Here is a 230,686-nt window from a genome sequence, read left to right on the forward strand (position 1 = left end):
AGAATGAACGCCTCTTTGCAAAAGAACGTCGCAAAAACCGCCCGTTGATGCACCTATATCTAGAGCTTTAGTTGATTTGGAAGTAGTTAAACCATTTTTAGAAAACGCTTCGAAAGCACCTTCTAACTTAAGCGCTCCGCGAGAAACGTATCTAATACAAGATTGCGTATTTTTTGATTCATCGATTGTTATTGCATGTGAATTGTTTACTAAAAATGAGGATTTTGTAATATTTCGATTGTCAACACTCACTACGCCAGCATGAATTAAACGCTGAGCAGTTGTCCTACTTTCTGCTAAACCACGACTAACCAAAGCACAATCTAAACGTTGTGAAATATTGTTATTTGAAAGTTTACTTAAATCCTCATTCACAGTCATAAGGAAAACTCCGGAAGAGTATAATTTTCCATATTTTCACCGCAATCTTGCAAACTCCATGCCAGCGCACAAGCAGCTCTCAAAGCATTGCAATCGTTGGTGTTATTAACTTCAATAATATTATTATTCACAACTCTTGCTATAGCATCTTCACAAGTAAAAGTAGTACCGTTAACGCGTTCAGGAGCATTATGAGATTCGTTTAATCCTCGCAAGTCTTTAGAAACAAAACTTGGACGCAAATGTTTTGGTGCAAGCATAAGCATGCAAGGATCTGTAACTCCAGTAAGAACAAGCAGAGAAGCATAGCCTCCTCTTGTCCCAGCCTCAATATCAGTATCTAAACGATCTCCAACTGCTAATGAATGCTCAATACTAATTACAGGATTCCCATACTCGTCTTTTTCAGTGTATTCTTCACATTCAGAATCATCATGCTTAGCATTAGCAGCAACCAAAAACCTTGCTTCATCATACATTGCAGATTCTGGTTTTCCAGCAGACGAAATAGGCTCCACACCCGTAGCATTAATAACAGCTTGAATCATGGAACCGCATCCAGGAGCAATACCATGCTCTCTTGGAATAGTTAAGTCGCGGTTAGTAACGAAATATTTTGCACCATGCTCAACAGCGAAAGAAACTTCCGCCATTTCTTGCCAAGTCATTTGAGGATACCAGCCTTGAATAACAGCTTTAGGGTTATCTTCGCACGAATCTACTAGTTGTAATCCTACGCGTTGCACTTCTTGACGCAAATGTTCAGCGCCGAGAACAAGAACTTTAGATCCTTTCTCAACATTGCGAGCTACCATTCTTGCTGCAACAACAGAAGACGTTATAATCTGCCATGGTTCTACTTTTAAGCCAAAACTTTCCAGTTGTTTTGCAACAACAGATTGGAAACGCGAAGAATTATTAGTTGTGTATTCAATTGCCATTCCATTTTTTTGCGCAAACAAAATGGAATCAGACGCATATTCAACAGCATTTCCACCACGATATACAACACCATCTAAATCAAGCAGTGCTAGACGAAATGCATCGCTTAACGGACGATTACATGAAGAAAAATTCTTTTTCGTTTCAACTTGCATACTATACCTCATTTAAGTTTGCTAAACACTGCACTTAATTTAGATTCAAATTTTATTAAGCCTATTTTATAAATATCAACTCTTAAAGCAGCAAGTGCCTGGCTTACTTAAAAGCAGCCGGGCGCAAATATTCAAATGTTACGAACTACTCTTCGTCAGCGTGAACAGCACTCATCTCGATAGTATCCGTATTATCCGCATTCTCAGAGTTACTTGTCTCTTCTGAGTCTTCTAAATCTTCAGAATCTTCAGTTACTTCAGATTCTTCATCAGATTCTTCATCAGGAGCAAATTGAGCATCATCTTCACTCATGCCAATTTCATCCATCATGTCATCATTCAAATGCTCTAAATCATAGTCGATAACAATATCATCAGGATTTATATCTTCGTCATCAACATCTGCATACTGTTGCTCAAGCTTATCAAGCAAAGACTCTAATTCAATTGCTTCGTCACTACGACCGGCTTCTTCCAAGAAGTATTGTTCTGCTTGAACTGCACGCATACGATACTCCCCAGGAAGACCCTTTGAACGACCCATTGCATGAACCAATTCAATAGCCTTATCAGCATGACCAGTATCAGCCAAAACGCCTGCATAAACGAGGAACATTTCGGCTTTTACTTCTCCTCTTAAGGTTTTTGCTTCATCTGACATGCAAATTTCTAAAGCCTTATCTAGATTTCCCATACCGCGCTCGCAATCGGCAATAAATGGCAAATAATCAAGGTAGCCATTCATTCGCATTGCAGTGCGGAATTCCTTAGAAGCAAGCTTGTAATCGCCCTGACGATAGGCCACAAAAGCTAAAGTTTCGCGAGCAAAATCAATACGAGAAGCTTGCTTAGCAGCCCACTTTGCATGTTCTAATGCAAGTTCAGGATTTTCTTCTTGCAAAGTATAGGCTGCAAGAATATGAAGACCAATATTTTCAGCATGCTCTTTTGAAAGACCGCGCAAACGCTCGCGATCTTCTTTAGAAAGCATTGCCCATTCCAAACCTTTTGGCATCTTAGGCTCACCAGGGCGGCGTGCTGTATAAGGATTTTGAGATGGATAAGAAACAGTTCCGTCAGAATTGCGGCGTGGACCATCTTCAAAGCGGAAGTTACTACGCGAATTTGTGCGACGGTCATCTATACGATTGTCACGACGATCAAAACGACGCTCATTATCTCTGCGCTCATCGCGACGATCGTCTCTGCGATCATCACGGAAGCCACCCTTAGAGCCTTTATGGAAATCTTTATGGAAATCGCCATTGCGATGGTTCTCACGACGATTATCCCTGCGATCGTCACGATGGTTAAAACGATGCTCACCATCAAACTTCTTGTAGCGTGGGTTGCCACCTTCTTCACCAGAATGTTCAAAATCTCTAGAGCGACGATCATCTATACGATCAAAATGACGGTTACGATCAAAGCGACGATCATTATCGCGATTCTCTGAGCGGAATCCGTCCTTCTTAAAACCATTCTTCTTAAAACCACCGCGACGGTCATCTTTACGATCGTCATGACGGTTAAAACGATGATCACCATCACGCTTTACGCCAGAGCGGAAGCTCTCTTCACGGTCATCATCATTACGGCGGAAACCACCCTTCTTAAAACCGCCTTTATGGAAACCATCTTTATGGAAACCGCCGCGACGCTCGCTACTTTTACTACCATTGCGATGACCAAATCCGCCACGTTCACCAAAAGATTTCTTACCACTCCGCGAGTGTTCGCGTTCTTCGCCCATTCTGGCATACCTCTCATCTATGTGCAATTTTATTACAAAATCACATTTTAATTATATTCATAAAACAACTAAACATCTGCTGTAAGCAAGCTATAGCATACATCAAGCAGCAAGCTTACAACAGATGTATTTTTTAATAAATCACAAACATTTATTAAGCGCGCTCTACGGCACCGATAGCTTTCTTGCCGCGGCGAAGCAAAGCGAAACGACCGTGCAAGAAAGAGCCCTCACTTAACACATCGTCGACACCACTTACACGTTCATTATTTAGATACAAACCGCCTGCTTCAATAGCGCGACGAGCTTCGGAAACAGTGCGGAATAGACCTGCGGCAACTGCAGCCTCAACAACACGATCTGCAACTTTAGCCTTAGCGAAATCTAAACTACCGTCTTCAGCCTTAACCTTAACGCCATCTAGAGCAGCTTCAAGAGTCTGCTCATCAATATTGCAAAGATCACCACGTCCAAACAAAGCGGAAGAAGCTTCAATAGCCTGGTTCGTTAAATCTTCACCGTGAACGAAACTTGTAACTTCCCACGCAAGCACGCGCTGAGCTTCACGACTTCCAGGATCATCCTGAATTTGCTGAGCCAAACGCTCAATTTCATCTTTTGGCAAGAAAGTGAACACTTTAAGCAACTTAACAACTTCATCATCAGGCTGATTGAACCAGAACTGGTAGAAGCGATAAGGACTAAGCATAGAAGGATCAAGCCACATGGCGTTACCTTCTGACTTACCAAACTTACGACCTTGATTATCTGTAATAATTGGGCTAGTAAACACATTTACGGATGCGCCACGAACCTTACGAATCAAATCCATGCCGGAAGTGAGATTACCCCACTGATCCGAACCACCAAGTTGCAAAGTTACGTTGTAATTATCAAACAAGTACAAGAAGTCGTTGCCTTGCAAAACTTGATAGCTAAACTCAGCAAAAGAAATACCTTCATCGGAATTTAAGCGACGAGCAACAATATCCTTAGAAAGCATTGTGCCAACACGGAAATTCTTACCAACATCACGCAAGAAGTCGATAGCAGACATCTTAGAAACCCAGTCGTAATTGCTGACAAAACGAACAGGATTTTCACCATCAAGAGGCAAAATTCTGCCAATCTGCTTACGCAAACGTTCAGCCCAGCCAGCCACAATATCTTTAGAATTAAGAGTGCGTTCTCCGCTTTGACGAGGGTCACCAATCAAACCAGTGGCACCACCAACTAAAGCAATAGGATGGTGACCTGCAGCCTGCAAGTGGCGCATATTAATGAGCTGCACAAGATTACCAATATGCAATGAAGCAGCAGTAGGATCGTAACCGCAATAATACGTTAATGGTTCTCCGTCAAGCGCTTGAGCAAGTTGCTGCTCATCAGTAGATTGTGAAATTAATCCACGCCACTTAAGCTCTTCAAACAAAGAAGCAAAACCTGCTTCCTTGTAGTTCCTGACCTGAGCCATTCGTATCTCCTTAATACAGAATACCGATAAATATCGGGCGCTTTGCGCGTCCACAAGCCTTTCAATTTTTGCAGCACATGACGACACGCATAATAAAAAGTGCCAAATATCATAACGTACGATACTTGGCACTATAACGTTACAGCTAATAATCTAATTTTAAAATTATTTTATAGACGAAATATAAGCAGAACCATCGCTTTTCGAATTTGCAAATTTATAATAATTATCCATTGCGTTTTCAGCCTCTACAATTTGCTCTTTAACTCGCACGAAGGCTGTACCGCCACGACCGCATCTGGCAGACACAGATCCAGCACTAGTCAATATTGTTCTAATATTCGCAATTTCTTCGCTATCAACAAAACCGCTTAGAATATTTGAAAAATCATCATCGCTTAAATCAGCAAGATCTCCCCCAATTTCCTCAGCTCGCTTTACACACAAACCAGACAAAGTATGAGCATTACGGAATGGAACACCCATTTTTACAAGCCATTCTGCAATATCTGTAGCAAGAGCGAAACCAGTAGAAGACTGTTCATAAAGTCTATTTAGATCAAATTTCATAGTTTCTACCATTCCAGCAAAAGCTGGAAGCATCACTTCTAAAGTGTCAATTTGATCAAAAACAGCTTCTTTATCTTCCTGCAAATCGCGAGCATAAGCAGTAGGAAGACCTTTAAGAGTTGCCATTAAACCAGTTAAATCGCCTATTAATCTACCAGCTTTACCGCGAGCAAGTTCTGCAATATCTGGATTCTTTTTTTGAGGCATAATCGATGAGCCAGTTGAATAAGCATCATCTAAACGAACAAATGCAAATTCTTGAGTATTCCAAATAATAATTTCTTCACTTAATCGTGATATATCAACGCCAACCATTGCTGCAATGAATGAAAATTCTGCAACTAAGTCTCTACTTGCAGTTGCGTCTATAGAATTAGCGCAAACTTTTGAAAAACCAAGCTCTTTAGCTACTTCTTCTGGATTAAGACCAAGAGTATTGCCTGCCAAAGCGCCTGCTCCATAAGGGCTTTCATCTGCACGCAAATCCCAATCTATGAAGCGATTTACATCTCGTAAAAGCGGCCAAACATGTGCCATTAACTGATGCGCAAGCAAAATTGGTTGAGCATGTTGCATATGAGTGCGACCCGGCATCACCGCGTCTTTTGCATTTTTTGATTGATTCAGCAACGCTTGGCAAACTGACAACAATAATGATGCAATAATGCGCGCATGCCTACGCAAAAACATACGTATTAAAGCTGCAATTTGATCATTTCTAGAGCGACCTGCACGAAGCTTTCCGCCAAGCTCATTTCCAGCAATTTCAAGTAAACCGCGCTCTAACGCTGTAGCTTCATCTTCATCTTCCTCAATGGGTGCGAAAGTTCCGTCATCTACATGCTTTTGCAATTCATCTAATGCACAAGATAAATCAGCATACTCTTTTTCGTTAAGAAGACCTGCACGATGCAACGCATGCGCATGAGCTCTAGAACCAGCAATATCATCATCCGCTAATCGCCAATCAAATTGTGTGGACTTGCTTAGTTTCGCTAGCTCTGCTGAAGGACCTGAACTAAATCGTCCACCCCACAATGCAATAGGGTGATTAGTATTATTAGTTTCATTATTTTCTAGTTCTGCGGCTGCTGCTTTTGTTGCATCGTGCATAGTTTATTACCTTTATATCTTTTTATATATCGTATTAGTTGTTGTTTGCAACGCGCATATCTCTTGCTGCTGCAACCTTGCTAGACAATCCGTAGATTTCAATGAATCCATTGGAAGCACGCTGATCAAATGTATCTGAAGAATCATATGTTGCTAAATTAAAGTCATACAATGATTCATCAGAACGGCGTCCAGTAACTACAGCTTTGCCAGCATACATAGTCATTCGAATTTCTCCAGAAACATGCTCTTGAGTTTCATTAATAAATGCGTTAAGAGAACGCACAACTGGAGAGAACCACTGACCATCATAGACAAATTCAGCCCACTTTTTATCAAGAGCACGCTTTAACCTGTGCTGCTCACGCTCCAGGCAGCAATTTTCAAGCTCTTGGTGTGCAACAATTAAAGCTTGAGCACCTGGAACTTCGTACAATTCGCGAGATTTAATTCCTACAAGACGATCTTCAATAATATCGATTCGTCCAATTCCTTGCGCTCCAGCTCTTGCATTCATTTCTTCAATTGCTTGCAAAGGCGTTACGCTATGACCGTCAATTGCGACTGGAATACCTTCTTCAAAAGTAATTGTAACTTCATCCGGTTCTTGAGATTCAAGAGGATTTTGCGTATAAGAGTAGCACTCTTCAGTCGGAGCATTCCATGGATCTTCTAGGAAACCGGTTTCAATTGCACGACCCCACACGTTTTGGTCGATCGAATATGGGCTTTTCTTGCTCTGTTCAATTGGAAGCTTATGCTTGTTAGCGAACTCTATTTCAACATCACGAGTAAGTGACAAGTCTCGAATTGGGCTAATAGCTTTTAATTCTGGATCCAAAGATTGGATTGCAACTTCAAAACGAACCTGATCGTTTCCTTTACCTGTGCAACCGTGCGCAATTGTGTCTGCATCAAATTGATGAGCTGCATTCACTAAGTGTCGAGTAATCAAAGGCCTAGAAAGAGCAGAAACCAATGGATACACGTCTTCATACATTGCGTTAGCTTTTAATGCAAGCATGCAATAGTTATCTGCGAATTCTTCGCGAGCATCGACAACATATGCTTCAACTGCACCACAAGCCAAAGCACGATTTTTAATTACTTCAAGCGCTTCACCGCCCTGACCAACGTTTAGTGACACAGCTACAACGTCTTGACCTGTTTGCTCTTTAAGGTATGGAATTGCTACAGAAGTATCGAGGCCACCTGAATACGCCAAGACAATACGTTTTTTATTAGTCATAGTGACCTCCCAGGTCATGTATTGAATAAATAAACAATAAAGAGCATATTATACATATAAAATAAAATCAACAGATGCGCTAAAAAATTATTATATTTTTATCATCTTTGAAGAGTTATTATAAAATATAAAAAATATATCAATTATAGTTATACATATAAAAACGCGCGCAGCTCAGCAATGCACTGCACGCGTATAAATTCTTTTCGTTACTGCAAATTTTTCTAATATAATATTTATTTAAATAGCCACAATATTTCTTAATAAATTGTTTAACGAGAAGCTACTGAAAGCATCCAATTTGCTCGATTTTCAGCTTCTTCATTTGAAACACAAACCATAATAACAGTATCATCTCCAGCAACTGATCCTAAAATACCTTTCAAAGGCTGACGATCTATAACACTTGCAACGTATTGTGCAGCGCCGGATGGAGTGTGAATAACAACAATATTATTTGCATGCCCAACTTCAGTGACAAGACCTGCTAAAGTGCGAGCAACTTGCTGATCAATTCGCACAGTATCCATAGCATGACGATTGCCAGTACCATCGCCAAGCACATACGCAATCCTGCCATCCGTCAATCGAATTTTAACGGCATTTAACTCATCTAAATCTCGGCTCAAAGTAGCTTGAGTAACATTAAAACCATGACGCGCCAACACTTTAGCGAGTTGAGATTGAGAAGTAATCACTTCTGCCAGTAACGCTTGTTCAATAGCGTTTAAACGCGCTGCTTTTGTTGCAGGACGTTGCTGTTTTATTGACACTTCGTTATTTGATTCTGCATCCGTTTCTGGATTCATCATAGTTTTATCAAAACCTTTCATAAACATATTTTCAATTAAATATATACGAATATGTGTATACATATCTACATGCATAAAAAATTATTTATGTGTTCTTCGTCACACATATCTATTATGCATGAAAACGCTAGATTCTCATTAAAAAATGAATGTTACTTTACATAAAAAGAAAAAAGAGTCAATAATGCAATAAATGCGATTATGCATACTATTATTAGAACGTATGCACAATCGCATTAATTAAAATATATTATATTTTACACTCGCAAAGTTGCGTGCAAGACTTCAGCAGCATCCGTAATCTTCTTACGAACTTCTTCCATCTCTTCGCCAGAAAGCGTTCTATCATTTGCTCGGAACGTTACAGAATAAGCAAGAGAACGCAAGCCTTCTCCAAGCTGTTCACCCTCATACACATCGAACAACTCAACAGATTCAAGCAAATCTCCAGCAGACTTTTCAATAGCAGACTGCAATTCATTCGCCTTCAACTCAATTGGTGCAGTGAAAGCAAAATCTTGCTTTACAGGAGGGAAAGTTGAAATTGGTTTAGCTTGAACAGGCTTCATAAGCATATTCTTAAACAATTCAGTTAGATCAAGCTCGAATGCTGCAGAATGCTTAGGCAAATCTAATGCTTCACAAACATGCGGATGCAATTCGCCAACAACACCGAGATTGACGCTTGAACCATCTTCAGCAAGAACACAAACTTGAGCACTACGACCAGGATGCCAAGAAGATGGAGCATCTTGAGCTTTAAACTGTTCGAGAATGAACTTAACACCAATTCTCTTACCAACTCGCTGGAGTGCTTCAACAGCATCACTCCAATCGACATCTCTATGAGTACCAAGCCAACCAGTTTCTTCAGCATGACCAGTTAGCAAAGCAGCAACATGCAAAGGTTGTTCCGGTAATCCAGCATCCAGCGCAGCAAGTTCAGCATTAGAAGGTCTAACAGAACCAGGTAATGCAGGAATTGCAGGAGCATTTGGATCGCTAAAGTACACATGACCAAGCTCATACATGGAAATATCTGTTAAACCACGATGAAGATTGCGTCGAACAGTGCCAGCCAAAGTCATCAAAACAGAACGACGAAGCCAAGGTCTGTCTCCAGCCAAAGGATTAGCAATACGAACACTTACTTCAGCAACTTCGTCCACATTTTGGCGGAAAGCCTTAATGTCTTCTTCACCAACAAATGGATAACTTAAAGATTCAACAAAACCAGTTTCTGCTAACTCATAAGCAATAGCTCGCCTAGTTTGCTGTTGCGTGGTTAAACCGGTTCGACCAGTAACAGGAACTGCAGGAACCTTAACAGGAATCTCATCATATCCAATAAGTCGAGCGATTTCTTCTACTAGATCGCAAGGCTCATTCAAATCAGGACGCCAAGTTGGAGGAAGAACGGAGAAGGATCCATTGCCACCACCAGCAACAGAGCAACCAATATCGGTAAGAATATCGCTAATGCGATTCAAATCAACTTCCAAACCAGCAACTCGCTGCACTTCATTAGCTTTAAACACAATCACATTTCGCGACTGAGTATTATTAACATCACACGGCGATGTAGATGGCTTAGCTCCACCAAACTGTTCCAAAAGATTCGCAGCCATTTGCGCAGCTGCTGGCTGCAATTGAGTATCAACGCCACGTTCAAAACGACGAGAAGCCTCAGAAGGAATCTTATGTCGTCTAGCAGTGCGAGCAATTGAAACAGGATCAAAGTGAGCTGCCTCAATCAAAATATTTTTCGTTTCACTCGTAACTTCGCCGTACATGCCTCCCATAACACCTGCTAAGCCAAGCACGCGTGAACCGTGGTTTCCATGAGGAGAATCGCAAATAACTAAATCCTCAACATGCAATTCATGATCTTTGCCATCCAAAGTCGTAAGATGTTCGCCCTCATGTGCACGGCGAACTACAATTGGACCTTCAATTTTGTCCAAATCATAAGCATGAAGAGGTTGACCCAAATCAAGCATGACATAATTAGTGATATCAACAGCAAGAGAGATGCTGCGCATACCTGCACGCGTTAAACGACGCTGCATCCAACGTGGGCTTGCACAAGTGGAGTCAAAACCATGTACAGCACGCGCATAATATCGATCACAACCAGGTACACCATGAATTGGATTAGTATCTTCAATGCTCACGTCAATATCTGAAGTCTTGTGACCTTCATCATTAATTTGCGATACCTGCTCATTCAACTTTGAAACAGGATCCGTATAAACAGCACCAGTTGAATGATGATATTCGCGAGCAACACCACGATAAGAGAAAGCATAACCACGATCAGGCGTTATATTAATCTCCAAAATCGGCTTATTAAGATGCAACAACTCCATTACATCATCGCCAGGCTTCAACTCATCATATTCAGCCTTAGAAAAGCCATATTCACGCAACAAAATAATGCCATTGTGGCTATCTCCCAAACCAAGCTCACGCTCTGAAGCACACATACCGTCAGAAATATGACCGTAAGTCTTGCGCGGCTCAATCTTAAAATCTCCAGGCAGAACAGCACCAGGAAGAGTTACAACAACCTTTTCACCAGCAGCCATATTAGGAGCACCGCAAATAATGCCACGAGGAACTTTTTTACCGTTTTCGTCAACATCGTTGTATTTATCTCCGACATCAACATGGCACCAATTAATAGTTTTGCCATTTTTCTGCGGTTCAGGAGTTGCGTCAACTACGTAACCGACAACAATTGGACCGGTAACTTGAGAAGTGTGAATCTCTTCTTCCTCTAAACCAACACGAACTAAATCTTTAGCAAGCTGTTCGTATGTTAAACCTTCTGGCACTTCAACATGATCTTTAAGCCAGTCAATATCTACCATTGGCATGAGTTTTACTCCCCCATCACAAACTGTTCACTGAAGCGCTTATCGCCTTCAACCAAATCATGCATATCGTTAATGTCATGTCGAAGTAGCAAAGTTCGCTCCAAACCTACTCCGAAAGCAAAACCAGTATAAACTTCTGGATCTAAACCAGCAGATTTAAGGACATTAGGATTCACCATTCCGCATCCGCCCCATTCAATCCAGCCTGGACCGCCCTTTTTATCCGGGAACCAAAGATCCAGCTCAGCACTAGGCTCAGTAAATGGGAAGTAGCTTGGTCGCAAACGGCTCTTTGCATCTGGACCAAACATAGCAACAGCCAAACGATCGAGAACACCCTTTAAATCAGCCATTGTTAAATGCTTATCCACAGCCAAAGCTTCACATTGATGGAAAACTGGAGTATGCGTTGCATCCAGTTCATCAGTGCGGAACACTCTACCAGGAGAAGCAATATACAGAGGAACTCCACGCTCAATTAACGCACGTACTTGATCAGAAGAAGTTTGCGTGCGCAAAACCATATTTGAACCAACAAAGCCTGCGGCATCCTTAGCTTGATTTCCTTGAACGTAGAAAGTATCTTGCATTTGACGCGCAGGATGATCCGGTCCAAAGTTCAATGCATCGAAATCAAACCATTCAGTTTCAACTTCTGGACCCGCAGAAATCTGCCAACCCATAGACACAAAGAAGTCTTCAAAATCTTCAATAATACGAGCAATAGGATGACGAGCACCTAAAGGCTTACGATTAATTGGAAGAGTCATATCTACAGTCTCTGCAGAAAGCATGTTAGCTTCTTCAACGGCTTTAATTCGCTCTGTAGCTTCTGCAAAAGCTCGACCAAAATCAGCTCGCAAAGTTGACATTACCTTGCCAACTTCCTTCTTTTGATCTGCAGGCAAAGAACCAATTGCTTTGCTTGCAACAGTCATCACTGACTGTGCGCCAGCATACTTAGTTTTAACAGCCTTCAGTTCTTCCATAGTTTGAGCAGCTGTAACGCTAGCAATACCTTCTTTTACTGCTTTAGTTACAGCTTTAATATCGAATGGCTTATTATCGGTCACAGCACCCTTCCTATCTGTGTTATACGTATTCATTGTTTATATACGATATTGCAAAATATTGCCCAAAGCTATATTTTTCGCTCATGACTCGACATAGCCAAGCCCATAAGCATTACTGCTGCACTTGTTGCAAGGTTCATTGATTCTGCTTTTCCATATATTGGAATTATTGAAATATCATCAACCTGTTGCAATACTTCTTTAGGTAAGCCTCTAGCTTCATTGCCAAATAAAATAGCCAAAGAACTGCTAATAACCTCGGAATTGACTAAAATTTTTGGAAATGGCACAGGTTTAATCTTGTCAGTTCCGTAAATATCAGCTGCAATAATTCGAATATTTGATTTTGCAGCGCATTCGAACCAGTCTTGAACGCTTAATTGCACTACAGGAAGATGAAATAGTGAACCTGCAGTCGAACGCACAAGCTTAGAATTCCAACGACTTACGCAATCATCAACAAAAACAACAGCATCGCATCCAGCAACATCTGCAACGCGAATAATAGCACCAGCATTGCCAGGATCTCTTACCTGCCAGCAAGCTGCAATACGAAGAGGCTTAAAATCGTTTTTTGATTTTACTTGTGCTGATTGTTGCAAATTTTTAAACTCACTAAAATAGATATCATCTAAAGATTTCGAATTAGCAACCGCAACAATTCCCTGTGAATCAGCACTAATTTTTTGCATAATACTCGGTTCAACAGGATGAACATAACAAGATCGAGATAAAGCTTCTTTAACTATTTCCCGCAAAGAAGAAAATTGTGAACTTTCCTTTTCATTACCTTCACAAGCATCTTTAGTAACATAAATATCACATAACGAATCTGTGGCATAACGTACAGCTTCGCGCACACTTTGCGGACCTTCAACTAAAAAACGCTGCAAATCATGCGACTTTGCGCGACCTAAAGAAACGAGTCTGCGCACGCGCTCACTGTGAGTATTATCAATTAGTTCTTTTAACGGCATAAATATAACTTTACTTCAAAAACGATTACGACACAGGAAATACACATTCACATATTTATGCAAACCTGCCACATTCATTGCAACAAAACTTGTAAATAAGCAAAACCTTATAAACTCTATTCATGATGCTCTGAAGCACTGGAAGTTGTATAGCCTTTAGGCTCAAGTTGAAAAGTAGTGTGAGACACAGAAACAGGAAAATGTTCGCGTAAGCAGTCCTGAAGCTGAGAAAGCACATGAGAGCATTGAGACATTGTCATATTAGGATCCACAACGACATGTGCCATAAAAATCGGCATACCAGTAGAGACAGTACTAGCGTGCAAATCATGAACTGCAAGAACATGAGGAACATGCTCTAGATGTTCACGAACTTTGTTTAAATCAAGACCTTCAGGAGTCTGCTCAAGAAGAACCTTAACAGCATTCTTAAGAAGCTTTAGCGCACGTGGAATCATAAGAAGCGCAATAATACCGCCAGCTAAAGCATCAAAACCTGCCCAACCTGTGCTCATCATTACAATAGCTGAAACTACGACTGCAACAGATCCAAGAGCATCGTTCATAACCTCAAGAAAAGCAGCACGCATATTCATATTGTCTTGCGATTGAGACATAAGAATTACAAGAGAGCCTAAATTCGCAGCTAAGCCAAGAATACCAAAGAATAGAAGCTGATTTACATCATGAATGCCTTGATGACCACTACCAAAAAGACGCATTCCAGCTTCAACAAGAGCATACACTCCTACAAGCAGTAAAATAAGAGCTCCCGCAGCAGCTGTAATAACCTCAAGACGCGCCCAGCCCCACGTACGCTTACTATTTGGACGACGACGCATAAGAATTGCAGTAACTGTTGAAGCTGCAAGAACTGAAATGTCTGTAAGCATATGACCTGCGTCTATAAGCAGCGACAAAGAATTAGTTAGAAAAGAACCAATTACCTCAGCAAAAAACACAGTTGCAGTAAGAGAAAGCGTAAGAAGCAAACGATGCTGATGTGCATGACTTGCGTGAATTGCGGCTGCTTGGGAAGCTGCGTTGGCGTTATTGTAATGAGTATCGAAAGAGTTGACATTTGCATTCACACTGCTTGAGCGTGAACCAGTGCCGTTAGTTTGAATTACATCGTTATGATTATGCACTTTCCAGCCTCCTAAAATATTAAAATATTTGGGCGATATCGTTTCTCAATATCATTCGCATTTTGCCGTATACGCAATGAACCCCAGCCTAAGCCGGGGTTCACTATTATCAATTACTTTGTCTATGACTATGTAATCACAAGCTGTCAACATGCATAAACATTGTACAAAACATGTTACAAAGTAATGCTATTTCTCTGCTTTTAGCACTCTTTCACACAGGTAGTACAATACAGAGGATCCAAGCAAAGCAAGTGCAGAGAGAATGAATAAGTAGAAACCAATGCCATAACTTACAGATCCAAGCATCGAGAATCCGCCAAACTGCGATTTGAGGGAAGATATCTTGCCATTAATATGGAAAAACTCAAAAATCATAAATACGGCAGCAACACCGCCAACAATCATCATTATTTTTGACTTATTCATAAAAGCAAAAACTAAAGCAACAATAGCAATAATTATATAGAAAATTCCATCGCCAGGAGTGTTATTATTGTTTACAAAATTAAACGACTTGGAGAGACCAAAGCAATTTACAGTGATAAGTGGCAAGAATGGAGCAATAATTGCAACAACAGAAGCTGCCATATAAGCAATCAAGGAGTACTTATGTAAAAGCTCAGGATCTGAATCTTCAATTACTGAATCTATTGTCTCATTAAAATTCTTAAAGCCATCTTTAACAGAATTTAAAGTATCGTTTGCTGGCTGCTGAGTATTTTGAACAGTCTGCTGCACATTTGGGTTTCCTAAGCGATTTCCGCAATTAGCACATACTTGACTATTTGCGTCGTTCTCTTTACCGCAAAAATTACAAAGCATAATTCACCTTCTACTTCAGTTGTTAAGCAATACAACTATTGCATTGCAAATTCGCAACAATTATAACAATCGAACTGACTATAAGACAAATACGGGATTGTCAATCGCAAATATGCTAAGTAAAGTGCAAATGTGGGTTATAGGTCAAAAAGAATCGCCACCCCCAATTGTTATCTCAGGGTGGCGATTGCAAATAGATTGGGCAGCGCTCACGCGTCAACACTCTATCCGTTATCATAATGACTTGGCTAAATTGTAAACGCGATAAAATTTATAAAACAACGGATTCTGGAAACTAGTAGTACCCAAAATCTATCATCGATTCTTTCATAATATTACGAATAAATCAAGAGAATTAATCATTATTAAACATTGTATTCCGCTACAATATGACAAAACATGACTAACAAGCACATGTAGGAAAACACTCTTGTTTTATTACTTATAATCGTACAGGAAGAAATTCACTCACGCTTATTAGAGGATTTACTGCTGCATAGTCCAGCTGATAAGCCAGCTATGCCAGCAGCTAAAGTAAATCCAATGCCAGCAAACGGCACTTGTAAAATAACATTTGTTGCCGCAGTGATGGCGCATATTGCCGAAATAATACCTAATACTCTTGCTCTACTCATAATAGTGGGGAAAATTGAGGAACTAGGGGTTTCAACCAGTACCTTTGGCTGGAATCCACATGATTGTACATTCATCAAAAACGCCACACAGCAAACAGCTGTGCAGCGTTTCGTTTGTGCCTCCGGTGGGACTCGGACCCACAAGCCCGTAAGGGCGTCAGATTTTAAGTCTGATGCGTATGCCAATTCCGCCACAGAGGCAGCAATCAATTATTATGCCATACATCTAAGCAAAGAACAAGCTCAGCGTGTGGCGAGTAACTTTCTTCCCAAATCAATCGTGATTCCGTCAAGCAAACCATGCTCACTTGCAACAAACGTATCTAAAACCCCACCGTGATCCTCATACGCAGCTTTTGCTAATCTCTCCAACACTCGGCTCCAAATCACTGCTCCACCGCCAACAACATCCACACGCCCTGGGTGAATCGTCGCATACGTGCGCCTGCAGTCCTTAGGCATACGCAAAAATCGATTATTAACAGCATAAGCCTGCTCTAATCCAATACGCACACCATCGACAGCAGTATGATCATAATGCTGCAATCCCATAGTCAAAGCAGCCATAGTTGTCACAGTTCCAGAAACGCCAATAATACTGCGAGCTCGTCCTGCAGGAACAACTTTGAAAGCATCATCAATATGCTTGTCAATATCTTCAATCGCAGCTTGAATTTCCTCTTCAGTCGGAGGATCAGTATGCAAATGCCTTTCCGTCATTCTAACGGAACCAACATTCATGGAGTATGCTGCAGAAACCTTGTGCGCTGGCAAGCAGTCACCATCCCCTCCAAGCACTAACTCAGTAGAGCCTCCACCTAAATCAACTACGAGATACGGTGGCTGCAACTCATCGCGAGACACAACGCTTGTTGCTCCAAGGAAGCTAAGAGCCGCTTCTTCGTTACCACTAATAACTTCAGGGCGAACACCAAGCTCATCAATCATCATTTGTTCAAAAATCTCACGATTTTCAGCATCTCGTGTAGCTGAGGTTGCCACAAAACGAATCGCATCAACTGGATGTTCTTTCAAAACTTGCGCAAATTCGTGCGCAGCCTCCCTCACTCGCTTCAAAGCGTCATCTGCGAAACGATGAGTTTCGTCAATTCCCTGACCGAGTCTAACGACGCGAAGCATACGAGGCACAATATCTTTCATTCCATGCTCAGAAACTTGCGCAATTTTTAGTCGAATAGAATTTGTACCGCAGTCAATTGCAGCAACCTGTACTGTTTTTTCTGCGCAAGTAGTCGTTTCACTTTTTACAGCTTCACCCTCTGCAGTTTTAGCCGTTTCGTCTTCCACAACAACTTCCGTTTCAGTAGCATATGCATCATCGCTCCACGGAGTAGTACAGCGGCACACGTTAGGATCAAACTCATCTTTAATGCGCTCTAATACCATGTCACCAATCGGATTTACACCTTTGCCCATTACCAATGTTTGCGCAAGCAAAGCGTGCAAGCATTTAACACGAACTGGCATTCCACCAGCGCTCATCTGACTAATATGCTCCTCACTATCCCCCAAAGACACAGCTAATTCATGACGGAATTCCAAATAATACTTATGTGCACGCTCATATTGTTTCTTTAGATCTTCGTCCGATTGTAATAGCTCGTTATATTCTCGCATAATACCGTCTGCTTCTACGCGAGACACCGCTTTTACAGCTTCAGGACTGGTAAGGTAGCATGTAGTTGGGAATGGAGTGCCATCTTCTAAGCACGGTCTAGTAATAACAGCAAGAGGCCTACCACAAACGCAACGCGCACCAACGGCTACCATTCCTCTAGGGAATCTTCCAAGTTGCTTTTCAACAATTGCACGCTCAGCATCACTCGCAGGTGTAGTAAATAAAGGTTTTACAGCTTCTTTTGGAATATAATTCTTATTACTGTTCTGCATTTTATCTGAACTTTCTTGGCTGTTAGCCATGCGTTTCTACTCCTGTTAAAGCTGTTTTACAAATAAATAATTCTTTACTTTATCAGTTTATATGTTATAAGGATGGCACGGTATCTGGTTTGTCTGCTTTATGTATTGCATACATTAAGTCACTATACCAAGGCAAGACTGAATGAGTCTTAGTTTCGCTATTTTCTTGAGCAAATTCATTCGGAACTTTTCCAGTTACTGCCTCAGGATGCTCTACACGAACAGCCTGCTCACCAGGAAAAATAAAGCCGAGGCGATCTCTAGCTTGAGCGGTAACGTATGCTTTGTCTTTCCATCGGTCAATATTATTATCCAACGTACGCTTTTGTTCACGTAAATCACTTTCTTCACGCTGAAGTGCATGAAGCTCCGACAAGCTTAACGCATAATTTCTAACTGTTGAAATGCATTCAATTGAACCAACGGTAACTACAAAAACCATAAATAAAAACACGAGCGGTCCTGAAAGTAGTCGACGCTGTTGCAATGGTGATACTACATCCTCACCTAATGCCGTTTTACGACGCTTTTTCATAACCATACTCTCTAAATTACTTGATGTATTCGACGTGAAAACATCATGTATTCCGCTAATATCTTACGTGCTTTAGATGCAAAATGCTGTTGTACCACATTTACAGTCACGCTACATTTACAGTCACTCTACATTTATTCGTTATTAAAATTAAAAAACTGACGAACAAAACTGCAAAAAAATATTCAAATTTTTCTACTTAAACCAGTAATTTCTATTAATAACATCGATCATTTCAACTAATTGCTTTGTTTCTGCAATATCATGAGCACGTATTACACGTCCACCAGCCATAAACATCGCTGTTTCTGCAACTAAAGTAACTGGCAAACGATCTTCTTTATCTAAATTAAAAAGCTTCTTACCAAAGCCTTTTCTAGAAATCGCAACCAATATTGGTCTACCAAAACGATGCAATTGATTAATATTGCGCATCATTGCATAATCTTGTTCACCATCAGCAACCTTTGCATAGCCAATTCCTTGATCAAGAATGATCCTATTTAAGTCAACTCCTCCATCAACAAGCATTTTTAAATTATCACTAAAGAATTGACACATAACCTTTGTTAAATTGTCATATTCTGTATCTCTATTGCTATGCATTGTTACTAATCCAACGTTAGAATCTGCCATAAGCTTTACTTTTTCTGGAGAATCAAACGCACGAACATCATTTATAATATCTACGCCAGCTTCAATTGCAGCTTCCATTACAGGTAACTTGTAAGTGTCTACTGCTACAGCAATTTGAGGATAATTTTTGTGAATATACTTAATAGCAGGTATAACGCGACTTATTTCCTCTTCTGGAGTAATTTCTAAATAACCGCCAGGTTTTGTAGTTTGACCGCCTACTTCTATAACATCAGCACCGGCTTCAACTATTTCTTTAATATGGCTATTTACTTCGTCCTCACTTTGGTACTTGCCGCCGTCATAGAATGAGTCAGGAGTAATATTCAAAATCGCGTAAACTATCGGCTTGTCAAGTGTATCAAAGCAGAATCGCCCTGCATTCCACACAATTGCTTTTTGCTTTAATAGCGAGCGCAAACTTGCAAGTAATTCTCGATCTTCGTACCATGCTTTTTCGCATTCTTGCATAAAAGGTTTAAGAGCAATAAGCGGCAAAATGAAGTCAATAGAAGACTCGGAAACTTTGATAGCTGTATCAAAATGATCGAGAAAATCAGCTACTTTGCTTAAATCGTTTTCGCTAATATTTTCCCACGTGCATAAAATTTTTTGATTTACACAAAGATCCTGCAGTAACGCTATATCTGCAATATTTTTAGAAGATGCATTCTCCAAATTGCTTTCAATAATTCGCATTTGTATTCTTTCTTTCTAAAACCTCATATTTAAAAAACTAAATTTATATTCCAAACTAATTAAAAACTTCGCTACTTTCAATAATATTAATCCAATTAGTGTCGCTAGTTTTATTAAGCTTATCTTGGATGAGCTCATGATAATTTGCATCGTCTGCGCTTATTTCGAGCAAAGGAACTAATACAAATCTGCGATTATCTCTTTCTTTGTGCGGAATCGTAAGATTTTCACTTTTTATAGTTTGACCACCAAAATCAATAATATCTAAATCGATTGTTCGAGGACCCCAACGAACTATGCGCTTTCTATGAAGACGCTGTTCAATATCATGAATAAAATCAAGCAATTCAAAAGCTGTTAAATCAGTGTCCAAACGTAAAGCAATGTTATAAAAACTGTCTTGCACTACGTCACCAACTGGTTCAGTTTCATACACTGAAGAAACGATAATATTGCTTATATGCGAATTTTGCTTCAATAGCGAAACAGCTTGGCGCAAATTAAGTAATCTATCACCTATATTGCTTCCAACACTTATGTATGCACTAGAAATCATATTTCCACCCCCCAAAAAAAATAATTCAATTTATAGTTAAAAGTATATATCATAAACAATTAGGACTAGCCAACTTTATAAATTCAAATAATAAATAAGCTAATATCAAAAATTTTTATAACAAAAATGTCGCTGTAAATTCAACACTCTTTAGGAGCAATTAAATCTACAACGACATTTTTCAATACGCTTTTGTCTAAAGTCTGTAAAAATATTTTAGATTCAAAAGTAGTATTTTTTAGTTATTTTATTTTTGACTCATCTACTTTGCTTGAGCTTTACTCAAAATTGTATCTGCAGAATGCTGCAACTTTTGCAACTCTTCTTCAGTCAAGTCAAGTTGGCACTGCTTCACAATACCTTCGCGACCAACGATTGCTGGGTAAGAAAGATAAGAATGGTATTCCTCTCGATAGTTCGAAACAGGCATTTGCTCCTTCGAATCCGAAAGAACAGCATGGACCAGACGAACTGCAGCAGCAGCAATACCGTAATTTGTATACTTCTTTCCGTAGAACACAGTGAAGCCGCCTTGACGAGTTTCTTCATCGACAGCATCTAAATCAATGTTCTTTTCTTTTGCAAACTCAACAATCGGCTGCTCAAGAACCTTAACTGTGGACCATGCAACGAACTGTGAATCACCATGTTCACCCAAGCTATAGCCCTTCACGGCTTTTGGATGCACTCCGAAGAATTTACCAACAGCGCGATGAAGACGTGCAGAATCAAGCAATGTTCCAGTGCCAATAACTTTTTCATAAGGGAGACCGGTTGTTTCTTTATAAAGCTGGCAAATAGCGTCGCAAGGATTCGTAATATCAATTAGAACACCATGGAAGCCAGAAGCTTTAATCTTTGCGCCAACTTCTTCAACTTGAACACGATTATGTTTAAGTTCTGCGAAACGATCAGGATTTGGGACGTCTAAAAGCTTAATATTGCCCATAGCGCTTACGATAACTTCAACATCTTTCAAAGCATCGTAATCATTGACAGTAATGTTTACATTAAAAGGCAAATTGTCCATTGAATCCTCAAAATCCAATGCATCAGCCTTAACCTTAGCTTCATTCTTGTCATATAAGTACAGCTCGTCGGCGTAACCACCAACAACAAGCTGATGAGCAACAGCTGCGCCAACATTTCCCATACCAATAACTGCTACTTTTCGCATAATGAAACATCTCCTTCTGTTTCGATTTTCTCACAAAAATATCACCATTATGCGGAGAATGAAAGTAAATTTAAGAAAAATTTTTTGCGTGTTGTGATTTTTTCAAAAATATTTAATAAAAAACGGTCAGCCGTAAACACGACTGACCGTTAAAACTCAAAGACTCAAGAAGCCACTAAGTTACTTAAAACTAAAAGTTACTTCATATACTTCTTGCAAGCCTTGAATGCGCTGTAACCAGCATACTGAGCGGTAGAACCAAGCTCTTCCTCAATCTCAAGCAAGCGGTTGTACTTAGCAATACGCTCGCCACGAGCAGGAGCACCAGTCTTGATTTGGCCGGTGTTCTTAGCAACAGCAAGATCAGAAATGGTGGTATCTGGGGTTTCACCAGAACGATGGGAAACCATAGAAGTGAAGCCGTTCTTAGTTGCAAGCTCAATAGCGTCGAGGGTCTCGGTAACGGAACCAATCTGGTTCAACTTCACGAGCAAGGAGTTAGCTGCACCAAGCTCAATACCCTTAGCCAAACGCTTTGGATTGGTGACGAGCAAGTCATCGCCAACGAACTGCAAACGATCACCAAGACGCTTGGTGATTTCTGCCCAATCATCCCAGCCTTCTTCCTGGAATGGATCTTCGATGGAAACGATTGGATACTCGTTAATGAGCTTCTCGTAGTAATCGAGCATGTAAGCAGATTCGCGCTCTTCGCCATCGAAACGATACTTACCAGTTTCCTTGTTGTAGAACTCAGAAGAAGCAACGTCAAGAGAAATACCAATCTGCTTGCCTGGCTCATAGCCAGCGGCTTCGATTGCATCCATGATGTACTTCAAGGAATCCTCGTTGGACTTCATCTTTGGAGCGAAGCCACCTTCGTCACCAAGACCAGTAGCCAAGCCTTCCTTCTTCAAAACATTCTTCAAGGTGTGATAAACCTCAACACCAGCGCGCAAAGCATCGCTGTAGGTCGCGAAACCGTAAGGAGAAATCATGTACTCCTGAATATCGGTTGCGAAATCAGCGTGAGCACCACCGTTCATGATGTTCATGTTTGGAACTGGAAGAATGTGACCATTGGTGCCGCCAATGTAGCGGTACAACGGAAGCTGAGCAGACTCGGCAGCAGCGTAGAGAGCAGCGAGGGAAACGCCGAGAATTGCGTTAGCACCAAGCTTGCCCTTGTTTGGCGTGCCATCAAGCTCAATCATCGTCTCATCAAGAGCGCGCTGATCGGTGGCATCCATGCCAATAACCTTAGGTGCGATTACCTCGTTGACAGCCTTAACAGCTTCCAACGTGCCCTTGCCTTGATAACGGGACTTGTCGCCATCGCGACGTTCCCAAGCTTCAGCCTCACCAGTAGAAGCACCAGAAGGCACTAAACCAATACCCTGAGCGCCATCTTCGGTCTCCAAATAAACCTGAACAGTAGGATTTCCACGAGAATCCAAAATTTCGCGTGCATATACGCTTTCAATAGCTGCCACAACTACTCCTTTATACCTATGGGTTGTGATGACTCTTCCAAGATTAGTGCGTTTTATGGACGTTATATTGAGTACCAGCGTATTTATGCCGTGAACGTTCACAATATTTTGATTTAACTCGAGTCATATGAGCCAATTGTATATTTTTAAGCAATATCGTTTATAAATATCGATTTCAAATATACATGTCCATACCCTTGGGAGATAATGACCACAGACACGGGGTGCGCAACTACATCGTGCCAAACAACAATCCATACAGTGTTGCGCTGAGAATACACTCGTTGAACCTGATATAGCTAAAACTATCGAAGGGATTGTCGCATGACTTACAGTTCGCCTAATAAAGCGAAGAACATATTGAAGATTGCATTTAAAGCGGTATCTTCTTTCAAAGTGTGGATTTCAACTATCCTCATTTTGGTTTTGTGGTTTTTTACAACTCTTTCTCCAATCGAAGACCGTTCTTTGCCGTCCCCATATGAAGTAATACAAGCTTTTATTGATTTAAACAACGAAGGCATATTGTTAAAATCCTTAGGAATAAGTATTTTACGAGTTCTTTTAGGACTTTTGTTAGGAATTATTTTTGCTGTTCCTGCAGGCATACTTGCGGGAGGCAGTAAGCTTGGCAATATTGTAGTTGATAAACCAAGCCACATGTTGAGGTCAATTCCATTCCCGGCTTTAGCTCCAATATTAATAATTTTCCTCGGAATAGATGAAACGATGAAAATAGCGCTTATAGCTGTTGGCGTTTTTGGACCTATGTACGTTAATATTCGCGACGGAGTGCGTAATATTGATCCGAAACTTCTCGAATTAGCGCAGGTTTATCACGTTAAAAAATCTACTATTTTTATATCTATTTTGCTTCGCGGTACACTTCCAAGTTTTATGACAGGTTTGCGATTTGCAATATCTGTAGCATGGGTTGCATTAGTGACTTGCGAAACAGTTAATTCTTCTATTGGAATTGGATACATTCTTTCAAGAGCGCAAGAATTCTTTAGGCCAGATCAAATGATGGCATGCGTTATTATGTACGCAATTGCAGGTCTTGGATCTGAGCTTACTGCAAACATATTAGAGTATCTTCTTATACCTGAGCGCAGATTAGATAGAAAATCACGCCAATAATCTAGTAATATCAACATTTTTCTAAAGTTAACTACTTTTTAAAATGCATTAAATTGCTTTTTAAGAATTAGTCAATATTTAGAATCAACAACCAAATAATAACAACCAAACAAACAACAGATAAATAAAACAACAAACAAAAGGAACTATATATCATGACTAATTTAAAAATGCAATTTTCTAAAAAGAGCATTATTGCATTAATCTGCGCTGTTTGCGCAACAGTATCTCTCGCAGCTTGCGGAAGCTCACAAAAATCATCAAGCGCTTCTTCAAAAGAAGACGCTGGAACTATGAGAGTTGCTTATCTTTCAACAGCAAATTATTTAACTACTTTGAAAAATGAGAAATTCCTTCAAGACGAATTTGGCAAATCTAAAGTAGTTTACACTGGTCCTTACACTCCAGTTGATGGTCTTACTGCTGTTATGAGCGGAAATGCAGATGCTACAACTACTGGAACCGGACGCTTCATTGATTTGATTGCTGAAGGACAACCATGGGTAGCTTTTGCGCTCGAATATTACAATGGTGATTCTCAAGGAATCGTTGCATCCGCAAAAAGCGGCGTGAAAACACTAAAAGACTTATACGGAAAGAAAGTTGCTATTATTCACAACGGTGATACTGGCGATTACATGCTTCACCGCGCATTCGATAAAAGTGGTTTAGACGTTTCTAAAGTTAACAAAGTTGAGATGAGCCCTAAGAACTTCCAGGCAGCATTTACTTCTGGACAGATTGATGCAATTTCCTCATTCGATCAGAATCTTGCTGCAGCAATGACAACTCCAGGCGCAAAATTGCTTGTAAATGCTAAAAAGTACGGCAATATGAACGTTACTATTCACATTGTTTCTAAGAGCTTTGCCCAAAAGCATCCAGATCTTGTTAAGAAGATGTACAAGGCTCTTGTTCGCGAAGCAGAAAAGTCTCATAAAGAAAACAATGTTATTGGAAACGCTTACAAGCAGCTCGGAGCAAGCGAAACCATTATTAAGCAAATTGAAAAGTTTGACAATCCAACTATTCGCCCAATCGATGAAAAAGGTTTGAAAATGATGGAAACTCAGGCTAAAGAATACGTGAAATATGGTTTAATTAAGCAAGCTCCAAAGAATTTGAAAGATTCTGTAATGGATTGCACGAAGTAAATTAATCCATATATCTATAAAACACATATCAGTAAAAACAAAAAATTAAATATCAAAATAAAATAATATATAACTGATTAATCAAAATTAAAACAAAGTTATATAACATGCTTGTATAACAAAGTTATATAAATATTATATAAACATGATTTAGAGCAACGCAGTAGGAGTAAATATGAACACTCAAATAGAAGACTATGAGACTAAAGATAACTCTTACTGCGTTACTCTAGAACATATTGGTGTGACTTTTAAAAATAACGCTAAAATATTACGAGATATAAATCTAAATATTAAAAAAGGCGAATTCGTATCTCTAATAGGACGCTCAGGATGCGGAAAAACCACTCTTCTTAAAGTTATTTCAGGATTAATCAAACCTGATTCTGGAACAATAAACGTCACACAACATCAAGCAATAGGTTTCCAAGATGCAAGATTAATACCATGGATAACAGTAAGTAAGAACGTAGTTTTCGGCATGCAAGGAAACAAATCAGAACTAAAATCTATTGCAGAAAAAGCTCTTAACGATATGCAACTTAATAATTGCGGTTCGAAATGGCCATCAGAACTTTCAGGTGGTCAAGCACAACGAGTCTCATTAGCTAGAGCTTTAGTTCATAATCCTGAATTACTACTTTTAGACGAGCCTTTCGGAGCATTAGACGCTTTAACTCGTTTAGACATGCAAGATTTGCTTGATAATCTAAGACAGAAACATGGCTGGACCACGATAATGGTCACGCACGATATTTCTGAAGCAGTAAGACTTTCTGACAGAATTCTTATGATTAAAGACGGAATCATTGAGAAAAACTGGAATATTGATCGAAACCAACTTGATGCACAAAAGCGTCCAAATAATCACGTTGAAATAGAAGACGAGCTTAGAGAAGCGTTACAGTAAAAACGCGAAAAAATAATTGATAAAGGCGACTGCAAAATAGTGGCCGCCTTTATTTATAAAATAAACACAAGAAAATTTACCAAGCAACGTCATCAAGAAGCTGACGCACCCATGAAAGTATTTCATGCTCATGCATTGAACCAGACCCGAGTGAAGATTCAAAAGGAGCTGGAACAATAAGCATATGAGTAAGAGGACGATACTGTAAACCTCTATAAATACGCTTCAAACGCATCATCACAGACTCTTTTGGATCGACGCCAACAACTCGTACTGATTTTCCTTGAGAGCTGATTTGCGTAATACCAATTTCGCGTGCTTTAAAACGCAAACGAGCAACATCACACAAAGACTCAAACTCTTCAGGCGGATTACCAAAGCGATCAAGAAGCTCATCGTGAAGTTCTCGCAAATCACTATTATCCTTAGCAGCAGCAAGCTTCCGGTACGCTTCCAAACGAAGCTTGTCAGAAGCAATATAATCAACTGGAAGAGAAGCCTCAACAGGAAGATCAATAGTTACACAAACAGGCTCAACTCTTTCAGGTTCCTTATATTTTTCAACAGCTTCAGAAACCATACGAACATACAAATCAAATCCGACACCCTCAATGTGTCCACTTTGCTCATCTCCAAGCAAATTTCCAGTTCCGCGCAATTCCAAATCTTTCATCGCAACATCAAAACCAGAACCAAGTGCAGTATGCTGAGCAATTGTTGAGAGTCTATCGTGAGATTGTTGCGTCATAGGCTTTGAAGGATCATACAAGAAGTAAGCGTAAGCACGCTCATGACCTCTACCTACTCGACCGCGCAACTGATGCAACTGGCTTAAACCGAATCTATCTGCGTGGTCGACAATAAGTGTATTCGCATTAGAAATATCAAGACCTGTTTCAATAATCGTTGTACAAACAAGCGCATCAATATCTCTATGCCAAAAATCACGAATAACAGCATCGAGCTGCTTCTCGCCCATTTTTCCATGAGCAATAGCAACACGGACATCTGGCACAAGCTCCTGAATCTTACTTGCAACAGAACTAATATCTTCAACACGATTATGGACGTAAAAAACTTGACCCCCACGCAACAATTCGCGCTTAATACACGCAGCAACTTGAGAATTATCATACGCACCAACGTATGTAAGCACTGGAAGCCTATCTTCTGGAGGAGTTGCGAGAGTAGACATTTCACGAATACCAGTTACAGCCATTTCAAGAGTTCTAGGAATTGGCGTTGCTGAAAGACTTAATACGTCAACGTTTGTGCGCAAAGCTTTGAGCGTTTCCTTATGTTCCACACCAAAACGCTGCTCTTCGTCAATAATAACCAAACCTAAATCTTTGAACTTTATACTAGGATTCAAAAGCTTATGCGTTCCAATAACAACGTCAATGCTTCCATCTTGCAATCCAGCTAAAGTTTCTTCAATTTCTTTAGATGTTTGGAATCTACTCATTGCAGCAACTTTTACTGGGAATCCTTCAAATCGATTTGTAAAAGTCTCGTAATGCTGTTGAACAAGCAAGGTTGTTGGAACTAAAACAACAACTTGCTTAGAATCTTGCACTGCTTTGAAAGCTGCACGTAACGCAATTTCAGTTTTACCAAAACCAACATCTCCACAAATTAAGCGATCCATTGGGATTGGCTTTTCCATATCTGCTTTTACTTCGTCAATAGTTGTAAGCTGATCAGCAGTTTCTTGATAAGGAAATGCGTCTTCCAACTCTTTTTGCCAAGGAGTATCTTTACTAAATGCAAATCCGCGAGATTGCTGCCTTGCTGAATAAAGTTTAATAAGATTTTCAGCAATTTCATGAACATGCTTTTTAGCTTTTGCTTTAGTTTGAGCCCAGTCAGAACCTCCGAGCTTGTTAAGCTTTGGTATTTCGGCACCAATATATTTACTCACTAAATCAAGCTGATCGGTTGGAATAAAAAGTTTATCGTTAGGAGCATTACGTTTGCTAGGAGCATATTCAATTACTAAATATTCGCGAGTTGCACTACCACCCGAAACAGCAATATTACGTTGTTTCATACCAACAAAACGTCCAATACCATGCTGCTCGTGCACAACGAAATCACCAGGCTTTAGTTCCATTAGGTCGATTGCTTTGCGCCTGCGTTTTGGAGTTTTTAGTTGAGCTGATGCAGAAGATTTACCTGTCAGATCACGCTCTGTAAGAATCGCGATACGCGAAGCATTATCAATGAAGCCATCCGAAATACTTGAGCGCACTGTAGTAAATTCATGTACACCAGTTGCATATATAGCGCGCCTCAAGCGTGCAAGAGTACCAGAAGCCGCTGAAGTAATAGTTACAGCAAAACCATTGTCAACAAGAGAAGTGATACCTCCAGAAACTTTCGATTCATCTCCTCGAAACTCTTGTGGCGCAGATGCTGGCAAAGCAATATTTCCATAAATTTGATTGTCAACACCAAAAGAAGTTAATTTCCATACGTCATGATTAGACAATTCTAACGATGAAATCGTTTCATCAAAATCCAAGAAATTAGCTTGATCGAACGTTATTGGAGCTCCAGAACCGTGACCAGAAGCAGCAACATGCCAACTAGCTGCTAAGAATTCATTAGCTGTAGCAGTTACGTCATCTGCAGCTCTACGGCATTTTTCAGGATCAGATAGAATAATAACAGATTCCTTTGGAAGCATATTTTGCACTGATTCCATGCGATCAACTAGTGCAGGCAACAAAGACTCCATACCTTCTACAGGTATAGAATTTGCGATTGATTCAAGCATATCGTCAGCATTTGGAATTGCGCCAATAAGAGAACGCGCACGCTTGCAAATTTTTTCCGTAATCTGAAGCTCACGACAAGGCGTAGCCCAAATACTTGCAATATTATTGCCATAAGTGCGCTGATCAGAAGCATGAAATTGCTTTATAGTATCAATTTCATCACCAAAAAATTCAATTCTCACAGGATGTGTCATCGTTGGCGCAAAAACGTCAATAATTCCACCGCGAACAGCAAACTCTCCGCGTTCCATCACCAAATCAACACGAGTATATGCGTTTTCTACCAAACGTTTCACAGCATATTCAAGAGTTAATTCTTTTCCGCACTCAAATAACAAAGGATCTATATCACCAATGCCTTCAACTACAGGCTGAATAAGCGATCGCACAGGCATAACCAACACGCGAATCGGACCAAAAAGTGATGTGTTATTTTCAGGATGGCAAAGCCTACGAAACACTGCAATCCTGCTAGCAACAGTATCTGCTCTAGGCGAAAGCCTTTCATGAGGTAACGTTTCCCACGCTTCTAATTTAGCAACGTCTTGAGCATCACCATCGTACCAATCACGTACAGATGCAATAAAATCTTCAGCATCTCTACTCGATGGAACAATAACAACAACCGGCTTTTTCTTAGCTAATGCAGCAACAATAGCAGAACGAATGCCAATAGGAGAAGAAATTGTTAAATCTCCACTTATTGAATCTAAATCTTTACGATTTTTATTTGCACTTTCGCAACAATAATCAGATATCGCATCAAGATTATATTCAGATAAAGCTTTAAAAAGTGAATCCTTAGTTGATAAATCATTAAGAATATCTCTCAAGCTTATTACTGAAATATCATCAGTCTTATCATTCTTGTTGTTTTTGATATTAGACCTGCTATCAGCGGCCATTAAACTTCTCCTGCGTTGCTGCTAATCCATGGAAAATAATACTTTCTGCAGCATCAGCACCATCTGCTAAAAAGTTTGGAAGATCAGATTTTTGAGCTGCAGCAAAACCTCCAAGAACCCAATTGACAGTATTATCGTGCGCGTGAGCACCACGCTGTGCATGACCAACACCCATTCTCACTCGAGAATATTGAGGAGTACCAAGAGAGCGGTCTATAGAACGAATACCGTTATGTCCTCCAGCAGAACCTCCTGCTTTTACTTTAATGCGCCCAAAATCTAAATCCATATCATCGTGAATTATCACAATATGATCCGGTTCTATTTGATAATAGGAGCTTATAGAAGATACTGCAGCACCAGAATCGTTCATAAAAGTCAACGGTTTAGCAAGGAAAAACTTTGCTACGCGACCATCAAGATTCATAACACCTTTGCCAAGTTTAGCTAAACCTTTGTGATCCGAAAGAGATACTGACCAACGTTGTGCCAAAACGTCTGCAACCATAAAACCCATGTTGTGTCGAGTACCCTCATATTTTGTACCAGGATTTCCTAAGCCAGCAATAAGCCAAAAATCCGATGCCATGGCAGACCACTCCCCATTCAAATATTTAGCAAAACAACAAAACGGGCGCATCGATTATAGCTGAACGTAAAATTACAACTATTCGATACGCCCTTATATACTTCAGCCTATTCTATCAAGACTCAAGTCATTATGTTATTTATTTCAAAAATTCGTCAGTAGACAATTCTTTTGCTTGCGGAGTTTTATGAGTTACTTTGCCTTTAGAATCAGTGTAAGCACCTTCCTTACTTAAGAAGTTAAAGTAAGCTTGAGCGCCTTTAACATCAGTGGTTCCGAACACAAATTTTCCGCTCTTAATATCCGCGCGATTGCCCCAATATTGACCGTCAACAATCATCTTCATGCTACGTTTAACAAACTTTATGTCAAGATTAGCATCTTTTGCTTCTTTCACAAGAATTTCAGAAGCCTCATCAGGATGTTCATAAGCATATTCATATCCGCGCTTTGCAGCTTTAACAAACGCTCGAACAAGCTTAGGATCTTTAGCTACAGTACGCTTATTTGCAATTATTCCAATAGTATCTGGCTGACCTGGCACACCGTAGTCGCCCTCCATGAAGCAGCGAAGCTTTGGTCCAAACATTTCAGACTGCACGCCTTCCCAAGTGCCGTAGAAGCCACCAAAATCAGCTTTGCCAGATTCAAGAGTTCTAAAAGTTGAAGTTCCAACAGTAACTTTGTCGAACTTACCTTGACCGCCATCGTGTTGAATCATCCTACGAATTACAGCATCACCTTCAGCTGAACCAAAAGTTGCAAAAGTACGACCATCAAAATCTTTTGGAGAATGAATCTTATTGTTCGAAGCAAGTGAACACCAAATAGCACTTGGCTTTTGCTGAACTTGCATAACTTGCTCAAGATTTGCTCCCTTTGTTGAAAAATCAGCAGCATTTGTCAAAGTACTAAGAGCAAAATCAGCAACACCACTATCAACTGCATGTTCCGAACCAGTCTGAGCAACAGCAAGTATATTGACATCTAATCCGGCATCTTTAAACCATCCTTTATGCTTAGCAACATAAATACCAATATGATTAGTATCCGGTGCCCAAAATAGCATAAACGACACTTTACGAAGATTTGCATTCTTACTACTACTTGCAGATCCACATGCCGAGAAAGAAAATACGCAGCACGCAGAAAGAATAAACGCAAGAGTACGCTTTACAATACGCATATTCATGAGTTCCCTACTTTGTTTCTTGTACCGTTCTTCTGGGAAAGTGACACGAACTCGGCAGAAAACGGTAACAAAGGGCCTAGCCCGCGCCGTTCAATGCCCCTGAGCAGATTCAATCTGCTACAGTTTGCCACACATTGACTCACGAAACATTTAGATTATGCACGATTAAATAGACAAATAAAAATAATGTACACTATTAAATTCACAGAAGTTGTGCGCTTCTAATAGAATGTACATGCTGTTTGTAGTTTTAAATAATTCGATTGGGGCAGCAATCGAAGTCCTTTAAAGAAAGGAATCGAGTTTTCATGACGCAATCGCGTTTTAAACGTATGCTAATTAAATATCTGCCAACTGTATTTTCTGTAATAGTTTTACTTGTTTTTTGGCAGTATTCATGCGAATATTATAAAATTTCGGAAAATTTGATTCCAACACCATCTTCAATTGTTCAATCAACAGCTGACGCTTTGCCAACTCTATTACCTGCAGCATTAATTACAACACAAGAAACAGTTATCGGTTTTTCTATTGCAATAGTAGTTGGAATTCTTTTAGGTGTTATTTTCCATGTTTGTAAGCTTGTTAAATCTGCTTTATTCCCTCTTTTATGCGCAGCGCAAACTATGCCATTAATTTCTATTGCGCCAATTTTTTTGATTTGGTTTGGTTTTGAAATATCGGGGAAAATTGTAATAGTAATGGTTTTCAGCATGTTCCCTATTGCTGTGCAAACTATACGAGGTCTTGACGCCGTTCCAAGTTTTTATACAGATGTTGCTTTAACTTGTGGAGCAGGTAGAACTTGGACTTTGTGGCATGTTAAATTAAGGGTTGCAGCTCGCCAAATTTTTGGTGGCATACGTATTAGTGCAGCTTATGTTTTTGGAACTGCTTCAACTGCGGAATATCTGGGAGCCAAAGATGGGCTAGGAATTTGGCTTCAATTCGCTTATAACTCATTTAGAACACCACTTATTTTTTCTGCAACAATAGTAATAATAATTCTTACTGCGCTTCTTATGTGCATTGTTAACGTTTGTGAAAGAATTATGATTGGTTCAGCAGACGAAGATGATGACCCAGATAGCCAATTGTGAAATTGCATTAAAACAGCACATGTGAGTTACAAAAGTGACGAAAATAACGCAACATTCGCTACTTTTGTAACTCACAAACTGAGATATTAATGAAAACTTACTACTTACCTGATTCTTCTTTCATTGCTTCATTAATAGCATCGCTCAGCTCTTTTTGCGCCTTTCCGTAAGCTTCCCAGTTTCCGGATCGCATAGCAGAATCAGAATCTTTTAACGCTTGAGCTGCACGTTTAAGTGCTTCTTTAGCTTTTTGGCTCATAGAATGAGATTTTTCTGAATTCTTAGACTCACTTTCCTTAGAGCTACCTTCTTTAGAATCAGCATCCTTAGATTCATTACTTTCAGCAGCATTGTTTGAAGAAGAATTATTAGAAGCATCACCAGCCAAAGCACCCGAGTTTCCGCCAAATACTTGATTAAGTGCTTCATCTAACGTATCTGCAAATCCAACTTGATCTCCAAACGCAACTAACACCTTCTTAAGCAAAGGATAGCTAGTAGAACCGCTAGATTGCACATAAACAGGCTCTACATAAACCAGTCCTCCACCAAGAGGTAATGTAATCAAATTGCCACGTTTAACTTTAGTAGAACCGGATTCAAGCAAATTCAATTCTTTAGAAACATTTGCATTAGCGTTGAAATTATTCTGAGCTTGGCCAGGTCCTGGAACATTAGATATCTTGGGTAATTCTTGCAAACGAATCTTACCGTAATTTGAACCAATCTTTCCAGGAGTATCCCCCGCATCTGAATCAACAGACAAGAAACCAGTCAATATTTCACGCGTACTTTTACCAGCTGGAATATAAGTAGAGACAAGCGAAAATACTGGTTTCTTTGCGTCTCCAGTTTGCAAAGTCAAATAGTATGGAGGTTGCAAAATATCTTCTTTTTGTGCTTTTTGAGATTCAGTTGGATCAACAGGAATCTGCCAGAAGTCTTCTCCAGAGAAGAATTGACTTGCGGTATCGACGTGATACTTTGCTAATAAGTGACGTTGAACTTTAAACAAGCTTTCTGGGTAACGCAAATGCTTCATCAAATCACCAGAAATCTTAGAAATGTCATGATAGTGACCTGGGAAAATTGATCTCCAAGCCTTGATTACAGGGTCTTTCGTATCCCACACATACAAATCAACAGAACCATCATAAGCATCAACTGTAGCTTTCACAGAATTACGGATGTAGTTTGCGCGTTGATTAGTCAATCCTTTAATAGAATGAGAAGTTGTTGTTGTGGAATCTTGAGTTACCTTACCAAAATCAGTCATCTGAGAATAAGGGTAAGAATCAGAAGTAGTATAGCCATCAACAATCCACTTAACGCGACCATCTACTACTGCAGGATAAACTCGACCATCCAAAGTTAAGTAAGGAGCAACCTTAGACACGCGTGTCTTAGGATCACGATCATACAAAATTTGAGATTCAGAAGTCACACGATCAGAGAAAAGAATCTGATCAGACCCAAACCTAATTGCATGCAAAAGTTTAGAGAAGAAATTGCCTAAACTTGGACCACCATTGCCATTAAAAGTAGTTAATGCACCTTGAGAACCAGTCGGATAATCAAACTCCCATGGAGCTGTCCCTTTTGGAGATCCAACGATAGAATACTCAGGAGCATTCGGAGAGAAGTAAATACGTGGTTCATACTTTTGCGACTTAGTAAGTTTGCCTTGAGCAGGAATACCGTACTCCATGAATTGCGGCTGACCATCTGTAGTTACTTTATTTCCGTAGGCTGCAACAATTCCGTAGCCATGCGTATAAACTGTATGATCATTAACCCAGTTTCGATTATCGTTTCCAGCTAAATCGAGTTCACGTGCAGCGATAACTGTATCTTGACTTACACCGTCAATATCGTATTTATCAACTGAAAGCGTATCTGCGAAAGTGTAGTATTGCTTCGATTGCTGCAATTGGCGGAAAGTTGGAGACGTAACTTGTGGATCTAACAAACGAATTTGCGCAGTTGACTCTGCTTCTTTTGATAATGCACCTGATTTACCTTTAGAAGTAGCGTTATACGATTCTTTCTTTACATTATTTAGACCGTAAGCAAACTTTGTAGCATCGATATTACGCTGAATATAAGTAGCTTCCAATTCCTGAGCATTAGGAGCAACTTTAAATCGCTGCACAAGTGCCGGCCAGGCAAAAGATATAACAATTGAGCAAACAATCATAAAAGCTAAAGCAATAGTCGGAGTTTTCCAAGCTTTTACAGCAGTTTTAAAACGCACTGAAATTGGTGCTTCTACAGATAAAGCGTGAGATTTCATAAACCAAAATGCAATAACAGAACCAACTAACACTGTAATTACTGCCATAACTATGCTTCCAGGAACTCCAGCATTCATATCCGTGTATGAACCGCCAGTAATACGAGGACCGTCAAGAGTTACAACAGCAAACATGTCTAAAATTTGCTGAGCTGCCCACGTCAAAATCACAAGCATAAACCATACAGAAATTTGTCTACGTGCTCGTTTTGTAATACTTAATATGCCTTTACCGTCGATAGGCATACTAAAACGAATTGCTCCCATAAGAACATGCGTAATAATAGAGAAAACAAGGGATATTACCAATAAGAGCACAAATGCGCTTATAAATAACCTTAATCCTGGTAGTACGAATACATAAAACCCATTGTCAATTCCAAATTGCGGATCCTTAATGCCAAAAGGTTGGGCGTTAAACATTAACAAAATTTGCGCCCAATGATTGTAGAATTTAAATCCAAATACCGCGCCTACAATCAATGAAAAAATTCCTGCAACATGCAAAGCAAGCTTTGAACTAATTCCCTGCTTTAAATCAATAACATTGCCTTTAATTCGAATATAAGTTCCATCTGCATTGCTTGGACGCGCTTTTATTGCCAAAGCTGCAGACAAGTAGCCAAAAGCAGACATTAATATTGCATAAAGCACCCAAACGCCTACTTTTGCTGCAAGTTGAATCCAAATAACGCTTTCAAAGCCTAGCTGTGAATACCACATGCAATCAGTTATGAACCTTGCGAGAGCAAATATTGCAGCTATAGCAAGCACAACGATTAACAATACTATCGCAAGAATCCACCGCCATCTTCTTGAGCCGCCAATAAATTTACCTACATTAAACTCTAATCTCATAGAACGCTTATGCTCCTTATTTTCAGTGCTCTTATAATCGCTTTTATTGATATTATTACTTTCGCTATTTTTTGGAAAATCGCCTTTGTTCTCTAGTTTTTTCTTAGCTTCTAATAAATCACTAAAGAGGTCACCAAAGTCACCATCATCACTATAATAGTCTGCCCAATCTTCTATTTTTTTTGTAAACTTTGAAAAAGTCTTACCTTTGTTTTCACTATTAGAATCGTCTTTAGCATCCTCTTTAGAATCGTCTTTAGCAACAACATCATCACTTTTATTATCTTCATCAATGCTTTCTACAATTACATCTTGCTCAATAGAATCAGTAGAATCGTTATCTTGTTGGCGCTTTTTCTTTCCGTCGCTTGTATAATCGGCACGCTTATGCGTCTTAGTATTTTTAGGTTTTTTAGCCATATACACGCCAAAAGCAGCCCATGCAACGCCAATAATTATTTCTATGATGAGTTTCAACATAAAGTTAATAGTACTATATTAATTATTCCCACTCTACATATTATGTAATCAAAACTAATTACAAAAAGCGCGCCCGCAAATTAATGCAAGCGCGCTTAAAGCGATTAAATTAAATCAAATTGGAGCATTTAAGCTAGGCAACATCAGGATCATCTTTAGCGATCGTACCAGTAAGCTTTCCAATAGCCTTCAATAAGTGATATACAACCAACACCACAACGGTTCCGATTGCAATACCGTTGAACTGAATGCCAGAAATAGCAAACTGGAAGTTAGCAATACCAATAATCATAACGATTGCAGCAATCATAATATTCACTGGCTTATCGAAGTTCACTTTGTTTTCTACCCAGATTCTTACGCCAATCATGCCAATCATGCCGTAAAGCAAAGTGGTCACGCCACCGAGAACACCAGCTGGAATTGAGTTTACAACAGCACCAAACTTTGGGCAAAGGCTCAGGATGAATGCAAAAGCTGCAGCACACCAATAAGCTGCAGTAGAATAGACCTTTGTTGCGGCCATAACACCGATATTTTCGCCGTACGTAGTAGTACCACAGCCACCGAATAAACCAGCAATAGCTGTACCAAAACCATCTGCAAATAATGCAGTTCCAATCTTAGAGTCATAGTCGCGACCAGTCATTTGAGCTACAGACTTTACGTGACCAACATTTTCTGCGATAAGAACAAGTACTACCGGCAAGAACATAAGTAGAACAGAGAAATCAACTTGTGGAGTGTGGAATTTAGGAAAACCAATCCAAGAAGCTTCTTCAATCTTTTTAAAATCGACTTGACCTTGGAAGCATGCATAAGCGTAACCAACGAGAACACCTAAAAGAATATTTAAACGACCAAGAAGACCGCGAAATACTACAGCAATAAGCATTACAGCAACTAATGTCACAAGAGCCGTATCTGGAGCTTTCTGGAAATTAGTCCAAACTGCAGGTCCTAAATTAAAACCAATAATTGCAACGATTGCACCGTTTACAACAGGCGGCATAATAATGTCAATCCACTTAGCTCCTGCAAAATGTACAAGCACACCTATAAGAGCAAGAAGTAAACCTGTGCACATAATGCCAAAGCTTGCAACTGCAATACCTTTATGAGCTGTTGTTACAGCCATAACAGGTGCTATAAGACCAAAAGAGCTTCCCAGATAACTAGGAAGCTTATTTGCGTTAATAAGTAAGAACAGTGCTGTAGAAATAGCAGTGAACATCAATGTTGTTGATGGATCAAAGCCTGTAAGAATAGGCACCAAGAACGTAGCACCAAACATTGCAATAACATGCTGAGCACCAATTCCAGCAGTACGAGTCCAAGTCAAACGCTCGTCTGGCTCTACAACTTCACCAGGCTTTAACGTTTTGCCATTACCGTGAAGCTGCCACGTGAATAATGAATTCATTTCTTCTCCTTGCAAAAACAAGCTATGCAAAATGTTGTGTAAACAAGTGTCGCTAAAAAACAAGCACTCATTGAGCGCTGGGATGGCAGCTTCTGGGAGGTCCATTGCACCACCGACCCATATGCCAAAGGGACATTCTAATGTTGCAAAACGAAAGTGTCGAGCATAAGAAAAAAATTACAGTTTTGTTTTTTATTTTTGTTGGAATATCAAGCAAAGTCGGCGTGTTGAAAAGAATGCAATGAACACCAACTAAAGTTGATACTTACTAACTTATGTTTATAAAATAATTAAAGTTAGGCAAAGTTAAACAATCGCAAAATTAGTGAACACATATTCAAGCAAGTAATTTTTGTAAATATTCTTGCAAAACTAATGCGTGATTTACTTTTGGATTTTTTGCAGCATACAACAAAGTTATAGTTTGATACTTATTAAACAAATCCATAATCACACCAACAGCTTCATGATTTGAATCAAGTTCTTCAACATAACGATGCGAAAATTCTTCAAAATGCTCCGGGTCATGATTAAACCACTTGCGTAACTGCGAAGTAGGAGCAATATCTTTAAGCCATTTATCAATATGAGCATATTCTTTGCTTATACCACGCGGCCAAAGTCTATCAACCAAGACTCTCACACCATCATCTTCACTAACCGTTTCATACACACGCTTAATCTTCACAGTGCACTTGTTCATAAAATCTCCTTTATACGTTTACTATAATCGCAGCTTTATTTATTTTTTCAAGGAATTATTTACTAGCAAAAGATATATGCGATATAAATTGAGTTATTATGTTCGATTATGTGATTTTATGTCGGCGTGTCGCGTTTATTTGCAGCAAAATTATATAAAATTTGCTTAATTTTTTAATTTATGTTCGTTTTTGTCCGATTATGGGAGAATACTTGGCTAAATGGTTAATTTCTTTGATACATGGAAAAAGAAAATCTGCACCATCGATATGGCTCTTATTGCTGTATTGACACTTCTAGCTTCCTTCATTGGTAGCTGGCTTAAGCAGTACCCAGGTTTCCAATTACTTGGTGCTCTTATTATTGCGTTGCTTGTTGGCATGGCTCTGCAGCTGCCATTGCACGTGTACAAAATGAATAATGATTCAAGGCGAGCAGGCGTTAAAAGCGCTGCTGGTTTGATTGCAAACAAACTTCTTCGCCTAGGTATTATTCTCCTCGGATTTAAGCTGAATTTGCATGATTTGTTTACCAAGGGCATTAAATGCTTGCCTATTGCAGCTGTGTTAGTTGCAATAATGGTTTGCGTAACTTATAACATTGCTAAACTCTTGAAGGTAAATCCTCAGCTTGCAATGCTTACAGCAGGAGGCACAAGTATTTGTGGAGCTGCTGCAGTTATGGGTCTTTCTGGCTCAATGCCAGTTCTTCCAGAAGAGGAAGATGAGAAAGAACAGAACGAAGTTATGGCTGTTGCAACAGTTGCAATTATGGGCACTATTTACGCTCTTGCTGAAATCTTCATCCTGCCTAACTTTGGCATGACTAAGCAGCAGCTTGGCATTACAGCAGGTGCATCACTTCACGAAATCGCACATGCCGTTGCAGCTGGCGGAGCATTCGATAGTATCGATGTTGCAACAATCATGAAGCTTTCACGAGTTCTTATGCTCGTTCCAGCCTCCATCTTTATTGCAATTTGGTGGAATGCTCGTCATAGCAAAGTTGAAAATGGCGGAAAGCATAAGATTAGCTTCCCATGGTTTATGCTTGGCTTTATTGCAGCATCCGTTATTGGAACTTATGTTCCTTTCATAACAGCTCACGCATCAACTCTTGTAGAAGCAGGATACGTTTTCCTTGGCATGGCTATGGCTGCACTTGGAATTAACGTAAACTTCCGAGCTATTTTTAAGCAAGGTCGCGCAGCATTTGCAGCAAGCTTCCTAGCTTCTATTGTTTTAGTTGCTTTGGCTTATGCAGCTGCAGTACTGTTCTTCTAAATACAACATTACAAAATAGTTTTGCTTAACAAATGAGGGTCTTCGTTTGAAGATCCTCATTTTATATTCTCGATAATTTATTTTCGTGTATTCTTGAAAAATCTATCCAATATGCACAGCCGTTCCATCAGGAATATTTTTATAAAACCATTTGGCATCCGCAACGCTTAAACGCACACAACCATGCGATGCAGGCTTTCCAAGCTTCATGCCTTCTGACGGAATATATTCTCCAAAATTATAATTCGTCGGCACAGAATGGAATAAATATTGCGATCCAATAAAAGCAACCCAGTAATCCGCTCCAACTTTTTCATCTTGATTAAAGAAATGATCACCACGACCATTAATTTGATAATTACCATGAGGAGTCGAGTCTTTTATTCCAGAACTCATAACCATTGAATACACAGTTTTCCCATGAGCAATAATATAAACACGCTGTTTTTTCAAATTTACATTCACATGCAAATCCGAAACCTTTATTCCTGTAAGATTAGGATAGGCTCCACCAGTAGGATATTTCCAAAAATTAGGTTTAAGTAAAGACTTATTTTCTAGATAATTTTTGCAATATTTTTTAATAAAAGATTTATCATTACCGTTCAGTTTGCTTATTTTGCAATCAATTTTTTCACGCTCACTCAAATTAATTTTTTTTAACTGAGCACTATGCCTTAAAGAAGCAGAAACAACATTAGAAGTTTCAAAACTAACAAAGCAGAAGAACGGAATCAATAATGTAGCCAATAAAGCTGATGCAACACAACGAGCAAAATTAGAACTACGCTTCCACCATTTGCAAAATCTTGCAACAATGCGAACACACTTGCGTATATCGCTCACAAAGTTACGAATAAATTGCATAACATCTCCATTGTAAAAGCAAAAACGTCGCTCCCCCTAGTTTAACAGCAAACCGAGGAGAGCAACGCTTAAAAAAAAAATAAATCTTTTATTTATTATGATATTAAAATCACTCGTAACATAAAAATCATAAATTTTTTTGAACGAACATGAAAATAATCATACATTAAATTTGAATTCGACAATATCACCGTCTTGCATCACATAGTCGCGACCTTCAAGACGAAGCTTTCCTTCTTCCTTAATTTTTGCCATAGAACCGTCAGCAGCAACGAAATCATCATAAGATACGATTTCTGCCTTAATAAATCCACGCTCAAAATCAGTGTGAATCACACCAGCAGCTTGTGGAGCAGTCCAACCTTTATGAATCTGCCAAGCGTGAACTTCCTTAACACCAGCAGTCAAATAGGTTTGAAGACCTAAAATATCGAATCCCACACGCGCAAGTTGATCCAAACCAGATTCCTTCAAACCAGCATCTTCAAGCATTTCACGAGCATCAGCTTCGTCAAGTTCAGTAAGCTCGGACTCAAACTGAGCATTAAGGAATATTGCTTTTGCAGGAGCGACAGATGCAGAAAGTTTAGACTTCAAATCTTCATCAGCCAACTCCGAATCATCCACGTTAAACACGTAAATAAATGGCTTAGCAGTGAGCAAGTGTAAATCATACACATCGTTTTTATCAATAAGCTTTTCGTTATGAGCCTGGTCAATAGTCTTTCCAGATTCAAGAATTTCCTTAGCTTTATTTACAGCGTCTACGTATTCCTGCGTAACTTTCTTACCGCGCAAATCCTTTTCCAACTTTGGAAGAGCATTGTCAATAGTTTGCATATCGGCGAGAATTAGCTCAGTATTAATCGTGTCAATATCGTCAGCAGGATCTACTCTGCCGTTAACATGCACAATATCATCATCATTAAATGCGCGCACAACTTCGCAAATAGCGTCTGCTTCGCGAATATTAGCAAGGAACTTATTGCCCAAACCTTCACCCTCGGAAGCACCCTTAACAATGCCTGCAATATCAACGAAAGTAACTGTTGCTGGAACAATCTTTTCAGTATTAACTAATTTAGCTAAAACTGGAAGACGATGATCCGGAAGCGGAACAATACCAGTATTAGGCTCAATAGTTGCAAACGGATAATTCTCCGCCAAAACGTTGTTGCGGGTTAAAGCATTAAACATAGTGGACTTACCAACGTTTGGCAATCCAACGATTCCAATAGTTAAAGACATATTTACCTAGTTTAGACCAGCGCCGGGAAAGCCGACACAACTTGATTTTATTTACTATTTATTTTCAATAGCATCAACTGCAGCAATCACATCTCCCCTAAATCCGCGAGATTCTAGCTCAGCAACGCCACGAATAGTGGTTCCTCCAGGAGAGCACACTGCATCTTTCATAGCACCAGGATGCGTGCGCGAATCCATGTATAACGCACCTACTCCTTCAATCATTTTTGCAGCCAAACGGTAAGCACAATCACGTTGCAAACCATACTTCACACCAGCATCACTCAATGCTTCCATGTACATTGCTGTAAAAGCTGGAGCGCAGCTAGAAATACACATTGCAATATTCATATGATCACTAGTCACTCGCTCTACCAAAGAAATTGGCTCAAATAAAGCATTAAACATTGAAAGTTGACTATCAGTAAGCGTATGAGTAGTTTCAGCTAAAGTCACACCTTGGCCTACAGAAATAGGAGTATTAGGAATAATGCACTGAACATGAGCTTCCTTGCCAAGTAGTTCCATGTAACGCTCAAGCGTCCAACCGGCTGCAACGGAAATAACAGCAATACCTCGTTCATTAATAATTTCACAAATTGGCTTAAGTACTTCAGCAACCTGATATGGCTTTACAGCAATAATAATCGCATCACTTGCTTCACATACTTCTTGAGCAGTGTGCATAGCGCGAGCGCCAATCAGCGAAGTATTACGCTCGAGTTTTTCAAAATTATGCGCGCAAGCAACAATATTTTCACCTTGTAATACGCCAGCATTCAGTGCACCTTTAGCGATTGCTTGTGCCATGTTGCCATAACCTATAAAACCAACAGTTTCAGATACACAAGTACTCATACACGACCCCCTTTAGCGCATTGATAAAACAATAGCGCACTCATTACTAAGCAAACAGATGTATAGCATAGCAAAGAGTGCACTATAATCATTGCGCATATTAAAATTATTACCTTTATATATGGCTTATCTCTTATAAATTCCCTCTAAATCACCACGATTCAGTGCCTCATCAAACAAATGACGGAAAACAATGTCTCCATGCAAACCATCATGCTCAAACTCGTTCGTTGTCCAATAGTGGGAGTTGGCAATACGAGAAAGAGTGTCAAGCTGAAGACCAGAATCGACATACATGTCATCAAAATACACTGCTGATTGCAATGGAACTTCGTTATTAGCAAGTTGATCTTGATCGTAAATTTTGCCAAACTGCTTATCTTTCATCAAGCAGTCAACAGCTGGAAGGAATGGTTGCAAAGCTTTCTCTTGATCGTACATCCAAGGAAACATTGCTTCACCTGTAAACATAATAGGGCGAGCAGAACCAGAAAACTCTGGCATAGTTTCTCGAACCTGCTGAGCAGCCCACAAAATTGGGTGTTCCAATTCACCATCAGCATAAATAAATTCTTGTAATGGCCAATAAAGTGGACTAGAAGCTGTAGAATCCATGACACCATACACAAAATCGTCACTTAAACTACCTGCAGAAGCTCCTCCGCCGTGCTTAAATGCTTTCAAGGAACCATCACCATCTGCAAACGCAGAGTCAATTAACCAATGCACTCGTTCAAAACTTGGTTTCATTCCAAATGAAGAACCCAACATTTGGAATCGCTCAACCGTAAGTTTTTCACCGTTCGGAAGCACAACATCACCCTGTGCAATACGATCTGCAATAGCTGCAGCACGAGCAACATCTTGCGGATAGCGCTCATAGAATTGCTCAGTTTTACGCGCCATACGAGGAAAAGTATGCTCATAGACTTCACGCGCATTTGCTGGAACGTGAGGAATACCTCCTGTTGTAAAGCTTGCAATTAATCCTTGAGGGAATAGTGATAGATATGTAAGAGTCAAGAAGCCACCATAGCTTTGACCAAGTGAAACCCATGGCTTAGCATCGAATTCAGTAAGTCGCAGATGTTCAAAATCGCGAATAATAGAGTCAGCCAAGAAACGCTTTAAATACCAGGCTTGTCGCTCAACGCTTACACCGTCATCTGCCATGCGCTTCATAGTTGAAGCGTCTACTCTTGAAGAACGCCCAACACCACGCTGATCCGGCAAGACTACGCGAAAATGTTTAATAGCTTCTTGAATCCAGCCATCACTAGAAGGCGAAAGTGGTCGCGGACACTGCCCACCAGGACCTCCTTGCAAAAATACTAACAAAGGCAAATTATCATGTACATGCTCAGGAGCACAAACTACTCTACAGAACAATCGGATTGTTTCGCCTTTAATAGCTCCACCAGGAGTGTTTCCTTCCCAATCAAGCGGCACGTCAATTGCACGTTCTTCGATATGCAATCCCGGAACATAATAGCTTGTAAGTAACGCCATTTCGCACTCCCTTTCTGTACTCTTGCATGCTACATGCAATGTCAATTACACATTCTTATATAAATCATACTCAAGTTCGATTGTTCTATAAAGTGCTATGCACTAGCCTAGTAATTATGAAAGTACCTAATATGTTTCAAAGTGTTATACAGTCCTTACGAAAAGAGCTCACATTAAACGACATATTATGGGGTATTATTCCACTTATTCTTTTTATACTTTCAAACAATAGATATAGTATAAGCTATGTTGACGGTTTACTGACTCAGGGTTCGCTGGTTACAGTAGCGCTTACAAATATCGTTGTTGCACTACTACTTTCAGTAAGAAAGATATGGCCTGAACAGGCGGCTATTATTTTTATTGTTATTTGCATTGTGCAAGTAATATTTGGTCCAGCTCAACTTTTCGCTGATTTCTTTGGTTTCGTGCTGCTTGTTAACGCTATTGCGCGCGGAAACCCAACGCATACGAAAGTTTTTGTTATTACAGCTTACATAACAACCATATTATCTTGCGCATTAATATCGTGGAATGTTGTAATGGGACCAATATATGGCAATAATCATTCGAAATCTAGTTATACCTGCAGTGTACGAAATATAAATAGCAGTAATATAAAAAATTGCGTTTCAAATATACTTAATTTTGCGATTCCTTCCATAATTTTTGCGATTATTATTACCACTATTACGGTTATTATTGGCTACTGGCAGCGCACTCATGTGCATACTATTCAACTTTTGCAAGAACACAATAACGCTATTCGCGCGTACCGCCGAAAAGCTCAACACATTGCTGTTACTGCAGAGCGAGCAAGAATTGCTAGAGATATGCACGATATTGTTGCTCATACGCTTTCTATTATTATTGTGCAAGCAGATGGCGGCCGTTATGCCGCAACACAAAATATTTCGCTCGCTAAAAAAACAATGCATATTATTAAAAATGAAGCTGAGCGCGCCGTTCACGACATGCGTAGGCTGCTAGAAGCTTTAACTGATGCACCTTCTAACGACACAAATTTGAATCACGTGCCATCACTTATTGAGCAAGCGCGAATTGCTTCACCAAATAATATTTTTTGGCATACTGTTGATGGCATAAATTCTTCTCATAAACTCAACAAAGCTGCACAAACTGTATCATATAGAATTATTCAAGAAGCACTTACTAATATTCGCAAGCATGCAGGCGAATGCGTTAAAGTAAACATTCATGAAGAATGGAACAACCAAGGTTTAAAACTAAAAATTACAAATGAAATACACAAAATCGAAGTTAACCAAACGCAAAATAGCAATGCGCAGCATAAAAACGGTTATGGCTTAATTGGCATGAAAGAACGCATTGAAAATCTTCACGGAACGCTTAATTACGGGAAACTAAACGATGGAACGTTTAGTATTGTTGCTTTTATTCCATATTCTTACAGCACAGACCCGTCAAATACTACTGCTTCTGTATTAAATAGTATTCCTAACGTTACTTATAAGAATGCAAAAATTAATAATCAATCAGTAGCGCAAACAAAACCGGCAAATGCAAATGTTCCAACCTCATCAAAAGTTTTTCCAGAAGTAAATGCTTCACAAAATAAGATTGAGAAAGTATCACAATGGTTTGAACAACATTGGCTTATTGGAGACATTATTTATGCAGCGCCTTGGATTGTTCTGATGCTTTTTGTACCAACTTATGATTTTATTCTTGGAGATGGAATGTCTTCACAATATTTCGACTCACTTTCGTTAGAAATATTTTATAGAGTATTTACTCTTGCAACCATGGTGCCGTTTATGTTCCGTAGAAAATCTCCAACAACATGCGCAATTGTTGCCGCAATATTTTCTGCAATACAGCTAATATTCTTACCTAATATTTTGTTTGCTAACTTATTCATTCCAAGCATTATTTATGCTGCGGTTCTATACGGCAAAAAGCGCGCATGGCAATGGATTAGCGCAATAGTACTTTTAGAATCTGCTATTTTTGCACTAAAAATTGGCATCGCATCAAGAAATATTCCAAAAAATGCAACTCCAATACAATTCTTTACATCGAATATAGACACGACTAATTTTTATATCATTATGCAAATGGCATCCGTAGGATTAGTTTTTGGTTTCGCAGTTGCGTTAATTTGTTTTACAGTTATTGCGTTTGCTTATTACCGAAGAAACGATGACAATAATTTATTGCTTCTAAAAACACGCAGAACAGAACTCGAGCAAGAACAAAAACAGCTAGAAGTACTTGCAGCAAACGCAGAAAGGCAGCGACTTAGCTCAAATATTCAGCAAAAAGTTGCTGTTACACTGCATAAAGTAATCGATGCCGCAAATAACGGAATTGATATGCTAAATAAATACGAAAAAGCAAATAACAATACAGAAAATCGAAAGTCATCAGACCCAGAGCAATCACAGGGACAAAGTGAAGAAATTAGTAAAGCTTTCAAAAATATTGGAGATGAAGGTCGCTCAGCACTAAAATATATGCGAAAATTGCTTGGAATTTTGCGAGAAACAGGATCAAGCGTTAATTCAGCAAATAATGGTGCGAATGTAACTGAAATTGCAGTTCGCCCTGCTCCCTCGCTCGATGAGCAAATTCAACACAGTGCATTAAATAAGCAAGAATAAGTTGATACTATAGAAAATATGGAAAACAATGGAGTAATTCGCGTTACAATAGCAGACGATCAGGAGCTTGTTCGTGCAGGATTTGCTATGGTAATTAACTCGCAGCAAGATATGCAAGTTGTTGCTCAAGCAGCGAATGGAAAACAAATAGTAGAGATTACAGAAAGAGATCATCCAGACATTATTCTTATGGACGTTCGCATGCCTGTAATGGACGGATTGGAAGCAACTCGCAAGATTCTGCAGCAAAAAACTAACGAAAATACTAAAATTATTATTCTGACAACTTTTGATTTAGACGAATATGTTATGGCTGCAATTCATGCTGGCGCTTCCGGGTTCCTTTTGAAAGATACTGAACCTGAAACTTTGCTTAATTCAATACGAACAGTGTATCAAGGAAACGCAATTATTGCTCCGACTGCTACGAAGCGTTTGATTGAAACTATGATTCAGCAAAGCAAAGTAGCAACAAATACTACAGAAAACAGTGCTGCGAATTATACCGCACAAGCAAGTTACGATGTACAAGCAAGTTCGACTGCGCAAACAAATCCGGATGTACAAGAAACACAAAGCTGCACATACGAAAATTCTGCTATTCCAGAACTTACTGATAGAGAACGCGAAGTTCTTGTTGAAATTGCTCACGGACTTTCAAATCAGGAAATTGCTGACAAACTATTTATTAGCTTGCCCACAGTAAAAACGCATGTTGCGCATATTTTAGGAAAAATCGATGCTAGAGACCGCGTTCAAGCTGTAGTTTTCGCTTACGAAAATGGCTTAGTTAAGCCGTAAAAAATATAAAATTGCGGCTGTTTATGCATAGACACAAATAGCCGCAATTTAGATTATCAACGTACCTAGTAGCCTTTTAATTTATGCTCTTGGAAGGCGACGGTGACGCATAACAGTCACGCCGGCAGCAGCAGCTCCAGAAATAGTTAATGCACCCAAAACGCCTAGCATTATAGTGCTAAGCATATTACCAGAAGACTTGTTTTCGCCTGCAACTTTAGCTTGAGCTTGTGGCTTATTGCTTTCAACAGGAGTCTTTTCTTCAACTTCCTCAACATCACCCTTGTTATTTTCAGGCTTCGTAGAGTTTTCTTCTGAAACCTGTGATTCGGTTGACTGGTTTGTTTTTGAAGTATTGTCTGTCGGAGTCACAGGCGAAGAAGAAGTATTAGCAGCAGCTGGAGCATGAGATTCGGCTGCAGAAGAAACCTTTTTAACTATTTCAACAACCGGAACTACTACTTTCTGAGTATTTGCATCAGAAGGCTTGGAGCTTGGCACTGCTGGAACCGCAGAAGCTGCAGGAACAACATGAGTTGAATTATTTTCAACTTGAACTGCTGGAACCGCAGGGGTTGCAGGAGCAGCAGGTGCCGACGGAACAGTAGGAACAGTAGGAACTGGTACTGTTGGAGCCGCAGAAGCTGGCGGCACAACCGGAGAATTAACAGATGGCACTGGAACCTTAGCTTTAGGAACCTCAGAAGCAGCATTTGATTGTGTATCGGATTCGGCAGGAGCAGCTACTTTCGGAGCAGATGCTACTGGAGGTGCAGGGACTGGAGCAGCATGCTCTTGAGATTCATTATCTTTTTTAGAATCAGAAGGTGCTGGAGCAGTAGGACCAGTCTGTTTTCCTGATTCTTTTGCCTCATTATTACCAGCAGAACTGTTACCACTTTGCTGATCTTTTTGATCTTTTTCCTTCTTCAATTGAGCTTTAAGAATAGTAACTTTAGCTTTAGCTTCCTCAAGATTCTTTTCTGCGTCCTTTAAAGAATCCTCAGCTTGCTTCTTTAAATCACTTTTCGCAGTTCTCTCCTGAATCTGATTGTTCTTAAATGTTTTAGCGCCTTCAAAGCCATTTCTTAATGACTTAATTTTTTCATCTAGTTTCTTTTTGTCGTCAACTAACTTATAGTTCTCAATAATATTATTAAGAAGCTTTGTTTCAGACTCTGCTTTCTTTACTTCAGAATCTTTACTGTTGGAAGCTTCAAGCTTACTAGCTACATCTTTTTTAGACTCATCAATTTGATCTTTAATTTTTTGAAGATCTTCACTTACTTTTTCAAATTCTTGCTTTGCATTCTGGAAAAGAACTTCTAATTCTTTCACAGTTTTTTCTTTAGCAGCAACAAGTTTCTTATTTTCTTCAACTTTTTTGCTAAGTGAAGTTTGATCATTAGAGACTTTTCTAAACTGCTCCGCTATAGAATAAATATTATCACCATCGTTTGGATCAACTTTTTCTAATGCGGATTCCAATTCACCGATTTTTGTATCATACTCTTTAATTTGAGCAGAATCACTTGCAATAGATTCATTAAGATTATCTACTTCTTTGTGAAGATCTGAAATCTGTGATTCATATTGTTTTATATTAGCTGCAGCTCTTTCTTTTGTTTGACTTTTTTCTTCTTCGTCACTTTGCAAAGCATCAAGAGCTAATTTTGCATGATCATATTGCTCTTTTAAAAGTTCATATGCGGCTTTTAATCCAATAAGCTCGTTATCCTTTTCTTCTTTGGATTTTTCAAATTCTGCAATTTTTACTTTTGCGGCTTCGGAATCCATTTTCAATGCATTTTCAGCTTCTAAAAGTTCCTTTTCCTTATCTTTCTCAACGTTTTCAAATCCTTTTTCAGTTTCAGAGATTTTACTTAAAAGATCGTCAAATTCTGCAACTTTTTTCTTATACTCTTCAATTTGAGCTTCTAATTGCTGAACCTGCTCTTCAGCTTTTTCAATTGCTTCTTCAGTAGATGCTTTTGCAGTCACCTCTGTTTGAGCTTGCGTATTTTGTACATCCTCAACAGCTTCTTGCGCCCATGCTGGCATTGGGCCTTGCAGGAACAAAACAAATCCTGCGATTGCTGCGGCAGATTTTTTCTTGACCGTTACCATATTTGTTACTCCTTGCTCGTAGCGGCCTTCATGTCTAACTTATGTCAGCAGTCATCCTTGAGCATAACAAAGGAATAAATACATTTTCAACGCTATTTATTCGGAATATTTCCGATAAAACTTGTCATAATGAATAATAATCGTATTATTTTTGAAGACCATTAATAAAAAATGCCAATTATGCACATAATATTATATAATTCGAATAGTTATACACAATAATTTTTAAAAAATAATAACAATATTACAAATTTTTTCAGAGTGTCGAAAAAGCCTAAGAAAAAGATAATGCCGATAAGTAAAATTTACATACCGGCATTATCTCTATTTTTTCTGCAACTTAACTTCTACAGACTATCTTTTCACATATGTTCTTACGAAATTTAGTCCTCCGCGAGCGCAACTACTGGCGAAGACTTTACTGCTCTACGAGCTGGAAGAACGCTGGAAAGAAGCGCTGCAAGCAAAGCGATTAGAGCAAGAACCGCGTAAATAGTCCAATCAATTACAAACGGAACTTTGCCAATTGCGCTAAACACCATGTAGGATCCAATCCACCCAAACGCTGTTCCAACAATCAAGCCAGAAACGGTGCTTGTTAAGGAAATCAACGTTGCTTCCAACGCAAGAGATCTTCTAACCTGTCCTCTTGTCATGCCGATTGCTCGCAAAGTTGCAGATTCTTTGGTTCGCTCAATAACAGACAAGCTTAATGTGTTTGCAACACCTATTAAAGCAATCACAACAGCTACTGCTATTAAGCCAACAAGCAACATCATCATTACGTCGATAGCACTTTCCCACTGCGCTCGCTGGAACACGCTTCCACCAGCCATAACCTCCGCATAGCTAGATGTAATATTTCTAATATTCTTAACAATATCTACAAGATTAGCTTTGCTAGAGTCTACCGAAATAAGCAGAATATGCGTTGTAGGCTTAAGGTAGTTATTGAAGTAAGATTTGCTCACAAAAGCAGTATTCCTTGAATATATATTGACATTCCTATACTTCTTAAACTGAACTTGCTTTACAGTAATGCTCTTATCGTTATTACTCGGGTCTGTATTCATTCCGGTAAATGGCGTAATATCATCACTGTCTGTTTCACCAGAACTGTACTTTTCTACATAAGCTTGTAGATTAAGGTTTCCTTTTTTAAGTTCAAAGGGTTCTCCCCCTTCTTCGTTAAACTTAGGCAAAAGCACAGAATCTTTGTTTATATTAACGCCATCAAGATCAGTGTGCATTACATTTTTAAGTTGATTTACATTATCAACTCCAGCTGCCATAGCATACTCAGTTTTGCCCTTAGCGTTCTTAAAAGTCATAGGAACTGCAGGAAGCAACTCAGTATGCTTTATTCCACTAATCTTTGAAATGTCGGCAGCTAAAGATTCATCAACATTCTTGCCTTGAATAATAATGTCAACACTGTAATGGTCATCAACAACACCTTTAAGAGTTGCTTTACCACAAATTGCGCCCGTTACTACTGTAGAAACAAGCGTTACTCCAATAAGCAAAGCTGTTCCAGTTGCTGCAACTCTTCTAGGATTTCTTTGCACGTTTGCATTAGCAACTTTAGACGCGGGCCCACAAAGCGCCATAATTGCTCCAGTTGCCTTCATAGCAAACGGCATCCAGAATGTTGCTGTAATAATAATGCCAATAAAAACAAGCGCACAACCAAACATTGCTCCAAGCAAAGTCATCCAAGAGTCAGAACCAGCAGTAGGCGACTTACCCGCAATCATGCTTGCCAAAGAAGTAGCACTTAAAGCCGTAGCTAAAATACCTACAACAATAAACAGAACGCCAAAAACAGCGCGAATAATGCTTGCACGCTTATCTTTAATCAAATCCATTGGTCGCAGCGCTTCCATAGGCGTTACTTTTGTAGCAGATCGAGCAGCACTCATAGATGCAAGAACTGTTACAATCGTGCCAATTGCTATTGGCCACACAATTGCCGGAAGTGAAACAATCAAAGGAATCTTAGATAACGGTCCAGAATTAATATTCACATTACTAATTGCGCCCATAAATCCGATTGCGCAAAGCACACCAACACCTGCAGAAATAACTCCAAGTATTGCAGCTTCAAGCAAAACTGCCGCATAAAGCTGGTGTGACTGTGCGCCGATTACGCGCAAAAGCGCAAGAGTTCGTCTACGCTGTGCAACTAATACTTGGAATGTGTTTGCTATAACAAGCGAAGAAATAAGCAACGCTAGGATACCAAAAGATAGCAAGAACATGGTTACAAAATTAGTGCCGTTAGACACATTTCGAACAGCTCTTACGCCAACTTCATGCCTAGACATAAGAGAGAATCTCGAAGGAAGCAAAGAGTTAATCTTAGGAGATAAATCGTTTATTTTAGATTCATCAATACTCATGTACACTTTGCTTTGCACAACTTCATTGTCAAAATTCTTAAGATTGTTGAGTTTTGCACAAAAATCATTCGTTACTCCACCAAGATACGTGCCGCGATTTGAAACTGGTATTTGAGAATGTTCTCCATCGTCTACAAGACCAACCACACGAACATCGTACGATTTTTCTTTATCTCCGCCAGTGTCATCTACTTTAACCAAAGTTATAGTATCGCCAATGTTTGCATGTATTGATTTTGCAATACTTTTAATAAGCGTAATTTCGCCTATTTTTTGCGGATCTCTACCTTCTGTTGATTTATACACAGGAAGATTTCCGTACAAACCATTAGACCAAGCGATACTCGTAACTGATTTATCACCTTTTTCTACTCTTACAAGCGCAGTCGCATCGTCACTACGAATGCCATTAACGCCAGGCATCTTCGATATTTTGTCTAAATGAAGGTCTTTGTAATGAATTTCACTACTCGGAGAGCTGTTAGGATTCCTAAATGAGATTGCATAATTTGCGCTACCGAATTCATCTGTTGCATTGCGAACCATCAAGTCATCAACGCTGTTTGCAAAAAGCAAAGTAGCGCTCATAAACATGCTGCCTATAAGAATTGCAATTCCAGAGGCGATTAGCATGCGCACGCTTTTACGCATAAGTTTTAGTGCGATTTTCCACATTCTAACTTCACCACCTTTTATTGCAATTGAGCAGGCTGATTATTAACGCCAGCCTCGCTGCGTTCCATAAGCATCTTGCTCATTCCTTCTGCAGTAGGATTTTGCACGTCTTCAACGATTTGACCATCTGCAAACACGATTGCTCGATCCGCATAAGACGCTGCAACAGCGTCGTGAGTAACCATAATCACAGTTTGACCAAGTTCCGTTACAGACTTCTTCAAAAAATGCAAAACTTCTGAGCTGGAAGCAGAGTCAAGATTACCAGTAGGCTCATCCGCAAAAACTACGGAAGGCTTAGAGATTAAAGCTCGAGCAATTGCAACGCGTTGTCGCTGACCGCCAGAAAGCTCAGCAGGCCTATGCTTTAAGCGATCTTGCAAGCCAAGAGTTAAAACCAAAGTATTAAACCATTGCTTATCTGGCTTTTTGCCTGCCAAAGTAAGAGGCATAAGAATATTTTGCTCAGCACTAAACATTGGAAGAAGATTAAAACTTTGGAAAATGAACCCAACCATTTCGCGTCGCATAAGCGTAAGCTGTTTATCGCTCATTCCTGTAATATCTAGGCCATCTACCAAAACTTTTCCAGAATTAACGCTGTCAAGACCAGCCAAAGAATGCATTAAAGTTGACTTTCCAGAGCCAGACGGGCCCATAATCGCAGTGAACTTGCCGCGCTCAAAGCTAACACTAACGTCTCGCAAAGCGTGAACAATGCCTGCACCCTTGCCAAAATCTTTAACAACATGCAAAGCTGCAACTGCCGTCTCACCAATCAAGTTTTGGTTAAAATCTGCTCTAAAATCTAAAGCATTTTCTTGCTCGTATGAGCTTGTTTCGTACGGACTGTTCATAACTGCTCCTTTTCTTAAAAAGTAGTAATCGCATAGTTATCTACTGCTAATACTTAAATTTACGTGAAAAGACTGCTGGTTACTATCGTGCGTAAGGCGGAAATTATTTAGAAAAAATTAGCATCTCATCCTAAAGTATGATGCGTAAATTTACATAATGTATAAAAAATCGGAGCACATACAAATACGAATGCGCTCCGAATAAAATGGTAATGGATCTTCAGGAATATTTTTAATTAATAATTTTTTACTTTGCTTTCTCTTTTCTATTTAAGCAAGTCCTGCTTTACGAACAGCGTCAAATCCGCGCTGCAAATCGGCAAGAATATCGTCAATATGTTCAGTTCCAATAGACAAACGAATAGTACCTTCATGAATGCCCTGATCTTCCAACTCTTCAGAAGTTTCCTGAGAGTGCGTAGTAGATGCAGGATGGATAACCAATGACTTTACGTCAGCAACATTTGCAAGCAATGAGAAAAACTGTAAATTGTCAATAAATATGCGAGCTGCATCCCTTCCACCTTTAATATCAAACGTGAAAATAGAGCCTCCACCATTCGGGAAGTAGCGCTTATAAAGCTCGTGATCAGAACGACCTTCAATAGAAGGATGACTTACAGATTCAACCTCTGGCACAGTTTGCAAATATTGAACAACCTTCAACGCATTCTCAACGTGACGCTCAACACGCAAACTCAAAGTTTCCGTGCCTTGCAAAAGCAAGAATGCAGCAAACGGGCTAATGCAAGCGCCAGTATCGCGCAAAATAATCGCACGAATACGAGTCACAAAAGCCACAGATCCTAAAGCATCATAGAAGTTCAAACCATGATAGCTAGGGTCAGCTTCAGTAAGAGTTGGGAATTTTCCAGGGACTTTAGCCCAATCAAAATTGCCGCCTTCAACAATAATGCCACCAAGAGTTGTGCCATGGCCGCCAATAAACTTCGTAGCAGACTCAACTACAATATCTGCACCATGCTCAAGCGGACGGAACAAGTATGCAGTTGCAAAAGTGTTGTCAACAAAAACAGGAAGATTGTGGCGATGCGCAATCTCGGAAATAGCCTCAAAATCAGGCAAATCAGCATTAGGATTACCAAAAGTTTCAAAGTACACGAGCTTCGTATTCGGCTGAATTGCATCCTCGAAGTTCTGAGGATTCTTAGGATCCACAAAAGTAGTTGTTACACCATCTCGAGGAAGAGTATGACGAAGAAGGTTATAAGTTCCACCATACACATTCTTTGAAGACACAATGTGATCGCCCTGCTGAGTGATGTTACGAATAGCATAGTCTACAGCTGCCGCACCAGAAGCAACAGCCAAAGCTGCAGTTCCACCTTCAAGAGCTGCAATTCTACGCTCAAAAACATCTTGAGTAGAATTCGTCAAACGGCCATAAATATTTCCAGCGTCACGCAAATCAAAACGAGCAGCGGCATGATCAAAATCGTGGAACACGTAGCTTGTTGTTTGATAAATAGGAACTGCACGAGAATCAGTTGCCGGATCCGCCTGCTCTTGACCAACATGCAACTGCAAGGTTTCAAAATGATACTTTCCTTGCGTTTCTTCAATATCGCTCATAATACCCCTCCAGTTTTGCGACTTTTTCAAACAGTAGATTAGTTTGCTTCAGCTCACTTTGCGCATCCACTTACTTTTCCGTTTTCTGTTTACATATTTATTTAAGTGATAACGACAATATGCCACTATGGTTCATTCGTACATACCTGCGGTTATCAAAATTAGCTATAACGAATTAACAGTTTGCAAAAAATAGCGAAATCTGTTTTAGAAAAATACAGAAAATATACTGAATTTCTAATACAACACGCCGTATGCAGCTTTTATCCACAATGCTTAAAAAATCTGGATTACTGCTCAATAAGCACAGAAAATAGCAGCATGATTACACAAAAACACATTATTAACGATGAAATTATCTCGCTTGACGAGATTGGCGACGCTGAGACTGCTCAAGTATTTTTGCAAGAAAAACTTGAACAAGTGTCCAACGAGCTTCAAGATGATTCTCTTGAAAGTAAAGAGTTGGGAAAACTGGGAGAAACATACGCAGCTTTGCGACTCATACAAAAAGGGTGGCACATTATTGACCGAAACTGGCATTACCGTAATGGAGAGCTAGATTTGGTGATGATTACTCCAGAACAAAAATTGGTATTCGTGGAAGTAAAAACTCGAAGAAGCGTACGTTGTGGCACTCCACTTGAAGCAATTACTCAAGAAAAATGTAGCAAATTACGTACAACTGGTATGAAATGGCTGGAAGAATTCGGAAGCGACATACCTCATTACCGTATTCGATTTGACGCTGTATCTATTCTTATTATTAACAAATACACTTATCCAGATTCTGCATATGAATTGCAATCTTTGGAAGAAATTGAAGATAATTCATCAATCCAATTCAAGCATGTTCAAGGAGCATTCTAATGCATATTGGAAACGCAACATCAATAGGACTTATTGGTCTTAAAGCTTTTACTATTCAGCTGCAAGCTTTTATATCTGGAAATATGCCAAACTTTTCTATTATCGGCTTACCTGACACTTCATTAAGCGAAGCAAGAGAGCGCGTTAAATCAGCTCATTTTGCGTTGCATTGCAAATGGCCTGAAGGAAGGGTAACAGTAAACTTATCTCCTGCTTCAATGCCAAAAAGCGGAGCATCATACGATTTAGCTATCGCGGCAAGCATACTAAGCGCAGAAAAGTATATTCCACTTACAGAATTAGAAAATACAGTTATTTTAGGAGAACTAAATCTTGACGGGACAGTATTACCTATTCAAGGCATTCTTCCTATTGCACTTTACGCAAAAAAGATGCATTTTAAACGAATGCTTATTCCGCAAGAAAATCTTGCCGAAGCACAACTTGTAGATGGAATTGAATCTATTGGAATACACCATATTTTAGATTTAGTGACGCAATTGCATGGCAGTTTGAGCGAAGAATCACTCAAGCTTATTGAAGAAGACCCTGCGTATAAACATATGCAAGTCCTTGAACGAAATGGAAATTATAACAATGGAGAAGAAGATTATAATTCGTCAATTCACGAAGAAAGCACTTCTCCACTACAAATTGAACCAAAATATGAAATTGGAGATATGTCTGAAGTAATAGGGCAAGAACATACAAAATGGGCTCTACAAGTTGCTGCAGCTGGAGGGCATCACGTAATGATGATTGGGCCTCCAGGATCTGGGAAAACCATGCTAGCTTCACGAATACCAAGCATTATGTGTCCACTTAACGAACAAGAACAGCTTGAGGTTGCTTCAATTCGTTCACTTTGTGGAACACTACCCTATTACGGAATTAGCAATATTCCACCATTTGAAGCACCTCACCATACTGCTTCAGCAACTTCTCTTATTGGAGGAGGAACAGGAGTTGCAAAACCTGGGATTATTACTAGAGCACATTGCGGAGTGCTGTTTATGGATGAGGCTCCAGAGTTTTCTCCTAGAGTATTGCAAACCCTAAGAGAACCATTGGAATCAGGGCATATTGCTATTTCTCGTTCAAAAGGGACAACTCTTTATCCAGCTAAATTCCAGCTTGTTGTTGCTGCAAATCCTTGTCCTTGCGGATACGCATACGGAAATGGAGAACGATGTACTTGCAAAGAGCGCGAAAGAGCACGATATTTTTCACGCCTTTCAGGTCCAATTCTTGACCGTATTGATATTCAAATGGATGTACCTCCAGTAGAACGAATTATTATTTCAAACCATCATCAAGACAATGCACAAAACTCAGTTAAAAACACGTATCTGAATAGCAAAACAATGCGAGATAACGTAATAGAAGCTCGTAAAATTGCTCGCGACCGTTTTATAAAACAAGGCTGGGATTGCAACGCACAAGCATCTGGAACATGGCTTAGAAAATACACTTCACAGCAAGCTGTAGGACTTATCAACCGTGCATTAGAAAAGCATCAATTGAGTTTGCGAGGAGCAGATAGAGCATTGCGACTCGCGTGGACGCTTGCTGATCTTTCTGGACACACTTCACCAGACATGACAGACATTGCACAAGCAATCAGTTTAAGGACACGAATATGAATACTAAGAACATAAACAACACGGATAACAATGAAGAAACCATTAGTTCACCTAGCGATTTTTCTTCACCAGACGAAGAAACAATATCTCGTGCAATACTTACATTCTGCCTTGAAGGAGCGGATGCAATTATGTACACGCTACTATTGGGATCTAAAAGCGCTAAAGAAATTGTTTCAATATTAAAAACAATTGTGAAAAATTTTACGAAACAACAATCAACAGGCTCAGCTCAACAAATGCAACTTCCAATTATTAGTGAAGTAGCAGATCAAGAAAACGATGCCAATTCTAAAACTTTTAGCTCAAGAAAACGTAACAAAAATCAAGAATTAGTATCTACAATGATAAGTTTCATAAAAAACCATAAAGAACTTACACTCTTAGAAAATTATTTCAAGAAGGGCTTAACAGCGTGGGGTTATCACAACAATAATGCGCCTAAGTCTTTAGAAGTGTTACACAATTCTATTTCAAAATGGTGCGTTCGATTATTGCATTTACCAACATGGAATAATGAATCACTATGTCAATGGTTCACTTCTGGCGGAAAGCAATGGATTATTGCACCACACAGCAAATATTGGCCGAAACAATTACAAGATTTGGCTTTTCAGAGTCATTTCTCACCACCTTTATGCTTGTGGGGTGTAGGGAATCCACAAGCATTAACACAATGTCATAATCCACTTGCTATTGTTGGCTCACGCTCTTGCACAGACTACGGAAGAGAACTTGCATATCAATTTGCTTATGATTGCGCTTCGAAAGGCCATACTGTTATTTCTGGTGGAGCGTACGGAATTGATGCAGCAGCACATTGGGGCGCATTAGATGCACAAGATGTAGATGAAAATAAGCCTACAGGAAAAACCATTGCTGTATTTGCTGGAGGATTAAATCATATGGGACCCAGATGCAATTATCAGCTTTTTGAACAAATTATTGCAAAAGGCGGAGCGTGTATTAGCGAACTATGCCCAGATACAATACCTGTAGGCCACAGATTTTTATTACGAAATAGAATTATTGCAGCTCTAGCATCAAAAATTATAGTTGCTCAAGCAAGATTACAATCCGGAGCGCTAAATACTGCAACATGGGCAACTGATTTAAATCGCGAACTATACGCCATACCAGGAGATATCAATCAGCCTAATAATGCAGGATGCAACAAGCTAATACACGATTCACAAGCTATAATATTGTGTTCAAATCAAGATATAGATATTCTGTTTCCTCAATCTCATCATTACTTTGCTTATTCTCAACCTAAACCAGAAAAATTAAGTATAGACTATAAAAATTATGACAATACGCAAAAACTAATTATCGACGCAATTACAACATGCAAACGCAAACGTGAACTTGCAAATGTTGACAGAATATACGAAATAATAAAAGCTTCTTACGAAGAAAAACAATTAGATTACATACCATCTATTGCTGAAATTTCTGGGAAAATTGCATTGCTAGAATTGGAAGGAATTATTGTACAAAATAAAGAAAATTTAACATTATCACAGCAAAAAGTAGCGTAAAATAACGCGCCCAATACAAGATATGTGAGAAAATAAAAGTATGCAATCAAGCGAATACTACGATGTTATTATTGTTGGCGCTGGAGCTGCAGGATTATCTGCAGCACTAGGATTAATTAAATCCGAAGAATACGAATGCATGAAAAAAGAAGGAAAAACACCATCAATTTTAGTGATTTCTAAAGTGCCAGCATTGCGTTCACACACGGGTTCTGCTGAAGGAGGTATAGCAGCAAGCCTTGGAAATGTTGAACAAGACAAATGGCAATGGCATTATTATGACACAGTTCATGGCGGAGATTGGCTAAGCGATCAAGATGCAGCAAAGCTGCTTGCAAAAGAAGCGCCGAAAACAGTTATTCAGCTTGAACATGATGGCGTAGCATTTTCTCGAACGCAAAATGGATATATTAATCAACGCCGTTTTGGTGGACATACTGCTAATTTTGGAAAGAATCCAATTGAACGTGCAGCTTTTGCTGCAGATCGTATTGGCCACCAAATTTTGCATAGCTTATGGCAACAATGTGTTTCCGAGAATATTGTATTTGCTGAAGATTGTTACGTAACAGATGTTGCTATAAACGATCAAACTATGAGCGTTGAGGGAATTGTTGCATTTGATTTATCTGCAGGAAACTTGCGAGCAATAAGGTCTAGATTCTTACTTTTAGCTACAGGCGGATCGGGAAGATTATTTGCAACAACATCTAATTCGTGGGATTTAACAGGCGACGGCATGGCCTTAGCTTTAAAAGCAGGATTACAACTTGAAGACTGCGAGTTCATCCAATTCCACCCTACTGGACTAGCTCATACTGGTATTCTGCTTTCAGAAGCAGCAAGAGCTGAAGGCGGCGTGCTTAGGAACTCAAATGGCGAAGCTTTTATGAAAAAGTACGATGAAGTACATGCAGATTTAGCTCCAAGAGATGTTGTTTCTCGTGCAATTGCCAAAGAAATTCGCGAAGGAAGAGGTGTAAACGATTCAACAACTACGCAACAAAGCAATTCGCATAACGATTGTGTTTGGCTAGATATGACACATATCAGCCGAGAAAATATGTTGGAATACTTGCCACAAGTTACAGAAACTATTGAAAAATATGCTCATCTTGACCCAACTTGCGATTTAGTCCCAATTCGCCCTACAGCTCACTACACAATGGGCGGAATACCGATAACTTTGAATGGAAAAGTATATAGATGGCAAAATAACAACCAAAATATTGTTTATGGTTTATATGCTGCCGGAGAATGCTCATGCGTAGGAGTGCACGGAGCTAATCGATTAGGAGGAAACTCCTTGCTTGACGCATGCCTTTTTGGAAATCGTGCGGGAGCAACAATAGCAAAAGAATTGAAAAACTTAAACAAGGATGATGAAACTAACAGTAACGAAATCAATGAAACGAACGAAACGAACGAAACCAATAAAACTATCTCAAGTAATGTTGCACTACAAGTCTTATATAAACAAAGAAATAATGAACTTAATCAGCTTATGGAAACGAGTGCGAAGCAAGTTACAGATTTTACAGACAACAGTTATAACGACGAATCTTCACAAATAGAAGAAGATAATCCTTATAAATTATTTGCAGATTTAGGAAAAATCATGGAAAACGCTGTTGCAATATCATGCGACGAACAATCAATTAAGAAAGCACTCAATGACATACAAGAATTTATAGATCCTAAAATTCAGTCATTACACATTCATAGCGATAATTTAGTTTTTAACCAAGAAATTACTGCAATATGGGAAATAAAGAACATGTCACTACTTGCAAAAGCAGTATTACAATCTTCACTTGCTAGACATGAATCTAGAGGTGCTTTCTTTAGAAGAGACTATCCAAAACATGATATTTCTTCATTGCCACAACACTCGTTCATTGACTTTGATGGAAACTTGGCAAAAAAGCCAGTGAATGTTATTGATTTTAAACAAGATAGTAAAGGAGATTTTTATACTGAAAATAGCATAATTTAAAACTATTATTACTATTTTCATATATAAATATTTTGAAAATTCGTAATTTTTTCAACACGCCGAAGCGAAGAAGAAAAAAAGATGTTATAGTCTTATCTGTTGTCTAAAACACCTGTCCGGGTGGCGGAATGGTAGACGCGCTAGCTTGAGGTGCTAGTGCCTATTTGTTACAGGCGTGCGGGTTCAACTCCCGCTCCGGACACGAAAAAACCTTGCTGGAAAGCCAGCAAGGTTTTATTGTTTTCTAACGCAAAAAAGGTGTTAGCTAAGAAGATCATCTTAGCTAGCCCTAAAAAATTTAATTAAGCAGCATTTGAATGCAAATGGAAACGAATCTCGCCAGAATTTGGCGTATAAACAGCTGCACCAAAAGCAATAATCGTGCCAAACTTATCTTTTACAGTAGAATAAGCTGCAATTACAGAAGTTCCAACTTCACAACATTCAGTACTGCCGCAAGCCGGTCACACAGCTCTTCTACATGCACAGACACCTCATTTTCTACAAGCTGAACAGCGTACGCTTTGAACAAAAAATCAGCTAACGAATCATCTGAAAAATCATGCGTCAAAATTTTAGGAAAACGCGAAGCAGACAAATAAATCACACTATAACGCGATAAAACATCGTCAACATAGCGCAAGCGTTTCAAACATATCAACTCATCTTCTGGATCAAGACCTAAACGAGCAGCAGCATCTTCATCGTGAATAACATCTTTTTCAATAACTTTTATTCTAACTTTTGCATCATTAGAATAAGCCTGCTCATAAAATCCTTGCGCGCGATCAGAAATCACTTCCTGATTATAAGTATGAATAATTGAAGAAGCTCGAAATGTTCCCCTACCCTGCTCACGAACAAGTAATCCTTCAGTAATAAGATTATCAACTGCATGCCTCAAAGTGATACGACTCACATTGTACTGTTTGCACAATTCAATTTCAGGAGGTAATTGTTCGTTAGCTTCCATAGAATCAATACGAGCGCGTAGATTATCTCGCACAGCAATATATTTAGGCACACCGTCGACCATTATCACTCTCCCCTAACTAAGCGCTAGCATGAAAAAGCCGCTGATACTAGTTTGTGTAAAACACAGCATAGTAACAACGGCTCATGCAAAACTAATAACTCTGTTATCCTATCAGCCCTAACATAAAATGTACAAACAAATAGGAAAATGAGTAAAAAGAATTTAATCTATGTCTACACAATTATTTAATTGTATTTTTATTTTCTTTACTTATTTTATTTCTTCAACTTTTTCAAAATTATTAGAATCGCGTTTATTCATCAATATCGAAACAGAATAGAACAATATTAGTGCAATAAGTATTACAGAAATTAGAACAGTACGACCACCGACAATATTTACGTGACCAAGTATTACACCAAATACGCCATAATCTGCATCAGAATATGTAGAATTTGCACTTCCTAAATTGCCAAGCACTGGCAAAAGGAACAACGGAAGGAAAGTAATGAAAAGGCCATTAATAAATGATGCAGTCAAGCAACCACGTATTCCACCTTGACCATTACCAAATACTCCTGCAGCACCACCAGCCATAAAATGCGCAACAATTCCAGGAATAATAATTGTCGTTCCCAAAATCGCCATAAACGTCATTCCAAGCAAGCCGCCAAAGAAACTAGCCAAGAAGCCAATAAGAACAGCATTAGGAGCAAAGCCAAAAGTCATTGGTGCATCTAAAGCAGGACGAGCATTTTTAACAAGCTTTTCCGATATTCCCTTAAAAGCTGGAACAATTTCGTCAAGAACAATCTGCACGCCTGCAAGAATAATATAAACACCTGCAGCAAAAGTTGCAGCCTTCAACATAACGAAAACAATGGAGTTTTGACCATTAGATAAATGTGTTTCGACATACGAAGATCCAGCAAAAAGAGCCACTACGATATAAATAACAGCCATAGAAAGCGTGATAAGAACTGTTGTATCACGCAAGAATCCCAATGCTGCTGGGAATTTAATATCCTCAGTTGACTTAGAAGGACGCTTTTTTGAAGCAGTAATCTTTGCAATTAACGCACCTAAAGCAACACCAGTACCAGCAGGATGTCCTAAAGCAACATCATCTTTGCCTGAAGCTTTTTTCATAAACGGCTGCACCAGTGCTGGAGAAATTGTCGTAAACAATCCTTGAGCAATTGAACCCCATAAAAGGACTTCCCACATGCTAAAACCAGCAACATTAAATATAACAGCAAGCATACTTGCCATATAGAAAGCTACGTGACCCGTTAAATAGATAAATTTAAAACGAGAAGTAATAGAAAGAATAATATTAACAATCATTCCAAAGAAGAAAATAAGCGCAGATTCAGAGCCATACTTCAATAAAACAGTTCCAATAATTGCTTCATTATTCGGCACTACGCCTTGCACATGAAATGCGTATTGAAACATTTTGCCAAATGGATTCAACGCTTCAGTAATAACTCCAGAACCAGCTGCTAAAACAAGAAAACCAACAAGGGTACGGATTGATCCTTGCAAAATATCCGAGAATTTCTTTCTTTGCACTGCAAGCCCAATAAAAGAAATAAGCGCAACTATAACAGATGGCTGTCTGAAAATATCGAGCAGTACTGACAGAATGCCGTCCACGTAACTCTCCTTACCATATTAATCGATATAGTTTGAGCGGCTTACGCAATTATTGGCGGCAAAAATATCTTACAAACTTCGCAAACGATACCGTAGGCGAAACTATTCGAAATACACGATTAGTTTCGTAGCACAGTAAAACTACACATACAAAATTCACGGTTCCGCAATGAAGCAAAGTAGTAAGAGCTACTACGAGCAGCAGTTTTTACACCCAGCCAACAACTACTGTTACAGCTCATACTGTTGTTTCATGTAAAATTCATTATATCGTTTAAACATTATAAACAATTAAAAACAACAGTATTTACTACTAAAATATTCATTAAATATCGATAAAATTCGAAAATTTACCTGTTTTTAGAAAATTCGACACACCAATATACAGAAAAAAGCACTCCATTTTCACGAAGTGCTTTATAAAAATCAGTAATTATTACAGTTTTTAATGAAAATAAACATATGTTTTACTGTATAAACATATGTTTATATTTCAGTCAATAATTCTCATCAAAAACTGTCACTCCCACTCAATCGTGGCAGGCGGCTTAGACGTTACATCAAGCACTACACGATTAATTTGACGGCATTCATTCGTGATTCGAGTAGAAATATTTGCCAACACATCGTAAGGCACATGAGACCAATCAGCTGTCATAGCATCTTCAGAGCTCACAGGACGCAAAACAATTGGAGAACCATATGTACGCTCATCACCCTGAACACCAACAGAATGAACATCAGCAAGCAAAACGACTGGGCATTGCCAAATGTCGCGATCCAATCCAGCTTTAGAGAGCTCTTCGCGTGCAATAGCATCTGCTTCACGAAGAACAGCTAAGCGTTCGCGTGTAATCTCGCCCACGATACGAATACCTAAACCAGGTCCTGGGAATGGCTGACGCCAAACAATTTCATCTGGAAGTCCAAGCTCAGTTCCAATAGCACGAACTTCATCCTTAAACAAAGTACGCAAAGGTTCAATAAGCTTAAACTTCAAATCTTTTGGCAAACCTCCAACATTGTGATGAGATTTGATGTTTGCAGCACCATCACCGCCACCGGATTCAACTACATCCGGGTAAAGCGTGCCTTGCACAAGGAACTTAACTTCTGCTCCAGATTTTCCAGCTTCTTCGATAACTTGACGCTGAGCTTTTTCAAAAGTGCGTATAAACTTTTCGCCAATAATCTTGCGCTTGCGCTCCGGCTCACTCACGCCTTTAAGTGCGTTCAAAAAGTCATCTTCTGCATCAACTGCAATAAGTTTAATGCCTGTTGCTTCAACAAAATCATGCTTAACCTGCTCAACTTCGCCTTTACGAAGCAAACCGTGGTCAACAAAAACGCAAGTAAGCTGATTGCCAATTGCTTTATGTACCAATGCTGCAGCAACAGCAGAATCTACGCCGCCAGAAAGACCACAAATAACTTGCGCGTCGCCAACTTCTTCACGAATCTTAGCAACTTGATCCTCAATAATATTAGAAGGATTCCAATTATTATCCAGCCCTGCACACTTATGTAAGAATGTAGATATAAGTTCCTGACCCAATGGAGTGTGTTTAACTTCTGGATGCCATTGCACACCGTAGAGTTTGCGACTTTCGTCTTGCATTGCTGCAACTGGAGCACCTTCTGTGTGAGCCAAAACCGTAAAACCTTCTGGAGCACGCTTAACAGCAACACCGTGACTCATCCAAGTATTCTGCGCAGATGGGGATCCGGAAAGTAAATCTTCAGAATCATCAATAGTTGCAGCAGTCTTGCCATACTCACCAAGTGCAGCTTTATCGACATCGCCACCAAGCTCATGAGCCATTACCTGGAAGCCATAGCAAATACCAAGAACCGGTACACCTGCTTCAAAAATCTTTGGATCAATGTCAGGAGCACCTGGTTCATAAACAGAAGCAGGACCACCTGAAAGAATAATAGCTTGAGGATCCTTAGCAAGCATTTCGTCAACTGGCATAGAGTGAGGAACAAGTTCTGAATACACATTTGCTTCGCGCACTCGACGAGCAATAAGCTGAGCATATTGAGCGCCAAAATCAACGACAAGCACTGGTCCTTTTGCCATGATTCTCCTTATATATATGTTCTAACACGATTCAACTTATAATAGTGAAACTTTGCGACGTTATATAATTACAAAACGCCGAAAATTAAACACAAAAGTTACACGTACAGTCTAACACTGCAAATAACGTTGGTAGATTTTTGTGCGAAACGCTTAACTATAAAGTATAAAATGAACATTAAATATAACATAATCTATACAAATGGCTCATTTTTTACGCACATAATCACACATTTTTTCAACACAAATGCACGAAGAAGTAACCAAACGAACAAAAGTCAGACGCTGGCACTATACTGAAACGGATGGAAAAAGAGCTGTAATACATTTGTTTTCCAGTCTCTATAACCAAATGGTAATGATCAAATTGCACTGAAAAGTGCTTGAGTACAGGAGTACACATGACGAGTCCTGTTATTGGCACACCTTGGAAGAAGCTAAACGCTCCAGTTTCCGAGGCAGCTATCGAAGGCGTAGACAAGTACTGGCGCGTTGCCAACTATCTTGCAATCGGCCAAATTTATCTTCGCAGCAACCCTCTAATGAAGGAGCCGTTCACTCGCGAAGACGTTAAGCATCGTCTGGTGGGCCACTGGGGCACCACTCCAGGTCTTAACTTCCTTATCGGCCACATTAATCGTTTTATCGCTGATCACCAGCAGAACACCGTGATTATCATGGGTCCAGGCCACGGCGGCCCAGCTGGTACTGCTCAGTCTTACCTCGACGGTACTTACACTGAGTACTATCCAAAGATTACTAAGGACGAAGCTGGTTTGCAGAAGTTCTTCCGTCAGTTCTCTTACCCAGGCGGTATTCCTTCTCACTTCGCTCCTGAAACCCCAGGTTCCATCCATGAAGGTGGCGAGCTCGGTTACGCACTTTCTCACGCTTACGGCGCTGTTATGAACAACCCAAGCTTGTTCGTTCCAGCAATCGTTGGCGATGGTGAAGCTGAGACCGGTCCTTTGGCTACCGGTTGGCAGTCCAACAAGCTTGTGAACCCACGTACCGATGGTATCGTGCTTCCAATCTTGCACTTGAACGGCTATAAGATTGCTAACCCAACAATTCTTTCCCGTATTTCCGATGAAGAGCTTCATGAGTTCTTCCACGGCATGGGTTATGAACCATACGAGTTCGTTGCTGGCTTCGACGATGAGGATCATATGTCCATCCACCGTCGCTTTGCTGACATGTTCGAAACTATCTTCGATGAAATTTGCGATATTAAGGCTGAGGCTCAGACTAACGATGTAACTCGTCCTTACTACCCAATGATTATCTTCCGCACTCCAAAGGGTTGGACCTGCCCGAAGTTCATCGATGGCAAGAAGACCGAAGGTTCTTGGCGTGCACACCAGGTGCCACTGGCATCTGCTCGCGATACCGAAGCTCACTTCGAGGTTTTGAAGAACTGGATGAAGTCCTACAAGCCTGAAGAGCTCTTCGATGAAAAGGGCGCTGTGAAGGAAGACGTTCTTTCCTTCATGCCAAAGGGCGAACTCCGCATTGGTGAAAATCCAAACGCCAACGGTGGTCGTATTCGTGAAGATTTGAAGCTTCCAAAGCTTGAGGATTACGAAGTCAAGGAAGTTAAGGAATTCGGTCACGGCTGGGGTCAGCTCGAAGCTACCCGTCGTCTTGGCGTTTACACTCGTGACATCATCAAGAACAACCCAGATTCCTTCCGTATCTTCGGACCAGATGAGACTGCTTCCAACCGTTTGCAGGCTGCTTACGAAGTAACCAACAAGCAGTGGGATGCTGGCTATCTCTCCGGCTTAGTCGATGAGCACATGGCTGTTACCGGTCAGGTCACCGAGCAGCTTTCCGAGCATCAGATGGAAGGCTTCCTCGAAGGTTACTTGCTCACCGGTCGTCACGGCATCTGGAGCTCCTACGAGTCCTTCGTACACGTTATCGACTCCATGTTGAACCAGCACGCAAAGTGGCTTGAGGCTACCGTTCGTGAGATCCCATGGCGTAAGCCAATCTCCTCTGTGAACTTGTTGGTATCCTCCCACGTATGGCGTCAGGATCACAACGGCTTCTCGCACCAGGATCCAGGCGTAACCTCCGTGCTCTTGAACAAGACCTTCAACAACGATCACGTAATCGGCATTTACTTCCCAGTAGATTCCAACATGTTGCTTGCTGTTGCTGAAAAGGCTTACAAGTCCACCAACATGATTAATGCTATCTTCGCTGGTAAGCAGCCAGCTGCTACTTGGTTGACTCTCGACGAAGCTCGCGAAGAGCTCGAGAAGGGTGCTGCTGAGTGGAAGTGGGCTTCCAACGCTAAGAACAATGACGAAGTTCAGGTTGTTCTCGCTGGTGTTGGCGATGTTCCACAGCAGGAATTGATGGCAGCTGCCGACAAGTTGAACAAGCTTGGCGTTAAGTTCAAGGTTGTTAACGTTGTTGACTTGCTCAAGTTGCAGTCCGCTAAGGAAAACAACGAAGCTTTGACTGACGAAGAGTTCACTGAGCTCTTCACTGCTGACAAGCCAGTCCTCTTCGCTTATCACTCCTATGCACATGACGTTCGCGGCTTGATTTATGATCGTCCAAACCACGATAACTTCAACGTTCATGGCTACAAGGAGCAGGGCTCCACCACAACGCCATACGATATGGTTCGTGTGAACGACATGGATCGTTACGAGCTTACCGCTGAAGCATTGCGCATGGTTGACGCCGCTAAGTATGCCGACGAAATCAAGAAGCTCGAGGACTTCCGCCTCGAAGCCTTCCAGTATGCAGTCGACAAGGGTCTTGATCACCCAGACTACACCGATTGGGTATGGCCAGGCGTTAAGACCGATAAGCCAGGCGCTGTCACCGCTACCGCTGCAACCGCAGGCGATAACGAGTAGTTTTAAGCTGATAAAGCTAAAATTGGTTAGCTAAAAACATTTCGGGAGTCAATCGAAAGATTGGCTCCCGTTTTGTGTATTAAAACAAAAAAGCTTCATGTATTAAAACAAACAATGCAATAAAACTAGTTATATGCAAAATAAATTACATTTATAATTACTATTTTGTGCGTGTACAACATAGATAAGCCGTACAATAGAAAAAGTTTGTTTATATTGCAAAATGCAAAACTTACATTAACAATATAAACCTAGCAGTAACACGAAGTATCAAAGGAGAACGCATCGTGTCGCATATTAATGTAACAATTATCGGCAACGAAGATATGTACGGCAGAAATGCTGTTGCATTCGGAATAACACATATTCTGTCTAATAACTACAGCACTACTGTTTTTCGTCCATGCGCTCAACCAAATGACACTTTTACTAAACAACTTTTGGGTATCACAAATACTTCAGCGAAATTAGAGCAAGTTATTGCAACAACTCCAGAAATAGTTAGAACAAATAAAGACACAGTGCGAGGAGATATCGTTGCGCGCTATAACGAATTGTTGCAATCCACCTCTGCTCAAGCTTCTATTATTGTTTCTAGTGACGCAAACCCAGCATATGATCCAGAACTGTTTTCTTTCGACGCAACTGTTGCAGCTGACTTGGCATCACCTGTTTTTCTCACAGTTTCAGCTCAAGGCAGAAACTCACAACAAATTTTACAAACTATAGATTCTGCAAATGCTTGCGTTCTTAAATCATGCACACAAGTTTTAGGAGTATTTGTTACAAACTGCGATCCAGAACTTGGAGCTGAGTTAATGCGTGACTATAGCTCTAGGAATTATGCAAACTCAAACGACGAAGCATCCCGAGTAAGCCAAACTCCATTATGGGTTTTGCCACCAATAGATGAAGAAACTAAAAATTCTTCATTAGAAACATTCGTAAATTGCGTTCGAGAAAATGATGTTCTTAATGCTCTCCACCAACCATTTAAAGTTCCAACTACACCTTATGCTTTCCAATACAGTTTATTAGGGAAAGCAAAAGAAAATAAGAAAACTATAGTTCTTCCGGAAGGAGAAGAAGATCGTATTCTTAAAGCAGCAAACTATTTGCTAGAACGTGATATTGTAAATCTAATTATCATTGGAGAACGCGAATCTATTCTTGCTCGAGCAGAAGAACTAAATCTCAATTCTCTTTGCAAAGCTAGTTTCCAATCTATGCACGATGAAGCAATGCTAAGCCATATGATTACAAAACTTTGCGAATTAAGAGCAAAGAAAGGAATGACAGAAAAGCAAGCGCGTGAACAATTAACAGATGCAAGCTACTTCGGCACCATGCTAGTAGTACTAGGTCAAGCAGACGGTCTTGTTTCTGGTTCAGTTAATTCAACCGCTAACACTGTACGTCCTGCTCTTCAAGTTATCAAAACTAAGCCTGGTTCTAAGCTGGTTTCTGGAGCATTCCTTATGTGCTTCAAAGATCACGTATCTGTATTTGCAGATTGTGCAATCAACCCAAATCCTAGTGCAGAACAGCTTGCTGATATTGCTATTCAGTCTGCACACACTGCTGAGACTTTCGGACTCAACCCTAAAGTTGGAATGCTATCCTATTCAACGCTTGGTTCAGGAAAAGGGCCAGATGTTGATACTGTAGAGGAAGCAACACGCATTGCGAAAGAAAAAGCACCTGATTTAGCAATTGTTGGATCTATACAGTTTGATGCAGCATGGTCTCCTACAGTTGCTGCAGCAAAAGCAAAAAATAATAGTATTGCTGGTCATGTGAATGTATTTGTATTCCCTGATTTATGCGCAGGAAATATCGCTTATAAAGCCGTGCAACGCTCTAGCGGAGCACTGGCTGTTGGTCCAATTTTGCAAGGATTAAATAAGCCTGTAAATGATTTGTCTAGAGGAGCTTTAGTACAAGATATTATTAATACCGTTGCTTTAACCGCGTTAGAAGCACAATCAGAATAAACATAATAAAGCTCCTAAAACAGCATCACAGTGCGTACGTAACCTTGAGGTATTGCATTGCACTCAATATCTTTAAGTTTGTAGGAACTTAACGCTAAACTAGAGCGTGGCAATTTATAAGCCTTATCAATACTTATGGAGGATGCCCACATGGCAAAAACCGTTCTTGTTATCAATTCTGGTTCCAGTTCGATTAAGTATCAACTCGTTGACTTGGAAAGCGGTGAAGGTATCGCTTCCGGCATCGTTGAGAAGATTGGCGAGCCAGTTGACGGCCACTACAAGCACGTATTCAATGGCGAAAAGCATGAGTTCAATGAGCCAGTTCACGACCACGAGCAGGGCTTGAAGCGCGTACTTGGATTCTTCGAAGAATATGGTCCAAAGCTTTCAGAGTCTGGCATTGTTGCTGTCGGTCACCGCGTTGTTCAGGGTGGCTTAACATTCCCTAAGCCTGCATTAGTCAATGAAAAGACAATCAATAAGGTTAAGGATTTGGCAGTTTTGGCTCCACTTCACAACGGTCCAGAAGCTGTTGGCGCTGAAGTCATGACTGAACTTTTGCCAGATGTTCCACAAATTATGGTATTCGATTCTTCATTCTTCCATGATTTGCCACAGGTTGCAGCAACTTATGCTTTGAACAAGGAAATCGCAGATCGCTATCATATTCGTCGTTATGGTGCTCACGGCACTTCTCACGAATACATTGGCTCTGTTGTTCCAAGCGTTGTCGGTAAGCCTGCAGAAGGTTTGAAGCAGATTGTTTTGCACATTGGTAACGGTGCTTCTGCTTCTGCTCAGATTTCTGGAAAACCAGTCGAAACTTCTATGGGCTTAACCCCACTCGAAGGCTTGATGATGGGCGGTCGCACTGGCGATATTGACCCAGCTGTAGTATTCCACCTTATTCGCAACGCTCACATGAACGTGGACGAACTTGACACTCTCTTCAACAAGCGTTCAGGCATGATGGGTATGACTGGTCATGGCGATTTGCGTGATATTCACAAGCTCATCGCAGAAGGCGATGAAAACGCTAAGCTCGCTCTCGGCGTATACGTGCACCGCATTGTTGGTTATATTGGCAACTATACTGCTCAAATGGGCGGCGTTGATGTCATTACCTTCACAGCTGGTGTCGGCGAAAACGACGAAATTGTGCGCGCTCGCGTATGCGAAAAGCTTGAGCCATTCGGCGTTAAGCTCGATAAGGAAAAGAATTTGGTTCGTTCTAAGGAGCCACGCGTTATTTCCACTCCAGACAGCTCTGTGATTATTGCTGTGATTCCAACGAACGAAGAGTTGGCTATTGCGCGCAAGGCTGCAACCATTGCTGAAGCTGGTGAAGATAGCTACGGCAACAAGTTTGAGCACTAAATTGTTTGCGCTTAACGGCGTAGAACAAAATAAATAAATATGAATAATCCCGGGTCAAAAAGGCTCGGGATTATTTATTATTCAAGCATTCTATGCCACATTCCTGGAAAATCAGGAATCGTTTTGCGAGTAGTAGAAATATTTTTGATTCTTATATTTTCTATGCGTAATCCAAGCATTGCAGCAAAAGTTGCCATTCTGTGATCCGCATAAGTTTCCATTACTTCCCCATGCATATGATTACTTGGCTCAATACGAATGCCATCTTCGAGCTCTTTAGCACCAATCCCAACTCGATTCAATTCATTAACTAAAGCTTGCAAACGATTCGTTTCATGCCCTCTCAAATGCGCGATACCATGAAGTTCACTTGGACCGTCCGCAAAAGCAAGAATAGCTGCAATACTAGGAGCAATCTCCCCTGCTGCACTCAAATCAAGATACGGAATTGCTTTAATCGAACCATCGCTTTCCACATGCATTATTCCAGCGTCATCGCTTGTTTTTTCAAAACTAACTTTTGCGCACATTTTCTCTAATATTCCAGGAAGCAATCCTCCAGGTTGAGTTGAAGAAAACGGCCAATTAGGTATACTGACACTTCCTCCAGCAATCAATGATGCTCCTAAAAATGGCGCAGCATTAGAAAGATCAGGCTCTATAGTAACAGTATCAGATAAAGCTATTTTGCTCTCTTTAACATGCCACATTGCGTTGCTAGTCATATTTACAACCCCACCCGCTTTGCAAATATCGTCCATAGTCATGCGAATATGCGGCATACTTGGCAATGTGTCACCAATATGTTTAAGACTTAAGCCTCCAGGTATACGTGAACCAATTAGAAGCATCGCAGAAATAAATTGTGATGATGAAGAAGAATCAATTTGCACGATTTTTTCAGAAAAATTATTTATTTTAAATTCGACTGAAGGTGGCGTAATAGTAAAAGGTAAGAAACCCTCTTCTCCTTGATACTCTACGCGAGCACCAAGCTGCTCTAAACCGTCAAGAACTGGCTTCATAGGACGCGCATAAGCTTGCTTATCGCCATCAAATCGCACAGCTTTATTTGCAAATAAAGCTAAAGCTGCAACGAAACGCATTACAGTTCCAGCTAAACCACAATACACTTCAGCATTATCTGGAATCCTAAAAACTCCGTCTTCTGGAGGAATTACACGAAGCTTAGTTCCATCTTCATTTAATGACTCACATCTAACGCCAAATGTAGATAAAGCGCTAATCATAAGCTCCGTGTCGCGCGAGCGCAATAATCCTTGTAAAACTACTGGTTTTGTGCCCAAAGCTGCCAAAATTAAATAACGATTCGACAAAGATTTACTTCCAGGAACCTCAATATAAGCTTTTAATTGATGATTAGCATACGGCGCTTTCCAAAAAGTAGTGCAATCTGCAATATCGTTAATACCACTCATACTATGAATACTATCGATTGACATGTACTGTTAAATAAGAATAAAAAGCAAAAATACGCATATTTCATTAGATATAAAAAGTCGGGGTGACAGGATTCGAACCTGCGACATCCTGCTCCCAAAGCAGGCGCGCTACCAAACTGCGCTACACCCCGAGGCTTTTGAACTGATCACCAGTTCCAAGCACAATCAATTACAATAGCGCACTTTGCAGACAAATGCAAATTACGACACACGTATTATGAAAATTTTTTCTTCATTACAAAATTCGACTAACAAAACTCATTACTAGCCACCAAACGATACAATAGAATTAGTTTAAAGAAAAAGGGGCTAAGTATGGGACGCTTCCAGCGAACAGAGGCAATGGGGTTAATATCATTCATAGTTTGCGCAGCTTGTGGAATGATTATTATGAGAATGTATATGGCAACAATGCCAGCGTTTTGGCAAATTAGCCAGCGACTATTCCTTACAGCTTCAACTATTGTGTCTTTGTGCAGCGTAGGCGCTTTTATTGTTGGATACTTGCGTACAAATAAAAAAGTTATCAGCCATCACTTAATTCGAGTAGCTAAGCACGCGTTTGAAATAACAGCGCTTTCTACGATTTACGGCGCAACGATGTTTCTTATGTCTTTTGCTTTGCTATCTATTATTAATAGCATTATTGGCAGAGCGGCAATGAACAGCTATTTACCAGTATTATGCTCAGCTTTATCTGGAATAGTTGGATACGCAACTCTTATTCAAGCTGAACTTCTTGAAGCTAAAACTGTGGCTTCCCTCCTGCCATTATTCGTTATTTCTGGAGCTGCAACTGCAGGTCTTACGACAGATGATCCGTACTGGTATAACAATAATTTCTCTCAACTTGGAGACCGCACAACATTTGCAGCTAGTATGTTTAATGCAACACTTGTTTTGTCAGGAATTTGCATTATCATAACGAGCTACTTTGCTATTACTGAATTCGTTGCAACACAGCACGAAATGCTACAACACAATAACCAAAAACTGATTAAACACTTCAAGATGCGCACAACTGTTATGGCAGCTTTGCTGATTCTTGGAGGAATATCGTTTATTGGAATAGGAACTTTTAGATACACGCCACATCCTTTCTTACATGATTTATGTGCTCGAGGAGTGACAGGATTAATTTGCACAATGCTTGTTTGCCTTCCATGGCTTGCTCCTAGGCTTTCTCGCACATTCTATATTGCTTCCGATTTAGCGGTTATTCTTACTGCGTGGGCAGGAAATCAGTGGGTACATGGAAATAATACTCTTACAAATGTTGAAGCATTATCATGTCTGCTATTTCTTGGATGGATTATTGTATTTTCACGACAAGTTGCGGCTATGCAAAGCGATCGTCTTCAATCAAAAATAAATCAAGCTTTAATATTAAATAGAAGCTCAAAAGCACAAATAGAATAAGAACAAAAGATAAATTAAACTAACAAAAGCAGCGTAGAAACTTAAATTTCTGCGCTGCTTTTAGTTTTTACAAGTCACGAACTTCTTTACGAATAAAGTATAATACTCAACATTCTGGCTTATGCTCGCTCATAAGAAGCAAGAAACTACGAGATTGTGCGACAATATTAAATCCTGCTTCATATAACAATTCCGGACCCTTTGGATTATATGTGTCCACAATCAACTTCCACTTCTCACCATAACGTTTATCTGGCAAAGTAAAAGTAATAGGTTCATAATGCGCATTAAAAATAAGCATAAAGTCATTATCAACCATTCTCGTTCCATACCAGTCAGTTTCTGGAATATCCGAACCATTCAAATAAATCATCACAGATAAAGCATGAGTATTTGACCAGTCCTCCATATCCATAACAGTACCGTTATGGTCAAGCCATTCAACTTGTGGAATATCGCTTACATCATCTCCAGCAGAACGACCTGTAAAGAAACGACGACGATGCAACACAGGGTGCTTCAAACGCAGGTGAATAAGCTTAGAAACGAAATCGAACATATCTCGCTGAGTTTCGTTATAATCCCAGCTTATCCACGAAATAGCATTATCTTGGCAATAAGCATTGTTATTACCATTCTGCGTGCGCATGACTTCATCACCAGCGCATATCATAGGAATGCCCTGGCTCATCAAAAGAGTTGAGAACAAATTGCGTATTTGACGTTCACGCAATTCGTTAACATCGTGAATATTAGTAGGTCCTTCAACACCGCAATTCCACGAACGATTGTCGTTTGCACCATCACAATTGCCTTCTTTATTAGCTTCATTATGCTTTTCGTTATAGCTAACTAAATCGTTCATAGTGAAGCCATCGTGAGCTGTAATAAAGTTCACGGAAGCTACAGGCTTTCGTCCATTTTGCTCATACAAATCTGAGCTACCCATAAGCCTGCTAGCAAATTCAGGTAATGTAGATGGTTGTGAGCGCCAAAAGTCGCGAACACAATCGCGATATCTTCCATTCCACTCAGACCAACTTGGAGGGAATCCACCAACTTGATATCCACCAACACCAATATCCCAAGGCTCAGCAATAAGCTTCACACTTGAAATAATGGGATCCTGCTCAATAATGTCAAAGAATGCAGAAAGTTTATCTACTTCTTGGAACTGACGAGCAAGAGTTGCTGCTAAATCGAAACGGAAGCCATCGACATGCATTTCAGTTACCCAATAACGCAAACTATCTGTGATTAACCGCAACGCTTTTGGAGAACGCATAAGTAAGGAATTACCAGTACCAGTAGTGTCAAAATAATGACGCTGATCATTATCTACAAGACGATAATATGCGCGATTATCAATACCACGGAAACTCAAAGTAGGACCACGGTCATTGCCCTCAGCAGTGTGATTGTAGACAACGTCTAGAATCACTTCCATGCCTGCGGCATGGTATGCCTTAACCATTGACTTAAATTCGTTAACTTGCTCTCCGCGCTGACCAGAGCTGGAATAAGAATTCTGAGGAGCGAAGAAACCAATAGTGTTGTATCCCCAGTAGTTACTTAATCCTTTATTTTGCAAGAAAGAATCGTTTACAAACTGATGAATAGGCATCAATTCTATTGCAGTAACACCAAGCTTCCTTAAATAAGAGATAACGCTTGGATGTGCAAGTCCAGCATAAGTGCCTCTAATATCTGGAGGAACACGTTTATCAAGATTAGTCATTCCACGAACATGAGCTTCGTAAATAACAGAATCATGATACGGAATCATAGGGTGCTGATCATTACCCCAATCAAAATACGGGTTAATAACTGCAGCCTTCATCGTATGATCCGCAGAATCCAAAGTATTCATTGCTGAAATATCATCTGGATTATCAAACCAATACGAGAAAAGACTCTCATCACCGTCTATATTTCCTTCAATCGCCTTGGCATATGGGTCAAGCAACAACTTATGAGGATTGCACCATAAACCATGAGAAGGATCATAGGGTCCGTGAACACGATAACCATAACGCTGACCAGGCTGTATGCCTGAAACATAGTTATGCCACACGTATGAGTTCTGCTCAGTCATATCAATACGTGTTTCATTATCATGCTCATCAAATAAACATAATTCAACGCGCTTTGCAACTTCGGAAAACAGCGCAAAATTCACGCCAGCGCCATCATAGTTTGCGCCAAGCGGATACATGGAACCTGGTCGTATATGCATAATATAAGTATCTCATATATTCGAGTAGTTTTCACGTCATGTTGACGTTATTTAAAAAAGCTTGAATTTTAAATGAAAGCCTCAATTAATAACGTAATTCCATGGATCGCAAGCTTCACCTAACCAAGCAACTTCTGGACGCTCTCCATACATTTCTTCTATGCAGTCAGCAATATCATTAATCGCATAAGTAAACCACAATGATTCAATAGCACTATGAGAAGTGTTAATAATCATAGGATATGTGTGTTGAATGTAATCTTCACCAGAAGAAAGACGCAGTTTCGATTCATATTTAGCTCGCTCAATTGCGTCAAGTGCAGGATGATGACGCAAATCGCTTGTAACATATACGTCAACTTTTTCCTTGCGAACTTCATCTAACAAGCTTTCCCCAGAACCAGGCAAAACAGCTACTGTACTAACTTTCGCATCAAGATTTCCAGCAACTTGAACACCAACTTTTGTATGAGGAAGAACGTTAAAAACATTTTGCGCAAAATCACGCAATGATATTGGCACATCCAAAACACCAATTCTGCCTAAGCCAATGTTACGTCCAGCAGAATCGATCTGTTTAGAAACAACAATTGGACGCAAATTATGAAGACCAAAATACTCTGCCGCAGCATGAGCAACTCCACGCCACGCGACATCCGCATTAGTGTGACCAACCCATAGCGCACAATTATTACTAATTAAACGCTGTACAATTTCACCACGAACAGTTTCGTTTGAAACTCCATGCACAGCTTTGAAAAATAGCGGATGATGAGTCACTAATAGGTTGGCACCCATTGATAACGCTCGATCAACTGCGCTAATCGTAGGATCACTGACACATACGATTCGTTGAATTTGGGAATTCAAGTCTCCAACAATAAGACCAGGCTCATCCCACTCTTCAGCAAAGCTTAATGGGTACAATGTTTCTATAGCTTCAATTACTTTGCTTAATCTAATCATTTCTTCTACCTTTAAGTAGTGTTAATGCGCTGCTAGTTGCCAATCTACACCAACTCCAGTAGAAACATTAAGAGGAACATCTAAATGCACAGCATTTTCCATAGCTTTACGCACAATATTTTCTACCTGCTCTTGCTCACCATGTGAAATTTCTAAAATCAATTCATCATGTATTTGCAATATTACTCGGCTACGAACTTTTGCTTCACGCAATCCCAAATCAACACGAAGCATAGCAAGTTTCATAATATCTGCGGCAGTACCTTGTATTGGAGCGTTAAGAGCTCCGCGCTCAGCAGCTTCACGAGATGCACGATTATTGGAAGAAAGCTGCGGGAAGTACCTACGTCGACCAAACATAGTTTCTGTATATCCAAGTTCTTTTGCCTTTGACACAAGAGATTCCAGATAGTCATGAACATTGCCAAAAGTATCAAAATACTTATTCTTCAACATTTCAGCTTCAGCCGGACTAATAGAAAGCTGTTTGGCTAGTCCATAAGTACTCAATCCATATGCTAATCCATAGCTCATAGCTTTTACATGAGAACGTTGATCCGGCGTTACTTGTTCAACAGGAATCTTATAAACTAAGCTCGCAACATATTTATGAAAATCTGCGCCGGAACGGAATGCTTCAATAAGAGTTTTATCATGAGATGCATGAGCCATAATACGAAGCTCAACTTGTGAATAATCACAACTCATTAAATATTCAAATTCTTCTCCTGGAATAAAAGCAGCACGAATCTCACGACCAGCAGCATTCCTATTAGGAATATTCTGGAGATTAGGATCAGCAGAACTTAAACGACCAGTTGCCGCAATAGTCTGCTCAAAAGTTGTATGGATGCGCCTATCATCATAATGAGCCGCATCAATTAAACTTTGCACAATCTGCTTCAATTTATTAGTTTCGCGATGTTTAAGTAAGGCGCCCAAGAATTGACTTGCAGGCTCTTCGGGATCGAGTTTAACGTACATAGCTTGCAAAGCTTCGGCATTAGTCGTGTACGAGCCATTCTTTGTGCGACGAGTAGGTTTAAGACCAAAATGCTCAAAAAGTATTTGCTGCAACTGCTTAGGACTTTGTAAATTAACAGAACTATCTGCAACTTTCCAAGCCATATTTTGCGCGAACTCAGCATCTGCAGAAAATTGCTTAAGCATACCACTTAAACGTTGCATATCAACTGCAGCACCGACGTCTTCCATGCCACGCAAAACTCGCGAAATAGGCATTTCCAAATCAGTCATCAAACCAGTTTGTTTTCTATCATCAAGTGTTGAAGCAAAATGAAGAGCCAAAAGACGAATAAGAAGCGCAGTTCTTAAGAATTTAGCTTCACGCGCTTGAGTTTGCTTTTCATTATTTTCTTCTTCACTGGCTGGCGTTTCATCGTCAATAAGAAGATCGAGCTCACCCTGCTTAGCTTCATTTTCACCCAAATTATCTTCATCTGACTGAATATCTAAATAATGTTCAGCCATATTTTCTAAAGTTTCAGCTCGAAAATCAGGCTCCAATAAATATGATGCCAATCGAGTATCAAGAAGTGGAGTGCCAAATGAATTATTCGAATCGAATAATTCTAACGATTTTAGCAATCCCAAATGCTTTTTATAATCATGCAATACTGTTATTGAAGAATTTTTTTGCAAGAACTTTCGCAACATCTCGAGCAAAGCTCGATCTGCCGATTGCAAATCAGACGCGTACAATAACACAGCTTTATGAGCAACAAGAATTATTAAAGAATCTGCAGTCAACTCAAAATGATGTTTTGAATTCTTCTTGCACTCATGAGCGTATATTACAACTTCTTGATTTTTCAGTATAGGTTCGGCACATTTACGAGAATTATTTATAATTTTTTCGGAACTTAATTCTTCAAAATTCTCTTCTTCGGAACTTAGTTGGTCGAAAGTATCTTCAGTATTTTTTGAATCTTTCTTTATTTCTGTATAAAGTAAAGAAGAAACGGAATTCTCCCAATTAATAAAGTCTTCTACAGTTTTAACATGATGCAAGTCAATGCTTGCTAGCATTTCTTGAAAATTTTCTGCGTCAATATTTGATTGATCACCTTGAACTAGCTCATCGTTATTAGCATTACCTTCATACGTAGACGAAAACATTATACGCATATTATTTTCAATAGATTGTTGCGTACCGTTGCTAAAAGTTTTGAGAATCTTTCTCTTTTTTAATTCGCCAAATTCAAGTTGAGACAGCAAGATTCCTAATTTTGCAGCATCAACATCACCAAAGCACAAATCATCTACAGTTACGCCTAAATCCAAATCGCAAACTAAAGCATTAACTTTACGGTTTAAACGAACTTGATCAATATTTTCTCTTAAAGCTTCTCCCTTTTTACCGCTAATCTCATTCGAATGTTCAATAATATTTTCTAGGCTGCCGAATTGATTAATCCATTTAGCAGCGTACCCATCTCCAACACCTGGAACTCCTGGGATATTATCTGCAGTTTCTCCTCTTAACGCTGCTAGATCAGGATATTGCTTAGGCGTAACATGATATTTTTCAAAAACAGCATCCTTATCCATTTCTTTTAAATCTTTAAAATGCTGTCCTGGATACAAAACAGTAATATTGTCATCTATAAGTTGGAATGCATCACGATCGCCAGAAAGTACCAAAGTTCTATAACCGGCATTCGCTCCCATTGTTGCAAGGGTGCCGATAACATCATCACCTTCATAACCTGGTTTCTCAATATAAGTGATACCAAGAGCTTTAAGCATCTGTTGAATAATAGGAAGCTGCGAAAGAAGCTCCTGCGGAGCAGCATCACGAGTACCTTTATATTGAGGAAGCATAGTATTTCTAAAAGTTCCACCTTTAACGTCAAAAGCAATAGCTAAGCGGTCAGGCTTCTCTTTTTTTACAACCTGCGAAAGCATAGTAATAAATCCCCAAATGGAATTTGTTGCTTGCCCAGAGCGAGTAGAAAAATTATCTGCAGATATTGCAAAAAAAGCACGGAACGCAAGAGAATGGCCATCGACAACCAACAACGTTCCTTTCTCATTCTTAAGTTCCGAAGAATGTTCTTCAACGATGTCGGTATTCACTGTTGACTACTCACCCACGTTCCGTAATTACTAATAAATAACTATGCAGTTATATAAAAATGAATAAATATAACCCTACTAATTTTCAGATGAAGATTCTGCTTTATCATCGCTATACTTTGCAATAATAGCCATTGCAAGACGCTTCTTAGGGATACGCTGATCCATAGAAGTTTTTTGAATCCAGCGGAAAGCACCCTGTTCAGAGAATCCAGCCTTATCCATAAGAAGACCTTTAGCACGATCTACAAGCTTACGTTCTTCTAAAGTATCTTCAGCTTTCTTCAACTTTTCTTCTGTTTTCTTCAACTGATCTTCAGCATCGTGTAACTTGTTTTCTGCACGTTCAACACTATCTAATAAATCGTTGATTTCACTAAAGCGACCCATAGCAACTTCCAAAGCAGGAAGAAGTTTAGATTCTTCATACGGTTTAGTAACGTACGCCATCGCTCCAGCACCAGTTGCTTGTTTTACTAAATCTGACTGTGAAAAAGCAGTGAGCATTACTACAGGAGCAATATTCTCATCACAGATTGTTGCAGCGGCGGTAATGCCATCCATAACAGGCATCTTAACATCCATGCATACAACATCTGGATGATTTTCACGCGTCAACTCAATAGCTTCTTGACCGTTAGCAGCCTGACCTACAACTTGATATCCGTTATCTTCAAGCATTGCCACTAAATCCATACGATTAACTGATTCATCTTCTGCAACTACCACAGTACGAATATGATTGTTTTTCTTTTCTTTAGATTCTCGCTGAGCAGCTTCATCATCTGCAGCTTTGCGCAGCTCATCATCAGTAAGTACCTCAGGCATCGCTGGCTCTGTCCCTTCATTTTCATCCATACCTGGCATATTCAAAACCTCACTTCATTGCCACACATTCACAGGGCAACATCGCCATGCATCTTTAACATGGCGCTCACGCAACGGCACACTCACAAACACTAGTGAAAATTGCGCATCATAACACAATTTGCAAGTCATTAAAATACCGCACGCGCACCATGTTCGTGTCAATTAATAATATCATAAGAATTGCAAGACGCGCGAACAAGCACATACAATTAGCACTATTTTGCTTATTTTATATAATCGCAGATAATAATACAGCCAGCGCACCAAGTATTGCCTGAGCAACGCACATAGGAAAAGCGTTCTTGTAATCACCTATAAGCACACATTTAGTAAACTTATAAGCTTTAATTGCAATGACTAACAATAAGAGCCACTGAAAAGCAGCAAAAAATAAATGCCATGAAGTATTGCATACAATCGCACTAAAACTGAGGAAAACTTCAACACTATAAAAGCGCCATATTGATGGCACTGCAGAAGGTAACACAATAATCAAAATAGAATATGCGATCAATAGAACAGCAGAAACAATGCTCATAGCAGCGCATAAACGCCTACCATTGCGCTCACCAATTCTAACCATAGCAGTTATTTTTCCATGCTCTTTATCGCTTTTAATATCTCGAAGATTGTTTACCATCATTAAGCAAGCCGAATAAGCACCAGGAATGCAAGATATTAGCAAACAAGCCAAAATCCTTTGCCCGCCATTAATAAATATACTAGTTTCTGGAATACCAATTCCATATGTAATTGCGCATAACGAACCAATAAAAGGAACAGGACCGAAAAATACAAACGCACTTACTTCTCCCCAACCTTTATAACCGTAAGGATGTTTACCCCCGGCATAAAACCAGGCTGCAGCAAAGCACGCAATTCCAAGTAAAATAAACCAATATATTCCAGTTCGCAAAACAATAATCAAACCAAAAATACAAGAAATAAAAGCAGAAATTATTACAGCTTTAAGCACAGATTTCGGGGAAATTCCAGCATTTGCAAGGCGCCAAGATACATCGCATAAAGGCTTTGAATTATTGCTACTTAAAGCACGCAAACTACGATTCTCATCCAAGCCATTCAATCCGTCACAATAATCATTGGCATAATTGACGGCGATTTGCATAAACGCAGCAACCATGCAGCACAAGAAAAATTGTATAAAACATTGCTCTAGATGCATAATTGGTTCTTCAAAATACGAAAATCGCATCATTCTAAATGAAACCGCAAACGCCATAACAACAGGAACTAAGCCTATTGGAAGCGTGTAAATTCTTGCACCCTTAAGCCAAATTTTTACACTTTTCATCAAAAGCCTCATAAATTATTTATGATTTATTTATTTATGATTTACACAAATATTTTACACTAAATTTGGCAAAAAGATTGAAGTGCATATTGGTAAAGCAATAATAAGTGCAGAAATAACTAAAGACAAGAATCCACGCCATCCGAATGGGTATTTGTAATACGAAGACTTGCGTGTACGCAAATAAAAGCCGCGCTCTTCCGCTGCTAGCGCAGAACTATCTGCTTTACGCACTGAAGAAACCAAAAGAGGCACAATAAGAGGCATCATAAGTTTTAATTTTTTAAATGGATTTTTACTATCGTATTCAACTCCGCGAGCCATTTGAGCTTCTGTGATTTGAGACATTTCTTGCGCAAAAATAGGCACAAAACGAACCGCAGTAGTTATAGTAAAAGCATAACAATATGGAATATGCAAATATTGGACTACAGCATTTGCAAGATCGTTTAATTTAGTTACTGTTAGCACTGTAACAAGAGGAAAAGCAAAACAGAACAAACGCAAAGAAGCTTTCGCTCCAATATCAATACCTCTTAACGTAAACCATAGAAAAATATAGTTCCCACTTTGAGCAATAACAGTTTGTAGCAAAAACATTACGCAAGAAATTATTAGCATAGCTTTAATAAGGCCAAATAATGTTTTAACAACATGAGTAAAAGCCATGCCAACAAAAATAATAACAGCTAGCGCAATAAGTACAGAATACTGTTTAGCAATAAATACGCTTATTACAATACTCGCAGCAAGAATTAGCTTCGCAATAGGGTTTGTGCGGTGAAGGAATGTGTTGCCTGATTGATATGTTAATAGTCTCGTTTTCATAAATATCAGATGCCTTTATTTTACTTCTAACTATTCTGCTGATTATGCTGCTTATTCTGACTAAGTTTTGCGATTTTACCAAAACGCAACGCTTCAACTAATTCTTTTCGCGTATACAATCCATAGCATTGCTTAAAACCGTTAGAAACCAAACCTTGGCAAACAGCACACAATAATGGTGGATATAAAGAAGCAGCTGAACAGACGTCTGGTTTTTCAAAAACATCATGCGCTGAACCATCAATAATAAGCTTTCCATCATTAATCGTTATAAGTCTAGTTGCATAATCAAGCACAACTTCCATATCATGACAAACCATAATCACGCAACAACCGTGAGCTCGCAACTCCTCAACCACTTGCATAATTCTCACGCATTCATAGTAATCAAGCCCACAAGTTGGTTCATCGAGAACAAGTATTTTAGGACGCGTTACGACAGTTGCAGCCAATGCCACCATTTGTCTCTGCCCTCTAGAAAGCATGAATGGGCTGTCAGTAGGATTTAAGTCAAGTTTCTCAATAATTTCCATTGCATGCGTTTTCGCCTGACTAGAATCTTCACCAATTAAAATACAGCTCAACTCTACTTCTTCAAGAACAGTCTCTTTACATAATTGATGATCAGGATTTTGGAATAATGTCGCAACATATTTTGCTATTTGACTAATTCGCAATGGCTTGGTGTCGATACCATCAATTGTTACACTACCTTCAGTAGGTCTTAGTAAACCGTTAATAATTTTTGTAATAGTAGTTTTTCCGGCACCGTTTTTACCAATTAGTGCGATCAATTCACCAGCATAAGCATCAAATGAAATATCTTTTAGAGCCTTGACATCATTTGCATAAGCAAAACTCACATGATCTATTGAAAGGCATGGCTTATCAGTATTATTAACTGCATTGTTAGCTCTTTTAGAATCTTCTTTATTAAGTTCTAAATCAGCTTCTGCATCATGCGCGTAATCGCTATTAGAAAGTTTAGAATAATCAGAATGCAAAGTTTTAACAATAGTATTTACAGTTTCTTCAACGCCAACACTAAGAGGTGCTGGATCGCAAATTTGTTCATCTTGTAATTGTTTAAGCAATCGCGTAGTACGTGGATAATTAATACCTACTTTACGAAGTAACTCTATATCTTTAAGAGCTTCGCAAACAGGAGCATCGAGAACAAGCTCACCTTTAGAAAGCACTATAAGACGCTTGCAATATTCACTTAATAAAGCTACTTTTTGCTCAATCACTACAATAGTAATACCAAAGTTTTTATTCAAATCACTTAAAACGTCGAAAATCATACGTGAAGAAACTGGATCCAGCGCACAAGTAGGCTCATCTAAAACCATCACTTTAGGCCTTAAAGCCAAAATAGCAGCTATTGCGACCTTCTGCTTTTGACCTCCAGATAGCGTGTCTAAATCACGATTCCGCAAATTGCTAATACCAACAGTTTCTAGTGCATTTGCTATACGCTCAGGAATTTCATCGTGCGAAACTCCGAAGTTTTCTAAACCAAAAAGCAACTCATCTTCAACGTTTGCAGCAACCATTTGCGCATCAATATCTTGAATAACAGAGCCAATTAAACAAGCAATATTAGTGAGCTCAAGAGTAGTAGTGTCATGACCAGCAATTCTGACAGTTCCGAAAAACTTTCCCGAATAATGGTGAGGAATTGCTCCAGAAAAAAGTGAAGCAAGAGTTGTTTTACCAGACCCAGAAGGTCCAATAATTCCAACGAATTCACCTTGATGAATACTAAGGTTTACTTTATGAAGAGCATAGTTGCAATTATCTTCATTGTCTTTTTTATCTTTATTTGCAACACTTTCATCACTATGAGTATCGTAACGAAAAGATACATTGCTTAATTCAAGCAATGGCACTTCTTTTACTGATTCATCACTTTTTTTCATAGGCTCTTTACACGGTTCGGCAGAATCAACTAAATGATTATCTGCAACATATTTTTCTTGCTGAGACATAACATTCCTAACTCTAACACACCGAGCAAACGCTAAAAAATTAATAACACAAAAACACAAGTTGACATCAATCATATTAGACTGATGCCAACTTGCTTTTATACCTTTATATTTATACTTCTATGACTTTATACATTTATACGCATTAAACACATTCGTTAATAATGATGTATAACGTGCAATTAAACATGCAATCATAAGAATTTCTTAGTTACATTATTTATTATTTGTGCAATACAAGTCGCAATGGAGTATAAAGAATTTCAACAATAATCGCATTAAATGCAGCAGTACCAAAAATAATTGGCATCATTACGATTACCATGTTTGGAGAATGAAGAATAAAGTAAGCAGCAATAGAAGCGAAAATGCAACCAGAAATTACTGTTGTAACAAAAGTTGCAATAAATGGGAAAACACTTACTTTACGAGCAGCATCCTTTGGGAAGAGATGGACATATCCAATTAAAATAGCTGTCATAATAATTGCAGCAGGAATGTCACACGCATATTCAAGGAATGGAATCGAAGTATTAAGTTGGATTAATGTTGCAGCAAGAGCTCCAATAATAGCTCCTTGATAAATCTTTGGACGAACCAACAAAATCGCCAAGCAGAATGAAGCAATAACAAACTCAGGCTGGATATTTCCAATAGAAAGAGGCTTGGCAACAGTAAAATCAAGAATGCATCCTGCTGCAAATAGAACTGCAACCAGCACTAACGAAGTAATATTTAGTGCATGATTCTTAACTTTCGCATTTTTCATCATTACCGACGCAACATCAGCAGTTGCATTTGCGACGCCGCTAGTAGCTTCCATAACTTTTTCATTAGTTTCATTAGCCATGATTTCTCTCCTTGTTTAAGCTTCATATTATTTGAATACAAAGCTATCGAATATTTTGTTGTGATTTGTGATTTGTGATTTGGTTATTTTTGAAATTTAAGGCTTGTATACAAAAAGACCCCCGGGGCTTACCCGGAGGTCTTTTACAAGCTTTTATACGCAGCTTCTAAAACTTCAGAGTAAACTCACGCCAAAGAGAAGACTGCCACCACCACATACGTGCAGCATTAAGAGTATCGAAAGATTCAGCATTCATGTTCATGTTAAGCATGATGTCTGCCTCCTTAACTCATTAATACTAACTGTGGTTCACGCACAAACCCCAACCGAAGTATTCGATATTTGTTTGTGTTGGAAATGATGCTAACACCATAAAAGTACAAATGCAAACATTTTTTCAAAAATATTCTCCTAATGAAATAATTATTACAAAAATATTTATAAATTTATTATTCGTAAATCCTTATTTTGCAAAGAAAATCTCGTTTTAAATAAAGAAACTCCCGAAATAATGTAAAAGAAAAAATTTACTTAAATAAATGCAACACGCTGATTCATTTAGTTATTTTAGAATTTTTTACATTTTGACTCTTTAATTGCTGAGCAATTTGCAATTTTACTGCAATAATTCGCTTTACAGACTCATCAATTCGAGACTCAGGTATATCACCTTGACGAACTGCATTAACAACAGAATAATACGCTTGACGCAAATTTGCAGGAGAAAGTAATATATCGATGCCTGCTTTAATTCCTGTAATTGCAGCAACTCCAGGAGAATAGCGCAACGATATTGCGCCCATTCCTAAAGAGTCAGAAATAAGAATACCTTTATAACCAAGCTTTTTACGAGCTAAACCAGTAACAATTTTCTCAGACATGCTAGCAGGAATATCATCACCTGTAATCTTCGGATACGACACGTGACTGACCATAATAAACTTAACACCAGTGTCTACAGCATCTTTGAATGGTACTAAATCTATTTTTCTTAACGCAAGTGGAGTTTGGTTCGAAACAGTAACGCCTTTGTGAGAATCCTCAAAAGTTGAGCCATGACCAGGAAAATGCTTATACGTGGCAAAAACGTGATGCTCTTGCAAACCGTCAGTAAACGCATCTGTCATATTTGCAACTAGCGAAGCATTAGAGCCGAATGAACGCTTGATCATCAGGTTATTATCCGGATTAGTAATCACATCAGCAACTGGAGCAAAATCAACATTAAAACCTAAATTCGAAAGATAATTACCAATGTAAGCACCAGTTTTATAAGCTTTGCGAGTTTTCTTAGTCGCTCCAATATCCCTCATATTAGGCGAGGAATTAACACCCATTTGAGGATTTGAGCTAACTCGCGCAACAGTGCCACCTTCTTCATCAACAGCTACTAAAGCAGGCAGTGACACTCTAGATTCGCTTATTGATTGCAACCCAGAAATCATTTGCTGAGTTTGATTAGGATTCTGAATATTCTCCCTGCTATACATTATTCCGCCAACAGGTATGGAATTAAACGACTGCTGCATTTGCGAGCCAGAAGATACCACAGTCCCGTATGTTCCAGCTAATTCTTCAGGCTTAACTATGAACATTTGAGCAACTTTATCTTCAAGAGACATCTTTGATAGCACATTTTTAACAACACTGCTATTAGGGTCAATCCCCCGTCTTGCTTGCCTTTTACGTGCTTGCTTTAGTGCTTCAAGTTTTTTAGCCACATCCGCAGGGTTAACTGTTTTCTTACTAACATAAGTTTTAGAAGAAACATTAAAAAAATGCGAGCGCATAACAGATACTGCAGCAAACATAGATATTGTAAGTAAAACAATAGCTATAATAGCCACTAAAATAGCAGCAAAACGCTTTCTTGGAACAACACTTGCAATTTGATTATGATGCTGAGCACTACGATATTGCATAGTGCGACCATCTACATAATGCGGACTGCTTTGTAGTTTACGTGTCCTTTGCTTTCGCATAACGAGTTTCCTCTAATTCGCTAAAAATGAACCAAAAAGTAGTAGCGTAATACTAATGCCTATTTATCTCACAAACATAGCCAGTTTTACCGCTAAAGGTTTTACGCAATGTAGGAGTCGTAAATAAATCATCGCGCTGATCATTCCAAGACCACTCATCATTTAAACGCCAAAGCATAAGATAGAACTCAGGCTCTCCATCTTTATCGTTTCGACTTGGTTCTCCTGGCAACCAGTTTTCATACTTTACTTTTTCACCAGTAACCCAGTGCGCAAATACGTCACCATTCTCACGTTGCGAAGTATAACCGCCAATCCACACATACTTAACGCCTTCCTTTTTCGCCATATTGATTACCTTTTTCTCTTTACTCTTACTGGTAAGAGTTACTAAGTAACCACCATCTTGCATGCATGCACTATTAGCTTCAGTCCACTTCACATCGCCCTTATGTAGCACGAAGCGAGTTGCACCCTTCTTATAATTCTTCTTCTTAATTGGCTTAAACGACAAATCATCACCAATACCACCAGACTGATGATTCTTGGAATCTGCAACCAATGCAGAAACCACTCGATCAGCATACGCATTCGAAGAAGAATCAGAATCATATTCTAAACAATAAACATTATCTTGATTGACTCGAATTCTATTCATTACCTCTTGCATATCTGAAATTGAATTCATATCCCAGAAGTAACCATTCGTTTCATTCGCAATATTTTGCAGAGTACTTGAATCAGCTTCACTAGTACCAATCAAATATACAGGAATACCTTTTTCTTTAGCTAAAGAAATAACCTCATCAGCAGTATGAGTACTCTCATTATCTTGACCATCAGTAAACGCAATTACGCAATTAAAGCCAGGATGATTAGAAGCATTAGTAATTCCGGTATAAAGTGCGTCATACAAAGCTGTCATGCCGTAAGGAGTCATATTATCAATGCCTGTAAGCAATCGATCTTTATCGTTAGTATACGTTGCCATATACATTAAGTAACTATCGAAAGATATAAGCTCTCCTGTATCGCCAACCTTATAATTAAGATTGCGCACAAAATCACTCATAGTACGTTTCATCGTATCTATAGAATCTTCCATAGATCCAGATTTATCAAGCAGAATTTCGTAATTAACACCTTGTTTATCTTTAATGCGCTCAACTTTATGGATAAGTCTTTCAGCTTCTCTGCCACCACCAATCTTCTCACGAATTGCAGCAGTAGGAGAATCAATTTCCAAAGCTTTTCCACTACTATCAGTAAGCGAAAAGTACAGTTTTACATGAGGATATTTAGATACGTCAGAGTCAACAATTTTCAACTTATAATCCGCGTATTTATTGGATTTCATAATTTCTTTTCGCAAAGTTTCGTAAGGAATTTGTTTTGGTCTCATATAATCCCAAATGCAATACCCAAAAATACTTGAAAGAATAACAGCAATCATAACAATAATAGCTATAATAATATTCCTTCGCTTCGCATCATTTTCAGCAGCAACTTGCGCATACCCGTATTGTTGTTGATACGGGTATTGTGTATTTGTTTCAGGGCGATAATACTGATTAGGAATGTTGCTGGTATAAAATACTTGCGTTTGCGCTTCAGGATGAGGCTGCTCTGCTTGCTGAGACTGAGTATTATTTGCTGGAGAAGTAATTTCTGTACCACACTGCGTGCAGAACCTTGTATTATCTTTTAAAATAGCTCCACAATTAACGCAGTACATGATTTTCTTCTTTCTCTTCCTTATTAGTAAAACATTCGCATACAGTTACAAAAAACAAACTATTTATTGATTCTATACCCTGCTTCAAACACAAAGCCGAGGATATCGCAACAAATGCAATTATCCTCGGCTTTTATAATGAGCGAACTTATTAGTTTATTTATTTACTAATAAAACCTCACGAATTCCTATAGCGCTTGTGACTCTTAATACGAAGTAGCAATACGCTCGCAGCAGCAATAAGTATTGAGCATACAGCAGTAACTACGAATATATTACTGCCTGTCGCACTTAAACTATGAAGCTGTTGCGAAACTGCATTGTTTGTTACTGTGATATCTGTCCAAGCAACTTGATTACCTTTCTCGTCAACCAAAACAACCGTATGCTTTCCGGTGTATCCAGCTGGGAATTGAGCATCAAACTGAGGCTTGCCATTAACCATGCGAACAGTCACAAACTTTGAACCATCAGCACCCTTAAGCAAACGAGGAGACGAGTAAATGTACGCGTATGCATAAACTACTCCATCGCGCTGCAAACGCTCGATGAACTCGCTGTTTACAAGATTAATTCTTACACTGTTAACAACACCTGCAGTTGCAACGTTATTGTTACCAACGCTAAGAGTTCCCTTTAATTCTGGATTAAGCTGCTGAACAGTTTTCGGAGCAACAGGTACAGGAGTGGATTCTGCTGGTTTAGTTGGCGCAGAATGCTCAGACTTTGCCGGTGCAGACTGTTCAGACTTAGCACGCGCGGACTGTTCAGACTTAGCAGGTGCGGACTGTTCAGATTGCTCAGCTGGAGTTTCAGTCTTAGACTGATCCGGCTTAGTCTGATCTGGCTTAGTCTGATCCGGCTTAGCTGGAGTTTCATGCTCAGATGGCTGAGGCTGAGGAGCCGGTGCCGGAGACGGTGTTGGTGCAGGCTGAGGCGTTGGCACCGGAGCCGGAGCAGGTGATGGCGAAGGCTGTGGACCAGGCTGAGGAGCCGGAGCAGGATTCACAGGACCAGGAGTTGGAGCTGGAACTGGCGCTGGTTGCGGACCAGGCTGCGGCTGAGGTCCAGGAGCTGGTGTTGGAACTACAGGAGCAGGAGCAGGTGGCTGAGGCGTTGGCGTCACAGGACCAGGACCAGGCTGAGGCTGAGGTTGAGGACCAGGCTGAGGATTTACAGGACCAGGTGCCGGCGATGGCTCAGGCGCAGGATTCACAGTACCATTAACTAGTTCGCTTACGTCAGCAGGATGCAATTTATATTCAGCGACCTTTTCAAGATCAATAGAATTCTTATTATTCTTCTTTTCAGCAACCTTCACAAGCACTGCAGTAGAAAGAGCAGAAACCTTGTAATTTCCACTATCGTCTACAGATGCTTCAGGGAACTTTGATGCATCATCACCATTAGCTTTTCCATCAGCAATGTGCACGTGATACTTTCCTTTGCCAATATTCACAGTAGATTCACTACTATTAGCGTTGAAAATAAACACATACGTTTTATCTTTGGCATCAACACTAAACGCATTAATACCATCGCTGCTCTTAATCCAATGCATATTCTTATTAACATCAGAATATGTAGAATCGCGTAAAGCTGGAATTTCGTTTCTTAACTTTATCAATGCCTTGAAGTATTCAACAGCATCAGAATTCTTATTAACCAAATCCCACTTAACAGAATTGTCACTATCACCAGCATTGTAGCTATTCTTATTGCCGTTCTTGCTTCGTAAGAACTCTTGACCAAGCTCAAAGAATGGCATGCCATGAGCAAACATTACAAGCGAATTAGCAAGCATTACTCGCTTCTTAAGATTCTCTTCTGACTCATGAGGCAAAGATTTCTTCAACTTATCGTAAAGATTAAGATTGTCGTGAGCTTCAACATATTGCACAGTCTGACCTGCATTCGCATAATGTCTATCAGTGCAACTTGAGTTTCCAGGCTGGCAACCGTAAAGATTTTGCATTACCAGATTGTCACTGCCTCTATTTCCAGACACGAATCCAGCAACATCATCATCTCCTTTGCCTTTTACAGCATCACGGAAGGAATCGTTAAAGAATGCAACGCCATTATTGTCTGCAAGCTTATACGCATTAGGCTGAATAGTGCGGTTTCCATAAGGCAATTGGCTCATATCCCAGCCTTCGCCAAGAATAATAGAGTTTTTATCAATGTCATAAACAGCCTTACGCACTTCCTTCATGGTTTCAAGATCAATCAATCCCATCAAATCAAATCGGAAGCCGTCAATACCGTACTCTTTAGCCCAATACTTTACAGAGTCAACAATATACTTTCGCATCATTTTGCGCTCAGAAGCAGTATCGTTTCCGCAACCAGATCCATTAGTAAAGCTGCCGTCATCGTTGTAACGGAAGTAGTAACCTGGCACAGTTTGGCCAAAAGCGTTCTTTTGAGCGTTATAAACGTGGTTATAAACAACATCCATAATCACGCGCAAGCCAGCCTTATGCAAACCGTCAACCATTTGCTTTAGTTCCGCAATACGCGTAGCAGGGTTTGCTGAATCAGACGCATACGAACCTTCTGGAACGTTGTAATTGATTGGATCGTAGCCCCAGTTTTGAGCACCTGACTTGCCGTAACTCAAATCTCCTGCTTCATTCACAGAACCAAAATCATACATTGGCATGATTTGCACGTGAGTGATGCCGAGGGACTTCAAATAATCCAAACCAGTTGGCTTGCTTCCATTCTTAGTGTCAGATTCAATTACACCGAGATATTTGCCGCGCTTTGCAACATCTACGCCAGAACTTTCATGAATCGAAAAGTCGCGAATATTCATTTCTGCAATAGTCGCATCAGTTGGGCGCTTACCAAACGATGCCATGCGAGTTACAGGTGTTGCCATACTGCCACCGAATACAACAGATCTCATTCCATTTCGCACAGCAGCTTTTGCATAAGGGTCTGGAGAATTATTAACAGCACCATCTGCAAAATGAACCTTGTACGTGTAAGCAGTGCCAACTTTTGCATCGCTTGTAGTAATACTCCACACACTATTATTGCTTTCAAGCTTCATCTCTTGCGTTTTAGCTTCTGGAGCATTCTCAGCATCAGACTGATAAGTTACCAGCTCAACTTTCGTAGCAGTTGGTGCCCAAAGCTTGAAAGTCGTAGAATTACCATTTACAACAGCACCCAAGTCGTCGCCAGCATAAGCGTATTTCTTATCGAACTCATCAGTGCGAACAATCTTAGAGCCTTTAACAGTTGACACAGACACTGTTTTAGGCATTCCACCAACACCCTTAATGCTGATTTCATACATTTTCTTAAGATCTAATTCGTTCTTTGCGGTGATTACGATCTTATTATCTACAACAGCAACTTGCGAAATATCTACTGCCGTATGATTCTCTTTCTTTGAATCTGTAACATCAGTTATAGTTACGTCATTCTTCTTAATCTCTGAAGGGTCACCGCTCGCATTTACAGTAAATTCCTTCAAAGACGTAATATCAGCATTAATAGCATTAGCCTTCGTGTTGATTACGTTTGGACTTAAGTAAACTCTACTATCGCCCTGCATAAGCCAGATTTCAGCATTACCAGTTTTACCATCTTGGCTTAAAGTGATTGCCTTTGCAGGAATTGCACGATCGCCTTCACCAGGATCTTTAGCAACCCAATCGTTGCCTTGCATAGAATATCGCACAATAAACTTCGGATCTTTTACGCCATTACTATCCGTAAACGTATATTCTGCAATCTTGCCGAAATCATCATGAGCCGTGAAATCTTGCTTTACGCCTTCTTGCTTACCATACCACGTCCAGAGATTCCAACCAGCGTAATCCTTGTTTGTTCTACGGTAGTGAACAGTAACGTTTAACGTTTGAATCTTATTAAGTTTGTCCGCAACTTCAACTGGTGGTTCAGCAAAAGTATCTTCATTCCCGCTTATAACCCAAGCTTGACCTACTCCATCTTCGATATTATAAATAAAACGGTTTTTTGTTCCGTCCTTATGCCAATTTTTATTATCAGTTCCTGGATCAGTAGTAATAATAAATCCGACTTTTCCACTCTCGTAAGTGCCATCAGCTTCAATTGTGTAAGTCTTACCAAAAGCGTCTTGACCATTAAATGCATGCCAGGTACCTTTTATCTCTTTACCATCTGCATCTTTAAGACCCCAGATATAAACACCTTTATTCGTGTTTTTTGATTGTAGTGAATAACAATCTTCGTCTTTAATGCAGAAGGTTTTGAAGATTCAACCTTGCAAGGAACATCAGAAACATCAGCATTCCCGACAAGATTTTTGTTTACTACATAATTCTTTGCACCAGCAGGAATAGTGAAATCGCCACTCTTCTGACCATTTACGTGATACCAATTACTTCCACCGTCGTTAAATACAGCTTTAAACTCACCACGATTAGTAATAGTCTTTGCAAACCAATCATTGCAAACTTTGCGCATTGGCAATCCAGGAACTGCAGTCCAATTATCACCACTTATTTGATAATGAATATTTACAGAACTTGGATTACCTGCTTTACCTTTAGCATTGAAATATACAGTTGTTGACTGGTCTTGAACATCGTCGACATTGTATTTTGGATCAGATTCATTGCGCGCTGCAATCTTTTTAACGTTATCCTTAGTTGCATCCACATGCAAAGCAATTGCAGAATAAGGAGCGATAGTCGCAGCAACCTTGCTATCTTCAACTTTAACAGTCTTAGAGCAGTCACCTGCAGCATAAACGTTGCAGTACTCACCATTTGGCAAATCAGTTTTATACAAAACTCTCTTTGCGTTTGGCGTATTGTTGATTGCTAAGAAACCCTTCTTCTCGCGGCTAAATGCAATGTTATTATTGTCACTCTCCTGCCAATTAGTGACTTGAGCACCATTCACAGCATTAAAGAAGCCAATCATTCCACGAATAGAAGTCCAACGCTGAGTGCACTGCCAGCCAGTTTTTGGAGAACAATTTACATCTGGAACAGACGTATCGGTCGCATTAGGCGCACCATCATCCTTATGTCCATCCGCAAACCTGTACCCTGAATAAATGTTTGGGTTTCCATACGGGTAGCCAAGCATAAACGCGTTTGCAAGCTCGTAGCGAGGACCATCCTTATAAGTAAGAGTGCGCACATAATTTTCGCGAGGAGTATCCCAATTTGTTACAAAAATCGAAGCTTTATCGCTTTGAACAAGCCCATTAGTAATACTCTTTAGATTCGAAATTGATCCATAAAAATCGTTCTTTAAACGGTAGGAATACTGGAATTCGTTGACTTCGCCTTCGTTTAAATGCTTAGCTGGCTGGATTTCTGGAGCTTCAGAAGGATCGCCAATCGTCTCCTGCATCCACCAAATCTTGTCAGGAGTAGTATTTGCCTGCTTTGCAGCTTCAGCTTTAATGGCTTTCATATCCGCTGGCGAAATATGCTTAACGGCATCCACACGGAAACCAACAACACCCATCTTAAGCAAATCTGCAAAATACTTGCCTAAAACTTGCTGAACATGCGGCTTTGAAGTATCCAAATCAAGCAAACCTACAAGCCTGTGAGTCCAAACTTCTTCAGCATTCTTGTAATTTTTAATATTTTCAGCACTCTGATGGAAATCATCCTTAGTATATCCAGCTGTTTTGAAAGTTTGCGTAGCAGCATCGTATTCACTTCCACCAACGCCAACTTTATCTTTATTACCAGCACCAGTCATGTGATTAATAACAGCATCAGCAATGATTCCAACACCAGCAGCCTTGCAAGTCTGAATCATCTGCTTAAACTCAACTTCAGTACCGAGCTTAGAATCAAGCTTATAGCTCACAGGCTGGTAAGAAGTCCACCACTGAGAACCCTTTACATGATCATTCGGAGGAGACACTTGCACATACTTCACACCCTCAGGTTCGTAAGTTTTAGTGCACTCTTGAGCAATACTCTTCCAATTCTGCTGGAATGCAGTAACAATAACGCCCTTACGGTTAAGAGTTAGATTTTCTTTATTTGAACTATCGCTAACAGCGTTTGCACTACCCGTAACAGCAAAACCAGTTACAAGCATTGCAACAGACGTAGCAACAGCAACCATCTTCGATGCAAAGTGTCGACGATGACTCATCAGTATCCTTTCCTCCATTGGTATCAACACGCTTCTTCCTTGGGCGCATTAATAGCCTCAATGCACAAACGATGGCTAGCACTACTATGTTGCCAGCCATCGTTATAAACGTGCATTATCAGCGGAGAAAATTATAACATCTACATATTGACAATATTGCAATAACTATACAAAAACTGTAATAATGTCAATACAAATTTACTTCCAGATCGTCCTTTACTTCGCAATTTACTTATTAGAACCTGCCTTATTTTTTGCACAGAATCAGAGCTAACTCAATCAATAGCACAGCGAAAACAATTACAATCATCGCCACAGTACTAAACGTGGAAGTACTTCCAAAATGCTCTACAGCCTTAACATGCAAAGCAATAGCAGAATTAGCTGGAATAGTTATCTCTACTTTCCCACCATTTACAGTAACTGTGCTAGAGCATTTACGTGAAGCATATACGTTACAATACTCACCATCAGGCAAATCAGTTTTATAACTCACATTTTTAGGCTTATCAGTATTGTTAATCGCCAAGAATCCCTTGTTTCCGCGACTAAAAGCAATGTTATTATCGTTGTCATCCTGCCATTGAGTCACCTTCGTGCCCTTAACAGCATTGTAGAATCCAATCATTCCACGAATCGAAGTCCAACGCTGAGTGCACTGCCACTGAGAATTCTTTCCGCACTTTACATCTGGAATGTTCGTATCAGTTGCACCAGGAGCACCGTCATCGCGCTGAGTGAACTTATATCCAGAATAAATATTTGGTGTTCCATACGGATAAGCAAGCATAAAAGCATTAGCTAACTCGTACTTTGCCCCATCCTTATAAGTGAGAACTCGAGTCGAATTGTCACGCTCAGTATCCCAGTTAGTCACAAAAATAGCTGCTTTCTTATTAGGAATAAGCTGATCTGTAATATGAGACAAATTCTCAATTGAGCCATAGAAATAATTACGCAAGCGATACGAGTATTCAAACTCATCTACTTCACCTGTACCAACATATTGATCTGGCTGAATTTTAGGATCTTGTTCAGGAAAACCAATTGTTTCTTGCATCCACCAAATATTTTCAGGCTTCATTCCAGCAGCTTTAGCAGCAGCTTCTTTTATGCCTTTCACATCTTCAGGACACATATGTTTTGTGGCATCAACTCTAAAGCCCGCAACACCCATTTTCAGCAATTTTGCAAAATAGTTACCAAGAATTTTTTGTACATGAGGCTTAGAAGTATCCAAATCAAGCAAACCAACTAAACGATAATTCCAAACGACTTGCGCATCTTTATATGTGTAAATATCTTTATCTATTTGGTGAAAATCATCTTTTGTGTAACCAGCATCCGGATAGCTTTGATTTGCCGCATCATACTTACTACCGCCAACACCTACAGTATCTTTATTACTATCACCGGTTGTGTGATTAATTACAGCATCAACAACAATTCCAACACCAGCTGCCCTGCAAGTAGTAATCATATTTTTAAACTCGTCTTCAGTGCCAAGCTTTGAATTTAGATTGTAACTAACTGGCTGATAAGAAGTCCACCACGCTTTACCTTTAATATGATCCTGCGGCGGCGAAACCTGTACATAACTCACACCCTCAGGACCATAAGTTCGCTTACACTCTTTTGCAATACTTTTCCAATTTTGCTGAAAAGCAGTAACAATCACACCTTTTGACGGAAGACCGTCTGTTGATTTAGTTGAAGCAAATGCCGAAGAGTTTGGAACAATAGCAAAAATACACATTAATACTGTTGCTACAGCAGCAATTGCAGCAATTGCAGTAAAAGAGCACATTACATTGCGCTTGTAATTATTGATTAATTCGCAAGCATAATTACTTCTTTTACGCTCACTTACTTGCAATCGTGCACTGTGGATCATCGTTGTTCCTTTCACATCACGTACAGCACTTTCATTGTGCGAGAATACTTTTATTATTATACGCTTATTGTTTATGTACGAGACATTAAAATATAAAATAAAAACGTCGCCTAGCAAGCTAAGCGACGTCGTGCACGTGCCCCCGGTGAGACTCGAACTCACACTGCACAGATTTTGAGGCTGTTTCCTCTACCAATTGGGATACAGGGGCATTTTTAATTTTCCGCATTTTTTTGCGACTTGTTGACTATAGCACACTTTAAGCCACATGCAAATAGTTAAAGCGTTTTGCGCGTGTCGCAAATCAACAATATTGATCATACATAACATAATGCGCGCAAACTGCAAAACAGCTAGCGCGCATTATGCAAACTATACTACTGCGCAAATGCACTTAAACTAGAAGAACTAGCGTATTAGTACAAGAACGCAGAATCAAGCAATTAGTCGCAAGCACCGACGGTGTGAACGTAGATGGAGTCAGTGCGACCAGCCTGGCGTTCACCCTGAGCAGTGCTCAAGATAACAATCTGATCACCATCGGAAACCTTACCGGCTTCGCGAAGAACCTTGTCAGTGAAGATCATCAAATCGTGACGATTCATGTCATGGTAATCTTCATCAATCAAGAAGCCTTCAGTACCCCAGCTCAAAGCCAACCAACGATAAGTGTGCTCATTGTTAGTCAAGCCGTAGATTGGAGCGGTTGGGCGTTCACGAGAAATGCGATGAACTGTGCGACCAGTCTGAGTGTAGGCAACAATAGCCTTAGCATTAAGCTTATCTGCCAAATCAACAGCTGCAGAAGAAACTGCACCGGTGCTAGACATGTCAAGCTCAACAGCAGGAATGCGATCATAGCCGTGCTCAGTAGCATACTGAGAAATACGAGACATAGTCTTAACGGTAACATCTGGATACTTGCCAACAGCAGTTTCGTTAGAAGTCATTGTTGCGTCAGCACCGTCGAGAACAGCGTTAGCACAGTCAGAAGCTTCTGCACGGGTTGGAACTGGAGAGTTAACCATTGTGCCAAGAACTTCAGTAGCAACGATAACTGGCTTTGCATAGCGACGAGAAAGCTCAATGCAGCGCTTGGTGACAAGTGGAACCTCTTCGAGAGGCATTTCCACAGCCATATCACCACGTGCAACCATAATGCCATCGAAGGTCTTAACAATCTCTTCCAAGTTTTCAACAGCCTGTGGCTTTTCAATCTTGGCGACGATTGGAATGCGACGACCTTCTTCGTCCATGATTTCGTGAGCGCGATCAATATCGGTAGCGAAACGCACGAAGGACATAGCAATAATGTCAGCACCAGTGCGAATAGCCCAACGAAGATCAGCCTCATCCTTTTCAGTCAAAGCTGGGAGGGAAACTGCAACGCCTGGGAGGTTAATGCCCTTGTGGCTGGAAACTGGACCAGCAACAATAACCTTAGTGTGAACGTCGTTGCCTTCTACCTTAGTTACCTCAAGGCGAACCTTACCATCATCGATAAGAATTGGGTCGCCTGCGTGGCAATCTCCTGGCAAGCCCTTAAAGGTTGTAGAAGTGCGGTGCTCGTCACCTTCAACATCATCAGTAGTGATGATGAACTCCTGACCTTCTTCCAAATAAACCTTATCTTCGCCTTCAGCGTTCTTCTTGAACCATCCACAGCGAATCTTTGGACCTTGCAAATCAACAAGAGCAGCAACATTGCGGCCAGTGGACTTGGAAGCTGCACGAACGTTGTTGTAAACGCGCAAATGATCTTCAGGAGTGCCGTGAGAACGGTTCAAACGAGCAACATCCATACCAGCTTCAACAAGCTTGGTAATACCTTCCAAGGATTCGGTAGCTGGACCAATAGTATCAACGATTTTGGCTTTACGCATAATGCCTACCTATTTTCTATTTCTGTTTATTTTTTTATGAGCGATTTAATGATAAAACCATAAAACGCCCAATTCCGCTTTCTAGTGTATCAACGTATTGTGACCGCTTATTGTATTTATTCGGCGTTTTGTGAACGCTCACAAAAAATACTCAAGGAATACCTATTTACTACGATTAAACACGACTAGATACGCTCTCTTATTAATCGCGTTTAGCTTGCGATTAGCCTCGATTAGCGCACTATATAGCTAACACTAGCTAGCGCAAATGCCTAGCATGCTTACGATTTACACCAGCCAGACTACTTTGCAACCTGCTTATTCTGCACAAGCTCAGCCTAAAGCAGCCACACACTAAACCTTTTATCAACAAAAGCTGTAGATTTAAAATGTGTTATTTTATTCCTTAAATAATTCTGAATGCGTACCAAGCCTGTATAACATCAAAACAAGAATTTCATTTTTAATTTCATAAACTAAAAGCCAATCGGGTTCAATATGACATTCTCTTGTTCCGCTATATTTTCCAGTCAGACCGTGATCACAATATTTAGCTTCTAGTACACCACCGTTAGCTAAAACATCAATTACTTTTAAAAGATTATCCGTATTTTTATTTTGCTTCTTAGCTAATTTAAGGTTTTTTTGAATTGATTCGTGAATTTTACTTCATATTTCATAAATCAAGAGCCACCTTAAGATCTCCCATATTCCGATAACCCTTTACACTAGGATCAGACACAATCCGTCTACCTTCCTCAATAGCAGCAATCGTTGTATCATTTGGAACCTCTAATTTAAGAGAAAATGGAATCCCGTTCTCACGAATAGTTGTTCGCAAAAATATGTTAATCGCTGTTGTCATATTGAGCCCGAGTTCTGAAAAAATCTTATCAGCTTGTTCTTTAATTCCCTTATCTGTTCTAATATTTAAATTCGTAGTAGTCATATACGACACCTCCATCTTCTTTTACTATACGCAAACATTCGTTTACATTCAACATATTGTCATTGCATTGTATATAACTTAAACTGACTAAAGTAATCCAATAATCTTTAATTCACATGATTGAATAAATTAAACTCTCTTACTAATTAAGTAGTTTTAAGCCCAAAATTACATCATGTTAGAAAAATCAATAAATATTTTGACATACGCGTCAAATATTTTCAGTAGATAAAAGTAATCAATTGCACGAACATTTTTGATTTGCAACGCTCATCAATTTGCAATGCTCATTTATTAGCATCACCTATCAGCCGCATCCAATTGACGCAATTCTTTCTTTAGATCGCGTATTTCGTCGCGCAAACGAGCAGCCAACTCAAACTGCAACTGCTCTGCAGCAACATGCATTTGCTCGCTCAAATTTTTAATCAGCGACATAATATCGTCTTGCGGAAGCTCAGAAATATTCGCCATACGCTTTTCCTTGCTTTGCTGCCCAAGATTTGGCTCTTTTGGCACGCCATAATGCGAGTTCCCAGCCTTGTTAGCATTTCTGTAACCGCCTGCTAGCAAAGTTTGCGTATCAACATCCTCTTTAGCGAGCATGTCGTTAACATCGCTAATCTTCTTTCGCAAAGGCTTAGGATCAATTCCATGAGCCTTGTTATATGCGATTTGCTTTTCACGGCGGCGCTCTGTCTCGCTAATCGCCTTACTCATAGCATCCGTAACAGTATCCGCATACATAAGAACAGTCCCAGAAACGTTACGAGCAGCACGACCAATCGTCTGAATAAGCGAACGGTAGGATCTTAAGAAGCCTTCCTTATCTGCATCCAAAATCGCGACAAGCGAGACTTCCGGCAAATCCAAACCCTCACGAAGCAAATTAATGCCAACAATCACATCAATTTTGCCTTCGCGAAGCTCGCGCAAAAGCTCAACTCTGCGCAAAGTATCGACATCCGAATGCAAGTACTCAACTTTAACACCAAGCTCAAGGAAGTAATCAGTTAAGTCTTCCGCCATTTTCTTTGTAAGCGTAGTAACAAGCACGCGCTCATCTTTTGCTACTCGCTCCTTGATTTCCGCAAGCAAATCGTCAACCTGACCTTCTACAGGGCGAACCTCAATCTTAGGATCAAGCAACCCAGTTGGGCGAATAATTTGCTCAACTACGCCATCTGAAAGCCCCAGCTCATAATCTCCAGGCGTTGCAGAAAGATACACAGTTTGACCAATGTGCTCCAAAAATTCTTTCCACTTTAACGGGCGGTTATCCATTGCAGAAGGAAGCCTAAAACCATGCTCCACAAGCGTTCTTTTGCGCGAAGCATCACCTTCATACATAGCTCCAATTTGCGGCACTGTTACATGCGACTCGTCTAAAACTAGCAAAAAGTCATCTGGGAAAAAGTCAAGCAAAGTATGCGGAGGTGTGCCTGCATCGCGTCCGTCAAAATGCCTAGAATAATTTTCCACTCCTGGGCACACACCAACCTGACGCAGCATCTCCAAATCGTACGTAGTTCGCATTTCCAAACGCTGAGCTTCCAGCAATTTATTCTGCTTTTTAAGCTGCGCTACTCTATCGTCACGCTCTTTTTCAATCGCCTCTAACGCGCGTTCCATGCGCTCCGGTCCTGCAATGTAGTGAGATGCTGGGAAAATATGAACACTACTCTCCTGGCGAATTACTTCTCCTGTAAGAGGATGTAACATGGTAATTCTGTCGATTTCGTCACCAAAGAACTCAATTCGCACAGCTAATTCTTCGTACACTGGAATAATCTCAACCGTGTCACCGCGCACTCTAAAAGTTCCGCGCGTAAAGGCAATGTCATTGCGTTTGTATTGCATACTCACAAATTGACGCAATAAATCATCTCTCTCAAGTTGCTCGCCAACGCTTAGCATAAGCATTCGCTCGGCATACTCCTCTGGAGTACCGAGTCCATAAATGCAAGAAACAGTAGCCACAACAACGCAATCGCGTCTAGTAAGCAAATTCGCTGTAGCAGCATGACGAAGCCGCTCAACATCGTCGTTAATATTCGAATCTTTTTCAATATACGTGTCTGTTTGCGGAATATATGCTTCCGGCTGATAGTAATCGTAATAAGACACAAAATAGCTCACGGCATTATCTGGCATAAGCTCGCGAAATTCCGCGCAAAGCTGAGCTGCCAAAGTTTTATTCGGCTCAATAATAAGTGTCGGTCGTTGCAAACGCTCAATAAGCCAAGCGGTTGTAGCAGTTTTACCAGTTCCAGTAGCACCCATTAAAACAACGTCGTTTTCTCCGTTTTCAATGCGATTCGCTAACTCTTCGATTGCTTGCGGCTGGTCACCCGAAGGCGCATACGGCGCTTTTACTACAAAAGGCTTGTTTGTGCGCTGAATTTTATTCGACATAATCTTTTACTTCCCCAGTTTCGCAATTTCAGCACTTTTATTGTTTATTTCGCGCAACCATGATTTCAACGTATCGTCAACACTGTTAAGCATAGATTCCATTGGTTTAGTGGAATCAACTACAAAATCCGCCATATCTTTTCGAACTTTACTTGGAAGTTGACTATTTATGCGCGCTAAAGCCTGACTCTCAGTCATGTTCCGCTCGCTTATCATTCGCTTAACGCGAATTTCTTGAGGCGCTTCAACAGTAATAATATGATCAAAACTAAATGGAATGCTGTCGATTACTTGCGCAAGAAGTGGAATGTCGTGCACAATAACCGAGCTTACGCTGCTTACCTCATTGCGATTTTCTTTAGCATTGCAATTTTCCTTAGAAATTTTACTAATATACTCGCTTTCTAAAAGCTTTGCGCAATCATAAATAGCAGGATGAATTATAGACTCAATCTTACTTAATGCTTGCTTACGTTCATAGCCATCTCCAAAAATATGCTCTGCAATAAACGCACGATTTAAAGAACCATCATTCTTAACAGCATTTTCCCCAAAAATACCTACTATTTGTTGCAATACTGCGCTTCCCGGTTCCACTACTTTACGCGCTAAAACATCGTAATCAATAACAAACGCACCAAGCAAGCGCAAATGGTTTACTACAGTAGATTTTCCGGCTGCAATTCCGCCTGTTACCGCAATCCGCATTATTGTCATATATAAATTATAAGTAATGCTCCAGTAAATAATTACCAGGGCATTGTTATTAAAAGAAAACAAATGGTTAATCTTGTAATTCTGCACCATCAGCATCTTTATGCCACTTAGTCCCAGGCTTTGAGCAAAGAATGCAAATTCCTTCAACACATGACCATATAATCGAAATACCTGCAAGCAAACCAATAGAAAGAACAGAAATCAACAATTGGGCAATAGCCTTGCCTTTAAAACCAAGGTAGAAATTGTGAATCCCTAAACCACCTACAAAAATCGCTAAAAGACCGGCAGCAAGCTTATGTCGAGAACTTACTAAAGTAGCATTATTCGCTGAATTATTCCCATCGTATGAAGGGAACTGAGCATTCTTCTGATTGTTATCAAATGTACTCATAATTTTCACCAATCCTTTTAATAACTTAATTAATGCTTTAACAAAATCATATAATCGTGCTTCTTAAAAGAAAATTTGTTGTACTCACATTTAATTACAGAATATAAATTATAAAATCAGAGTATTTAGAGCACATTGTGATAATCGCAATGAACAAAATGCCCTGATGATTACTCACCAGGGCATTTCGTTCATACGCTTTTAGTAGAAAACTACTTCTTTTCGCTCAAAAGCTGTTCACGCAAAGCTGCGAGCTGATCAGAATCAGCTAAAGCACCTTCACTAGTTGTTTCAGAAGAATAGTTGGAAGCAACTTCTTCCTTCTTTTCTTCCTTAGCTGGCTTCTTTTCAGCTTCTTCTTGCTGACCGTCAGCAGCAGCAGATTCTGCTGCAGCTGCAAGTTCCTTAGCAGCGAAAGCCTTGTGCTCTTCCCAAAGCTCGTGAGCTGCAGCATACTGAGCTTCCCACTCTTCGCGCTGCTGCTCATAACCAGCCATCCACTCGTTAGTGTTTGGATCGAAGCCTTCTGGGTACTTGTAATTGCCTTCAGCATCGTACTCAGCTGGCATACCGTAAAGAGCTGGATCGAAATCTTCAGAATTTGGATCAACAGCCTCATTAGCCTGCTTCAAGGAGAGGGAAATACGACGACGATCAAGATCAACATCAATAACCTTGACGAATACGTCTTCGTTTGCCTTAACAACAGTTTCTGGATTCTCTACGTGACGATTAGCAAGCTCAGAAATGTGAACCAAGCCCTCAATGCCATCTTCAACGGAGATGAACACGCCGAACTGAACGATCTTGGTGACCTTACCCTTAACAACCTGTCCAGGAACATGGGTGCGAGCGAAGCGCTGCCATGGATCTTCCTGAGTTGCCTTAAGGGAAAGGGAGATACGTTCGCGATCGAGATCAACGTCGAGAACCTCAACGGTAACCTTATCGCCAACCTTAACAACTTCAGATGGGTGATCGATATGCTTCCAAGAAAGCTCAGAAACGTGAATGAGACCGTCAACGCCGCCGAGATCAACGAATGCGCCGAAGTTTACGATAGAAGACACAACGCCTTCACGAATCTGACCCTTCTTAAGCTGAGAGAGGAAGGTTTCACGAACTTCAGACTGGGTTTCCTCAAGGAACTGACGACGAGAAAGCACAACGTTGTTGCGGTTCTTATCGAGCTCGAGAATCTTAGCCTTAATCTTCTGACCAATGTATGGAGAAAGATCGCGAACGCGACGCATTTCAACCAAGGAAGCTGGTAAGAAGCCACGCAAACCGATGTCTACGATCAAGCCGCCCTTAACAGCCTCAATAACGGTACCTTCAACGATGCCGTCTGCATCCTTAATCTTCTCGATGTCACCCCAAGCACGCTCATACTGTGCACGCTTCTTGGAGAGAATAAGACGTCCTTCCTTGTCTTCCTTAGTGACAACAAGGGCTTCAATGGTGTCGCCAACCTCGACAACATCATCTGGATCAACGTCTTTTTTGATGGAAAGTTCACGGGAAGGAATTACACCTTCAGTCTTGTAGCCGATGTCCAGCAATACTTCGTCGTGATCAATCTTTACGACGGTACCTTCAACTAAATCACCATCATCAAAATTCTTGATGGTTGAATCGACTGCCTTGATGAAGTCTTCTTCGGTGCCAATATCATTAATCGCAACCTTGGCGACTTCGTTATTATTCTCTGCCATTAGTTATTAGTGGTTTCTTCTTGGGGTGGATATTACTCGATATTTAATTATGTATTTACGTTACGCATGTATGCCATGCACACGCTTTGTCGATTTTATATACAGGCATAGCCAAAATTTACGTTTTACTTCGGGCGTGTCGCATTTTATTTGCAATTAAGTGCTCGCTCAGCCATATCTACAACATTCGCCAGCAACATAGCTCGAGTCATCGGACCTACTCCACCAGGATTCGGAGAATACGCTCCAGCAATTTCGCGACAAGCTGAATCAACATCACCTTTTACGCGGTATCTACCAGCTTCTTCATCAAAAACACGAGATACGCCTACATCAACAAGAACAGCACCAGGTTTAATATCTTCTGGCTTAACAAAACCAGCACAACCCATTGCGGCAATTATTACATCAGAACGACGCATAATCTCCTGCACATTCCGAGTATGCGTATGACACAACGTAACAGTTGCATCTACTCCCCTGCGGGTTAAAAGAAGGCCAATAGTACGTCCAACCGTAATGCCACGACCAAGCACACAAACTTCCTTACCAGAAAGTTCAATACCGTATTCATCAAGCAAAGCTAAAATTCCACGCGGCGTGCACGGCAAAGGTGTTGTAATATCACCGGAAATATGCGTAACAAGTTCACCCAAATTATACGGATGCATTCCATCACAATCTTTTGCAGGATTAATAGAAGAAATAACTTTTTGAACATCAATTCCTTTTGGCAATGGCAGTTGCACAATAAATCCAGTACAAAGAGGGTCATTATTTAATTTCTGTAAAGCAGCAAGAATCTCATCTTCACTAGCATCTTCTGGCAGATCGCAACGAATAGAATTAATCCCCACTTCTTCGCAATCACGATGCTTACCAGCAACATATTTCAACGAACCAGGATCACTACCTACAAGTAACGTGCCCAAACCTGGATTAATGCCTTTTTTATGTAAAATAGCAACGCGCGCTGCCAAATCTTTTTTAATTTTACTAGCTAAAGCTTTACCATCTAACACAATAGCCATAAAAAATTTCCTCCCAACTCGCACAATTCGTAAGGATAGGCTATCGTGAAGTATAGAAGATATGGGTCGACTAACAATTTTGCGTGCGCCGACGCACCATTATCACGGGAGGAGTCACAGTGATGCGTACCGTTCTTTGTGCAGTAAAGAAGTTTGGAAAAACTGCCATAACATGCCTTATTGCTTCTGCAGTAATACTTGGATTTGCAGCTTGTGGAAAAACTGAGGAAAAACCAAAAGAAAAACCAAAAGCTGCAACAAATATTTCTGTTGTATCCACTGTTGACACCTGGGGTAGCTTAGCTCAAGAGATCGGTGGCTCTGACGTCAAAGTTGAATCAGTTATGACTGGCTCAGATACAGACATATCGTCGTTTAAACCTAGCTCAAAAGATTTAAAAAATATGCAGAATGCACAAGTATTAGTTACAAATGGTGCAGGCTACGATGATTGGGCAAACAAAGTACACCCAGCTAAAGCTGAAGTGCTTAGTGCAGCAGGTACTGTAGGAGCACTTAACGGAGACAATCCATATCTTTGGTTTTCTCACGATGCTAGGGATGCAATGGCATCTGCCATGGCTGACACCTTCTCCAAAGTTTTGCCATCAAAAAAACAAGCTTTTTCTAAGCGACTAGCACAATGGCAGGAAAAGGAAAAGAAATTAACCACCTACTTAAGTGATTTCTCTAAAGAAAATGGTAACGCAAAGTATGCTTCTACATCTCCTATTCTTTTCTGGCTAATGTCTGATGCCAATTTGAAAGATAGCTCACCTAAAGAATATGCTGACGCACTAAATAACAATAATGAACCAGAACATTCAAGCGTTGAGGAGTTTCAGAAGCTTATTGAAGGTCGCAAAATCGATGTGTTGATTAGCGATAGCCAACAAGGAAACGATGTTCTAAACTTGCTAAACGGAATCGCAGGACGCAGCTATACGTCCACAGTGCGAGTAAGCGAACTTATGCCAAAATACGCAGATCAGCTTGATAAATGGATTATGAAGATTTGTGACGACCTACATAATGCTGTAAAAGCAACAAAGGATATGCGTAAAGACATTGATGACAAAGAGCCTCAGAAAAAGCCAATCACTGAGAAGCCACACGTAGCAAAGAATACCGATCCTAAAAATTCTAACCAAGGTCAACAAGATCCAGGTAAGTAAATTTAGGTGAATCTGTTAAAATAAAAAATCCTTGCATTTTGTAAATGCAAGGATTTTTTATTATCTGTTTTAAGCAAGAACAAAAGCAAAACATACAATAAATACGTAAGCAAATATATAAGCAAAAGCCCTTCTAACTCGCCAATATACCAACGTTTAGAAGGGCTTAAAATAATATGAACAATTAATATCTATTTATTTTGCATAACGCAAATCACTTTTTCTTAGATTTCTTATTACGCTCTTCTAACAGCGCTAAAGTTCGCGATGCAGGCTCTTCTGGAGCTACAGTATGGTGATTTTCATCGCCTTTTTGAGGCTCCTTGTATCCAAGATTCACATCTAAAAGTCGCTCCGCCTCAATCTCATCAATCTTTTCAGACAAAGCAATTTCGGAAATTAAAATACTGCGAGCGCGAGCAAGCATTCGCTTTTCTCCTGCAGACAAACCATGCTCATCAACATCTCGCTGAGATAAATCACGAACTACTTCAGCAATATTGTTAACATCGCCAGTAGCAATCTTCTCTACATTAAGCTTGTAGCGTCTAGACCAATTCATTTCTTTTTCAACTATTGGAGTACGCAAAATCTCAAAAACTTTTGCAACTTCTTGCGCTCCAACAATGTCTCGCACGCCAACTTTTTTAACATTATCGACAGGTACGTTAATTTCTAAACCATCAGATGATAACACTACCAATCGTAAATATTGACGAGTTACACCTTTTACGGTGCGCTCACTAATTTCTTCAACACGAGCCGCACCATGACGAGGATAGACGACCATATCGCCGACTTGATATTCCACAGAACCCTCCGTATGCACAGAAAAACTCATAACAGTTTCCCATAAGGTCACGACTTGAAAAAATTTTCATATTTTTTTCACAATAGCGCGAAACACACGCGACTTACAGCAATAAAGCATGTATGATAGTCAGCATGAGTACAGTTACTAACATCAATGAAGATGCAGTCGCAGTCCCAGTCCGACAGGACGTATTAGCTGCGGTGAGCAATGCAGAATATTACAATCCACATGAGGTTCTCGGAGGTCACCTTGGAACTGGCAAAGGTGCCGACACTGTAACCGTCCGCGTATTGCGCCCTATGGCAAAGAAAGTTGTTATTCTTACTAAGAACGGTGAATACGAAGCTAAACACGAATATAACGGCATCTTTACAGCTGTTATTCCTGCAGTAAAGCACACAAAAACAAAGTCTTGGTCTGTTCCTAGTTATCGCGTTTACACTGTGGAAATAGACGGTTCTGAATCCACAGATGACGATCCTTATCGTTATCTGCCTCAAGTTGGCGAACTTGACATGTACTTATTTGGAGAAGGTCGCCATGAACGTCTTTGGGAAGCATTAGGCGCACATGTCAAAACAATAACAGATTCATGGGGGCTTATATCTCCTGAAACTGGAAAGATGGTAAAGAAAGTTACTGGTACTGCTTTCTCAGTGTGGGCACCAAATGCTCGTGCAGTACGCGTAGTTGGTAACTTTAATTACTGGAATGGTCGTCGCCACGCTATGCGCTCGCTCGGCTCTTCTGGCATTTGGGAACTTTTTATTCCAGGAGTTACAGCGGGCGAAGTATATAAATACGAAATTCTTACGCAATCTGGTAATTGGATTATGAAAGCCGATCCGATGGAGCGCTCTCATGAAGTTCCACCAAACACAGGATCTGTTGTTGTTGATTCTGAGTTTAAGTGGCACGATACCGATTGGATGAATAAGCGCGCAAAAACAGACGCTCACAACGGTCCAATAAGCATTTACGAAGTGCAAGCTAACAGCTGGAATCGCGATCTGGGTAATTATCGCGAACTTGCTGATCATTTAGTTGATTATGTGCAAAGAGAAGGCTTTACTCACGTCGAGTTCATGCCGCTGACGCAATATCCATTCTCTGGGTCTTGGGGATATCAGGTAACAGGTTATTATGCAGTCGATTCTCGCCTTGGCTCCCCTGATGACTTTAAGTACTTGATAGATAAACTCCATAAAGCAGGTATTGGCGTCGTTATGGATTGGGTTCCAGCTCACTTCCCTAAGGATGACTTTGCACTCGGTCGTTTTGATGGCACAGCATTGTATGAGGATCCTGATCCTATGCGAGGCGAGCATCCTGATTGGGGTACTTACATCTTCAACTTTGGTCGTCATGAAGTTCGTAACTTCTTGGTTGCTAATGCTTGCTTCTGGCTTGACGAATACCATGTTGACGCGTTGCGCGTTGACGCAGTTTCTTCAATGCTTTACTTGGATTACAGCCGTGAAGCAGGACAGTGGAGACCAAACATCTACGGCGGACGCGAAAATCTTGAAGCAATTGACTTCATTAAGGAAGCAAACGCAACTGCATACAAGAATAATCCTGGCATCATGATGATTGCTGAGGAATCCACTGCTTACCAAGGCGTAACTGCACCAACCGATATGGGCGGCTTAGGATTCGGTTTGAAGTGGAATATGGGCTGGATGCACGACACTTTGCAATACCTTAAAGAAGAACCAATTAACCGTCGTTGGCATCATAACGAAATTACATTCTCAATGGTTTATGCATACTCTGAGCATTATGTGTTGCCATTAAGCCACGATGAAGTTGTGTACGGTAAGGGTTCGTTACTTGGAAAGATGCCAGGAGACGAATGGCAACAGTTCGCAGGATTGCGAGCATTGCTTGCATACCAGTGGTCTCATCCAGGCAAGAACCTTCTGTTCATGGGTGGAGAAATCGGACAGTCCAGCGAATGGAATTTCAATACTTCGCTTAACTGGAATGAGCTGCAATGGCCGTTCCATCAAGGTGTGCAAAAGCTTGTTGCAGATTTGAATACTCTGTATAAGAGCTCTCGTGCATTCTGGAGTCAAGACTTTACTCCTGATGGTTTCCAGTGGCTTACAAGCGACGATTCCGATCACAATACTTTAAGCTACATGCGTATTGGCGACGACGGAGAAGAAATCGTTGTAGTAGTAAACTTCTCAGGTCAAGCTTGGCAAGACTATCAGGTTGCGTTACCAAAAGGCGGACAGTGGGAAGAGATACTCACAACTGATGATGCAAAGTATTGCGGATCTAATATTCACAACGGCACATTCACTGCTACTGCTGAAGAGTATCATTCTCGACCATACTCTGCAAGAATCACTGTTCCAGCGTTAGGTGCGGTATTCTTGAAGCCAGTACAACACTGAAAGGTCTTTTTAAAATATGCTAAACGCTCCATCAGCTAGCGTAAATGCTCGTACAATTCTCGTTGTTGAGGATGAGCCAGATCTTGCTACAGCAATTGCACAACGCATTACTGCACAAGGCTGGAGAGCAAGAGTCGCTGCAGATGGAGCGTCTGCTGTTAGAGCTGCCGAACAACTAAAACCTGATCTCATAATTATGGATATTATGCTTCCTATTATGGATGGGATTGAAGCAACTCGACGAATTATCTCCAAAATGCCTGTCCCTATCCTCATGTTAACAGCACGCGACGCAGAAGCCGATAAAATTGTTGGCTTAAGCGCAGGCGCAGATGATTACATGACTAAACCATTTTCGCCACGTGAGTTAATTGCTCGTTGCGCAGCATTGCTGAGACGCGTAGAACGCGCATCGCAAATAGCAAAGACAATGGAACATGAACGCACAATTAATTTTGGGTCACTTATTATTAGACCCCGTCAAAGACTTGTAACTTTAAACGACAAAGAGGTACATTTTACACCAACTGAGTTTGACTTGCTCGCTACTCTAGCTCGTCATCCTCATACCGTATTTAAGCGTGAAGAGTTACTTGAAGAGGTGTGGGATTGGCCAGATGCCTCTGGAACTCGCACAGTGGACTCGCACATTAAGTCTTTGAGGCATAAAATTGGATCGGAATGGATTCGTACTGTACACGGAATAGGATACGCATTCGAGCCACCTATTAGTGATTACGACAAAGTTCTGCAATCACAAGTTTCATAAATAGTTATAACTTTCATAAGTAGTAAATAGTTACAACACTTTAGCTTCGGAAAATTCGTAAATGGTATTAGAAAATAAAATAAATACTGCTAATTCTGAACAATATAAAAATACTAAGCAACGTAATTTATTAAATAAAAACTCAAATCCTCAACTTAGAAATAAGTCAAAAACTCGATTTACGAATTCTTCTGTAAAGCATAATTATCCAAATCGACCTGTCGGATTTTTTTCATCTCTAAAAATTGAACTTTCGGCAATTATTGTTTTTGCAACAGCAATTGCTTTTGTAATGGCATGGTTTTTACTTAAAACTGGTCTAAATGGCTGGATTGCAATGCCATTAACGCTTATTGTTGCTCTAGGAATTACATACATTTTTTCTAGAGGACTTACAGCACCACTTCGTCAAATGAAAAATGCTGCAGAAGCCATGGCTGATGGCGACTACTCTGTACGAGTTGCTGTAGAAAATCGTCGTGACGAAGTAGGTAAATTAACTCTTGCATTTAATGAAATGGCAGAAGAACTTGAACATGCAGATCAGATGCGTAGAGAGCTTATAGCAAACGTAAGCCACGAATTACGCACTCCTGTTTCTGCTTTACAAGCAATGCTTGAAAATCTTGCAGATGGAGTTGTTGATCCTACTCCATCTAATATGGAAGCTATATTAAACCAAACTCATAGACTTGCTGATCTTATTACTTTCCTTCTTGATTTATCTAGAGTTGAAGCAGGTGCGGAAAGCCTTAATATAACTTCATTTAATTTCACAGACTTTATTGACGAAATTATTGAGCCACTAGAAATAGCTGATTCAGGTCATAATCATAATATTGAAGTTCAAATTAATGATGAGATTGAATTAACAGGAGATCAAGCTCGCCTTTCGCAACTTTTTACTAATATTATTTCCAACGCTCTAAAACATTCAGATGATGGAACTCGTGTTCTTATAAGTGCTCATATTAATCACAACCAAAACTCTGTAATATGTAATGTTGTGAATTTTGGAGAACAAATTCCTCAAGAAGATCGCGCCGATATTTTCAGAAGATTTGTTAAAGGAAATCAGCGAATTGGCACAGAATCAGGAGGAACAGGATTAGGATTGTCAATTGCTCGTTGGGCTGCACAATTGCACCATGGAACTGTAAAAGTAGTAGACGATAAGCGTGGTCCAGACTTTGAGATTACGCTTCCGCTAAACTATAGCAATACAATAGTAAACTAACATTCGTAATCTGCTGTACGATCATCCTTATTGCATACACACGCTAAAGAAAAGCATGCCAAAACAGTAATTCCACTACTCTGTAGAGTTGAAACGCAGCTATTCATAGTTGAGCCAGTAGTTACAATATCATCCAATACAATAGCTTTGTACTCGCGTTGATTTTCAGACTTTTGCTTTCTCAATTCTTTGAAATCGATGCTAAACGCTTTAGAAATTCTGTTAGACCTTCCACGAAAACCGGAAGTTTGCACTGATTTCGCAGTAATTCTAGCATTCATACTTACAATATCTAAAACGTATGCCCTAATGCCACTATTACACAATCGTTTAGCAACACAATTTGCAACAGGCAACATATGTTTACGCCCACGATGTCTTGATGAATACTTAGATGACGGAACTGGTATAACAAATATAGGATTTTCACTTATATAACAAGAATGCGAGCGCAAAAATTTAGATATAACTTCTACTACTAAATCGCCAATAAGTTCACCAAATATTTTGTCACATGCAATATCGAAATGATCCTTCCACAATAATATTGAGCGGCGAACAACCGTAGAATACGAACCACACGCGTAGCGATATCCACATACTGTTCTGGCAAATGGTGCGCGTTTCCAGCATTGCAACGCTTTCTTGCAGTTTTCACACAATATATAATCTGGAGTATCACAGCCTGCACATGCGCGAGGCAAAAATAAATTAAATAAAGCAATCGCTACATTCTTCCAACTAGCAAAACGCCAATTTATAAAATCAACATCCTTGTTTTCACATACACCACAAGGTACAGATGCGTGACATGCTAATCCCCCATGAGATGTCACGCTTCTATACTTCTTTTTGTTTTGGTGGTTTATAACCTTGCGTCTCCCAACCATAATGACAGCATATGCGATCGCTTATTAACTATGCAAATAAAAAATGTTATTGTGGATAAAAGGTATTTTAAAATGAAAAATTAATAAAATTCTATATTTCTAAAATATTAAGTACCTTATTACAAAGCTCTAAGGTATCCGAAGGATTACTTACTTTAACAACTAACGCTCCTGTAAAGGCAGTAGGATAATCGTTTCCTCCAGGATACATACGATCGCCAATAAAAGTAATTTTTTCAATATTAAAATCACAATATTGAGATAGCATTCGCAAAGCTTGAGCTTTATCGTCACCGCGCCTGTATATATCGATGCTAGTATCTCCTCCAGCGCGTACAGCAAAATTAGGTAAAGCTTGAGAAATGCTTTGTGCAAGTTGAGCTTTCAAACAACCGCTAGGATCCCAAGTTTTTTTATATTCAATAGGAGCTAGTTGTCCTAGTGCCGAAAAAGTAATTTGACTACCGCGGTTCTCTATCTGTTCTCCCCACAGCATTGGATCGCCGGGTTCTTTCCAAACGCCCATATTTTTTGCACACTTGTGTATTGCATCAATAACGCATTGCGCTTGCTTAAAATCGATACTATGCTCATAAACACATTGCAATGACATGTCATTATTCACACGATAATAACTAGTTCCATTAGTGGGCATTATGTGAATATTTTTAAGATTAGTGCCAGTAGTTAGCATATCTAAAATTTGCTTCTTAACTAACTCTAAGCAGCCACCTGTTATTACAGCAACAGGAATTATATCAATCAGTTTACTTAATGATTCAGCCATCGATTTAAGCATAGGTTTTTTAGAACATGCCAGTGTGTTATCTAAATCAAAAGCAATAAGAGACGATTCAGCAATGCCCAAGTCAAGATTAAACTCATTCCAATCATGCACTATTGGTTTGAGCATTACAAATCCTCCTGACTTTTAAAACCATATATACAGTATTCTATAGTGTGAGCGTATTTCACACACCGCATATTAATTATTTACATATTATTGCCCTAGCCTTCTCGTAAAGTGGAAGCATGACAGGTCTAATTTGGGAAGAACGTCACTATAGAAATAGGCATGGTAGAGGTCTTAGGGCACCAATATTTGGTACTCGCCTGCCACAATATAGAACCGCTAGCGGAATGTTCGATGCTATGGTAGCGGCTCAAATTAGACGTCTTAACAGTGCTTGGAGAGCATTAACTAAAGACGTTCAATTTGCAGTAGAAGATGTGCCACCTTCACAACCACTGTTATGGGAACAAAACCGCAGAATACTTTCACAAGCGTTTCCAGCTAGCCGTGGTATGCAATCTAGAATTGTGTTGTATAGGCTTCCGCTATGCACTCATGTAAGCAGCAGAAGTGAACTTCAATATGCTATCAGAGATGAGCTTGTGCAACGCTTAGCAGAACTATACGGTCGCAGACCAGAAGAAATTGATCCAGATTGGGGTTTGTAAACAATTTTTAAATTAATTAAAATTATTAAGTATTTTAATTAATTTATAGTCGCTTATAGCAACATTTTTATTCGTATTATTGCACAATATGATTGTCAGTTTTAACGTATACCTTCATTTCTTGCGGCTCCAAAGATTGCGCAGAAAGCCAAGAAATACCTGCTATACCAGCCTTATCGATTTCATCTTTATGAATACGGGCAGACAAAGAAACTTTGCTATGCGATTTCGCAATAAACATAACTACATCGTGCGAAATGTCTGAAACAGGAATTCTTAAAGATGCATTCGCAGGAATCGTTACGTTTTTTGTAGCAGCTAATACACCATTTAAATCAAATCCTTGCAAACGCACAGAAGTATCTTTATCGCTTGAAGAAGAAAGGTATAGAGCTGTTTCATTAGCAGAAACAGGTGAAACAATTGCGCCACTACCTTGCACGTTAGATGGTGTAATAAAAGCTACATCTGACTGATTATCTTTGCCATCTTTAGTAATAGACATCATTACTTGAGTAGGAACATCTCCACTTACGCTCAAAGCATTAACATGCTCTGGAACTTTTCCAAGATCGACAACTTGCAAATGGTGTGCTTTTAACGTTAAATTCTTTACTTCTTTAGAACCTGTATCATTCATCCATGAAAGTGTTACATTACCATCTTTATTTGGCCATACATATAACTTAGATTGATCGCCTTCACTAATACCTGAAAGAATATTTGTGTTAGATTGAGTGCTTAATTCATGAACAATATCTACACCTTTTACAGATAAGCCACTCATATGAACGACTTTTACAAATGATGCTATAGGTGTCTGCTCGCTTTCAACTTGCACATATAATCCAGAAGTCTTAGGAGAAGCAGCAGCAAGATCAAAATATGCGTGAGAACGAGCAGGAACAGTAAAAGCACTTCCTGTAGAAAGATTTAACTGATTGTTGCCATGTTCTGCAGACCAAGCTTTAACACGAACAACAGTAGATTTTGAAGCAGCATTAAATGCTTCTAAACGAATAGAAATTCCATCAGCAGATTCTGGAACTAGGAATGTCTGTTTCATAGACGGCATGGAACAGGTAGTTGCAGATAAACCTTTTACGTCACCTTTAGTAGCCCATGAAACCATGGAAGCAGATATTCCAGTGCCAGATCCAACTCGTGATAAATGTCCTTCTAGAACTTGAGCGTCATGATTTACATTATTGTTAGCAATAAAAGCTGACGTATCATCATCAGTTGATTTTGAATTCAACGTAATAGATTGATCATTGTTATCTCGTATGTTACGCAAGCTAGAACTATACACATCTCCAAAAGCACCATAACGAGCAGAAGATTGTAAATCGCCTTCTGATTCGTTATATTCGCTATCACCATATTGAGTCAAATCTGGAAGAGACAATCGAATAGGACAAATAGTTTGCAAACGAGTAGAACCAACACTACTTATAACGCCACTAGATGGAGTATTAGGATTATCTACAAAGTGAGGCATTGGTAAGCATAATGCAACAACACATGCAGAAGCAATAAGTATTATTGCACTAAAAATAGCAAGTGAGACAATACTGACTATTTTGTTCTTGCGATTAATATCTACATCTGCATTTACTTCACCATGCTTAGAGCCCTCATGAGGATTTTTATGCCAGTTCATCTAATTCCTCCTCATGCCTGTCATCTGAACGTTCTATCATTGCATGTCTGCCAAATCGAGGCACGGCAACAATACAGTACAGCAGTAATACCATAGAAGAAACAATAATCCAAGGAACTCTCCACGCAAGAGGCCTAGATCGATAATACGGAGATGTAGAAGACAACGACTTAGAATCAGGCACACCATCAAATCTGCAATAAGTTCCTTGCGGTGATGAAACAACTAATTGTGTACCGTCAGAAGCGTTAACGTGTGCAATTAATTGTTCAGTAGCTTCTTTGTTAACATTACTTACAGTTTGCACAGAAGGATGTAACAATTGTTGTATTGACACAGAAGTTTTATGGGAAACCTGCTTATTTTCTGAACTATTAACAATATAAATACCGCCAATTCCAAGTTGCTTTAACGTTGAAATTGCGCCATTATCTGCATGAGATAACAATTGTGCTGAGGCGCGATATATTGCTTTATTGCTTGATGAATCACCAAACATTACTTGTCTAACACGAAGTGCTGGAGATTCGTCTATTGCATCTCCCTTAGATGTTCGCATAATAGAGATTGACAAATCATGGCTACTTTGAGCTCTTAAAGCAAGTATTCGCCGAGTATCGTCTTTTCGCAAATAATCAGAAACAACCATAGGGAGCTCATTGTTATTTGCGCAAATAGATGTAGCAGGTCCGCTCAATACAGCAAAAAGACCCAAAAGAACCGCCATAGTCAACATGCCACTTGCAAGAACAGCGCGTGCTACGCGAATTATGTGCTGCAACAATTGTGCCGCAGAACGACGCATTGCAGCACGTCTACTTGCACGAGTTTTATAGTTATCAAAAATTTGGGACTCAGATTCCTTCGAAGTACGTAGTGGCTCAAAGCGTCGAACAGCTTGACCGGCAACCATGCACATACAAGATAAAATGCCGACAGTAGATAATGCGACTCCAGGCAAAACGCTTGCAGCAACAGGTCCCGAAATATCGGATGCAACTACAACACGAGCAGCAATAAGAGATAACAGCATTCCGGAAATAATCACAACCCACATCATTCGAGAAACTCGCAAAGCAAAAGGCAAAGTTAATGACGTAACAACCATAACAACAGCTAGAATTGCAAAAATTACCATTATTATTGTTCTTAAGCTCATCAATGGCATATTAATTTCAACATTAGGAGAAGCCATATTAAAAGCGTGCAACAAAACATCAGCGTAATCGCTTACGCGTGGAGCACCTTGCACACTTCTCAATGGCAAAGCCATACTAGAGAACAATTGACGCCACATTCCAGATCCGCCATATCTAATAGCACTTCCTATTGTAGGAAGCAGAACAATTATCGATGGTATAGGCATAAGCGCAAACATAATGCGATGAGAGCGCACCATAATAAACGCTGCAATAAAAATAACAATAAGAGGCAAAACAAGCTGCGGTTCTGCAGCTACTGGAACCATAAAGCATAATGCTGCGCATGCTGCACATTGAGTGGATTTAACAGGACGCACAGGATCTTCTGTTACGTACATTCCAACAGCATGGAACGCAAAAGCAAATGCTGCAGGCAAAAATGCCATAGTCATTAACATTGGCAAATCACCGCGTGCAAACAAACCAAAAGCAATAGCAATCATAGTCCAGCAAATACCAGCGCATACACGTACAGTATCCGAGCGCGTAAATACGCCAGCAAGAGCCCAAAAACTTAAACACATAGCTGGAGCAGCTAAGAAGAACATTAATGTGACAGCCAATAACGGGTTAGCACCAACCACAGTTGATGCGATTGCCCAAATACTTAGCCATGGTGCTGGAGGAATTGCAGGTCCAAAACCATCATCAGGAACCCATGCACCAATAGCAGAATTCCATAGTTGATTGAAATCTGCACCCGTTGGTAACCATTGCTGCGCATTCCAAGAAGCGCCACTTAAAATTTCACGCCATGGAGAGCCATATAAATTCAATATGACTGCAAAAAGAAGAAGAGACGCAAGAATAACAGCACTCCACCTACGCAACACTCGAATATGCAAATGCCGCTTCGCTAGAGGACTTAACAGCACGAAATGCTGTTGAGCTTGGAAAGCAGAACTACGATCACGCCAACGTGCAACTTGATGACGATCTGCGATAAGAGGAACAAGTCGCTTTAATGGAACACGAGTATTCCTTGCAATCCTTCTGCGAGCAAAAACTGCTCTAGGTAATTGCATGATAGCAAGCCATGGCAAAAGCAGACGGATCCACGCTATATAAGGATGTTTAGCAAACAGCGAATGCAAAGCGCCAACGAAACAAGCAGGCAAACTAAGAATCCATATAAGAGGCCACAAAAAAATACTAATATCAGTGTATTTGTAACGCTGCTTAGCTACGAGAGAAGCTGCTACACCATATTTAGATCCTGAATTATTATGATTTCTAGCATCACCGTTACGAGTACGGATACCTTCTAACCTTGCACGCCTGTGTGCAATACGAGCTGAAGGAACTACAACAACACGACCTCCAGATAGACATACTCTACGACAAAAATCTCTTGATTCGCCAAAAGTTGTCATCCATGGTTGCGTACCGCGTAAAGTCTGCCATGCAGTTAATGTGACTAAAGCACCTGCTAGCGATACTGCATACACATCTCCACGCCCATCATACTGTTCTTGATCTGGCTCGCCGTCAACAGTAAGAGTATGAACATCGTGACGCCAAGCATACATTCCAACGTTGTGCAAGATATTTCCTTGCCAATCAACTTGTTTAGCTCCCAATACTGATGCAGTCGGAGTATTGCGCCAAGTTTCACGCAAATATTCTAAGCAATGGAAGTCTGCAGGACGAGAATCATCATGCAAAAGCCATAATGCAGAAACTCCTGCACAAGGCAAAATCTTGCGCAAAGATTTTTCTATTGCATCTCCAAAAGAATGAGCATAAGAAATGGGAATAATAATTATGCGTACAGATTTATTTTCACTATTGTTTACGCGAGCATTATTTACGCGATTAGTATTTGGTCTATATTTTGAATCGCTATCAATTGTATTATTGGAATCGATATTATTAGCATTCTGCAATAATGATTTTCTAGTATTAATTGCTCCCGCAAGCATAGATGAATTAATTTTTATTTGTAAATTCGTTTGCATAGTCTGCTTTACTCGACTAGCACAATCGACTATTACCAAAGTTCCAGGAAGAATTGATTGACTTAGTACTGCATGTAACGTATCAGCATAAAAACGAGTATCTCGCTCCACACACATCATTGCCATAATGGACGAATCCACATCATGAGGATGCGCATCTTTCGCAGATGACAGCACCTGTAAAACTTCGTCTTCAAATGTAAGATTATGAGCGGTTATCGAATCCATACTTACCAGTTTACGCAGGGGGTATGTATCCACCAAAACACAAGTCGTAATTCTAAATAAATTTATACATATTTTATTAATATTTTTGTTCATATTAACCAGTGCATTCCATATAAATTTAATTAGAATATTTGCTTAAACTTATTAAAATTTTCATTAAAAGATCAAATAATATTCAACACAACCAGGTGTCATAAATCTCATTGCCATGTACTATAATGGCGCGTTATATGTGTCCATTGAATATTGATTTATTCGATGGCAAAAGAAATGATATTGCCACAACCTAAAAGGTTCCTCATTATTGAGAAAGAAGGTACGATGACAACTTCACGGTATCATGAAGGCATGCGGTACCAACCAGGCGAAGATTGGAATTCAACTCCTCATCATAGTCTTGGTTATAGAATGATTAACCGCACGCGCAAGATACTGTGTATGCTTGTTATTTCAGTACTTACATTCTTTTCAACAATCATAGCTGCAGTGTGGTTAGATTTTTCTTCTGCTGTAAGTAACAGAGTTGTAAACGTCATATCTAAAGATCCAGAAGCTAATCAGACACTTGATATTAACGCAGGCAAACCAGTAACTTTTCTTGTTTTAGGTCAAGATTCTCGAGATGGGAACAATCAAAGCTTCACACACGACGGTGAAACTGGTGATCATCAGTCAGATACTACTATGGTAGTTCAAATTAGCGCAGATAGATCATACATGAATATCGTTTCTATTCCACGAGATTCTATGGTAAACGCACCAGCATGCGACACTACAAAAGGACATATTCCTGCAAGAAAACATGTGATGTTTAATTCAATTTTCGCCTTAGGATATGCACAAGGCGGAGATTTAGCCTCAGCAGCATCATGCTCGTTAAAAGCTGTTAATTCACTTACTGGTTTAAATATCCATCATTTTATAGTCGCTGATTTCAGTGGATTAAGCAATATGATTGATGCAGTTGGTGGAGTATCCGTATGCATCCCAACAGCAACTCGCGATGCCTATACGGGTGTAAATTTCAAACAAGGAATGCAGCATCTTAATGGTCGACTTGCTACTCAATACGCTAGAATGCGCCACGATACAGCAAGCGATGGCTCTGACATAATGCGAACAACAAGACAGCAATACTTGATTAAACAGCTTTTACATCAAGCACTGTCTAAAAACTTATTTACTCAGACAAGTGAGCTTTACCAGCTTGCAAAAGCATCGTTGGGAGCATTAAATATAAGTGAAGGCTTGGCCAATCCTACCACTTTGGTCGGTTTGGCATTAAGCATGCGTAAATTAGATTCTTCACATATTTATGCTCGTACTACTCCTGTTATTCCAGATCCTTATGATCCAAATCGTGTTGTATGGTCTGACGAAGCAGACAATATTTGGGATTTAATGCGTGAAAATAAACCGCTATCGCTAAATCATAAAACTAACGGCACTAACAAAAAGAATGCCAATAATTCGCCTAAGGATACGAACGATCAAGACAATGAAGATACGGATGACAATAGCAATATAAGCGAAAACGACAAACTTAATAAAACTACAAATCCAAAGAAGATGGGACATGTTGATCCAAAAACAGGATTAATAAAAAATTCTCAAGGACAACTTATTGATCCAAATACTGGAGGAATTGTAAATCCTGAAAATGGAACTATTCACGATCCACAAACAGGACAATACGTTGGCTTTGCAGACAAGTATGCAAACAATGTACTTTGCGCTGTGCCTAGAAAAAAGTAAACAATTAAGCAAGATGTAATCTATGAATATTAATGTACGAGCATAAAATTTATATATTATATATTCATAGTCATTGAAGATACATGCTTATTTTGGAGGATGAATGAATTCGAGATTGTATGAGGACCCTTCTGAAGATAATATAAACCCACCTATCTTCACTCCTTCTCATAATAACGATTCATCTAACTCAAACGTGCCTCCTAGTTTCACTCCAAAACGCGTAAAAAGAGGCAAAATAGAGTCTAATGCGCTTCCATCACAAGCGCCGTCTTTTGCGCCTACAACTCAAAGAACAAGAATCTTAAAAAGTCCAGAACAATGTTCTTCTAGACCTGTTTCTTACACATCGCAATTGCAACCAAGACCAGCACCGCGCACAAGTTCTATTTCACAAATGCGTATTCCAACAACTATAAATAAAGCAGTTGGAAGTGCAGCAAAAATACTACCGCACAAACCGCACAGAATTTTACATGCATTTATTGCATTTTTTGTTGTTCTGGCAGTAGGTGTAACTGGTTTTGGGGTATATTCGTGGAACTGGGTTGACTCAAGAATTAACCGCACTACTTGGCTTACTAATACTCCTAGCACTCAAGGCAAAGCATGGCTTATTCTTGGTTCTGATCAAAGAGAAGGCGAAGAAGCTAAAGAGATAACAGGATTTAGAACAGATACTATTCTTGTATTGACAAAGCCGAGCAATGGTCACAGCTCTCTAATTTCTATTCCTCGAGATTCTCTTGTTTCTTTAAATGGCGAACAAGTAAAAATTAATAGCGTTGCGCAAGCAGCTGGAAATAAAGCATTAACAGCAGCAATAGAAAAAATTACAGGTCATCGCATTGACCATGTTGCAGAAATACGTTTTGGCGGTCTTACTAATGTTGTTAACGCTATAGACGGCATTGATTTATGCTACAACCGTACCGTAAGCGATAAGTTTAGTGGGTTAAATTGGACTTCTGGATGCCATCACGTTGATGGGAATACAGCGTTAGCATTTTCGCGAATGCGATACGCAGATCCAGAATCTGATTTTGGACGAGCTGCACGTCAACGAATGGTTATTGCAGCTATTATGAAAAAAGCTTTAGATCACAATACATTATTGAATTTTGGAAAAGTAAAAAAGCTTGCTGAAACGGGACTTGCTTCAGTTATTTTTGACGAGAAAACCAATCCAGGAACATTATGGGAAATGGCTCAAGCATTCAAAGAAGCAACTGGACCGTCAGGCATATCTGGAACAGTATATTGGACGAATCCTGACTATCAAGTTCCAGGAGTTGGTTCATCTGTGCTTCTCGATGATGCTAAAAACTTAGATTTATTCAACCAACTTGCATCAGGCACTCATAAACCTGGATCAGTTGGAACTCTTGCTGAGCAACAATAATTTCGAAGTATTGTTGTATAAACAACACTTCAATTAGATACCATAACTTAGAAAGCACTAAACTCGTATCTTTTAACCACAATCTTGCATAAGTATTGCACAAAAATCAAAAATATTGTCTCATACATTTATGAGTAACAAATCTAATACAGGAATGTCTACAACTAAAGTACTTATGCATGTACAGATGGCAGCGAGTATAGTTCCCATATTCGCTCACATAGCATTGGCTATAATGGCATGGATGCAAAATAATTGGATGATGCTAACCATGATTATTCCAAGCATTATGATGTACATAGCAAGTCTTATTCCACAAATTTTTCAATACATATCTGAGAAAAATTCTGTTCAAAGTGTTCAACAAAATCAGCAAATTCAATTATTAAACACTACGCAATCGTCAAATAACTTAACTTATAATCAACAAACTGTAGAAAGTTTGCCAGATACTATTACACCAGTAAGTTTAGAAACATTACTTATGAGAAGAAATGCAATTTCTAATACGCAACATCACTGGAAAGAAGTATTGCAAATATGGTTAAAAAATGCAGGAACATACGACACAAAAAACCAATCTAATAGTATGAAGGAAAATCTAAATACAAATATTTATAACTACTTACCTAATTCAAAAACTAAACACCTTATAGCTCCACTTGGAATAAGCAATAATGGATACTGCTATTTAGATTTAATTAACAATGGACCACATGCTTTAGTTGCTGGAACAACTGGTTCTGGTAAATCAGTACTTCTTACGACTTGGTGTTTAGCTTTGGCTTTTCAATACGGCCCACAGCAGCTACGGTTTGTTTTTATGGATTTTAAAGGAGGAGCAACTTTTGACATACTATCTAAACTCCCACATGCTATGGGAAACGTAGGAGATTTAAATCTTAAACACGCAATACGCGCTCTAAAAGGTCTCGAACTAGAACTAGATAGACGAGAAAGACTAGTAGCTCATCATGGGTGTAATAATATTGCACAAGTAACTCCAGCTGAGCCTTCATTGCTTATTGTTATTGACGAATTTCATGCTTTAAAAGATCAACTTCCCGACTACATGCCTCGTCTTATACGAATTGCATCAGTAGGCAGATCTTTGGGAATGCATATTATTGCTGGAACTCAAAATCCACTCGTACAAGTAAGCGCAGATATGAAAGCTAATATTTCTATTAATATTTGCTTGAGAGTTAGAGACGGAATGCAATCGCAAGAATTATTAGGAACAGCGCATGCAGCTAGAATAAGCCCAAATACACCAGGAGCCGCATATTACAATATTGGAGAAGGAGTAGCTGCTTTGCGATGTGCTCAAAGCAGCAATCCTGCACATTTAGTACGAGCAATACAGTTAGCTGGTAGATTCTGCCATCATGATCATTCTCCAGAATTATTTAGCAAACCATTGCCGTCGATCCTTTCAGCAAAACAACTTGCAGAGTATTCAAATAATTACAAATACAAAAATTCGGAGCAAAAAATATCTCAAAGTTTACGTACTCAAGAATTTCATACGAAGCATATTATTATTGGTTTGCAAGACGATACCATACACTTATATCCTGCTCTATTACCAATTCACCTTGGAAATATCGCTGTTATTGGAAGTAGAAAACAAGGCAAAACAACAATATTAAAAATAATTTCTAAAACTTTAAACCTGCCAATATATTCAGGAAAATCACTATACGAACAAAACATTAATAACATTTACAACGAAAATACGCCAATCATTATTGACGATGCGGATGAATTGCTTGATCCGCTAAATACGAGACAAACTGCTATTGCTTTTCAAAAAAGATTAAATAGTAAACAATACCCAGTTATTATGAGCACTAGCACTTCTCGCTACTTACGTTTACCTGAGCAAGCACCAGTGAGGATAATATTTCCAACAGGAGATATTGGCACAGATACAATGCTTGGAATACCTTCTGCTTTATCTAAAAGTTTTGATATTGAAGACTATCAACTTCCAGGACGATGTGTTTTAATCACTCCAGGATCAGCAAGTTTAACTCAAATAGTGCACCTAGAATAAAATTTATTCATAGTGACGCATCTTGACTTTTACGTGCGCGCATTGCTCTACGCTTTAGAGTTCTACGCTCATCCTCGCTTAATCCTCCCCACACACCGTAATCTTGGTTAGTTTCTAATGCGCATTTTAAGCACTCTGTTGCAACATCACATGAGCGACATACTGCTTTTGCTTCTTCAAGCTGTTGAACTGCTGTACCAGCACTGCCAAGAGGAAAGAACAGTTCAGGATCTTTGTCACTACATGCTGCTGTTGTGCGCCAATCAAACGAGTTGCTCATGAATTATTATCCTCATTTCTTACCTACAACGGTGAGCTTTAGAAGTTCCCCTGAATGTAAGGAAATCATGAAAAGAAAGTTTTTTCAAGGTATTTTGCATCTTTATTAGCAATTTTAATTGTTCCTATACTTTTTACACTAAATGTATAACATTTAATGCACGTTGGAAAACAATTTTTACTAAAGCTACTCAATACCAGATACGCGCAATTTAATGTCTAACACTACCCTAGTTCCGCCTTCTCTTCGAGGAGACCAACGAACTGTACCACCAAAATCGTTAGTGACAAATGTGTTTATGATCTGCGTTCCAAGGCCAGAGCCAGATGGTTTAGCCATTCCATGAGAAGACTCGCTATCTATACCATCTCCATCATCTTCAACGACAATATTAAGATTGTCTCCGCCCCTACCAACTGCAATACGAATATGACCTTTTTCACGACCTTCAAAACCATGTTCAACTGCATTCGTCACTAACTCAGTTAAAACAAGAGATAATGGTGTAGCATCCTGAGCTGCTAATCTGCCAAATTTTCCAACAAAATCAATATCAATATTTTGATTCTGAGACGCCAACTCAATTGACATCTTCAACAAACTCGAAATAACTTTGTCAAAATCAACAATTTCGTCAGCAGTTTGACTCAAGCCTTCATGAACTAGTGCTATAGTTTGCACACGACGTTGAGCTTCCTCAAGTTCTTTTCTAACTTCAATAGATTTTGTTTTACGGGCTTGCAAACGCAAAAGAGCAGAAACAGCCTGTAAATTGTTTTTTACGCGATGATGTATTTCAGAAATAGTGGCATTCTTAGTGCGCAATTCTTGCTCACGTCGCAAAACTTCAGTAACATCACGACATAACACTACAGCTCCAACACGATTATTTGGACCCCACAGAGGCAAGGAGCGCATGGAAACTATAGAATGGTTCGCTTCAAGTTCACAATCTACATCAGCTTTTCCAGTTAATACAAGAGGTAAACTTTCGGGAACATTATCGTTTGTATGCAACAACCTAGTGCCAAATTCGCTTAAATATTCACCTTGCATAGTATTTAATCCACCGAGTCTGCGGAAACAACTAATGGCATTAGGGGAAGCATAACGAACTATTCCATCGTCTTCTAGCACAATAAAACCATCGGATACTCGAGCATTATGTCGCTGATTTAATACAGATTCATGATATGGGAATTGTTCACGAGGAATCATGTCAAATAAAGTTTTACCAGCATTGATACTTTCGGTTTCATAACGACCGTTAGATTCACGCGTTGCCAAATTAGTTTCGCGCATAACTAATCCGATGGTTTTACCCCTATGACGAACTGGAGCGTAAACGTAGCATACAGTAGCTCTACCAATAGAACGTAAGGTTGAAGAGTGGAAACTTGTCTCAGATTTCATCGCCTCATTAAGCTCAGGTACTAAAGAATCATCTAATTTTTTACCTAACAAATCATCAGTACGCAAAGTAATAGCTGTTGAAGGACGACATTGTTCAGCAACAACATAATCACCGTCACCATTTTGAATAATCAGCAGCAAATCTGCAAAACTCAAATCTGCAATAACCTGCCAATCGGCCACCAAATGATGAAGCCACTCACGATCACTGTCATTAAAATCAGGACGAGTAGCAAGAATGTTAGAAAAATCAGCCATAATGTAATAATATATCGAACTCACAGAAAATTCTGTGAGGCATGTTGTTGTTTTGAACAAAAAAACCGCTTCTCCTCAATTAAGAGAAGAAGCGGTTTAATAATTTATAAATTATTCTTTAAAACTAGAAGCCAAACTTAGCAGCAGTTTCGCGCAAAGTTTCAGCAGAACGCTTCAAAGCAGCCAACTCACGATCAGAAACTGGAGTGTTTAGACGAGAGTTTACACCATTGCGATTAAGCAATGTTGGCACAGACATGCACACATCAGAAATACCGTGGAAGTCATCGAGCAAAGAAGACACTGGAAGAATGCGGTTAGTGTCGCGAAGAACAGCCTCAACAATATCTACACCAGACATAGCAATAGCGTAGTTTGTTGCACCCTTACCGTTGATAATCTTGTAAGCAGCGTTAACAACTTCCTGATGGATTTCTTCGCGCTTAGCAGCATCAAGTGGCTCATGACCTGGAAGAGCGTTCCAATCGCACATTGGAACACCACCAATGGTTGCAGAAGCCCACAGAGGAACTTCAGAATCACCGTGTTCGCCAGCAATGTATGCGTGAACGTTCTTAACATTAACGCCAGTGTGCTGAGCGATCAAGAAACGAAGACGAGCGGAATCAAGGTTGGTACCAGAACCAAACATTTGGTTTGCTGGAAGACCAGAAAGCTTCATAGAAACGTGCGTAACAACATCAACAGGATTAGTAATCAACATGTAAATTGCGTTAGGAGCAACCTTCACAACGTTCGGAATGATTGACTTCATGATGTTGATAGTGGCTCCTGCAAGCTCCAAACGAGTCTGACCTGGCTTCTGGCGAGCACCAGCAGTAATCACGACCATGTCAGCATCACGGCAAATTTCCACATCGTCAGAACCGGCAATAGAAACTGCAGGATAGAAGCTAGAACCATGCTGCATATCCAAAACTTCAGCTTCAACACGTTCCTTAGCAATATCTTCAAGCACAATCTCACGCGCAACACCACGCTGAGCAGCAGCGAAAGCGAGAGTAGATCCGACTGCGCCGGCACCAATAATTGCAAGCTTAGTTGGCTTAACCTGCGAACTCACCATGAGCAAAAACCTCTTTTCAACAACCTATCACACCCTTATAAGCACACAAAATACCACGATTTATGCATTACTAAGGGCTGCTCTCACATTAAGAGCTTTTGGTATGAACACCTTTACTCTAATCGCACCACCGGAATTTATTATTACAATGCTACTTTCATAAGTTTTGCAGCTAACGATGGTCCGACCCAAGCAATAAGTTCAACCCCAGAATCTACATATTCTGCCTTTTCAACTACACCATTTTCACGAACTTTTGATAATAATCCACCAAACTCGTACGGCAAAGTTACATCTACACGAACACGAGGAGACGGTAACAATTCTTCTAAACGATTGCGCAATATTTGTAAATTTTCGCCACTGAATGCAGAAACAATAACAGCATCAGGATAAAGAGAAGAAAAACGTTCTCGCGCAGCATCACTCATCATGTCTGATTTATTCAATGCCATAATTTGAGGTATATCTTCTACACCAGAAATATTAGCGAGAACTTCGTTTACTGCATTAATTTGCGAAATAGGATCTGGATGCGAACCGTCAACTACGTGCAAAATAACGTCTGCTTGTCCAACTTCTTCCAAAGTGGATTTAAATGCTTCAACTAATTGAGTTGGAAGTCTGCGAACAAAACCAACAGTATCTACCAAAGTATAGCTTCTACCATCTTGAGTTTGAGAACGACGTACTGCAGTATCAAGAGTTGCAAACAGTGCATTTTCTACTAATTCTTGTGAACCAGTAAGACGATTTATAATAGACGACTTGCCAGCATTCGTATACCCAACAACAGCTACAGTTGGAATATCTTGTCGTCTACGAGAACCGCGTTTTACATCGCGCGCAGGTGCCATATTTGCAATATCGTGGCGAAGTTTAGAAATACGATTTCGAATAGCTCGACGATCCATTTCGATTTTAGTTTCGCCAGGACCTCTAGAACCAATACCAGCATCTCCTGCAGCTCTACCACCAGCCTGCCTGGAAAGAGCAGCACCCCAGCCTCTTAACCTAGGTAGCATATATTGCAATTGAGCAAGCTCAACTTGAGCTTTACCTTCACGGCTTGTAGCATGCTGAGCAAAAATATCCAAAATAACAGCAGTGCGATCTACAACCTTAACTTTGGTTGCATCTTCTAAAGCTCTACGCTGGCTAGGTGGTAAATCATCATCAACAATAATCGTATCTGCATCATGTTGAGCAACTATTGCTGCAAGCTCACGCGCTTTACCTGAACCAACATAAGTTGCAGCATCTGGCCTATATCTTTGTTGCAACATGCCATCGCAAACAACAGCACCAGCAGTCTGTGCCAACGCTGCAAGCTCACGCAACGATTCTTCAGCTTGAGCAAGAGTTCCTTTTGCGCTAGACCACACTCCTACTAGCACAACTCGCTCAAGACGAAGCTTTCTATACTCAACTTCGGTAACATCTTGTAATTCGCCAAGACCAGCTACACGCTTTAAAGCATTACGAGATTCACGCTCCTGCCAAGCTTCATCATGCTTTTCACTGTCAGAAGTAGTGTCTAAAAGCACATCCGAATGAGCATAAAGCACTGCATTATTGGTGAGATGATGCTCATTCATATTATTAGAATCATTTTCGAGGGAGGAAAGATCGTTTGAATTAAGCACATCATCTCGCCCGGATGCCACATTACTATCCGCCAACTGTCCCTCCTCTATTTCATTGTAAATAGCGTTTTACAACGTTTGTCTTATTATGGTGACTTGAGACGACAATATATGAACACAACCTATATGTATGATATGTAAATAAAGATACAATAGTAAAAAGTATATTAATAAATTTAAATTTATAGGCGAAATACGGTATTTTTGAGCGAGATCATGGAAAGTCATCAACAATTTAAACAATACGATAAAACCAAATCACCAAAATCAGAAAAAACGCAAAAAATCAGTGGCGAACAATACTTTTCTGCAACACCATCATCTTGCGATGAGCGAAGAACGTTACATGTAACTTTGAGAAATCATGAAACTGTTATACAAGTCTCAAACGGAGTATTCAGTGCTTCTAAGCTTGATCTAGGCACGTCTGTGCTACTAAAACATGCTCCAAAACCACCAGAAAATGGCAAATTCCTTGATATTGGATGCGGATGGGGTCCTATAAGCATTGCAATGGGCTTAGAATCTCCAGAAGCTGAAATTGTAGCTGTAGATGTAAATGAGCGAGCGCTAGAGCTTACTGAACTAAACGCAAAAAACGCTGGCTTAAAGCATATTCGCACTTCTTTAGTAGATGACGCTTTAAAAGAAAATAATACTTTGGAATTTAATAATTTTGATCTCATATGGTCCAATCCACCAATTCGCGTTGGAAAAGAAATGTTGCACGACATTTTGATGACTTGGATTCCGCGTTTAAAAGTGGGAGGAGCAGCTTACTTAGTTGTGCAAAAAAATCTTGGCTCAGACTCACTTATTCCTTGGCTTGCTGAAAATCTTGGCGAAAACTACAACGTTGAAAAATATGCAAGCTCTAAAGGATACCGAATTATAGAAGTACTAAAAAGTAAGCACTAAAGAAGTACCAAAAAAGTAAAAAATTTACGAAAAGAAATATACACTATGAAATTCGACTACCCTGTTGAGCTTCCTATTTGCGCAGCACACGACGGAATAATAGAAGCAATTAAGTCTTCACAAGTCGTGATTGTTTCCGGACAGACTGGCTCCGGTAAAACTACGCAAATCCCAAAAATGGCGCTTGAGCTTGGAAGAGGCGGAAGAGGTAAGCAAATCGTACACACTCAGCCTCGCCGTTTAGCTGCACGCACTGTTGCTGAGCGAATCGCAAGCGAAATGGAAGTAAAACTGGGTGAAGAAATCGGCTACCAAGTGCGATTTACCGACAAAAGTTCACCTAAAACGAAGCTTCGAATTGTTACTGACGGTATTTTACTTGCGCAAATTCAGCGAGATCCTCTTCTTACTAAATACGACACGATTATTATTGACGAAGCTCACGAACGCAGTCTTAACATTGACTTTTTGCTAGGGTATTTAACAACTTTACTTCCGCAAAGACGCGATTTGAAGCTGATTATTACTTCGGCAACAATAGATTCTGCAAAATTCCGTGAACATTTCGAACAAGCTTTACACATAAAAGTTCCTGTTATTGAAGTTTCTGGACGCACGTACCCTGTGAGAGTGCTTTATGAGCCGCTTGGCTCCGCGCCTTCACTTATGCGACATGTCCCCGGCTTTGCAGACATAACAATGGATGAGGAAACTGTCGCAGAAAGCCAATCTAACGAAAGCAATCGAGACGATATTACAGATGAAGATATGACATCTGCAGTAACTCGCGCATGCGCTCAATTAGTTATTCATTCAAGCCACGAGCAAGGCGCGCGCGACATTATGGTTTTCGCTTCCGGCGAGCGCGATATTAGAGAGTTTGAAGCAGGATTACGCTCATATTTTGGCACTCGAGCAAGTGATATGAAACGAGCGGATGCTATTGAAATAGTGCCGCTTTTTGCGCGTCTTTCTGCAAAAGATCAGCATCGCGTATTTGAACATCACTCTCATCAACGCATTGTTATTGCTACGAACGTTGCTGAAACTTCGCTTACTGTTCCTGGGATTCGATACGTTGTCGATCCTGGTTTTGCGAGAATTAGCAGATATTCTAAGTCTGCAAAAGTGCAAAGGCTTCCTATAGAGCCGATTTCTCAAGCGAGCGCAGATCAGCGTTCTGGACGATGCGGACGAATCGCGGACGGAATTGCTATTAGACTTTACTCGCGCGAAGATTACGAAACTCGACCTCGTTTTACCGATCCTGAGATTCTGCGCACTTCGCTTGGAGCAGTAGTATTACACATGCTTTCAGTAGGCGTTGCTAAAACTGGCGAAGATATTACGAATTTCGGTTTTATTGACCCTCCTGATATGAAAGCAGTAAGCGACGGCTTTAATGAGCTTAACGAGCTTGGCGCAATAAGCAGAAAATCAGGTTTCATTACTTTAACTCATATTGGACGCGAGCTTTCGAAATTGCCTATTGACATTCGTTTAGGACGCATGATTGTTGAAGCAGCTCGTAAAACCACTCCGAATACTCTTGCTGCTGTGCTGGTAATTGTTGCGTTTTTGAGTTTGCAAGATCCTCGCGAGCGCCCTGAAGAACAGCGTGAAGAAGCAGATAAACTTCATAATCGTTATGCCGATGAAACAAGCGATTTCTTAACTGCTTTAAATATTTGGGATTATATTTTCCAAGCAGACGGAAATATGAGCAATAATGCTCTTCGCAAACTTTGCAAAGCGGAATTCTTCCACTTTTTGCGTTTAAAACAGTGGAAAGATTTAGTTAATCAACTTCAAGATTTGTGTAAAGAATTACATTATAAAGTTGGCGAGCCTATTCCATCTAAAAGAGTATCTTTGGAAATTCGTCAACTTCCTAATAATCAGCAGGCTGCTCACAGCTTGTGCTGCTCTTGGGATTCGCAAGGAATACACTCGTCGATGCTTGCAGGATTGCTTTCTATGTTGGGAATGCAAGTAGTGCGTGAACCGAAAGCTTCAGATTTTGCCAATTTGCATGGATCAGCAAAAATTCGCGCTATGAAACGCGCTCAAAAAATGGCTAAAAACGACTATCAAGGCGCGCGCGGAGGAAGATTCGCAATATTCCCAGCTTCATCTGTTTCTAAAACAACTCCTTCATGGGTTATGTGTACGCAATTAGTTGAAACATCTAGACTTTGGGCAAGATATTGCGCGCAAATCGATCCTGCTTGGGCTGAGCCTCTTGCTAAAAATCTTACTAGAATCACGTATTCAGACGCTCATTGGAGCGCTTCTAAAGGTGCTGCTGTAGCAAAATCTAAGGTATTACTATACGGATTGCCTATTGTTCAAGATCGCACAGTTCAATGGGCTAGAGTTAATCCTTACGAAGCTCGAATGATTATGATTCGTCAAGGCTTAGTTGAGGCAGATGTGCAACAGCGTTTTGCACACGATGAGTTTATTTTAAATAATCACAATGTGCTTGAAGATGCAGATAATCAAGCAAATCGCACTCGCCAAATAAGCGAAACTGTAAACGACGAAGATTTATTTACTTTTTACGACACTCACATTCCTCAAGAAGCAACTACTATTGCAGCTCTTGCAAAATGGTGGAAAGATAACCGCGAAGAAGATCCGCACAAGTTAGACTTTAATCCCGATGAAGTTGAACGTTTACAAACTACGCAAAGCACTGATTTAGCTGATTATCCTGACCATTGGAATACAGTTGGTACAGACGGTCAGATTATAAGGTTGCGTTTAAGTTATGTGTATGATCCGGCTAATCCTTTGGACGGCGTAACAGTGCATGTGCCGCTTTACGTACTTTCGCGTTTAACTCCTGAAGAATTTACTTGGAATGTTCCAGGTTTGCTTGATGAGCTTATTATTGGCATGATTAAATCTTTGCCTAAAGCTCTACGAGTACAGTTTGTTCCAGCTCCTGACACTGCTCAAAAAATTCGCGCTTGGATTGACGAACATTACGACGAGCTTCCTGGGACTGGAGAAACAGAAAGCAATATAAAAAGCGAATGGCAAGATTTTAGAGAAGTTTTCACTAAAGCTGCAATTTGTGTAGTTGGCGCGCAAATACATCCTGAAGTTTTCGATGACGAGCAAATAAGCAGACTTTCGCCATACTTGCGCATGACGTTTAGTGTTGAAGAGAGAAAAGCTAACGAAAGTCGCAATAAACTTGCAGGTCGCAACAAGTACTCTAATCACGTAAAACCTACTCTTCTTGGAACAGACAAATCATTAATTGCATTGCAACAGCGTTTTGCGAAAGAAGCACAAGAATCTGCACGAGAAGTTGTAAATATCAAAGCAAATAAAGCAGCACAAGCTGGTCATGTAATTGAACGAGCAGATTTATTACACAAATCTGGTGCTACGAACCTTTCACGCGCACAAATGGTTTGGCAAAGCGCATTGAATATGCTGCATTTAGACAATAAGCGTATTACTTCTCGCTGGCTTGGTTCTGAAGCTTTAATGCTCGCAGCTGCACCTTATTCAACTTCTAATGCTTTAGCAGAAGACTTGCAAATGGCTGCAGTAAAACGACTAATTGCGAACACGGATAATATTACTGACGACAATTTATTACGCGAAACTGTTGCAAACGTATCTGAAGTATATGAAGACACTGTTTATGCTGTTGCACACGATGTGATCGCAATATTGAAGCGTCAAGCAGAATCAAGTAAAGCTGTTTCCGGCAAGGCTGATTTACCGTTGCTTTCAGTGTTGCAATCAATCCGAGAACACACTGCAAGTCTTGTATACGAAGGATTTATTGCCAAAACTCCATCTGATTCTCTACCTCGTATTGAACGCTACTTGCATGCAGACGTGATTCGTCTTACTAAAGCTAAAGCAGATAAAAACCGTGACGTACGTTGGGCTTGGCAAGCAGATGAAGCACATAAGCTTGTAATAAAAACTCAAGAAGACACTCAGAAAATCCCAGCGGGACCCGCTCATGACGAGTCGCAAATGATCGCTGAGAAATTACGTTGGATGTGCGAAGAATTCTATGTGTCTCTTTGGGCGCAAGAATTGGGAACTGCATATCCGATTAGCATACAACGCATGCGAAAGATGATTGACGGAAGGTGAAAACTGTTTCGCATATATGCATATATTTTTCTTAGCGCTTGCAATGTTGTAAACAATATTGCTCATAACGTTGCAAACAAACTTTATTTGCACAGTTGCTAAGTTATTGCCAATTATAATTCTATTGCTTTTGCTTTCACTATTATTTTTGGTCTTGTTCTTGATCTTCGTCTACTTCGATTGCATTGCTTTCTTTAGTGATAAAGTTTCTGAATGTAAATACGATAATTCCTAATAATGCAACAGCAGCACACATAAGAGATATGTTTGCAAATCCAGACGAAATACCAGAAGCACCGGTTATAGAATCCCCACTCAACATGTTTTTATCTAATATTCCGTCAAAAATTACTACACCAACAGACGCAGAAACACTAATAGCTAAATCATTCATTCCGCACCCTCTGCCAGATTCTTCAACTGGAAGAGATGAAAGAATTGTTGAGGCCAGTGGAGAATACACCATTCCACAACCTGCATAATAAATGCATGCACACAAAGCTATAGCCAAGAATCCAGAATTTATTAATACTGCAATACCAATCCATCCGCAAAGTATAAACAATATTGCTAATAATAAACCTGTTTTTCTTCCTATACGACTAATTATTAAGCCTGAGCATGAACCGAATATTGCAGCAACAATAAAAGCCCAAACTAAATAAGAAGCTACTTGTGAAGTAGTCATATTATACAAAGTTTTTCCAACTCTATTGAACAGTGGACTTATGCAATAATTCGTGAAGTATATTATGCCCATCAAAATTATGCCAGAAAGCCAACGAATATTCTTGAAGAAAGCTGGCGTAACGAATGGCTCTTTAGCTTTACTAATGTAAATACCAAAAATTATAAACAATATAATTGCTGAAATAAGCATCAACAAGTTTCTGTATGAAATGAACAATGTAAGAGATGCAACAGCAAATCCAAAGACTGTAAAACCAACAACATCAATTTTTTTACCATTGCCGTTTTTTGTTGGTAAATAATGCAATAATGCCGGCAATATTAGAATAGTTAATGCTGGAATTAAGAATAAATATTGCCAAGCAATAGAGCTTAACAATCCTGCTGAAAACACTCCAATACATGCAGAAAGCTGGTACGATGCTGTAAATAATCCGAAGAAGATAACTTTCAAATCATTTCGCAAATATTTTGTTGCAATTACTAAGAATGATGAACCTGCTACTTGTTCACCAGTTGTTTGCATAATACGAGCAGCAATAACTGTCCACAAATTTGGCTCAAAACAAGAATTAGCTACAAATCCAAAAACTGAGCCTATAAACAAAGATGTTAATCCAATGGTTACTAGCTTTTTTAATGACACAAAGTCGCCTAAAGAACCGTAAATAAAGCATACGATTCCTAAAATAATGCCAGGTAAACCTGTTATAAGAGGCGCTTGATCAACAGCTTTCACATCTATACCAACTTGTTTATAAACAAGGTTGAAACCTTGCAAGCACAACGTGCTAATAATAAATGTAATAAGCAGTAGTATTAACGCACGAACAGCAACCTTATTGCGCATTTCTGGGTCATCATAAGGATCCATAGAAGAACAATCAATTCGTTTAGTTCCAATCATCATTATCTTACTCTCCTGCCACATCCTAATAATTCCAACATTTGTGCAGAAAACTACTGCAAATAAATCAATCTGCCCTAACAATCTAAAGTTAATCGCAACAAATTCTTCGCGCGTAGCTACTCAATCGGATAATTCTACAGTTTGATAGTTACAATCAACAATAAAAATTGGGAACAATTTTAAAAAATAATCACAATAATAAAATGATTCGCATATCACTTATAATGTAACAAGCTAAGTAGGAGGAAACATGGTGCAGAGAAGAAAGAAACATGATTCTATTCATGTCAACCTAAATAGTGAACATAATAGTGGTGCTCATCACAATAAAAACAACAGTTCTTTAAAGCATAAGTTTTACTCCAATAAAATTTTACGAAACATTATTATTGCTGTCATAGGCATTGCTATTATCATTCCTGTTGTTCAGTGGATACGTTGGGAACAGACTGTTTCTGATCTTCGCAACAAACAAGAACAACTTGTGTCACGCTTTGATTTTAATCCAGGCAATATTATTTCTGATTCTCAATTTTTTGACGATAACGCAATGAGTAAAGATGAAGTACGCAATTTTATACGCAAAAAAGGAGCAAAATGCACTGGTAAAAATTGCTTAAAAAATGCGTACTTTAATACTCACACTATTCCTGCCGATTCACTATGTTCAAAGTATCAAGGTGTAAGCAAAGAATCTTCTGCAGACATAATATACAAATCAGCAAAAGCATGTCATATCAGTCAACAAGTATTACTTACAATGCTGCAAAAAGAACAACATCTTGTAACAGACACTGATCCTAGCGATTTCCAATACAAATCAGCTATGGGATTAGATTGTCCAGATGATTCTCATTGCAACCCACGTTTTGCAGGATTCTTTAAACAAGTAATTGGTTCCGCAAGAAGATATAGATATTATCTTCTTCATAACGATCAATATAACTACCACCCTAACACGATTAACACAATTCAATATTCGCCAAATAAATCATGCGGATCTAGCAATGTTTATATCGAAAATAAGGCTACTGCATTGCTTTATATCTATACTCCTTATCAGCCAAATATAGAATCGTTAAAAGCTGGATACGGCGAAGGAAATTCGTGCTCAGCATATGGAAATCGCAATTTTTCATTGATTTACTCTGCATGGTTCGGAGATCCTCGCAAATAATATTCGTTAGATCAACATAGAAATACAATTTTGGTGTATAAGCGTCGAGATATACTTAGATGCCTAATTTTTGGCACAATTGGTTGCGGTATTTTACGAAGAATGGATGCGTATGTCTACCTATTCCTCACAACTTGGTGAAGAACAACAAGCTGTTGACCGAGCTTATAGCCGTCTAGACGATTTGCGTAATACTATTCGCGCACGCTTAGACGCTGTGCGCGCGTCAGGTTCGCACGGTTCACCAACACAGCGCACAGAGCGCGACTCATTCGCAACCATGTACGAAGATCGTCTTACACAATTACGAGCTGTTGAGGATCGTCTTGTTTTTGGAAGGCTTGATAACACAGAAGGCATTAGGCGATACATTGGTCGCATTGGTTTGCTTAGCGAAAACCATGATCCTATTCTTACAGATTGGCGCGCTGAAGCTGCACGACCTTTTTATGAGGCAACCCCTTCGCATCATGGCGATATTGTTATGCGTCGTCACATTACACTCCGTTTCAGAGACGTTATTGGTGTTGAAGATGAAGTACTTGACATACATTCTGATGAAATAGGAAAAGCTTCACAACAAGGTACTCTTACTGGCGAAGGAGCACTGCTCGCATCTTTAGGTTCTCGCAGAACCGGCAAAATGACTGATATTGTTGCCACTATTCAAGCAGAACAAGATCGAATTATTCGCGCTCCTCTTGATCACACTATTGTTGTACAGGGAGGTCCTGGCACAGGAAAAACAGCTGTTGCTTTGCACAGAGCAGCCTATTTGTTATACACTCACAGGCGCAAACTTGAGCGTTCAGGAGTTCTTATTGTTGGTCCAAGTTCGGCATTCTTGCGTTATATTGATCAAGTACTCCCTTCTCTTGGTGAAACAGGTGTAGTAAGTAGAACTATTTCCGACTTAATTCCTGGAATTTGTGCTACAGCTGGAGATTCTCCATATGCAGCAAAATTAAAGGGAATGTATCGTATGCGAACAGTTATTGCGAATGCAATTGCCGCTCGTATTCGCGTTCCTAAAAATCTTCCAACAATTCATGTTGGAGGATTTAGTATTCCTCTTCTAAAAGAAGATATTGAGATAGCTCAATCAGATGCTCAACGGACTCACCAGCCGCATAACCAGGCGCGAAATACTTTTATAAAAACTGTGCTCAGCATATTGAAAAATCGTTATTTGGAAAAGCTTGATTATGTTCCAGATCAAGTTGAATTAAACGATATAACTTCTCAACTTCGTCTTGACGATAAACTGCGCATTACTTTAAATCTTGCATGGTTACCTATGACTGGAGAATGGCTTATTGACCAACTTTTTGCTAAACCTGACAAATTACGCACATACGCACCTTGGTTAAGCAACGAAGATATCAACTCACTTACTAGACCAAAAGGCAGCCCGCTTACTCGTTCTGATATTCCATTACTTGATGAAGCTATGGAATTGCTTGGTCCTGATCCAAAACTTGACGCTCAAAGATCTGCAGCACAAGCAAAAAAACTTGAAGAACAGCAATTTGCAGCTGACACTCTAGCACAAGCTGGTATTGGAAATGGCATAGTAACCGCCGATATGCTTCTTGATAATCTGCAAGGCGACGATGCAGGAATGCTTGCCCGTAAAGCAGCTTCTGACCGCGAGTGGACATATGGTCACGTAGTTGTCGATGAAGCTCAAGAGCTCACAGCAATGGATTGGAGAATGCTTATTCGTCGTTGTCCTTCACGCTCCTTTACTATTGTTGGCGATGTTGCACAGACTTCTGCGCTCGGAGGAACTCACAGATGGCAGAAGAATATGAATTCTCTATTTGGAGAACCAAATTGGGATCTTTACGAGTTAACAATTAATTATCGAAATCCTAGTGAAGTTTCTGAAGCAGCAAGCAAGGTTGCAACAGATTCAGGATTATACATTTCTACTGTTCATGCAGTTCGCTCAGTACCTGATTCACTTGTATCACAAACGGTTGAATCACAAGATGAACTCGATACTGCACTTGCAGAATCTTGTACAAAACTATTCGAAAAATTTGTCTCTGATGATGGTAGTGGTCGTATTGCAATCATTACTCCTAACAGCATGGTTAGCCATGCTAAAAAGGTTGTAAACCAAGCATTAGAACATGCATTACCTGAAAAATTATGGAATCAGTTAAACAAACAAAATGCCGATGATTGCCAATGCAGCGTTTGCACAGCTGAGGAAGTAAAAGGTCTTGAATATGACGCTGTCATAGTGTTGCAACCTTCTCAAATTGAACAGGAAGCAGCATCTAGACTAGCTGCTGCAGCCAATCTATATGTTGCAATGACTAGACCAACTCAAAAATTGCATATAATACGCACTAAAGATGACGCAAATTTTGAGAAATAGAACTCAAAATAATGCAAAAGCGCAGGGAATAGATATTCTGTAACAATAATCGATAAAATTATTATTCTTCTGTTTTACTGCGCTTCAAATCTTCAATGGCATGTTCAAAATCTTCAAGACCCGTGAAGTTTTGGTACACACTTGCAAAACGAAGATATGCAACTTCATCTAATTCACGCAATGGCTTAAGAATAGCTTTGCCAACTTCTTCAGATGTAACTTGCGCTAAACCTCGTGCTCGCAAATCAGCTTCTACTCGCATACCAATCGTCTTTAATGCCTCAGCATTAATAGGGCGTCCTTGACATGCTTTGCTAACACCGGCAACAACTTTTGCTCGATCAAAAGGTTCAATAGAGCCTGAACGCTTCATTACAAGCAACTGAGTTGTTTCTACTGTAGTAAATCGATTACCACAAACTTGGCATTCACGTCTACGGCGAATAGAGTAACCATCTTCGCTGATACGAGTATCTATAACTTTCGTATCAGAATTTTTACAAAAAGGACAATGCATACATTCAGCATACTAAAAAATAGCGAAAAACTACATAATATTATTCACTTTATTCAAATATTTCCGAATATTATACGATTTTATTGTCCATAATCCGAAATACTCCATAAAACACACTGAATATTACATCATCATTTTCAGTAAAACTTATCTCATCAGTTTCAATTTCAAATATAGTAATATTTTCCCTTCTCATATTCCCCCAATTTCATACTATTTGCACTCAATCAACTATTGAGCATCATTTAATGGAACATTAATAGACTGTCCGATTACCAAATCTTCAGAAGAAAGATGATTTAAAGCCATTAAACGCTCTACATTATCTGATATATCACCGTTTTTAGGAGTAATAGTGGCAGCATAATTCCATAACGTATCTCCAGGACGAACTGTATATGTAACAACTCTTTCAGGTATCGCAGAAACAGCAGTCTTTGGCATAAACAATGTACAGAATGTTATTGCTGTCATCAAAAGTACAGCTACACGAAAAACTCTAGTTTTGCGCGCATGCTTATTAGAAACGCAGCGTTTACGAATCAAATAAGTATTTTCTTGCATACCTACTCTAGCTTCCCTGCCACTTCTAATTAATGACGTACTCATAACTGTCCTTTCTCCTTCCTTAATCGACTGAACATTTGTTCTATCGAACAGGTGTATTAATAATGACACATTTGTTCGATAGTTGCAACGGCGTGTCGAACAGATGTTTGATTTTTCTAAGAAAGTGCGTTAAAATAGTAAAAGCGAAAGGAGCACCATGAATAACGATGGCACAAATAATGATAACAACGGCATTAATGCTAGCGATATTAACGCAATGTCACTTACTGACCGCCAACGCAATATTATCAATGCCATCCAAAACAATATAAAAATTCATGGATTCCCTCCTTCTTTCCGCGAAATCGGAGAAGCAGTTGGACTTAGAAGTCCATCTTCTGTGAAACATCAATTGCGAACACTTGAAGATAAAGGGATTTTGCGAATTAATGCAAATAAAGGTCGCGCTATTGAAATTCTTGATAATTCAATTGTTGAAAACAATTCAAACAACAAAATTAATAAAAATTCTTCAAGAGTTGCCAATATTAGCGCATACGAATCTGATTCTGTTATAAATTCTAGAGATGTCCCTCTAGTGGGAAGAATCGCAGCAGGAGCTCCAATAACAGCAGAACAGCATATTGAAGATGTAATGCGATTGCCAGAACGTCTTACAGGTACAGGAAATCTTTTTATGCTTGAAGTACACGGCGATTCGATGATTGACGCCGCTATTTGCGATGGCGATTATGTAGTAGTTAGAGAGCAGCATGAGGCTGTAAATGGAGACATCGTTGCAGCACTGCTAGATAACGAAGCAACTGTTAAAACTTTCAGAAATGACCATGGTCACGTATGGCTTATTCCACATAATCCGGCGTACTCTCCTATTGACGGATCACACGCAACTATTATGGGAAAAGTTGTTACAGTATTGCGAAAAATCTAACAAATATAACTGCTGAACAAACAATAGAATTTAACACAATAAGTTGTAAGTTGTCATTAGCTCATAGAGCTAAAGCAGCAGAGAACATAAATTGCAAACCATAAAAAAAAACAAGTTATAAAATGCAAAACGCAAAACTTGAAACTTAAAACCCTAAAACTTAAAACCCAAACCCTAAAAAAATCTCCCCACCTATTCACAAACGAACTAGGTGGGGAGATTAATACTTACTTACGCAAGTGGATGTGAATCCTTAATTGTCACTGAAATTTCACGTCCATTTGGAGCCGCATAGCTAACAGTATCACCAGTATGAGCACCCATAATAGCCGCTCCAATTGGAGATTCCGGGCTAATAACGTCATAATCTGTAGCTACAGCAATATCGCGAGAACCAAGAACATAAGTCATTTCTCGACCTGCTAGCTCAAGAGTAACCAAAGAACCATTGCCAACAGTGCCATCCTTCGGAGCTTCAAGAATCTTCGCATTACGAAGCTTCACAATAAGCTCATTAATGCGACCTTCATTCTTTCCTTGCTCCTCGCGAGCAGCCTGATAACCACCATTTTCAGACAAATCGCCTTCAGCACGAGCTGCAGCAATACGCTCAGTGATTTCTTCTCGATACTCACCTTCACGATGCGCTAACTCTTCTTTTAGTTTGTCATACGCTTCCTGCGTAAGTAAAATAGTTTTTTCTTCAGCCATTGCTACCTCCTTATACAACAATCTCTAAAAATAAAAACTATGCGCGCGTAAATAAAATTCACGCTCTTCTATCAACGAGTTGAAATAATATCAACAACAAATACCAAAGTGTCTCCGCCGCCAATACCGGCTTGAGGTATGCCACGAGAGCCATAACCATACTCTGGAGGAATAGAAATCAACAAACGAGATCCAACATTATGACCTGGAACAGTGCGATCCCAGCCCTGAATCACTTGACCGACACCAATACCGAAACTAGCTGGAGTATGACGAGCAAAGCTTGAATCAAATGGCTTTTCGCTACCCCAAACCACACCATGATAATTCACAGTTACAGTGTCACCGGCACGAACTACAGGACCATTACCTTCAACTAATTCAACAACTTTAAGACCTGCTGGCGGTTCAGATTCAGGGAACGTCACCGTTGGCGTAGTGCCAAATTCTGCAATCACTTCTGGCATATCTTGTGCCATATTTCCTCCTTTACAAACTCCAAACAGTATAATCTGAACAGTATAACATCTACACAGACAGCTTTTAACCATCCTGCATTACTAAAGCAGCGCATTTTAAATAGTACATTTAAGTAAATGCACATTCGAATAAATGCAGTTTAGACTAACACTTCCTAGATTAACCTGTCCTAGATTAGCACTGAAACGTTACGTATGTACATGAAATATACGCATTGTGTATAACTTAGCAAAAATTAATCTCAAAATATCAGCGAATTAATGCAAAATATTAGCAAATTAGCACTCAACAACGTTTACAGCTAGCCCGCCTTTTGAGGTTTCGCGATATTTAGACATCATGTCATGACCAGTTTCTTTCATAGTCTTAATCGCTTTGTCAAGGCTTACCATGTGCGAGCCATCTCCAAGCATTGCCATTCGAACGGCATTAATTGCAGTATTTGCAGCCATAGCATTGCGTTCAATACAAGGAATTTGTACCAAACCGCCTACAGGATCGCAAGTTAATCCCAAATGGTGTTCTATACCGATTTCTGCAGCATTTTCAACCTGTTCCGGGGTTCCTCCCAACACTTCGCACAATCCTGCAGCAGCCATTGAACAGGCAGAACCAACCTCTCCTTGGCAACCAACTTCAGCTCCAGAAATTGAAGCATTTCGCTTAAATAAGTAACCAACAGCACCTGCAGCAAGCAAGAATCGCACAACTCCGTCTTCATCAGCAGAATCAACAAATCGCCAATAATACTGCAATACTGCAGGAATAATTCCTGCAGAACCATTCGTTGGAGCAGTAACAATACGCCCACCACCAGCATTCTCTTCACTAACAGCGAGCGCAAAAAGATTAACCCACGCAGAGTCTGAACTTTCTAAAGCAGCATCCGAACGACGACGATTGTTGCGAAGCATGTCTGAATTTGCAGCTAAGCGCTCATACATGTGAGGAGCTCTACGAGGCACATCAAGGCCTCCTGGCAAAATCGGTTGCTTTGAGTTGCATCCGTTTTCTACACATTTACTCATAACTTTCCAAACATGCAGCAAATAGTTGCGCACATAGTCGGCATTTCCTTCATGCAATGCAAGCTCGTTTTGCCACACAACATCGCTTATTGACATATGCTTTTCTCGGCAAATATTTATAAGCTCGTCGCATGAAGTAAAAGGATAAGGTACAGTGGAATCTTTTGTTTGATTTGAGGAGTTTGCAGCATTATCGCTACTATTTCCGTTATTACTTTCGTTATTATTCTCGTTATTACTTTCGCTATTATTCTCGCTTACACCATTCTTATTGGCATTATTTTCATCCTGCTCAGTAACACGCTCATGCAGGCCAACCATTGCATCATCTGCACACCCTTGACGAATAAATCCGCCGCCAATTGAATACCAAACTTGCTCATCGATTTTATTTCCGTCAGAATCAGTTGCAAGAAAACGCATTCCATTAGGATGAACAACCATTCGCATCCATTTTTCAAAAATTACGTCCTTATCGTAATCAAAAGCAATAGTATGCTCACCTGCGAGCGTTAAAGTGCCAGTTTTTTTGCATTCCTGACGAATAGTAAGCATATGATCAGTGTCTACATTATCTGGAAGATTTCCTTCAAGACCTGCAACGCAAGCACGATCAGTACCATGACCAAGACCTGTCAAAGACAACGATCCGTAAAGAGTCACACTTACATGTGCAACGTTTGCAAGACTACCACTTTTTTTAAGCGATGAAACAAACGAGCATGCAGCTCGCATAGGACCTACTGTATGTGAAGAACTAGGACCAACTCCAACTGAAAACATCTCTAAAATACTAAACACGTATCTATTGTAAGCATTATTAAGCTCACGTCGACACACTAATTACATGAGAAATATGTTAGATTGTTCACTTCTTACTTTGTTTAGATAACAAGTTTGCTAAACTCACACACGCAAACCATAAGATTACAGCTAACACAACAGCTATAAGCATTACCGTAAACGCACTTCCTGCAGTCGGCACGTGAATTTCGAAGAACTTTGCAGTAAACGGTATAAAAGCTCCAGCAACTCCAGCTGCAGCAAATAGCGCAACCATAATTCCTCTCCACGAGCACAAAGGCTTGGCGACGCTTGCAAGCACGAGTATGCCGAGAACAAATACGATTACGGAACAAATACTGCGAGTGGTTGCCAAAGCTTGCACGTTCGAAACAATAAAACGAGATGCTATCAAATTATTTGCAACAACATCGTCAAGATTTAATCCCAAAACTCGTGGAGCTATAACAGCAGTAGCGAGCACAGAAGCAGCTATAGCAAATCCGCTAGGAACAGCAAAACGAACAACTCGCTTCAAGAATCCTGGAATATATCGACGAGTATTAGGCGCCAGAGCGAGCAAAAATGCTGGAATACCAATAGTTAAAGAACCAATATAAGTAATGTGACGAGGCAAATACGGGAAGTGCAACGCTAGAAGCACAACTCCTGCAGAAATAAGCGCAGAATAAACAGTTTTTACAAGGAACAAGCCAGCCACACGTTCCATATTTGCCATCACTTGCCTACCGCGAGCCACAACATCTGGCAAATGCGAGAAGCGCGAATCAACAAGAACCACTTGAGCTACAGCTTTTGCAGCAGGAGCAGCATTGCCCATAGCAACGCCCAAATCAGCTTCTTTAAGAGCCAAAGTATCGTTCACGCCGTCACCAGTCATAGCGACCACATGACCTTGAGTGTGAAGCGCCTGAACAATCGCTTTCTTTTGATGAGGAAGCACACGTCCAAGCACATCCACATTTTCAAGCACTTTAGCCAATTCGTTAATATTTTCTGGCAGTTTTCTAGCGTCCATTGCAACAGGCTTGCGATCTCCTGTTAAGCCAACTTTTGCAGCAACAGCCGCAACAGTTCTAGGATTATCTCCTGAAATTACTCGGCAGCGCACACCCTGCTCACGGAACCACGAAAGAGTTTTACGAGCGTCTTCACGAATACGCTCAGAGCAGCGAACTAAAGCAACAGGCTGAGCATTTGCACAAATAGTAGGAGAATTGCCAAAAGTTTTATCTGTTTCTGTTACGCTATTTACCTCATTACTTTCAACGCTACTTACTTTTGCAAGAAGCAGCACGCGCTCGCCTTGCTCAGCATAAGAATTAACTTTCTCTAAAAGTTCATTAGTATTTGCATGATTAATCGCACTTAGCAACACTTCCGGAGCACCCATATACCAAGTTGCACGCTCTCCACTACTTTGCACATATTGCACAGCGCTCCATTTTCTAGCAGACGAGAATGGAAGACGATTAGATACATGCGCGCTAGCTGCAACTCCTTGAGCATCAAGCCCTTGCATAATTGCAACGCCTGTTGCGTTAGGATTTTCTTCATTAGATAAATCAAATAAAGCTTGATTAGTTTGCAAGCTGGTCTGTAAAGATATTTCTACACTACTATTATCTAGATTTTCTACACCAACGAATGCAATACCACCATCGGTTATAGTGCCAGTTTTGTCTAGGTTCAAGCAGTCTACGCGCGCTAAAGTTTCTACAGATTCCAACTCCTGAACTAACGTTTGCTTACGCGCAAGTCGCATAGCAGCCACCGCAAAATTAAGCGAAGTAAGAAGAACCAATCCTTCTGGAATCATGCCAACAACGCCTGCAACAGCAGAGACAACAGCTCCCCTCCAAGCACCAGTCTGCCAAGCTTCAACAAATCCGCCAACCTTGTGCATTTGCGACCACACAAGCAGCACACACAAAGGCACCACAACCATCGTCATATACTTCAAAATCGTATTAATTCCACGACTTAAGTCGGAAATTGTTTTGGTATAAACCTTCGCTTGCGCAGCCAATTTTGCAGCATAACTGTGCTCACCTACGGCAGTAACACGCGTTAAAGCCATTCCAGAAACTGCAGTAGATCCGGAATAAACGTCGTCACCTTGGGCTTTTCGAACTGTAGCAGATTCGCCTGTGAGCATGGACTCGTCCATTTCCAATCCCCACGATTCCAGCACTTCTACGTCTGCTGGAACCTGCTCGCCGGCTCTGAGCCACAAAACATCCCCAAGCACAATATCTTTGTGCGCAATCTCAATATTTTCTCCGCCTCTACGCACCATTGCGCGAGCGGCAATCAATATAGAAAGCCTATCCAAAGTGCGCTTTGCTTTTAATTCAGTCACAATGCCAATTCCAGTGTTTACCAGAATTACTACACCAAAAACAGCATCCTTCCACGAACCAGTTGCAAGCACGACAACCATTGCTGTGAAAATAATCGCGTTAAACAATGTAAACACGTTCGCGCGCACAATATCCATTAAAGAACGAGAAGTCTGCTTAGAAGTAATATTCACGTCTCCGCGAGAAACAGCCTCTGCAACCTCTTCGTCACTCAATCCATCAACTTCTACTTTAGGAAGCGCCGCAATAGCTTTATTATTAGCGTTTTCTGTAGACGCTATTGCATTTTGTTTATTACTTGTCATTTATAATCACTTCCCTGCTGTGTGGCGTATTGTCAATTATTGCTCGAACAATGCTTAGCAAAGACGAACGCTCAAATTTTGATTTCTTGCTTTTATTGTTTAAAGATTCGCTATTTTTTGATAAATAAGATTCATGAATATTTTTTCCAATTCCACTTCCATCGCTATCAAAATACAAAGTAGCTGCGTATAAAGTTGCGTCTTTTGGTGCTTTTACAGGATTTATTAACGCAACTGGCACTCCAGCGTAACGCGCGTATTGCAGCGCAGAAATCCATGCTTTGCTTTCGTTTTGTTTATTGCGAGTGCTGTTATTAAGCTTGTTATTCTCTTTTATATTAGGTTGATTATTAGCATTATGCAGGTCGTCAACGCCTGTTACGTCGAGCGCGTCTATAAGTATTAATGAAACAGGCTGCTCGCTTGCAGCGCGAATAGCTTGCTGAGCAGCTTCGTTAGGATTAGCAACATTGGATAGCGGCACATAAGAGGCACTCAATTTTGACGTTTTACAATGCTTCATAACTTCGTCATCAAGCGCAGCTAATTTTGAACCAATTACAAGTAGATGAATATCGTCAATATCCACACCGTCGTGAATTATGTCTCCAACGCGACCAGTATTCCCCACAGCTTTACCCTGCGGCTCGCAAGCACTCAACGCACCCAGCGCTAAAGCAGTTACGACAGTAGTCGCAAAAATGGTAATAGCGCGTTTAGAAAACATAAGACTTTTATACCACACCTTCAACATAAGTGGTGGTTTTGGGATATTTCATGCAATTCTACAAATTGTAATACATTAACACATTGACACCACATATAACACCACTTATACTTTTATAAAACTTTTAAAAATCAGCATAATATGAAATCAAATATGACTAAAACAAATAAAGCTAGCAAAAATATCACTCATAAAAACAACGCCAAAACACTAACAAATAAAACACTCAGCTACTACATGTCACTACCGTATAAGCTGGAAATTGTGAAAGATCCGGATGAAGGTGGATTTGTGTCCTACTACCCTGATTTGCCCGGATGCATAAGTTCAGGAGACTCCGAACAAGAAGCAGCAGCAAATGCGCAAGACGCTAAGCACGCTTGGATTGAAGCAGCACTTGAAAGCAAAATCAACATAAAAGAGCCGTCTCGCACTGAATTAAATGACTATTCTGGTCAATTCAAACTGCGTCTCCCTAAAGAATTACACAGGCAATTGGCTGAGCAATCTCAAGCCGAAGGCATAAGCATGAACCAGTATTGCGTGTATCTTCTTTCGCAAAATAACGCTATTGAACGCGTGCTTGAGCGAGCGTAGAAAATAAATACTTATACTAATTCATTCTTAGTATTATTTTCGACCTTACTTTCGATTTCTTCGGAAACATTTTTTACATTATCTTTGCTCTTACTAATACGATTAACTTCATCATCAACGAGTTTTCCTAATGTTTTCTCATCAATTTCAACTTTTTGAGCCGCAACAGATTCATCAGCAAATCTATTAAAGATTTCCTGTTTATTTTCAAGGACTTTTGTAATTCCTTCATCAATAGTTTTTTCAGCTAAAAGATGATAGACAATCACATCCCTAGATTGACCCATACGATATGCTCTGGAAATTGCTTGATTCTCAGTAGAGGGCTTAAGCTGTGGCTCACATATAACTACCACACTGGCGGATTGAATATTAAGACCGGTACCACCAGACATGATTTGAGACACCAACACACTTCCAGCTGGTGCATTATCAAATTCTTCAATAATCTTTATTCTTTTTTCTGGTGAAACTGAACCATTTATCAAACCAATGCACTTGTTTGAGAACGCATCAACTACTTTATGCAAAGTATCCAAATAGAAAGAAAAAATAAGTACTTTTCTCTCCTCTAGTTCTGCTTCTTCAACTATTTCTTTTAATAGTTTTGCCTTACTTGAGTTACGCATATCATCAACATTCCACGAAACTCGCCTAATAGCATGGAAATTACCACTCATCAAAGCTTTTTCGTATTCAGATTCTTCTTCTGCATTAAGCTGACACCAAGATTTATTCTCAATTAACTCAGGAAGTTCAAATAAAACATCTTCTCGTTTTCTACGGTAATAAACAGGAGCTATTTTCTCTTTAAAAAGATCTGAAAGAACGAAACTTCTGGTACCAACAATTTCGGCAGCAATATCCGGTTGCAATAATTTTATAAGTTTCACCATTTCACTAACTTTATTTTCAAGAGCAGTGCCTGTCATAAAAAGAATATTGTTAGCATGATTAAGAATTAATTTTGTATTCTGATAGCGTTTTGTTTCTGGATTTTTTATATAGTGAGCTTCATCTACAGTAATCATTGAGAATTCAAAATTATCTGGTAGGTTAAAATATGATGTCATTTCATAAGTTGTAACAGCAACACCACCATTACTCATCCAATCTTGTAACGCAAATTCTCTATCTCTTTGAGAACCATGCACCTTAACTACTCTTAAATTACTAAATCTTTTAATTTCCTTGCACCAATTCACAATAATGCTTGCAGGACATATAACAATGAAGTGAGTACCACCTTCATTTCTTAAAGAAACCATTGAAGCAATAGCTTGAACAGTTTTACCAAGTCCCATTTCATCACCAAGCAACACTCTTTTTTGGTGAAGGATATATTTCACACCCAATTGTTGGTATCGTCTAAGCTGACATGATAAACCATCTGACAATATAGGCTGTTTCTTAACTTCGCCAGCAAGCCCTTCAGGTAAACCATAAAAATCGTCAACACTTCCCAATAGCCCCGGAACAAGATCTTCAATAACATTCGCACATTGAATCGGATTCTTCCGTAATTCATCCCACGGATCACAGCTAAAATTGCGTATCTTATCTAAATTTTCTACAGACTGATGAGCTTGTTGACCATACTCACCAGTTAATATATCACTAAGCAACCTACAAGCTTCAATTGCGCGCTGTCTATTTTCATCTGACGCAAAAGCCCATCTCAAAAACCCTTTTGCTGGTTTAGCTTGTTCGACAGCTGACTCTATAACTGGAAAATACTTATCAGCTAAATTATTACTAACCTTCGTAAACTGATTAGTATACCTATAAAGAAAAGCAAAGCGAATGATATCTTCTACATCCTTGCTTTTATTGCTTAAACTAAGCTTCAGTTTAACTCTCTTTTTTAATTCTTCTACAGTTTCATCGACAACTCTTTTTATTTCAATTGCACCATTCTCGCTAATACCTCTAATAGCCGATAATTCATACACTGATGCTTTAAATACATCAGCAAAATTATTAAAACCAGCATTCTTAAGAATTGATACTCTTATACCTTTTTTCTCACGATTAACTTCTACAATCGAAACATTTTTTGCCATTCTGATAGCTTGATTAGATATATATTTTTGTGCAACATGCTCAAGAAGCACCCTAGCCTCATCTTGTTTATTATTTAAAGAAACAAGATTGTATTGCAAATTTTTATGCAGCCTTATCAGATTCCTAGCATCTGAAAACGAAAATTCTCTTCTCATGTTTCTCCTTAAATCTGCAGAATTTTAACTTATTCTACTAGCAATCATCCGCAATTACTTGCAGCACAACTTCAATACCCCTTCATATAACTCTCACTTTATCAAAACATTAAAACGCATCACAAAAAACTGTACATATGTGAATGTCACTGTATATAAACTGTATACAAACTTCAGGATTCTACTATGTAATTCATGTTCGCGAAAAGATTAGTGATAGTCAGATTGTGAAATAACCACACAACTCCCCCCACAACACGCACAAAATCAAAATTGGTAAGACTCGCATTCGTGTAATAGTATTATGCATTGGATGTGCATTCGCGCCGCAGCGTGAATTAAACAAAGCAGTTGAAGCACATACAATAATTTCAACAGAATTTAGCGAAATTAAATTAACTAAATTAAATTAATTTCAGCAGAATTCAACAGAAATAAATAAAATTAAACTAGATTCAACGACGAAAAGAGATTACCGATGACGAAGATCATTCAGATTGGCGCAAATCACGCCGGCACTGCCTGCGCTAACACCATTTTGAGCTACCCAGGAAACGAGCTTACCATCTACGATCAGAATAGTAATATTTCCTTCCTTGGTTGCGGCATGGCTTTGTGGATTGGCAAGCAAATTCAAAGCAGCGACGGACTGTTCTATCAGAAGCCAGAAGATTTCGTTAAAAAAGGCGCTAAGGTAAATCTTGAAAGTAAAGTTCTCGACATTGATTACGCAAAGAAAGAAGTAACAGTCGAACTTAAAGACGGCACTGTTATTCACGATTCTTACGACAAGCTGGTTCTTGCTACCGGCAGCCTTCCAAACAGGCCTCGCATTAAGGGCATTGACTTGGAAAACGTGCAAATGGTAAAGCTTTTCCAGAACGCTCAAACTGTTATCGCTAAGCTTCAAGAGCGCGATTTTAATAACGTCGTGGTTCTTGGCGGAGGCTACATTGGCGTGGAACTTGCGGAAGCTTTTAAGCGACTTGGCAAGAACGTAACTCTTATTGACATGGAAGACCATATTCTTAACGGCTACTTTGACCCAGAGTTTTCCGATAATTTGAAGCAAATTATGGAAGATAAAGGCATTAAGTTTGAACTTGGTCAAACTGTTGAAGAAATTGTTGGAGACACTGAAGTCAAGGCTGTTAAAACAAGCAAAGGCACTTACGATGCAGACATGGTGATTTGCGCTATTGGCTTCCACCCAAACGTTGCGCTCGGCAAAGATCACTTAAAGCAGTATGCTAATGGCGCTTTCCTCGTTGACAAGAAGCAGCAAACTTCCGATCCGGACGTGTACGCAATTGGCGACTGCGCTACAATCTACGACAACGCTCGAGACCGCGTAAACTACATTGCGCTCGCTACTAACGCAGTTCGAAGCGGCTTGATTGCAGGTCACAACGTTTGCGGAACTCCTGTAGAAACCGAGGGCGTGCAAGGTTCTAGCGCAATGATGATCTACGACTACAAGCTTGTTTGCACCGGCTTGAGCTTAACTGCCGCTCAAAAAGAGGGCATGGATGTTGATTACGTTGATTTCGAAGATACTCAAAAGCCTGCGTTTATGGAAGTTGAGAATCCAGAGGTGAAGATTCGCATCGTTTACAAGAAGGATACGAAGGTTATTGTTGGTTGCCAATTGGCTTCTAACTACGATATGTCTGCCGCAATTCACCTGTTCTCGCTGGCTATTCAGAAGAAAGTCACGATTAAGGAACTTGCTTTGTGCGACATCTTCTTCATGCCTCACTTCAACCAGCCATACAACTACATTACGATGGCTGCTTACACTGCTTTGTTGAAGGGATGATTAATATCTGTAATCTTTGATGATTAATCTCTGCGATTAGCTTCTGCTATTAGCTTAAATCGCATTTATTAAACCAAGCAATCTGTTCTATAATGGAGCAGTTGCTTGGTTTTTTAATCATCCGCGCACAAAAGCGCGCACACGACGCGCATATTAGCGTAAGACATGCAGATTAAAACAAAGGAGTCTAGGATGAAGCAGCTTTCTATTAAACCAACTATTCATAAGTTCGAGCAGGCACGCGACTTTGCGCAAGAATTCAAGCTCGGCAAGGGTGATTTGGTTATTACAAACCAATACATTTGGGAGCCTTATTTTGGTGATTTGAATCTTGATTGCGACGTTATTTTCCAAGAGAAATACGGCAAGGGTGAGCCGAGCGATGCAATGGTTGATGCAATCGTTAGCGACATTCACACAACTCCAAAGCGCGTGATTGGCATTGGTGGCGGCACTGTTTTGGATATTTCGAAGGTTTGTGCGTTGAAACAAACTAGCCCGCTTGAAGACTTGGTCGACGGCAAGATTCCTGCACAAAAAGGCGCTGATCTTATTCTTGTGCCAACTACTTGCGGAACCGGTTCTGAAGTTACGAACGTTGCCGTGTTCTCGCTTACTAAGCGCAATACCAAGAAAGGTTTGGCAAACGATGCTTGCTACGCTACGGACGCGGTTCTTATTCCGGAATTGTTAAAGAGCCTACCGGATTACGTTTTTGCAACCAGCTCTATTGACGCTCTTACACATTCGATTGAGTCCGCACTTTCTCCTATTGCAACAGAGCTTACAAAAATGTTTAGTTACAAGGCTTGCGGACTTATTTTGCAAAGTTATATGCGAGTTGTAAAGGAAGGCAGCAGCGCAAAAAGCCAAGTTGTAAGCGATTTGGTTTCAGCAAGTCTTTACGCTGGCATTGCGTTTGGTAACGCTGGCTGCGGTTGCGTGCACGCTATGGCTTATCCGCTTGGCGGCACTTTCCACGTGGCTCACGGCGAGACGAATGCTGCGCTTCTTACAAGCGTTTTGCGATACTATGCTAAGCACGACGCTAACGAGAATAACGCAGAAAACACTGAGCTTTCTAAGCTTTTCGACTTCATGGCAAATATTCTAGAATGCAAGAAGGCAGACGTACTAGACAAGCTTGACGAAGTGCTTAACACGATTCTTCCTAAGCATAGGCTTCACGAGTATGGCATGAGCGAGGATATGATTCAAAGCTGGGCTTCAAGCGTTGTTAAAGAACAGCAGCGACTTTTGAAGAACTCCTATATGCATATGGACGAAGCTGCAATTGCCGAAGTCTACGCGTCTACTTTCTAAAATCAGATTTTTAGCAAACTTATTTTCTAGAATTTGTTGATTTTAATTACGTTCTAATAGTTTTTCATAAAATAACAAAAGCAAAATAACAAAAGACCCCACAAATAAATGTGGGGTCTTTATTTTATTTGTAGCAACTATTGCAACCAGTGCAACTACCACAGCTACTTCAACTATTTCTAATTGAACAATAGCTATTCAATAACTTTTAGATTGCACAAATGAGGCTCACCTAAAGGCAATCCAGTGTCCGAAGGGAAGAATCCATCATTTACAATAAAACTTACATAAACTTTCTTATTCACATACTTTTCCATGATTTGTTTAGCTTGACTACCATCATCAAACGCCATCATGGTCGCATCGCTAGGATGAGGTGGATTGCCCATATCGCCGCTGTGAGGCAAAGTAACGCTGGTTTTATTATCCAGAATAAGAATCATGAAAGTTTGATTAGGATCTGAAGATCCCGGATTAGGATCTTGAATATTTTGCGCTTCAAGAACCTGGTTGTACGACAAAACCTTCACAGTTCCGGAAACTACTTGCCTTCCGCTTGCTTTTTCAGCTTTAATCTTGCTGTCTAAAGATTCGCCACTAGCGGATTTCTTAGAATCAGCTTTCTTACTTGCATTCTCGCCAGACTTCTTAGAATCCTTATCTTCTGAATTAGAGTCGCCGCCTTTATTGCTTACGGTTTTCTCATAAGTATTATCTTCAGTTTTTGCCAAATTATCGAGAAGCGTAGTGTCATCTGTACTGACAAAATTAATATTTTTTGTATTCTGTTTAGGAAGATCAGTGATTATTCCAGACCAGTATTTTTCTTTTTTAAGAGGATTACTATCAGCAATATTCATAGTAACCTTGTAAGCCTCAGTATCCCCTGTTCCAGAAGACCACTCAACATAGCTTAATGAATTGCTGTCTGCGTATTGCGATAACGAAGCCCTAAAACCGCCAATGTCTCCAACGCCATCGCAAATTAAATCATTTGAAGAAACAACGTCACTGTAATCTTTATTTGCAGCAAAAACCTTCGAACATGACACATATTTATAATTTTTCCGAAGAATAAGCTCCGGAATATCCCTATCGCTCATATTGACTAACGCGTAAGAATACTTACTTTTGCTAGTATCAATTTCTGAATCAGCTTCATTAAGGTTATATTTATCAGCGTTTGCTAAAACTTTTTTATATAAAGCTGCTACTTTTGCATTAATAACATTAACTTTTTTTGCACTATTAACAGCTTCTGTATTTGCGCCATTTTGATTTGAGCATCCTGAACATAATGGCATAAAAAGAAACAGCGAAAGTGCTAATGCAATAAATTTTTTTAGCTTCACCGCAATTCCATTAGGCATAACTACCCCTTCTCAAACTTTAACTAATTGTAAGCAAGCAAGTTAAATATTCTAATACTACGTTGTAATGTTTGGAAACTGCATAAATTTAGGTTACTTAAATATAAAAAGCCTGCGCAAAAGCTATTCACTCTTACGCAGGTTAGTATTAGATAAGCGACGCTTACGCCTCAAGCGTTATCACAGGATGCAAATCAAACATCGTTACAGTACGCTTCATGCGCGCAACGATGCTTGTTATAGCAATCGCAATCACGCCGAAAAGCACAAGCATTTCAATGCCGAAAACTATTTCGCCACTGTTCTTTCCAGCCATTGCTTGACGCAACCCCATAATCGAGTACGTCATTGGCAAGTATGGGTGAACAGCTCTAAAGAATGCCGGCGTCATTTGAACTGGGAATGTTCCTGCAGAGCTTGTGATTTGCAACATAAGCAGCACAATTGCAACTATTCGCCCTGGTATGTGGAAAATCACCATAATCATTTGCATTATTGCCATAAACATTATGGATGCAATAATTCCAAGACCATAGAACGCAAGAACGTTATCAATTTGCAACTTTAACACAACGTGCACTACGCCCATAAGAATTACAGCTTGCACAATGCCCATAAGCACAAACGGCGTTAAGCTAATAAGCACACTCTTAAGCGGATTCATGCCATTTAGTATCGCTCGCCTATCCATAACTCTCAAAACAAAGGTTGCCATAAGAGCACCGACCCAAAGTCCGATGGAAATAAAGTAAGGAGCGAAACCTGTTCCGTAATTTTCAACGTGAGAATACTCGTGTTCTTCCAAAGAAACTGGCGCGCTCATCATCTTACTTTTTTGCACGATATTGTTGATTTTTCCAGACTTTTGAGAATTCTTAAGCCCGTCATGCAACTTTTTTGCGCCTTCAACCAGCTTTGGAGTATTATCCGATAGCTTCTTAGCTCCGTAATTAAGCTGATCAGAACCATTAACTATTTTCGCAGAACCTTGAGCTGCTGCATTCGCACCATTATTTAGTTTCTCACTACCGTTACTTACTTGAGCCAAACCTTCAGCAAGACTATTCGCTCCAGCAGCAAGCTTATTTGAGCCAGTATTAACAGCTTCAACACCTTGAGATATTGCGTCAGCTCCGCCCTTTATTTGCAAACTTCCAGCAGAAAGCTTGTCTGCTCCAGCGCTTAAAGCAGAAAGATTTGTTTCTAGAAGATCAGAATTCTCACTTAATCCTCCAGCTAAACCTTGCAAACTAGTGAGCACGTCTTCCTTAGTGACCCTAGGATCTTGCGCTTTCATAAGAAGACCCATAATTTGTGCTTTTGTTTCAGCATTTCCAGCCTTAACGCGTTCCTCTAATTCACTACTAGAAGCAGAAAGCTTTTGCGCACCATCGTAAAATTCGCTTGTTGCTGCCGATAGTTTTTGAGTTCCTTTGCTTAATTGTTGAGCTCCGTTTGCTAAATCTTGCGTTTTTTGAGCAAGATATTGCGCGCCTGCTTTACTTCTAGCGTTTGCTTTAGAAAGAGTATTCGCTCCTTTTTGAAGCTCACTTAATCCGCCTTGAAGTTTTCGCAAAGATTGTGAAAGTTGATTAGATCCATCTGCAAGCTTATTTACTCCATTTTGCAAAGATTTTGAGCCTTCATGCAAAGCACCAGCACCATTTACTGCGTCACCAAGAGAATCAGAAGCAGAATTAACTTTCGCAAACATGTTCTCCCAATACTCTTGAGCAATCGCCTCGCTGATTTCGCTACGCATAGTATGGAAAGCAGTTTTGCCAATCTGAGATGCCAGCATATTACTTGCCTGATCGTACTTTACATGAAGTTTTGCTTTAGTAGGAGTTTCATATTGCGCAGAAGCAATGCACTTACTGAAGGAAGCTGGAATGGTTGCTACCATAAAATAGTTGCCATTTTTAAGACCTTTGTTTGCTTCATCACTATTAACAAAATTCCATTGGAAGCCCTCACTACCATCTTTTTGATTCTTTAAACGAGTTTTGATTTCGTTTCCAATGTTACGCATTTTGCCGTTAATCACAGCACCATTGTCTTCAACAACAACAGCTACAGGAACAGTATTCAAAGTCTTATAAGGATTAGTAAATGCCCACAAATAAAGCGATCCGTATAAAAGTGGAATCAAAGCTACGGTTCCAATAACAAGCTTTCGAGCTTTTCCTTTCAACGTATTGTTAAGCTCTCGAAATGCAAGAGCAAGAGTATTAACGCGCATTGTTTTCACCACCATTTGCTTCACTTGTACCAAGCTGTGGATCAATATGAGAATTTTCTGATTCCCCATGATTTGGGCTTAGTCTTAAGACTTGATCAGCTTGCTTTTCTAACTCACTTTGCAAAACTCCAACAAGGCAAGAGCAGTAATTTTTACTAACATACGCGCGAATATCGGAAAATAGGCATTCGCTTTGCTCGCTAGTAAGCTCCGTTTCAATTCCATCAACAAATAGCAGCCACGGCTTTTTTAACAAAGCAAGCGCAATTGCCAAACGCATGCGCTCGCACGGAGTCAACTCTCCTATTGCTGTTTCGTGAGGAGAAAATACTTTCCATTGAGCTAACACGTTGTAAGCGTACTGCTGTAAAGCTTCACGGTTTTTAACATCATTTTTGTATTGCTTCAAAAATAGAGGCGAGCGCGCTGCTAGTTTCAACTCGCTCATAAGAACTTCTTCTATTGTTTGCGTTTTATAAAATTCGTTAATTCCGCTAAATAATCCCAAACCAACGTATTGTCGAGATTCTTGGAAATCATTAGGAAGAGTTACGTCCGCAATAGTAAGAATTCCATTAGTGAATTTCATATAACCAGATAATGCAAGCAGCAAAGCTGATTTTCCAGAACCATGTTCGCCTGAAATTGCAACGATTTGATGAGGTGCAACTTTTAGCGACACATCCCAAAATGGCGATCTTCTAAATCTTTTTAACCCTAATTCTTTAGCTTCTAAAAACGTTTGTTCCTCTTGCATAATTTGTATGTTTGACGCTTATTGCTTAGACACAACGCAGTATCTAAATTTCGCTTAGAGCGCCAGGCATTCCTCCTTACTCTAAATAACTAATTTTCAATTTTTAATTTTGTTGTTTGTGTTTGTTGTTTATTTTTAGATCTTCGCAATTAGCAAAACAATTTTTACTTTTCACATTGCTTTATCGCTATTTTTAGCGATAAACTCACGTTGCAATGCTGCATAAAACGGTGCAAAACCGGACATTTGGTGATTATTCTTAATTCTTCACCACTGATACCTTAGGGTACTCTTTTGGGTAAACAATTGTTAAGCTACTTCAATCTTTCTGTTGAATTGTTTATATTTCATCTTTAATTAAGAAACATGTTGTAAACACTTCCATGCTATATTGTCCTTAATTACTAAATGTAAGAAATACATATGTGAGAATACATATGCAAAAATACAAGCGTAAGCAATACGAAATAAAACGTATTGCTTCAAACAATATATTAAAATTCAAGCATTTAAAGGGGTGAACGGCATGCTAGGTTTGCAAATTTTAAATATTATATTTAATCCGGTTATTGTGTCGGTTATAGTGCTATGCGCGCTTAGTCTTGCAAAACTTAATGTTTTGCTATCAATGATAGTAGCTTGCATTGCAGGTGGCATTGCTGGTCATCTTCCTCTTTTCGGTGACGGAAATCACACAATTATGGCTTTGCTTTGCGACGGTTTCTCCACCAACGCACAAACCGCTCTCGCTTACATTTTGCTTGGAACTTTTGCGGAAGCAATTACTGCAACAGGCTTAGCTCAAATTATTTCTAAAAAAATTAGCTCAATTATTGGCATGAAAAAGTACGCTCTACTTGCGGTACTAACTATTATTGCATGCATGTCTCAAAATATTGTGCCGGTTCATATTGCTTATATTCCTATTCTTATTCCGCCTATTTTGAGAGTTATGAATAAGATGAAGCTTGACCGTCGAGCTGCAGCATGCTGCACTGCTTTTGGTCTTGAAGTTCCGTATATTGCTATTCCATTTGGCTTTGGTCTTATTTTCCAAACTGTTATTGCTACAAATCTTTCTAAAAATGGCATGAAGGTTAGTGTTGCAGACGTTAGTGCTGTGAACTGGTATTTAGGTCTTGCGATGTTTGCATCACTACTTTTTGCAGTGTTTGTGCTCTACAGGAAACCTCGCGAATACAAAACTACAGAAACTGACACTCGTGCCGCCGACGCCGTTGTCGGACCTCTTAATTTACGCCATTATGTGACTATTCTCGCAATTATTGTTGTTGTAGTAGTGCAAGTTATTAGTAAGGATCTTTCGCTTTCGTCTATTGCAGGTCTTGCAACTATGATTATTTTTGGAGCAATAAAGTGGAATGACATTGACAATCAGCTTACTGGCGGCGTAAAACTCATGGGTCTTATTGCGTTTGTGATGCTCATTGCGGGCGGATATGCTAACGTGATCCAAGCGACAGGCGGAGTTGAGGAGCTTGTAAACTTTGGTGTAGCTTCTATGGGACAAAACAAACTTGTTGCTGCATTTGTTATTACGCTTATTGGTTTGCTTGTGACTATGGGCATTGGTACTTCGTTTGGCACGGTTCCTATTCTTGCGGTTTTGTTCGTGCCACTGTGCCAGAGCATTGGTTTCAGCACTCCTGCAACGATTCTTCTTATGTCTTCTGCTGCAGCTCTTGGAGACGCAGGCTCCCCTGCTTCCGATACCACACTTGGACCTACTTCCGGCTTAAACGCAGACGGTCAGCACAGTCATATTTGGGATACTTGCGTTCCAACATTCCTTATTTTCAATATTCCGCTTATGGCTGCCGGCATTGTAATATCACAGTTTATTTAGCAGATTATTTTGGCAAACACAGCAAGTAAAAACGCAACTAGCGAATAACACAAATGACTAATAAACGCCAGTCGAGTTGAATAAACTCCCTGGCGTTTATTTTTAACCACCAATCAACCAATCGCAAAGTAGCTAATCGCTGCAAATTCGCAACGATTGGCCACTATCGCACGTCTCCCGATGATTTAATAAAAGCCATTCAAATAATAAAATAACTTAAGCTACAACCTCATTATGAAAGAACATCAAAAAGAAATTCATATCTTGCATTATTTCTTCCCAAGAAAGACTTTAGCCCAAGGTGCTTTCCTTTGGTAATCCTTCCACTTTATTCTCATCACTTCACTATCTTTAATCCTATCGAAAATTTCATTCACGTTACTCAGTAAATAAAGGGTGTTTCTCGTTTGAGAAGTAGCGTAAAAAGCTTTAGCAATCTCTTCTTTCTTAAAGACATTATCTCCTTGAGACACTCTAAGAGCATGCAAATCATAAAAATCTCGCATTCTCGTGTTAAATTCTTCCCTCACAAGAATTGTTTGCAACTTTTCTGCTAAAATCGTTGCAATTGGATAAGTCAATAAAGAGATAGATTCTGAGAACATTAAAGGCAATTCTGCTTCCATAGCAGATGGAGTAATAGCATGTCCAGTTGAAATATCGATTTTAACAGGAGTTTTTGTACCATCAAAATCTGCAATTAGGCTAGCTCGAACCCCTGGATAGTCAGATTCTTGCATAATAGAATCAAGCGTTTGTAGCGTAAATTTAACACCATCATCGATATTGATAGATATTACATCTGATATAAAAATACGCACATCATCTTCACTAAGAGAAATATTTTGCATAGTTGTATCAATATCCATTGTTGTACGAAGATTTACGCCAACAAGATAAGAAATCAGCATTCCACCTTTTAGAACAAAATTGTCTTTATACCGCGAGCGAGAAACACGATCTAAAAAACGCTCCATCATATATACGCGCATTAGCACGCGAGGATCTACACCCTTTTGGAGTGCAACATTCTTTATTTTTGCTTTAAGCTGATTAGCATCCTTCATTCTCATAACAACACCCCCAAATATTGTGAAATCAACTTTGAAATCCTAAATTTTTTAGCGTAATCGCTTAGTATATCAAGTCGCTTATCCTTTCTTTTAACATAAGCTTTTAACGCACCAAATACCACCTGTGCATCTATTTGAGAACGAGAACGCAAAATATCGCAAATTGTGCGCTCTAAATCATAAGAAGGCACAAGATTACCTTCAAGCGACATAAGATTCGTCTTACCAATTCCTAAAAAATCTGGTTTTATATAAAACACCCTAACACCAGTCTTAATTAGACTACTTGCATTATAAGTTGACGGAACAGTCACTGTTAAAGAAGAAGGTTCTCTATCAGTCAAATTATGTAGAAGAAGGGCAGATTCATGTGAAAAAACAGCAACAGATGTGCGCTTTGACAATAAATTCATTTCATCATTCCACAAATTGCTCTTAACGTAAACACCTTTTGATACGCGTTCTAAGCTCTCATCTTTAATAAATCGATAAACACTAGACGGGCTAATTCCAAGTTCTTTGATGACACTATCAATGCTTAAAACTTGCTTTTTCTCTATGTAATTGCACAATTGATCCTTTAACATTTGCCCACCTACTTAATGATACGTTTACGCTGATTTCATATATTATATCAGCATAAACGTATCAAATGCGCAAGCAAATCGTAAAGTGCAAATAGCCAAACCACATTTAACCAAATCACAAAGTAGCCAAACAACGCAATTTTGCACCTAATGGCCACTAGCGCAAAACAGAGACATCGCGCAGTACGCAATCTGCACCAGTGTCTCTACTGAGCTTAAAATTGCTCAGCGCAAACCAAGCGAAAGCCAAGCCCAAGCCAGATCAACATCCTCACATAGACACAGTGTAAAGCGAGTAGAAGTAAGCCTTTTGATTCATAAGCTCCTCAAAGCTTCCGCGCTCAATAAGCTCGCCGCTTTTCATCACAAGAATCTCATCATATTGCTTAAGCGAATTGGCATCCAAGCGGTGAGTTACCACGAGTCGAAGAATTCCTTGCAAATTTAAAATAGACTGCGTTACGTTCGCACTTGTCTCGTTATCTAACGCGCTTGTAGCTTCATCGACCAGCAGAATCTCGGACTTTTTAAGCAGGCTTCGCGCAATAGCAATACGCTGCTTTTCGCCGCCAGAAAGATGACTACCGTTCTCGCCACACTGATAATCCTTGCCTTTAGCAGCAATCAAATCATCCAAACCAGCCAAGTGAATCACACGATCCACTTCCACATCTGGGAATGGCTTAAAAAGCGTAATATTATCTAAAATCGAAGCATCAAACATAAACACAGACTGCTGCATAAGAGTCGTCTTATCGTAAAGCGAACTCTTGCTCACATCACTAAGCTCGTGATTATCCAGCTTCACACTACCTTCATAATCCTTGTAGTAGCCCATAAGCAGATTAATCAAACTACTCTTACCAGCACCAGAAGGTCCTACTATCGCGTAAGATTTTCCAGTTTGCAAAGTTAGATTTACATTTTTCAAGACTTTATGATCCGCATCATAAGCGTACGAAACATTGCGCAAAACAACGTTTTTAACAGAATCGTCAATGATCTCGCCAGAATCTTCCTTAACGTTACTCATATAATCGGCCATCTTGCTAATCAGCTTCTTAGCGCCCTTCATCTCGCCGAGCATTTGCGGAAGACTTGCAATAGGCTGAAGTACACCATTCATCAAATTGGTGAAAGCTAACACCATTCCAGCAGTAATAACACCAACATGAGCATTAACCATCCAAGCGCCAACAAGCATCACGCCAAGCTGAGTTGCAAGGCTCGAAATCGTTCCAAGAGCAGAAACAGTAGTCATCGTTTTTTCGCGAAGATTCTTCGTATGCTCAAGCTCCATCGACTGATTCTGATAACGGTTAATCACCTCCTGCTCCGCCTTAAAACTCTTAATAACCGAAACTCCATTCAAAACATCCTTCGTCAAAGCTGTGTAAGACTCATTCGACTTAGAAACCTGCTCCTCTCGAGTGGCAATTCCGCTAGCTGTAAGGATCGAGCACGCCATAGGAAGCACGGAAATAATAAGAGCAATAACAGTGAGCAGTGGACTATAGTAAATCATAAGAGCTAGCGAACTTACCAGCATAAGAACGTCTTGAACAAAGTCAAAAATCTTCTTCAAATACTTTTCTTGAATACGCTCGCAATCATTAGTAAGTACAGAAAGATACGTGCCGGAATTCGCGAGCGAAAAATCACTATAACTCTTCTGTAAAAGCTTCTTGATAACAGACTCTTTATACTGATTCATTGCTTTTTCAAGAAAGCGAGGGTACGAACTGCGCTTCAACGCGAAAATCAGGGAGATTGCCAGCATAAAGGAAACGACAAGCAGCAAAATAGTAGTTAAAGAGTAGGATCCTTTACCTGCCATATAGTCGAAAATAATTTGCAAAATCCAAGAAATAGCAGTGTAAATCATAGACAAGGAAATAAAAACTATCATCGAAAGAAAAGCTACAAGCTTGTTTTCTTTGAAAAATAGTTTTACGTAATTTTTTACGTCGGGATGCAGTTTGGATGATTGCTGATTCGCGGACGATTGCTGATTTGCTGTATTGTCAGTTTTGTTCATTCTCGCTACCTCTCACTTCCTTTATAGCTATTTTCGATATTTCTACTATTTCCTATCTAATAGCATTTTCGTAGCTAGCATTTTCGCTTCTGTTTTGCCGATTCGCCCGCTACAAAACGTTGAAAGCTACACTATCATACTTATCCTGATTGTTCATGCTTATCTACTTGACAACACCTATAAATGGTTAAACACACTTACATGTAATGCTTGTTAGAAATAATAAGCATAGAGTTAAAAAAAAAATCAAATTAGAACGATGGTTTTATACGTGATATCAGCGTAAACGTGTCAAATGCGCAATACTGCTTCAATACAAAGCTCAAGAGCATACGCTTTAGAATCCCCACCCCAATTGCGCTCATCATAATTTTCAACATCATGCAAAGTATCTGCAGTATAAAGAATCTCACCCCAAACAATCTCGCGCATTTGCGCACAAGCTGCTAAAGCAGAACACTCCATTTCAACAACCGCGCATCCCTCCTGCTTACGGTTAGCAACTTTTGTCTTAGTTTCACGGAAAAATCCATCCGTAGTCCACGTCTTAACTTCATGATAAGGCAAATTATGCGCCTGCAAAGTTTGCAAAATAGCACGCCTCGAGCGCTCTGAAACATCAACATAACGACTTGGAGGCAAATAATGATAAGAAGTCCCCTCATCCCTTAAAGCTTTATACGGAACCAAAAAAACGTTTTCCGCATAATCAACTAGCGATCCGCAAGAACCAGCACTAACAACTTCACTAACACCGTAAGAAATCAACCAATCTAAGATCTGAACAGCGGCAGGAGCGCCAACCGGGGCCTGTACTAAGCAGATTTTTTGTGTTTCTTCTTCTACTTCGCTGTTTGTATTTTCTTTTACTGTATCTCCTACTTTTTCTTCCAAAACATATATCGGATATTTTTTGGTTGCAGATTCAAAATTTGCTACAATCGTAGCTTTCCTACTTAAAGCATACTGATCAATTTCATCGCCTAAGAAAGCAAAAACCGCTTTAGATGGAAGCTGAACAGAAATATTATCGTGTTTTGGCATTAAAACTGCACTTTTATCGGAATCATACTCTAAAATTGGTAAATTATATTCTGTCATATAATCAACTCCATCCTACAAGCCATTCAATCCTATATACAAATACACACATTAATACGCAAAGATCACAAAATGGTCAATTGCTGCAAATTCGCACTTAATGGCCACTAGAGAATCATATTTTCTGCATCATGTCCTGTCTTTTATAAAACCGCAGCAATCGATTTCTGCTAACTCAATAAAACCAGCTGACTTATAAAAAGCAATAGTTTTTTCAGTACAATCCGTAGTCAATTGAATTTGACGAACATTAGGATAACAATCCACAATCGCCTTTAACAAAGCAGACCCTATCCCCTGCCTTTGATGCTTAGGCAAAACAAGGATATCCTGGATAAGAACAACCGTATATCCGTCGCCAACAGCTCTAACAATGCCAACTAGCTCATCACTTTTATATGCAGCTAAAACCTTGAGCGAATTGTTAAAACCATTTTCCAAAGCAACTAAATCATCTGTGTACGCAGACCAACCAACGGAATCATACAACCTTAAAATATCTTTGCTATTATACTTTTCATACTCTTTTATTTGAACATCTGCTAAATTCATTGACAATAACACCCCCGAATACTGTGCAATCAACGTTGAAACCCTAAATTTTCTAGCGTAATCGCTCAGTATATCAAGTCGCCTATCTCTTCTTTTAACATAGGACTTTAATGCACCAAAGACAACCCGTGCATTCGTGTACTACTATAGCGCTTTGACCGAGATTGAAACCATTGGGATTTCAATTTCCTTCAATGCAAAAAACTCACTTGGATTGGAAGTACTGTGAACCTCCAACGTGAGTTTCGTAAGAGATCTAACTAGCGAGCTTCTCACCGAATTTGTTTATTTAGAGGGTACACAAGTAAATAAAAACAAGAGCACTTCCCCGAATTTGTTTACTTATCAGCTATATAAGTAAACAAAAACAAGCGTCAGTAAACAAAACGGCCTTAACTATCAACTAGTCAAGGCCGCCTCATTTACTTTATAAGACTTTACGAAGCCTTATAAAAGCGCGTAAAACTTCAACTTACGCAAGTAAACACTAGTTATCTTACGGATTTTGCTTCAAACACTCTCCTCAATCGCACAACAGCGAAACCAGCAATAGCAAAACCTAAAGCAGAAATCAACGCAACAACTGAAGCTGACTCACCAGTCTTAGGCATATCTGGAACATGCTTTTCAGTCTTATGCTCAACAACAGGAGATTTCACATATTCATGCGCTGTATTATGTTCATGCTCCGACTTAGGCGCATGAGATAGCTCTTGTTTAGTCTCCGGAGTTTGAGATTCAGGAACTGACAATGGATTCTCCATCCCTGATTCAGGCTCAAAAGGTGCAGGCAAAATTGGATCTGGAGTAGGTGCTGGTTTCAGATTCTTCGTAAAGATGGCATATACAGTCGTATCACTATTTACTATGGTTTTACCAGTAAACGCAGTACCTTTACCATCCGCCTTAGTATTCCACTCTTTAAACGTGTAGCCATCTTTAGTTGGATTCTTAGGCATTGACTGATCTTTTAACACATCCATATCAATAGCCTTACCAGTTTCCACCTTTACCGTTTGAGTCTTATCGCCATCCTTAAATGTAACCGTGCTTCGAATCTGCTTCCACTGAGCAGTAAACGCAGTATTAGCATTCAACGTATACATATCACCAGGCTTGTAGGCTTTACCAGCAGCATCCACCCAGTTTAAGAACTGATAATCTTCGCGCGTAGGAGCTTGGGCAATTGTAATTTTTTTACCAACTATAGTTGTTACTTCGTCCTTCGTGTTCTCATTTTTATCATTGAACACTCCTCCATTTGCGTTAAAAGTCGCACGAGCATTCCACTGTGCGCGAAGTAAAAATACGCCGTCATACAATGGGTCTAATTTCTCATCATTCCACGACATCCAATCGCGACTATAATCAGAAAATGGCGATTTGCTATTCCAGTAGTAGCGTTTGCCTACAACATTTTTTTGTCTATACGACTCAGTATCAGGTAGCTCGGTGTACCATCCGCCAAACACTAAATTATCTTTTGTTGGGTCAGCTGGAAAATCAACCGTATTATCTTTTTTTACTATATTTGTTATTGAGTCCGACTTACCGTCAACTTTTCCTCCCTGCAAGTCGAATTTAACCTTCATTTGAGCTAGCGAAATACGCACAGGCATACTACTATCAACAACTACTTGGAACTGAGAATAATTTTTAATTGGTTTAGAATACGTGTAATCAGACTCCCAGGAAAGATGATAGTTATCAGGAAGCTTTGAAGTATCAACTTTGATAGTTACTTTTTCACCATTTGCAAAACTTCCAACAGTACGTTCACAGTGACCATTTAATTCTTTCTTAACTTCAAATTCATGCCCTTGTCCATCAATAACCGTTATGGGAAGATTTTTCCACATTTCTTCCATGCCAGTACTAAGCTGTCCAAGCGCCCCAGGCGTTGTATGACCTTTTCCTAATTTTTCTGCATAATTCATAGATATGTGAAGCGGCTGCTTATTCGCATTATTCACTCCAGCAGCCTGAGCTGTCACTGTTCCAGCAAAAAGTCCAATCGTAGCTACAAAAGCAACTGCTAGACTAATAACTTTTTTTATTATTTTATTATTCATTTTTTATTTCCAGCCAAACTAACTATTATCGTAACAATAATTTTTATTAAATTTCGAAAATTTATATAGTGCAAACGCAAAACCAAAAATGCGTGTAAATATGCAGAACCACTAACCTATTTCAATACAAAATAAACAATGTATAGAGTGGTGAGACGATAAAAATTATGTTACGAAAAAGACAGCATCACGCTGTCTGTCTGTCTGTCTGTCTGTCTGTCTGTCTGTCTGTCTGTCTGTCTGTCTGTCTGTCTGTCTGTCTGTCTGTCTGTCTGTCTGTCTGTCTGTCTGTCTGTCTGTCTGTCTGTCTGTCTGTCTGTCGAGGATTATATTTTTCATGATCTCAGTTTGTCAACTTCCGTACCGAATTAACATGCCAATTATAACAAACAAACTTAGCAAATTCCAGTATAAGATAACTCACAAATAAATTATCAAATCTGCTAAACAACCAACTCTCAAAAGCAGCAATAACGAAAATGCATGAAAGTAACATATAATTTCTTAAAATTAAGTTTGGCAAACACAAAATAGGATCATAGAGCACAAATTAAGATTAGCGAACTTAAATTAAGTTTGACAAACGCAAATCCATTCGCTATAGTTTCCACTTATCACCATTTCGACGAGTAAAGGAGTGCACATGTATCATACAAATATGATGACAAATTGTTGTTGTAACGTATGCTGTTGCGCATTTCTTAATCGAAATGATGTTTTCAAGCACTGACTGTGCATAACATCTAGCCTGTGTTAAAAGCATTTACGTTAGAACACAGCAAATGACGATTTAAGAAACAGCGCGCTGTTTCTTTTTTTATGCCAAAATTCGAATATAAAACGTTGAAAAGATAACAATTTAATACGGATTAGATATTAAACAGATAAATGGCATTTTTTAGAAACAACTAATAAACAACAATCTCTTTATTAATAAAAAATTATTTTTTAAAAATTAAAAATAAACAAAATTAAACAAATTAAATTAAACAAAACAAACAAGTAAGGGGAAATATTATGTCTAACATCTACAAGTCCGTGCAAGAACTCGTAGGTCACACTCCACTTCTGGAGCTTACTCACATTGAAAAAGAGTACAATCTAGCAGCAAAAATCCTCGTAAAACTCGAATACTTCAACCCAGCAGGTTCCGTAAAAGACCGCATCGCAAAGCAGATGATTGAAGAAGCAGAAACCACAGGCACAATTAAGCCAGGCTCAGTAATTGTTGAGCCAACTTCTGGAAACACTGGCATTGGTCTTGCAATGATTGCACAAACAAAAGGATACAAAAGCATTATTGTAATGCCAGAAAGCATGTCTATTGAACGCCGAAAACTTATGAAAGCATACGGGGCAGAACTCGTGCTCACACCTGCTGCAGAAGGAATGAAAGGCGCTATTGCAAAAGCGAAAGAAATCGTTGAAAACACTCCAAACGCGTGGACTCCAGGACAGTTTACCAATCAAGCAAATGTGCACGCGCACTACAACACAACCGGCCCAGAAATTTGGCAAGACACTAATGGAAACGTAGATATGCTCATTGCTGGTGTTGGAACAGGCGGCACAATCACTGGTACAGGAACATATTTAAAAGAGCAAAATCCGCAGCTTGAAGTAATTGCAGTAGAACCAGCCGACTCCCCTGTGCTCGCAGGCGGCAAGCCAGGAGCGCACAAGATTCAAGGAATCGGTGCAGGATTCGTGCCAGATGTGCTCAACCAAAACATTTACGATCGTATTGTTCATGTAACAAATGAAAACGCAATTGAAAGCGGCAAGCTTATAAGCAAAAAAGAAGGCGTTCTCGTAGGCATTTCTTCCGGAGCTGCGGTTTGGACAGCAATCCAAGAAGCAAAAAGAGAAGAAAATGCAGGCAAAACCATCGTTGCAATACTTCCAGATTCAGGCGATAGATACTTGTCTACTGCATTATTTGAAAACTAACTGTATTTAGTAGCACTACTATAAACACGCAAGTTTTGATTAAATAATATGTGCAAATATTAATTAGTAATTAAAACGAGAAAATAAAGAAAACAAAGAAAATACTGGAGATTAATGTATGAATGAGCATCTTGACCTTATAAACAAACTCAATTCAATTCATGATTCTGACATAAGGCAAGCTACATTCATACCTAACTATCACAATATTATTGCGCTCATACATGCAACTCAGGTGTTACTTTTGCCTGAGTTGCATGCACGCAATGTAAGTAACGATACTGCGCAACTCAATGCTACTTTGAATACCGTTACTTCAAACGCGTTAGACACTATAGAACGCATTATATTCCACGAACTTCAATCCTATACAAGCAACTCAATTAAAATTCAAGAAACTTGCAATCAATTCATACATAAACTTCCTGCAATTAAAAAGTTACTTTTAACAGATATTCAAGCAATATACGAAGGCGATCCTGCTTGCACAAGCAAAGTAGAAGTCACGCTCGCATACCCTGGTTTTTACGCAATGCTTATTCACCGCACAGCTCACGCACTCTACGAGCTTAACGTGCCACTAATTCCTAGACTTATGAGCGAATATGCTCATAGAAAAACCGGAATTGACATTCATCCAGGAGCAAAAATTGGTGCATATTTTTGCATTGATCACGGAACTGGCATTGTAATTGGCGAAACAACTGTAATCGGCGAGCATGTTAAGCTTTACCAAGGAGTAACGCTTGGTGCGAAAAGCTTTGCACTAGACGAGAACGGAAATCCTATAAAAGGTGGAAAGCGACATCCAAATATTGGGAATAATGTTGTAATTTACGCAAACGCAACAATCTTAGGCGGAGAAACCACAATAGGAAGCGGAAGTATAATCGCAGCAAACGCGTGGATCAACCGCAGCATTCCTGCAAACACAACCTACCACTTCCCTAAAGTCTAATGCGCGCTAAAATACTGATTCCACTTCTACTATTTTATTTGAACATCTGTTAGATTCATTTACAATAAACATCCAAATATAATAAAAGTGCGCGCTCATAAAAACGTAAAAACGTAAGAACGCACACTAGCAAGAATACTTAGCAAAAACTAGCAACAGCTAGAACAGCTACTTTTTAAGTTGCACAGTCTCGTGATCCCTGCCCATCTTAAACTTAATACCTGCACGCTGCCACATGCGATATTCGCCAACCGCAGTAAAGAGAACATCCGTGGAAGAGTTAAGTGCAGTTTCGCAAGAATCCTGAATAACGCCAATAATAAGACCAATAGCAACTACTTGCATAGCGATATCGTTTGAAATGCCAAATGACGAGCATGCAAGAGGTATAAGCAAAAGCGAACCACCAGCTACACCAGATGCACCTGCAGCAGAAACTGCAGAAAGCACAGAAAGAATCACAGCCGTTGGAATATCAACGCGAATACCAAGCGTGTGAGCAGCGCACAAAGACATGATAGAAATAGTTATAGCAGCTCCGCTCATATTAATAGTTGAACCAAGCGGTATTGAAACAGAGTAATTATCTTTGTTAAATCCAAGCTTTTCGCACAAATTCATATTTACAGGAATGTTCGCAGCAGAAGAACGCATGAAGAACGCTGTAACACCCGAATCGCGCAAAGTTCTAAAAACAAGAGGATACGGATTCTTACGCGTAAGCACGAAAACCAAAATAGGATTAAGAATCAAAGCAACAACAGCCATTGTGCCTACTAACAAAGCAATAACGAAACCATACTCGCTAAAAATACGAAGACCGTTACTTGCAACTGTTGTATAAACAAGACCCATAATGCCAAAAGGTGCTGCGTTAATAATCCAGTGGACAATTTTTCCAATAGCAGATGAAACGTTATCGAAAAATGCTTTTGTAGAAGGCTCGGCTAATCGCAGGGCAACACCGAAAGCAATTGCCCAGAAGAGGATACCAATAAAGTTACCTTTAACGAGAGCGTCTACAGGATTAACAACAATATTTAGCACAAGTGAATTAAGCACCTCACCAATTCCTTGAGGAGAAGGCGAAGACGCTGCTGCAACATGAGCAAAAGTAAAATCAACAGGGAAAATCATAGCAGCACATACAGCTACAAGGCTTGCAGTAAACGTAGATAGCGCGTACAGCCCTATTACCAATTTCATATTGCCAACACTTTTTGCTTGCGCAAGCGCACCAATAACTAGGCAAAATACTAAAATTGGCGCAACAGATTTAAGCGCACTGACGAAAAGTTTTCCCATAAGATCTAGCACATAGACGTGAGCTGGCACAAAAATACCAAGCGCAGCACCGAGAAAAAGACCAATTACAATGCGTAAAATAAGGTCAATGTTATTCCATTTTTGAACAATCTTGTGCATGAGAGTCTCCTGTATAGTAATTTGTGCAGAATGTTTTATACTCTTTTACGTGTATTAGCACTTGCAAGATTTTATTTTTTAAAGATTATACATAAGGATGCATATATATGCAAATCGTTAAGGTTTAATGTTTCAATGTTTCAATAACTTAGCAACTCAGTGACTAAACACTTCAATAAGTGCTTTGTAAGCAAGATAACTCTTAAAATATAGTAAGCAACAATAACTTCCCGTGTAATCGCAAACTAAAATAGCAAAATGCCTCACTTTGCGTAGTAAAGAAAGACGCAAAGTGAGGCACATTTTACATTAACTTCATTATGCTAATTAACCCAATACTCAGCAAACTTACTGAATACAATTAAACAAGCATTAAGCAGCTCTAAAACTAGCTGATCTGCAATAACCAGACCAGCTAGCAAATATTCTACTTATTACTATGATGAGAAGTACCACGACGCTTAGCCGAGAAAAGCGCAGCACCAGCAGCACTAAGAGTTGCAGCAAACAAGCCAAACACAGACACGTCACTACCAGTCTTACTAAGCTGAGCAACACTACCACTCTTCAACACCTGAGCGCGCACAGAAGCACGAACATCAGCCGCATGAGCCTTAGCAGCAGCCAAAGCCTTACGAGCAGCAGAAAGATTCTGAACCGCAGCATCAACCTGAGCCTGAGTAGCGTTAGGATCAGCAGCAACCTTCTTAGCCTCAGCCAAAGCAGCATCAAGAGCAACCTGAGCCTTAGCAACTTGAGCATCCGCCTGCTTCACAGCCGGATTATTCTCAACAGCTGCATTCACAACAGCAGAATTTACGCCATTAGCATTATTAGCGTTAGCGTTGGCAGCGTTGGTGTTAGCAGCGTTACCTGCATTACCAGAGTTTACGCCAGCACCAGCTTTACCAGCTACGTTGGCAGAATTACCAGTATTAGCACCAGTATTACCGTTACCAGCATTTCCAGGCTGCGAATCAGACTCAGCACCCTGAATCTGAACATTCAACTCACCCTTATCCACAGTAATAGGCGCATTATCATTCACACCATAACCAGCTTCAGAACCAGCAGTTCCAGTTCCAGCACCAGCACCAGTTCCAGCATTACCTGTTCCGACATTGCCTGTTCCAGAACCAGAACCAATATTGCCGATTCCAGTATTGCCGATTCCAGTATTGCCGATTCCAGCACCGTTATACTTATTCGCAATACTGTTCTTTGCAGCCTGAAGATCCTTCAACGCAGCATCAACTTGAGCCTGGGTAGCATTCGGATCAGCAAGCACACGTTTAGCCTCAGCCAACGCCTTCTTATATACATCCAAATCAGGAGCTTCACCAAGCAAGTAGGCAAATGACTTGCTAAAGTGAGAATCATCATCAACTTCAGCTTGCAATACCGTCTTATTAACACCATTCAAAGCATCTTTAGCATTCTTAAGATTCTTTAACGCAGTATTAACAAGAGCTTGACGATCTGCTTGAGACTTAGCAGCAACTTCCACGCCCTTACCAGCAGGATCAGCTAGCTTAGATATAAGCTCCTTCGCATCTTGCAAAGCCTTATTATATGTTTGCTGCTTTTCAGCAGTATCATACGCGTATTTTACAGATTCTTTCACACTATTCTCAAGAGCAATCTCAGCTTGCAAATCAGCAATATCAACACCATTTAGTGCAGCAGCTGCGGTTTGAAGTCGAAGCAGCGCAACATTAACAGCAGTCTGCTTCTGATCAGAAGTATTCGCTGATTGAGCATTCTCCGCATCAGCAAGAGCAGACTCAGCATTCTTAAGAGCAGTATCATACGCAGATTTCTTATCCTGAACAGCATTCGTATACTGTACGGACTTCTTCAAAGAATCAGCTTTGTCAACTTCAGCCTGCAACTTAGACGTATCTACAGTTCCATTAAGAGCATTAGAAGCATTCTTAAGAGCAGTAGTAGCATCAGAAATTTCTTTCTCTGTTGCACCCTTCTTAGCAAGAATAGTCTGAGCAGTTTGCAAAGCCTGATCAAACGCAGTCTTCTTAGTATCAGAAGCATTCGTGTAAGCAACAGTCTTCTTCTTCGACTCAGCATCAGTCACAGCCGCCTGCAAACCAGAAGCATCATGACCATCTAAACCAGTAACAGCATTCTTAAGAGCAGTAGTAGCATCAGAAATTTCTTTCTCTGTTGCACCCTTCTTAGCAAGAATAGTCTGAGCAGTTTGCAAAGCCTGATCAAACGCAGTCTTCTTAGTATCAGAAGCATTCGTGTAAGCAACAGTCTTCTTCTTCGACTCAGCATCAGTCACAGCCGCCTGCAAACCAGAAGCATCATGACCATCTAAACCAGTAACAGCATTCTTAAGAGCAGTAGTAGCATCAGAAATTTCTTTCTCTGTTGCACCCTTCTTAGCAAGAATAGTCTGAGCAGTTTGCAAAGCCTGATCAAACGCAGTCTTCTTAGTATCAGAAGCATTCGTGTAAGCAACAGTCTTCTTCTTCGACTCAGCATCAGTCACAGCCGCCTGCAAACCAGAAGCATCATGACCATCTAAACCAGTAACAGCATTCTTAAGAGCAGTAGTAGCATCAGAAATTTCTTTCTCTGTTGCACCCTTCTTAGCAAGAATAGTCTGAGCAGTTTGCAAAGCCTGATCAAACGCAGTCTTCTTAGTATCAGAAGCATTCGTGTAAGCAACAGTCTTCTTCTTCGACTCAGCATCAGTCACAGCCGCCTGCAAACCAGAAGCATCATGACCATCTAAACCAGTAACAGCATTCTTAAGAGCAGTAGTAGCATCAGAAATTTCTTTCTCTGTTGCACCCTTCTTAGCAAGAATAGTCTGAGCAGTTTGCAAAGCCTGATCAAACGCAGTCTTCTTAGTATCAGAAGCATTCGTGTAAGCAACAGTCTTCTTCTTCGACTCAGCATCAGTCACAGCCGCCTGCAAACCAGAAGCATCATGACCATCTAAACCAGTAACAGCATTCTTAAGAGCAGTAGTAGCATCAGAAATTTCTTTCTCTGTTGCACCCTTCTTAGCAAGAATAGTCTGAGCAGTTTGCAAAGCCTGATCAAACGCAGTCTTCTTAGTATCAGAAGCATTCGTGTAAGCAACAGTCTTCTTCTTCGACTCAGCATCAGTCACAGCCGCCTGCAAACCAGAAGCATCATGACCATCTAAACCAGTAACAGCATTCTTAAGAGCAGTGATAGCGCGAGTAATCTCATCTGCTGTTGCACCAGCTTTCTTTACAATACCTTCTGCAGAAGCTATAGCATTGTCGAGAGCAGCTTGCTTCCCAGCAGAAGCATTCTTATAAGAAACATCATTCTTCTTATCTTTTACTTCTGTGAGCTTTGTTACCAATTGAGTCTTGTCGTTACCGTCAAGAGCGTTAATGGCATTAGTAAGTTGAGTTAATGCATCATTAACAGCTTTCTGCTTATCCTCAGGAGACTTAGCAGCCTCACCAGGTTTTTGAGTTGCTGTAGATTTAGCATCAGCAAGAGCAGACTCAGCCTGTTGCAAAGCCGAATCAACAGCTTGCTTCTTTGCTTCAGAAGCATTCTCATACTTAGCATCGCCAGCAGATTGAGGGTTAGTCGACTTCTTCAGCTTCTTAGCCTCAGCAACTTTCTGCTCAAGTCCAGTTATATTGACTTTGCCATCAAGAGCAGCTTTAGCAGAATTGATAGCATCAACAGCTTGAGCTACTTTCTCAGCAGTTGCATTAGCATCAGTAAGCACTGCATTACCATCAGCAATAGCTTCATTGTAAGTAATTTTCTTAGTCTGATCTGCATTAATATAAGCAATCGTCTTCTTGAAATCAGCATCATTGTTAATAAGTGTTTGCAGCGCAGACTTATCAACAGTTTTGCCACCGAGATCCTGAACAGCCTTTTCTAATGCCTTCTTAATCTCATCAACCTTGGCACCATCAGCATTCATACCCTTAGTTGCATCAACAAGAGTAGATGCATTTGTGAACGCACTATCAAAAGCAGTCTTCTTATTATCTTTATAATCAGGCTTTGCTGTAAGAGTAGACTTCTGGCCATTAACAAGAGTCACAAGATCCTTGAGCGACTTCATCTTGCCGTCAAGCTCTTTAGCCTTAGTAACAACAGCAGTGATAGCGGTCTTGACCTTCTCAATAGTCTTCATATTCTCATTGGTCGGGTCAGTTTCAATATCATCAATCTCTGCTTTAAGCGCATCCTTCTGAGCTTTGTTAAGATTGGTGAGCTTATCTACTTCAGATTTAGCATCCTTTTTAGCTTTCTTTAGCTCAGCTTCCTCAAGAATACCCTCAACTTCTCGCAAATCCTTAACACTGTCAATGCGACCGGTTAAATCATTGGCTTCTTGTTCAGTAAGACTGTTATTCTTCTTCAGCTCAGCAATCTTCTTCTTAGCTGCAGCTTTAGCATCCTCAAACTCAGCATTGTTGAGAATCTCTGCAACTTTATCAAGATCTTTAGCGCTATCAATTTCACCCTGATACTTCTGCTTTTGCTCTGAAGTAAGGTTCGTAAGCTTACCGATAGTATCCTTAGCAGTTTGCTTAGCAGCATCAAGACCATTGTTATTACTGCTATCAGCAGCAGTCTGATTCTGAGTAGCCTTTTCTTTAGCCTGTTGCTTTATAGTATTTATAGCATTCTCATCAGTTGCCTGCAGAATCTTCTTAATAAACTGCTTCTTATCTTCAGGCGTAAGATTCTTATAATCTTTACCATTGCTAATTTCATCAATAGCAGCCTGCTTTTGCTTATCAAGCTCAGCTTTCTTCTTAGCTTCTTCAGCCTTGCCTGTGTCTTGATGTTCTTGCTGATTCTGAGTTTGTATATCAGTATCAACCTTCGTATCATCTTTCTGCTGCTGCTGTTTCTGTTGTTGCTCAGCCTGCTGATCAGCTTGTTGCTGCTGCTTATTATGCTCTTCCTGTTTCTTTTGATCCTGTTCCTTTTGGAACTCGTTTATCTTCTCACGAATCTTTTCAGGATCAGTCTCGCCACCAATCTTCTTATCAAGTTCAGTCTTTTGCGCAGGAGTCAAACCAAGATCATTCTTAGCATCATTAATCTGCTTCTGAGCATCTTTCTTTTTCTTCTCATCTTTACCATGCTTATCAGCAGACTTAATAATCTTGTCTACATCTTCTGGCTTAGTGATCTTATCAATATCACTCTGATGATCTTTCTTGAACTTATCAATCTCATCCTTACCCAAGCCATGCTTCTGAAGAATCTTGTCAATAAGATTCCCAGCTTCCTTCTTAAGTGCTTCAGGATTAGGAGCGGCAGCATTAGATACGAAGCAGTCGTCCTTAGTAAGAGTAAATACTGTTCCTGGATTCCAGCCACTAAGTTTCTTCACTTCAATTCCATTGTCACCATGATAAATAGAGAGTATTCCATCACCACTACGACCGTTAGACAGAGTAAGACCTGAACCATTTTTAACATCCCACTTATCTTTGTAAGCATAGAGTTTCATACCACCTGTAGATGTAGGATCAGGAGAGCTAAACATAGGCAAGAGATCACTTTGACTGTTAATAAAGGTATCTGTTATTGCAGTTTGTCCTGATTTTGCTTGCCAGTTATCTTGAATAAACCTACGGGCAAAATTATTCCAATCAGCATCCTGCGGTTTATCCTTATCATTAATAGCAATTTTTGTGATGTTATATTTATATCCACTCTTACTCACACCAGTTTTAAGCGTTGGCTTTTCTGGATTACCTTTGGTATATACCAACTCAGAATAGTCGAAGATAGAAGTTGAATCATCATTAAACTTAACAGTCATAGTATGCTTATCATTATCAAATGTGATAGCACTATTTTCATTCTTACCTTTTAGCTTGCTTTGAAGCTCATTATTGGCTGTTAAGATAGCTTGCCTAATAGTTGACTGTTCTTTTTCTTGAATCTTCTTAGCATCTTGTACAGGTGTACGAGCTGGAAGCGTAATGTAAGTAGTCTCATTAAGCTTCTTCGCTTGATACACCAGCTTGCTGCCATCGAGCTTATCAGTAGACTTATCAGTATAAGTGATAGTCACGTTGCCTTTATTATCTACTGTAATAGATTTCTTAGCTTCTTCTAGATTGTTAGGCTTACCAATTGCATCTATGAAGTCAGCTTTAGTTTTATTGGCTTCATAAACTTTCTTCACAAGTTCTGTTTGCTCACCTTGAGTCAACCCTTGTGGGTTTCCAACAGCCATTGGAACTGGATAGTACGGCGTAAACTTATCCGCAAGTGAACGCTGCTTCTTTACAAGATACTTGCCTTCAATTGTCTTAGTGGAAGGAGTGCCAATTTTATCATCAAACGTGATAGTCGCTTTGCCGTTAGCATCAACAGTTACACTCTTGATATTCTTATCTTTATTAGCATTCTTAATAGCATCTTCAACTTGCTTCTTCTCTGACTGATCAAGAGCAGTTGGATTCTTCACAGAAGTCAAAGCTGGATACGTAATTTTTGTGCGCTCTGACAATGGCACGTAGCGTTTAGTCAGATTCTCCTTAAAAATAGTATCCGTAGAGTTATCTTTGTACGTTACCGTTGCGCTACCATCGTTATTGACTTTTACAGCCTTCTTGAAAGCCTCTTCAGTAGGAACTTCCGGCATATCTTTAAGCTTTTTCAGTACATCAGCATTATTCTTATTAGCTTCCCACAACTTTGTAAGAACATTATTCTTTTCGTCTTGTGCAAGGTTCTTGCCATATTTCGCAGAATCAACCTCTACTTTATCAGTAGGATAATTGAGTTCCAACTCTTGTGAGTATTTTGGCAACGTCGGCGCAAGCTCAACCTTACCAGCAGTGTAATGCCAGTTGCCCATCACTTGGTACACACCTGCAGCAAACTTCAAAGGCTTCGTTTTATCATTCAGTTTAATAACGAAGCTAATCTTAGATCTTCTATTGCCTCTACTCTCCCAGTTAATAATCAAAGCGCTAGTAGCATTCTTATACTCCCTAGAAGTATCGAGAGTATCACCAGATTTATCATAACCGCCGGCTTCACCGGTCATTCTTTCCCAGTTACTCTTAAATTCAGCACCTTGCGCTTTATTATTATCAAACCAGAAACGGCTTACAGACTGATCCCAAGCAGCCTTTGTATATTGTGTACCTGTTTTTTGAGAAGCCGAACCACCAGTCAACTCTTCGTCCTTATACAAAGTAATGCTATCGTCTACAATCGTGACGTCCTTAGGCACGCTCGCCCACCAGAATGGTCGACCGCCCCACCATTCACCATGAGAATTAAACTGGTACTCAACCTTATAGTACTGACCGAATGTTGCCCTATCAGCCTTGTCTTTATCAGTTTCCTTATTCTTATCACAAGGAACTGCGTTAATATCCACGTATTTCTGTACTTGCGTAGAAGAATCGCGATTTGCATACCTATAGCTACCATCAGGAAGATTAAAACCATTAGCCCAAGCTTGATGAGTTGGCAAACCAGCACCACAAGCAAGCAAGCTTGCCAATGTTGCAGTCACAGCAATTTTCGGTAAACGTGAAACCGCATACGACTTACATGCTTCTAAACGAGTTCCACTTATCTCTTTCGCCATTGAACGAAGTGTACTCGGCTTCAAATACGCGTAATTCTTAGACACATGTAAAGCATTTTTAGCAGCTTGTGTTTTCTTAACCATTAGCAGTCCTCACTTGTATATTTTCTCTTCAACTCGCTCTGCAGACATAAACTCACATCTTGTAAAAGAGCTTGTTAACAGAGCAAAGGATACCCCCCCCCCCGCGTAATAATTCAAGTAATATAGACAAAAACTACCATGTGATTAAGGTCACAACTATATTCAATATTAATTATTCCAAATAATCATGCGAGCGCCGCATAGCTAGTATTTGGCAACTGTGGTAAAACAGCCAGCAAACCGGCAGTAAAAGTCAGCGCAAGTATAGGCAACAGATGCCATTGGAACGTAGACGAGAATGCAAATCCAATCCAAGATCCAGTAGTAGCACCAATCGCAAACGCAAGGCGCGCCCAACCAGAAAACTTAGCGAGCGCACTTCCTTTGAACAGAATCTGACGCGCAACAATAATCGGCTCCACCAACAACATTCCACCAATCGATTCAAGGAAGAATGCAACCCACATTATTGGCAAAAGACTACTAAACATAAAGCAATAAGCAAGCAAGCTCACAACAATTCCTAAAACCGCTATTTTTCTTAAACCGAGTTTTTGAGACGAATGCGCATATAAAACGGACGCAAGCACGCTTCCTACGCCACTGAAAATATACAGTATTGTTAAGGATTTAGAGCCATATTGCTTACCAAGACCAAGAAGAATATAAGAAACAGAGCATGCAGGAATAAAAGCAACCAAAAGAGATCCGGCAAGAAGCATGATTTTACTCTTGAGCGATGGATTCGCAGATTTCTTAATAGTAGATTGATTATCTGCAGATTTGGAATCTGCTTTATTTTCCAGTTCCGTTTGCTTTTCTTGATTTTCTTGCGATTCATTCTCTACATCTTGCGATGCTTCCTCTTCTACGCAAGACGCTTGCGAAATATCTTGTTTCATAATAAATCGCGTAGCACAAGCCGCAAAAGAAGTCACGGACGAGAAAATCAAAACCGCAGGAATTGACCAGCTTGCAATCCAAGATCCAAGCGGAGAGCCGAGCAAGGTTCCTGTAACACTCGCCAAAATACTCACAATGCCGCTGTAGTTGACAATCATGCCGTCATCGCCGCCGGCAGCATCAACCTCGAAAACTTCGCTAGCGATATCAATCACTTGCCCGGTAATCAACAATGCGCAAGAAAGAGCTACAAGCGACCACTTCCAAGCTAGAGAGCCAAGCATAAGAAGCGGCAGCAAACTGAGCACGCCTTCTACGCCTTCAGTCATAGCAAGAGCGCGAAAACCGCCAAGCTTATCAACAATCCAACCAGAGCATGGCGAAAGAAAATCGGCAACCGTCATAAAAGTCTTACGAAAACCAATCACCCAAGCCGGCAAGCCAACAATAATAATCGAAGGCAAAACCGAGCCTTCATACGCCTGATTGCCGAGCATAGAAAAACAAAAGCCAACAAGCGCCCATCGCAATGCCGGACTAATAGATCTCATACGAATAAAAATATTATCTTTGCTAAAAATCGTCTTCACAGCAACTAACTCTCCCCTAAAAACTTTTTCAAAATAATGCAAACTTACATAACTACTCGCATGATTACTTGCAAATTGCTATCCAACTTAAATAATTCACTACAAACTACACAAATCCAATAGCTTATTTGACAAATTTGATAACACTATACTCTCGTTTAAAAAAAAAGCAAAATTTGCATCTAAAGCCCTGAGAAACCATCCTAAAACTACTACGAGTTTCTCCACTAGCAATCACAAATAAGAGACTTGATAATACTCAGTCTCACCTTGCGTAGTAGGCGTCCAAGACAATTGTAAACAGAGAGTTGTTAATTTTTTTGTTTGCTAATTTTTTGTTCAATAATTTTATCGGTAAATGCCTTTAAAAATTCTCTAGAATTACTCCAGCCTACGCCATTGTTTAATCCCGAGAAATCAAAACCAGATATTTCATCTAGAGCTTTACTACAAACCCATTCATACATTCCAGCCTCTTTGCTTTTATATATTATTAGGAATAATGGTTTCATTGCTTTTTTACCCAACGACACAACACTCTTGTATTGTTTAGAATATATTACATCGTTATACCATTGTCCTGTCAGCCAATGGTATTTATCTTTGATCCCCTTTTCACCAATCTCATCGCATAGATTTTGTAATTGTTTAGCCACATATGTGAGAACCTTTTCATCTATGTTTTTTATGAGCAAAGTTTCATCAACACCATTTTTACTTACCTCTTTCCAGTCAACATCTTCATTATTTTCTGAGTGTTTTTCATTCCTTGCAGACTTTTTATTTTCTGTTTTTACTTCTCTATTATTATCGCTAAAACTATTTTGATTCTTACAACCTGAAATAAGTGACATAATGCAAACTACCACAGTCAAAAAAGCATAATGCTTGATATGCTTCATTTATGCCTCCTCTACAACTTAATCTTTACCTAATTGCAGCTACGATTCTCATGTTCAATCTTCACTTTGTTCTTCACCATCATCTGCCAAATATTTATTCATCTCGGAGTACAAATCATCTTTGAGTTTAATAAAACTGACGGGATGTAAATTATGGACAAAGAATGCATATATGCAATCTACAAAATAATTGTAGCTAAAAATCATCCGACAATCCACAGGATTTTATTCCATACATAAACAGATGTATAGGCAAAATAAGTGCACTTTTTAACGATAGGAAAGACTATCGTTAAAAGGTTTAAGATTGGCTTGATAACTTGATTTTTGAGCATAAAAACATCCTAGAAGCACCCCTAGGCTGGATTTTCAACATTCCAAATGCTCACATTCTTTCGACTTTTACGGAGCCGAAGCTTAGAGCAAAAGGACTTGAATACTATCTTATTAAGAATGAGAGAATCCCCGAGCTTGCCATTTATTCGTTTGATTCAGGTGAACGTTTTGAGCCTGATTTCTTGCTTTTTATTCGTGAGAAAGAGTATGAGGATGTTAAAACATATCAAGCATATGTCGAACCTAAAGGTAGTCAACTTTTATTTGAAGATGGGTGGAAAGAAAAATTCTTAGGACAGATTAAAAACAACTACAAGATTAACGATATTCTAGGAAGAGGATACAAGATTATAGGCCTTCCATTCTTTAATCAAGAAAACAGAATGTCTGAATTCGACATTCAGTATCAAAATTATAGTGAGGTAATAAACTACAACATTTGTTCAGCGATTACCCAATCACAAATCTGCGACACACCATAAGCCGTATAACAAATTACGAAAATAATAAGAAATTTTCGAAAAATATATGATGTTATAACATTTAGCAAAAAATTTTCATTTAGAGCACCCCCCCCCCCCGTAGGAAATTTTACAGTCTAAACTAATTTAAAACTGAAAAATATCATGAAAAATAACAAAAAATGATAGAATTTTAAATAAACCCGTTGAGATGGAGAGTTTTGTGACTAGTGTTGGCAAAATTTGTCATAGAATTCGTTCTATTTATTTAAAAATTCATTAAAGATTAGGAAAAATTAAGGAGATTGTTATGACAACGGTTAACCCTTCAAAACATACATCATCAAAATCTTCTAGAAAGCGTTCCGCACACAATGTACACACGCTTCCGTTAGCAACAATGGCTGCTTTACTGACAGCAGCAACCTGCTTAGGCAGCCAACCTGCCATGGCTGTTCCAACAACCACAATTCCTACACCAACGTACACTTCAACAGCTAAAAAGCTTACGAATAGCACAGGTTCTGTGTATCAAGATCGTGAAGCTGATGTGGTTGTTAACAATCCAGAATGGCTTAAAACTCCTAGTATTCTTGAGTTCCAGCGTTATCGTTCTACTAACGATGAAAATAAAGATAAAAAGACAATGAATTCCGACGAGTATGGTAGCGATGATCACAATACTCTGATTAAAAAAACGGACATGTATGCACATATCGAAACAATAGATGGTGCTAAATATCTCGTGTTCGACGTGTTCTTCAACAATGATGCTCAGCCGATGGTAAAGTTCTCAAAAAGGCAGTGGTATATATGGCAAGTACCATACCAAATTGCTAAGTTAAAGTCCGATGGTTTGTTCGAAAACGACACGATTCGCGACTTACGTTTTGACGCTTACAAACTTAAAGATGCATCACAAAATGACAAATTAAAACGCAAGATGAACTTTACTCTTTCGCGCGATTTTGCCAAGTTTGAAAAAGTAGACAATCAGTCAACAACTATAAACTTCCCAAATGATAGCGAGAAGAACTTCGGCGTAAGAAATCCTTCAAGATTCCAGTATAGTTTAGGACCGAATCTAACAAGCGATTCACAATATGAAGCAAATATGAAGAGTCTATTCCATGAAAATTATCAGGATTACGCTATTGGTAAAGCAACTTACCCAGATTACCCATATAGTAGTAAGAATTATGGAATAGGTATTCAAACTACAGAAGTAAATCTTGCATTCCATATGCATGCCGCAGTAAAGCTTAACGATACAGCAATTAACGAAAAAGCTACGACGTATGATGAAAAGTACGCTAATATACATAATGCTTGGACTTGGGCAGATTCTGCAACATATGGAAGAACAACAAGCTCATCCTACGCGTGGGTTTCTGGACGAGATCCACAATCTGACGAAGATAAAAAATTACAACGCCACAAGGATGACAGTGAAGCGCCAAAAATTTATTACAAAGACACTGAAGTAACTGACAATCAGACCATTCAACTTAATATAGGCGATAAACTAAGCTTCACTACCACCGATAACAAGGGTTATATTGAGAAGTTTAGTATTTCTGGTTTAACAAAAAATCCTACAGTCACGCAAGGCGATGGAAGCGAAAAGAAACCGCTTCCATCAGTCGACATCAAAGTTACTAAAAAAATGAACGGCAAGGAAGTAACTATTACTTCCGAGGATGGCTCTGGCAACGTTACCACACGCAAAGTTAAAGTCGAAGTTACTACACTTGCTGACGAACATCCTATTACCGGTAAAACCATTGATGTTACCGTTGGTGATAAATTACCGGAATTGACAAAACTTGTTGAGATTAAAGACGGCAACAAGCTTGAAAAGCAGCCAGACTTAAGGTGGAACGGCACTGCTCCAAAAACTGATACAGTTGGCGTATTCACCTATGAAAGAAAGATTAAGGGAGAATACTCCGATAAGTCCAAGAATTTTGCAGATGTAACCATCAATGTTAAACCACAGAAGCCAGTTATCGACACTGATCTGACTAATCTTGCTGGAAAGAAAGGGCAGAAAGTAACAGTATCTGTTGGAAGCGGCATTCCTACTGACGCTAAAGTTACTACAACAGTTAAACTGTTTGATAAAAATGGCAAGGAAATCGGCTCTACTACAACGATTAACGGTGGTAAAGCGGAGATTACTGTTGATGGTGAAATTCCTGCAGGCGACGTATATGCAACAACGACTGTAAAGAAGCCTGATGAAAAGACTCCTAAAGTAACAACTCAAGGATTTGAACTAACTTCAGAAAACAGTGACAAAAAACAAGCTACTGCGCCTAAGGATACTCAAAACCCAACAATTACTGCTACTGCCGATTCATTGTCTGTAGCAGTTGGGCAAGATCTGAAGATTCACATTGTTGCTAAAGATGATGTGAAGGTTGAAGAAGTACCTAATGCAAATGCTTTGATGCAAGGTTTAGGTCTTGAACTTAACGAACTCTCATCTCGAATAAAATCAAGTCAAACAACTAATACTGATAAAGAAAAGGATTTTGATCTTACAGTTAAGAATATGCAGCCGAAGGAAGTTGGCACACATACTATAACCTTCACGGTAAAAGACTCGGCAGGAAAAACCGGCACCGCAAAGCTAACCATAACCGTGAAGCCAGCTGCTCCAACCGTCACGCCTCAAAATGATGGTTCTGTTGACGTAACACCAGCAGCCGGTACTGATAGTCTGGAAATCACTTATACGCCAGAAGGTGAAACCAACCCGAAGACCATCACTGTCAAGAAAGGCAATGACGGCAAGTGGAAGGGTGATAACACTCCAGAAGGCGTAACCGTTGATGAAGGAACTGGTAAAGTCACTATTCCAGCAAACAAAGTCAAAGACGGCAGTGAGGTAACCGCTAAGGATAAGAAGGGTAACACCGCTTCCGATAGCGCCACTGGTAAAGCCGGAAACAACCCAACTACTCCAGAAGCTAAGCCAGCTGCTCCAACCGTCACGCCTCAAAATGATGGTTCTGTTGACGTAACACCAGCAGCCGGTACTGATAGTCTGGAAATCACTTATACGCCAGAAGGTGAAACCAACCCGAAGACCATCACTGTCAAGAAAGGCAATGACGGCAAGTGGAAGGGTGATAACACTCCAGAAGGCGTAACCGTTGATGAAGGAACTGGTAAAGTCACTATTCCAGCAAACAAAGTCAAAGACGGCAGTGAGGTAACCGCTAAGGATAAGAAGGGTAACACCGCTTCCGATAGCGCCACTGGTAAAGCCGGAAACAACCCAACTACTCCAGAAGCTAAGCCAGCTGCTCCAACCGTCACGCCTCAAAATGATGGTTCTGTTGACGTAACACCAGCAGCCGGTACTGATAGTCTGGAAATCACTTATACGCCAGAAGGTGAAACCAACCCGAAGACCATCACTGTCAAGAAAGGCAATGACGGCAAGTGGAAGGGTGATAACACTCCAGAAGGCGTAACCGTTGATGAAGGAACTGGTAAAGTCACTATTCCAGCAAACAAAGTCAAAGACGGCAGTGAGGTAACCGCTAAGGATAAGAAGGGTAACACCGCTTCCGATAGCGCCACTGGTAAAGCCGGAAACAACCCAACTACTCCAGAAGCTAAGCCAGCTGCTCCAACCGTCACGCCTCAAAATGATGGTTCTGTTGACGTAACACCAGCAGCCGGTACTGATAGTCTGGAAATCACTTATACGCCAGAAGGTGAAACCAACCCGAAGACCATCACTGTCAAGAAAGGCAATGACGGCAAGTGGAAGGGTGATAACACTCCAGAAGGCGTAACCGTTGATGAAGGAACTGGTAAAGTCACTATTCCAGCAAACAAAGTCAAAGACGGCAGTGAGGTAACCGCTAAGGATAAGAAGGGTAACACCGCTTCCGATAGCGCCACTGGTAAAGCCGGAAACAACCCAACTACTCCAGAAGCTAAGCCAGCTGCTCCAACCGTCACGCCTCAAAATGATGGTTCTGTTGACGTAACACCAGCAGCCGGTACTGATAGTCTGGAAATCACTTATACGCCAGAAGGTGAAACCAACCCGAAGACCATCACTGTCAAGAAAGGCAATGACGGCAAGTGGAAGGGTGATAACACTCCAGAAGGCGTAACCGTTGATGAAGGAACTGGTAAAGTCACTATTCCAGCAAACAAAGTCAAAGACGGCAGTGAGGTAACCGCTAAGGATAAGAAGGGTAACACCGCTTCCGATAGCGCCACTGGTAAAGCCGGAAACAACCCAACTACTCCAGAAGCTAAGCCAGCTGCTCCAACCGTCACGCCTCAAAATGATGGTTCTGTTGACGTAACACCAGCAGCCGGTACTGATAGTCTGGAAATCACTTATACGCCAGAAGGTGAAACCAACCCGAAGACCATCACTGTCAAGAAAGGCAATGACGGCAAGTGGAAGGGTGATAACACTCCAGAAGGCGTAACCGTTGATGAAGGAACTGGTAAAGTCACTATTCCAGCAAACAAAGTCAAAGACGGCAGTGAGGTAACCGCTAAGGATAAGAAGGGTAACACCGCTTCCGATAGCGCCACTGGTAAAGCCGGAAACAACCCAACTACTCCAGAAGCTAAGCCAGCTGCTCCAACCGTCACGCCTCAAAATGATGGTTCTGTTGACGTAACACCAGCAGCCGGTACTGATAGTCTGGAAATCACTTATACGCCAGAAGGTGAAACCAACCCGAAGACCATCACTGTCAAGAAAGGCAATGACGGCAAGTGGAAGGGTGATAACACTCCAGAAGGCGTAACCGTTGATGAAGGAACTGGTAAAGTCACTATTCCAGCAAACAAAGTCAAAGACGGCAGTGAGGTAACCGCTAAGGATAAGAAGGGTAACACCGCTTCCGATAGCGCCACTGGTAAAGCCGGAAACAACCCAACTACTCCAGAAGCTAAGCCAGCTGCTCCAACCGTCACGCCTCAAAATGATGGTTCTGTTGACGTAACACCAGCAGCCGGTACTGATAGTCTGGAAATCACTTATACGCCAGAAGGTGAAACCAACCCGAAGACCATCACTGTCAAGAAAGGCAATGACGGCAAGTGGAAGGGTGATAACACTCCAGAAGGCGTAACCGTTGATGAAGGAACTGGTAAAGTCACTATTCCAGCAAACAAAGTCAAAGACGGCAGTGAGGTAACCGCTAAGGATAAGAAGGGTAACACCGCTTCCGATAGCGCCACTGGTAAAGCCGGAAACAACCCAACTACTCCAGAAGCTAAGCCAGCTGCTCCAACCGTCACGCCTCAAAATGATGGTTCTGTTGACGTAACACCAGCAGCCGGTACTGATAGTCTGGAAATCACTTATACGCCAGAAGGTGAAACCAACCCGAAGACCATCACTGTCAAGAAAGGCAATGACGGCAAGTGGAAGGGTGATAACACTCCAGAAGGCGTAACCGTTGATGAAGGAACTGGTAAAGTCACTATTCCAGCAAACAAAGTCAAAGACGGCAGTGAGGTAACCGCTAAGGATAAGAAGGGTAACACCGCTTCCGATAGCGCCACTGGTAAAGCCGGAAACAACCCAACTACTCCAGAAGCTAAGCCAGCTGCTCCAACCGTCACGCCTCAAAATGATGGTTCTGTTGACGTAACACCAGCAGCCGGTACTGATAGTCTGGAAATCACTTATACGCCAGAAGGTGAAACCAACCCGAAGACCATCACTGTCAAGAAAGGCAATGACGGCAAGTGGAAGGGTGATAACACTCCAGAAGGCGTAACCGTTGATGAAGGAACTGGTAAAGTCACTATTCCAGCAAACAAAGTCAAAGACGGCAGTGAGGTAACCGCTAAGGATAAGAAGGGTAACACCGCTTCCGATAGCGCCACTGGTAAAGCCGGAAACAACCCAACTACTCCAGAAGCTAAGCCAGCTGCTCCAACCGTCACGCCTCAAAATGATGGTTCTGTTGACGTAACACCAGCAGCCGGTACTGATAGTCTGGAAATCACTTATACGCCAGAAGGTGAAACCAACCCGAAGACCATCACTGTCAAGAAAGGCAATGACGGCAAGTGGAAGGGTGATAACACTCCAGAAGGCGTAACCGTTGATGAAGGAACTGGTAAAGTCACTATTCCAGCAAACAAAGTCAAAGACGGCAGTGAGGTAACCGCTAAGGATAAGAAGGGTAACACCGCTTCCGATAGCGCCACTGGTAAAGCCGGAAACAACCCAACTACTCCAGAAGCTAAGCCAGCTGCTCCAACCGTCACGCCTCAAAATGATGGTTCTGTTGACGTAACACCAGCAGCCGGTACTGATAGTCTGGAAATCACTTATACGCCAGAAGGTGAAACCAACCCGAAGACCATCACTGTCAAGAAAGGCAATGACGGCAAGTGGAAGGGTGATAACACTCCAGAAGGCGTAACCGTTGATGAAGGAACTGGTAAAGTCACTATTCCAGCAAACAAAGTCAAAGACGGCAGTGAGGTAACCGCTAAGGATAAGAAGGGTAACACCGCTTCCGATAGCGCCACTGGTAAAGCCGGAAACAACCCAACTACTCCAGAAGCTAAGCCAGCTGCTCCAACCGTCACGCCTCAAAATGATGGTTCTGTTGACGTAACACCAGCAGCCGGTACTGATAGTCTGGAAATCACTTATACGCCAGAAGGTGAAACCAACCCGAAGACCATCACTGTCAAGAAAGGCAATGACGGCAAGTGGAAGGGTGATAACACTCCAGAAGGCGTAACCGTTGATGAAGGAACTGGTAAAGTCACTATTCCAGCAAACAAAGTCAAAGACGGCAGTGAGGTAACCGCTAAGGATAAGAAGGGTAACACCGCTTCCGATAGCGCCACTGGTAAAGCCGGAAACAACCCAACTACTCCAGAAGCTAAGCCAGCTGCTCCAACCGTCACGCCTCAAAATGATGGTTCTGTTGACGTAACACCAGCAGCCGGTACTGATAGTCTGGAAATCACTTATACGCCAGAAGGTGAAACCAACCCGAAGACCATCACTGTCAAGAAAGGCAATGACGGCAAGTGGAAGGGTGATAACACTCCAGAAGGCGTAACCGTTGATGAAGGAACTGGTAAAGTCACTATTCCAGCAAACAAAGTCAAAGACGGCAGTGAGGTAACCGCTAAGGATAAGAAGGGTAACACCGCTTCCGATAGCGCCACTGGTAAAGCCGGAAACAACCCAACTACTCCAGAAGCTAAGCCAGCTGCTCCAACCGTCACGCCTCAAAATGATGGTTCTGTTGACGTAACACCAGCAGCCGGTACTGATAGTCTGGAAATCACTTATACGCCAGAAGGTGAAACCAACCCGAAGACCATCACTGTCAAGAAAGGCAATGACGGCAAGTGGAAGGGTGATAACACTCCAGAAGGCGTAACCGTTGATGAAGGAACTGGTAAAGTCACTATTCCAGCAAACAAAGTCAAAGACGGCAGTGAGGTAACCGCTAAGGATAAGAAGGGTAACACCGCTTCCGATAGCGCCACTGGTAAAGCCGGAAACAACGGCGGAAATTCTGGTTCTGGAACAGGTTCTGATTCCGGTTCTGATTCCGGTTCTGGTTCTGAGACTGGAAACAGCAATGGTTCTGAATCTGATTCGGGTAACGATTCCACGTCTAACAACGCTGGTAACGCTGAAACCGGTAATGCTGGCAACGGCAAAGCTGGTAATGCATCCACTGGTGCTTCAGGTTCCAACGTATCTACTAAGTCTGGCAACAAGGTTCCTGCAAAGCATTCGTCCCAATTAGTAAAGACTGGTGCTGAAGTGGAACGAGTAGGATTGATCAGCGCAATGATTGGTGTACTGGGAGCTGCAGCAGCATTCTTCTCTCGCAAGAAGAATCGCGAGTAAAAAAGTTCACCTACAAAATTAAACAAAAGTAAACTAATAATTGAAAATAATTAAGAAAAAGGAGCTGAGCCACAAACCCAGCTCCTTTTTCTATATCGCTGCTCACTTACACATATAAACTCTTGTATTGTGATTCAAAACATATCTTATTTAAGAAGAACCATCTTTGAATATATTCAAATAAGCGATAATAAAATCAATAAAAAACAATTTTTGACAGAATTGCAATATAAAAATTGTTCTTAAACAACATTTCCGCACATAAACAGATGGGTGCAAAGTGTGTGCACTTTTTAACGATAGAAAGGCTATCGTTAAAAGGTTTAAGATTGGCTTGATAACCTCACTCAATAATCAATATGCCTCTAGTATTACCCACCCCTATACCCGCTAATAAAATCCTTATTTAATTAACTAAATCCCATATTTATCAGCTAAAACCCTATATTTGTTAAAGTACCTTTACGCTGTTGAACCGCAACACCAATATTCCATATGATCACACCAACAATTGCCCATAACATGCCAACAATAAGAATCACAAGTAGCGATACGCCAACATTTACAGAACCATCAATTATACTACGAGATGCTTGAGTAACATGAGTTACTGGAATCACGTATAACACGTATTGCATCATCTTAGGAAATACGCTAATTGGAGCAATCACACCACAAACAATAGGAAGTATTGCACTAAGCGCGTTAGAAATAGTATAAACATCATTCATCATCATGCTTATAGCAGCTATAGCGATACCAAATCCCGTAGAAGCAACAGGAACAATAAGGAACAACAGCATCAACACACTCATATTAATCACAAAGAAAGCACTTGGGCTTACTACAAGCATTGTTATAAACAAAGTCACAGCATCACTCACTAAAAAAATAGTCACGAGCGCAATAATACGACCGAACCATAATGGTAATGCAACTTTCGCGCTTGTAAGCACGAATGGTGTTGTGCCTTCAAAACGATCCCATGCTAGTGCTTCTGACACAGTCATACTTGTGGAAATAGAACACGCACCCATCACAGCAGCAAGAGTTGAAGCAATCAAACTATGATTAAAACCAGCGCTAGTCGCTACACTAGCTGCTCCATTGAATCCTCCGCTTACAGCTCCAGCTAGAAAAACGTATAAGAACGTGGATAAAAGAGGCTCAATAATCATACGAATAACAGCAGTATTCCAACTATTTAAGCTAGGTATACTCTGTATACTCACTCTTGCACCAGTTCGTATACTAGATAACACGCTCACGTGACCATACTGTGAATATTGATTATATTGATGCAATCTAGCGCACTTACTATTTTGAATAATTTTATTTCGCATAGTTTCAACCTGATTATTATTTCGTATCATATTATGTTCAAACTTCCATTAAGCGTTGCAAGTCGAATAGCATGACGTAACATAAAACCTGCAATAACAAGCAAAACGCTAGATAATACAACACATAACACAATCGCTAACACAGTAGTAGCATTAAACGATTGCGCATGAGCCACCCACACTGCAGACGTAAGCGGATGAATAAACGCAATAACGCGAACTGGCAATGACATTGATTCTACAGGGATTACTATTCCGCAAAGCATCCATACAGGAATTAAAATCAAACCTTCATAAACTGTAGCTTTACGGCATAATACAAAAATTCCAGATAATAATGCAGCAGAAGCTACGCAAGCAAGCATAGAAAGTAAGTATCCAACTAACTGCGTGAATGTTATCATAAAGAACCCATGGCAGAAAACAGCAACGGTAATAATCGCAAGCGGCATACCAATGCACCCAAGTAAAGCTGCGGATCCTACAATAGGAAGAAACACTGCAGCAGGTGAGATGACACTTAAAGTTAAATATTGTAATGTTCCTAAATAACGCTGGTATCCAATAATTCCAACAGCAGTAGTTGTAGCAGACCATAATCCAGCTATAGAAGAATCAACCCAAATATTATTAAGGCAGTTAGTACAATCATGAGAAAAACCATAGTAGGCAACAATTTTCATCAACGCAAAACATACTGGAGCAAGTATCGCATTTTGCAAGAAAAACGTTGTTTTTGCTAAGCTTTTAAGCTGAAACCACATGCCACGAATCACAGAAGCGTATGAACGAGTAGAAGTATTCATATTAAGCCTCCTACTTACTTAATGGGAGCAAGGACGGCGAGGAAGACAGCGTAGCAGCAGAAGTAGAAGTAGAAGTATTTGATGCAGAAATATTATCATTTTGCACAATAGCAAAATACGTTTCTTCCAAACTTGCAACGCGATCACCTAAACGCGTAATCCCATCAACAGGAATTTTAATATTTCGTTCTTGAGATACTGTTTTGCTCCACGCGATAGTAATATTTAACACTCCATGCGATTCAAAAACATCACACCACAACACTCCATCAAGTTTTTGCAATTCTTCCTTAACACTAGGAGTTCCGCTTGATAGTTCACCGTCATACGCGTACATTGTTACATGATCAATATGCTGTAAAGAAGCCAACTGCTGAACACTTCCCTGAGCGATAATATTACCGTGATTTATTACAGCAACAGTATCAGCTAATTTTTCAGCCTCACTCATCTCATGCGTAGTTAGCAAAATCGCTATTCCTTGATCTCGTAAAGCATGAATAATTTCACGTACTTTCCTAGCATTTTCAGGATCCAAACCAGTGGTAGGCTCATCTAAAAGCATAAGATCCGTTCTAGCAACCAGCGATCGAGCAATATGCAATCGCTGCCACATTCCCCTTGAAAAAGTTTGAACAGCATCATGAGCTTTATCAAGTAAATCAACTTGCTCAAGAGCATCGTGAATACACTTACCTTGCTCCCTATATGGAACAGCGGAAAGATCCGCAAAATAACGAAGATTATCTAATGCACTTAACCTTTGATAAAATCCTCGCTCACCTCCAAGAAGTAACGACACGTGCTTACGTGCTTCTCGAGGATTACTCACAGCATCAATACTGGCAATACGAACACTACCACTATCAGGAGCTAACAACGTACCAACAATTTTCACAGTAGTTGTTTTACCTGCACCATTCGGACCAAGCAAGCAAAATATTTCACCAGAATGAATATCAAAAGATACGTTATGTAAAACTTGGCGAGTTGTTTTCTTATGACCGAATCCACGAGAATAAGATCTTGTTACATTATCAATACGCAATATTAAGTTGCTAGTTGACTGCTTATTATTGTTATCGCGACTATCAGTTGCGTTTTCTATATTATTATTCATTATTATTGCTTCGTTCTTACTTGTTATTAAAGCTTAATTCTTACTGTTATTGGATAAATTTCAACAATGAAAATCAGTTAGATAAAAAGATAACGCTTGCTTACAAGAACGATAAGAACGCGCAAAAACATGCAAAAAACGTGTAAAAACCAACGCGCACGTGCAAACATAATGACAAACATCATGTGCAATGCGTGTTTAATACTGCTAAAGAATATGTATCTTAAGCTGTTTTATGTGCTTTTATATGCCTTTCAAACCGTTCTTAAGACTAGCGATCATTTGGGCAGTCATAGCGCAACACCTCATAAACTTAAATGTGCTTTACGTGGAAAATTATATGAGCATTACGTCAAAAACTCAAATATAAGCAACCACAAAACATTTGTTTAACATTTGCAATACATTATAAGTAGTTGGAAGTAATAATATGTCTAAAACTGCAAACATCAACATACGTATTGAACCAAGTGTAAAACAAAGTGCTGAAGACTTATTTGGCAGCTTCGGAATTTCCGTCACTGATGCTATCAATATTTTCTTACGAACTTCCATAATGGAAGGCGGTTTCCCATTCATAATTAAGCAGCCACAATATAACACTGAATCACTGGCTGCTATGGAAGAAGCTAGAAGAATTTCCAGAGACCCTAACGTACCATCGTATTCCTCTATGGAAGACCTTAAGAAAGCGTTGTTGCAAGACTGATGTACAACGTTAAGTTCACGAATGCCACATCAAGGCAGACTGGTTACTTGTTTATTTACTAGAGGATGATATTCTCACATTCACATTCGCACTTTTAGTAACTGCCATATCAACCAACCTCCATACACACACCATAAAATACTGTATCGCATATTGCAACACATTTGCACGAATGGGATTTTTTGACTGTCATACACGATTTTTATGTTCGCATTACTACATCAGATAGCACGATCAAGCACCGTGATGGTAGGAAGCCCCGCTTATTTTCTCGTTTGAGTTTGAACATAAAAATAGCAGATAAAGGGAAGGAAATGAATTTACACCAAAGTGAGGGCTTAATCGCTAACAGCATGCTCGCAATATAAAAATTGCAAATAACGTTCTCATTGCATAACTTTTTCGCAATTTGTTATCTAAGTCGCAGTAGCTGGGATAGTACAGAAGAATTACGTCAAGCTATTCATACTTATATTGATTTTTACAACAATCACAGAATTAAAATGGGGCTTAAAAGACAATTATGGAACATCGTGCTATGGTTGCACAAAATGTCTAAAAATTGTCCTAAGCCCCTTTTGTTTTCAATGTCAAGTAATGCTGAATGTTAAGCTTTTTTAGCTTAATAACAGCGAGTTTTCCGTGGTATTTCAACGATAACTCGGGTTTTTAGACACACTTTTTTGCCGCTTATCCTCAAAAATGGTTCCTTCATTAGGCAACGACATCGTTGTCATCAAAGCAAGCATGAACATAAGCGGACCGAGCGCATTCCCATACGTTTTGAACATCACACCAAAATCATGGCCGAATACCACCATCGACAAGTAAAGGAACATAAAATTCACAGCTGTAAACAGAACCAACTTCAGCACGAACATAAGAACCTTGTACATAAGAATATTCTCCTCACTTACTCCACGGAGTCGCACACCAAATAGGTTTAATACTCATTCTATCCAATAATTTTTTGCCATACAATTGTTGTTGTTATTTTTGATAACACATAAAATGTATAAGGTGTTCTAAGTTTTACTTATAACAAATAGAAATAGGGTTATTCCCCCAAATACTAAATTATGCAAATAGACTACAATTAGAATACTCTAATGAAACTAACCTAATCTACTGTTGTAATTAAATGATGAACTCTTGCAATAATCCCATTGGTAGTGTATGTAGCAACAAGATGGTTAAGAATGGTAAAACCAGTGCAAATAAAACACGATGGAGATATGCGAAACATGCGGCTCTTTTTTAATACAACATTGCCAAGATATAACACGTAAAAAACTGTTACATTTGTTTATGAAATGGCTGTTAAGTTTTTTAAACAAAAACTATAAATACTAATAGCAAGGAAAAAGGAAAGATATAACGGGTTACGTAGAGCCTTTTGCTTAAAGAAGAAGAAAACAGTCTTACAGAATCTTACGCAGCTACTGCGGTTCTTCTCCGTGGGTGCCACTTGATAACGAGAACAATATTGGTAAGCACAATGCCAACAACTACGCTCACCCATGCCAAACTCGGTGTAAGAAGCCAAGCGAGAACACCAAAGATCAGCAGTCGAAGCAGTACAACAATAACTAAGAAAGGCCAACTTTTTGTTAGGCATTTCTGTTGATCAGCCTTCAATGCGCCCATCAGAACCATAATCGCAGCCGCCGCGCAAGAAAATAGCATATTGCCAAAGAATATGACGAGTAGCGTGCTCCAGCCAGCGATAGTACAAAGCATCCACCATTGCAGCATCAATGCAAGCAAAAATGTAACAACAGCATATACTGCTTCCATCAGCATATTCGCAACGATTAACGATGAGAATGTTAGAGACGTACCTCTAGGAGTGTCTGTTTTACCTGCACTCGCATGCTGTAATGCAATCGTGTTTCTCACCTCGGCGCGCTTTACGCGTTCTTCTTCAAGCATTTGAACGCCAAGCTCAACCGATTTCTTTGAAGCTTCCTGTAATTGCGCATCCGTCATACCTGGCTGCCAAGGCTTTTCAAAAACAAACATCAACACACTAGTAATCGCTGCGCCAATAATAATGCTTAGCAGCGTGATATTGGAAACAAGCAATAAAGCAATACCAGAGGTCACCAGCAGCCTGAGCACGAAATCGATGATTCCAATGAGCAAATCGCCAGACCCGTCATCTGGCCTTCGATGCCTATCCCACTGCAGATACGCTGTGCTTAGCAGGGAAAACACCACAACACTCAACGCGAGTATGACCACAGTTTCCCAACCTAGTACGCGGTGCCCTACGAACTGCTGTACAAGCAGCGCAATAATAAGCGTGCAAACGCTAGCAACAGTTTCTGTAATCACATGACCCCAAAAAGCATGCTTGAAAAGCACTGGCCTTACATTCGTCTCACTCATCATCTTTCTCCAGAAAATGCAATCACGGAATATAGTGCTTTGATTATACAAAATGTCTAAAAATTGTCCTAAGCCACGATTGAGTGGTCAGTATAGATAAAATTTAATCTTTTTCCTATATATTAATCCAATACCTTCTTGTCGTAACATTTCCTCTTGATAAGCTATTTTTCACTTTGTTCTCCAAAATTCCACCATTATTTTCTATAACTTTTATCGATCCAATATTGTCATCATCACATGTAATCAAAACTTTATGTAGATTCAGAGTCTCTTTACAATATGTAAGTGCCATAGAAAGCATTTTTGTTCCATAACCCTTCATACATTCAGATTGCCTAATTTCGTACCCTATGTGACCACCATAGTTAATTAAAAAAGAATTTAATTCATGCCTAATATTAATTTCACCAATAAATTTTTCATTATCTATCAGCCAAAATGTAGTAGCTCTAACATAATTTTCAGGCAGATTTATACCATGTTCATAGTTATAAGAACTCTCTATAATTGTGTCATAATTTCTAAAACGTCTTTCTGCATTCGGCCTAAAAATTTCATCTTCTTCATTTGCTTCTATATAACCTTGAATATATTTACTATCTGGTCTAATTAATTTCATAAGTTCTCCTTATTCTTAATATGCAATTCTAATAAGAATACGATTCTATTAAAATTAGAATCCATACCAGGCTGTTTAGCCTTAATAGTATTACTATTTAAAAAAACCACACATACAAACCTTATTAAAGAAAAATTTTTTTATTTTTCCAATAAGTGCAGGCTTTTCGAATCCATAAAATTTTTCTTTCCACCTATTTACTACTTATTACGAAGAAAACCAACTTTCATAAATTCCTTATCTCCAATACGGAACTTTTTACTATTAAACGCCACTCCCATAATTCTGCTAATAATATACTCATCAGTTATAAGCACGAAATACTGCTTATCTTTTTTATCCACCAAATAATACTGATCAGCCCCAAGAGTGGAGACAGCTTTACTGAAATCATATATGCCAAACAATGGCAATCCTCCAAGGAGAGTAGAAAACCATCCAACAAAATTATCCACTATCTTCTCAGATGAACTGTTATAAGTTTTAACAACAGTTAGCATATTGATTTCTGAGTCAGGATATTCATCTAAGACAATCTGCTCTTTAATTTTCGACTTCTTAAAACTGCTCACCCTACCGTCGAAACAATATTTATTGAGATTAATAGGCTTCTTAGTAATAGAAAAATCAACGCTATTGTTCTCATCCAAAAGATAATCAACGCTCACGCTTAGAGCAGATGCAATAAATTTCAGATTCTCGATATCCGGCAAACCCCGATTCGTTTCCCATTTTGCTACAGCAGCACGAGATACCATCAATAATTCCGAAAGCTCCTCCTGCGTCAACCCAGCTTCCAGACGAGCCTTTCTAATTTTTTCTCCCAAAGATATAACGCTACTCATAACACAACTCCTTTCAAATCACTTATTACACATCATGAAATTACTTGACGGAAACCAAATTAGTATTGAAACATTTGATTTAGATACCGCCTAATTACAAACTAACAAATAATTTACAACGGAAAAAGAAACAAGATGAAACACTATAGTTACCAACTGTAACAGCATAAGAAATCAAATAATGTAGGGAACTTTTTTACGACTATTGCGACGGTTTGTTCCCCAAAACACAAGCAACTAGAGCACACATAGGCTATATGGCATTTATAAAATAACTCTCAAAATACTTAGGATTTATTTATCCTAAAATATATGCTATAATTCTTCTAAAAATGGAGGTTATTGATATGAATGTAAATACAGACACGCTCGTTTCTATTTCTGAAGCCAATCAAAACTTTTCCAGGGTTGCGCGTCTTGTTGACACATACGGATCAGCTGTTATTTTGAAAAACAACGCTCCTCGCTACGTAATTTTAGAATTCCCAAAAGCCAAAACTGAAAAAGTTACTGTTCCATCAGACGATGAAGTTATGGCTTTATCCAACATGTTCATCAAAAAGAACAAAAAAGTTTATGAGGAACTTGCCAAATGAAGTATTTAACACGAGAACAGGTGATTAAACTTCACCAGGCTCTGATTGAAACAAGTGGTGGTTCTTCAGGTATCCGAGATGTAGGAATGCTTGATTCTGCATTAAAGACTCCACTGCAAACATTTGACGAGAATGAACTTTTCCCATCTGTCTTAGATAAGGCAGCCCGTCTAGCTTTTGGTCTTATAAAGAACCACCCTTTTATTGATGGCAACAAGCGTATTGGCACACATGTCATGCTAATCTTTCTGGCACTCAACAACATTATGTTGTCTTATAAAGATGAAGAACTGATTGATATTATTCTCAAAGTTGCATCAGGCAAGGCAAATGAAAATGACTTTTACACTTGGATTAAAAATCACCAAGCCTAATACTCCGACATTTAAAAACATTTTTAGAATATGCCAAACTCTATTTCGTGTGACTAGTCAAAGTAGCGGACATAAAACACCACAACAGTATTACTTCACTACAGCTTTTCCATTCAAGCAGTGCACAGCATAGTGAGCACATCCATTTGTTTTGCGCCCAAGATCTGCTTTATGCTTATCACAAACTTCAGCCATACCATTCTCACAAACTACTTCAAGACATGCACCCTTGGTAATTTCTCCTTCTAAAACACTCGTACCATTTAACGTATCCACCATGCAAGAAACAACAACCTTAACATTATGCGCCACAGCAGAACCATTAAGACACTTTAGAAAAACACCATTCGCCTGAGCATTCCTTGCTTCCACCCTGCCATTATGAACTTCTGCATAAATCTTGTCAGCTTTAATATCTGCTACTAATACTTGATTCGACTCAGCTTCAATCTCACAAAAATCAACATTCTCCGGCAACGTAACAATGACCTCAGGACTGCCTTTAGCAAGCCACTTAAGCCAGTAAAAAGCCGACACTTTTTCTGTTTGAACGAACTTTATACCGTCTTGATTTTCTTCAACACAAAATATATCTTTTTCACAATTAACATAACTAATACTAAAAGAATCAGCTCTTCTGACCGTTAAGCTAACATCTTTCGTTTTTGCTACAAACTTCCTACTATTCGTCACTTGAACAACTTCCTTGTTAAATATCGGGTTATAGACCAAAAATCAAAAGACCCGACTTGGTCCGCATTGTTAAGAGGCGCGTCGGGTACTGTTAATTATTGTAATATATTATTGGTGGTTATTTGTCAATTTCAATGAAATAATGTTTATGTAACGATCTCTTACCATAATAGCGGGATTCATTAATATCTTTCATCTGAAATTATATGCTCTATTCCACTGTGCTCCGATTTAAGATATTCTTTCATAAATGTCGGGTAAGCCTTGCACTTATCAAGCTCATCTATAGGTAACCAATGCATTGTCTCTTTAGCACCTGACTCTGTAGTGCTTTGGCTCGTAAAATCTCTTTTGCCCATGGGCTTCATCATGTAGTAGAATGTCAGCTCATGGAAGTCTACCCCTTTTAAGCCAGAGCTGCCGATGAAGAAGTTCTCATGTATGACAGCAAGATGATCGACCTCGTAATTAAGACCTGTCTCTTCAAATACTTCTCTCTTGACGGCTTCTTCTGATGTCTCGCCCATGTGAACCGCTCCGCCAACTGAGTAGAAATAGTCGTCCTCATCATTTCTTGCAAATAGCACACAACCTTCTTCGACTATGATGGCTGCTGCTCTATATCTAAATGCTTTTTTATCATTAATAAATCCGCAATTATGTTCCATAGTTTACTCCTTCATTTTTTATCTAATGACTGTGACTTATGGTTCAAATGCAAACAAGTTCCCAATCTGAATTGAAAACCCAAGTGATTGATACATTTGTATATCACATTGTGCACAAGCAACAGTAATTGAACTTATTGCACTCGACCCTAGAGCGTTGATATCTTCCCTCAAACAGCCAAACTTGAATTTATATATCTACTGTTTTAATAAGTTTGATTGCCCTTGATGATACTAACTCGTCTTGGCTCATTTCCAAAAGGCTCTTTTTATCTACCCACTTATAATTAACCGTTTCTCCTTTTTGAAGAGCAATTGCATTTTTCTTACAATCGGTTACGCATAGATATTCAACATAAAGAGAGTGGTAAACATCCTGCACAAATCTTCCGATCTCCATAATATTTGAAGCTTCAATACCTGTTTCTTCTTTTAATTCTCTTACTGCACATTCTAATGGTGTTTCATATTGCAATGCAGAACCACCTGCTGTCAACTCCCACATTCCACCGAATTTCTTTTCAAAATCTCTTTGCATAATAAGGTAAGTCCCATCTATATGTTTAACAATTACTTCGCCCACCAAATGATACATGCCGTCAGGAATTGGTTCTCCTCTCACTAATGTAATATTCTTTAATTTATTAAATTCTTTATCATACGCATCCCAAATCTCAGCCATAAAACCCTCCATAAGGCCTGATTGTCAATTTCATTAAATATGAATTTTATCTTTCTCCAGTGGATACAAAGCCATTGTTCACTTCTACATAAAGCTTACCAATCTCAATATCCGTGATGAGCACTTGATTAGAATCAGATTCAACCTCGCAAACTTCCACATCATGTGGCAAACTCACAACAATTTCAGGCATACCCTGAGTAAACCACCTCAGCCAATTCGAAGCTGAAACTTTTTTAGTTTGAATAAGCCTTATAACATTTTGCGCTTCCTCAACCCTCAATATATCTTGTTCACAGTTAACAAAGCTCACACCAAAAGTATCAGCACGTTTCACCGTTAAACGAACATCTTTCGTCTCTGCGATAAACTTCTTATTATCCATTACTTACGTTAATTAGATAAATAAATACATAAATTACAATTGAACTAGTATAGAAATATTCTATTTTTCACATAATATAGTAAAAGTAGTGAATAAAGTACGAGGAGGTAATTTGTGAAGAAAAGATATATGTTGAGAAATATTTTTAAAATCAAATATAATTTCCAGAATATTGTTTTAATCGTTTTCATTGGACTATTAGCAGGTTTCTTATCAGGATTGTTCGGTGTAGGTGGAGGAATGGTGATAGTTCCTGCATTAACTGTTTTTATGAAATTTGATCAGCGTCATGCTAGTGCTACTTCTCTTGTTGCCATAATTATAACGTCGCTTTGTGGAAGCATTGTTTACGGTTTAAACGGCAAAGTGTCATTTTTATCAGCATTTTTTCTAATAATAGGTTCAGTTTTCGGATCACAAATTGGGGTATATTTTTCACATATTTTGCCTAAAAAAATATTTCCTTGGTGTTTTATACTTTTTGTATTACTAGTTATATGTTCTAGTCAAATTTGGATTCCGTTAAGAAATGTAGATTTTAATGTTAGTTTTTTAAAAGCTATATGTCTTATATTTATAGGCGTTGTTTCTGGTATTTTTTCAGGTATTTTAGGCGTTGGTGGCGGAGGAATTATAGTGCCATGCGTGCAACTTTTGCTCGGCATGGGAGACCTTATGGCAAGAGGAACTGCTTTGCTTGTCATGCTTCCTACAGCTATAAGTGGTAGTATTGCTAATGCTCGTTACCATTATACTCATTTTACTGAAGGAATTATTATCGGTATTTTTGCGACATTTACTGTAAACTTAGGCGCAATAATTGCGCGCAGTATTTCACCTTTTATATGCAATATATTGTTTTGTATTTTTTTGTTCAGCGTATGCTTACAAATGATATTAAAAACAGGTATTTTAGCTAAGAATAAGCGTTAAATATGTAAAGTCTTTGACTTTTATTTATTTGAAAAAATAGTTTTGAATATAAAAAGTGGGGCTTAGATTTAAGCCCCACGATATAGGAGAATGTTATAAAGTAACTTTTTACAATTATGCCATTTGAGTAACATCTCTTTTTGCTTGTATAAATTTTATTATCATGTTTTTTGCGTAATAAATAATTATGCAAACTATACTGTATATCTCCACTTCACCACCCTGGGTGCAAAGTGGGTGCACTTTTTAACGTTAACATCCTGTGCACTCGACCCTAGAGCGTTGATATCTTCCCCCAAACAGCCAAAACACGCTCAAAAACCACAAGAACTCAGCCTAAAGCCGCCACTCACTAAACCTTTTAACGATAGCCCTCGCTAAGCCCTGCTACACAAGGACTAAAATGCACCCACCTAATCAGCCTCCTACATCAGATAGTACGATCAAGCGCCGTGACGGTGGGAAGCACCACTTATTTTTCTCGTTTGAGTTTGAACATAAAAATAGCAGATAAAGGGAAGGAAATGAATTTACACCACTTTTAGGACTTGACCTATGAAATAATTAATAGTTCCATTTTCAATCAATATATAGAGACCGAGTCCAATAAACACGACAGGTACAATTACTTTTTCGTACTTTTCCACAGTCTCTCCGATAGCAGAAATTGAGGCGAGATTTTGAGATAATTTGCATAGAATCAAAATACCTAAGGCAAATATTACTAAACTTATACCAATCTCAATCAAACTCTTTCCTGTAAAATAAGGGATATAAATTCCTAAATTATCTCCACCCATTGCCACTGTTAAACTTGTAAATGCTAAGATTTTTGATCCATTTCCGGTAATTTTCCCCTCGATATCTTCTTCATCAATATCTTCATCCACAAAAATTGCTCTTATACCAAGACCTAGCGGAATTAGACCAAGGAGTCCGATAATCCAATCTTGTGGAATAAAATTTAAAAAGTAAGCGGCAATAAGACTAGCCAGTACAAGCAGTCCTGTACCTAAATACTGCCCTACATAAATTGATTTCAAACCTTTCTTTCCTTGACTAGCGAATAAAATAGTCAAAACAACTAAGTAGTCAATGGATGTAGAAACAAAAACTAATAAAGCGGATACTATTGTTTCCATTATTTCTCCTTTCAAAATGTTTAATGTTTATAGCCAATCAAAATTGACTGCACACACATTGTGCCTCGGCAGTTGCCAATGGAGACATTTTAAGAAATAACTTCACAATTTTCCCACCTTTCCTTGAAATATTACTTGTGAAATTTACTTAAACTATATGATTTTGTCAAATATGCTGATAGATATCCACGCAAACTGTGAAGATTGAAAATATATAAAATTAGATAGACCAAACATTATTCATCTAAATAAAGCCATTGTTTTCAAAAGTCTTATAGTCTATTATTTTATTTTCTTGACAACAAACAAATTGATTCTAAATGGATTGAGAGAACGGGTAGTATAGCTACACTTTTTTGAGTGCACACTATGAACATTGTGTGCACTTTTTAACGTTAACATCCTGTGCACTCGACCCCAGAGCGTTGATATCTTTCTCAATACAGCCAAAACACGTTCAAAGACCGCGAGAACCCGCTTAAAGGCACCACAGGCTAAACCTTTTAACATTCAACCGCGCTAACCCTTGTTTCACAAAGAAAAAAAAACGAATCAACTAGGCTGCAAGCACAGTAAAAATCATCAAAACGATATCTTGATTCAGTGCGATTTGCAAAGGAGCGCCACTGATTCTGTATGGCTCGACTGCTTCATCTTAATGTCGAGTGTATAGCCAAATTCGTGCTCGTTCGCAGGAATTACTCAAAGCGTGTTTTTGCCCGGAAACACACCGATTTTTGCCCTCATACATTCTCGGAAACAGTTCAAAGGCCATGTTCCTACCTATGATATGCAAATCCGTAGATTTAACGTTCGTTTCAAGACTTCGCTCTGAGGAAATAAGTCCGAAATCCCATCGTCTCAACATACCTATTTGTGAAACCAAAACTGTACATTGAATGTCCGTTTTCCTCTATTCGATATATGGTTTCTGTCTCCAATGGTCGCTTTTTAATCTTCAATGTTCACTTTTTTATATTTCTGGTTCCTACTGTTTGGCTTATCCGGTATCGTCATTTCTATTTTTCCTGCACTAAGCAAAGGAACAAGATACCTTTCTCTGAAATTCTTGCTATCCGTAAGGCCAAGGTAATCCATCATCTCACGCTTACTTCGCGGTGTACTGCAAAAATCAATTAATCTCAATAACCTTTGTTCCAGATCTTGGGGGGTGACTTGATGGGTATCTTGAGGGGCGACTTGTGGGGTACCTTGGGTAATCGGCCCGACCGTGGCAGTTGCAGCCTCAGAAAGAGGAATCACTGTCGTAAAAACATCTGCCTCTGTAAAGACAGGCTCTCCACCAGAATACATCTTCGTGTATTTATAGCTGTTGCGCATACCGCTTCCCAGTTCGTCAGCAAGACCAATCTCACGGAACACTTTTGCTATCGGCGGATTCTTTGCGAATGGCTTGAATGTTTTCAGATTCAAGTTTCCGTGCCCATGCGCAAGGTTCGCATTCTCTGTTGTAATCTTATCCCGTTCAATGACAAGCTTCGGTACATATCCACTGGAAAAATCACGGTGCATGAGCAGGTTGGAAATAATCTCACGCAGGATTTTATCTCTGGCACTTATCCGCTGGACACCATCCAATGTAAAAACATCATTCAGATGCTTCTTTCCAAATTCCATCAGACGATCATAACTTTCAATCAGGTTTGTGATCACCACGTCCCTGTCATCATAACGATCAACATTGAACACTCTGAAAATAGCGTCTGTCTTATGCTGAGGTAACACGGACATGATACGGTTATCCGTACCAAAGAGCAAGATTGCCGCAAGTGTGATACCTTCTTTGTTTGTTTCCGGATCCTCAAGTATAAGCCCACAGCTTCTGAGCATCTCCTCATCCGTCATGTCAACCCACGGATGGTGCTCAGTATTCACTCTCGTCATTCTCCTTGCTCGATCCATAAGATCATGGCGAAGGCTTGAAACCGGGATGGCAGGGTAAACCTTATTCACAAAATAGGTACTTTGCTTACGAGCATAAAGGTTGAAAACCATATCCGCATTATCTGTAATATCGATGTCAGACTCATTATTGCGATCAAATATTCTGCCCGCATTACGATAAACGGTTTTTCCAACCGGGACATAGACATAAAGAACAATACGCCCATCAATCTCATATTCCTCTGTAGTCAAATAGAGTGGCGGATACATTTTTCTCTCATTGTTGATCGTAGTAACAAAATTTTTCTTCATCTGCTCAACGCAGTCTTTATCAACACCGAGAATCGTCCCGTTATCCTTCACACCAAAGAAAATATGACCGCCATCCCGATTAGAAAAAGAACAAACAGTATCGTAGACATCCTTCGTAATATCTGTTGTTGATTTTTTGAATTCGACTGTCAGCCCCTCGCCCTGACGAATCAAGTTCATCAAATTTTCAGGGAGTATCATATAACTCACCCCTTTCGATTATTCACTTATCAATTCCATTAGGCAAAATGGAATCAACCTCGTTCTCCTTAAAAGTCTGTTCTTCTTCCTTTTGCAAAGCCTTCTGCGCAGCCCTGTAGCTTCTCTCATCAGTTGCAGGATAATTATTATTGACTTCTGAAACTTTATTACAAAGAACATCTCTCTTTTTTTGTATCTCACTATCGTCAAGCACTTCAAAATCAACTAATAAGGAAACATACTCTTCTCGAATACCCCACAACACATTTGCTGCATTTCGATGCTGGCTTACTTCATTTTGAATCTTACATTCCTTGGCATATAGATTTAGGCACAAAGACAATACAGCAGTAATTCCACCTATCCATGTCGATATGACCTTGTTTGTTATAATGCTGTAAAAAAAATCCGCAAGAAGAAAGTGCGGTCAATATAATCTGTGCATTCTTCACATACTTATTTTCTTTCTCAAGTCGATCAGCTAATTTGTGATGCGCAGTATATGTGTATATAACTTTTCCACAAGCATCCTTTATTTGATTTTTTAATCGTGCCCTATAGCTTTTATCACTTTCCATTTTACTCCGATACCATTTTATTTAGGATCTTGCCGAGGACATACCATCCCTTTGTAGTATCAATCGACATTCCGCTTCCGGGAGCAGATAGACTTGGCGCAGATATTCCGTTGCATGGAATATGATTATAATAATTAAGTAATGCCTGTTCATACGATATTTGTTGGCTTGAGGAATTGCTATCTCCATCCGTAAAATGCCATTCTCCCATCGCAACATATACAAAGGAATCAATTAAAATTCCTGACAGATGATAGCTCGAATAAGAATCATCTCTGATCATTCTTATGTGCTTACAAGTAGCACACAATAACCCATTAGATGAGCTGTTCTTTTCCTTCATTGCTTTTTGCTCAGACTTAGGATCTGTTGTTCTCCAGTTTCCTCCCATATTCGTATCTGGATATTTGTATGAAACACTACCACCCCAACTTGTCTGCGGAAACGCTGGTAACACTTCAAATTTCATACCATCAGAAAAGGCAATTTTAACAACCTGACCATCTGCCCTAATATCGCTTCTTGAATAGGGAATTTCAATCGCATTCTTCACAGTCTGTAAAAGTCGAGATTGCCCATTCCCTTTAGAATATGAGTACCGATTATATTCATCTTCCGGAATTTCAACAAGTATATCTATGTCACTTGTATTTATTGCTGTGTTTCTTCCATAAGAACCAACATAGAGACTATGTGTGGTTTCACTCGTTGAATTCCAAAACTCTTGATTTATAGCTTTCGTAACCGTATGATATCTGCTTGCTATGCTTTGACGCGTTACTAAAGGGATAATGTTATCATGTCTTATTACGTTTGAACTCATAATTATTTCTCCATTTCATTTTTGCCTTTTGATTATCAGGAAACTCTATTCGAAAGCCGCCAGAAACCACAACATCTTCTTTTCGTTATATCAACTGTATCAGCACTTATTATTGTCATAAGCTCCTCTGTCTTCGGCAACCATAATCAATTCCTGATTATTACTCTCTTTCAGTACCTCACTATAGTTAACTACCCGATGCTCCATATCATTGTTCCGTCCAGAGGTCACACTGAAGCATTACAGTAGCAACAGCGTCATCCATGCCCTCCGGCGGGTATTTATGTTTCTTAAACAGTACCGTTATCCTCCTGAAGGTATGGAAGATGCTGTTCAAACAGTAATGACTCAGTGTGAGCTGTGGACTGATATAACAGATCTATAGTTTTGCATAATTATCGTAATTGAACCACTTCGATAATTAGCCTAAACCTTATTTTCCCACTTCACAGGGTGGGTGCAAAGTGGGTGCACCTTTTAACGTTAACATCCTGTGCACTCGACCCTAGAGCGTTGATATCTTCCCTCATACAGCAAAATCGCACTCAAAAACCGCGAGAACCCAGCCTAAAGCCGCCACACGCTAAACCTTTTAACGATAGCCCTCGCTAAACCCTGCTACACAAGGGCAAACTTGCACCCACCTATTAAGCCCTTGACATCAATACAACGCTCTCGACGTGGATTGAGAGAACGGGTAGTATAGCTACACTTTTTTGAGTGCACACTATGGATATTGGGTGCACTTTTTAACGATAGAAAAAGCTATCGTTAAAAAGTTTAAGATTGGCTTAATAGCTTGATTCTTGAGTGCAAAATATTACTATTTCTTCTTATAACCTACAGCAACATTACCTGTTTTATTAATCCCTGGTACTTTAAGAATATCAGAACTTGACTTGTCTTTTAAATCAAATTTCCCAACTAAAAATAAAGCTTTAAGTCCTGAACTAGACAAATTAAACTGTGAGTCAACTAACTTGATACGCTTATCTCCAAGAGTGACTTTAGACAAATCATAATGAGAATCCAGAATATCGCGCGACACAAAGAGATACAATTCATCCTTATTCATATAGTTTTCTGGTATACGAAACTCTTCCCGAGACATCGCTACTGTTTCCCAATGATACGACGCAGCTTATTGCAATTTTTTAATTGATTCACTTTCAGATAGTATCCTCATTTGTTCAATAGCTATTGCATTTAATTTCTCCAATCTTTCAGATTGACTCATACCTTCATTTATAAATACAGCATTAAGATTCTCAAGATTAGAAAGGCAAACAAGCTGAGATATATCCGCATAATCTCTAATATTGCCTTTTAAATCCGGATTTTCATCACGCCACTCTTTAGCTGTTATTCCAAATAAAGAAACGTTAAGAATATCCGCTTCATTTGCATAAATAAAATTGATTTTTTCTTTTGAAAGTTTATCTGGTACAAGTTTGTTCTTAATGGCATTTGTGTGAATTCTATAATTTATTTTTGCCAAATTTCTTTTAATATCCCATCCTAACTTCTTCTGTTCTTCTTCCTTTAAACGTTCAAATTCTTTGATTAAATATAATTTAAAGTATGGCGATACCCAAGAAGCAAACTCAAACGCTATATCTTTATGAGCATAAGTTCCACCATATCTTCCCGCTCTAGCAACGATACCGATAGAATTGGTTTTCTCCACCCATTGCTTAACAGATAATATAAAACGGTTAAGTCCTGCTTCATTTTTAATTCCCTCGAATTCGGTGGAATTAAAATTCGTGTTATACATTTCTTCCCAAATACCTAAAAACTCTATCGTATTCTTATTCCTAAGCCACTTTTCAATCAAAGCAGAACCGTTATCAATATTTCTAACCATATCCGTTAAAGAAATATAATCTCTATTGTCAATGGCAATAATGCTAATTTCTGAACCTTCAACATTTATTTTAGACACGTAATCACCTCTCAATCATCCAATTTCACTCATTTAACAAATCATAGAAAGTACGCTCATCAATAATTTCTATATCTTGCCCCTCAAGCTTGAGCTTTTCTGCTTTCTTATGCTTTGAAGACTTCTCACCTTTAAGAATTGCATTGTAATCATTGTCACCAAGTATCAGATAGTTAGTCTGCTTAGTCACACTATTATCTAAAACACCGCCGAGATTCACTACAATCTGCTGAGCATCCTTGCGAAGCATTTTCTCAAGCTTACCAGTGAAAACAACATGCCGATTATAGAAAAACCCATCTTTATCAACAACCACTTCATCAGGCTTAATTGCTTTGATATCTATCCCTTTACCACTGTGACTTCCACTGGCAGGCCATAAATCTTCAATTACTAGATTCTTCTCAGCCATGCGTGTTTTAACAGCATCATATAATTCTTTCGTTGATGTGCAGTCTGATAAAGCACGGTGTTCATTATTGTGTAATCCTAAGTAGTCAGTTAAATCGGAGAGTCTGTGATGTTTCAGCTCAGGATACAGTTTTCTTGCAAATTGCATCGTATCCATATACCGGTTAGTCAGTTGTTCCTTAAAGCCTTCATTCAAAAAGCGCATATCAAAAGAAGTCCTATGACCAAGGATAATGTCATCACCTATGAACGAAAGCACAGACGTTTTCACACTGTCTATAGATGGCATACCTTCCAGCATGTCATTAGTTATTCCTGTTAATGCTGTAATAAAACCGTCTACTTCTATACTCGGTTTAATCAGCTGATCATAACGGTCTACTATCTCATTATTTCTAACTTTTAAGATACCAATCTCAATAATCTCATTATAATACGCAGAAAAGCCGGTCGTTTCGGTATCTAGCACACAGTAATCATCAATGAGTTGCTTAGTGTAATTTGAGTTTGAATTGGACATGAAAGCACCTCCTTCATCTATTGAAATGAGCTTTTACAAATTTATCTTCTAATACTCATTATATCTTGAAAGCTAAGTGCCTTAAACATAAAAACAGGTCGATTTTAATCCTCGACCTGCTGTTTTAACTATTATCCCACCCTCATATAAAAGTAACTCTCATTTAAATCTCATCATATTTCTTTTTTAATTTATCCATATTATCAAGGTCAATCCACTCCTCGCTAAAACCACAGGCAGTGCAAATATACCTATCAATAGGTACTGCCGACATAATTGTATGGCCAGTCATAATATTATTTCCAGTCCCATAAACCCCAGCAGATCCAGGCACAAATATAATTTCACTTCCCCCACACTTTGGGCATTTTTTCGTATTTTTCATAAATCCTCCTTTTTAATCTAATAATGTTCTTTTATTGTTTTGAAAAATTTCATAAAGATAGGAAGGAACGCATACCTATACATCAGGTATATATTTCTGCCAATTAAAAATTCTACGTGAAAAGAGACAGAACTACGCTGTCTGTCTGTCTGTCTGTCAAGGATTTTGTCAGTTTTTTCATGGCTTGCCAACCTTTTATGCTAACTTTTCTTGAGTTAATCATACAAGAAAAAATCTATATTGACTTGCCTTCATATATTGTATATTTGTTATTTACTCGTCTACTTTCATTACACTCCCATCAAGGAAGATAATATCAACCTTTCCATCTTGATGCACGATTAGATAGTAAACCATGCTAAGCCAGACGTTTTCATCGAACACTGTTAACAAGTCCTGTTTTTTCAAGTCCTCGATAAAATATTCAACTTCATCATGCCTCATTTGCTTGTCAACAATGCGAGCTTTTACTTCCTTAAGCCTTGATTCTACAGTATTAAACCTGTTCACTAGACTCGTATATTTTTTCTCATACTCATCCTGGTTCTGCAATTTCCGTGCATTTTCATTGATACAGTTGTTAATCTTTTAACGATTACCCTAACTAATCACCGGCTAAACAGGACGGACATTGAGCCTGACTTTAAGATTCATAAAAAGAAGTGACTATTACTGACAGAGATCAGTAATAGTCACCCAACGTGAGATATTCAACTATTGACTTGAACCAAACAAAATTCAATCAGTCTTTCGAAGGACAGTCTTAAGCGAGATCACTGTGACACCAATAGCAAAAGAGGTAAAACCAATTCTAATAGCAAGTGTGCCATCCCATATTAAGGCAACCAGCATCGCGATTAAGGCAACCGTCAAGCCGAATGTCGCTACTTCACGGCAAAAACGAACGAGCTTGTCCATTCCTTAAATACCTCCTCGTTCACATACTAATAATCAGGTTTCATTTTAACTTTTGAGCTATATTTTACCACTCAACAAAGTGGGTGCAGGGTGGGTGCAAAGTGTGTGCACTTTTTAACGTTAACATCCTGTGCACTCGACCCTAGAGCGTCGATATCTTACCTCATACAGAAAAATAGCACTCAAAAATCACGCCAAGCCAGCTTAAAGCCGCCGCACATTAAACCTTTTAACGATAGCCCTCGCTAAGCCTTGCTGCACAAGGGCAAAAATGCACCCACCTATTAAGCCCTTGACATCAATACGACAGTCTCACATGTTTCAAGACTACCCTGATGATAACCATGCATCAAGAAAAGAGCATTAACGTTCGTTGCAGGAAAGAAGCTGGCAAGGGGAATGTCGTATGATGATAAAAGTCTAAGGCACTACAAACTGGGATTTGGATTTTACTTAAAATTGTATTATTTTATTAGCGATATCTTCTACAAATCGCTTATCGTGTTCCACAAATATGAGTGTAGGCTTTGCTTCTTTTATAATTTCCTCAATCTGTATTCTTGATATTACATCTATATAATTCAGTGGTTCGTCCCAAACAAATATATGAGCTGGCTTTGAGAAACTTACAGCAATTAAAACTTTCTTTTTTTGTCCATCACTATAATTCTTCATATCCATTTCAAATAATTCTCTTGAAAAATCTAATTTTCTTAGAATTGTTTTACACAATGTTTCATCAACATCTTGCTTGTGAATATATTCATTTAGGCTACCTGTTAAATTAGATGTGTCTTGAGGAATATACGAGATTTTTAAATTACCTGCTAATTTTATCTCACCTGTATACTCGTGATTTATACCTAATAAAATTTTAATCAAGGTTGATTTTCCGCTACCATTACCCCCATATATAGCCACTATGTCGCCTTGCTTTATCTCGAAACTTACATTATTTAGGATCTGTCTTTCTCCATAGTATGCTGATAACTCGCTAACCGATATTAGGGGATTTTTGTGATGATGTAGCGGATGCAGTAATAGACTTTCCTTTGTTTCGATATCTTTTAGTAAACTCTGTTTTTCTTCTATTGCCTTGTTTTGTCTATTCTCCAAATTCTTAGATTTTTTCATCATCTTGGCTGATTGATGACCTATATGTCCTTTGTCTGGTTTTACACCTGATACTTTTACACCATTTTTAGTATTTTCAATTTTATCAGACCAAATTTGACTTTGTCTTGCAGACTCTTTTAATCGTTTAATATCTTTTCTTAATCTCTCATTTTGACTAATTTCAAATTGGTCTTTCATCACTTTGTTTTCATACCATGATGTAAAATTTCCCGATTGGACATCAATAGAATTCCTGTTAATAGAAATAACATGATTGATACAACCATCTAAAAAATCTCTATCATGAGATATAAGCAAAAATCCTTTTTTACTTTTCAGATATTCACTTACAATTTTTCTTCCGTCCATATCTAAATGGTTTGTTGGTTCATCAATAAGTAAAAAGCCATCTTCTCTTGTAAACAAAATAGCTAAAAGGATTTTTGTTTGTTCCCCTTTAGAAAGCGTTTCAAACTCTCTGTAAACAAGGTTCTCATCTACATTTAGCAAATTAAGTTCTCTAAATAATTTCCATTCTTCATCATCTGATATTAGTTCTTTATATAACTCAATTCCTAATTTTGAAGTATCGCTTATATTTGGTGGAAATTTAATAAATTCAACATCCTTGCTTATTTTACCTTGATAAGTTTCTTGATTTAAAAGTAACTTAAATAGAGTTGATTTACCGATTCCATTTCTTCCTATCAATCCCGTTTTCCAGTTTGTATCAAAGGAAAACGATACATTTTTAAATATGGGTTTTACATATCCATAATATGAGAAAGTGAGGTTTTCAATTTTAATTACTGACATAAAACGCCTCCCTAAATTATCATTTACCGCCCGGGTGCAAAGTGTGTGCACCTTTTAACGTTTAGTTTTTCATGTATTACTACGGTTATCACTGCTTTGCTTTTTCAGTTATTTCAATTCTCGATTAGGTAATTTTCCAGTTCTCAAAGCGACAGTAACAAACTCAACCTCTTGCAAGCACTTCTCGCAAAGTTCATAACCTTCATTGAAGTTCACTCTTGACCTAAATGTGCTAGCAATGAATTCGCATGGTGAGGTGATCCTTTCAACTACACCGCACCGTTCGCACTCAGCATACACATTCCCATCCTTAATCGGAATAAACATTCCATGATCTTTCTCATTTCCCATGACGCTAACATCTTCGAAATCATCAAATTTTACATAGAGCATATACGGCTTCCTCCTTTATCGGTATGTCTATATACGCTCTAATTCCAACTTATATCAAGTTTTATTGCTTCTTTTTTGATCTATATGTCTGCTACTTCGCAATAGCTTTCCCATTAAGACAGTGCACCATGTAATGCGCAAATCCATCGTTTTTACAATTTACCTTCTTCTTATCTGAAACCTCGGTGACACCATTCTCACAATCTACTTCAAGGCTTGCATCCTTGGTGATTGTTCCTTCTAAAATACTCATGCCATTTAACGTATCAAGCGTACAAACATGAGTTACTTCTACGTTTGTTGCTGAAGCCAACCCATTATAACATTTAAGAAAGACATCATCCGCCTTCAAATTAACAACTTCTACCTTGCCATTGTTCACTTCTACATAAAGCTTACCAATCTCAATATCCGTGATGAGCACTTGATTAGAATCAGATTCAACCTCACAAACTTCCACATCATGTGGCAAACTCACAACAATTTCAGGCATACCCTGAGTAAGCCACCTCACCCAATTCGAAGCTGAGACTTTTTTAGTTTGAATAAGCCTTATAACATTTTGCGCTTCCTCAACCCTCAATATATCTTGTTCACAGTTAACAAAGCTCACGCCAAAGGTATCAGCACGTTTCACCGTTAAACGAACATCTTTCGTCTCTGCGATAAACTTCTTATTATCCATTCCTTAAGCACCTCCTCGTGCACATACTAATAATCAGGTTTCATTTTACCTTTTGAGCTATATTTTCCCACTTCACAGGGTGGGTGCAAAGTGTGTGCACCTTTTAACGTTAACATCCTGTGCACTCAACCCTAGAGCGTCGACATCTTCCCTCAAACAGCCAAACTGCACTCAAAAATCACGAGAACCCAGCTTAAAGCCTCCGCACATTAAACCTTTTAACGATAGCCCTCGCTAAGCCTTGCTACACAAGGGCAAATTTGCACCCACCTATTAAGCCTTTGACATCAATACGACACTCTCGACGTGGTGAGTGTTGGGATATATGTCGAACGCGCGCAAAGACTGAACGCTGTAGCCAAGCTCCCTAAACGTGCCAACATCGCGAGCAAGACTAGTCGGATCGCAAGCAACATACACAACAGCTCTTGCTCCAGACTTCGCAATCTGCTTACAAACTTGAGCTTTAGCACCAGCGCGCGGAGGATCTAACACAACAACATCTGGATGAGCAAAGCGTCGCACAATCTTAGATGACTTACTCGCCTTAAACACCTGCGATTCAAGCGTTTGCGCAACATCGCCTTGCAAAGCTTCAACAATATCTCTGCTAAGACCTGCGCGCCCAATGTTTCGCCTTGCGTTCTTTACAGCAATCGGCGCACCCTCAATGCTAAGCACACGGGCTGGCTCTGCAGAACCAAAAGCGCCAGCAGCGCAAGAAGAATCTCCGCCAATATTAGCCAAAGTCGCAAGCGGAATCGTAAACAAACCAGATCCAGAATACAAATCCCACAAAACCGTATTCTTAGTACGCCCACCAAGCGCAGAACGGACTAATCCCAAAACGTAGTTCACCAAATGCTCTGGAGCTGCGCGATGAATCTGCCAAAAACCACGCGCATCAACATCGTAATCAAAAGTACGCGCACGCGATGAATCATCATCAACCGCAACGCGCACGCGCTCTCGCAACAAAGCAGATCCTGCAACCAACTCATCATTTACTATAAGCGCATAATTTTCGCCAATCGCACTAAGGAGCGCAGACTTATCACCAGAAACACCAAAGTCCAAGCCCTCAACTCGAGGCTCTGGAACAGCAAGGCGAATTTGCGAATTTGGCTCAAATTCTCGATTCCACAAATCCAAAGAATCCGCAACAGCTAAAACAGCGCGCGATGCAAGCGGCATAGTATCAATCGCAATGCGATCATGCGACTCACGCTTTCGCATAGACAATCGCCCTTCATCATCAGCAACCAACTCCATGCGCGTACGCCAATTAAATCCGTTAAGCTCCTCATCACCTGGCATTCGCTCAACTCTAACATCGTTATCCGCAACATCCATATGCGCTAAACGCTGGAATTGATTGGCAATTACGGAAGCCTTCCAACGAATCTGCCCAGGCAAAGAAACGTGAATTAAATCTGCGCCACCAACTCCGCCGCCTTGAGCCAAAGGACCAGCGAGCTTCCATTGCGGCTCCACACGATTCGCACTAGGCTCCAAAACTTCCACAACTTCACCGGTAAAAAAGTGCGCTTTTGCACGCATCGGCTCATCCATACGCACAATAACCAGCTCACCAGGCAGCGCAAATCGCACGAATACAACGCGTCCGTCAAGATGACCTACACATCTGCCTTGATCCGCATATCGCTCGATTCGCATCGTCACTTGCATAAGCTACCCCCTAGTTTTGCGTTTTGTTAGGCTGATTTTAGTTAAGCTGATTTTCTTCGCTCTGCTTCTCTTCATGATTTTTATGATGAAGTCGCATAAACGGCGTTGCAATAATCAAGTAAGAAACCCAAATTGCGAGCGCCCAGAACGGCAATCCCATAATCAAGCGAACGGTACCAAGCCACACAACGTGATTCGTCAAATATAATGGCACTTGCAAAACGAGCCTCAGCACAAAAACAGCAATCCACAATCCTGTCACATACATATACGCTCGCTTAAGCGGCTTATAATCGAGCCATTCGTGAAGCCACGCACCAAAGTTTTCTGTAGGCATTTTGCGAATTGACTCAATCACAATCCCTAAAGCAGGCACGCGCACAATCAGCGAAATAGCAAGAAGAGCACCATAAACAGCATTCGTAATAAAGCCCATCATATAGTAGTCGCGCGCTTGGTGACTCGTCCACACCCAAACAAGGCAGATTCCAATGGAAATAAGTCCACTAATTGCCCCCATAAGTGATTGCCGCTGAATAAGACGAATCACAACTTGCAAAACAGCAATCACAGCTGACACAATAACCGTTGTTTGCACATTTCGTGTTACAACAAAGCAAATAACAAACAGCAAGCCGGGCAGCATGGATTCGATTACGCCTCGAACGCCACCCATTGAATCAATTACAGAAAATGTAGACCCTTCGGCTCCGATTGAAGCCAATGTCGCTAGTCCTGAGCGTTTTTTGGTTCGCGCAGAATCGTTGGTTTGCGCAGAATCGTTGAGTTTTACTTCATTTGAAAACTCTTGCGAAGAAAACTCTTCTTCGGATTTCTGTAAAGATTCTTGTGAATCCATTCAATTAACTTTCTACTACTTGCATTATCTAATTTCAGCAAACATTGGACCGCGTGTAAGCGTAGTTTTTACTTCTACTTGTTGGTCGTAACCTAATGGTTTATCGTCTTTTTTTAGTGCATTATTAGCATCTTCATCAGACGTATTATTTTCCCCATCTTTACCGCTATTTTCTGCATTTAAAGCAGCTTCTTTTTCTTCTCTAGTTATTGGATCATGCATAGGAATAAAATCGCGAGGCGCAAGCGGCTCTTCACCACGATTTACAACAATCCCCTTAAACCATTCGTCTAATTGTTTTGTTTCGTTATTATTATCTGCAAGCTCTGTTGCTGCAGGCCCAGAGAATACTCCGCGAAGCATCCACCTAGGACCATCAACGCCAACAATACGCGTTGTAATAGTTTTTTCTCCAACTTTTACAGGTAACAGCAGCTCAGTACCAAATTCGCCTTGTACTGTACACGCTTGACTATTACCATCAAGCAAATCTTTGCACACTTCTAGCCAAATACCAGATGTTTTAGGCGCAGCAAAAGCTTCAACTTCTACGCTTGAAGAACCATAAGTTACTGTCATACCAAGAACTTGCGATGTTTCATGCTGCTTTTTTACTCGCAACTCAATGCCTTGAAAGTATGGAATATAGATTGAACCAAAATCTAGATAATCGCTAAAATCAGGAGCATCTTCATCATTGAAATCCCATGGACCAGTTTTTACCTCTACGATTTTGTCTTCAACTTTTGAAGATTTTTCTTCTTCATGTCGGCCAAATAACCAACCCATTATTCCTCATTTCTTAAAACAACAAATCTACAAAAATATATTTATTACTTATTATTGTAAATTGCCTAACTTCACCAGAATAGCACAAGCAAAGCACTGAAAAATTTGCGTATATAGTACATTCATATACACATGTGATTACTTAGTTATTTCACATTATGCAAATTAATACTTACGCATCACACGTCATACTTTATACTTAACGGCGCGTGATCAGACCATCGCGCATCATAGCTTTCAGCACGATCGATCACAAATCCGCGAGCGCTTTCCGCAATTTCAGGAGTTGCGAACTGGTAGTCTAATCTCCAACCAACGTTATTGTCGAAAGCTTTACCGCGCTGGCTCCACCAAGTGTATGGTCCTTGAATATCTCCTGCAAGCATACGCATAACGTCCACAAATTCATATTCGTTAATCCAGCGATCAATATACGCACGTTCCTCTGGCAAGAATCCTGCACTTTTTTCATTAGCTTTAGCGTTTTTAATATCAAGTGAAGTATGCGCAATATTAAAGTCACCGCACAAAATCGCTTGATTTCCGCCACTTGCTGCTGCATCTCGAAGCTCCCCTAAACGAGTAAGCATTGTGTCTAAAAAGCGGAATTTTTGTTTCATTTTTTGCGGATCGTCCACATTTCCAGCGTGAACATACACAGAAGCAATAGTGATTTCATACCCTTCAGGGGTACGCACGTCAGTTTCAACCCATCTACCAGAATCAACATCCTCGCTTAAGCCAGGCAAACCGTAGCGTTTGTTTACTACAGGAAGAGACGTAACTAGAGCTACTCCAGCTCGACCTTTTACACGGCAAACTTCATTCGTATAAGTAAAATTATCGTTTTCTATAGGATTTGCGATATTTTCAGACGCACGATATCCCATTTCAATTTTTGTCATAATTGGGTCGATTGCATCCTGCGGAGCGCGCACTTCTTGCATACACCACACGTCTGGAGTATGTGCGTCAGACCAGTTAAGCATACCTTTGCGCTCAGCTGCACGAATACCGTTTAAATTCGAAGTCGTAATTGTAATCATGTAATCAACTCTAATATGCGCACAACACAAACAGCTCCATCACTAAACAACGGACATAAATCACACAACCAACACAGATTACAAGTTATGGATTACTCAACCAATAAACACGGAATTAATAGAAAAATAAAAAGGTGCAGATTCTATAAAACCTGCACCTTTTCATCAGCTTGTACTATTTAGTCTAAACCAAGCTCCAAATTTCCTCCTGGAATTGCATCGAGCAAATCGCGAGTGTATTCCATCTGTGGATGATCGAATACCTCATCTGTAGTTGCATGCTCAACAAGCTTTCCATGCTGCATAACAACAACTTCGTCTGCAATCTGACGAACGACAGCCAAATCGTGTGTGATGAACAAATAGCTCAAACCACGCTCTGCCTGCAAATCGTTAAGCAAGTGCAAAACCTGATCTTGCACAAGCACATCCAAAGCAGATACAGCTTCATCGCAAACTATAACATCTGGATCCAAAGCCATAGCACGAGCAATTGCAATTCGTTGACGCTGTCCTCCAGAAAGTTCGTTCGGGAATCGAGTCATAACTGAAGCAGGCATACGAACCATGTCTAGAAGCTCTACCACACGGTTTTTACGACTCTTTTTATCACCAATCTTATGAATACGTAGAGGTTCTTCAATTGAACGATAAATTGAGTACATAGGATCCAAAGAACCATACGGATTCTGGAAAACTGGCTGCACATGGCGACGGAAGTCAAGCAAATCCGCACCCTTTAAATCGGAAATATTCTTACCTTCGTAAGTAACAGTTCCACTTGTTGGCTTAAGAAGTCGCAAAACCATATTCGCAACGGTAGATTTACCTGAACCAGATTCACCAACGATAGCTAACGTCGTACCACGCTTAATAGAGAATGAAACGTCGTCAACAGCCTTAAAAAGCTCTTTCTTGTGAGGAAGCTTAAACTCACGAGTTAAGTGATCCACAGTAATAATATGCTCACTTTTTTCGAGAGTTTGCTCACCTACTACGTGATGCTCAAGCAAGTTATCAGCGTTACCACCGTGTTCTTTAACAGAAATAATGCGCTGAGAAGCTAAGCTTGGAGCGGCAGCAACAAGTCTCTTTGTATACGGATGCTGAGGATGCTGCAAAACTTCCAACGATGGGCCAGATTCAACAACACGACCCTTATACATAACAACAACATGCTGCGCGCGAGAGGCAGCCAAGCCTAAATCGTGTGTAATGAAGAGAACAGAAGTTCCGAGCGAATCAGTTAGTGTATGCAAATGGTCAAGAATACGCTTTTGCACAGTAACATCCAAAGCGGAAGTTGGCTCATCTGCAATAAGCAAGTCCGGTCGGCAAGCCAAACCAATAGCAATCAAAGCGCGCTGACGCATACCGCCGGAAAACTCATGTGGGAACTGACGTGCACGAGTTGCAGCATCTGGCAAACCAGCTTCGTCAAGCAAACCAGCAATACGATCTTCAACGCTTGCACCTACAACATACTTTTTGGCGATTTCCCAAGCTTTGTCGTCATTCACACCATATTTGATTAAATCGTCTGCTACGCGCCAACGAGTTTCAGAGCCTGGAACCCACTCTTTCTTGTAGTAATCAATAGCTTCATTGAACTTTTCAGCATCGTTATGCTCATCAAGTCCAACTTCTTTCAAAGCTTTCTTAGCGACTTCAATCAAATCTGGTAATTCTTTAGAGCCAAGGAATGTTTCATCCTCATTGCTTTTGACTTGAACAGAATCGCCTGCAAGAGCCTCAGCTAATGAAGAGCGCTTCTCGTGATCAACGTCAACACCATTTGCGATTAATGCTTCTTTAACTTGTTCGCCAATACGCCACACGGGGTTCAAGTTGCTCATAGGATCCTGCGGAACTAGACCCATTGCAGTACCACGCAAAGCAGCAATCTCTTTTGGCTTCAAACTGCTAATTTCTTTACCCTTGAGCTTAATAGATCCACCTGTAACATGACCGGTTCCAGGAAGAAGACCAAGAACAGCCATTGCAGAAGTGGACTTTCCTGAACCAGATTCACCTACAATTGCAACCCACTGACCAGGATAAACACAGAAGCTAGCATCTCTAACAGCATGAACAGCTTTTTTTGAGTCTGTTGTGAAATCAACCTGGAGATTTTTTACTTCCAACAATGGCCCTTGCTCTAGCTGCATGGCGCGAATGTCTATATCTTTACGTGTTGTATTCATAAGTTTTATTCCTCCACGCTAAATTCACGCCTTACGGCTCTTCGGATCTAATGCATCCTTTACAGCATCACCCATCATAATAAAGGCGAGCACAGTAATTGCGAGTGCAATAGACGGATAGAACAAGACTTCTGGGTTCGTAGTAAGAACATTTCTAGCGGTAGAAATATCTCCACCCCAGCTGACAGTAGTACTTGGTAAACCAATTCCAAGGAAGCTTAATGTTGCTTCCAACACAATATAAGTTCCAAGCGAAGTTGTTCCAACAACAATGATTGGAGCCAAAGAGTTCGGGATAATGTGTTTGAAAAGATTACGTATTGGAGTAGATCCTAAAGCAGTAGATGCGGTATTGAATTCAAGATTTTTTGATTCCATAACAGCGCTTCGTGCAATACGAGCAACGCTAACCCATCCAAAAAGCACCATAACAAGCACAATTTTCCAAATTGATTTAGATGTACGGAACATTTGTAAAACTACGATTGCACCAAGAAGCATTGGTAAAGCCAAGAAGATATCAGTTATTCGGCTGAGAATAGTATCAACCCAGCCTCCGAAGAATCCTGCTAACGCACCAATCAAAGAACCAACAAGTACAACCAAAATAGTTGCAAGCAAACCAACACTTAGCGATGTACGAGTACCATAAACAACTCGAGCATAAATATCGCAACCTTGCATATCAAAACCAAATGGATGCGCGGCTGAAGCTGGCTCAAGAGAGTGTTCCAAAACGCAATAATTAGGATTGTGCTTTGTAAGAATGCTTGGGAAGAATGCAACAAAAATAATTGCAATAATCAAAACTGCAGAAACAATAAACAATGGATTCCTGCGCAAAGTTCTCCAGGTATCTGCCCACATACTCGTTGCAGCAGCGGATTCGTCTACGGAATCCACTTCTTGAATAGGCGTATCGTCTAATGGTGCAACGTAGCGTTCTTGCCCCGGTAATATATTGCAATTTGAAGCATTATTTGCAATCAAATCATTTTTCATCAAATTATCTTCCATAGTGTACTCCCCTCACGCGTAACGAATGCGCGGATCAAGAGCCGCGTACAACATATCAACAAGAAAATTGCTAAATACAAATATCAATGTCAAAAGCGTGACAATGGAAACAACAAGGTTTCCTTCTCCTTTTAGAATCCCTTGATATGTGAGGAATCCAACGCCATGAATGTTGAAGATTGTTTCCGAAATCATTGCACCGCCCATAAGAGCACCCAAATCCTGGCCTAAGAAGGTGACGACAGGTATAAGCGAGTTGCGCAAAACGTGGCGAACAATAACAGAGCCTTCTTTTAAGCCCTTTGCACGAGCTGTACGCACATAATCAAGCGAAATATTTGAAGAGATTTCAGATCTTGTAAGTCGAATGATATACGCCATAGACACAGAACCAAGAACCATTGCAGGAAGAAGCAAATCGAAGAATCCAGGATCGTTACTAGCTGTAACTGGTAATATACGCCATTTAACACCAAATAAGTATTGTCCTACGAAACCTGTCACAAATGTTGGAACAGAAATAAGAAGAAGTGATACAACCAGGATCACACTGTCATACCACTTGCCTTTCTTCAAACCTGAAATTATGCCAAATATGACACCAAATATTGCTTCGAAAGCGAATGCCATAATTGCTAGTTGAACAGTAACTGGGAATGCACGACCAATTTCATCGATAACTGGTTGACCTGCAAAAGTATGACCAAAATCGAGGGTAAGAGCATTCTTTAAGAATAGTAAATATTGAATAATAAATGGTTTATCTAAGTTATACTCGGCTCGTATTTGTGCAGCCACTGCAGGATTAACAGGTTTTTCTCCAAACATTGCTTTTACTGGATCTCCAGGCAAAGCAAATACTAAAGCATAAACTAATAATGTTGTGCCGAGAACAACAGGAATCATCTGCAAAATACGACGCAGAATGTACTTACCCATCGAATTCTCCTTGAATTGTTAAAACTTACTCAAAAAACAACAAAGTGCCGCTCCAGCTCAATAGTTTTATTTAACTAGTTTAGCTGGAGCAGCAATTTCGCAATAAGCGATATCAAATTATTGAGAGGAACCAACTAGTGTTACTTACTAACTTTCTAAAAAGTATGTAACACTATGCTGTTTTCTTAATTAGCTACCAGCTTATTTGTGAAGCTGATAGTACAGCGGCATATTCTGCCAATCCATTGTGAAGCCCTTCAAAGTTGGAACCATCACAGCCTTAGCGTTCGAGTAGAACAATGGGACAGATGGAAGATCCTCAAGAAGGATTTCGTTTGCTTGCTGATAGAGCTTAATAGCCTCTTCTGGCTTAGAAGATGCAGCTTTCTTAAGTAAATCGTCGAACTTTGGATTCTTATAATCACCTTCGTTAGAGCCATTGCCATCAGCTGCAACGGAAGCAAATTCCTGAGTCAAGTAATTTTCTGCACTTGGATAATCTGGCATCCAACCTGCACGCCATGCACCCTTAATCTGACGCTTAGCGCAAGCATTACGGAATTCCTGGAATGTAGGAATTGGGGTGGTTTCAGCCTTGATTCCGAGATTATTCTTGAGGGAATTCACAACAGCATCAAACACAGACTTTGCATTTCCATCGGCATTGTAGGAGAAAGTAAGAGATCCATCATACTTAGAAATCTTATCTGCTTTAGCCCAAAGTTCCTTAGCTTTCTTTGCATTAAATTCTACGTTCTCGTGACCCTTAAGATCAGCCTTATAGCCTGGAGTCAATGGAGAAGTAAATTCGTTTGCAGGAGAAGCAGTGCCATTGAGAATCTTGTCGATAATCACCTTACGATCTATAGCCATAGAAATAGCTTGACGACGAAGCTTACCTTCTTCAGTCTTTACATCGAAGTGTGGGAGGCTTGAAGGAATAGTGAACTGCTGGATTACAGAACCTGGACGGTTGTAAGCCTTAACAGTTGTATCCTTCTGGAAAGTCTTAGTTTGGGTATCTGGAATATTATCAGTCATATCGAGGTTTCCAGCCTGCACATCGCGGTATGCAGCGTTACCATCTGTATAAACCTTGAAGGTTACGCCATCATTCTGAGCTTTGCGCGGACCATTGTAATCAGGATTCTTTACAACTTCGATCTGCTTGTTGTGATCCCAAGACTTGAACAAGTATGGACCAGAAGAAACAGGCTTTTCGCCATAAGCCTTTGGATCCTTGTAGAAGGATTCCGGAAGTGGAGCAAATGCCAAGTAGCCAACCTTAATTGGGAATACAGAATCTGGCTGTTCCAGATCAACGGTAAAAGTATTTTCATCAACAACCTTCAAACCAGAAAGCTGTTCGTCACCCTTAGTACCATCCTTCTGCAAATCAGCATAACCCTTAATGGTTTGGAAGAAGGAAGCACACTTCTGAGCATTCTTAGCGTTAGCGACGAAGCTCCAAGCCTTCACAAAGCTTTCGGCTGTAATAGGAGTGCCATCGCTGAACTTCTTTCCTTTCTTAACCTTCACGGTGTACTGGGTAGCATCAGCATTTGGAGTGATGCTTTCAGCATCCTCATTTACAGGATTACCTTTTTCATCGAAAGTTACCAACGTGGAATTAACCAACATGGCAGGACGAGCGCCAGCATTTTCGTTAATGTTTCCAGGGACTAATTCGTTTTGTGGCTCAGAGTTTGAAACGGTAATAATAACCTTGCCACCGTTTGTTTGTGCATTCTTAGCGGAAGAGCCACAGCCACCAAGTAACATTGCCAGCGAGCAGGCAGCAGCAGCGAAAGCCAAAGCCCTATTCTTCATATATTTTCTCCTAACGTCTGGTAGGCAGGATTGTCATATCACAAAAAAGCCAAGCATCAGCTAAAACATAAAAATCCATCCGGTTTTTATTGCCAGATGGATTCTCGCAAGCCAATGACGAGGCCTCTTCGTTGATTAAAATTCAATGATACGTATTTTTACAAACAATGCAATAGTAAAAGAAAATTGAAAAAAATATTGTATATTAGTAATAATTAATTATTTAAGTCTAGATTTAATTATAAATACCGAAAATTTTATTATTTATATAGTAAAATTTATTGTTTTTTACAGGTATATGTATATTACAAAAATGTAAATTAACATATTTATTATGTAAAAAACATGTTAAATATGAATAATTGAATACTTAAAGCATTTAATATCATGCACGCGGAAAAGCTTGAGAATACTTACGTTTTAAAGATTCAATAGAAACATGAGTGTAACGCTGAGTAGTATTAAGCGATGAATGACCCAATAATTCCTGCACTTCGCGTAAATCTGCCCCTCCATTCAACATATGCGTAGCAGCACTATGCCGCAAAGCATGAGGAGAAATATCCGGAACATGCGCACTCTTAGCCTCATCATGCACAATCCGCCTTACCAAACGCTGATCGATACGCTTTCCGCGAGTACCGAGAAATGCTGCCTCTTCAACAGAATTCCGCAATAAAATTTCTCGTCCATCTTTAGAAATCCAAGCAGATAAAGCTTTATAAGCAGGAACCCCAAAAGGCACAACACGCTGCTTATTTCCCTTACCAGTAACTTTTATAGTGTGCGAGGAAAAATTAATATCCTGAATATTTAAACTAGTAAGCTCACCAACACGAATACCAGTCGCATATAAAAGCTCCAGAATTGCAGCATTGCGAAGTCCTACAGCTTTCTGATTTTTGGTACACGAAGATGAAACATTAGCTTTAGAATCAACATTATTCATTAATGATTCTGCTTGATGTTCATCCAAAACAGATGGTAGCATGTTTTTAATTTTTGGCGTCATTAAAATTTCTGCAGGATTACTGCTTATGTATTCAACATGCTGACACCACGCAAAAAAACCACGCACCGCAACTACTTTGCGAGCCAAACTTGAACGCGCATGACTTCGCGACTCATCAGCCATCCACGAACGCAAATCATCCGTAGTAAGCTCTGAAATATTATTAAATCCGTGCCGATTACACCATGCTAAACATTGCAAAATATCACTGGCATAAGCTTTCTGCGTGCGTTCACCCAAGCCTTTATTAGCACGAACATAATCAATATAATCATCTATTAAACTCATATATTTAGAAGGTAAACCTAAGAAATTTTCAGAAACAAATTTATTGTTGCTCATGCTTAACTCACCCTTCCATAAAAGTTTAAAACAAAACGTTTGCCATATACTTCAGTCACATGCATAATACAACAAGGAGCATGTTATGAACACACAAACACGGAATTTAACTACACTACCGAAGCAAATACCTGCAGGCTCGCGCATAGTAGTAAGAACTTACAAAATTATAGAAAACAATAACGATGGAACACAAAAAATCGAGTACCATGATGCGATCGGGCACGTACTCGAGTGGGACGGGGTAATGCTTCACTTACTTCGAGATCCTGCAGCAAACGGCACTAGAGCTGCCGAAGAAATGTTCATTGATGCCAACACTATTTACCGATTAAAGCCAATCCCAGAACGCAAATTCCAAAAGCCGCTTAGTGTGTAAGTTGTTTAATGTGGCGCGAGTTCTGTGAGATTTCTCTCCTCGCAAGTTCCCGTCCTTCGTCGCTCTGGCTGTTAAAGGCGTTTATTGTGTTCGCCTTTCTTTAAAGAATGTTGCTTCCTCAGTCCTCTTTTATTGCTCGTAGAGAAATCCCCCAAACTCTGCATGTTTAATCGTTAATAACCTCATTCAATCGCAGAGATTTTTCGATTTTTCTTCTTCGCTTGGCGAATCAGCAGCCTGCGGCTCTGACGTTCGCCGCGCTCAGTGCGAAAAATCTCAAATCTCTACCACACGAATATTATAAGATGTTAAATTTTACGCATTACTTATGGGAGTTGTATGGTAGAGAACTATCTGCGCGCAATAGTAGTTGCGAAGATTCGTTGGTATTAAATCCGTAAAATTCAATAATGAATTCACCTGAGCGCGCGGATTCTAGTAATTCCTGCTGCCAATTGATTTGAGAATCATACTTCCACAATCTGCTATTTGCATCATCATTTTGCTTAGCATCGTCGCTTTGTTGCGTACTAGTTTTAGACGAGTTGCGCTGCAGGTATTTATATTCTCTCCAAGATTGAGCTTTAGCAAAAAACTCTTGCTCTAAAGCATCCGCGGTTTCAACATCATTATCTAACATATTTGCAGCAAAAGTTAGCTCAGAAATTACGGAACGCAATAATTTCGCAGTATTATGCCGATTTTCACTTACCATAGCACGAGTGCGTTGAGGATCAGTAAGAGCAACTCGTGTCATATCTCGCCAGGAACCTGCAGATAGTTGTAAAGCAATAGCACGATTAGATTGTTCACATAATACGTTTGCAAGAGCTGTTGCAACAACATGAGGCATGTGAGAAATAAGAGCTGC

General features: G+C 39.7%; 161 protein-coding genes, 4 tRNA genes, 4 pseudogenes and 1 riboswitch (2 of these 170 running past the window's edge). Of the genes and pseudogenes, 43 read left to right on the forward strand and 126 right to left on the reverse strand.

Translation table 11 applies throughout. The annotated features are described in order from the left end of the window. The 20 genes from HXT38_RS03010 to eno all read right to left on the reverse strand — a co-directional run. Positions 1–381, reverse strand: the beginning of a protein-coding gene (locus HXT38_RS03010) for a TlyA family RNA methyltransferase (protein WP_004119418.1). It extends 423 nt beyond the left edge of the window; the window shows 381 of its 804 coding nt (coding positions 1–381); the start codon lies at positions 379–381; its stop codon lies beyond the left edge, outside the window. Next, a complete protein-coding gene (locus tag HXT38_RS03015) occupies positions 378–1,478 on the reverse strand; it encodes an HAD-IIA family hydrolase (RefSeq protein ID WP_415688482.1) in 1,101 nt (366 codons plus the stop codon). The genes HXT38_RS03010 and HXT38_RS03015 overlap by 4 nt, the downstream gene beginning before the upstream one ends. 145 nt (positions 1,479–1,623) lie before the next feature. Next, positions 1,624–3,231: a hypothetical protein gene (locus HXT38_RS03020; RefSeq protein WP_415688481.1), complete on the reverse strand. Its 1,608-nt coding sequence runs from the start codon at positions 3,229–3,231 to the stop codon at positions 1,624–1,626. A 154-nt stretch (positions 3,232–3,385) separates the two neighbouring features. After that, positions 3,386–4,705, reverse strand: coding sequence for a tyrosine--tRNA ligase (tyrS, locus tag HXT38_RS03025; protein ID WP_004119411.1), 1,320 nt, complete (start codon positions 4,703–4,705; stop codon positions 3,386–3,388). A gap of 165 nt (positions 4,706–4,870) precedes the next feature. Then, on the reverse strand, positions 4,871–6,388 hold the full coding sequence (argH, locus tag HXT38_RS03030) for an argininosuccinate lyase (RefSeq protein WP_415688480.1): 1,518 nt from the start codon (positions 6,386–6,388) through the stop codon (positions 4,871–4,873). Positions 6,389–6,422: 34 nt separating this feature from the next. Further along, positions 6,423–7,637, reverse strand: a complete 1,215-nt coding sequence (locus HXT38_RS03035) for an argininosuccinate synthase (RefSeq protein ID WP_116442694.1) — start codon at positions 7,635–7,637, stop codon at positions 6,423–6,425. Positions 7,638–7,909: 272 nt separating this feature from the next. Continuing rightward, positions 7,910–8,449: an arginine repressor gene (locus HXT38_RS03040; protein WP_032842537.1), complete on the reverse strand. Its 540-nt coding sequence runs from the start codon at positions 8,447–8,449 to the stop codon at positions 7,910–7,912. Between the two features lie 257 nt (positions 8,450–8,706). Continuing rightward, a complete protein-coding gene (gene pheT / locus HXT38_RS03045; protein WP_116442693.1) occupies positions 8,707–11,328 on the reverse strand; it encodes a phenylalanine--tRNA ligase subunit beta in 2,622 nt (873 codons plus the stop codon). Between the two features lie 5 nt (positions 11,329–11,333). Then, a complete protein-coding gene (pheS, locus tag HXT38_RS03050) occupies positions 11,334–12,434 on the reverse strand; it encodes a phenylalanine--tRNA ligase subunit alpha (protein ID WP_116973279.1) in 1,101 nt (366 codons plus the stop codon). 35 nt (positions 12,435–12,469) lie between these two features. Next, positions 12,470–13,378 (reverse strand): TrmH family RNA methyltransferase, encoded by a 909-nt coding sequence (locus HXT38_RS03055; RefSeq protein ID WP_410294522.1) that lies wholly within the window; start codon positions 13,376–13,378, stop codon positions 12,470–12,472. Positions 13,379–13,494: 116 nt separating this feature from the next. Then, positions 13,495–14,526 carry a cation diffusion facilitator family transporter gene (locus HXT38_RS03060; RefSeq protein ID WP_410294523.1) on the reverse strand — a complete coding sequence of 344 codons (1,032 nt, stop codon included), beginning with the start codon at positions 14,524–14,526 and terminating at the stop codon, positions 13,495–13,497. 189 nt (positions 14,527–14,715) lie between these two features. Continuing rightward, entirely contained in the window at positions 14,716–15,351 is a 636-nt protein-coding gene (locus HXT38_RS03065; RefSeq protein ID WP_004119400.1) for a zinc ribbon domain-containing protein, read from the reverse strand. A 464-nt stretch (positions 15,352–15,815) separates the two neighbouring features. Further along, complete coding sequence (locus HXT38_RS03070) at positions 15,816–15,986, reverse strand: hypothetical protein (RefSeq protein ID WP_410297094.1); 171 nt, start codon at positions 15,984–15,986, stop codon at positions 15,816–15,818. 117 nt (positions 15,987–16,103) lie between these two features. Beyond that, positions 16,104–16,187, reverse strand: a tRNA-Leu gene (locus tag HXT38_RS03075). Positions 16,188–16,229: 42 nt separating this feature from the next. Next, complete coding sequence (locus HXT38_RS03080) at positions 16,230–17,897, reverse strand: DUF501 domain-containing protein (protein WP_421792033.1); 1,668 nt, start codon at positions 17,895–17,897, stop codon at positions 16,230–16,232. Between the two features lie 94 nt (positions 17,898–17,991). Next, complete coding sequence (locus HXT38_RS03085) at positions 17,992–18,468, reverse strand: FtsB family cell division protein (protein WP_004106839.1); 477 nt, start codon at positions 18,466–18,468, stop codon at positions 17,992–17,994. Positions 18,469–18,657: 189 nt separating this feature from the next. After that, on the reverse strand, positions 18,658–19,797 hold the full coding sequence (gene folP, locus HXT38_RS03090) for a dihydropteroate synthase (RefSeq protein ID WP_410295054.1): 1,140 nt from the start codon (positions 19,795–19,797) through the stop codon (positions 18,658–18,660). A 55-nt stretch (positions 19,798–19,852) separates the two neighbouring features. Next, the gene (gene folK / locus HXT38_RS03095) at positions 19,853–20,353 is read right to left on the reverse strand and encodes a 2-amino-4-hydroxy-6-hydroxymethyldihydropteridine diphosphokinase (protein ID WP_004119382.1); all 501 of its coding nucleotides are present in this window, start codon (positions 20,351–20,353) and stop codon (positions 19,853–19,855) included. Positions 20,354–20,615: 262 nt separating this feature from the next. Next, complete coding sequence (locus HXT38_RS03100) at positions 20,616–21,530, reverse strand: L-lactate dehydrogenase (RefSeq protein ID WP_004106846.1); 915 nt, start codon at positions 21,528–21,530, stop codon at positions 20,616–20,618. 197 nt (positions 21,531–21,727) lie between these two features. Continuing rightward, a complete protein-coding gene (gene eno / locus HXT38_RS03105; protein WP_004106847.1) occupies positions 21,728–23,023 on the reverse strand; it encodes a phosphopyruvate hydratase in 1,296 nt (431 codons plus the stop codon). Positions 23,024–23,233: 210 nt separating this feature from the next. Then, positions 23,234–23,358: riboswitch (TPP riboswitch) on the forward strand. Here eno and HXT38_RS03110 point away from each other — a divergent pair. From HXT38_RS03110 to HXT38_RS03120, 3 genes are all read left to right on the forward strand, one after another. Beyond that, positions 23,348–24,163 (forward strand): ABC transporter permease, encoded by an 816-nt coding sequence (locus HXT38_RS03110; protein ID WP_064340336.1) that lies wholly within the window; start codon positions 23,348–23,350, stop codon positions 24,161–24,163. It overlaps the preceding riboswitch by 11 nt. 155 nt (positions 24,164–24,318) lie before the next feature. Further along, positions 24,319–25,317, forward strand: a complete 999-nt coding sequence (locus HXT38_RS03115; RefSeq protein WP_421791594.1) for an ABC transporter substrate-binding protein — start codon at positions 24,319–24,321, stop codon at positions 25,315–25,317. A 175-nt stretch (positions 25,318–25,492) separates the two neighbouring features. Continuing rightward, entirely contained in the window at positions 25,493–26,227 is a 735-nt protein-coding gene (locus HXT38_RS03120) for an ABC transporter ATP-binding protein (protein ID WP_421791596.1), read from the forward strand. A gap of 76 nt (positions 26,228–26,303) precedes the next feature. Here HXT38_RS03120 and mfd read toward each other — a convergent pair whose 3' ends face one another. From mfd to HXT38_RS03135, 3 genes are all read right to left on the reverse strand, one after another. Further along, entirely contained in the window at positions 26,304–29,912 is a 3,609-nt protein-coding gene (gene mfd, locus HXT38_RS03125; protein WP_421791598.1) for a transcription-repair coupling factor, read from the reverse strand. Continuing rightward, positions 29,902–30,501 carry an aminoacyl-tRNA hydrolase gene (gene pth / locus HXT38_RS03130; protein WP_004111397.1) on the reverse strand — a complete coding sequence of 200 codons (600 nt, stop codon included), beginning with the start codon at positions 30,499–30,501 and terminating at the stop codon, positions 29,902–29,904. The genes mfd and pth overlap by 11 nt, the downstream gene beginning before the upstream one ends. 139 nt (positions 30,502–30,640) lie before the next feature. Next, complete coding sequence (locus HXT38_RS03135; RefSeq protein ID WP_004106862.1) at positions 30,641–31,693, reverse strand: ABC transporter substrate-binding protein; 1,053 nt, start codon at positions 31,691–31,693, stop codon at positions 30,641–30,643. Positions 31,694–32,001: 308 nt separating this feature from the next. Between HXT38_RS03135 and HXT38_RS03140 the strand changes: the two genes are divergently transcribed. Further along, the gene (locus HXT38_RS03140) at positions 32,002–32,793 is read left to right on the forward strand and encodes an ABC transporter permease (RefSeq protein ID WP_116971367.1); all 792 of its coding nucleotides are present in this window, start codon (positions 32,002–32,004) and stop codon (positions 32,791–32,793) included. Between the two features lie 100 nt (positions 32,794–32,893). Here HXT38_RS03140 and HXT38_RS03145 read toward each other — a convergent pair whose 3' ends face one another. The 3 genes from HXT38_RS03145 to HXT38_RS03155 form a co-directional block, all read right to left on the reverse strand. Next, on the reverse strand, positions 32,894–36,424 hold the full coding sequence (locus tag HXT38_RS03145) for a UPF0182 family protein (RefSeq protein ID WP_421791601.1): 3,531 nt from the start codon (positions 36,422–36,424) through the stop codon (positions 32,894–32,896). Between the two features lie 133 nt (positions 36,425–36,557). After that, positions 36,558–37,847, reverse strand: coding sequence for a uracil-xanthine permease family protein (locus tag HXT38_RS03150; protein ID WP_004119362.1), 1,290 nt, complete (start codon positions 37,845–37,847; stop codon positions 36,558–36,560). Positions 37,848–38,184: 337 nt separating this feature from the next. Beyond that, positions 38,185–38,550 carry a DUF488 domain-containing protein gene (locus HXT38_RS03155; RefSeq protein ID WP_101892149.1) on the reverse strand — a complete coding sequence of 122 codons (366 nt, stop codon included), beginning with the start codon at positions 38,548–38,550 and terminating at the stop codon, positions 38,185–38,187. Positions 38,551–38,770: 220 nt separating this feature from the next. Between HXT38_RS03155 and HXT38_RS03160 the strand changes: the two genes are divergently transcribed. After that, entirely contained in the window at positions 38,771–39,832 is a 1,062-nt protein-coding gene (locus HXT38_RS03160; RefSeq protein WP_032842515.1) for a YeiH family protein, read from the forward strand. Between the two features lie 102 nt (positions 39,833–39,934). On the opposite strand, the gene HXT38_RS03165 is transcribed toward HXT38_RS03160, so the two are convergent. From HXT38_RS03165 to HXT38_RS03180, 4 genes are all read right to left on the reverse strand, one after another. Then, on the reverse strand, positions 39,935–40,699 hold the full coding sequence (locus HXT38_RS03165; RefSeq protein ID WP_421791603.1) for a L,D-transpeptidase: 765 nt from the start codon (positions 40,697–40,699) through the stop codon (positions 39,935–39,937). Positions 40,700–40,858: 159 nt separating this feature from the next. Then, positions 40,859–41,947: a redox-regulated ATPase YchF gene (ychF, locus tag HXT38_RS03170; protein WP_004106888.1), complete on the reverse strand. Its 1,089-nt coding sequence runs from the start codon at positions 41,945–41,947 to the stop codon at positions 40,859–40,861. Positions 41,948–42,001: 54 nt separating this feature from the next. Continuing rightward, a complete protein-coding gene (gene proC, locus HXT38_RS03175; protein ID WP_004106891.1) occupies positions 42,002–42,805 on the reverse strand; it encodes a pyrroline-5-carboxylate reductase in 804 nt (267 codons plus the stop codon). A gap of 126 nt (positions 42,806–42,931) precedes the next feature. Continuing rightward, the gene (locus HXT38_RS03180) at positions 42,932–44,314 is read right to left on the reverse strand and encodes an alpha/beta fold hydrolase (protein WP_064340433.1); all 1,383 of its coding nucleotides are present in this window, start codon (positions 44,312–44,314) and stop codon (positions 42,932–42,934) included. A gap of 116 nt (positions 44,315–44,430) precedes the next feature. Between HXT38_RS03180 and HXT38_RS03185 the strand changes: the two genes are divergently transcribed. Together HXT38_RS03185 and HXT38_RS03190 are read left to right on the forward strand one after the other, a co-directional pair. Beyond that, positions 44,431–46,959, forward strand: a complete 2,529-nt coding sequence (locus HXT38_RS03185; RefSeq protein ID WP_421791605.1) for a sensor histidine kinase — start codon at positions 44,431–44,433, stop codon at positions 46,957–46,959. 18 nt (positions 46,960–46,977) lie between these two features. Continuing rightward, positions 46,978–47,760 (forward strand): response regulator, encoded by a 783-nt coding sequence (locus tag HXT38_RS03190; RefSeq protein ID WP_004106900.1) that lies wholly within the window; start codon positions 46,978–46,980, stop codon positions 47,758–47,760. A gap of 81 nt (positions 47,761–47,841) precedes the next feature. Here HXT38_RS03190 and HXT38_RS03195 read toward each other — a convergent pair whose 3' ends face one another. From HXT38_RS03195 to HXT38_RS03210, 4 genes are all read right to left on the reverse strand, one after another. Continuing rightward, positions 47,842–49,887: a chromosome partitioning protein ParA gene (locus HXT38_RS03195; RefSeq protein ID WP_174143374.1), complete on the reverse strand. Its 2,046-nt coding sequence runs from the start codon at positions 49,885–49,887 to the stop codon at positions 47,842–47,844. 383 nt (positions 49,888–50,270) lie between these two features. Beyond that, positions 50,271–52,964 (reverse strand): ABC transporter permease, encoded by a 2,694-nt coding sequence (locus HXT38_RS03200; protein WP_004106904.1) that lies wholly within the window; start codon positions 52,962–52,964, stop codon positions 50,271–50,273. A gap of 17 nt (positions 52,965–52,981) precedes the next feature. Then, on the reverse strand, positions 52,982–53,821 hold the full coding sequence (locus tag HXT38_RS03205) for an ABC transporter ATP-binding protein (protein WP_004106907.1): 840 nt from the start codon (positions 53,819–53,821) through the stop codon (positions 52,982–52,984). A gap of 270 nt (positions 53,822–54,091) precedes the next feature. Further along, on the reverse strand, positions 54,092–55,414 hold the full coding sequence (locus HXT38_RS03210) for an O-acetylhomoserine aminocarboxypropyltransferase/cysteine synthase family protein (protein WP_421791608.1): 1,323 nt from the start codon (positions 55,412–55,414) through the stop codon (positions 54,092–54,094). A gap of 321 nt (positions 55,415–55,735) precedes the next feature. Between HXT38_RS03210 and HXT38_RS03215 the strand changes: the two genes are divergently transcribed. From HXT38_RS03215 to HXT38_RS03235, 5 genes are all read left to right on the forward strand, one after another. Further along, on the forward strand, positions 55,736–56,284 hold the full coding sequence (locus HXT38_RS03215) for a YraN family protein (RefSeq protein WP_004106913.1): 549 nt from the start codon (positions 55,736–55,738) through the stop codon (positions 56,282–56,284). After that, complete coding sequence (locus tag HXT38_RS03220; RefSeq protein ID WP_004106917.1) at positions 56,284–57,927, forward strand: YifB family Mg chelatase-like AAA ATPase; 1,644 nt, start codon at positions 56,284–56,286, stop codon at positions 57,925–57,927. The genes HXT38_RS03215 and HXT38_RS03220 overlap by 1 nt, the downstream gene beginning before the upstream one ends. Next, positions 57,924–59,468 (forward strand): DNA-processing protein DprA, encoded by a 1,545-nt coding sequence (dprA, locus tag HXT38_RS03225; protein WP_004106920.1) that lies wholly within the window; start codon positions 57,924–57,926, stop codon positions 59,466–59,468. Before HXT38_RS03220 ends, dprA begins: the two co-directional genes overlap by 4 nt. A 40-nt stretch (positions 59,469–59,508) precedes the next feature. After that, the gene (locus tag HXT38_RS03230) at positions 59,509–61,464 is read left to right on the forward strand and encodes an FAD-binding protein (RefSeq protein ID WP_004106934.1); all 1,956 of its coding nucleotides are present in this window, start codon (positions 59,509–59,511) and stop codon (positions 61,462–61,464) included. A gap of 114 nt (positions 61,465–61,578) precedes the next feature. Beyond that, positions 61,579–61,666: transfer RNA gene (locus HXT38_RS03235), tRNA-Leu, on the forward strand. A gap of 100 nt (positions 61,667–61,766) precedes the next feature. Here HXT38_RS03235 and HXT38_RS03240 read toward each other — a convergent pair. The 3 genes and pseudogenes from HXT38_RS03240 to guaA all read right to left on the reverse strand — a co-directional run bounded on the left by HXT38_RS03240 (position 61,767) and on the right by guaA (position 66,182). Beyond that, positions 61,767–62,500 (reverse strand): annotated as a pseudogene (locus HXT38_RS03240) (GntR family transcriptional regulator). 210 nt (positions 62,501–62,710) lie between these two features. Continuing rightward, complete coding sequence (locus HXT38_RS03245) at positions 62,711–64,099, reverse strand: PTS ascorbate transporter subunit IIC (RefSeq protein ID WP_004106942.1); 1,389 nt, start codon at positions 64,097–64,099, stop codon at positions 62,711–62,713. A 520-nt stretch (positions 64,100–64,619) separates the two neighbouring features. Next, positions 64,620–66,182 carry a glutamine-hydrolyzing GMP synthase gene (gene guaA, locus HXT38_RS03250; RefSeq protein ID WP_421791611.1) on the reverse strand — a complete coding sequence of 521 codons (1,563 nt, stop codon included), beginning with the start codon at positions 66,180–66,182 and terminating at the stop codon, positions 64,620–64,622. Positions 66,183–66,583: 401 nt separating this feature from the next. Here guaA and HXT38_RS03255 point away from each other — a divergent pair, with 401 nt between their 5' ends. The 3 genes from HXT38_RS03255 (at position 66,584) to HXT38_RS03265 (ending at position 72,435) form a co-directional block, all read left to right on the forward strand. After that, on the forward strand, positions 66,584–69,061 hold the full coding sequence (locus HXT38_RS03255) for a phosphoketolase (protein ID WP_004111342.1): 2,478 nt from the start codon (positions 66,584–66,586) through the stop codon (positions 69,059–69,061). Between the two features lie 287 nt (positions 69,062–69,348). Further along, positions 69,349–71,055, forward strand: coding sequence for a phosphate acetyltransferase (pta, locus tag HXT38_RS03260; RefSeq protein WP_004119325.1), 1,707 nt, complete (start codon positions 69,349–69,351; stop codon positions 71,053–71,055). Between the two features lie 150 nt (positions 71,056–71,205). Further along, positions 71,206–72,435: an acetate/propionate family kinase gene (locus HXT38_RS03265; RefSeq protein ID WP_004106960.1), complete on the forward strand. Its 1,230-nt coding sequence runs from the start codon at positions 71,206–71,208 to the stop codon at positions 72,433–72,435. 77 nt (positions 72,436–72,512) lie between these two features. Here the strand turns inward: HXT38_RS03265 and aroA are convergent, their stop codons facing one another. Both aroA and HXT38_RS03275 read right to left on the reverse strand, forming a co-directional pair. After that, positions 72,513–73,874 (reverse strand): 3-phosphoshikimate 1-carboxyvinyltransferase, encoded by a 1,362-nt coding sequence (gene aroA / locus HXT38_RS03270; protein ID WP_064340547.1) that lies wholly within the window; start codon positions 73,872–73,874, stop codon positions 72,513–72,515. A gap of 81 nt (positions 73,875–73,955) precedes the next feature. Next, positions 73,956–74,029, reverse strand: a tRNA-Pro gene (locus HXT38_RS03275). A 184-nt stretch (positions 74,030–74,213) separates the two neighbouring features. On the opposite strand from HXT38_RS03275, the gene HXT38_RS03280 reads away from it, so the two are divergent. After that, a complete protein-coding gene (locus HXT38_RS03280; protein WP_004119320.1) occupies positions 74,214–75,317 on the forward strand; it encodes a hypothetical protein in 1,104 nt (367 codons plus the stop codon). Positions 75,318–75,423: 106 nt separating this feature from the next. On the opposite strand, the gene glgX is transcribed toward HXT38_RS03280, so the two are convergent. The 21 genes and pseudogenes from glgX to HXT38_RS03385 all read right to left on the reverse strand — a co-directional run bounded on the left by glgX (position 75,424) and on the right by HXT38_RS03385 (position 108,319). Further along, positions 75,424–77,553, reverse strand: coding sequence for a glycogen debranching protein GlgX (gene glgX, locus HXT38_RS03285; protein WP_421791613.1), 2,130 nt, complete (start codon positions 77,551–77,553; stop codon positions 75,424–75,426). A gap of 81 nt (positions 77,554–77,634) precedes the next feature. Further along, entirely contained in the window at positions 77,635–78,519 is an 885-nt protein-coding gene (locus tag HXT38_RS03290; RefSeq protein ID WP_004106979.1) for a Nif3-like dinuclear metal center hexameric protein, read from the reverse strand. A 21-nt stretch (positions 78,520–78,540) separates the two neighbouring features. Further along, positions 78,541–81,618: a DNA polymerase I gene (gene polA, locus HXT38_RS03295; RefSeq protein WP_410295043.1), complete on the reverse strand. Its 3,078-nt coding sequence runs from the start codon at positions 81,616–81,618 to the stop codon at positions 78,541–78,543. A 78-nt stretch (positions 81,619–81,696) separates the two neighbouring features. Beyond that, the gene (locus tag HXT38_RS03300; protein WP_004119309.1) at positions 81,697–82,485 is read right to left on the reverse strand and encodes an ANTAR domain-containing response regulator; all 789 of its coding nucleotides are present in this window, start codon (positions 82,483–82,485) and stop codon (positions 81,697–81,699) included. A gap of 232 nt (positions 82,486–82,717) precedes the next feature. Further along, complete coding sequence (gene menA, locus HXT38_RS03305; RefSeq protein ID WP_004119308.1) at positions 82,718–83,803, reverse strand: 1,4-dihydroxy-2-naphthoate octaprenyltransferase; 1,086 nt, start codon at positions 83,801–83,803, stop codon at positions 82,718–82,720. Between the two features lie 54 nt (positions 83,804–83,857). Then, positions 83,858–84,631, reverse strand: a complete 774-nt coding sequence (locus HXT38_RS03310; protein ID WP_004106997.1) for an energy-coupling factor transporter transmembrane component T family protein — start codon at positions 84,629–84,631, stop codon at positions 83,858–83,860. 26 nt (positions 84,632–84,657) lie between these two features. Further along, complete coding sequence (locus HXT38_RS03315) at positions 84,658–86,622, reverse strand: ABC transporter ATP-binding protein (RefSeq protein WP_421776918.1); 1,965 nt, start codon at positions 86,620–86,622, stop codon at positions 84,658–84,660. A gap of 223 nt (positions 86,623–86,845) precedes the next feature. Then, positions 86,846–87,472 (reverse strand): hypothetical protein, encoded by a 627-nt coding sequence (locus HXT38_RS03320; protein ID WP_004107001.1) that lies wholly within the window; start codon positions 87,470–87,472, stop codon positions 86,846–86,848. A gap of 554 nt (positions 87,473–88,026) precedes the next feature. Further along, positions 88,027–89,454 (reverse strand): glycoside hydrolase family 3 protein, encoded by a 1,428-nt coding sequence (locus HXT38_RS03325; RefSeq protein WP_004119300.1) that lies wholly within the window; start codon positions 89,452–89,454, stop codon positions 88,027–88,029. A 52-nt stretch (positions 89,455–89,506) separates the two neighbouring features. Then, positions 89,507–91,189 carry a VWA domain-containing protein gene (locus HXT38_RS03330; RefSeq protein WP_410295618.1) on the reverse strand — a complete coding sequence of 561 codons (1,683 nt, stop codon included), beginning with the start codon at positions 91,187–91,189 and terminating at the stop codon, positions 89,507–89,509. Between the two features lie 178 nt (positions 91,190–91,367). After that, positions 91,368–97,321, reverse strand: a pseudogene (gene pulA / locus HXT38_RS03335) (type I pullulanase). A 247-nt stretch (positions 97,322–97,568) separates the two neighbouring features. Further along, on the reverse strand, positions 97,569–99,128 hold the full coding sequence (locus tag HXT38_RS03340) for an alpha-amylase (RefSeq protein ID WP_410294546.1): 1,560 nt from the start codon (positions 99,126–99,128) through the stop codon (positions 97,569–97,571). Positions 99,129–99,352: 224 nt separating this feature from the next. After that, positions 99,353–99,426: transfer RNA gene (locus HXT38_RS03345), tRNA-Leu, on the reverse strand. A gap of 232 nt (positions 99,427–99,658) precedes the next feature. Next, positions 99,659–101,098: a pyruvate kinase gene (pyk, locus tag HXT38_RS03350; RefSeq protein WP_004107046.1), complete on the reverse strand. Its 1,440-nt coding sequence runs from the start codon at positions 101,096–101,098 to the stop codon at positions 99,659–99,661. A gap of 399 nt (positions 101,099–101,497) precedes the next feature. Further along, entirely contained in the window at positions 101,498–101,761 is a 264-nt protein-coding gene (locus HXT38_RS03355; RefSeq protein ID WP_219619725.1) for a type II toxin-antitoxin system YafQ family toxin, read from the reverse strand. Between the two features lie 13 nt (positions 101,762–101,774). Next, a complete protein-coding gene (locus tag HXT38_RS03360; RefSeq protein ID WP_101885994.1) occupies positions 101,775–102,047 on the reverse strand; it encodes a type II toxin-antitoxin system RelB/DinJ family antitoxin in 273 nt (90 codons plus the stop codon). A 300-nt stretch (positions 102,048–102,347) separates the two neighbouring features. Continuing rightward, on the reverse strand, positions 102,348–104,462 hold the full coding sequence (gene uvrB, locus HXT38_RS03365; RefSeq protein WP_421791616.1) for an excinuclease ABC subunit UvrB: 2,115 nt from the start codon (positions 104,460–104,462) through the stop codon (positions 102,348–102,350). Positions 104,463–104,468: 6 nt separating this feature from the next. After that, positions 104,469–105,179 carry a dephospho-CoA kinase gene (coaE, locus tag HXT38_RS03370; RefSeq protein ID WP_032835422.1) on the reverse strand — a complete coding sequence of 237 codons (711 nt, stop codon included), beginning with the start codon at positions 105,177–105,179 and terminating at the stop codon, positions 104,469–104,471. A gap of 67 nt (positions 105,180–105,246) precedes the next feature. Next, a complete protein-coding gene (locus tag HXT38_RS03375; protein WP_004119289.1) occupies positions 105,247–105,573 on the reverse strand; it encodes a TM2 domain-containing protein in 327 nt (108 codons plus the stop codon). A 212-nt stretch (positions 105,574–105,785) separates the two neighbouring features. Next, a complete protein-coding gene (gene rpsA, locus HXT38_RS03380; RefSeq protein ID WP_004107061.1) occupies positions 105,786–107,288 on the reverse strand; it encodes a 30S ribosomal protein S1 in 1,503 nt (500 codons plus the stop codon). Between the two features lie 146 nt (positions 107,289–107,434). Then, on the reverse strand, positions 107,435–108,319 hold the full coding sequence (locus HXT38_RS03385) for a bifunctional methylenetetrahydrofolate dehydrogenase/methenyltetrahydrofolate cyclohydrolase (protein ID WP_004107065.1): 885 nt from the start codon (positions 108,317–108,319) through the stop codon (positions 107,435–107,437). 122 nt (positions 108,320–108,441) lie between these two features. On the opposite strand from HXT38_RS03385, the gene HXT38_RS03390 reads away from it, so the two are divergent. Continuing rightward, positions 108,442–109,494, forward strand: a complete 1,053-nt coding sequence (locus tag HXT38_RS03390; protein ID WP_004119288.1) for a metal ABC transporter solute-binding protein, Zn/Mn family — start codon at positions 108,442–108,444, stop codon at positions 109,492–109,494. 214 nt (positions 109,495–109,708) lie between these two features. Here HXT38_RS03390 and HXT38_RS03395 read toward each other — a convergent pair whose 3' ends face one another. Then, positions 109,709–110,305, reverse strand: coding sequence for a CarD family transcriptional regulator (locus HXT38_RS03395; RefSeq protein ID WP_180946758.1), 597 nt, complete (start codon positions 110,303–110,305; stop codon positions 109,709–109,711). Positions 110,306–110,439: 134 nt separating this feature from the next. Here HXT38_RS03395 and glgB point away from each other — a divergent pair, with 134 nt between their 5' ends. The 3 genes from glgB (at position 110,440) to HXT38_RS03410 (ending at position 114,719) form a co-directional block, all read left to right on the forward strand. Beyond that, the gene (gene glgB / locus HXT38_RS03400; protein ID WP_421791618.1) at positions 110,440–112,713 is read left to right on the forward strand and encodes a 1,4-alpha-glucan branching protein GlgB; all 2,274 of its coding nucleotides are present in this window, start codon (positions 110,440–110,442) and stop codon (positions 112,711–112,713) included. Positions 112,714–112,729: 16 nt separating this feature from the next. Beyond that, a complete protein-coding gene (locus HXT38_RS03405; RefSeq protein ID WP_410294536.1) occupies positions 112,730–113,482 on the forward strand; it encodes a response regulator transcription factor in 753 nt (250 codons plus the stop codon). Positions 113,483–113,543: 61 nt separating this feature from the next. Next, positions 113,544–114,719, forward strand: a complete 1,176-nt coding sequence (locus HXT38_RS03410; protein WP_421791620.1) for a sensor histidine kinase — start codon at positions 113,544–113,546, stop codon at positions 114,717–114,719. Here the strand turns inward: HXT38_RS03410 and HXT38_RS03415 are convergent. Beyond that, positions 114,716–115,609 (reverse strand): ComF family protein, encoded by an 894-nt coding sequence (locus tag HXT38_RS03415; protein ID WP_117008896.1) that lies wholly within the window; start codon positions 115,607–115,609, stop codon positions 114,716–114,718. The two genes, HXT38_RS03410 and HXT38_RS03415, sit on opposite strands and share 4 nt — an antisense overlap. Positions 115,610–115,700: 91 nt before the next feature. Beyond that, entirely contained in the window at positions 115,701–116,522 is an 822-nt protein-coding gene (locus tag HXT38_RS03420) for an HAD-IIB family hydrolase (protein ID WP_421791623.1), read from the reverse strand. Between the two features lie 119 nt (positions 116,523–116,641). On the opposite strand from HXT38_RS03420, the gene HXT38_RS03425 reads away from it, so the two are divergent. Further along, positions 116,642–117,070, forward strand: a complete 429-nt coding sequence (locus HXT38_RS03425) for a metallopeptidase family protein (RefSeq protein ID WP_004119868.1) — start codon at positions 116,642–116,644, stop codon at positions 117,068–117,070. A 76-nt stretch (positions 117,071–117,146) separates the two neighbouring features. Here HXT38_RS03425 and HXT38_RS03430 read toward each other — a convergent pair whose 3' ends face one another. Both HXT38_RS03430 and HXT38_RS03435 read right to left on the reverse strand, forming a co-directional pair. Further along, positions 117,147–118,733: a DUF5719 family protein gene (locus HXT38_RS03430; protein ID WP_004119870.1), complete on the reverse strand. Its 1,587-nt coding sequence runs from the start codon at positions 118,731–118,733 to the stop codon at positions 117,147–117,149. Beyond that, positions 118,720–122,121 carry a glycosyltransferase family 2 protein gene (locus tag HXT38_RS03435; protein ID WP_421791625.1) on the reverse strand — a complete coding sequence of 1,134 codons (3,402 nt, stop codon included), beginning with the start codon at positions 122,119–122,121 and terminating at the stop codon, positions 118,720–118,722. Before HXT38_RS03435 ends, HXT38_RS03430 begins: the two co-directional genes overlap by 14 nt. Before the next feature lie 321 nt (positions 122,122–122,442). Here HXT38_RS03435 and HXT38_RS03440 point away from each other — a divergent pair, with 321 nt between their 5' ends. The 3 genes from HXT38_RS03440 to HXT38_RS03450 all read left to right on the forward strand — a co-directional run bounded on the left by HXT38_RS03440 (position 122,443) and on the right by HXT38_RS03450 (position 127,337). Further along, positions 122,443–123,876, forward strand: a complete 1,434-nt coding sequence (locus HXT38_RS03440) for an LCP family protein (RefSeq protein WP_064340731.1) — start codon at positions 122,443–122,445, stop codon at positions 123,874–123,876. A 103-nt stretch (positions 123,877–123,979) separates the two neighbouring features. Continuing rightward, positions 123,980–125,278 (forward strand): LCP family protein, encoded by a 1,299-nt coding sequence (locus tag HXT38_RS03445; protein WP_032842522.1) that lies wholly within the window; start codon positions 123,980–123,982, stop codon positions 125,276–125,278. 235 nt (positions 125,279–125,513) lie between these two features. Beyond that, complete coding sequence (locus HXT38_RS03450; RefSeq protein ID WP_421791627.1) at positions 125,514–127,337, forward strand: FtsK/SpoIIIE domain-containing protein; 1,824 nt, start codon at positions 125,514–125,516, stop codon at positions 127,335–127,337. A gap of 7 nt (positions 127,338–127,344) precedes the next feature. Here the strand turns inward: HXT38_RS03450 and HXT38_RS03455 are convergent, their stop codons facing one another. The 4 genes from HXT38_RS03455 to hflX all read right to left on the reverse strand — a co-directional run bounded on the left by HXT38_RS03455 (position 127,345) and on the right by hflX (position 131,973). After that, positions 127,345–127,617: a WhiB family transcriptional regulator gene (locus HXT38_RS03455; RefSeq protein ID WP_004107118.1), complete on the reverse strand. Its 273-nt coding sequence runs from the start codon at positions 127,615–127,617 to the stop codon at positions 127,345–127,347. Positions 127,618–127,803: 186 nt separating this feature from the next. Beyond that, the gene (locus HXT38_RS03460; RefSeq protein ID WP_004107121.1) at positions 127,804–129,288 is read right to left on the reverse strand and encodes a sensor histidine kinase; all 1,485 of its coding nucleotides are present in this window, start codon (positions 129,286–129,288) and stop codon (positions 127,804–127,806) included. A 124-nt stretch (positions 129,289–129,412) separates the two neighbouring features. Then, on the reverse strand, positions 129,413–130,375 hold the full coding sequence (locus HXT38_RS03465) for an L-lactate dehydrogenase (RefSeq protein ID WP_004107125.1): 963 nt from the start codon (positions 130,373–130,375) through the stop codon (positions 129,413–129,415). Between the two features lie 143 nt (positions 130,376–130,518). Continuing rightward, a complete protein-coding gene (gene hflX, locus HXT38_RS03470) occupies positions 130,519–131,973 on the reverse strand; it encodes a GTPase HflX (protein ID WP_101886183.1) in 1,455 nt (484 codons plus the stop codon). Between the two features lie 264 nt (positions 131,974–132,237). Between hflX and HXT38_RS03475 the strand changes: the two genes are divergently transcribed. Further along, positions 132,238–132,939 (forward strand): class I SAM-dependent methyltransferase, encoded by a 702-nt coding sequence (locus tag HXT38_RS03475; protein WP_004107129.1) that lies wholly within the window; start codon positions 132,238–132,240, stop codon positions 132,937–132,939. Between the two features lie 18 nt (positions 132,940–132,957). After that, positions 132,958–137,070, forward strand: a pseudogene (gene hrpA, locus HXT38_RS03480) (ATP-dependent RNA helicase HrpA); the annotation flags it as partial. Positions 137,071–137,212: 142 nt separating this feature from the next. On the opposite strand, the gene HXT38_RS03485 reads toward hrpA, so the two are convergent. Continuing rightward, the gene (locus HXT38_RS03485) at positions 137,213–138,670 is read right to left on the reverse strand and encodes an MFS transporter (protein WP_004107137.1); all 1,458 of its coding nucleotides are present in this window, start codon (positions 138,668–138,670) and stop codon (positions 137,213–137,215) included. A 250-nt stretch (positions 138,671–138,920) separates the two neighbouring features. Here HXT38_RS03485 and HXT38_RS03490 point away from each other — a divergent pair, with 250 nt between their 5' ends. Together HXT38_RS03490 and HXT38_RS03495 are read left to right on the forward strand one after the other, a co-directional pair. Continuing rightward, entirely contained in the window at positions 138,921–139,847 is a 927-nt protein-coding gene (locus tag HXT38_RS03490; RefSeq protein WP_004119897.1) for a hypothetical protein, read from the forward strand. Positions 139,848–139,959: 112 nt separating this feature from the next. Continuing rightward, positions 139,960–142,236: a HelD family protein gene (locus HXT38_RS03495; RefSeq protein WP_112928877.1), complete on the forward strand. Its 2,277-nt coding sequence runs from the start codon at positions 139,960–139,962 to the stop codon at positions 142,234–142,236. A 61-nt stretch (positions 142,237–142,297) separates the two neighbouring features. Here the strand turns inward: HXT38_RS03495 and nrdR are convergent, their stop codons facing one another. Together nrdR and HXT38_RS03505 are read right to left on the reverse strand one after the other, a co-directional pair. Then, on the reverse strand, positions 142,298–142,753 hold the full coding sequence (gene nrdR, locus HXT38_RS03500; protein WP_004119918.1) for a transcriptional regulator NrdR: 456 nt from the start codon (positions 142,751–142,753) through the stop codon (positions 142,298–142,300). A gap of 231 nt (positions 142,754–142,984) precedes the next feature. Then, positions 142,985–143,362 (reverse strand): LysM peptidoglycan-binding domain-containing protein, encoded by a 378-nt coding sequence (locus HXT38_RS03505; RefSeq protein ID WP_004119920.1) that lies wholly within the window; start codon positions 143,360–143,362, stop codon positions 142,985–142,987. 217 nt (positions 143,363–143,579) lie between these two features. On the opposite strand from HXT38_RS03505, the gene lexA reads away from it, so the two are divergent. Next, positions 143,580–144,254, forward strand: a complete 675-nt coding sequence (gene lexA / locus HXT38_RS03510) for a transcriptional repressor LexA (protein WP_100066613.1) — start codon at positions 143,580–143,582, stop codon at positions 144,252–144,254. 231 nt (positions 144,255–144,485) lie between these two features. Here lexA and HXT38_RS03515 read toward each other — a convergent pair whose 3' ends face one another. The 5 genes from HXT38_RS03515 to HXT38_RS03535 form a co-directional block, all read right to left on the reverse strand. Beyond that, positions 144,486–144,965, reverse strand: coding sequence for a GreA/GreB family elongation factor (locus tag HXT38_RS03515; RefSeq protein WP_004107146.1), 480 nt, complete (start codon positions 144,963–144,965; stop codon positions 144,486–144,488). 71 nt (positions 144,966–145,036) lie between these two features. After that, positions 145,037–145,444 carry an FKBP-type peptidyl-prolyl cis-trans isomerase gene (locus HXT38_RS03520; RefSeq protein WP_116971448.1) on the reverse strand — a complete coding sequence of 136 codons (408 nt, stop codon included), beginning with the start codon at positions 145,442–145,444 and terminating at the stop codon, positions 145,037–145,039. 279 nt (positions 145,445–145,723) lie between these two features. Beyond that, a complete protein-coding gene (locus HXT38_RS03525) occupies positions 145,724–147,256 on the reverse strand; it encodes an L-serine ammonia-lyase (RefSeq protein WP_421791630.1) in 1,533 nt (510 codons plus the stop codon). An 85-nt stretch (positions 147,257–147,341) separates the two neighbouring features. Next, the gene (locus HXT38_RS03530) at positions 147,342–149,945 is read right to left on the reverse strand and encodes an HAD-IC family P-type ATPase (protein WP_421791632.1); all 2,604 of its coding nucleotides are present in this window, start codon (positions 149,943–149,945) and stop codon (positions 147,342–147,344) included. Then, positions 149,935–150,672 (reverse strand): hypothetical protein, encoded by a 738-nt coding sequence (locus HXT38_RS03535; RefSeq protein ID WP_174143392.1) that lies wholly within the window; start codon positions 150,670–150,672, stop codon positions 149,935–149,937. The genes HXT38_RS03530 and HXT38_RS03535 overlap by 11 nt, the downstream gene beginning before the upstream one ends. A gap of 153 nt (positions 150,673–150,825) precedes the next feature. Between HXT38_RS03535 and HXT38_RS03540 the strand changes: the two genes are divergently transcribed. Further along, the gene (locus HXT38_RS03540) at positions 150,826–151,269 is read left to right on the forward strand and encodes a toxin-antitoxin system HicB family antitoxin (protein ID WP_004119931.1); all 444 of its coding nucleotides are present in this window, start codon (positions 150,826–150,828) and stop codon (positions 151,267–151,269) included. 11 nt (positions 151,270–151,280) lie between these two features. Here HXT38_RS03540 and HXT38_RS03545 read toward each other — a convergent pair whose 3' ends face one another. Further along, positions 151,281–153,488 (reverse strand): DEAD/DEAH box helicase, encoded by a 2,208-nt coding sequence (locus tag HXT38_RS03545; protein WP_004107155.1) that lies wholly within the window; start codon positions 153,486–153,488, stop codon positions 151,281–151,283. Between the two features lie 478 nt (positions 153,489–153,966). Between HXT38_RS03545 and nox the strand changes: the two genes are divergently transcribed. Next, a complete protein-coding gene (nox, locus tag HXT38_RS03550) occupies positions 153,967–155,307 on the forward strand; it encodes a H2O-forming NADH oxidase (protein ID WP_174143393.1) in 1,341 nt (446 codons plus the stop codon). A 192-nt stretch (positions 155,308–155,499) separates the two neighbouring features. Continuing rightward, positions 155,500–156,630: a 4-hydroxybutyrate dehydrogenase gene (locus HXT38_RS03555; RefSeq protein WP_004107157.1), complete on the forward strand. Its 1,131-nt coding sequence runs from the start codon at positions 155,500–155,502 to the stop codon at positions 156,628–156,630. A gap of 194 nt (positions 156,631–156,824) precedes the next feature. On the opposite strand, the gene HXT38_RS03560 is transcribed toward HXT38_RS03555, so the two are convergent. From HXT38_RS03560 to HXT38_RS03570, 3 genes are all read right to left on the reverse strand, one after another. Then, on the reverse strand, positions 156,825–158,000 hold the full coding sequence (locus tag HXT38_RS03560; protein WP_421791634.1) for a hypothetical protein: 1,176 nt from the start codon (positions 157,998–158,000) through the stop codon (positions 156,825–156,827). Between the two features lie 163 nt (positions 158,001–158,163). After that, positions 158,164–160,242, reverse strand: a complete 2,079-nt coding sequence (locus HXT38_RS03565) for a YhgE/Pip family protein (protein ID WP_421792036.1) — start codon at positions 160,240–160,242, stop codon at positions 158,164–158,166. Then, positions 160,232–160,999 carry an ATP-binding cassette domain-containing protein gene (locus HXT38_RS03570; protein ID WP_421791636.1) on the reverse strand — a complete coding sequence of 256 codons (768 nt, stop codon included), beginning with the start codon at positions 160,997–160,999 and terminating at the stop codon, positions 160,232–160,234. The genes HXT38_RS03565 and HXT38_RS03570 overlap by 11 nt, the downstream gene beginning before the upstream one ends. A gap of 526 nt (positions 161,000–161,525) precedes the next feature. Here HXT38_RS03570 and HXT38_RS03575 point away from each other — a divergent pair. After that, entirely contained in the window at positions 161,526–162,866 is a 1,341-nt protein-coding gene (locus HXT38_RS03575) for a Na+/H+ antiporter family protein (protein ID WP_421791638.1), read from the forward strand. A 269-nt stretch (positions 162,867–163,135) separates the two neighbouring features. On the opposite strand, the gene HXT38_RS03580 is transcribed toward HXT38_RS03575, so the two are convergent. From HXT38_RS03580 to HXT38_RS03605, 6 genes are all read right to left on the reverse strand, one after another. Further along, positions 163,136–163,939, reverse strand: coding sequence for a nucleotidyl transferase AbiEii/AbiGii toxin family protein (locus HXT38_RS03580; RefSeq protein WP_421791640.1), 804 nt, complete (start codon positions 163,937–163,939; stop codon positions 163,136–163,138). After that, the gene (locus HXT38_RS03585) at positions 163,936–164,526 is read right to left on the reverse strand and encodes a type IV toxin-antitoxin system AbiEi family antitoxin domain-containing protein (protein ID WP_004119958.1); all 591 of its coding nucleotides are present in this window, start codon (positions 164,524–164,526) and stop codon (positions 163,936–163,938) included. Before HXT38_RS03585 ends, HXT38_RS03580 begins: the two co-directional genes overlap by 4 nt. Before the next feature lie 271 nt (positions 164,527–164,797). Next, positions 164,798–166,564 (reverse strand): ABC transporter ATP-binding protein, encoded by a 1,767-nt coding sequence (locus HXT38_RS03590; protein WP_421791642.1) that lies wholly within the window; start codon positions 166,562–166,564, stop codon positions 164,798–164,800. A 291-nt stretch (positions 166,565–166,855) separates the two neighbouring features. Continuing rightward, the gene (locus HXT38_RS03595) at positions 166,856–167,665 is read right to left on the reverse strand and encodes a nucleoside phosphorylase (RefSeq protein WP_421791644.1); all 810 of its coding nucleotides are present in this window, start codon (positions 167,663–167,665) and stop codon (positions 166,856–166,858) included. A 129-nt stretch (positions 167,666–167,794) separates the two neighbouring features. Next, positions 167,795–168,217 (reverse strand): GNAT family N-acetyltransferase, encoded by a 423-nt coding sequence (locus HXT38_RS03600; protein ID WP_004119964.1) that lies wholly within the window; start codon positions 168,215–168,217, stop codon positions 167,795–167,797. A gap of 491 nt (positions 168,218–168,708) precedes the next feature. Continuing rightward, a complete protein-coding gene (locus HXT38_RS03605; protein WP_415705872.1) occupies positions 168,709–170,289 on the reverse strand; it encodes an InlB B-repeat-containing protein in 1,581 nt (526 codons plus the stop codon). Between the two features lie 1,017 nt (positions 170,290–171,306). Between HXT38_RS03605 and cysK the strand changes: the two genes are divergently transcribed. After that, complete coding sequence (gene cysK, locus HXT38_RS03610; RefSeq protein ID WP_421791646.1) at positions 171,307–172,239, forward strand: cysteine synthase A; 933 nt, start codon at positions 171,307–171,309, stop codon at positions 172,237–172,239. A gap of 118 nt (positions 172,240–172,357) precedes the next feature. Then, entirely contained in the window at positions 172,358–173,197 is an 840-nt protein-coding gene (gene epsC, locus HXT38_RS03615) for a serine O-acetyltransferase EpsC (protein ID WP_004119974.1), read from the forward strand. A 168-nt stretch (positions 173,198–173,365) separates the two neighbouring features. On the opposite strand, the gene sstT is transcribed toward epsC, so the two are convergent. From sstT to HXT38_RS03635, 4 genes are all read right to left on the reverse strand, one after another. Beyond that, on the reverse strand, positions 173,366–174,622 hold the full coding sequence (gene sstT / locus HXT38_RS03620; RefSeq protein ID WP_116971439.1) for a serine/threonine transporter SstT: 1,257 nt from the start codon (positions 174,620–174,622) through the stop codon (positions 173,366–173,368). 427 nt (positions 174,623–175,049) lie between these two features. Then, positions 175,050–182,312, reverse strand: a complete 7,263-nt coding sequence (locus HXT38_RS03625) for a GA module (RefSeq protein WP_421791648.1) — start codon at positions 182,310–182,312, stop codon at positions 175,050–175,052. Positions 182,313–182,497: 185 nt separating this feature from the next. Next, entirely contained in the window at positions 182,498–183,805 is a 1,308-nt protein-coding gene (locus HXT38_RS03630) for an MFS transporter (RefSeq protein ID WP_421791650.1), read from the reverse strand. A gap of 311 nt (positions 183,806–184,116) precedes the next feature. Beyond that, positions 184,117–184,707 (reverse strand): hypothetical protein, encoded by a 591-nt coding sequence (locus HXT38_RS03635; RefSeq protein ID WP_116442655.1) that lies wholly within the window; start codon positions 184,705–184,707, stop codon positions 184,117–184,119. A gap of 320 nt (positions 184,708–185,027) precedes the next feature. On the opposite strand from HXT38_RS03635, the gene HXT38_RS03640 reads away from it, so the two are divergent. Together HXT38_RS03640 and HXT38_RS03645 are read left to right on the forward strand one after the other, a co-directional pair. Then, positions 185,028–185,525 carry a hypothetical protein gene (locus HXT38_RS03640; RefSeq protein WP_421791652.1) on the forward strand — a complete coding sequence of 166 codons (498 nt, stop codon included), beginning with the start codon at positions 185,028–185,030 and terminating at the stop codon, positions 185,523–185,525. Positions 185,526–185,814: 289 nt separating this feature from the next. Further along, complete coding sequence (locus tag HXT38_RS03645; protein WP_421791654.1) at positions 185,815–193,392, forward strand: hypothetical protein; 7,578 nt, start codon at positions 185,815–185,817, stop codon at positions 193,390–193,392. Positions 193,393–193,826: 434 nt separating this feature from the next. On the opposite strand, the gene HXT38_RS03650 is transcribed toward HXT38_RS03645, so the two are convergent. Genes HXT38_RS03650 through HXT38_RS03660 form a run of 3 tightly spaced genes read right to left on the reverse strand, consistent with a single transcriptional unit; the run spans position 193,827 to position 196,661 of the window. Continuing rightward, positions 193,827–194,765, reverse strand: a complete 939-nt coding sequence (locus HXT38_RS03650; RefSeq protein ID WP_032842268.1) for an ABC transporter permease — start codon at positions 194,763–194,765, stop codon at positions 193,827–193,829. Then, on the reverse strand, positions 194,762–195,541 hold the full coding sequence (locus tag HXT38_RS03655) for a hypothetical protein (RefSeq protein WP_004104890.1): 780 nt from the start codon (positions 195,539–195,541) through the stop codon (positions 194,762–194,764). Before HXT38_RS03655 ends, HXT38_RS03650 begins: the two co-directional genes overlap by 4 nt. Positions 195,542–195,551: 10 nt before the next feature. After that, the gene (locus HXT38_RS03660; protein WP_421791656.1) at positions 195,552–196,661 is read right to left on the reverse strand and encodes an ABC transporter ATP-binding protein; all 1,110 of its coding nucleotides are present in this window, start codon (positions 196,659–196,661) and stop codon (positions 195,552–195,554) included. Between the two features lie 430 nt (positions 196,662–197,091). Between HXT38_RS03660 and HXT38_RS03665 the strand changes: the two genes are divergently transcribed. Together HXT38_RS03665 and HXT38_RS03670 are read left to right on the forward strand one after the other, a co-directional pair. Then, a complete protein-coding gene (locus HXT38_RS03665; RefSeq protein ID WP_032842270.1) occupies positions 197,092–197,370 on the forward strand; it encodes a type II toxin-antitoxin system RelB/DinJ family antitoxin in 279 nt (92 codons plus the stop codon). A 389-nt stretch (positions 197,371–197,759) separates the two neighbouring features. Beyond that, the gene (locus HXT38_RS03670; RefSeq protein ID WP_217428672.1) at positions 197,760–197,981 is read left to right on the forward strand and encodes an IS3 family transposase; all 222 of its coding nucleotides are present in this window, start codon (positions 197,760–197,762) and stop codon (positions 197,979–197,981) included. A gap of 39 nt (positions 197,982–198,020) precedes the next feature. On the opposite strand, the gene HXT38_RS03675 is transcribed toward HXT38_RS03670, so the two are convergent. The 4 genes from HXT38_RS03675 to HXT38_RS03690 form a co-directional block, all read right to left on the reverse strand. After that, positions 198,021–198,266, reverse strand: a complete 246-nt coding sequence (locus HXT38_RS03675) for a hypothetical protein (RefSeq protein WP_004573997.1) — start codon at positions 198,264–198,266, stop codon at positions 198,021–198,023. Between the two features lie 535 nt (positions 198,267–198,801). Beyond that, complete coding sequence (locus HXT38_RS03680; protein WP_421791659.1) at positions 198,802–199,761, reverse strand: hypothetical protein; 960 nt, start codon at positions 199,759–199,761, stop codon at positions 198,802–198,804. Positions 199,762–199,876: 115 nt separating this feature from the next. After that, a complete protein-coding gene (locus tag HXT38_RS03685) occupies positions 199,877–200,383 on the reverse strand; it encodes a GNAT family N-acetyltransferase (protein WP_004573993.1) in 507 nt (168 codons plus the stop codon). Between the two features lie 200 nt (positions 200,384–200,583). Next, on the reverse strand, positions 200,584–201,228 hold the full coding sequence (locus HXT38_RS03690) for a helix-turn-helix transcriptional regulator (RefSeq protein ID WP_004573989.1): 645 nt from the start codon (positions 201,226–201,228) through the stop codon (positions 200,584–200,586). 347 nt (positions 201,229–201,575) lie between these two features. On the opposite strand from HXT38_RS03690, the gene HXT38_RS03695 reads away from it, so the two are divergent. Then, on the forward strand, positions 201,576–201,824 hold the full coding sequence (locus tag HXT38_RS03695; protein WP_248899453.1) for a type II toxin-antitoxin system Phd/YefM family antitoxin: 249 nt from the start codon (positions 201,576–201,578) through the stop codon (positions 201,822–201,824). Beyond that, a complete protein-coding gene (locus tag HXT38_RS03700; RefSeq protein WP_032842276.1) occupies positions 201,821–202,198 on the forward strand; it encodes a type II toxin-antitoxin system death-on-curing family toxin in 378 nt (125 codons plus the stop codon). The genes HXT38_RS03695 and HXT38_RS03700 overlap by 4 nt, the downstream gene beginning before the upstream one ends. A 90-nt stretch (positions 202,199–202,288) precedes the next feature. Here the strand turns inward: HXT38_RS03700 and HXT38_RS03705 are convergent, their stop codons facing one another. From HXT38_RS03705 to HXT38_RS03720, 4 genes are all read right to left on the reverse strand, one after another. Continuing rightward, the gene (locus tag HXT38_RS03705) at positions 202,289–202,891 is read right to left on the reverse strand and encodes a hypothetical protein (RefSeq protein WP_415688669.1); all 603 of its coding nucleotides are present in this window, start codon (positions 202,889–202,891) and stop codon (positions 202,289–202,291) included. A 182-nt stretch (positions 202,892–203,073) separates the two neighbouring features. Next, entirely contained in the window at positions 203,074–203,559 is a 486-nt protein-coding gene (locus HXT38_RS03710) for an NUDIX hydrolase (protein ID WP_004136341.1), read from the reverse strand. A 190-nt stretch (positions 203,560–203,749) separates the two neighbouring features. Beyond that, the gene (locus tag HXT38_RS03715) at positions 203,750–204,241 is read right to left on the reverse strand and encodes an NUDIX hydrolase (protein WP_004573943.1); all 492 of its coding nucleotides are present in this window, start codon (positions 204,239–204,241) and stop codon (positions 203,750–203,752) included. A gap of 46 nt (positions 204,242–204,287) precedes the next feature. Then, positions 204,288–204,626, reverse strand: coding sequence for a hypothetical protein (locus tag HXT38_RS03720; protein WP_004573940.1), 339 nt, complete (start codon positions 204,624–204,626; stop codon positions 204,288–204,290). 129 nt (positions 204,627–204,755) lie between these two features. On the opposite strand from HXT38_RS03720, the gene HXT38_RS03725 reads away from it, so the two are divergent. Next, positions 204,756–205,559 carry a sulfite exporter TauE/SafE family protein gene (locus HXT38_RS03725; RefSeq protein WP_415707252.1) on the forward strand — a complete coding sequence of 268 codons (804 nt, stop codon included), beginning with the start codon at positions 204,756–204,758 and terminating at the stop codon, positions 205,557–205,559. Positions 205,560–206,089: 530 nt separating this feature from the next. Here the strand turns inward: HXT38_RS03725 and HXT38_RS03730 are convergent. The 23 genes and pseudogenes from HXT38_RS03730 to HXT38_RS03840 form a co-directional block, all read right to left on the reverse strand. After that, on the reverse strand, positions 206,090–206,701 hold the full coding sequence (locus HXT38_RS03730) for a CadD family cadmium resistance transporter (RefSeq protein ID WP_004573936.1): 612 nt from the start codon (positions 206,699–206,701) through the stop codon (positions 206,090–206,092). A gap of 951 nt (positions 206,702–207,652) precedes the next feature. Next, positions 207,653–209,119, reverse strand: a complete 1,467-nt coding sequence (locus HXT38_RS03735) for an RNA-binding domain-containing protein (protein WP_421791661.1) — start codon at positions 209,117–209,119, stop codon at positions 207,653–207,655. Positions 209,120–209,141: 22 nt separating this feature from the next. Continuing rightward, on the reverse strand, positions 209,142–209,462 hold the full coding sequence (locus HXT38_RS03740; RefSeq protein WP_421791663.1) for an SLATT domain-containing protein: 321 nt from the start codon (positions 209,460–209,462) through the stop codon (positions 209,142–209,144). Continuing rightward, positions 209,425–209,697, reverse strand: coding sequence for a hypothetical protein (locus tag HXT38_RS03745; RefSeq protein ID WP_421791665.1), 273 nt, complete (start codon positions 209,695–209,697; stop codon positions 209,425–209,427). Before HXT38_RS03745 ends, HXT38_RS03740 begins: the two co-directional genes overlap by 38 nt. A 1-nt stretch (position 209,698) precedes the next feature. After that, on the reverse strand, positions 209,699–210,520 hold the full coding sequence (locus tag HXT38_RS03750) for an SMODS domain-containing nucleotidyltransferase (protein ID WP_421791667.1): 822 nt from the start codon (positions 210,518–210,520) through the stop codon (positions 209,699–209,701). An 823-nt stretch (positions 210,521–211,343) separates the two neighbouring features. Continuing rightward, positions 211,344–211,658, reverse strand: a pseudogene (locus HXT38_RS03755) (hypothetical protein); the annotation flags it as partial. A gap of 3 nt (positions 211,659–211,661) precedes the next feature. Beyond that, the gene (locus HXT38_RS03760; RefSeq protein ID WP_004128523.1) at positions 211,662–212,465 is read right to left on the reverse strand and encodes a KilA-N domain-containing protein; all 804 of its coding nucleotides are present in this window, start codon (positions 212,463–212,465) and stop codon (positions 211,662–211,664) included. 25 nt (positions 212,466–212,490) lie between these two features. Further along, positions 212,491–213,396 carry an exonuclease domain-containing protein gene (locus HXT38_RS03765; RefSeq protein ID WP_421791669.1) on the reverse strand — a complete coding sequence of 302 codons (906 nt, stop codon included), beginning with the start codon at positions 213,394–213,396 and terminating at the stop codon, positions 212,491–212,493. A gap of 163 nt (positions 213,397–213,559) precedes the next feature. After that, on the reverse strand, positions 213,560–213,781 hold the full coding sequence (locus HXT38_RS03770; protein WP_004128528.1) for a hypothetical protein: 222 nt from the start codon (positions 213,779–213,781) through the stop codon (positions 213,560–213,562). A 273-nt stretch (positions 213,782–214,054) separates the two neighbouring features. Then, positions 214,055–214,333, reverse strand: a complete 279-nt coding sequence (locus tag HXT38_RS03775) for a hypothetical protein (RefSeq protein WP_004128533.1) — start codon at positions 214,331–214,333, stop codon at positions 214,055–214,057. A 186-nt stretch (positions 214,334–214,519) separates the two neighbouring features. Continuing rightward, the gene (locus HXT38_RS03780; protein ID WP_004128547.1) at positions 214,520–214,699 is read right to left on the reverse strand and encodes a hypothetical protein; all 180 of its coding nucleotides are present in this window, start codon (positions 214,697–214,699) and stop codon (positions 214,520–214,522) included. A 453-nt stretch (positions 214,700–215,152) separates the two neighbouring features. Then, positions 215,153–216,631: an Lsa family ABC-F type ribosomal protection protein gene (locus HXT38_RS03785; RefSeq protein WP_421791671.1), complete on the reverse strand. Its 1,479-nt coding sequence runs from the start codon at positions 216,629–216,631 to the stop codon at positions 215,153–215,155. Positions 216,632–216,739: 108 nt separating this feature from the next. Next, complete coding sequence (locus HXT38_RS03790) at positions 216,740–217,024, reverse strand: hypothetical protein (RefSeq protein ID WP_004114737.1); 285 nt, start codon at positions 217,022–217,024, stop codon at positions 216,740–216,742. A 91-nt stretch (positions 217,025–217,115) separates the two neighbouring features. Next, positions 217,116–217,709: a DUF4097 family beta strand repeat-containing protein gene (locus HXT38_RS03795; RefSeq protein ID WP_004111245.1), complete on the reverse strand. Its 594-nt coding sequence runs from the start codon at positions 217,707–217,709 to the stop codon at positions 217,116–217,118. Between the two features lie 273 nt (positions 217,710–217,982). Then, the gene (locus tag HXT38_RS03800) at positions 217,983–219,398 is read right to left on the reverse strand and encodes a class I SAM-dependent RNA methyltransferase (RefSeq protein WP_421791673.1); all 1,416 of its coding nucleotides are present in this window, start codon (positions 219,396–219,398) and stop codon (positions 217,983–217,985) included. 37 nt (positions 219,399–219,435) lie between these two features. Then, on the reverse strand, positions 219,436–220,257 hold the full coding sequence (locus HXT38_RS03805) for a DUF3159 domain-containing protein (protein ID WP_288231122.1): 822 nt from the start codon (positions 220,255–220,257) through the stop codon (positions 219,436–219,438). Positions 220,258–220,281: 24 nt separating this feature from the next. After that, complete coding sequence (locus HXT38_RS03810; RefSeq protein ID WP_004105066.1) at positions 220,282–221,046, reverse strand: DUF3710 domain-containing protein; 765 nt, start codon at positions 221,044–221,046, stop codon at positions 220,282–220,284. Between the two features lie 179 nt (positions 221,047–221,225). Then, on the reverse strand, positions 221,226–222,092 hold the full coding sequence (locus HXT38_RS03815; protein WP_288231123.1) for an exodeoxyribonuclease III: 867 nt from the start codon (positions 222,090–222,092) through the stop codon (positions 221,226–221,228). Positions 222,093–222,271: 179 nt separating this feature from the next. Next, a complete protein-coding gene (locus tag HXT38_RS03820; RefSeq protein WP_421791676.1) occupies positions 222,272–224,296 on the reverse strand; it encodes a dipeptide ABC transporter ATP-binding protein in 2,025 nt (674 codons plus the stop codon). A gap of 24 nt (positions 224,297–224,320) precedes the next feature. Beyond that, the gene (locus HXT38_RS03825; RefSeq protein ID WP_004105075.1) at positions 224,321–225,313 is read right to left on the reverse strand and encodes an ABC transporter permease; all 993 of its coding nucleotides are present in this window, start codon (positions 225,311–225,313) and stop codon (positions 224,321–224,323) included. 12 nt (positions 225,314–225,325) lie between these two features. Further along, positions 225,326–226,252 carry an ABC transporter permease gene (locus tag HXT38_RS03830; RefSeq protein WP_004105077.1) on the reverse strand — a complete coding sequence of 309 codons (927 nt, stop codon included), beginning with the start codon at positions 226,250–226,252 and terminating at the stop codon, positions 225,326–225,328. Between the two features lie 201 nt (positions 226,253–226,453). Further along, positions 226,454–228,082: a peptide ABC transporter substrate-binding protein gene (locus HXT38_RS03835; protein WP_101885958.1), complete on the reverse strand. Its 1,629-nt coding sequence runs from the start codon at positions 228,080–228,082 to the stop codon at positions 226,454–226,456. A 385-nt stretch (positions 228,083–228,467) separates the two neighbouring features. Beyond that, positions 228,468–229,436 (reverse strand): tyrosine recombinase XerC, encoded by a 969-nt coding sequence (locus tag HXT38_RS03840; RefSeq protein ID WP_117008927.1) that lies wholly within the window; start codon positions 229,434–229,436, stop codon positions 228,468–228,470. An 85-nt stretch (positions 229,437–229,521) separates the two neighbouring features. Between HXT38_RS03840 and HXT38_RS03845 the strand changes: the two genes are divergently transcribed. Beyond that, on the forward strand, positions 229,522–229,815 hold the full coding sequence (locus HXT38_RS03845) for a DUF6725 family protein (RefSeq protein WP_004573918.1): 294 nt from the start codon (positions 229,522–229,524) through the stop codon (positions 229,813–229,815). 322 nt (positions 229,816–230,137) lie between these two features. On the opposite strand, the gene HXT38_RS03850 is transcribed toward HXT38_RS03845, so the two are convergent. Continuing rightward, positions 230,138–230,686 carry the 3' portion of a prephenate dehydrogenase gene (locus HXT38_RS03850; protein ID WP_410294651.1) on the reverse strand. Its footprint extends 564 nt past the window's final position, so 549 of the gene's 1,113 nt are visible here — the last part of the coding sequence; its start codon lies off the right edge, out of view — the gene reads right to left on this strand; it ends in the stop codon at positions 230,138–230,140.

Source organism: Gardnerella sp. DNF01157 (genome assembly GCF_049244225.1).
GTDB lineage: Bacteria > Actinomycetota > Actinomycetes > Actinomycetales > Bifidobacteriaceae > Bifidobacterium > Bifidobacterium leopoldii.

Bases quoted from the DNA above. Each gene is read 5' to 3' on its own strand.
- HXT38_RS03015 (WP_415688482.1), bottom strand. From the start codon at position 1,478: ATGCAAGTTGAAACGAAAAAGAATTTTTCTTCATGTAATCGTCCGTTA.
- HXT38_RS03020 (WP_415688481.1), bottom strand. From the start codon at position 3,231: ATGGGCGAAGAACGCGAACACTCGCGGAGTGGTAAGAAATCTTTTGGT.
- tyrS (WP_004119411.1), bottom strand. From the start codon at position 4,705: ATGGCTCAGGTCAGGAACTACAAGGAAGCAGGTTTTGCTTCTTTGTTT.
- argH (WP_415688480.1), bottom strand. From the start codon at position 6,388: ATGCACGATGCAACAAAAGCAGCAGCCGCAGAACTAGAAAATAATGAA.
- HXT38_RS03035 (WP_116442694.1), bottom strand. From the start codon at position 7,637: ATGACTAATAAAAAACGTATTGTCTTGGCGTATTCAGGTGGCCTCGAT.
- HXT38_RS03040 (WP_032842537.1), bottom strand. From the start codon at position 8,449: ATGATGAATCCAGAAACGGATGCAGAATCAAATAACGAAGTGTCAATA.
- pheT (WP_116442693.1), bottom strand. From the start codon at position 11,328: ATGCCAATGGTAGATATTGACTGGCTTAAAGATCATGTTGAAGTGCCA.
- pheS (WP_116973279.1), bottom strand. From the start codon at position 12,434: ATGAATACGTATAACACAGATAGGAAGGGTGCTGTGACCGATAATAAG.
- HXT38_RS03055 (WP_410294522.1), bottom strand. From the start codon at position 13,378: ATGCCGTTAAAAGAACTAATTGATAATACTCACAGTGAGCGCGTGCGC.
- HXT38_RS03065 (WP_004119400.1), bottom strand. From the start codon at position 15,351: ATGCTTTGTAATTTTTGCGGTAAAGAGAACGACGCAAATAGTCAAGTA.
- HXT38_RS03070 (WP_410297094.1), bottom strand. From the start codon at position 15,986: ATGAGTAGAGCAAGAGTATTAGGTATTATTTCGGCAATATGCGCCATC.
- HXT38_RS03080 (WP_421792033.1), bottom strand. From the start codon at position 17,897: ATGCAGAACAGTAATAAGAATTATATTCCAAAAGAAGCTGTAAAACCT.
- HXT38_RS03085 (WP_004106839.1), bottom strand. From the start codon at position 18,468: ATGGTTATGAAAAAGCGTCGTAAAACGGCATTAGGTGAGGATGTAGTA.
- folP (WP_410295054.1), bottom strand. From the start codon at position 19,797: ATGCGAATTATTGAAAGCAATTTGGAGAATGCATCTTCTAAAAATATT.
- folK (WP_004119382.1), bottom strand. From the start codon at position 20,353: ATGATTTCTAGTGCATACATAAGTGTTGGAAGCAATATAGGTGATAGA.
- HXT38_RS03100 (WP_004106846.1), bottom strand. From the start codon at position 21,530: ATGCGAAAAGTAGCAGTTATTGGTATGGGAAATGTTGGCGCAGCTGTT.
- HXT38_RS03110 (WP_064340336.1), top strand. From the start codon at position 23,348: ATGACTTACAGTTCGCCTAATAAAGCGAAGAACATATTGAAGATTGCA.
- HXT38_RS03115 (WP_421791594.1), top strand. From the start codon at position 24,319: ATGACTAATTTAAAAATGCAATTTTCTAAAAAGAGCATTATTGCATTA.
- HXT38_RS03120 (WP_421791596.1), top strand. From the start codon at position 25,493: ATGAACACTCAAATAGAAGACTATGAGACTAAAGATAACTCTTACTGC.
- mfd (WP_421791598.1), bottom strand. From the start codon at position 29,912: ATGGCCGCTGATAGCAGGTCTAATATCAAAAACAACAAGAATGATAAG.
- pth (WP_004111397.1), bottom strand. From the start codon at position 30,501: ATGGCATCGGATTTTTGGCTTATTGCTGGCTTAGGAAATCCTGGTACA.
- HXT38_RS03135 (WP_004106862.1), bottom strand. From the start codon at position 31,693: ATGAATATGCGTATTGTAAAGCGTACTCTTGCGTTTATTCTTTCTGCG.
- HXT38_RS03140 (WP_116971367.1), top strand. From the start codon at position 32,002: ATGACGCAATCGCGTTTTAAACGTATGCTAATTAAATATCTGCCAACT.
- HXT38_RS03145 (WP_421791601.1), bottom strand. From the start codon at position 36,424: ATGTTGAAACTCATCATAGAAATAATTATTGGCGTTGCATGGGCTGCT.
- HXT38_RS03150 (WP_004119362.1), bottom strand. From the start codon at position 37,847: ATGAATTCATTATTCACGTGGCAGCTTCACGGTAATGGCAAAACGTTA.
- HXT38_RS03155 (WP_101892149.1), bottom strand. From the start codon at position 38,550: ATGAACAAGTGCACTGTGAAGATTAAGCGTGTGTATGAAACGGTTAGT.
- HXT38_RS03160 (WP_032842515.1), top strand. From the start codon at position 38,771: ATGGTTAATTTCTTTGATACATGGAAAAAGAAAATCTGCACCATCGAT.
- HXT38_RS03165 (WP_421791603.1), bottom strand. From the start codon at position 40,699: ATGCAATTTATTCGTAACTTTGTGAGCGATATACGCAAGTGTGTTCGC.
- ychF (WP_004106888.1), bottom strand. From the start codon at position 41,947: ATGTCTTTAACTATTGGAATCGTTGGATTGCCAAACGTTGGTAAGTCC.
- proC (WP_004106891.1), bottom strand. From the start codon at position 42,805: ATGAGTACTTGTGTATCTGAAACTGTTGGTTTTATAGGTTATGGCAAC.
- HXT38_RS03180 (WP_064340433.1), bottom strand. From the start codon at position 44,314: ATGGCGTTACTTACAAGCTATTATGTTCCGGGATTGCATATCGAAGAA.
- HXT38_RS03185 (WP_421791605.1), top strand. From the start codon at position 44,431: ATGAAAGTACCTAATATGTTTCAAAGTGTTATACAGTCCTTACGAAAA.
- HXT38_RS03190 (WP_004106900.1), top strand. From the start codon at position 46,978: ATGGAAAACAATGGAGTAATTCGCGTTACAATAGCAGACGATCAGGAG.
- HXT38_RS03195 (WP_174143374.1), bottom strand. From the start codon at position 49,887: ATGGTAACGGTCAAGAAAAAATCTGCCGCAGCAATCGCAGGATTTGTT.
- HXT38_RS03200 (WP_004106904.1), bottom strand. From the start codon at position 52,964: ATGTGGAAAATCGCACTAAAACTTATGCGTAAAAGCGTGCGCATGCTA.
- HXT38_RS03205 (WP_004106907.1), bottom strand. From the start codon at position 53,821: ATGAACAGTCCGTACGAAACAAGCTCATACGAGCAAGAAAATGCTTTA.
- HXT38_RS03210 (WP_421791608.1), bottom strand. From the start codon at position 55,414: ATGAGCGATATTGAAGAAACGCAAGGAAAGTATCATTTTGAAACCTTG.
- HXT38_RS03215 (WP_004106913.1), top strand. From the start codon at position 55,736: ATGATTACACAAAAACACATTATTAACGATGAAATTATCTCGCTTGAC.
- HXT38_RS03220 (WP_004106917.1), top strand. From the start codon at position 56,284: ATGCATATTGGAAACGCAACATCAATAGGACTTATTGGTCTTAAAGCT.
- dprA (WP_004106920.1), top strand. From the start codon at position 57,924: ATGAATACTAAGAACATAAACAACACGGATAACAATGAAGAAACCATT.
- HXT38_RS03230 (WP_004106934.1), top strand. From the start codon at position 59,509: ATGCAATCAAGCGAATACTACGATGTTATTATTGTTGGCGCTGGAGCT.
- guaA (WP_421791611.1), bottom strand. From the start codon at position 66,182: ATGGCAAAAGGACCAGTGCTTGTCGTTGATTTTGGCGCTCAATATGCT.
- HXT38_RS03255 (WP_004111342.1), top strand. From the start codon at position 66,584: ATGACGAGTCCTGTTATTGGCACACCTTGGAAGAAGCTAAACGCTCCA.
- HXT38_RS03265 (WP_004106960.1), top strand. From the start codon at position 71,206: ATGGCAAAAACCGTTCTTGTTATCAATTCTGGTTCCAGTTCGATTAAG.
- aroA (WP_064340547.1), bottom strand. From the start codon at position 73,874: ATGAGTGGTATTAACGATATTGCAGATTGCACTACTTTTTGGAAAGCG.
- HXT38_RS03280 (WP_004119320.1), top strand. From the start codon at position 74,214: ATGGGACGCTTCCAGCGAACAGAGGCAATGGGGTTAATATCATTCATA.
- glgX (WP_421791613.1), bottom strand. From the start codon at position 77,553: ATGCATATACGACCAGGTTCCATGTATCCGCTTGGCGCAAACTATGAT.
- HXT38_RS03290 (WP_004106979.1), bottom strand. From the start codon at position 78,519: ATGATTAGATTAAGCAAAGTAATTGAAGCTATAGAAACATTGTACCCA.
- HXT38_RS03300 (WP_004119309.1), bottom strand. From the start codon at position 82,485: ATGCCAGGTATGGATGAAAATGAAGGGACAGAGCCAGCGATGCCTGAG.
- menA (WP_004119308.1), bottom strand. From the start codon at position 83,803: ATGAAAAGTGTAAAAATTTGGCTTAAGGGTGCAAGAATTTACACGCTT.
- HXT38_RS03310 (WP_004106997.1), bottom strand. From the start codon at position 84,631: ATGAAAACGAGACTATTAACATATCAATCAGGCAACACATTCCTTCAC.
- HXT38_RS03315 (WP_421776918.1), bottom strand. From the start codon at position 86,622: ATGTCTCAGCAAGAAAAATATGTTGCAGATAATCATTTAGTTGATTCT.
- HXT38_RS03320 (WP_004107001.1), bottom strand. From the start codon at position 87,472: ATGGCTAATGAAACTAATGAAAAAGTTATGGAAGCTACTAGCGGCGTC.
- HXT38_RS03325 (WP_004119300.1), bottom strand. From the start codon at position 89,454: ATGCGAAAGCAAAGGACACGTAAACTACAAAGCAGTCCGCATTATGTA.
- HXT38_RS03330 (WP_410295618.1), bottom strand. From the start codon at position 91,189: ATGTACTGCGTTAATTGTGGAGCTATTTTAAAAGATAATACAAGGTTC.
- HXT38_RS03340 (WP_410294546.1), bottom strand. From the start codon at position 99,128: ATGTGCTCTTTTACTGCAATTGCTGCAATTGCTGCTGTAGCAACAGTA.
- pyk (WP_004107046.1), bottom strand. From the start codon at position 101,098: ATGCGTAAAGCCAAAATCGTTGATACTATTGGTCCAGCTACCGAATCC.
- HXT38_RS03360 (WP_101885994.1), bottom strand. From the start codon at position 102,047: ATGACTACTACGAATTTAAATATTAGAACAGATAAGGGAATTAAAGAA.
- uvrB (WP_421791616.1), bottom strand. From the start codon at position 104,462: ATGTCGAATAAAATTCAGCGCACAAACAAGCCTTTTGTAGTAAAAGCG.
- coaE (WP_032835422.1), bottom strand. From the start codon at position 105,179: ATGACAATAATGCGGATTGCGGTAACAGGCGGAATTGCAGCCGGAAAA.
- HXT38_RS03375 (WP_004119289.1), bottom strand. From the start codon at position 105,573: ATGAGTACATTTGATAACAATCAGAAGAATGCTCAGTTCCCTTCATAC.
- rpsA (WP_004107061.1), bottom strand. From the start codon at position 107,288: ATGGCAGAGAATAATAACGAAGTCGCCAAGGTTGCGATTAATGATATT.
- HXT38_RS03385 (WP_004107065.1), bottom strand. From the start codon at position 108,319: ATGGCTATTGTGTTAGATGGTAAAGCTTTAGCTAGTAAAATTAAAAAA.
- HXT38_RS03390 (WP_004119288.1), top strand. From the start codon at position 108,442: ATGCGTACCGTTCTTTGTGCAGTAAAGAAGTTTGGAAAAACTGCCATA.
- glgB (WP_421791618.1), top strand. From the start codon at position 110,440: ATGAGTACAGTTACTAACATCAATGAAGATGCAGTCGCAGTCCCAGTC.
- HXT38_RS03405 (WP_410294536.1), top strand. From the start codon at position 112,730: ATGCTAAACGCTCCATCAGCTAGCGTAAATGCTCGTACAATTCTCGTT.
- HXT38_RS03410 (WP_421791620.1), top strand. From the start codon at position 113,544: ATGGTATTAGAAAATAAAATAAATACTGCTAATTCTGAACAATATAAA.
- HXT38_RS03415 (WP_117008896.1), bottom strand. From the start codon at position 115,609: ATGGTTGGGAGACGCAAGGTTATAAACCACCAAAACAAAAAGAAGTAT.
- HXT38_RS03420 (WP_421791623.1), bottom strand. From the start codon at position 116,522: ATGCTCAAACCAATAGTGCATGATTGGAATGAGTTTAATCTTGACTTG.
- HXT38_RS03425 (WP_004119868.1), top strand. From the start codon at position 116,642: ATGACAGGTCTAATTTGGGAAGAACGTCACTATAGAAATAGGCATGGT.
- HXT38_RS03430 (WP_004119870.1), bottom strand. From the start codon at position 118,733: ATGAACTGGCATAAAAATCCTCATGAGGGCTCTAAGCATGGTGAAGTA.
- HXT38_RS03435 (WP_421791625.1), bottom strand. From the start codon at position 122,121: ATGGATTCGATAACCGCTCATAATCTTACATTTGAAGACGAAGTTTTA.
- HXT38_RS03440 (WP_064340731.1), top strand. From the start codon at position 122,443: ATGACAACTTCACGGTATCATGAAGGCATGCGGTACCAACCAGGCGAA.
- HXT38_RS03445 (WP_032842522.1), top strand. From the start codon at position 123,980: ATGAATTCGAGATTGTATGAGGACCCTTCTGAAGATAATATAAACCCA.
- HXT38_RS03450 (WP_421791627.1), top strand. From the start codon at position 125,514: ATGGCATGGATGCAAAATAATTGGATGATGCTAACCATGATTATTCCA.
- HXT38_RS03455 (WP_004107118.1), bottom strand. From the start codon at position 127,617: ATGAGCAACTCGTTTGATTGGCGCACAACAGCAGCATGTAGTGACAAA.
- HXT38_RS03460 (WP_004107121.1), bottom strand. From the start codon at position 129,288: ATGGCTGATTTTTCTAACATTCTTGCTACTCGTCCTGATTTTAATGAC.
- HXT38_RS03465 (WP_004107125.1), bottom strand. From the start codon at position 130,375: ATGGTGAGTTCGCAGGTTAAGCCAACTAAGCTTGCAATTATTGGTGCC.
- hflX (WP_101886183.1), bottom strand. From the start codon at position 131,973: ATGAATGAGCATCATCTCACCAATAATGCAGTGCTTTATGCTCATTCG.
- HXT38_RS03475 (WP_004107129.1), top strand. From the start codon at position 132,238: ATGGAAAGTCATCAACAATTTAAACAATACGATAAAACCAAATCACCA.
- HXT38_RS03485 (WP_004107137.1), bottom strand. From the start codon at position 138,670: ATGATGATTGGAACTAAACGAATTGATTGTTCTTCTATGGATCCTTAT.
- HXT38_RS03490 (WP_004119897.1), top strand. From the start codon at position 138,921: ATGGTGCAGAGAAGAAAGAAACATGATTCTATTCATGTCAACCTAAAT.
- HXT38_RS03495 (WP_112928877.1), top strand. From the start codon at position 139,960: ATGTCTACCTATTCCTCACAACTTGGTGAAGAACAACAAGCTGTTGAC.
- nrdR (WP_004119918.1), bottom strand. From the start codon at position 142,753: ATGCATTGTCCTTTTTGTAAAAATTCTGATACGAAAGTTATAGATACT.
- HXT38_RS03505 (WP_004119920.1), bottom strand. From the start codon at position 143,362: ATGAGTACGTCATTAATTAGAAGTGGCAGGGAAGCTAGAGTAGGTATG.
- lexA (WP_100066613.1), top strand. From the start codon at position 143,580: ATGTCACTTACTGACCGCCAACGCAATATTATCAATGCCATCCAAAAC.
- HXT38_RS03515 (WP_004107146.1), bottom strand. From the start codon at position 144,965: ATGGCTGAAGAAAAAACTATTTTACTTACGCAGGAAGCGTATGACAAA.
- HXT38_RS03520 (WP_116971448.1), bottom strand. From the start codon at position 145,444: ATGGCACAAGATATGCCAGAAGTGATTGCAGAATTTGGCACTACGCCA.
- HXT38_RS03525 (WP_421791630.1), bottom strand. From the start codon at position 147,256: ATGTTTTCAGTTGGAGTTGGTCCTAGTTCTTCACATACAGTAGGTCCT.
- HXT38_RS03530 (WP_421791632.1), bottom strand. From the start codon at position 149,945: ATGACAAGTAATAAACAAAATGCAATAGCGTCTACAGAAAACGCTAAT.
- HXT38_RS03535 (WP_174143392.1), bottom strand. From the start codon at position 150,672: ATGTTTTCTAAACGCGCTATTACCATTTTTGCGACTACTGTCGTAACT.
- HXT38_RS03540 (WP_004119931.1), top strand. From the start codon at position 150,826: ATGACTAAAACAAATAAAGCTAGCAAAAATATCACTCATAAAAACAAC.
- HXT38_RS03545 (WP_004107155.1), bottom strand. From the start codon at position 153,488: ATGAGAAGAGAATTTTCGTTTTCAGATGCTAGGAATCTGATAAGGCTG.
- nox (WP_174143393.1), top strand. From the start codon at position 153,967: ATGACGAAGATCATTCAGATTGGCGCAAATCACGCCGGCACTGCCTGC.
- HXT38_RS03555 (WP_004107157.1), top strand. From the start codon at position 155,500: ATGAAGCAGCTTTCTATTAAACCAACTATTCATAAGTTCGAGCAGGCA.
- HXT38_RS03560 (WP_421791634.1), bottom strand. From the start codon at position 158,000: ATGCCTAATGGAATTGCGGTGAAGCTAAAAAAATTTATTGCATTAGCA.
- HXT38_RS03565 (WP_421792036.1), bottom strand. From the start codon at position 160,242: ATGCGCGTTAATACTCTTGCTCTTGCATTTCGAGAGCTTAACAATACG.
- HXT38_RS03570 (WP_421791636.1), bottom strand. From the start codon at position 160,999: ATGCAAGAGGAACAAACGTTTTTAGAAGCTAAAGAATTAGGGTTAAAA.
- HXT38_RS03575 (WP_421791638.1), top strand. From the start codon at position 161,526: ATGCTAGGTTTGCAAATTTTAAATATTATATTTAATCCGGTTATTGTG.
- HXT38_RS03580 (WP_421791640.1), bottom strand. From the start codon at position 163,939: ATGAGAATGAAGGATGCTAATCAGCTTAAAGCAAAAATAAAGAATGTT.
- HXT38_RS03585 (WP_004119958.1), bottom strand. From the start codon at position 164,526: ATGTTAAAGGATCAATTGTGCAATTACATAGAGAAAAAGCAAGTTTTA.
- HXT38_RS03590 (WP_421791642.1), bottom strand. From the start codon at position 166,564: ATGAACAAAACTGACAATACAGCAAATCAGCAATCGTCCGCGAATCAG.
- HXT38_RS03595 (WP_421791644.1), bottom strand. From the start codon at position 167,665: ATGACAGAATATAATTTACCAATTTTAGAGTATGATTCCGATAAAAGT.
- HXT38_RS03600 (WP_004119964.1), bottom strand. From the start codon at position 168,217: ATGAATTTAGCAGATGTTCAAATAAAAGAGTATGAAAAGTATAATAGC.
- HXT38_RS03605 (WP_415705872.1), bottom strand. From the start codon at position 170,289: ATGAATAATAAAATAATAAAAAAAGTTATTAGTCTAGCAGTTGCTTTT.
- cysK (WP_421791646.1), top strand. From the start codon at position 171,307: ATGTCTAACATCTACAAGTCCGTGCAAGAACTCGTAGGTCACACTCCA.
- epsC (WP_004119974.1), top strand. From the start codon at position 172,358: ATGAATGAGCATCTTGACCTTATAAACAAACTCAATTCAATTCATGAT.
- sstT (WP_116971439.1), bottom strand. From the start codon at position 174,622: ATGCACAAGATTGTTCAAAAATGGAATAACATTGACCTTATTTTACGC.
- HXT38_RS03625 (WP_421791648.1), bottom strand. From the start codon at position 182,312: ATGGTTAAGAAAACACAAGCTGCTAAAAATGCTTTACATGTGTCTAAG.
- HXT38_RS03635 (WP_116442655.1), bottom strand. From the start codon at position 184,707: ATGAAGCATATCAAGCATTATGCTTTTTTGACTGTGGTAGTTTGCATT.
- HXT38_RS03645 (WP_421791654.1), top strand. From the start codon at position 185,815: ATGACAACGGTTAACCCTTCAAAACATACATCATCAAAATCTTCTAGA.
- HXT38_RS03650 (WP_032842268.1), bottom strand. From the start codon at position 194,765: ATGATACGAAATAATAATCAGGTTGAAACTATGCGAAATAAAATTATT.
- HXT38_RS03655 (WP_004104890.1), bottom strand. From the start codon at position 195,541: ATGAATACTTCTACTCGTTCATACGCTTCTGTGATTCGTGGCATGTGG.
- HXT38_RS03660 (WP_421791656.1), bottom strand. From the start codon at position 196,661: ATGAATAATAATATAGAAAACGCAACTGATAGTCGCGATAACAATAAT.
- HXT38_RS03665 (WP_032842270.1), top strand. From the start codon at position 197,092: ATGTCTAAAACTGCAAACATCAACATACGTATTGAACCAAGTGTAAAA.
- HXT38_RS03675 (WP_004573997.1), bottom strand. From the start codon at position 198,266: ATGTACAAGGTTCTTATGTTCGTGCTGAAGTTGGTTCTGTTTACAGCT.
- HXT38_RS03680 (WP_421791659.1), bottom strand. From the start codon at position 199,761: ATGAGTGAGACGAATGTAAGGCCAGTGCTTTTCAAGCATGCTTTTTGG.
- HXT38_RS03685 (WP_004573993.1), bottom strand. From the start codon at position 200,383: ATGAAATTAATTAGACCAGATAGTAAATATATTCAAGGTTATATAGAA.
- HXT38_RS03690 (WP_004573989.1), bottom strand. From the start codon at position 201,228: ATGAGTAGCGTTATATCTTTGGGAGAAAAAATTAGAAAGGCTCGTCTG.
- HXT38_RS03695 (WP_248899453.1), top strand. From the start codon at position 201,576: ATGAATGTAAATACAGACACGCTCGTTTCTATTTCTGAAGCCAATCAA.
- HXT38_RS03700 (WP_032842276.1), top strand. From the start codon at position 201,821: ATGAAGTATTTAACACGAGAACAGGTGATTAAACTTCACCAGGCTCTG.
- HXT38_RS03710 (WP_004136341.1), bottom strand. From the start codon at position 203,559: ATGGAACATAATTGCGGATTTATTAATGATAAAAAAGCATTTAGATAT.
- HXT38_RS03715 (WP_004573943.1), bottom strand. From the start codon at position 204,241: ATGGCTGAGATTTGGGATGCGTATGATAAAGAATTTAATAAATTAAAG.
- HXT38_RS03720 (WP_004573940.1), bottom strand. From the start codon at position 204,626: ATGGATAATAAGAAGTTTATCGCAGAGACGAAAGATGTTCGTTTAACG.
- HXT38_RS03725 (WP_415707252.1), top strand. From the start codon at position 204,756: ATGTTGAGAAATATTTTTAAAATCAAATATAATTTCCAGAATATTGTT.
- HXT38_RS03730 (WP_004573936.1), bottom strand. From the start codon at position 206,701: ATGGAAACAATAGTATCCGCTTTATTAGTTTTTGTTTCTACATCCATT.
- HXT38_RS03735 (WP_421791661.1), bottom strand. From the start codon at position 209,119: ATGATACTCCCTGAAAATTTGATGAACTTGATTCGTCAGGGCGAGGGG.
- HXT38_RS03745 (WP_421791665.1), bottom strand. From the start codon at position 209,697: ATGGAAAGTGATAAAAGCTATAGGGCACGATTAAAAAATCAAATAAAG.
- HXT38_RS03750 (WP_421791667.1), bottom strand. From the start codon at position 210,520: ATGAGTTCAAACGTAATAAGACATGATAACATTATCCCTTTAGTAACG.
- HXT38_RS03765 (WP_421791669.1), bottom strand. From the start codon at position 213,396: ATGTCCAATTCAAACTCAAATTACACTAAGCAACTCATTGATGATTAC.
- HXT38_RS03770 (WP_004128528.1), bottom strand. From the start codon at position 213,781: ATGAAAAATACGAAAAAATGCCCAAAGTGTGGGGGAAGTGAAATTATA.
- HXT38_RS03780 (WP_004128547.1), bottom strand. From the start codon at position 214,699: ATGGACAAGCTCGTTCGTTTTTGCCGTGAAGTAGCGACATTCGGCTTG.
- HXT38_RS03785 (WP_421791671.1), bottom strand. From the start codon at position 216,631: ATGTCAGTAATTAAAATTGAAAACCTCACTTTCTCATATTATGGATAT.
- HXT38_RS03790 (WP_004114737.1), bottom strand. From the start codon at position 217,024: ATGCTCTATGTAAAATTTGATGATTTCGAAGATGTTAGCGTCATGGGA.
- HXT38_RS03795 (WP_004111245.1), bottom strand. From the start codon at position 217,709: ATGGATAATAAGAAGTTTATCGCAGAGACGAAAGATGTTCGTTTAACG.
- HXT38_RS03800 (WP_421791673.1), bottom strand. From the start codon at position 219,398: ATGCAAGTGACGATGCGAATCGAGCGATATGCGGATCAAGGCAGATGT.
- HXT38_RS03805 (WP_288231122.1), bottom strand. From the start codon at position 220,257: ATGGATTCACAAGAATCTTTACAGAAATCCGAAGAAGAGTTTTCTTCG.
- HXT38_RS03810 (WP_004105066.1), bottom strand. From the start codon at position 221,046: ATGGGTTGGTTATTTGGCCGACATGAAGAAGAAAAATCTTCAAAAGTT.
- HXT38_RS03815 (WP_288231123.1), bottom strand. From the start codon at position 222,092: ATGATTACAATTACGACTTCGAATTTAAACGGTATTCGTGCAGCTGAG.
- HXT38_RS03820 (WP_421791676.1), bottom strand. From the start codon at position 224,296: ATGAATACAACACGTAAAGATATAGACATTCGCGCCATGCAGCTAGAG.
- HXT38_RS03825 (WP_004105075.1), bottom strand. From the start codon at position 225,313: ATGGAAGATAATTTGATGAAAAATGATTTGATTGCAAATAATGCTTCA.
- HXT38_RS03830 (WP_004105077.1), bottom strand. From the start codon at position 226,252: ATGGGTAAGTACATTCTGCGTCGTATTTTGCAGATGATTCCTGTTGTT.
- HXT38_RS03835 (WP_101885958.1), bottom strand. From the start codon at position 228,082: ATGAAGAATAGGGCTTTGGCTTTCGCTGCTGCTGCCTGCTCGCTGGCA.
- HXT38_RS03840 (WP_117008927.1), bottom strand. From the start codon at position 229,436: ATGAGCAACAATAAATTTGTTTCTGAAAATTTCTTAGGTTTACCTTCT.
- HXT38_RS03845 (WP_004573918.1), top strand. From the start codon at position 229,522: ATGAACACACAAACACGGAATTTAACTACACTACCGAAGCAAATACCT.